This is a genomic window from Pseudomonas sp. 29 (assembly GCF_002754355.1).
GTDB classification, from domain to species: domain Bacteria; phylum Pseudomonadota; class Gammaproteobacteria; order Pseudomonadales; family Pseudomonadaceae; genus Aquipseudomonas; species Aquipseudomonas neuropathica.
Genome location: NZ_PEEY01000001.1, coordinates 5,042,031 through 5,272,716, shown reverse-complemented (window position 1 = coordinate 5,272,716; position 230,686 = coordinate 5,042,031). Strand labels below are relative to the sequence as shown.

Below are 230,686 nucleotides of genomic sequence, written 5' to 3'. Positions count from 1 at the left end.
GTCTGGTCACCCTCGCCGTCAGCACCACCTGTGCGATGGCAATGTTCTCGACCAAATTTCAGGATCAGGGTCGCGCCGCCGGACTGCTCGAAGACCCCAACGCGTTCGCCCTGCTGATCGCTTTTGCGATTCCGCTGGGGCTGCTACTGGTGATCCGCAGCCCGAACCTGCTGCACCGGTTGTTCTGGGGCGGTTGCTGCCTGATGCTGTTGGGCGGCATGACCAAAACCGAATCGCGCTCGGGTCTGGTGGTCTTGGCCTTGAGCCTGCTGATCGGCTGCTGGCATTACCGCACCCAACTGACACGGATTCGCCCTCGGCATCTGGGCTTCGCCATGCTTGGCGCGGCGATCGTGATTCCGCTGGCGATCTACGCAATGCCCGCCGGTTACATGGCGCGCATCCAGTCCCTGAGTATTCTCAGCGCCGGTTCCAAGGCTCAGGACGAATCCCTCGGGCGCCGCGCCTCGTACATCGTCGTCGGTAGTCAGATGATCCGCGAGAACCCACTGCTCGGCTCCGGCCCCGGCACCTTTCCGCTGCACTACGCGACCACGGGTTACGCCAAGGCGTTTTCGGCCAACCGCAAAATCGGCGACCTCTATCGTCGTGCGCACAACACCTACCTGGAAATCTTCAGCGAACTGGGGATTCCCGCCGGGCTGTTGTTCGTCGGCATGCTCGGTCTCGGCCTGTACAACCTGATCCGCGCACGCGCCGCGTGGATGTTGCGCCGCGAATGGTATCAGGCCGACATGATGACCCACCTCGGCGTGAGCTTCCTGTCGCTGACCTTGTTCCTGATGTTCCTCAGCGCACCGAACCAGAAATACGTGTGGATCATGCTCGCCATGACCAGCGTCCTGCGCCTGAAAGCCGAGCAGGCGCCCCTGAGCACGGAGGCAAAGGCATGAGCCGCATCAGCATCGTCATCCCGATGTTCAACGAGGCGCGGCACATTGGCCGCACCTTGCTTGCCGCGCAAAAAGCTGCGCATGCCGCCAATGTCGAGTGCGAACTGATTGTGGTCGACAACGGCTCGACCGATCAGGGACCACACATCGCCCGCCAGTTCGGCGCGCAGGTGCTGGTGCAACCAGGTTTGTTGATCGGCGCCCTGCGCAATCGCGGCACGGCCATCGCCACGGGTGAATGGCTGGCCTTCATCGACGCTGACATTGAAATGCCGGAGAGTTGGCTCAAGCCGTTGTTCGACATTGAGGCCAGCGGCCAGGCCGATGTCTTCGGCCTTGATCTGCACACCCCCGCCGAAGCGCCGTGGTACGCCACCGCCTGGCAACGCCGCACCACGCGCGCGTCGTCGCAGGCGTCCCACGTCGTTGACTGGCTGCCCAGCTCAAACCTGCTGATGCGCCGGGGCTGGTTCGACAAGGTCGGCGGTTTCAACGAAAGCCTGCGCACCGGCGAAGACAAGGAATTCACCCTGCGCCTGCACGAACAGGGTGCGCGGCTGCTGTCGATCAATGACAACGTCGCCCTGCATTGGGGTTACGAAATGAACTGGCGCGAATGGATGGGCAAGGAGTTGTGGCGTCAGGGCAGTCACCTGCAACTGCTGCGCACCCATGGCTTCAGCCTGCGCCTGTTGCGCTTTCCGGTGCTGTCGCTGCTGGTGTGGTTGCTGGACTTTCTGGCGATTTCGGCGCTGCTCGATGGCTTTCCGCATCACGCGATCGTCATGGTCAGCCTGACACTCCTACCGGGACTGGTGCTCAGCCTGCGGCAAAGCTCCAAACACCGCAATATCGGCCTGACCCTACAGCTGTGGGGCCTGCACTGGGTGCGTCTGCACCTGGCCGGTGCCGCGTTCATTTTGAGTCTGTGTCATTGGAACGCCAGGAGGCCTGCCCGTGGCTGAGTTCATTTTCTGGATGTGCCTGGTGCTGCCGGTCTACGCCTATGTGGGCTACCCGCTGCTGCTGACGATTCTGGCGCCACTGTTCCCGGCCTGGCGTCACACGCCGGCGCCGCCATTGAGCGTCAGCATCGTGATTGCCGCGCACAACGAGGCGCGGCACATCGAACACAAGTTGCGCACCTTGCTGGCGCAGGATTACCAGCCGGCCTCGCTGCAGATCATTCTCGCCAGTGACGGTTCGACCGATGACACCGTGGCCTGCGCACACAAGGTCGTTGACCCGCGTATCACCGTGCTCGACCTGCCGCGCCAGGGCAAAGCCGCAACGCTGAATGCGGGTGTAGCGCTGAGCACCGGCGACATTCTGGTGTTCACCGACGCCGACAACCAATGGTCGCGCGAAACTCTCGGTTACCTGTTGGCGCCGTTGAATGACCCCAACGTCGGCGGCTGTGCCGGGCATATGGTCATCCCCGTGACTGGCGGTGGCTTGAGCGTCGGCGACAGCCTCTATCGGCATTACGAAGGCTGGCTGCGCCGGGTCGAGAACCGCACCGGCTGCATGGTCTCCGCCGACGGCGCCCTGCTCGCCCTGCGCCGCGAGTTGTTCCAGAACGTGCCGGCCGAGGTCAACGACGATTTCTTTATCAGCACCTGCGCACCGGTCGCGCACAAACGCATCGTCTATGTGCCTGAGGCGCAGGTGATCGACCACGGCGTCGATGAGGCGGACAAGCAATTCCGCCGCCGTCAGCGCGTCACCGTGGGTGGTTTGCAAAGCCTGGCCCAGCGCCGCGAACTGCTCAATCCGCTGAAATATGGCCTGTATTCGATCGCGCTGATCAGCCACAAATTGATCCGCCGTCTCGCACCGATCCTGTTGCTGCCGCTGCTGCTGAGCAACTTCTGGCTGTGGGAAGACCACGGTTTCTATCGCTTGGCCCTGATCGCGCAACTGTTCGGCTATGCCGTGGCGATTGCCGGTTTGCTGGATTCGCAACACCGCTTGCCGAAACCCTTCCGCCTCGCCGCGTTTCTGCTGGTCACCCTCGCCGGGATGAGTCTTGGCCTGTGGCAGTTCCTGCGCGGTCAGCGGTATGCCCAGTGGAATCCGGAACAGAACCGTTAAGAGGACCGAAGCCATGGCGATCAAACAATTACTCAAACGCACCAGTGGCTGGCTCTATCTCAACTCGTCCATGGGCCGCAACCAATTGCAGGGCGCCGGGGTGATTCTGATGCTGCACCGGGTGTTGTCGAACGACCGCGCCGCCGACCTGCCGCACCGCAACGAACTCTGCGTAGGGCCGAAAGCCTTCGAGCATTTGCTGATGTGGCTGCGCAAGCATTTCGATTGCGTGCCGCTGATGGAAATCCTTCAGCCCAACTCACTGCGTACCGAACGCCCACGGGTGGCATTGACCTTCGATGACGGCTGGCGCGACAACGCGGTCAACGCCTTCCCGCTGCTGCAAAAACATCAAGTGCCGGCGAGCATTTTTCTCTCCACCGATTTCATCGGCAGCCGTCAGCGCTTCTGGTGGGAAAGCCTTGGCGAAACCCTGTGGGGCAGCCATGGCGACAAGGCACGGATGCATCTGATCGAATGCCTGCACGCCCTGCATCACCCACTGCCGGTGCTGCTGGATGACATCGACGTCGACCGTCGCAGCCTGGCATTGCTCCATTACCTGCAAGGGCTGAAGTCGATTGACTCGCAGGAGCTGGAACGGCTGACCGATGAATGCCCGCAGGAGTCGCAACCGCAAGCGCTTGACTGGCATCAGGTGCGCGCGCTGGAGGCGTCCGGGCTGGTGCGTTTCGGTCCGCACGGCGCCAGTCACGCCATCCTCACCGGTCTCGACGATGTGCGCCTGAGCGAAGAAATCAGCCGCAGCCGTGACGCCCTGCACAACGGCTGCAATCGTGCGCTGCCGGTGTATTGCTACCCCAATGGCGACAACGATGAACGCGTGCGCCAACAGATTGCCCGTCACGATTACCCGTTTGCGCTGGGCACCGGCACCGGCATTTATCGCGGCGAAGGCGATCCGCTGAACCTGCCGCGCTTCGGTGTCAGTCAGCGCACCGCGCGTAATCCGGAGTTGCTGTCGTGGCGGATTTTTCGCGGGGCGCGGCCATGAGCCGAAGCAATTACCTCAAACATTTGGCGCTGAGCATGGGCACCAAACTGGCGATGATCGCCCTGCGTTTGCTGCGCAATGTGTTGCTGGCGCGGATTCTCGGGCCGAGCGAGCGCGGGCTGTTTGCGTTGCTCAGCACCCTGCCGGATCTGATCAGCGCCGCCACCAGTGGCGGCCTGAATTCGGCGGTGGGTTATCAGGCCGCCAAGCAGCGGCCGATGGGTTTGTTGCTGAGTCAGGTGTTGGTGTTCGGCTGTTTGCTCGCGGCGTTGCTGACCTTGCTGGTGGTGGCACTGGTGCGTGAGTTTGGCACCGAGCTGGATGTGACGATGCAGCTCGGTTTGCTCGCTTGGCTGTTGTTGCTGGCAGTGCCGCTAACGGTATTGAAAAGCGGCCTGCTGACACTGCACAACGCCTCGGGTGGCGTAGTCGCATTCAATGCCTTGCGCCTGGTCGAGTCGCTGGCGCCGCTGTTGCTGTTTCTCGCATTGTTCTGGATGTGGCAAAGCGCGGCCCTGGAAGCGGCGCTGATCAGTTGGCTGGCCGGCATCAGTCTGGTAGTGCTGGTCGGTTGGGTCTGGCTCAAACGCGCACAACCGTTGCAACTGCAATGGGACCGCGCCAGCCAGAACGAACTGCTGCGCTACAGCGCGCGCAGCCATCCGGATCTGTTGTTTCAGCAAGTGATCCTGCGTTCGGATTACCTGTTCATCGGCGCCCTGCTCGGCAGCACCGCCCTCGGTCACTACGCCATGGCCAGCGCCGCTGCTGAATTGCTGTTGATCGTCCCGGAAGCGGTGACCACGCCACTGATGAAACGCCTGCTGCAGCAAGACGAAGGCATGGACAAGGTCACGCCGCTGGCCCTGCGCCTGACCGCCACGGTGATGCTCGGCGCGTGCCTGACCATGGCGGTGATTGGCGAATGGCTGATCGTCACCTTGTTTGGTGCGGCGTACCAACCGGCGTATCCGGCGCTGCTTGCCTTGCTGCCGGGGCTGTTGGGCCTGTGCTACGCGAGCATTCTGCGCCTGGACCTGTTGGGCAAGAATCGTCCCGGCACGGTGTCGTTGCTGATGGGCCTCGGTGCCCTGCTCAATCTGGCGCTGAATCTGGTGCTGATTCCGGCTTACGGCATCGTCGGCGCGGCGGCGGCTTCGTCGATTGCCTACCTGGCGGTGACCGTGGCAATGCTGGTGCTTTACTGCCGTTTGAGCGACGTGCCGTTCTGGCAAACCCTGATCATTCTGCCGCGCGACGTCACACCGATGTGGCTGATGCTGCAACGGCGCAAAACCGCATGAAAGGCCTGGCCCTGCTGCTCGGTCTCGGCCTGTCGCTGGACGCCTTCGCGGCGTCGATGCGCTGGGCCGAGATTCGTGACGGCAGCCTGTATCTGCAAACCGATCGTCCGGACACGCTGACCGTGCGCTGGACGCCGGCGTGGCAGGCCGATGCCAATGAAGAGCATCTGTATTTGCTCGATGGCCAGGGCAAACTGGCAGGTGATCGTTTTATAAAGGCCAGTGAAATTCGTGGCAGTCAGAGCTGGCCACTGCTGCCCGGCGCGGCGAGTTATCGACTGGAAATTCCCGGCTACAGCTTTCGCAATTACCGCGTCGAACATGACGAGCACACGGTCGCGCTGTTCGCCCCGGCGAAAGTGCATTTCAGCGTCGACACCCGCAACGGCGACGAGTTGTATTTCAAGGTTGCGCCAGGTGAACACGCGGTGCTGGCGGGCAAGTTTCACGGAGGTGTCAGCGGGTTGCAGGCACAGCGGGTCGGCGCTGAGCAGCAACTGACGCTGGCGCTGAAACCCTATCGCGCCTATTGGCAGTTCGATCAGGTTGCCCTGCCCGTCAGCGAGCGCGAGCAAGTCTGGCGTCTGCGTCTGCAAGGCAGCGGCAAAGCAGCGTTCTGGCTGGATGGCACGGCCAACCTGTTCGCGCAGAACCCGCAGCAACTGAAAGCGCTGCGTGAAGACGCCGGTCAGACGCATCTGGTCTTGCACGACAAAGTGCTCGGGCGCACGCCGGATCTGGGCATCGCCCTGCCCTACTTGATGCCGCCACCCGCCAGTCATGCCGCGCTCGATGCGCTGAAACCGACGGCGGCGAGTTACTACAGTTTTGTCGACGTGACGGCGAAGAATCCGCAGTTCGAAGACGCGTTCCGTCAGGTGTATCAGGAGCGTTTCGGCATCAGGCAGGACATCACCTTGCTCGCCGGCAGTCAGCGCCAGGCTGACTTGCGCGCCGATGTGCAAAGCAACGGCGGGCTTGATGCGTGGTTAGCCAGCACCCGAGCGCTGGGTGGCAAGGGCACCCACTACATCGGTTTTGCCGATGAGCCGAACCTCAACTATTCCAGTTACGCGCAGTATCAGGCGATTTTCACCAGCATGGCGCGGCAGGTGCGCAGCGATCCGGCCAATGCCAAGGCCGGCGTGCGCATCGCCATGCCGGCCAGTTCGCGGCTGGTCAACGGGCCGTTTGCCAATAACGCTGCGGACAAGCGCGGCATCGATTGGGCGCGGCGTCTGCTCAGCGAATCCGGCGATCAGGTTGACGCACTGGCGTGGCACGAATGGATGATCCGCGACCTGCTCGCCACACGCGTCTATCGCGACAGCGTGCGCCGCGCGGCCGAATTGGTTGGCCTCGATGGCAAAGGCCAGCCGCACAAAGCCTTGTTGCTCGACCAGACCAATCTGTCCAGCGGCTCCAGCCTCAGCCCTTATGATCAGGAAACCCACTACACCTCGCTGTGGTGGGCGTCGGTGGTGATCAACGCGTCGCAGGATGGCTTGTTGACGATGCTCAACTGGTTCCAGGCCGCCGATGAGCCGCAGTACCCCAAGGGCATGCTGCGTGTCTCGGCCGATGAACAACACTTCGAGCTGAAGCCGGTAGGCCTGGCCCAGCAATTCATAGCCCAACACTGGCTGCATCAAGTGCTGTGGCTGGAAAACGATGCCTTTGAAGTCGATGTGCTGGCGATGGCCGGCGACGATCAGCGCGGCTTGCTTGGGGTAAATAAAGGCACTCGGCTGCAACGTGTAGACCTGGCCGGCGCCAAGTGTCCGCTGAACAACGGCGCCCTGCGCTACTTCGGTGCTGACAATCGCAGTCGTGACGCGCCGTTTACCTGCCAGGACGGGCGTGTGCGTTTCGAGCTGCCGGGGCAAACCCTGTTCGCCCTCGGCTGGAGCGCTTCATGAACCGTCCGTTGATGTTCAGCCGCGCAGGCCTGTGGCCGCGCGATGCCTCGTCATCAGGAGCCAAAACCATGAACATGCTAAGCAAACTGACTGAACACCTGCGGCAGAAAGGACTCACTGCTACCGCCAAAAAAGCGTGGAAACACTACATCTTTTCCCATCAGGAACTGCTGTGGATGGAGCGCGATCTGGTCAGCCCGGTGCCGCCGCACAACCTCAAACCGTACCCGCCGCTGCGGGTGGTGAAGATCACGGCGGACAACGCCAGCGCCTTCGCGCGCTACTTCGGCGACCGCGTCGGCACCATGGCGGAGCTGGCCAAAGAAGGTCACACCGGGCACATGCACCTGGACGATCAGGGCGATGCCGTGGCGTTTATCTGGGGCAGTTCGCGGGACTATTTCGACCGGCACTATTACGGTTGCATGTTTCCGGTGAAACCCGGCGAGTTCTTCGAGTTCGGCGGTGAACTGACCCGCGCCTACTGGGGCAGCGAGTTGTCGGTGGATCTGCAACTGGAGCTGTGGAAAGCCATGGCTGCACAGGGTTGCGACAAGGTTGTCGACGTCTGCGAATTCCACAACATCCCGGCGCTCAAGCTGCACTTGCGCATGGGCTATACCGAGCAGAACCGCATCATGAATGTGTACACCTTGTTCGGTCGCTGGCGTTTCTACCGCGAAAGCCGCTACAGCGGTTCGCGTCTGGATGCGCTGCGCAAACCTTCCCGTCCACCCGTAACAGCCACGGCGGCCTGAGTCTATGGTGACGCGATTCGAATGGCGCACTTCGCTGTGCGCCGCCGATTTCCCGGAAGCAGCGTATGAAGCGCTGCGCCTGCGGGTGACGGATCACACGCCGTTCAACCACCTCGGTTGGTTGTGCGCGGCCGAGCAGGCCCTTGGCGCGGATGAGCGTTTGCACATTCTGCTGGGGTGGGACGCGGACGAATTGCGTCTGTGCCTGCCATTGGTGGCGAGTCGCGAGCGCTTTGCCGGCCTGCCGTTCCGGGTCGTGCATCACTTGGGGTATCCACTGGCCGATCGTTTGGCGCTGTTGTCTTTGCTTGGCCATGAAGACATGCGCAAGGCCTTGCTGTTGATTCACCAACGGCTGCCCCACGCGTTGCTGCAACTCAATGAGTTGTCCGAACCTGCGGGTGAGGAAAGTGCGCTGACCGAATGGATGGCGCGCAGTTCCACCGCTGAACGACGCCTGAGTTGTCGGGTGCCGGTGCATCTGATCAGCGAGGCCGATCATCAGGAAGTCTCCGGCGACCCGCGCTACAAGCTGCGGCGGGCACGCAAGCGGATCGCCGCGTGCGGTGCCGAAGTGCGGCGCATCGTGCCCGATGCGTTGAGCATGGGCCCGCTGTTAAAGGTCATCAGCGACGTCGAAGCGGTGAGCTGGAAAGGCGACGAAGGCGTGGGGATTTTCGCCAGCGAACGCAGCCGCCAACTGATCGAGCGCGCCTTCACCGCCCTCGCCGGCCAGGGCCTGGTGCGGGTGGTGACGCTGGAACTGAATGGCCACTGCATCAGTTATCGCCTCGGTCTGCTGGAGCAAGGACGGCTCTACGATTACAACCTCGCCTTCCTGCCGCAATACGCCGATCTGGGCAGCGGCCGGGTGTTGCTGGAGGAATGGATTCGCTGGGGGCTGGACGACAACTGGCGCTGGATCGACGCCTCGCGGGTCAGCCTGGAAAACTCCAGTCATCAACTGCACGAACGCATGACCGGACAACTGGAGCACTGGCGCTGGAGTTTTTATTCCTGGCGGCCGAGTGGTCTGGTGCTCGGCCTGGGCCTGCGCCTGTGGCATCGCCTCAAACCGCACGTACAAGCCTGGCGCGCCCGTCGTACCGAGCCTGCGAAACCCACACCGAAACCTGTCGCGATCACCACGGAGGGCGAACATGCCTCGCCAAGTCATAGTCAACGCTGACGATTTCGGCCTTAGTCCGAACGAAAATTCGGTGATCTTCGCCGCGTTTCAGGCTGGGGTCATCAGTTCTGCCACCGCCATGGCCAACATGCCGGCGTTCGAAGCGGCGTGTGCCATGGCGCGGCATCCGACGTTGCAAGGTCGGGTCGGGCTGCACTTCAACCTGACTTACGGACGACCACTGAGCCTGGGTATTCTGGCGCGTCGCACCTTTTGCGATGACTTCGGCGTGTTTGACCTCAGCCTGCCGCGCCACAGTTTCTGGCTGGGCCGCGAGGATCGCGAGGCGGTACGCGCAGAATTGCAGGCGCAGTGGCAGCGCTGCGTCGATCACGGCATGCGTCCCAGCCACATCGATTCTCACCAGCACGTGCACAACATCTGGCCGATCGGCGAGATCGTCGCGCGGTTTGCCGCGCATCAAGGTGTACCGATTCGGCTGGCGCGCAACCTGGGGCAGAACCTCAATCTGCCCAAGCGTGTGTTCAAGGGATTGCTCAATTGGCGTTTGCAGAGTCTGGCCGGCGTTACCGCCGACTATGTGTGCACGCCGATCGACCTGCGCAACGGCAACGCGCCGACCGACGGCGTGCTGGAAATCGTCGCCCACCCGACGCAACTCGGCGCCGATTTCGGTGACGCCTATCTCAACCCGAACGAGTCATTGAGCCTTGTGCTAGAGCAGCGGCTGACGGGCGTTGCGCGGGTTTCCTATAGCGATGTGAACAAGGATTTTCTACGCGGGGCGACGGCACTCGATTGAGTTACACACGCTGAAATACTTTCCAAAGTGGCCCTTTGAAATTAACTGGCCAGCGTGATCTATACCCACAAAAGCACCATCCACCACACCCGGGCTGCGGCCACGGAGGGCATCATGAGCGTGATCGAAAAACTACAAGAGCGCATCCGGCAAAAAGGCTTCGGCCGCACGTTTAGCACGTTGTGGAAACGCTACGTGTTCTTCCATTGGGAACTGTTGTGGATGGAGCGTGACCTGGTCAGCCCGGTACCGCCGCACAAGCTGCGGCCTTACGACGGACTGCGCAAAGTCGACATCACACCGGAGAATGCCGTGGCGTTCACCAAGCATTTTGGTGACCGGGTAGGCACCATGGCGGAACTGGCGGCCGAGGGTCACACCGGGCACATGTACCTCGATAAGGATGACCACGCCGTTGCGTTTATCTGGGGCAGCATCCGCGACTATCACGACCGGCACTATTATGGCTGCACCTTCCCGGTGAAGCCCGGCGAGTTCTTTGAATTCGGTGGTGAGATGACCCGTGCGTATTTCGGCAGCAGCCTGTCGGTGGACGTGCAGGTGGCGCTGTGGGAGGCGATGGCGGCGCAGGGTTGCGACAAGGTGGTGGATGTTTGCGAGACGCACAATATTCCGGCGCTGAAGCTGCATCTGCGCATGGGTTACCACGAGCAGGGCCGCGTGATGCACGTTTACTGCCTGTTCGGGCGCTGGAAGTTTTTCCGCGAAACGCGGTATGAGGGTTCGCGTCTGGAACCGCTGCGCAAACCAGGGCGGCCGGTGGTGAGTGCGGCGGCGCAGGCTTGATTCAACTCTGAAAGGTTGTGGCGGTCATGAGGCCGCCTTCGCGAGCAGGCTCGCTCCTACATTGGATTTTTGCTCGGCGCAGATCCAATGTGGGAGCGAGCTTGCTCGCGAAGGGGCCAGTAAGGCAATGAACGATTCAGACCTTGCTGGCGACCAAGGTAAAACACATCGGCAGCTGCGCTTCCTGATTCAAATACCGGTCATACGCCTCTTCCCGATTCGAATGCGCATACTCCCTGAAGTGCGCAATATTCAGCCCTGCCCCGATGGCACCACCGAAAATCGCCCCCAGCGTGTGCACAAACCAATACGACTTCGCCGCCTGCTGCTCAACCTTGCCGACATAGACAATCGGTTCTTCCTGCACAAACGGTTCGGCGCGGAAGTAGGAACTGGCGAGGCGGTACGGATCTTCAGCGTCCGGATCGACCATTTCCAGAAACGGATGGGTTTCGTAGATCACCAGTTTTCCGCCCGGTTTCAGCGTTGAAGCGACATGGCGGAAAAACTCGCCGATGTCCGGCATCCAGTTCAAAACACCGATGGTGATCAGCGCCACATCGAAGCGATTGTGCAAGGACGCTGGCAAATGATGGATATCGCTTTCGATGAACTCGGCTTTGTGCGGTGAACGCTTGTTCAGCTCGCGGGCCTGTTCTAGAAACGCCGCCGATTGATCGACGCCGACCACGCTTCTGGCACCAAGCGCAAACAGCGAGAGACTCTCACGGCCATTGTTGCAGCCCAGTTGAATCACATCCTTGCCATCGACCTCCAGCAACCCGCTCAGGGTCTCATCGAGGCAAGAGAAATCCGCCTGTGCGACTTCGCCGAGCAAGGCCTGCCAATCAGGCGAATCCTGGTGATGGCGGGCGGAATCGTTCCACGCCCGTCGATTGCTTTCGATGGCGGTTTTATTGTTAGGCACTTCCATGGCGCACTCCGGACGATGCTCGTGATTGAGCGGATCCGAGTCTAGATCAGCCCGGCAATTGCGGTTGTTGCAAACTTGTAAGCCAATTCCTGCGGCAACTCCTACATATCAGGGTGTTCTGGCCTACAAATGTCGGCGAATTATCAAAACAGATAAAGGACACGGCTGACTATTCAACTCTGCTCACGTGGATACCCTCACAAAGCGCAGTCATCCGACGCGCACAAAAATGGCTAAGGAGGCTTAACCATGAGCCAGACTTTGACGAATTTCGACGTGATAGCACTGCTGGACAGTGACGAAGCCATCAGCGAATACCTGTCCCAGGTTCTTGCAAATGGGGATAACGAAGAGTTTCTTCGCGCAATCGGCTATGTGCTCAAGGCCTGCGCACAACCGGAGCACGTGATCAATCACCCGGTTGTTTGAATGTCGGGCAGCTATAGTTAATAGCCTTGGGGAAAACCGCACTCGCAGGTGCCGCCATGCATATGCTCGATCGGCTGTTGTTGACCGGCTGTCTGCTCGCTGCCACTCAGGCGCAAGCGCTGGACAGCAATTTCAATTATTACGGGCCGAACCAGCCCTTCGCCCACCCTGCCCCGTATTCACTGAGTTCCACGCCGCCCAAGCCTTACGACGATACGGCGCCGCAGGATTTTGTAGTGATCCCGGGTGACCATGAGTTCTACGATTCACAACTGCCGACTGTGGCGGATGCGACGGTACGGGTGTTTATCCGCACGTACGATGCCGAGCGCGGGATTTATGTGAATGACGAGGTGCTGGATCCGGGTTGTTTGCTGGAGTGTTTGAGTCGGCAGCAGCATTGATCCGGGTTGCTCACAACATCTGCGGCACCACCGATCCCTTGTAGGAGTGAGCCTGCTCGCGATAGCGGTGTGTCAGCAATAAAGAGGTCGACTGACACACCGCTATCGCGAGCAGGCTCACTCCTACAGGGGAAATGCGGTGTGCCTGGGTTACCACTGCCGTTTATCCGGGCGGGCGAGGCCGAGTTTTTCGATGCGGTAGCGCAGCATGTCGCGGCTCAGGCCCAGCAGGCGCGCGGATTTGGTGACGTTCCAGTCGGTCTTGTCGAGCATTTTGCGCACCATGTCGCGCTCGACTTCCGGCAGGTTCATCGACTCGGTGTTGCTCGCCGGCCGTGGTTCGTAGTGCATCGGTGCTTCATGAATATGCAGCGGCGGCTCGTCGACCAGGCTCATACACACGTTGAGCTGATGCGCAGCGATGGTGTCGCTCGGCGCCAGCAGTACGGTTTGCTCGAGCATGTTGCGCAGCTCGCGCACATTGCCCGGCCAGGTGTAACTGAGCAGCAGCTCTTCGGCCTGCTGACTGAAATGCAGATTCGGTTTGCCATAGCGTTTGCCATGACTGGCGAGAAAGTGCCGCGCCAGCAACAGAATATCGTCGCCCCGGGCATACAGGCGTGGCACTTTGATCGAAATGATCCGCAGGCGGAAAAACAGATCACGGCGGAATTTGCCCTGCTGCACCATCTGTTCAAGGTTGCAGTTGGTCGCACTGATCACCCGCAGATTGACCTTGCGCTCCTTCACCGAACCGACCCGGCGAATGGTGCGGTCCTCCAGCAACTTCAAAATCTTCGCCTGCAACAGCAGGTCCATCTCGCCAATCTCATCCAGAAACAGCGTGCCACCATCCGCGGCTTCCACCAGACCAACGCGACGATCCTTGGCGTCGGTGAACGCACCTTTCTCATGGCCGAACAGCTCCGACTCGACCAGATTCGATGGAATCGACGCGCAGTTGAATTCAATGAACGGCCCTTTGCTACGCGGACCGTCGAAGTGCAACGCGCGGGCCACCAACTCTTTGCCGGTGCCGGTCTCGCCTTCCACCAAAACCGGCGGTAGATCGGTGTTGGCCATGCGTCGCTCGGCGTCGAGCAACTGGCCGATGGTATTTTTCAGGTACTGCATCGGCGCCGAATCACCAATCAGCGCCTGCACCCCGGATTTCTGCGCCTCGCGCTCCTGATAGAACGACAGCGTGCGCTCCATTCGTTCGGTGGCCAGAGCCTTGTCGAGCAGCAGTTTCAGCTCCGGTAAAGCCACCGGTTTGGTGACGTAATGAAAGGCGCCCTCCTTCATCGCCACCACGGCGTCTTCGACGTTGCCGTAACCGGTCATCATGATCACTTTGAGATCCGGCGCGCTGATGCGCAGCTTCTGGATCAGGTCGTGACCGCTCATGCCCGGCAGCGAGTTGTCGGTCAGCACAATGTCGGGCATGAAGGTTTCCAGTTGCGCCAACGCGTCTTCGGCCGAATGGCAGACGGTCACCTCGAAGTCCTTGCGCTCCAGGTAGGTCTGAATATTCTCGGCCAGCAGTTCGTCATCCTCGACCAGCAGAATGCTGTGTTCCATATTCCCCTCCCGATGCCACTTTGAAGTTGAGACTGACGCGGGTTCCCTCCTGCTCGCGGCTGGTCAGCACGACCGAACCTTCAAAACGCTCCATGATTCTTTTGACCAACGCCAGACCAACCCCGAGGCCGCCCTGTTTGGTGGTGAAAAACGGTTTGAACACCAACAGTTGCTGCTGCGCGCTCATGCCCTTGCCGGTGTCGCTCACGGTCAGGCGCACGCGGTCGGGCTGCGGCGATTCGAATTCGACGCTGAGCACACCGCCCTTGGGCATCGCTTCCAGGGCGTTGGCAAACAGGCTATTGAGGATTTGCGTGAGCAGCACCTTCTGGCTGACGACCGGCGCGCAATTCTGCGCAGTGAAGCGCACTTCGACGTTGCAGCGTTTGATCAATGCTTCGAAGGCGCCAACGGTGTCTTCGACCGCCATCACCAGGTCCACCGCCTCGCCGTCGTCGTTCATCGGCCGCAGCGACACCAGCAACTCGCGCACCCAGCGCGACATGCGATCAACCTGGCTGATGATGTCGCCGATGTTGCGCTGCGCACCGGGGCTGGCGATTTCCTGGGCCAGTTCGGCGCTGGAGCGAATGGTCGCCAGCGGATTACGCAGACTGTGCGCCACCGCCGAAGACATCTCGCCGAGGGCGACAAAGGTTTCATTGCTGATCAACTGTTGCTGCTGGCTCTGCAGCAGTTTCGCCGCGCGGCGGACGATCCAGAACAACGCGAGAAAGATCGCCGCACCACCGAAACAGGTCGCCGCCCAGATCGAGGCGAATCCACGGTCGATGCGGTCGACCAGATCCGCCGGTTCCTTGTAGATCTCGACCATGGCGACGACTTTGCTTTTGTCGGCGTTGAACATCGGGATGTAGTTCTCGATGAACAAATACTTCGGCTCGCGCAGTAACTGCTGCTCGGGTTTCTCATCGTCGATCTTGTGATAACTGGAAGACACCGCGACTTTCATCTCGAACGATTCGTCGAGTTCGTCGTCATCCTCGAACTTGACCCCGATCAGTTCCGGATTGGTCGACCAGATCACCGTACGATCCAGCGCGTACACCGTGGCCAGGAGAACGTCGGGCAGGTGTTGGACATGGTCGAGGAACTCGGCGCGGGCGGCTGCATGGGCAACGGGATCGACATCGGGAAAGTTGTCGTCCTGGCGCGGGTCGAGCATTTCGCCCATGGTGCGCGCCGGGGTGATACCGGCGTGGCGTATTTCCGCTGCGCCGATGGCCTGAACGAATTGCGCCGTCAGCAACGCATCGCGTTCAACGCTTTCAGTGACGATGAAGCGCGTGGAGATATAGCCAAGGCCCACCGCCACGGCGGCAATGATGAAAAAACTCGCGAGCGAGAACCAGCGCAGCAGATTGAACTGTTCGCGCCAGCTCTTGCCCATTGCCGCCGGGGTGTCCGGCGCAGGTGTTTGTTGTGCTTCCAGTCGCTGCATGGGAGTGCCCTGGAGGTTTTGTATCGAGCCAGTTACTGCCATCAGTGTAGGTGGCTCTGACCGCGACACACGGTTCAATGATGCTATTTCGCCGCTACCGCATCTGACTCACCGTCGCGGCTGAATCGCCCGGTTTTACTGGCGTCAATGCACCGTCGGCCACGGCCGGGGTGGACGGTTGTTGACGCTCGGTTTCGTCACTGAGAAAATCGATGATCGACTGTGTTGATTGCTCGTCAAGGCGCAGGTTGGGCATCGGGATTCGCTCGAATTGTTCGTAGAGTTGCAAGGCAATCGGGTCTTTTTCCGCGAGCAGGCGATCCGGCTCGCGGATCCAGCGATTCAGCCACTTCGGATCACGGTGACGGGTCACGCCGATCAGGTCAGGGCCGATGCTGCGCATGCCAAGGCCCTGGCCATCCATTGGGCCGAGGCTGTGGCAGGAGGCGCAGCGGGTGCGGAACAGTTCTTCGCCATTGCTCGGCGGACGAATGTCCGGGGCATTGGCGTAGCTTTCTTCGATGCTCGGCTGCTTCCAGTTCTGCAAGGTGTTGGCCAGTTGATCGGCGAGGATCCACGGGTTTTCGAACGGCGAAGCTTTCATCCAGCGCCCGGTGGTCTGGTTACCGACGATCAGGCTGAGGTTGTGGTCCTTGTTGCGGCCGTTGTCGACGCCTTCGATAAACAGCCCGAGTTTTTTGCGCAGGTCGGTGACGTCTTCGAACTCGCCGGTGAGAAACCTCCAGCCGGGGCCGACTTTGAAGCGCTGCGAATAGGCCTTGAGCACTTCGGGCGTATCACTGAGCGGATCGATGCTGATCGAGTAGAAAAAGATGTCCTGGCCGACCCGATCACCGAGCAGTTTTTGCACCTGGCGCAGGCGCGCGGTTTCCAAGGGGCAGGAATCGCTGCACGAAGTGAAGATGAAGTTGATCACCACCACTTTGTCTTTGATCAGGTCATCGAAGAAATGCACCTGCTGACCGTCCTGATCGGTCAGCAAGGTGTTGGGGAAATAGTCGCCACCCCACGGGGTGGCGGATTCACTGGCCGCAGGTGGTTCGCCGACGCTGGCCTGGTGCGCCAGCAGCACACGGCTGGCGAGCACACAGACCACCAGCATCAACACCAGGTGCATGCCCAGCGCCCGGGAGCGCGGGGTATGCACGGGTTGGCTGTCACCGTGGCGACGGTTCATGGCTTGATCACCACTTGTGGGCCCATACCGTCGCCGCTGCGGAAGGTAGGCAGCGCGGCCGAGTTGACGTAGCGCACACCGTCCCAGCTTGGCAGTGGGGTTGGCATCAGTTGCAGCTGACCGGGTTTCTCCAGGTCCCAACGCAGCAGCATCGAGTTGTCCTCATGCTGAGTGTTGTGGCAGTGCTCCATGTAGGTCCCGGCGAACTCGCGGAAGTTGATCGCCATCTCGACGTTGTCCAGACCATCCGCTTCAGAACCAATCCGATAGACATCTTTGCGCGCCCATTTTTCCCATTCCGGCGGTGCCTTGCCGCCGCGACTGAGAATAATGCCCTCCTCGAAGTGCACGTGCACCGGATGGCTCCAGCCCGTGCCGCCAGCCTTGATCTTCCACACCTCCAGCGTACCGAACCCGGTGACACCGGCATCGGTCGGGCCACTGGACAATTGGGTCGAGGCATTGAGTCGGCGTGGGTCCATGTGGAAGCCGAACCCGCCGTCAGTCTTGACCGTCCACGGCGCTTCATCGGTGCCGTCGGAACGGCCGAAGGTGAAGGTGCGGTGGCGAGCCTTGGCCAGCACGGCTTTGTCGGCGGCGTTGTCGCGATGGAGCTTCAACGGGATCATCACCAGCCCTTCCGCCTTGCCCGGTTTCGCCGGTTCGTAGGCTGCCGGGTTCATCGCCAGATCCTGACCGGTGTAAGCCTTGACGTTGAGCTGCAAGACCTTGCCCACCGCCGGATCGCCTCTGTCCCATTGCGGGCCTTTGCTGGTCTGCTTGATCACTGCCAGGTATTTTTCCGACAGGATGTCGCCCAACGGAATGACCTCTTTGGGTCCCTTGCCGTCGTCGTGGGCCTGCAGGTTGACGAAAAACAGCTTGTCCCCCGGCTTGATGCCGTTTTTCGAGAAGTTGACGATGATGTCGAAGCGCTCGGCGATGCCCTGGGTCGGCAGGATCGCGTTGTGGTTCTGTTTATCGCCATCGGCATCGAGGTCCATCGAGCCGTCGAACGGCACGCTGTGTTCCATGATGTTGCCGTCGTTGGCGATCATGTGAAACGGCACGCGGCTGTAGGTCAGGCCGGAATTTTTCGGCCCCTGGAACTCGCCGCCGCTGCCTTTGATTTCGCGCACTAAAGCCAGTTTGAAGTAGCGCGACACCGAGCCGTTGAGGATGCGGAAGCGATAACTGCGCGCGCGCACGTCGAGGGCCGGTTTCCACTGCCAGTTGACCAGCACCTGATCACCGAGGAAGCCGTCGGTGTTGAACGGGTTGAACCACAACTGGCCTTCCTGATCCCACGCCTTGTCGGCGAACACCAGATTGACATCGTAGTCACGGTTACCCCATGGCAAGGCGCTGCCACTGGGGAATCGCAGGTTGACGCCGTCGTTCACCGACTCGTTGCCGCGATCCAGCGCGCTGTAGTAGTTCATCATCGCCGCGTTGCCCTTGTAGACGTTCTGCGCGGTAAAATCGAGCATGTGGTCATGGAACCAGTGGGTGCTCATGGTCTCGCGCCAGTCGCCGCGGATCTTGATGGTGCCGTTGTCACAGGTCTTTTTCGCCGGTGCGAGGTCGTTGACCCACAGGGTTTCACCCGGTGCGCACGGGAACGCGGCGCGCGGGTCTTCAGCCTTGGTGTTGATGCTGTCGTAACCGGCAAGCTGGATCGGCCAGCGATAGTCATAGAACTGCCCCGGAAAGAAGAACGCGTTGGCATAACCGTCGCTTTCTGCCGGCGCGTGACCGTTGTGCTCGTGGGTGCTGATGGTGTGCAGACCGAAACCACGGTTGGCCGACGGATCGATCGGCAAGCCGTTGTAGTGACGCATCATCACCGGTTGGCCGTAGCGCACCATCAACAGTTTTGGCGGCAACGTGCCGTCGAAGGTCCACACTGCGTTGTGGTTCTGCACCGGCATGGCCGGGTGGAAACGCGGGTCGACGCCTTTCGCAGTACCGTCAGTCAGCGGTACACCCGCGACGTTGTGGTAAAGGCCGCCGGGGCCGAATTCGCCCACCGCGTAATGGTGCATTTGCACGCTGTCACGCAGGCCACCATTGAGGCGCGCGCCGGTCTGCGCGGTTTTATAGGCGACCTGTGGGTAGAACTCGTTCCAGCGCTGGTGTGCCCAGCCTTTTCCTGGTGGCCGGCCTTCAGCGGACGAGCCGATGTGGCGATTGAGGAACACTTCGATCTGCGCCTGCCACGGGTTGCGGTCGACCACGTTAGAGAACTGGCTGGGAAACGGCGTCAGCCCCGGTTGGCGCAAAAACGCATCAAGGGCGGTGCCGGGTGGCGCGCTGCGGGCGACGTTGTTCGGGTCCTGAGCCGGTGCCGGGCCGATCGCAGCGGGCGGAAACGGCAATGGCGCGGCCGGGGTGGTCGGGTCGAGTTTTTCCGGGCCGAACTCTTCGAACAGGGTCAACTGCTGGGTGAACGGCTGCGCGCCATAGAGCGGGCTCGGCTTGCCGTTGGTGGGGTAGTTGAAACTGGTCTGCACGGCCGGCGGCAGGACGTTCTCCGTGCGTGTCGAGGCACGGGTGCCTTTGAAGCCGTCGGGCAAATCGAAGGAGTCCTCGTTGGCCTCGGGCATGGTCAGGATGGCGTTGAGCGCCGTCGGTTCGTCTGCCGGCTCGTCGTAGTACGCCGACGGGTCGGAGGTTTCTGGCTGTCGTTCGTCATCGATCGGACTGGCGCGAACGCCGGCCATGGTGCCGAGGGTCAACATCAGAAAGACACTCAGAGGCGTCAGCAGAAAGGTATTGCTTGGGTTACGCGTTGTTCTGTCCATCACCAGCCGCCTCATCAAGGAAGGGGTGATGGTGTTTTGCAACTAGTGCGCCAAGAAATTATTTCCAGTTGTAACAGGGACTTGGAAGGTCTGCGGGTTTCCCCACTCCCCGGTGACCGGGGCTTGACACCCAGTGATGGGGGAAGTTCATAAATTTTTGCGGCGTTTATAAACCTGTGTAGGAGCTGCCGAAGGCTGCGATCTTTTGATCTTGGTTTTTAAGATCAAGATCAAAAGATCGCAGCCTTCGGCAACTCCTACAGGGGGAAGATGTGAATCAGGGGACCAGTTGAAACGCCAGACGAACGGTGGTGCCCTCACCTTCGCGGCTGTCGAGGGTCACGGCGCCGCCGAAGCGCTCCATGATGCGTTTGACCAGCACCAGACCGACCCCGAGGCCGCCAGACTTGGTGGTAAAAAACGGCCGGAACGCCATGGTCCGTTGTTCTTCGTTCATGCCTTTACCCGTGTCACTGAGCACCACGCACACGCCACGGTCATCACTCGGTTCGAGGCTGACAGTCAATGTGCCGCCCTTGTCCATCGCCTCCAGCGCGTTGGCCAGCAGGCTGTTGAGGATCTGCGTCAGTTGCACCGGTTGGCTGAGCACCATCGGCGTGTGTTGCGGATGAAACACCACCTGCACGCCGGCCTTGGCGATCTGCTGTTCAAACGCGACGAGGCTTTCGTGCAGCGCCGCTACCAGGTTCACCGGTTCCGGGTCATCGTTGAGCGGACGCAGGGACTGCAGCAACTCGCGCACCCATTTCGACATGCGGTCGACCTGGCCGATGATGTCCTTGATGTTCTTTTCTGCCGGGCCGGCATCGAACTCCAGCGCCAGTTCTGCACTGGAGCGGATCGTCGCCAACGGGTTGCGCAAACTGTGCGCCACCGCAGAAGACATCTCGCCCAGTGCGACAAAGGTTTCATTGGCGATCAGTTGTTTTTGCTGGGCGGCGAGCAGAATCGCCGCGCGCCGGACGATCCAGTACAGGCCCAGGTAAATCAGCCCGCCGCCGAGCGCAGTGGCCAGCCAGATCAGGGCCAGCCCGCGCTCCATGCGCGCGATCAGGTCTTTGGGTTCCTTGTAGATCTCGACCATCGCCGTGACGTTCTTGCCCTCGGCGTCGAACAGCGGAATGTAGTTCTCGATAAAGATGTAATCCGGCGGGATGACGAACTTCTGCTCTTCCCGGGCCTTGTCGACATCGTGGTAACTGGCCGACACCGGAATCTTTTCGTTAAAGGAGCGATCAAGGTCTTCGTCGGCATGGATGCTGGTGCCGATGAGCGCTGGATTGGTCGACCAGATCACCTGGCGGTCCGGCGCGTAAATGTTGGCGAGAATCACGTCCGGCAGGTGTTCGATGTGGTCGAGAAATTCACCGCGCGCACCTGCCCGGGCCTGCGGGTCGACATCGGGAAAATCCTTGTCCTGACGTGGATCGAGCAACTCGCCCATCGTGCGGATGTTGGGAATCGACACGTGGCGCACTTCGGCGGACGCGATGGCCTGGATGAACTGCGCGGTGAGCAAGGCATCGCGCTGCACGCTTTCTTCGATCACGAAACGCGTTGAAACCGCGCCTAGTGCGATGGCCACGGTGCCGATCACGGCCATGCTGATCAGCGAAAACCAGCGCAGCAGGTTGAACGGTTGCTTGCGCGAACCCAAGCGTAGCGTGCCCTCCTCAACCGGAAGCGATTTCGACTGCATGTTCATGGCGGCGACTTCCCGATACGTCCTATAGGGTTATAGCCCACGGGTGGGGGTTTGCCCGGATGCGGGGATATCGACCCGGTTGAGTTGATCCCACAGACACCGCTAATCCCTTGTAGGAGTGAGCCTGCTCGCGATCGCGGTGGGCGTGTCGACATTTTCATCACAGACATACCGCTATCGCGAGCAGGCTCACTCCTACAAGGATCTGTGTTCGGCAGGCCATGAGTGTTCATCCCCACCGTCCCCAATCCTGGGGAATGACGCCCTTTCCCCGCTGGCCAAAAACCTGACCCTTCTGCGCGTCAAGCCCTCTTCCCCGGCCCTCTCCCGCCCATCCACCACACCTTGGCATGGAAGGTGTACAGGCCCTGTGCAACTGACCCATCCCCAAGGGGCAGGTACTTCGATAGAGGGATTAACTCATGCACCCTTTACTGTCCAAAACCGCGACTGTCCTGGTCGTGAGCGCGTTGGCCCAGGGCATAGCCCAGGCCGCTTTGTTTGCTGTTGACCCGGGTCCGTACACGGTGGCCACTGGCGGTTTCGCCAGTTGGTATCAGGACACCCACGGTCGCACCCTGGATCTGTGCCTGTCCAAAGCACTCAGCTCTCGCGTGCCGAGCACGCCCGGCGCGCCTTCGTACATGTGCTCGCTGCTGCCGGCCCCCGGCATATTCGATGACGCTCAACCGCTGGCCTTCCCCAGCAACTTCCCCGACGAGGCGTTCTGGTTCACCGCTGACGGCACGATTGTCGACGCCGCGCGCGGCATCAACCTTTCCTACGGCTCGGCGATCGAAGCCGCGTTCAGTGGCGGTGACCCGGCGGAAGGCGATCAGATCAGCTTTGCGCGGATCCGCATCCGGGTCGATATTCCTACGGCCGGCACCTACGTCATCACCCACCCGTATGGCGTCGAAGTGTTCAACATCGACACGCCCGGCCGCCGCGCGATCAACATGACCCGCGACATTGGCATCGGCACACCGAAAACCTACGACGGCGCGCTCAAGGGTGACGTCGGACCGTTTCTGCGCAGCCTCAACGGGCCCTACACCGAAACCAACCCGGTGACTGGCTCGGCAGAACAGTTTGTCGGTGATCCGAACCTTGAAGAAGCCGTGACCGGCAGTCCGTTCAACACCAACTTCATCCGCATCGAAGGCCCCAATGGTCTGGATCTGCGGACGACGACATTTGCCGTCTCCGGCAAGTTGTCGACGGTAGTTCGACCCACACCAATGATTACCCAGCGCAGCACTTACTCACGCAAGGCGGGGACCAGCGCACCGGTCGCCCAGCAAGACGTGTTCGTCCTCGCCCCACCAGCGCCCGGCACCGTCGCCGTGACCAGTTTCACCCCGGTGCTGAACATGACCGAAGCCAACTCCACCGGTGCCTGGTACGCGCAATCGTCGGCCAACCCGACCGTCCCGAGCGTCCTGCAAGTGACCGCCGACAACCACCTGGCCATCGCCAGCAGCACGCCGACCACCCTGCCCATGACCCTGACCGACCTGGTAGTGATCCAGAGCGCGCAATACAGCCTGAGCTCCGGACAACTCACCGTGGTGGCCTCGACCAGTGACGAAACCTCGCCCCCCGTACTCACCGCCACCTCCGGCAGCGGCGCCGCCATCGGTGCGCTGAGCGGCGACGGCGCGCTGAAAAGTCTGGCCACCGGGATCTCGCCGATACCGCCAGCCAAGGTGCGCGTGACGTCGTCCAACGGCGGCAGCGACACCGAAGAAGTGGTCATCGTGCAATGAACGCTCACATGCCCAGATCCGCATCAGGAGGCATCATGAACAAGTGGCCACGCTTTGCGCTCAACGCGCTCGGGCTCGCTCTCTCGCTGACCGGCAGTGCCTATGCGCAACTCGCCGCCGTCGACCCCGGCCCCTACACTTTTGCCACCGGGAAATTCCCGATGTGGTACCAGGACAACAATCTGCTGTCGATGGAGCTCTGCCAGTCGCGCGCCGCCAGCTCGCGGGTAGCGGTCAGCACGCCACCGGCCTACATGTGCACTCTGCTGCCGGAACCGGGCATCTTCGATGACAGCCTGCCGATGGTGTTCCCCGACAACTGGCCGCCGGAAGCCTTCTGGTTTCTCGCCGAAACCACTATTCCCAACAACGGCGCGGGCTATGGCATGGACGCTTATGTCGCGGGGATAGAAGCAGCGTTTTCCTCCGGTAATCCGGTGGACGGCGATCAAATAGCTTTCGCGCGAATTCGCATCCGGGTGAACGTTCCCGTAGCCGGCACATACACCATCACCCACCCGTATGGCGTCGAAACGGTCAACGTCACCACCCCCGGGCGCCGTGCGATCAACATCACCAAGGACATCGGCATCGGCGCGCCGGGCAACTTCAGCGGCGCATTGACCGGTGCCATTGGCCCGTTCCTGCGCAGCGTCAACGGCCCTTACACCGAAGTGAATCCTGACAGCGGCGGTGTCGAAACTTTCGTCGGTGATCCGAACCTCACCGAGGCCGTGACCGGCAGCCCGTTCGACACCAACTTCGTACGCATTGTCGGGCCATCCGCTGCGGGTACGATTCAAACCAGCCTGTTTACCGTCGCCGGCAAAGTGCTCGACAACCGTCAGCAAACCGCTGTCGAACTCGACCGCGCCACCTATCGCCGCACCTCGGCCGGTGTGCGTGCCGAAGTGTTCGCCAAGGCTGACAGCAGCTCGACCCTGTGCTTCCGCGAAACCGTGGCGCTGCTGCCCGGCCCTCCGCCAACGCCTTGCCAGACCAGCCTGACCGGTGACAATACCGGTTTGTTCTTCGGTCAGCGCCTGGGCAACGGCACCCTGCCGTCAGTCATCGTCGTGACCGCGACCAACCCGGCCGGGACCACACGCCCGACATCGGTGTCGAGCAAGCTCACCGACGTGGTGAAAGTGCAGACTGCGCGCTACAACTGGTCCAACAAAACCTTGTTAATCGAAGCGACATCGACCGATGAAGTAGCGATCCCGGACATGGTTGCGCAAGGTTACGGACGTCTATCGAAGTCCGGCACCTTGCAGCGCATCACCGTCGCCGACCTGACTCAGCCACCGGCCACCGTGACGGTGAAATCCGCCGCTGGCGGCAGTGACACTGAAGCAGTCGTCGTAGTCGGCACCGCACCGGACACCGGAGAAAACCAGGCGCCGATCGCTAACGCCGACACCGGCAGCACCAGTTTCGGCGTGCCGATCACCCTCAGCCTGTTGACCAACGACAGCGATCCCGACGGCAACAACCCACTGGGCATCACCGCTCTGACCCAACCGGCGGCCGGCCAAGGCACCGTCGCCCTCAGCGGCACCGCCGCCGTGGTCTACACGCCGCCAGCCGTGGTCAACACGCCACTGACCACGACCTTCACCTACAAAGCGCAGGACGCCAAAGGCCTGGCCTCGGCCAACCCGGCCACCGTGACGATTACCGTCGCGCCAAACCGGGCACCGACCGCCGTCGCCGACAGCGTCGCCACCCTCGGTGTAGCGATCCCGATCAACGTGCTTGCCAACGACACCGATCCGGAAGGCAACGTGCCGCTGGGCGTCGCCAGCCTGACCCAACCGGCCGCCGGCCGTGGCACGGTCAGCACTGACGGCACGGTAATCACCTACACCCCACCGGCCACCGTCACCACGGCGTTCACCACGACCTTCACCTACATCGCCCGGGACAGCTTCGGCGCCCTGTCGACGCCGGCCACGGTCACGGTGCAAGTGTCGCCACGGCCAGCAGCGGAAACCTTCACCGTTACCGCTTCCACAGTGCAGGCACGCTCGGGCGGGCGCTTCAACTGGGACTTCACCGGCACCTCGTCAGTGACCACTGGCAACACCATCACCGTGCAGGTCACCACCCCGACCGGGCTGGTCACCCTAGGCACCACCACCGTACCGGTCACCGGACGCTGGCGGCTGACGCTGAACAACACGACGGTAGTGCCATCGGCCAACCCGACCGCGACGATCCGCTCGTCCCAGGGCACCGTGCGCACGGTCTCGGTGACCACGCTGTAAGCCAGATCCCCAGCCACTCGCGGGTGGCTGGGGCCGACTTCGAACCGGTTAACGCCTGACAGGATGTGAGCCATGAACACGCCGACCGCCGCCCTGCTTTGCCTGCTCCTGCTGTGCAGCACTGCGGGCGTGCGCGCCGACGACCTGATGGACAACGACGACCTGGCCCCGACCAGCAGCGACCTCGGCGAACTGCCCCCACCGGTGGGTCAGCAAGCCCTGATCGACCAGCTCGGCCAGGCCAACGTCGCCCTGCTGCAACAGAACGGTCAGTCGCTGCTCGGGCAGATCGTGCAGTCGGGCAGCAATCAGGAGGCGTACATCCTGCAACAGGGCAGCGACTTGATGGCGCTGATCAACCAGAACGGTTCTGGCAACGCCGCCTCCATTACGCAAAACGGCAACCATAACCGCGCGCAGATTTCGCAAAACGGCAACAACAACGACGCCAGCATCGAGCAGGCCGGCGCGGGGCTGCAAAGCGCCGTGACCCAGTCGGGCAACGGCATGAGCGTTTCGGTCAAGCAATATCGCTAAGCACTGCAAATCATCGGAGAGATCATCATGTTCAAACTGACGCCCCTCACCGCCGCCCTCCTGGTCATGATCAGTGCCCAGGCGATGGCCGACGACAGCCTGTCCAACCAAAGCCAGGTCGGTACCGCCAACATCGCCGACGTGAAACAGACCCAGGCACCGTTCAGCACCGCCACCCAGACCCAACTGGGCCAGGGCAACGACGCCGCCGCCGTGCAAGACCACGCCAGCAGCGTGATCACCCAGGACGCGGTCGGCGACTACAACGCCGGCTACGCCGAACAACTTTACGAAGACAACGCCACCATCACCCAGCAACAAGTCGGCGCCTTCAACACCGCCCACGCCAGCCAGTCTTTGGGCTTCGGCTCACCGAACAGCGCGCTGCAACAGCAGCAAGGCACGGGCAACTTCTCGTTCATCTATCAGGATTCGCAGAACGGCAGCGAAGGCAAAACCTTCCAGTTCGGCGACAGCAACGAAGCCAACATCGAACAACTCTATGAAGGCAGCGGCAACAGTTCAGTGATCACCCAATACGGCACCGCCAACTACGGCACCGCCGAACAGGTCACTCATAACGGCGGCCAGATCGGCATCAACCAGGCCGGCGAAAGCAACTACGCCTACGGCGACCAGCGCAACGGCACCGGCGGCAACATCACCATCAACCAGTTCGGCAACCTCAACGGCAGCGAAATCTGGCAGGACGCGCAACTCGCCAGTCAGGCCACCGTCAACCAATACGGCGACAGCAACGAAACCGTGGTCGACCAAAGCTTCGGCGAAAACAACAGCGCCGCCGTCACCCAGGTCGGCAACACCAACGCGATCTACGCCGACCAGTTCGAATCGGTCAACTCGACACTGGCGCTGTATCAAGTCGGCAATGGCAACGTCCACTACACCTATCAGAGCGGCGACGGCCACACGCTCAGCGCCACCTCCGTGGGCAACGACAACAAGGTCTACGCCAGCAACTGGAAAGGCCCGCAATCGGGTGGACAGTTCGGCAGCAACCAGCGTGCGACCGTCACCCAAGCGGGCAATGGCAACATCGCCAGCTTCACTCAGGATGGCGTCGGCCATGTGATGACCACGCACCAGACCGGGACTGGCAACAAGACCACGGTCAGTCAGGCGGAGTCGTATAACGAGCTGTATTTTGATCAGAACGGCAGCGACAACATTTTGATCTCGGATCAGCGCGGCACGGGCAACCTGGTGCAGGGTTCTTCGAATGGCACCGGCAACAGTGCTGAGTTTGATCAGTCCGGGTCTGGCAACCAGGCGTATACCGCGCAGTTGTATGGCAGTGACAACATGATCACGGTGAAACAGGCGGACACGATGAACGTGGCGTATGTGACCCAGGGCGGCACGGGGAACATTGCCAATGTCGATCAGAGTGGGGTTACGCAGACGGCGAATATTCAGCAGTTTGGGTCGGCTAACCAGGCGACGGTTTTGCAGCAGTAGGGGTTGGGTGTTGATGGGCCGCGATTCTCTGGTGAGGGGGGTCGCGGTTTTTTTGTGTCCGTAGGACCGATCAACGACACGCGTTGTTTAAAGCCCAGACGCGCCACGTCCTACAGAAAAATGAATGGTTTATGGAAAAGCTGCACGTTTTCCTACCACGTCTAGCGGTTGGCCGTCGGAAGCGCAGCGACTAGGATTTTTCGGGACAACCTGAACCCTACGGAGCTCGACCGACGTGCAAATCATCCAGACAACCACGACAACATTCCCCTTACCGAATAGACTTCCAGGCATTGATCCCGGAGGTGCCATGATCGACCCAAAGATGATTGACCCGCTATGCCCAGTCGTCTCGGATCTTGATCCTGAAGAACAGGCTGCGAGCTATGACCGCTGGTTCAGGGCGGAAGTACAAGCGTCTCTCGATGATCCGCGTCCGAGTATTCCCCATGAGCAAGTGATGGAGGAGATCAATGCCTTGATGGAATCAATGCGCAAAAGCGCTGATGCAGATTAAGTGGCGACCCAAGGCTCGGGTCGAACTCTCGAAAATCCTGAAGTACATTGGCGAGCGAAATTTTGTAGCGGCGACTGCACTTCACAAGTCCGTCGTAAAAACTACATCTGCGCTTTGTTGGCATCCACACCTGTATCGCAAAGGCCGCTCTCCCGGCACTCGAGAGATTGTGGTAAGCCCGAACTATCTCGTCGTTTATCAAGTGGCGGACCAAATTGAGATTGTGAGCATCTTGCATGCGCGTCAGGAGTACCCTCGACGCGACCCCGGTTAAGATCGCTTCCTCGTCTCAACACAAGACACCGTGCTTCCCGTGGAGGTACGGTTTTTTTGTATCTCAGTACTCAGTTAATTGATATGAAATATGCGATTTATTGCAGCTCGAGCCTTCTTGCCGTCTGCCTCGTAAAGCCCCTGTAACAAAACCTGATCGTTTAACCGATGGAGGCGAAAATGGTTGTAGAAGGCTTGTCCCAATCGCTGGTTATTAAAAGAACCCATTTCCCACAGGCCTGAGAATTCTGCATAGGCTGCACTGTCGATTTCGAGTGGTGGTGAAAGATCCATACGCTCCTCAAAAAATAGTTAGCCGTCAGTAAGCAGTAGAGTAGCCAAAATCGGCATTACGCTTTTCTACTTTTCACATTGCCACCGCCAAGCACTTACCCCGCTTCATGCCTTCTTCGTTTTCCTCCATCAGGGCCGACATTTGATCGTTCCCCTGCGCAGCAAAGGAATGCCTCTCGGGACGCTCCGTATTTCGACTCGGGAATCTGACGCAGAGCGTCAACGGATGCATTCCTTTCTGCGCGTGGGAACGATCAATCAAGAGCGATCAGTTCTTGAGTTCGACGTGATCGAGGGCTTGATTTACCGCCAGTTCGCCCAGCATGACGACTTGAGCGATGCCCAGTGCAGTCTTGCGGTGTGAGGTTTCCAGCGAGGCGGCGAAGTTGATGAGCATTTCGCTGGCTGAACCGAGGGTTTCGCTGGCGTTGGCCAGCAGGGATTCGGTGTTGTACCTGGGATTGGCGAGGTACATGGGTTCCGGCTCGTTGGCGCTGGACATGATGTGGGCGGTGGGGTTGAGGTAGAAATCCAGGGCGCGGTCGGCGGCTTCGTGGAGTTTTTTGCTGTCGACTGAGGCGTAGGGGGATGTGCTGTCGGCGTCTGATTCTGGGGGGTTGGGTGTTGGCTTTTTCATGGTGATTCTCTCTCATTGATAGTTGCAGCTGGCCCATTCGACTTCCAGGAAAAATGGGTGGCAGCTGTACGCGGGCTGGAAATCCGGGAGAGAGCAACCCGGCAGACACGAATGTCTCCCGCGCACAACCGCCATAACAGAGTGCACACAATGAAAGTGCGCAAGCATACGTTATGAAAGGCGTATCTGCTCTCTCGTGTCTTCGGGTTTCCATGCCCGGTCGCTGAATTGGCAGCGACGAACACAGGCTAGAGACCGGACGTCCGACGGACAACCTGAAAACCTTGTGGGAAGGTTCCGCTGATTCAGACACTTCTTTAAACACACTTCTGATCGCAGCCCTCACCCTAGCCCTCTCCCGGAGGGAGAGGGGACTGACCGTGGTGTTTGGTAGATGTACGCTGACGTGAAATACCGCGTCGAACTCAGATTTTGAAGCGCTGAAGCAAGAGCCCCTACCTAGCCCTCCCGAAACGTCGGACCGCCCGTAGGGAGAGGGAACTGACCGTGGTGTTTGGGAGATGTACGCCGACGTGAAATACCGCGTCGAACTCAGATTTTGAAGCGTTGAAGCAAGAGCCCCTCACCCTAGCCCTCCCGAAACGTCGGACCGCCCGTAGGGAGAGGGGACTGACCGTGGTGTTTGGGAGATGTACGCCGACGTGCAATACCGAGTCGAGCTCAGTTTTTACAGCTTGAATCAAAAGCCCCTCACCCTAGCCCTCTCCCGGAGGGAGAGGGGACTGACCGAGTGGTTTGGGAGAGGTACGTCGACGTGCAATACCGAGTCGAACTCAGGCTTTGAAAAGCACACAAATCGGCTCCCTCTCCTCGGGGAGAGGGCTGGGGTGAGGGGCAGCAACAACGCAAATCAAAAGCCAAACACCCCCGCTCCTCACCACTCAATAGGCCGAGTGTCAGCTCGCCTGCTTTTGATCTTGATCCACGGGCGACGTCGGAAGGCTGAGTGGAGGGATTGATCCGGGGGTGGGAGCGCAGCGACCGTTTGGCGCAGCCAAACACAGCGAGAGGAGGTGCAGCGAAGCAAACCGTAGGCGCTGCGCCCGGATCGGTCCCGTAGCGAAGGAACCCCGAGCCCCAGCGAGCGGGCCGCACGTAGGAGCAAGCCTTTTTGGTTACTTTTTCGGCGTCTGGAAAAAGTGACCCGCCGTAAGGGCGGAACCCTAAGCAGCCGTTACCGCAGAAACGGATATGTACTCAGTCAAAAAGAACCCCGCCGCCTGACAAAAAACCTTCGCGAGCAGGCTCGCTCCCACAGTGGGAACTGGGTACATCGGCAAGAACCTGGTCGGCCCGAAGGCCGCCACGTTCACTCCGCCTCCGGATCAACCTTGTTCTGAGTCAAATACCGATTCAACACATCATCCTGCCCAGGCGTAGAAGCGTCCCCCGCCACCTGCCACAAATGCCTCTCAATCCCCTGCGCCACCATATGCCCCACCGCCGCCTCAATCGCCGACAACACACACAACTGCGCCGGCTCATTCGTCGTATACCCGACCTCAGCCTCAAGCAACTTCTTGAACTCGATAAACTTGAAAATCCCCGCGCTACGCGCCACCGAATAAATCGTCTTGCTGGTCATCACATTCGCCAACACCTGCCCGCTGCGCACATCCACCGCCCGCAAATTCACGGTCACCTGATCCACCCGATACTCACGCTGCAGATCAATCCCCAGATACCGCGCCCCTTCCCCACCGCTACGCACGTTAGTGTCATAAGCGATGATCCCACCCTCGAGCATCATGTTCGCCGCCTGCAACGGTGGTAGCTCACCCTGAATATTCACCGGCGTATTCGGCTTCTTCTGCGACGCGCGAATAATCTTGCGCTCGGTCAACAGGTTCTGCAGCCCTTCCCGCTCCAGCACCACAAACCAGCCACTGGCCTGCATCGCGTCCATCAACATCGACGCCGCACCCTGAGTCACGCTGGTGGAAAACGAACTCGCCGGCGTCGGCTTGTACTGCCCGGTTTGGTCACGGAACCCGTACACCACCGCCATCAATCGCCCCTTGGGCCGCGGCATCTTCAGCAAGTCGTAATAAGTCGAAGCCCTTGGAGTCAAGGTCGGGGTTTCGGTGTCCTGCTCGGCCGACATCGGCTCACGCAGACTGCACCCTTGTAATGTCGCCAACAGCAGCCCTAACGCGATGATCTTTTTCATGTCCATCACTCCCCGGAACCGTCAGCCCGTCATGGGTTGAGGCCGTTCACCTGAATTTCCGAAACCTCACCGGTCGCTCGATCGGTCACTTCAATGCTCAGTGCCCCGGAGTCGTCGATGACGTTGACGATAAAAGAGTCGGTGGACAGGCTCCCCGTGTTGCCGGTGGAGATGTTGTCCAGCAACTGCCCTAGCAGCCGCGATTGCAATTGACTGGTGAAGCGCTCCAGCGCCGAGGTGCCGGCCACGGTCGAACGGCTCTTGAGATCAGGGTCGTCGTAATCGTTTTGCGCCTGCGCGTTGTTGAGCAGCCAGGTGCCGTTGAGCGGGTTGCCGCCGAACGACGGGTTGACCGGCGTGTAGACCAGTTCAGTGGCCTGGACAGCCGCAACGCTGGCGAGCCCGATCAACAACCCCGAGATCCAGAATCCGCTGCGCCGTGAGAACGTTGTGCTGTTCATAATTCGTCCTTCTCAAGGTCGGTGGTGTCCTGCAACAGAGCCTCCAGCTTGCGCTGGACAACCTGGCGTCGAACCCAGTCGGCGGCCGCGTAGGCCTCGTCCTTCAGTTCCACGGTGTTCGGCGGCAGGAAGCGCCGATAAACCAGGCGTTGCTGATATTCCACGGTCACCAGGCTGCCCCAGCGCGCGTCGGGCCGCTCGCGCACCACCAGGTTGAAATCCATTGGGCTGGTGTCACGCAGGCGTTCACTGAACGAGTAGTAAAAGTCGTGGCCGATGTGCGAGATCGTGTCGTCGACGATGAAGCCCATCATTTCGTCTTCTTCACCGGCGTGGGCGCAGCACGCCACAGCGGTGAGGATCAGCGCGCACCACCATTGGCGAGTCATGGCTGCAACGCCTGCGGCAAATTTGACTGACCTTTGGCCGGGCCCCCGCTACTAGTGCCAGTGCCCTCAAGAAAGGCTTTTTCAGCCACGAACTGCCAGTCCGAATAACGCTGCATGCCTTCGAAATCCGACCACTGCGACGGGAAGCCCGCCTGCTTCAACGGCAGCTCGGTCGACGGGCTGTTGAGGCCGGTGATGCGTCCATCGAAACCGCGTTGCACTGCCCATTCACCCTGACCGATCGGGTCTGGATAAAGCTGACGCAAATGATGTTTCGCTTCTGGAAAACGCTGATCGTCGAGCAGATCGACCAACTCTTTCGGGTACTGCGCCAACCCCGGCGAACTGCGGTAGTAGCTGCGCAGCGCCTGGGCGTACTGAGTGCCGACCCAGAGCAACTGGCGTTCACGGTCACGGCGCGAGGCGGTCGACCACAACTCGCCAGCACTGGCCAGGCCCATGCCCATCACCACAATCAGGAACAGCACGCCCAGGTAAGTGAAGCCGCCCTGCTGCGCGCGGTTACCACTCGGAATACTGGCTGCCATCACGCGCCCTCCCGGTAGCACCGCTTTTAATATCGGCCACACCACCGGCAACGCCGTCCGGTGGCGCGATCAGCACCCACTGGTCTTTGCGTTCGGTGATCGGATCGAGTGGTGCGTTGCGCAGGTAACGTTGTTCGATCAGTTGCTCGATGGAATCCGGATACCGCCCGGTGTCGCCGTAAAAGTGATCCAGCGCCTCGCGCATCGCCGACAGGCTCTGGCGCAAGGTGGTTTCCTTCGACGCTTCGAGGCTGTTGAAGTAGCGCGGCAGCGCGATGGTCATCAGCGTGGCGATGATCGCCATCACCACCATCAGCTCCAGCAAGGTAAAACCTTTTTCCCGGCGCATGAGGTTCACCACTCGCGATAGGCGATGCCGTTGAGGCCCTTGCCCCGGGCGTGGGAGTAGACGTCAAAGACGTCCTCGCCATCGCGCGGATTCTGAGCCGAACTGTCGTAGGCGCGCACGCCCCAACCCCCTTCGTCATCACGTTTCGCCGGCACCAGCGGATCGCGCGGGATGCGGCGTAAAAAGTAGAACTTGGCACCTTTGGCGCTGCGCACATCGCGCACGCCTTCGACCAGCACTTTCAGGTTCGGCGGGTAGCCGCTGCTGTTCAGCGACTTCTCGATGTACCCGGCATCGAAGGCGCGTTTGTAGGCGTCGATGCCATCGCGGATCTGGTACAGCGCGTTGCGCAATTCCTGCTCCTTGCCACGCCGCACCAGGGTCTCGGTCAGCGGCGCGGCCATGCTCGCCAACAGGCCGATCAAGGCCAGCGTCACCACGACTTCGATCAGGGTGAAACCGCGTTGGGAGGCGTTCATGATCAAGGCTTCTCGACAGTGACGCGGGTGGTCGCCACGGCCGATTCACCGACGGCACGCGGCTGCGCGGCAAGCGATGGCATCACGTAACTCTGCGAACGATCCGGGGCCTGGATGTGCATGCTGGTTTCGGTACCGGTGGAGAACTCCATGTCCGACGGGCTCTGGTACGGCAGGTTGCGCACGATCCGTGGGGTGATCGACAGCACCAGTTCGGATTTGCCGATGGTGTCTTTGTTGCTGCCGAACAAGCGGCCGAGTCCGGGAATGTCACCGAGGCCGGGAATCTTGTTGCCGGTGGCGCCGTGGTCGTTGCGCACCAGCCCGGCGAGGATCTGGGTTTCGCCGTCGTGCAGACGCAGCGAAGTTTGCGCGTTGCGGGTATCGACCTGCACCGGGATCGTGCCTTGGCGGGTCGGCTCCAGCGGCGTGGCATTACTCACTTCCAGGGCGATCTTGATCGCCACTTCGTTGTTCAGGTGTACGGTGGGGGTCACTTCGAGCTTCAGACCGACATCCAGATAGGTCACGCTTTCGGTGATCACCGGCCCCTGTGTCGACGGCACCGAGGTGGCGCTGATGATCGGCACACGCTGGCCGATGTGGATGCGCGCCTGCTCACGGTTGCTGACGCGAATCACCGGGCTGGCGAGGGTGTTGATGTCGTTGTCCTGCGCGTTGATCTTGGCTTGCGGCGACGGGCCGATGGAGATGCGGTCGGAGTTGATGCCCTTGAGTTGCCCGAGCAGCGTGACCGGCGAACCATCGGAGTTGACCACGCCGAAGGTGCTCGGCCATTGCAGGCCAAGGTCGAGAATGCGCTGGGTGGCGACTTCCATCACCTCCACTTCTAGCACCACTTCCGGGTTGGACTGGTCTTGCGATTGCAGGAGTTTCTCGGCCATGCGCACGGCGTCTTCGGTGTCGCGCATGGTCAGGGTATTGAGGCGTTCGTCGACGAACACGTCGCGGGTCTTGAGCATGGTTTTGACCATGTTCAGCGCGGTGTTGGCGTCGATGCTGGTCAGGTAGAAGGTGCGCATCACCAGTTCCTGGTAATCCTTCACTTTCTGCGGCGAATCCGGGTAGATCAGCAAGGTGTTTTCGTTCACCACTTTCTGGTGCAACTGGTTCTGTTGCAGCAGCAAGGTCACGGCGTCTTCGATGCGCACGTCACGCACGAAGATCGTCGCTTTCATATCCGGGCGCAGGTCTTTGTCGAAGATGAAATTCAGTCCGGCGACCTGCGACAGCACTTCGAAAATGGTCTTCAGGTTGGCGTCACGAAATTCCAGAGTCACCGGACGATCGAGCTTGGTGCGCAGTTGCGGATAAGCAATCACGTTGCGGCTCTGCACCAGGCGAATGTTGCCTTGCAGCTCCAACGCACCTTCATTGGCCGGGTCGAGTTCGAGGATCTGTTTGACCTGACGATCAGCGCCGTAGATGTCGCCGCGACGCAGATCGCCACGGGCCAGCTCGAGTTTTTCGTCCATGCTGCGCAGGTACTCCATCTGCTTCAGGGCATCCTGGGCGCGGCGGTTGTTCGGCTCGATGGTCAGCACGCGCATGTAAGCGGTGCGCGCCGAGGTGAAATCGCGACGCGCGCGGTCGGTGTCGCCGGCCGTCAGCAACGCCGTGATCGCCTTGGCCCGGCCGGTGTTGAGCAGCAGGTGCAATTCGGTGTCGCGAGGGTTTTCACGCAGGCCTTCTTCGATCCGCGCCAGCCCCGCCTCGTACTGACCCTGTTCAATCAGGTCGGCGGCTTCCTTATTGGCCACCTGCGCAGTGCTGCACGCGGCCAGCCCGGCACACAGGCCCAGGCTCATCAGCAAACGGGAACGGTTCATTGCGTACTCCCCACAGACAAGGTCTGCGACAAATGCAAAGGCAGGTAAACCAGGCTCAATTCCAGATCGGAAATGCCGGTGATCTTCCAGGTGTCGTCGATCACATCCCCGTTGCGCACGACGTAGATCTTTTCGCCGTTCTGCAAAAACACTTGCAGGTCGCTGCGGTCATGCAGCCGACCGACGAACTGAAACGGCACCGGTGGCAGGCTCGGGGCTTGCACCACTGTGGCCGGGTTGATCGCTTGTTCGGTGACCGTGGCCAGGGTCGGCGCGGCCTTCCAGGATTTCGCCGCGAACAGATCGCCGGCCGGGCTCAGGTCCCTGATCGGCGCGTCTTTGGCCTTGGCGGTGCTGGCCGGCAGCGCGCCCCGGGTTTTCCCCGGCGTGGCGACGGCGACTTCGTTGGAATCGGCGTCTTCGCTCGGCGAGAAATACGCCGGCAACCACGCCAGCGCCGCCGCTACGCCGAAGAACGCTAACCAACCTGTCACGCGCTTGGTATTCATCACGACCTCGACAGGTAAAGGGTCATACGGATCCGGCCATTGAGGTCGGTGTCGCCAATCTTCTTGCGTTGCAACTCGAGGTCTTCCACCACCACCGCCGGCAACTGACCGAGCAAGGCGTGCACGAAGCGGCGCAGTTGCGGGTAGCTGCCGCGCACTGGCAAGAGGATCTGATAGCGCGCCAGATGGGTTTTCGGGTCGACACCGAGGGCGTACTCACCGCGCGCCAGGGTGATGTGCTCCTGGGCTGCGAGGGCGTAGATGCGGTCGATGGCGACCGTGGCTTGCGGCTGCGCCGGCAGTTTGTTGCGAAAGTCGTCGAGCTGACGCTGCGGCACCACCGGCGGCGCGATGCTGCCGTCTTCAACCTTGGCCAGGTACGCGCTGGCTTCCTGAGTCTGCTGGCTCAAGTGCTGCAACGATTGCCAGCCCGGCAGCAAGCCACCGAGTGCCCAAGCCACGGCGACCAGCAGCAGCGCCAACCCGGCCAGGCCCGGAATGCCGAGGCCTTGCAGGTATTCGTGGACGATCAGTCTAGGGATTCGCATCGCCCATCTCCCAGGTCGCCGACAGGTTGAATTGCACCGGTTGTTCCGGCGATTTGACGACAATTTCGTGGCTCAGCAGCGACACGTCGGACAGCTCGTCGCTGGCTTCCAGTCGTTTGTGGAAATCGAGCATCGCTTGCAGATCCCGCGCTTCAGCGCTGATGCGGACCTGGCCTTTACGGGCATCCGGGGTCAGGCTCAGCAGCGCGACGTCATCGCGCGGCATCGCTTCGAGCATGGCGAACAGCCGTTCCCACGGCCGGCGCAGTTGTTGCGAGACCTTGCGCATCTCGGCGAGGTTCGCCGCTTGCTCGCGGATTTGCGCCGGGCTCAGGGTGGACTTGGCGCCGCTGTCACCGGTGAGCTGACGCTGCGTGGTTTGCAGATGACCTTGTTGCTGTTCGGTGTGCGCGTCGAGGTGCTGTTGGACGCCGAAGCACAGCAGCGCCAGCAGCACGCCGCCGCCGAGCAGGCTCCAGCCCAACGGGCCGGAACGTGGCCGTGGCTGAAAATCGAGATTAAGCGCGCGCATGTCAGGCCACCGCCCGGGACATGACGTACAAGCCGTCACGCACGGTCATCGCGTCGTCTTCAAGGGTGCGCAGTTGCACCCCCGCCACGTCCGGATGCGCATCGAGCCGCGCCGGCGCATGCAGATATACATTGAAGGCGCGTTCGCTGGTCGAGGCTTGCAACTGCCGTTCGCGACCGATCAGTGCATTCAACGCGGCATCGCTGTCGCTGCCGCCCACCGAACGCACGCCAGCCCAGCGCCCTTCCCTCGCCAGCAACAACACGCTGCGCTGCGGCTCGGCGACGACGAAGAGGAAGTCGCCGGCATCGAGACTTTTGTCGAAGCGGTTGAACGCCGCCATCAGGTACGGCTGCACCGAGCGCAGGCGCAAACCGCGAGCACTGACCAGCGTGCGCAGGCGTTCGAGCAAGTCTTGCGGCAAGGCGCTGGCGATGCGGTCGTAACCGGCAGGTTCAGCGGACAACACCAGACTCCACGGTTGGGTTGGTGGACCGAACAGGTCTTCGAAACACAGTTGGGCAAAGCCGCGCAGTTCTTCCGGGCTGCTGATCTGCGCGCTCCATGGCACCAGGCAGAAGCGGCTGAAATGCCCGGAGATGACCACGCTCAATTCGGCACCGGCGCGGGCGTGTTCACCGAGCAGGCGATCGAGGGTGTCCAGCGCCACCGCGTAGCTCTGGAAGCCTTCGTCGATGTAACCGACGCTGCCCAGCCACAGGGTGTCGCTGCCACGCCGCTGGCCGAGGCCGACACCGCTGGCGCCGAGCACGGCGACAAAACGCTCACGAGATAAATGTGACACGGTTGATCTCCTCCAGCGTGGTGCGACCTTGTTCCACCAGCTCCAGCGCCGATTCGCGCAGCAGGCGCAAACCACGGGCACAGGCCAGGGCTTTGATTTGTTTGATCGGTTGGCGCTCGACGATCATCTGGCGCAGCTCGTCGTCGAGGTGCAGCAGCTCGGCAATCGCCGTGCGCCCGCGATAACCGCTGCCCCGGCAATGGCCACAGCCTTTGCCGTGAACGAAGTGGTAGTGATCGACTTTCTGCGGATCGAGGCCCGAGGCGCGCAGCTCTTCATCGCTCGGATTGACCGGTGCGCTGCAACTGGCGCACACCAGCCGGATCAGGCGCTGGGCGAGAATCGCGTTGAGCGCCGAGACCAGGCTGTAGGGGTCGATTTCCATTTGCGTGAAGCGGCCAATCACGTCGAAGACGTTGTTGGCGTGGATGGTGGTGAACACCAGGTGACCGGTGAGCGCCGATTGCACGGCGATCTGTGCGGTGTCCGGGTCGCGGATCTCGCCGACCATGATCTTGTCCGGGTCGTGACGCAGGATCGAGCGCAAGCCACGGGCGAAGGTCAGGCCTTTTTTCTCGTTGACTGGAATTTGCAGCACCCCCGGCAATTGATATTCGACCGGGTCTTCGATGGTGATGATCTTGTCCACGCCGTGGTTGATCTCGGTGATCATCGCGTACAGCGTGGTGGTCTTGCCGCTGCCGGTCGGGCCGGTCACAAGGACCATTCCATAAGGTTCGGCGGCGAGGCGACGCAACTGGCGCAGGGTTTCGTCTTCAAAGCCCAGCGCCTGCAATTGCACGCCGCAGACCTTGTCGGCGAGATCCTGTTTGTCGAGCACACGGAGTACGGCATCTTCGCCAAAGATGCTCGGCATGATCGACACGCGAAAGTCGATCTGGCGGCCACTGATGCCGATCTTGAAGCGACCGTCTTGCGGCACGCGTTTTTCGCCGATGTCCAGTTCGGCCATGACCTTGACCCGCGAAATCACCTGCTCGGCGAATTCGTTGCCCTGGACTTTGCTGATGTTGTTGAGCACGCCGTCGATGCGGTACTTGATCACCAGGCCATGGCCGGTGGTGCCGAGATGGATGTCGCTGGCGTGCATTTTCAGCGCGTCGTACAGGGTCGAGTTGACCAGTTTCACCACGCTGCTGGCGTCTTCGCTGATGCTGGTCAGCGACAGGCTTTGCAGGGTGTCGATTTCGTGGTGAGTGTCGCCCTGAGCGTTCAGCGATTCGACGGCATGAAAGCTTTCTTCGTGGCGGGCCAGATAGGCCTTGAGGTCATCGGCGTGCACCAGATACAGCGGCGCGCCGTGCAGGCAATCGTCGATCCAGGCCAGCCGCGCCGGGTCGAAGGGGTCGGCAAATACGCCGATGACTTCGTCGTTGTGGCGCAGCAGGATGAATTCACGTTTCAGGCATTGCGCGAGGGTGACCCGGTCGAACACCGGCGTCGCGGCAAACAGGCTGTCGGTGTCGAGCACCGGGTAATGCAGGGTGGCGCCAAGGGTGTGAATGAACGGCATCGGCGCCAGTTCGCAGAGCACGCCGAGGGCTTCTAGGACGCGTTCGCCGGAGGTGGCGGCCCGCGCCCGGGCCTGGGACAACTGCTCGCTGGAAAAGTATTCACTGGGAAAGCGCGCGGGGGCACTTGTGGCCAACAGCGGTTCGACGACAACGGACAGACGTTCCATGGCTTGCTCTCCAACCGGGGCTTAGAGCCCTGTCGGCGCGGCAAACCTTGGCGGCAAGTGCCGGAACGTCTGTTCGCGCCATTACTCCCCGGTGAGCATTTGATCGTCGTCCGGTGCCATGGCGTGCAACTGTCGTCGCCGATCCGCCAACACCCAACTGCCATCGTACAACTGCAACGGGAAGCTCTCGGTCCTGCTCTGGCGTCGTTCGACAAAACCCTCGGAAGGGCTCGCACCGGGTTTCGCTTCACGCTTGATGCCCAGAAGGTCGCAGACCGCCCGCGCCAGTTCCGCCAAGGGAAACGGTTTGAACAGGATGTGGCTGACCCCCAGTTGCCGCGCCCGCTCACAGACTTCAGCGGTCGGGTGACCCGTTATCAGCACAAAATGGCACGTCCTGTTCTGGCGGACCGCGTCGAGCACCTCAAAGCCTTCCATATCGGGCAAGCGGTAATCGAACACCAGCACGTCGGGGGCAAAGGTTCCGGCCAAACCGATAGCCGTCGCTCCGTCATGTGCAATCGCGACGTCCAGCCCTTGCGCCGACAGATAATCCTGAAGGTTCTGTGCAAGCAGCTGTTCGTCTTCGACAACCAGTACTTTGTTAACCAAGGTCGACTCCTTGAAACAGCAGGTCCGATGACCCCGCCCTGAGAGTGCGCCTTACCAGGGGTAACGCACACTTCATGCCAGGCTGAGCGCCGGTAATTTTATGTCTTCATGTCCTTGAATTTAATGACAATGCCCGCTCGTCCTGGTACCCCGTTCCCCAGAAACGGGGAAGCACCTGAATGGGCATCGAAGCCATTCCCCACTATTGGGGGGGAACCTTCAGTCGTCGTCAATTCGTTCGATCCTGTTCTGCACCCGTAATTGCGCGAGCACCTGACGACGAGCCTGGGTCTGTTGCTGTCGGGCGAGCTCTGCCCTGACTGTATCCAGCCCCTGTAAATCTGGGACATCGGCGGCCTCCAAGTGGTTCGGCAAATAAATCACATGCCAGCCAAACGGTGAACGCAGTGGTTGGCTGGCAAAACTCGCCCCGCTGACAATCGAGGCGCGCATTTGCATCAAGCGTAGACGCGCTTGAGCCACTGTGGCTGCATCTGCTTGCACGGGCACGCGGATCAACAGGTGCCGGGGTTGCAAGGTATTGGCGCGGATCAGTTCGGCGAACATCTGCTGCGCCGCCAGTTCGCGGCGGGTGTACTCGGTGAAGGAGGCCTCATCGAAACCGGCGTCCTGCAAGCGCCGGACAAATTTTTCCGCGCCGCCGATGGCCATGCGGGTTTGCTCGATCTGCTGACGCAGCGCTTGCTCGTCGATCTGCCGGCCACGTTTCTGCGATTCCTGCCACAGCAATTCTTTGTCGATCAGCATTTGCAGCGCCGCCTGGCGCAGTTCCTTGTAGGCCTTGGGGCTGCGAATACTCGTCACCGCGCGGCCCTGATCTTCCAGGTATTCGGCGAAGAAGCGCTCGAGGCGAAACCCGGAAATCTCCGTGCCGTTGACCCGTGCCACGGCCGGCTCGTTATTCGCCCACGCCAGCGGCAGCCAGCAAGTCAGCAGCAAGATCAGCGTTGTGAGTTTCATGATCGGGCCCTCCGTTCAGGGGCTGGCAACCATCGGTTTATAGGGTGCGACAAGATAGAAACGTTGATCGGGCAAATCCACGGTAACCACATGCGCGCCGCTCAAGCCCAGCCGTCGACCGGGGCCGAAACTCAGGCGCGGGGTCAGGCCGGTGTCGAAGTCGTGCAGGCCTTCCAGCGCCGCCACCAGTTTCTCGCGGCTGGCGTCGCGGCCAGCCTGTTTCATGCCCTCGCTGAGCAGCAGCATCGAGGCGTAGGCGCCGACTTGCAGCACCGCGTGCTGGGCGCCGAGGCCTTGGCCTTCACGCAGTAACGTCAGGGCCATGCGCCCAGCCTGGGTCCAGTCGCTGGGCACGAACGGATAGGCAAGAAACACCCGTCGGGTGAATCCGTCCGGGACTTGCAGCAGATCACCCGCCACCTGACTAGAGGCGGCAAACAGGTAAGGCACTTGCCCGGCGCTTTGCAGCCGCGTCGCCAGACGACTGAAGCCGCCGCCAGTGCCCAGATAAAACACCGAACGCGAACCCAGCGGCAGCGCATCCGCCGCCGGGTCGTAGGCTTGCAGATGGACTTTCTGCCAGCCGTGATCCTGCAAGTACTGGCCGAGGTTTTGCGCGGCTTGCGTCTGGATCGGGTCATCGGGATAAGCAATCAGCGTCGGCCCTTGCAGCACGCGCAAACTGGCCGTGGCGTAATCGGCCAGCGCGATCAACTGCTCACGCAATCCCGGTAATGGCTCGAATATCTGCGGACTGGCCTGCAGGGTGCCGAGGATCGACATCGGCCCGATCAGCGGCATACCGGCCTGTTCCAGGCGTGCCCCCAGTTCGCTGTCAAGAGCCGGTGCCAGTGGTGCGATCAGGGCGAACACCTGCTCCTGCTCGATCAACTGCTGCAAGGCTTGCTCGGCACTGGCGCGGTCCGGGCCGGGATCGATCACCGTCAAGCGCAACTGCCGGCCGTGAATGCCACCGGCCTGATTGATCCGCGCGACACTGCCGTTGAGCACCGCCGCAACGGTCATACCCTCCTCGGCCAACGGCCCTTGGCTGGGCAGCAAGGTGCCCAGATGCAAGGTCTCGGCATCGAGGCCAGGGTCGCGTTCGTCGGCGAGGCGTTTGAGATAGGCGGTGAGGTTGCGCTGATCCTTCATCGACAGCAGAAAGCGCGGCATGCTCGGGTCGAGACGGTTGTGGCCGGGGTCTCGGCCCTGCTCAATGGCCGTGGCCAGCGTGCTTTCGCTGTAGGCCGGATAGCTGCGGCCGTTGACCTGTTGCTGGCCATACGTGCTGGTCAGTCGCGCCCAGTTCAATTCGGGGGGACGCACGCCACCTTCAGGTCGGCCGAGGCCATCGGCGCCATGGCAATTGGCGCACGGCAGGCTGGTCGCCGGCAGCAACACATCCGCCGCGCCGACCCGTGCCATGATCGCCTCGCCACTGGCCGACAAACCTTGGCGGTACAAGCGTTTTCCCGCCGCCTCTTCGGGTGTCAGCGGCGCAGCGCTCGTGCCAAGGCTGACGCCGGCGAGCAGGACCAGGGCGAGGACGCGGCAGCGTTTCATGGCGCGGACTCAGCGGCCGGCCACGGGCATTGTCAGCAACTGCAAGCGCTGGGCAATGGCGGCAGCCGGGGCGTCAGGACGGATTTTGCTCCAGCGTTTATTGGCGACATCGCCGACGATCAACTGCGTGGAGTGTTGCTCTGGCGTCGGTACGATCTGGCCGATGCGACTCAATACCAGGTCCATCTGCGCCTTGTCGCCGGTAAGAAAAAGCCAATGAGGGTCATCGGAACCCTGCTTCAAGGTGTAAGCCTTGAGCACCGCCGGCGTATCGCGCAGCGGGTCACTGGTAAGGGAAATAAAGGTGATGTCTTGCGCCTTGTCGCCCAACAGCTCGCGGACTTCCTTGAGCTTTTGCGTGATCAGCGGGCAGGCGTCACTGCAACTGGTGAAGATCACGTTAAGCAGGACGATGCGGTTTTGCAGCGCATCGCTGTAGAAGCGCAGGGTCGCGCCGTTCTGATCCTGTAAAGGCGTGTCGGTGAACCAGGTTTTCGCGTCGTGGGTACCTTTGGCCGGCGCGGCGGCCACAGCGGCTGGCGGCTCAGAGACGTGGTCTTCGTGAGCAAACGCGATGTTACCAAGAATCCAGAAGCACACGGTCAGGGCGATCCAGTCGAGCAGTCTCATGGCTGTTGCTCCATGGCGATGGCTGTGTGTTTGGCGTGGGTGCGCAGGCCGCTGAGTTTTTCCACTTCCTTGGCCAACAGTGCTGGATCGGTGAAGCCGTAATAGCGCATCCAGTGACGATTGTTGCCGTCGCCGACGAGGATCAACGGTTGGTGATTCTTGAAGTCGCCACTGAAACTGCCGAGGCCCTTGAGGGTTTCATTGATCGACTGCGGCGAGCCGGTCAGCCAGCTCCAGCCCGGCCCGCGCTGGAAGGTGCGGGCATAATCCTGCAGGCGTTTCGGGTCGTCGCGCTGTGGGTCGATGCTGATCGACACCAGTTGCACTTCCTCGCCTACCCGCGCACCGAGCTGTTTCTGCACCTTGCCCATGATCGACGAGACCACCGGGCACACCGTAGTGCAACTGGTGTAGATAAAGCTCATAACGACGATTTTGCCCTGCACCAGATCCTGCTCCAGGCGCACTGTTTTGCCGTTCTGGTCGAGCAGCGGCACGTTGGCGAATTTCACCTGGGCGTGTTCCTGAGTGCTGCTGGCCGGGGCTTTGTGCCCAGCGTGTTCGTCTGCCGAGTGAGCGTTGGCGTATTGGATGCCAAGGCTCAACAGGCACAGGGTCAGCAGGCCACTGGATGCAAATCGGTTCATGTCGAAACTCCTCTTCAACGGGCCTGGCCGGGGGCTACCCGAACACTGGCAAAGGTCTTGTCATCGAAACCGGCGCCCAAAGAGGCCGCACGCACATGCAGATACCAAGCGCCGCTGCGGTCGAGGGTGATCGGCGCTTCGTACACGCCGTCGGCGACTTCCAGCGCCACCACTTCGCGGGGATGCGAGGTGGGCGCGAGGTAGTAGCGCAATTGCACGTCTTTCACGCCGCTGCGCTGGGTTTTGTCTTTGCCCTGCACGATGCGGAAACGCACGACGTAGGGGTCGTTGAGCGCCACGGCAGTCTTGTCGAGGAGGAACTCGACTTTCGGTGCGCCGAAGTGTTTTACCAGGGCGCCATTGGTTTCGATCTGCGCGGTAAAGCAGTGAATGATGTTCGGTTGATTGAGCAGGAACGCCACGTCAAAGCGCCCCGCCGCCGGCAGCTTCACCCGCGCGCTGTACAGTCCCGGCGAGACTTCGCGCAAGCTGCGATCGATGACCAGGGCGGCGCGGGCGATCTGGCCACGGTTGGGGTAGCCGGACATCGGCGCGTTCATGCCTTCGGCGTAGAAGTAGGTGGTGTTGTCGACAGGGTTGACCACGAACACCGCGTTGTCATCGCGCGACACCGCCAGGCTTGAGGCCAGTGGCAAATCCCCAGCCAGACGCGGCGCTTGCGGGCCGGCTTCGAAACTCTGGCTGATCGGCTGGCGGCCTTCGCCTAAAGAAGACAGGTTGATCATGGTGACTTTCGGTGAAGCGAGTCCGCGGATGTAGGCGTAGGCCTGGGTGAACACCACTTGGTAGGGTTCGGCGCTGACGTCGAGGTCGTGAATGGCGCCGTTGGTCGCGGCGTCGATGATGCTGGCGCGGTTTTCCACGGTGTTGAGCACCACGCCGAAGCGGCCGTCGGCGCTGAAACCCATGGGGCCGAGGCCTTGTTGCAGTTTGATCACCCGGCGGACGGCGTGCGTGTTGGCGTCGATCACGGTCACCGTGCCGTCCTTGCCATCGGCCACATACACCGCGCCGGACAGCGCGGAATAGGCGACTGACAGCGGATGCGAGCCGGTTTTGATCTGCTCGACGATGGTCAGGCTGGCGATGTCGACCACGCTGACGGTGCCGTCGTCACGGTTGCTGACGAAGGCGAAGCGGCTGTCCTTGCTGAAGCTGATTTCGTGGTGGCCGCGCCCGGTCTGCAAGTATTTGAGGGGTTTGAGGCTTTGGCTGTCGATCACTGTGACGCCGGAGTCTTCGGCTTTGCTGGCGTTGTTGCCGACCCAGAGCAGACGTTCATCCGGTTGCAGCGCCAGGCGCACCGGTTGGCTGCCGGCTTTAATCGAATCGAGAACCTTGAATTGTTCGCTGTCGATGACGGCCACTTCGCCGGCCGTCGGCATGGAAACGAACACGCGTTTGTTGTCTTTGGGCGTGACCCAGTCCATCGGCGGTTGCTTGAGTTCGATTCGCGCGAGCGTGCTGGTGATGCCGCCGACCGACACCGACGGATCGACCACAGCGATGCTCGCGTCGCGGTTCATCACCAGCAGGAAATAGCTGTTGAGGTCGAGCAACGGCCGCGCACCGATGTTGGATTTGAGAAACACCCCGACCCGGGCCTTGCAGCTCTGGTCGCGGCCCTGGGCCTGATCGGCGGCGAGGGTTTGCGGATCGACCCAGGCCCCCGGCGCTACCCCGGACAACGGCTGGCCGGAGGCGCTGTCAGTGACGCGAAACTGCACATCGGCGAATTCACCTTCACGCAGTTTGCCGTCAGCGGCCAATGGCTTGAGGTTGAAATCCACCGCCACGCCGTCGCGGTTCAGCGTCTGACCCGCACCGGTTTGTGCCAGCGCAATCTCACTCAGCGTCAGCAACGCACCGGCCATGGCCAGCGTGCAAATACCGATGATGTTGATGATCCTGTTCATCTAACTCTCCCCTACCTCTTCACCTGGCAAAACACCGCCCCCCATGTGGGAGCGAGCCTGCTCGCGAAAGCGTCTTCAGCCTCACCCTCACAAACCGAGTTGCCCCCATTCGCGAGCAAGCTCGCTCCCACAAGGGATTTGCGTACATCCACTTCCTCACTGCCAACCACTGTCCCCTGTGGGAGCGAGCTTGCTCGCGAAAGCGGTCTGTCAGCCAACACACCTGTTGCATGTGCCGCCCTCTTCGCGAGCAAGCTCGCTCCCACAGGGATTTGCATCCACCGGGGCATTGCCGCTCTGCTACTGCCCCTGCGGCGCCGGTTCCGGTTCGTTGGTCACGCGCAGCAAGCCCCATAACCCGGAGGTGTTGCCGTAGGCGGCGTAATCGCGGAACAGATAATCCCCCGGGATCGCATTGCTGCCACCAGCGCTCGGGATCATGAAGCTGAAGTGCGCGGCCGGCAGGACGCTTTCGTGGGCGCCGATGTACATCGACATCGGGTTGTAGCCGAAGCGCACTGAGCCGACGCCCGGCGACCCCATCGGATAACCCCCGGTATCGCTCTTCTCGGCCTGGAACGGATTGACCGACCAGACGTGCCCATCGAGCTGGAACGTGGTGCCACGACTGCCACCGCTCGGCATCAAAATATGCGTGCGGAACGGTTGCCCGGGTTTGGCATACAGCACCGGCGTCTGCGGATCACCGCCCACCAACGCGTTGCTGTAGGCCATGTGCGCATTACTCATGTCGCCGTAACCCGCGCCATCGGCATGCCCGAACGGTGCGTCCGGAGCGAGGCCGAAGCGGTACCACAGCGGTTCGGTCTTGTAGTTGATCGCCATGCTCGAGTTGTCCTGCGGATCGGTCGGCACGCCGAAGCCTTCAGCCGCAATCCCTTCCACTGGCCGGCCATTGGCCCAACGGGTGTTCAACGCCTTGTGCCAGACCATCGCAAAGTCGCGGTAGCTGGTTTGCCCAGGCGCGGTGACCGTGGCGTTGACCTTGCGCGCATCGTCGACCCAGGTCGCGCCGATCGGCAGGATGCTCATCGCTCCGCCAAGACCTTTTTGCGGCTGCTTGATCACGTCCGCCGGGGTGATGTTCAAGCCGCCGAACTCCACCGCTGTGGCGTTGATGTTGTCGACGCTGCGGCCCAGTTGAGTTACCGGTTTGCCTTCACGCTCCAGGTGCCCGGCGTAGTACTGATAGGTACGGGTCGGGTACGCGCCGCTGTTGCCGACACGCGGTGGCACGGTCTGAATCGGGTTGGCGCCGACATTGGCGCCGTCGGATTTGGTGATGTCGTACGCCAGCAACTGCGCGTGCAGGCCGACGTGGCTGGACGGCCGCATCAGGTTGTTGCTGAAGGTGGTCGAGCCCAGACCGCTGTTGCGATCACGCTTGACCATACCTTGCATCACCGCGGTTTGCGTCAAGTCGGGCATCACGCTCGGCAGACGGTTTTCCAGAGTGATGTTGATGCAATCCCCCGCGGCTGCACGCAGCACCAACGGCTCGACCGGAATGCCGGGTTTCAGCTTGCCACTCACCGGATCGAGATCGGATTTACGCACATAGAGAATCGCGGTTGGGTCATGCAACGGCCCGCTCTGCCCGCCGATGGTGATGGTTTCGCCATCTTCCGGATCGGTCACGGTGACTTGGGGAATGCTCACCGTGCGCGAGTTCAGCACCAGGGTGCCACCCGCCGGATTCAGCGGCCCGCCGACATGCTGACCAAGCCCTTCGGGATCGCCGATGGTCAGGCCCAGCGCATTGCCGAGAATGTCGTTGGCCAGCGCCGCGACCACTTCGTAGTTGCGCTGCACCGTAGGCCGGGTGCCAATGCCGTTAGGGTTGGCGCCATAGCGCGGGCAACTGCCCTCGAACGCCACGGTGTTGCGCATGCCCGCCGGATTCGGGTTGTTGGGGATGGCGAACAGGTCGGCGCGTTTGGCGGTGTAGTTGCGCATCACGCCCCAGATACCGCTCCAGTAGCCTTCGATCGAAGCGTCCATCGAGTACAGATAATCACCCGTGGTCGCCGCCGAACTGGACAGCATCGACACCGGCGCAATGAAGCCCATCTGCTCGGAAATACCGATCATCTGCGACGCGCGCCAGCCAGAGTTGGAGCTGTTGCCGAAACCGGAACCGCTCTGCAGCCATTTCACACCGTGCAGGGTGACGTTGTGCTCTTCCTCATGGCCGCCGGCATGCACCCGCAACCGCACGTTGTCGCCGGTATAGGTGCGCAGCATCGGCGTGAACGGATCGCCCGGCTCGGCGCCGCCCTTGTTGATGTGCGGTGGAAACAGCGTGGTACCGCCGGTGGGTCCGGTCGCCGAAGTGAGCAGATTCGGCGCCAGATTCATCGCCGGAATGGCGCGGTCGGTACGGCTTTGCATGGCGAACGACAGATCACCGCCGAGGCCGTCAGCCTGCATGCCGCGTTTGCCATCCGGGCCGACCTTGTTCGGGTCGTACACGCGCAGGGCCAGCGGTTCGTTGCGATAGTTGACGACGAACATGCCCGGATCATCCACCGAGATCGCCTGCGGACATGGCCGGCTCGGGCAGCCCGGCACCTGACCGCCCTGCACTTCCAGCACGCCTTCTAGCAAGTTGCTGGCGTTGTTGCGCACTGGCGGGTTGATCGCGTAACGGAAGCTGTCGGCGGTGGCCGGGAACGCCTGCGCATTCGGCACACCGTTAGGGCCGGCACCGACGTAAACGCCAGCTTCATAGGCGTGCTGGAAGTCGCTGTATTCGAGGAAGAACTCGCGGAAGCTGTCGTTCTTGCCGTCGCCATCGAGGTCGCCGGTGTTGATCACCGCCTGCCATGAGGTCGGCCCACCATCCTGGCGCGCGCCGCTGTACAACGGCTCGCCGGTTTCGGCGTGGAACCAGGTGGAACCGGCCGGCTCGGCAAGCACAGTCGCGTACAGTCCAATCTGCTGATGCGTCGATGGGCCTAAGTGGTCGTGGGTGAAGATGGTGCCGAGGCCGCGATCGACGCCTTTGGCGTTGACCACCGGATCGACGAACCAGCGCTGCATCGCCGTGCGCGCACCCAGCCAGTCGGCGCGACCATACTGGCCGAAGAATGGGTGGTTCCTGGCTATCGGGCAGGCCTGGGTGCCGTCACGTGGATCGGTGCCGGCGCACTGGTTGAACTCGCGGATCGCATGAATGCGTTCCTGCACGGCGCCGGGTGAGAGCACGCCGTCCTCGTAGTTCCAGCCGTTGGAGGAGCCGTCCGCCGAGGTCAGATCCCACTTCGGCAAGTGAATGTGCTGGCCGATTACGTCGGTCGGCGTGCGCACCTGATAGTCGTCCATCTCATAGGTGGCCGGGACCAGGTTGGTTTGCTGGTATTGCACGCAATCGAAAGTGTTCATGCGCATCACCAGCGGCTCTGGTGGACGTTGCTTGGTGATCACCGGCCAGGCGTCTTCCCACAGCGCGAGAATGCGCGCCTGCGGAAAGTGATAACCGACTTTGTTGTACACCGCGTCGAACTGAATGTTGGCGGCTTTGTAGATCCGTGGGCGGTCGGCGGTGAAGCTCGAGGCGCCGACAAAGGACATACCGTCGATGCGCTCACCGCTGGCGAACTCGCCGCTGCCGGCGTTGCTGGTCAGGCGTTTTTGCCGATCGTCCATGCACGGCTCGTAGTACGGCGCGCCGGCCATCGGCAAGGCACCGTTGGTGCGGAACGCCTTGGCCACCAGTTGATTGCCGGGCAGCAAGGCGTAGCTTGGATGATCTTTTTTCGCGTGGAAAGCCATCGCGGCCTGTTCGACTTCGGTGCCTTCTTCCGGCAGGTAAATCGGCTTGGCACGGCTGACTTCCTTGGAGAAGTCCAGCGAAGTGGTCACGGTGTGCGCTTCGCCACCGGCCGCGACGCCATCCAGTGCGTGACGCTGCAAGCCGCCATTCCAACCGCCGGACTGCGCCGGGTCGAGATTGGCCCACAGTGCCTTCCCGCTGGCCTTCAAAGACTGCGCGGTGGCCGCGTCGAGCATGTCCAGCGGCGGCGTTGGCGGACGTTGGCCGACCGAGCTTTCCATGCCGCCGATCCAGAACGGATAGCCAGGGTTTTTCAGGCTGCCGTCGGCATTGCGATTGGCTTCGCTGCGATCGACCAGCGCCAGCGAACCGATGGCTTGACCAGCGGCATTGCCGCCATGGTGCTCACCGTCGTCATCGCCCTCTTCTTCGTCATCGTCGTGATCATTTTCGGCGACCAGGGTTTCGCCGATCTTCGGCACGACCACGACTTTGCCCGGCATTGGCGCCATGGCTTTGCCTGGAAGCGGCACGATGGCCGGAATCGGCGTACCGGCGACGATTTCGCCATCGGGCAAGGCCCGTGCACCCGCCGCCGGTTTGCCACTGCGCAAGGCAAACGGTTCGCTGTGATAGCCGTCGGCGCCCTGCTGCGAAACATCGAGTCGCGTGCCTTCTTCGAACACGTCGTGCACCCGCCACATGGCCCACATGCCTTGGGCGAAGTGCGGATAGAAATGGCAGTGATAGATCGCATCACCGGCCACGCGGTTGCGGTTGCCCGAGCCACCGTTGGCAATTTCATAGGTATAACCGGCGCCCGGGCCAATGCCTTGGGCGTCGACGTAATCGGAGTTGTCGTCGTTGGGGTTGAACAGCCACTGATGGCCGTGCAGGTGGAAGATGTGTTGCTCGTGGCCATTGTGGGTATTGCGGAATTTGACGAAGTCACCGATGTAGCTGTGGTTGACGTTCGACGGCTCCGACGGATACAGGGCCATGGTGGCTTTCACGCCGATCTGATCGGCGCGCGGTGTCTGGCCGGGGGCGATGTTCTCCAGCCCGGTGTTGGCCGGCACATCCACCAGCATCGCTACATCGCCGACGGTGTGCGAGCTGAGGAAGAACTCTTCGTAAGCGCACGACAGGCAGTCGTGCATCGGCCCCACGCCCAAGCGGTTGGCGACCACTTCGGCGCCCATGCCGCCGGAGCCGTAGTTGATCATGAACGAGTCGCGGGTCGGCTCCAGCACATGGGCCATTACCGGGTCAGCCCAATAGGCCGGGAATGCTTGAGTAGCGGCGGTTTCGTCCTGGAATTGCGAGGCGAAATCGCGGAACGCTTCGAGGCGATTGGGAATCGCCGGGTTGCGTTTGCCCATCGACTCCAGCGGGTAGGTGCTGGATGGGAAACTGCCGTCGGCGTTGCTGCCCATGACAATCGCATCGCTTTCGCTGGAGATGATTTCATTGCCGTCGACCATGCCGATGATCGGCGTACCGGCCTTGCCTTCGCGCAACCACGGTTCGCGCTGCGGGTAGCGCGCCTGGTAATCGACGATCGGTTGGCCGGTGGGTGCGCGACCGGTGGTGGCCAGGCGCATTTCTTCTTCGGTGAGGGTATTGCGATAGGTGCGACCGCCCTTGGGCAGAACGACGACCTGGCCGAACAGACCATTGGCAACGTTGCCGGCCGCGCCCTCGCCACCAAACGTCGCGCCTCGGCTGCTGACGGCAAACGCGCCCTCGCGTTCGGCGTACAGCGTGTAGGAGCGGCTCGCCCCCGGTGGCACCAGACTGTTGGCGTTACGTCCGGTGAATGAAGAGATGTCATCAATGCTGTTCACTGCTTGCAGGCCGTTGACCTGGAAACCGACGTGACGATCAGCTACTTGTTCATCGACTTTGAAGGCTTCGGCGCCGTTGGCGTTTTCCGCGCCCTCTTCTTCGCCCAGGTTTTCAAAGTGCTTGTTCGGGTTGGCCTGATAGTCGAGCAGGTTCTGCAGATTGATCGTCAGGCAATCGCCGGCGGCCACACGCAATACCAATGGCCGAGGGCGCTTGTCCGGACGCAGCGAGACTTTGCCCGGCACTGCGGCGCCGCCGTAAGCCAGCGACTGCTCATGTTCATCGACCACGTCGCGGCGCAGGGCGAACATCATGCCGTTGATGTTCTGCGCGCCGAGGCGGTTGAACATCAGTGGTTGATCGAAGGCGACGACGTTGGCCACCAGGTTGCGCTCGCAACGCACGGCTGCACCGGCCAGCTCGACGCTGAGCATCGAGGCCAGAATCACCAGCCAATTCAACAGAGACGGAGCGTGATGAATGCCAACCATGATCAGTAACCTCGTAGTGGGTGCTCTTGGGAACACTTCTCGACAAATGCCTCGGAGCAATCCGCGTGCCACAAAAAATCTCATTACCGTTCAACCAGTTACCGCAACCATTTGAGGATCCGGGGGATATTCCCCACCGGTTTTCCCCACTTTTCGGGCCTCTGCGGTTTGCCCCCGAATGTGGGGAAAACCGGGTTGGGTCACAACGGCGCATCCATGGCCAGGCCCTGCAGACGCCGGTACTGACGCAATACGTTCGGTACATAACGCTGGGTTTCGGCGAACGGCGGAATCACCCGGCCACGGCTGAGCACCGCGTCGGGCCCGGCGTTGTAGGCCGCCACGGCGAGAGCAATGTCGTTGTCGAACAAAGTCATCAGGCGTTTGAGATATTTCGCCCCGCCCTGGATGTTGGCCTTGGGGTCGTAGACGTCGGTCACACCGAGTTCGCGCGCGGTGTCGGGCATCAACTGCATGAGTCCGCCTGCGCCTTTGGCTGAGGTCGCACCGGGGTTGTAGTGGGATTCGGCGTTGATCACCGCGTGCAGCAGCGCTTCGGGTAATTGATTGACTTTGGCGGCTGCCGAGACCAGTTCCGCGTAGGGCTGGTTGGCGATCATTTGTGGCTGTTGATCGAGGCTGGCCACAGGCATTTCAGCCTCGTGGATCACCCGTTCGTAGGTGCGTCCGGGCCGGTGAACGTTGGACAGGACATAGCTGCCCTTGGCGTCCACGGAGATGAATACGTCGGCTTGCGCGGCGCCGCTGAGCAGCACACATCCGAGCAATCCGCTGGCGAGAAATTTCATGTCGGGCCTCCCCGGATCGACCCCGATAAATTGGGGGAAATGCCCCAATGGCCGATCACGTTTGAGCCATACGCAAGCACTGTGCCGACTCTTGAACTGCCCGATTTACAAGGGCTTCAGCCAATCAGCCGGTTTTCAGTGAGGCTGAGCATGGCAATTGCATAAGCCCTTCAGGCGACACGGCTGCCACTCACGGGAGGTCATCATGAAGCTGCAATTTCGTCCGCGTGGCCAACGCGGTTTTACCCTGCTCGAATTGCTCGTGGTGCTGGTGGTGCTCGGCCTGTTGGCCGGGATCGTCGCGCCGAAATACTTCGCCCAACTCGGTCGCTCCGAAGTGAAAGTGGCCAAGGCGCAGATCGAAGGGCTGAGCAAAGCGCTGGATATCTATCGACTGGAAGTCGGCCACTACCCGTCCACCGAACAGGGCTTGCAGGCCTTGGTCACTGCACCGAGTGACGAAGCGAAATGGACCGGCCCGTACTTGCAGAAAAAGCTCCCGCAGGATCCGTGGGGGCGTAACTACACCTACCGCTATCCCGGCGAAAACAGCGAGTACGACTTGCTCTCGATGGGCAAGGACGGCCAGCCCGGCGGTGAAGGTGAAAACGCTGAAGTGACCAACTGGCAGTAAACGGAGCGCGGCCCATGCGATTTCATTTGAAAGCGGTCGGCAAGGCGGGCGTGGTGTCCTTGAGCGTCGAAGCGGCGGGTGACAGCGACGCACGGCGGATCGCCGAGGATCAGGGCTTGCGTGTGCTCAGCTCGCACGCCGACAAGCATTGGCGCTCACTGAAACTGCGCCAGCGCGAGACCTTCAACCTGGTGTTATTCAGCCAGGAATTGACCACCCTGCTCAACGCCGGCCTACCGTTGATCGATGCGCTGGAAAGCCTCGCCGAAAAAGAAACCGCCCCCGCTGCCCGGAAAACCTTGAGTGAGCTGGTGCGCCTGCTTTATGAGGGCAAATCCTTCTCGCAGGCGTTGGGCCAGTTGTCGGCGGTGTTCCCGCCGTTGTACGTGGCGCTGGTACAGTCCAGCGAGAAGACCGGCGCGGTCGGCGATGCATTGGGCCGTTACGTCAGTTACCGGCAGCGCATGGACGAGGTGCGGCAGAAGATCATCAGTGCCTCGATCTACCCAATGCTGTTGCTGATCGTCGGTGGTGGCGTGGTGTTGTTCTTGATGGGTTACGTGGTGCCACGCTTCAGCCTGGTGTTTGAAGGCTTAGGCAATAACCTGCCGTGGCTGTCGCAGGTGCTGATGAGCAGCGGCATGTTTTTGCATGCGCATCAGGCTGAGTTTTTTGGCGGGCTGGCGGCGCTGGTCATTGCCCTCGCCGTCCTGCAGAAGCAACCGGCGTTTCGCCGTGGGCTGGATCGGCTGGTGGAGAAACTGCCAGCCGTGCATCAACGGATTTTCATGTATGAGCTGGCGCGGTTTTATCGTTCGCTGGGGATTCTGCTGCAAGGCGGAATTCCGCTGGTGACCGCCATGAGCATGGTGCGTGGCTTGCTCACCGTTGCCTCGCGGGTACGCCTGGATCAGGCTTGCGAGCGGGTGCGCGAGGGGCAGTCATTGTCCACCGCGCTGGAGCTCAATCACCTGGTGACACCGGTGTCCCTGCGCCTACTGCGCGCCGGCGAACAGTCCGGCAACCTCGGGCAGATGATGGAACGCAGCGCCGACTTCTACGACGAGGAAATCAGCCGCTGGCTGGAGTGGTTCGTTAAATTGTTCGAGCCGCTGCTGATGACCTTCATTGGCCTGCTGATCGGGGTCATCGTGATCCTGATGTACATCCCGATTTTCGAACTGGCTTCAAGTATTCACTGACCCCCGGGAACGGGTCCGGTCCCTGCAACAATGCACTTTTACGTTCCCTACAAAACCACAAAGACGGAGAACGATATGCACATTCAAAAGCTCGTGCTCGCAATGGCCATCGGCGCAGTTCTGTCAGCGTCTACGGTGCTGATTCCGGACAATTTGTCCGGGGTATCCAGTGCTCATGCCAAGGATGGTGGGAGTGGTGGTGGAGGCAGTGGTGGCGGAGGGGGCGGCGGCGGAAATGGTGGAAGCGGAGGTGGAGGAAGTGGCGGGGCCGGTGGCGGTCACGGTGGCAACGGTGGTGGCAGCGGTGGAAATGGTGGGGGCGGAAGTGGCGGCGGAGGCAGTCACGGCGGTGGCGGCAACAGTGGCAGTGGTGGTGGCGGTGGCGGTGGCAACAGTGGCCACAGCGGCAGCGACCACGGCTCGGGACACTCGGGCGACAGCGCCTCATCCGGCCGCAACGGCGCCCATGCTGAAGCGGGAGATGACCATGGCGTCCACCGCGCTGGAGAAGTCGGCGATGACCACGGGGTCCACCGCGCCGGTGAAGTCGGTGATGATCGTGGCGTCCACGCTGCGGCTGAAGCCGGCGATGATCGCGGCGTACATGTCGGCGGCGAGCCGGGCGATGACAAGCGCGCCAACTGATCATTAGCCACACCGCAAAACCTGTGGGAGCGAGCTTGCTCGCGAATGCTGAGGGTCAGCCAATGATGTTTTGACTGACACACCGCTTTCGCGAGCAAGCTCGCTCCCACAGGGTTTTGTGGCGTGCGCAGATTTCACAGACGACCACCATCAATTGTAGGAGTGAGCCTGCTCGCGATAGCGGTCATTCAAACACTGAAGCTGTGACAGACAGAACGCTATCGCGGCTCACTCCTACAGGGTTTTGCGGCGTTTACAGATTACGCAGACGACCTTTATCAAATGTGGGAGCGAGCTTGCTCGCGAATGCTGTATGTCAGCCAATGATGTTTTGACTGACACACCGCTTTCGCGAGCAAGCTCGCTCCCACAGGGTTTTGTGGCGTGCGCAGATTTCACAGACAACCACCATCAATTGTAGGAGTGAGCCTGCTCGCGATAGCGGTCATTCAGACACTGAAGCTGTGACAGACGAAACGCTTTCGCGAGCAGGCTCGCTCCCACAGGGTTTTGTGGCGTGCGCAGATTTCACAGACAACCACCATCAATTGTAGGAATGAGCCTGCTCGGATAGCGGTTGTTCAGACACTGAAACTGTGACAGACAGAACGCTATCGCGAGCAGGCTCACTTCTACAGGGTTTTGTGGCGTGCGCAGATTTCACAGACGACCTTTATCAAATGTGGGAGCGAGCTTGCTCGCGAATGCTGAGGGTCAGCCAATGATGTTTTAACTGACACACCGCCATCGCGAGCAGGCTCACTCCTACAGTTTGATCTGCGTATAAATCAGAGGGCGACGTGGCTCTCGTTCAAGCGTTCACGCAAAAACTCGACCAGCGCCTGCACCGGCCTTGAGGCCTGACGATGCTGCGGATACACCGCCGATAACGTCAGCGGCTCGGGGCGCAAGTCATCCAGCACCGGCACCAACCGGCCATCCTTCAACGCCGCGCCGACAATGAACGTCGGCAAATAGGTAATCCCCATCCCCTGCACCGCCGCATCCCTGAGCAACTCGCCGTTGTTAACGCGCATGCGCCCGGTGACATTCACCAACAACGGCTTGCCCTGCCCGGCATTGAAGCGCCATTGCACCGAACGCCCATGGCCATAAGGCAGGCAGTCATGGCTGTGCAGGTCTTCAGGCTTGAGCGGCGTGCCGCGCTCGGCGAGGTACGCCGGGCTGGCGCAGTACACGCGTTCGATCGACGCGATGCGCCGGGCAATCAGCGTCGAGTCTTCGAGCACGCCAATGCGCAGCGCCAGATCGTAGCCCTCACCGAGCAAATCCACCGGCCGATCACTCAGATCGACCTCTACCGTAACCTCACGATAGCGCTGCAAGAACAGCGGCAGCAGACAGCCCAGATGTGCCACGGCAAACGACAGCGGCGCACTCAGACGAATCGTCCCGCGTGGCTCGGCAGTCTGCCCGGCGATGCCCTGCTCCACTTGTTCGACTTCACCCAACAGGCGCAACGCCGATTCGTAATAACTCTGCCCCAGCGGCGTCACGTCGAGTCGCCGGGTCGAGCGGTTCAATAAGCGCACGCCGAGACGCTCTTCCAACTGCATCAAGCGTCGGCTGACGAACTGCTTGGACAGGCCCAGTTGATCGGCCGCAGAGGTGAAGCTGCCGGAGTCCATGACCTGGCAAAAAATACGCATGTCTTCGAACGGGTTCATTGTCACTCTCTGGTAGACAGTTAAACGCTTTATAGCCGCTTTTTCACTTTTGAGCAGCCCATTAATCTGTGCTCACGGTGTTGCTGAGGCCCTGAAGCCCAGCGCCACAGCAGCCCGCAACCCAGGCATAAAAAATCAAAAACATTCAAAAGGATTTCCACCATGAACATCGTCAAGAAAACCCTCACCGCTTCCCTCCTCGCCCTGTCCATCGGCAACGCTTTCGCCGCCGAAACCAGCGGTGTCGAACACAACACCCAAGCCTTCCTCAACGCCCTCGCCGCCGGTGGTGGCAAACCGCTGGAGCAACTGAGCCCGAAAGACGCCCGTGCGGTGCTGACCGGCGCGCAGGCTTCGGTGAAGGTGGACTTGTCCGGTGTTGAAGTCAGTGACAAAGCGATCAAGGTCGATGGCCAGACCCTCAACCTGAAAGTGGTGCGGCCAGCCAAGGTCAAAGGCGAGTTGCCGGTGTTCATGTTCTTCCACGGTGGCGGCTGGGTGCTCGGCGATTTCCCGACCCACCAACGCTTGATTCGTGACTTGGTGGTGGGTTCCGGTGCGGTCGCGGTGTACGTCGACTACACGCCGTCGCCGGAAGCGCAGTACCCGACCGCGATCAATCAGGCCTACGCCGCAACGAAATGGGTGGCTGAGCACGGCAAGGAGATCGGTGTCGACGGTAAGCGCCTGGCCGTGGCCGGCAACAGCGTCGGCGGCAACATGGCGGCGGTCGTGGCGTTGATGGCCAAGGAGCAGAAAGCCCCGGCGCTGCGCTTCCAACTGCTGATGTGGCCGGTGACCAACGCGCAGTTCGACGACGGTTCGTACCAGCAATTTGCTGAGGGCCACTTCCTCACCAAAGGCATGATGCAGTGGTTCTGGGACAACTACACCACCAACCCGGCCGAGCGTGCGCAGATCCATGCCTCGCCGCTGAATGCCAGCGCCGAACAGCTCAAGGGCTTGCCTGCGGCACTGGTGCAGACTGCCGAGTTCGATGTGCTGCGTGACGAAGGCGAAGGCTATGCGCGGCACCTGGATGCGGCGGGTGTAGCGGTGACCTCGGTGCGCTACAACGGGATGATTCATGACTTTGGTTTGCTCAATCCGCTGAGTCAGATTCCGGAAGTGAAAGCGGCGGTGCGTCAGGCGGCGGCTGAGCTGAAGACTCATCTGAATCCTTAACAGCAAAAGATTGCAGCCTGCGGCAGCGCCTACATTGGAATACGTTCTTCTGTAGGCGCTGCCGCAGGCTGCGATCTTTTTATTGGCAGACACTGCGGAGCACCGGCCATGACCTTTTTCTACACTCACCTGCTGTCCTGGAGCGCTGCCCTGCTGCTGCTCGACGCGGTGCTCTGGCACTTCTCGCCCTTCAGCCATCGCGCCCCGAGAGTCGGAGTGCGCCTGGTGTTGTTTCTGGCGTTCACGGCGCTGGTGATCAACGCCGGCGTCAGTCCGTTGCAAGCACCACAATTCACCGATGATCGCGTGGCGCAACTGGGTGCGACGGCACTGGGAATTCTCTGGTGGCTGTACGCTGCGCGGGTGCTGACCGAGGTGATCGGCCTGGCGCTGATGCGCCGCATCGGCCACAGCGGTCGTTTGCTGCAGGACGTGATCGGCGCCCTGGTGTTTCTGGTCGCCACCGTCGCCGCAGCCGGTTACGTGTTGGAATTGCCGGTAAAAGGACTGCTGGCAACCTCGGGCGTGGTGGCCATCGTTGTCGGTCTGGCGCTGCAAAGCACCTTGGCCGATGTGTTTTCCGGGATCGTGCTCAACACCACCAAGCCGTATCAGGTGGATGATTTCGTGGTGATCGACGGCGTCGAAGGCAAGGTCTTCGACATCGACTGGCGCGCCACGCACCTGCTGACCAGCGCTGGCACCATGGCCGTGGTGCCGAACTCGGTCGCGGCCAAGGCGAAGATCGTCAATCTCAGCCGCCCGAACAACATGCATGGCGTGTCGATCAGCATTCAGGTGCCGAATCACATCCGCCCGCGGCGGGTACTCGATGCGCTTGATCGCACTTTGCAGGGCAGCAGTTCGCTGTTGCTGACGCCAGCGCCGAAAGCCGTGCTGAAAGAGGCCGGCGAAACCATGTCGGAGTACGTCGCCAGCGGGTTCATCGCCGAGCTCGGCAAAAAAAGCGAAGTACGCAATCAACTGTTCGACCTCGCCCACCGGCATCTGGAAGCGGCGGGGATTTCGCGGCATCCGGACGGCGTGATCGAACCCTCGACCCGGGCTCGTGCGTTGCTCGATGAAGTGAAAATCTTCCGCTCGCTGAGCAGTGATGAGCGCGATCGTCTGGCGGAATCGATGGTTGCCCAGCAGTACACGGCGGGCCAGGTGGTGCTGGATCTGGACGAGGTTCCGGACAGTCTGTTCGTGATTGCCACCGGGGTGGTCAGTGCGACGGTGCCGGACGGCGACAGCCAGGTCGAGGCCGGGCGCATGGGGCCGAGTGAGGTCATGGGTGAACAAAGTATTCTCGCCGATACGCCGTCGCAGGCGACGTTCACGGCGTTGACGTCGAGCATCATTTATCGACTCGACAAGAGCCTCACCCGTCAGTGCATGGAGCACCGCACGGAGGTGGGTCAGGCGTTGAATAAATTGCAGGCGGTGCGTCAGCAGAACAGTCGCCTCGCGTTGATGGCTAAACCGGTGGCGGTGAGGAAAGGTGGGTTTCTCGGTTGGTTGCAGAAGCGTTGAAGCGGCAAGATCAAGATCAAAAGCCTCCCCCTCACCCCAACCCTCCCGAAACGTCGGACCGCCCCCAAGGGGGCGAGGGGGAAAGGGAGCCGATCTCCATGTATTTCAAGATTGAAGTTCGACTCGGTATTGCAGGTCGACGTACCACGAAAGGAGTCGATCTCCAGGCATTTCAAGACCTGAGTTCGGCTCGGTATTGCACGTCGGCGTACCTCGCAAGAACCCCTCGGTCAGTCCCCTCTCCCTCCGGGAGAGGGTTAGGCGGGCGGCGTTCCGATGAGGGGTTCTTCAAGATCAGCCGATTACTTGGCAGTGAACTTGGTATAGCTGTTGATCAAATTGCGATAGTTAGGCAGACGCTCCGACAGCAAATGCGCCAAACCTTCCATGTCGTTGCGCCAGTCACCCTGCAGCTCGCACGCCACCGAGAACCAGTTCAGCAGGTGGGCACCCGCCGCCGACATCCGCGCCCACGCCGCCTGCTGCACGGTGGTGTTGAAGGTGCCGGACGAGTCAGTCACCACAAACACTTCGTAGCCTTCAGCAATCGCCGACAGGGTCGGGAACGCCACGCAAACGTCCGTCACCACACCGGCGATGATCAGTTGCTTGCGACCGGTGGCCTTGATCGCTTTGACGAAATCTTCGTTGTCCCACGCATTGATCTGCCCTGGGCGCTGAATGAACGGCGCATCCGGGAACTGCTCGCGCAGCTCAGGCACGATCGGGCCGTTCGGGCCGGCATCGAAACTGGTGGTCAGAATGGTTGGCAGCTTGAAGAACTTGGCGATGTCACCCAGCGCCAGCACGTTGTTCTTGAATTCGTTCGGAGTGAAATCCTGGACCAGCGAGATCAGACCGGTCTGGTGATCGACCAGCAATACAACCGCGTCATCTTTGTTCAGACGTGTGTAAGGAACGCTCATGGGAAAACTCCTGATGGACGGATGGATGGATGAAGCGTGAAGCGCCGACCGGATGGCCGGCGCTTCAGGGAAAATCAGAAAGCGAAGCAGGAACAGCCGAACGCGCCCCAGAAACCGGCGAAGTCGCTGACCGGTGCGTTCGACATCCGCGCCTTTTCATGGCTGTGGGTGTGCACCGCACACGGCCCGCTGCACTGATGAACCTGCGCCTGCAACGGCGAATTTGGCCGCCAGTGGCCCGGGACTTTGACCACCGGCGACCAGTCCGGCAGCACTGGAATCGAGCGTGGGCCGAGGTCTTCGAAGTCGCCGGCCGCGTAGACAATCTTGCCGCCGACCACGGTCATGACCGATTCGATCCACTTGATTGCTTCTTCCTCGACATGGAAGAAGTCCGCGCTCAGCGCCGCCAGATCCGCCAGTTGCCCGACCTTGATCTGGCCTTTCTTGCCCTGCTCCGAGGAGAACCAGGCGCTGCCGTGGGTGAACAGTTCCAGCGCGGTGGCGCGCGGCAGACCTTCTTCGTACAAGGCCAGACCGCCGACGGTGCGACCGCTGACCATCCAGTACAGCGAAGTCCACGGGTTGTAGCTGGACACCCGCGTGGCGTCGGTACCGGCGCCGACCGGTACGCCTTCGGCGAGCATGCGCTTGATCGGTGGTGTCGCCTCGGCGGCTTGTTTGCCGTAACGGTCGACAAAGTATTCGCCCTGGAACGCCATGCGATCCTGAATCGCAATGCCGCCGCCCAGTGCTTTCACCCGTTCGATGTTTTGCGGGGTGATGGTTTCAGCGTGGTCGAAGAACCACGGCAAACCGTTGAACGGAATGTCGCGATTGACCTTCTCGAACACGTCGAGCATGCGGCTGATCGACTCGTTGTAGGTCGCGTGCAAACGGAACGGCCAGCGCTGTTCGACCAAGTGGCGCACCACCGGCTCCAGCTCCTCCTCCATTGTCTGCGGCAGATCGGGGCGTGGTTCGAGGAAGTCTTCGAAATCGGCTGCCGAGAACACCAGCATTTCCCCGGCGCCGTTGTGGCGCAGGAAGTCATCGCCCTGATGCAACTTGACGCTGCCGGTCCAGTTCTGGAAATCGCTCAGCTCTTCTTTCGGTTTCTGGGTGAACAGGTTGTAGGCGATGCGCACGGTCAACTGGTCGTCTTTGGCCAGTTGCTCGATCACCTGATAATCGTCCGGGTAGTTCTGGAAACCACCGCCGGCATCGATCGCACTGGTCAGGCCGAGGCGATTGAGTTCGCGCATGAACTGGCGGGTCGAGTTGACCTGATATTCCAGCGGCAGCTTCGGCCCCTTGGCCAGCGTCGAGTAGAGGATCATCGCGTTAGGCCGCGCGACCAGCATGCCGGTCGGGTTGCCGTTGGCATCGCGAACGATCTCGCCACCCGGCGGGTTCGGCGTGTCGCGGGTGTAGCCGGCCACGCGCAGGGCGGCGCGATTGAGCAGCGCGCGGTCATACAGGTGCAGGATGAACACCGGGGTATCCGGCGCGGCCTGGTTGATTTCTTCCAGAGTCGGCATGCGTTTTTCAGCGAACTGGAATTCGTTCCAGCCACCGACCACGCGCACCCATTGCGGGGTTGGCGTGCGGTCAGCCTGATCCTTGAGCATGCGCAGCGCGTCGGCCAGCGACGGCACGCCTTCCCAGCGCAGTTCGAGGTTGTAGTTCAAACCGCCACGGATCAAGTGCAAGTGCGAGTCATTGAGGCCGGGAATAACGCAGCGGCCATGCATATCGACCACTTGCGTGTTCGGCCCGCGCAGGGCCATGGCCTGGTTGTCGTTGCCAACGACCACGAAGCGGCCGTCGGTGATGGCCACGGCACTGGCCAGCGGTTTGGTGCGGTCTACGGTATGAAACTGGCCATTGAATAAAATCAGATCGGCGCTCATCGCAGTTCCTCAAGCAAAGTGAAAAGGAGCAAACCCCGCGCGCTCAGCGTGGCGAGGTCTCTTGGGAATCGAGGTGTTCATGGGCTTGGCTGGCTTCGAGCCACGGCGTAAACAAACGGGTTACCGGCGGCATCACCACGTAGACCACCGACAGAACGATGGTCAGGGTGATCAGGAACGTGGCCACCACGTAGTTGGAAAGAATCGGATGCAGCGCCAGCAGCGGTCCCCAGATCAGCGGCACGAGCAAGGTGTGCGGCAGAATCACCAGCAGCGTGACGACCGCTTGCTTCCAGCGCGGCGGCGGCGAAGCGGCATCGGCCAGTGGTGTAAACCAGAATTCCTTGATCGGCGCGACTTCAGTCTGATCGCCGTCAGCCAGCATCGGCGCCGCTTCGGCGACCAGTGCCTGACGCTGCGGCGACTCCAGCCACCCCTGCATCGCTTCAGTGGAGCTGAAACGCAGCACGCAAGTGTAAAAATCGAGACGCCCGCGCTTGCCGCGCACCACGTCCACGCCCAAATGGCCTTCACGCTGGCTCGCGACGCGGACGATATTGCGCAGCCAGGCCTCATACGCTGACTCGAAACCGGCCTTGACCCGGTGCTTGATGATCAGCGTGACCGTCTCATCGGCCCCCGGCGTTTGTGGATCGAGGACTTCAGGCATAACGCAGCACTCCGGGCAGACGAACAGGAATCACCAGCCGTCCCGGCCCGGCGATCAACACAGTGGTAAACAGGATCAACAGCAACCAGCCGAACTGCCCTTCGGCCACACTCCATTGCGGATGCACGACCAGCAGTGCCACCAGCAGCACAAAGAGAATAGGCAAGCACGCCAATCGCGCCAGCACCCCGGCGACGATCAGTAGTGGACAGAGGACTTCGGCGAAGATCGCCAGGATCAGGGTGAGGTGGGCACCGAGGTGGAACGGGTCTTCGATCAGTTGCAGTTGCGCGGTGAAATCCAGCAGCTTGGGCAAGCCGTGGACCCAGAGCAGAAACAACCCGCCGCTGACCCGCAGGAACAGCAAACCGATGTCGCGTGCCTGTTCATCTGTTGAGGCATTCATGACCCGACCCTTGAAATGTCATTGGCTGGAATCATGCCAATGATGGTCGGGAGGAAATTGGATGGGTGTGCTCAGTTCTACGGCATTCCAAAATTCTTGGAGCACCGCAAATCCCTGTGGGAGCGAGCTTGCTCGCGAAAGCGGCGTGCCATTCAAAGTATTTATAACTGACCCGACGCCTTCGCGAGCAAGCTCGCTCCCACAGGGAATGGGTTCAGGCCGGTGGTTCGAGGTTATCCAGCACCCGATTCACCGCCAGTTCACCGAGCATGATCAACTGCGCAATCCCCAACAACGCCCGGCGCTGCGGCGCGGGCAACAGGTGGGCGACGTCCTGGGCAATGGTCTTGGCCGAGGCGAGTGTTTCGCTGGCGTCAGTCAGCAGTTCTTCGGCTTTGGTGTCGGCGGTTCCGCGAGTTCTGCGTGGCGGTGGCGTGGAGCCGGGTGGAAGGAGGTAGTGGTCGAGGTGGCGACCGTATGCAGGTTAGCGAACCGGTAAAAAGGCAACCCGGTAGACCCGAAGGTCTCCCGCATACAGCCGCCATAGCGAAGTGCAGACGATAGCCTGCTACGAAGCATGGAGCGCTGATGCACTTTTTTTGGTCCGAGTCGCTAAACCCGATCGCTGAGTTTTCAGCGACCACCAAACGATAGAGACCCGACCACAAGCGCACAAGCCGGCGGATTCTGGCGTAGCTGTAGGCAAAGGCGCAAGGTTGCGTAGCCTGAAAGAGTGTCTGAGGGTGTTGCTTAAACAGCAGTGTTTAAACCACCAACAACTCAGGGATCACGCCTTCCCAATGTGGGAGCGAGCTTGCTCGCGAAAGCGGTGTGTCATTCGAAGTATTTATCGACTGATACGACGCCTTCGCGAGCAAGCTCGCTCCCACAGGGATCAGTGCTGTATTTGAGATTGGCGTAGGGATTCAGCTAGCCGGGATATTCAGCGGCGCCGCCATGAACTGACTGATCCGCGAGCGCAGCCATTTCTCCGCCGGATCGTTGTCATGCACCCCGCTCCAGGCCATCGACAATTGCGCCGCATCAATCGGGAACGGTGGATCTTCGGCGCGCAGCGCACACCCTTCAACCAACGCGCAGGCGGCGTAATCCGGCACGGTGGCGATCATCTCGGTGCCGGCGAGCAAGGCGCGCAGGCCGCTGAATTGCGGCACGCCCAACACCACGCGGCGGGTACGACCGACCTTGGCCAGGTCCATGTCGATATTGCCGCTCAGGTCGCCGGAGAACGACACCATCGCGTGCGGGCGCTCGCAGTATTCGTCGAGGGTCAGCGGCCCGGGACGGTCGTCGCCGCGCAGGACTTTGCAGGGAATGTCGCGCAATGTCTTGCGCTTGGCGTTGGCCGGCAGATCGGTGGTGTAGCTGACGCCCACTGAGATTTCCCCAGAGGCCAACAGTGCCGGCATCAACAAGTAATTGGCGCGGCGCACGATCACGACAATCCCCGGCGCCTCTTGCTGAAGCTGACGCAACAACGGTGGAAACAGGCCAAATTCGGCGTCGTCCGACAGGCCGATGCGAAACACGTCGCAACTGCTCGCCGGCTCGAACTCCTTGGCCCGGCTGACCGCGCCAGAGATGACGTCCATCGCCGGTTGCAGCTCTTTGAGAATCGCCAGCGCCCGCGCGGTCGGCTCCATGCCGCGACCGTTGCGCAGCAGTAACGGATCGTCGAACAGATCGCGCAAACGCCCCAACGCAGCGCTGACGGCCGGTTGCCCCATGAACAGCTTTTCGGCAACGCGGGTCAGGTTCTTTTCGAACATCAGCGCTTCGAAAATCACCAGCAGGTTCATGTCGACGCGACGCAGATCGTTACGGTTCATGGGCATGTTTTCCTTTTCGGTGTCAGCTGCTTTTGCGGGTGGGCGCTGCGCACTTTACTCGATTAACGGCACCTTGGCCGCGCGCTTGTATGGACCGTATTCCACGGGCACCCACTGAAAATGTTTGCCCTGCGCGGTGATGTGACCGATGCCCGGGAACGGCAGGTGCGCCGCCGTCACCCACGTCTTGCTGGCGACCGCCGCACCGAAGACTGCCTGACGCGCATTGATCGCTTGCGCACTGTTGACGTCAAAGCCGATCGACACTTCCGGATGCTCAAACTGCACAGCGAGGTTATGCACCAGATCCCCCATGAAGACGATGCTCTGATTCTGCGAGGTGAACCGATAGGTGGTGCTGCCCGGCGTATGTCCGGCTTCCAGTGTCGCTTCGACTAACCCCGGCAACGGCGACTGGCCCGCGGCGAAGGTCTTGAAACGCCCGGCGGCGACGTAGGGCGCGGTTGAGTCCTGGGCAATCTTGAAAAACTCTCGGGCGCCGGCCGGAGCTTTGGCCAGCGCGGCCGGATCGAGCCAGTAATCCGCTTCAGCCTTGGCGGCATACACCGTGGCATGGCTGAACAACGGTTGTTTCTGGGCATCGACCAGACCACAGACATGATCAAGGTGCAGGTGCGTCAGCAAAACCGTATCGACCTGCTCTGGCCGGTAGCCGGCCGCCTGCATATTCGCCACGAGCTGTCCGGCGGTGGCGCCGATGCATTGCCCGGCGCCACTGTCGACCAGAATCAGTTGCTTGCCGGTGTTGACCAGAAAGGCATTAAACGCCGTCTGGACACCCGGGGTTTCAATCGAACGGCGTGCCAGCAGCGCGCGGATCTGACTCTGACTCATGCCCTGCAACAGCTTGGGCGACAGGTCGTTGTAGCCATCGAACAACGCGGTGACCTCGTAATCCCCCACGGCCAGACGGAAATAGCCCGGCGCCTGGGTGCCCTGCTGTGGTGCCTGCGCCATGGCACCGGAAATCACCAGCGTGCACGTCAGCGCCGTCGCTGCTTTAAGGATGCCTTTCATTTGATTCCCCTTGGACCTGCCGATTGTGGCGCCCCCTCGGTTCGCCACGCTTGCAGTCATCGTGCCGCAAACCGCGGGGCGCAGACTTGCAGGGATGTGCTGAGTTCAGGCCAATGCGCTGGAATTAACAACGATTAACTCGTCAGCCTCCCGCCCTCGGCCAACAATGAAACCCTCTGCGCAGCGTTGTTTTTTTGACCTGAGGGGATGCGCCGACCGTGCATTCCCCATCAACACGGACTTTGGCCATGGCTCACTTACAGCACAGCGTCGCCCTTGCCCCTGCCAACGAACCACGCAAGACCGGGGTCGGCGGACTCAGTCCGCAACGCGAACGACAGGTCAAACAACTGATCCTCGAACGCCTCGGCGAAAGCCTGGAAGTGACCGAACTGGCCCGCGCCTGTTCACTGTCACGCAGCCATTTTTCCCGCGCCTTCAAATGCAGCACCGGGTTATCGCCGCAGGACTGGATTCGCACCCAGCGTCTCGCGCGAGCCAAGCTGCTGATCCAGCACACCGACCTGAGCCTGACGCAAATCAGCCTGGAATGCGGGTTCTGCGATCAGGCGCATTTCTGCCATATGTTTACCCGCAGCGAGGGCATTAATCCGTTTGCCTGGCGCTGCCAGATCATGCGTGAACCCAAAGCCCAGCGTTCACAACCCGCCATGTTTTGATCGCGGCACCCGTTGCACTGACGCTCAAACCTGAGGATTATGCCGGGACACCCCGGAATAGAAGGCCTGCGCACGCGCCCGGCCCTACTCCGCTCTGTCCGCCGCAGCACCGCAGGAGTGAGCTGTTGAGTCTTTCCCCGAATCAGGCCCTCGGTTTTGGCCCCTATCGGATTCATCCCGGCCAACGCTTGGTGCTCGAAGGCGAGCAGCCGTTGCGCCTGGGCCGACGGGCGATGGACATCCTCCTGATTCTGCTGGCCCATGCCGGCGAAGTGGTGAGCAAGCAGCAACTGATGGCCGGGGTCTGGCCGGACAGCGTGGTCGAGGACATCAACCTGCGGGTGCACATGGCGGCACTGCGCAAAGCCCTCGGTGACGGTCAGGCCGGCCAGCGTTACATCATCACCGTGGCGCAACGCGGTTACAGTTTCGTCGCCCCGGTTCTACCGCAATCCATGGAGGAGCGTCCTGTGGGCGATGCTGGCGGTCGGCACAATTTGCCCTTGCGGCGCACGCGGATGCTCGGCCGCCAAGCGCTGGTCGACAGCTTGATGACGCAGTTGCCGCGCCAACGCTGCATCACCCTGGTCGGCCCCGGCGGGATCGGCAAGACCACGGTGGCCTTGCGCGTGGCCGAGCAGTTGATCGGGCATTACCGCGACGGTATTCGGCTGGTGGACCTGGCACCGCTCAACGATCCGCGGCTGATTTGCTCACACCTGGCCGCCCTGCTCGATCTGGCACTCCCCGAAGGCGATCCGCTGGCGGCGCTGGTCAATGGCCTGCAACAGCGACAGATGCTGTTATTGCTCGACAACTGCGAACACCTGATCGATGCCGTCGCGATGCTCAGCGAAAGCATTCTGCGCGGCGCGCCGAAGGTGCATATCCTCGCCACCAGCCGCGAGAGCCTGCGGGCGGAAGGCGAATTCGTGCAGCGTCTCGATTCGCTCGAATACCCATTGATGAACGCGACATTGAATCGTCAGCAAGCGCTGGATTATTCGGCGCTGCAACTGTTCATCGAACGGGCCACGGCCGCGCAGGAAAGCTTTGAACTGAGCGATGCGCAGTTGCCGCAAGCAATCGAAATCTGCCACCGACTCGACGGTATTCCTCTGGCGCTGGAGCTGGCGGCAGCGCAGGTCGCCGAACTGGGCCTGGAAGGTTTGCTGAGCCAGCTACAGGGCCGTTTGCCACCGCTGGCAGCGGGTAATCAAAGCAGTCTTGAGCGCCATCTCACCCTGCGCGCCACGCTGGACTGGAGCTTCAACCTGCTCGACGGGTGCGAACAAACCTGCCTGCGTCGTCTGAGCGTGTTTTGCGGAGGGTTTACCCTGGAGTCGGCGGCGGCCGTCATCGTCGGCCAACAGATCGATCCGGGTGTGGTGTGTGTATCGATCACCCAACTGGTGGCGAAATCCCTGCTCAGCGTCGAAGTCGGTGACGAAGAGGTGTTCTATCGTCTGCTCGACACGACCCGCCGCTATGCACTGGAAAAACTCGAGCACGCCGCCGAATGCGAAGAAACCCGCGAACGCCATGCCGAACGCTGCCTGGCATTGATGCAACAGGCGCAAAGCGATTGGGAAATGACACCGACGGCTTTGTGGATCGAGCGTTACGCCCGAGGGCTGGAAGACCTGCGCGCGGCACTGGACTGGAGCCTGAACGGTGTCAGCCCGGATAGTCTGGGGATTCGCCTGACAGCAGCGTCGGCGCCCCTGTGGCAAGAGTTGTCGCTGCTCAAGGAGTATGGCGGCTATGTGCGGCGGGCGCTGAGCCTGCTCGATGAACTCGGTGCCCCCTGCCCGCGTCTGAAAATCTCCCTGAAACTGGCCCTCGGCAGTGCCTGTTATCACACGTGGGGAGGCACCCCGGAAACCATCCAGGCGTTCGTCGAGGCTCGCCAGTTGGCCCTTGAGCACGACGACGTCGCCGGGCAATTGCGCGCGGTGTCCGGACACCTGGCGGTCAACCTCAGTTGCGGGCACTACCGCATGGCGCTGGCGCAGAGTGAGCACTTCGATCGCCTCGGCGTGCACGGCGACCCGTTGTTGTCACTGAGTACCCACCGTTTACGCGTGCTGGCCCTGCACTATGCCGGCGATCAGCCGCAGGCGCGCACTCATGCCGAGCAGGTGCTGCAGCGCATGGCACACAGCGGCCACGTCAACCGCTTCACCCACGGTTTTGGTGTGCAGTACGACCAGAGTGTCGCGTCGCTGACGGTGCTGGCGCGGGTGCTATGGATGCAGGGATTGCCGGAGCAAGCGTGGCATTCGGCGCGACTGGCCCTGGATATTGCCGTGCAGATCGACCATGGCACCTCGATTTGTTACACCCTGGCACTGGCCAGTTGCCTGATCGCTCATTACAACGGCGATCAGCAGAACGCCCGGGCGCTGTTGCAACTGCTGCTGGAACAATCGCAGAAGCATTCGGTGCTGCTGTTCAACACGTGGGCGCGACATTACGCGCAGGTGATCGACACGCAAACCAGCACGCCCGTGCCGAAGAACAGCAGTGGGCTGATTCGGGAAATCATGGTGACGCTGGATGACCGCTTTGTGGATGACGCACTGTTTGAGCGAGCGCTGAGTGGTGATGCGGGATGGAGCACGGCGGAGATTTTGCGGGCTCGGGCTGCTGCGTTATTGAAAGACGATCCGGATTGCCTGGACGGGGCCCTTCGCGAGCAAGCTCGCTCCCACAGGGATTTTGGGTGTACTCGGAACCCATGTGAGAGCGAGCTTGCTCGCGAAGAGGCCCTCAAGGAAGCCGAAGCACTCCTGCAACAATCGCTGACCATCGCCCGCAGCCAAGGTGCGCTCGCCTGGGAACTGCGCAGTGCCACCTCACTGGCGCAACTCTGGCAGCGCCAATCGCGCTGCCAAGAGGCGCTGGATTTGCTCACGCCGATTTATCAGCGCTTCACCGAGGGCTACGCGACTCCGGACTTGCGCAAGGTACGCTTGCTCATTGACGAGCTACGCGAGCACGGGCACGCCTGAGGCCCGGCGTATCCGGTTGATATAGAGCGTATGCCGGCGCTCAAGATCAATCCCTTCACCGCAACGCTCCAGTTGCTTGCGCGCATAGCAGCGAGTGGTGTGGAGCATTCGGTATCGGCCTGTGCTGCCGCCCCGCTCCGCCACCAGCAATGACTTGCACGCCAGGCCTTCAATGATCGCAGCAAGCCGCGACGACGCGAGTTGCGGGCAACTGATCACCGCCAGCGCCGCCTCCAGGGTAAACGCCATTTTGAACACCGATAACCGCTGTAGCGCGCGTTGTTCCTGCTCGCTCAAGCGTTGATAGCTCCAGTCGAGTGCCGCCTGCATCGATTGATGCCGCGGTACCGCGGTGCGCCGGCCATGGCTGAGCACTTGCAGACCATTGCTCATTTGCGCCTGTAAGCCGACCAATGCCAAGGCATCGATCTGCGCCGCCGCCAGTTCGATCGCCAGCGGCAAACCGTCGAGTTGGCGACAGATCTCCAGGACGGCTTTGACATCCTGTTCACGCAAGCAGAAATCATGCTGTCGTGCGCGAGCGCGGCTGACAAATAACTGCACCGCAGAATGGCCCATGGCTTCAGTGATGCAATCGCCTGCGGAACGTTTCGGCAGGGTCAGCGGTGGCACGCCCTGAAGGGTTTCCAGACCGACCTGCAAGGCCTCGCGGCTGGTGGCGAGAACCGACAGCCGGGGAGCGGCCTCGAGCAACGTTTCAACTGCTGCCCGGCAAGCGCCGAGACGGTGGTCACAGTTATCCAGCAGCAGCAACGCATGGCGAGTCGACAGTCCGGGCAAATCGCTTTCAAGAGTGCGTAGCACCTGATCGAGCAGCGGTGTGTCGTCGTCGATCAAGCTCAGATCGATCTGCCACACGCCGTCTCTGTAGTACTGCAACAGCAGTTCCGCGACCCGCAACGCGACAGTGGATTTACCCACACCAGCCGCCCCCGTGACGGTCATCAGCCGACACAGCGGCATTTGCCGCACCAGCCCGCCGACCAGCGAGTCGCGCCCGGCGACCGGGGTCAGCCGCGCCGGCAGATTATGCTCGGGTGTTCGCAGCCCCTCGAAGACCACTTGCGCGACGCTGTCGCAACGCACCGGGGCGATAAAACTGTAACCGCATTGCGGCACGTTAACGATGTAGCGCTGACCGTTTTCGCCGTCACCCAAGGCGCGCCTGAGCGCGGCGATGTGCACGCGCAGGTTGATCTCCTCGACCACCGACGTTGGCCAAACCAGGGCAATCAATTGCTCCTTCCTGACCACTCGCCCGGCACGCTCGACCAGCACCTGCAAAATGTCCAGCGCACGACCGCCCATGCGTAAAGGCCGATCTCCGTCGAGTATCAGCCGTTGGCGCAGGTGGAAGGCGAAGGGGCCGAAATGCAGCACCGACGCCGTGTTCAAATCGATGAGGCTATCCATGCCAACTATCTTGGCAGCCTCAGATGACGCGACAACCGCTACACGAGACTCAATTCGGACATACGGGTGCGCCAGACGGACAACAGCGCTCTAGCTGAACTGTTCGCGGTATTGCGCGGGCGTCAGGCCGAGCTTTTCAGCGAACAGCGAACGCATGTGCCGCACACTGCCGAAACCACTTTTGTAAGCCACGGTTTTAAGAGGCAGATCGCTGGTTTCCAGCAAGTTTCGTGCGCAGTCGATGCGCGCACTTTGCAGAAACTCCATCGGCGTCATGTTGATGTCGCGGGTGAACACCCGCGCGAAGTGCCGCGCGCTCATATTGGCAATCGCCGCCATGCGCTCGACCGTGAAGGCTTCGTCGAGGTGTTCCAGCACGTAACTCTGCGCGCGGGTAATCGGCGTTTCCTGCGGTGCCACGGCAGCCATCAACGGGCTGAACTGCGCCTGCCCGCCCTGGCGTTTCATCACCACCAGCAGGACTTTGGCCACATCCTGCGCGAGCTTCTTGCCGTGATCGCGGGCGATCACAGCCAGCGCCATATCGATCCCCGCCGTAACGCCTCCCGAGGTGATCAGGTTGCGATCCTCGACATAGATCTGATCGGTCGTGACATGGGCTTTCGGGAACCCCTTGATCAGGCGCTCGGTGTAGTTCCAGTGCGTGGTTACACGGTAACCGTCAAGCAAACCGGCGTGCCCCAGGACAAAAGCACCAGTGCAGATAGATCCGAAGTACTCGACGCGCCGGACTGCGTCTTTGAGCCAGGCAAACAACGACGGGAACTGCTGGTTGTAGGCACCGGGGCCTCCCGGCACCAGCAGCAAATCATAACGCTCGGTGTCGTCGCCAATGATCCGGTCGGCCTGCACCATCACACCATTGGAGGCCCGTAGCGGGCCCTCTTCGGTGCCAAGGGTGATCAATTGATAATGCGCATCGGGTTTCAGGTAGCGATTGGCAACCGAAAAAACCTCCAATGGCCCGGCCATGTCGAGCAGAAGAAAGTCGGGAAACAGCACCATTGCCACGGTTTTCATGGGAAGACATCACTTCAATCAGAGAGACATGATACGGACCAGACATTATGGCCAACTGTAGCCGTTTGAGCGCAAAAGTTTTGTGTGAAGGCTATCGCAAAACTGTCAACCTGACAGGGACAGTCTTTCAATTTTCATCTACTTATTGCGCAGTACAGTAAACAGTAACCTTCTCCTCACTCGGACGAATTCACGTCCCGCAAGGAGATTTCATCATGCTGACCCTTCGCAAAGCCTCCGATCGTGGCCTCGCCAATCATGGCTGGTTGAAGTCCTTTCACACCTTTTCCTTTGCCAGCTACCGTGACCCGCGTGAGCAGGGTTTTTCCGATCTGCTGGTGATTAACGATGACCGCGTCGCTGCCGGCAAAGGCTTCGGCCAACACCCGCATCGCGACATGGAGATCTTTTCCTACGTGCTGGAAGGTGCACTGGAACACAAAGACACCTTGGGCACCGGTTCGGTGATCCGCCCAGGCGATGTGCAACTGATGAGTGCTGGCAGCGGCGTAGCGCACAGCGAGTTCAACCATTCGGCGACCAAACCGGTGCACTTCCTGCAGATCTGGATCGTGCCGGAAGTCAGCGGTGCCAAGCCGCGCTATCAACAGGAGCATTTCAGCGTACAGAAAAAACGCGGTCGCCTGCAATTGATCATCTCGCCGGACGGCAACGGCGGTTCGCTGAAAGTGCGTCAGGACGCACGGGTCTTTGCCGGGCTGTTCGACGGTAAAGAAACTGCCACGCTGGAGCTGCCAGCCAACCGTTATGCCTACGTGCATGTGGCGCGCGGCAGTGTTGAACTCAATGGCCAGCCCTTGCAGGAAGGTGACGGCGTACGGGTTCGCGAAGAACAGTTGCTGACCTTGAGCAATGGTGTCGATGCCGAGGTGCTGGTGTTCGACTTGCGGCCGCAGGAGTTGCCAGAAATGCCATGATGCGGTGTTTCAATGCTCACGAAAAACGGCCTTCTTTGAAGGCCGTTTTCTATTGTGGTGATTCGGGTGCTTGTTGCGAAGCAGGTCTTGGTGCACTTATATCCTTGCCGATCTGGATTGCGGCGAGTGTCGTCTGCAAGGTGGTTAATACCGCTGCTTGATTGGCAAAGTGCGCCCCTACGACGACGGTGATCATTCCGAGAAAATGGACGGCGGTCGTCGCCCAGTAATGCGCCTTCACTGTCGAGGCATGTTTGATGGCTTCTTTTGAGTCTTCGGCGATTTGTTGTACGCCGTCCCACATCAGATCGTATCGTTTGTCTCTCTCCGCCTGAGTCAAAAGATAAGCTTCGATTTTTGCCGACACACCCTCGAACCGAGCGTCCATTCTGGTCTCAATGGTTTCTATCCTGGCATTGAATTCTTCACGACTGATAGCGTTCATGGCTTGAGTATTCCGACCTTTGCTCGCAAGGTCACTGATTGGGTTTTGACTGAATTCCGTGGTTCTCAATTCGACACCTTCCTGGGTTTACCGATACCGTCCCTGGTATCAACATCAGTGCGAGCCCTGCGCCCCTCACCGACATGACGAAACAATAGGCCCCATCCAACCGCCTCACAAGCCGGGAGATTCTGCCTCTGATGTAGGCCGTTTCGTCAGAGCTTGTAGCCCTGCCAAAAGAACGTCTGCCTAGTCATTCTCCGACGCGAACACGTCGACAATCTGCTCAATCACCGCCCGCACCCGCGCGGTATGCCGCAAGTCCGCGTGGGTCACCAACCACACTTCGTACGGCAATGGTCGAGTGCGCTCCGGCCAGAGCCTGATCAGGCCATCGCGCTCGCCCATGTACACCGGGATTTCTCCTACACCCAACCCTGCGGCAATTGACCGGCGGACGAGCAGGCTGGAACTGAGGCTGGCGACGATGCGGCCGCGACTTAGCGGCTCCGACACCAGGGTCAGGTCCTTTTTGCTTTGCAGATACGGTTGATAGACCACCAGATCATGCCCCTCAAACGCTGTGTCCGGTTGCGGCACGCCATTGGCGTCTATATAGGCCTGAGAGGCGAACAGGCCCACCGGCCATCGGGCGATTCGCCGAGCGATCAGATCAGGATTGTCCGGTCGGGTGTTGCGCACCGCGATATCCGCCTCGCGCTTGGCCAGGCTGAGGATCTGCGTGGACGCGTCCAGTTGCACTCGTACGTCCGGGTGCTGCTCGTGCAAACGGGCGATGGCCGGGATCAGAAAGTCGATCGCCAGCGAATCCGTGGTACTGACGCGCACCGTGCCGGTCAGGCGATCATCCAGGCCCTGAATCTGCCGCTCCAGCTCCAGTGCCGAATGCTCCATTTTCTCCACACTCCTGAGCGCCGCCTCACCGACAGCGGTCAACGCGTAGCCGTCGGAGGTGCGCAGGAACAACGTAGCGCTCAGGGACTTTTCCAGCGCCGTGATCCGTCGCCCGACAGTGGCCTGATCCACCCCCAAAACCCGTGCAGCGCCACGTAGCGTCGACTCGCGGCAAACGGCCAGAAATACCCGTGCGTCATCCCAATTCATGCTGCCTCCAAGTGATGCAAATTCGCATCGCAGCAACGCTAAATCGCTGCATTAACGCATCAACAATAGCCGATATGCTGAACGCCATAAACCTTCCGCGAGATCGCTATCATGCGCACTTCAACCTCCACCGGTATCTGGCTGCCGATTTTCGCCGGCCTCTGCGCCAGCCTGGTCAGCATCGGGCTGGCGCGTTTCGCTTACACCCCATTGATCCCTTCGCTGATTGAGGCGCAGTGGTTCAGCGCCAACGATGTGGTCTACCTCGGTGCGGCCAATCTGGTGGGCTACCTGATCGGCGCTCTGCTCGGCCGGCCGACAGCGCGCCAGCTCGGCAATAAAAATGCCTTGCGATTGATGATGCTGGTGGTCACGGCGGCATTTTTTGCCTGCGCGTTTCCGTTGTCGGTGAGCTGGTTCTTCGGCTGGCGACTGCTGTCGGGGATTGCCGGCGGTGCGATCATGGTGCTGGTGGCCGCGACCGTACTGCCGCATGTTCCGCCGGCGCGTAAAGGGCTGGCCAGTGGCGCGATCTTTCTCGGCATAGGTCTTGGCATTGCCGGTTCCGGGACGCTGGTGCCGCCGCTGTTGAGCCTCGGCTTGCAAGCGACATGGCTGGGTCTGGGGGCTTTGGCCTTGGTGCTGACGGCGCTGAGCTGGTTTGGCTGGCCGTCTGATTTCCTGCACCCGGTCGTTGCGCAAGAAACGGTGTCCGCAGAACCGACACCGCGCGGTGTGTATGTGCTGTTCGCCCAATACGCCTTCATGGCCGCTGGCCTGGTGCCGGCCATGGTGTTTCTGGTGGATTACGTGGCACGTGGACTCGGTGCCGGGGCGCATATCGGCGCGCTGATCTGGGTGATGTACGGTTTGGGCGCAATTGTCGGTCCGGTGAGTTATGGCTTTCTTGCCGATAAGCTTGGCGCACGTTCCGGCATTCGCCTGGTGCTGGTGGTGCAGGCGATTGCCCTTGGGTTGCTGGCAATGACTCACTCGTTTCTGGCGCTGGCGTTGCTGGCGGTGATTCTCGGTTCATTTCCGCCCGGCATTGTGCCGCTGGCGCTGGCTCGGGTGCATGAACTGGTGCCAGAACACCATCGCCAGCAGATCGCCTGGAGCCGTGCCACGGTGTCATTCGCCACCTTTCAGGCGCTGGCCGGATTTGCCTATTCAGCGCTGTTCAATGCCAGCGGCGGTCATCACGCGCTGTTGTTCATCATTGCCGCTGGCGCAATCGTCGTGGCGCTGCTGCTGGAGCAAGCCATGAAATGGCTGCCCGCCCCTACTGAGTCGCGCTGCTGTGCAAATTGAAGGGAATCATTGCTTGCATAGCACGCTCCCATCTACAGAACTTATGCCAACAGGAATCGATATGTCCCTGCCCAACGAAATGACCCGAATCGAAATCAGCGAACCCGGTGGCCCCGACGTCTTGCAACCCAAACGCGTGGCGCTTCCAGCCGTCGCAGAAGGCGAGGTGCTGATCCGCGTACACGCCGCCGGGATCAACCGGCCGGACGCCTTGCAGCGTGCCGGCAAATACCCGATGAAACCCGGCATGAACCCGATTCCCGGGCTGGAGGTCGCCGGCGAAATCGTGGCACTCGGAGCCGGTGTCAGTCAGTTCGCCGTGGGCGACAACGTCTGCGCGCTGACCAACGGCGGCGGTTATGCCGAATACTGCGCCGTCCCCGCCGGCCAGACCCTGCCGATTCCACACGGTCTGGACTGGGTGCACGCCGCCGCAATCCCGGAAACCTTCTTTACCGTGTGGGCCAACCTGTTCGGCCTCGGTGGCGCCAGTCGTGGTCAGCGCGCACTGATTCACGGTGGCACCAGCGGCATCGGCACAACCGCACTGATGCTGTGCCGCGAATTCGGTATTGAAGCGTTTGCCACCGCCGGCAGCCCGGACAAATGCGCAGCGATTCGCGATCTCGGTGGCGCAGCGATCAATTATCGCGATGAGGATTTCGCGGCAGTCATCGCCGAGAAAACCGCAGGCCAAGGCGTCAATGTGATCCTCGACATCATGGGCGGCTCGTACCTCAACGATAACGTCAGCGCCCTCGCGATGGATGGCCGACTGGTCATGCTCGGTTTCCTCGGCGGCGCACGGGCCAATGACTTTGACTTGCTGGCAATGATGGCCAAACGTGCGGTGATCACCGGTTCCCTGTTGCGCGCCCGCACTGCCGCCGAAAAAGCCGCGATTGCCGATCAACTGCGCGAGCACGTATGGCCGGCGCTGGCTGCCGGGCGCTGCTTGCCGATGATCGACAAGGTCTACCCGCTCGCCGACGCCGCTCAGGCTCACGCGCACATGGAGGCTGGCGACCATATCGGCAAGATCGTTCTGCAGGTCGTGTGAGTCTTTGCAGCATTTGGTAATTGTTGCGCCGGGGCAGTGGTCGAAAAAAACACGCGCAGACCGAGGCATCTGGTAAAAAGCCTTCTTTGTCTGCGCCTGGGTGAAACGTTTAATGTTCCTGTCCTTCATGACGCGTCTGCGACGCCGCCGTTTGGCGTTTGCCTGCATAGCCGCGCTGATTATCGGCGTGCCGACCAGTTGTGCCGTGCTCGAACACACCGAACGCAAACTGCTGTTTCGCATCGAACCGGGCACTGCCGGTTGGTATCACGGCTTGCCCGGCAGCGTGCAGGAACTCGACCTGCAACCGAAGACATTCAAGGCCGGGGAAAACATTCATGCCTGGTGGTGGCCGGCGGAAAAAGCCAATGCGCCGGCCATTCTCTATCTGCATGGCGTGCGCTGGAACCTCACCGGGCAGTTGTTCCGCATCGAGCAACTGCGCGCTGCGGGCTATTCCGTGCTGGCCATCGACTACCGAGGATTCGGCAAGAGCCATGGTGATCTGCCGTCGGAAAGCAGCGTTTACGAAGATGCGCGGGTGGCGTGGGAACGCTTCAAACTACTGCAACCGGACCCGGCCAAACGCCTGATCTATGGCCACTCCCTCGGTGGCGCCGTGGCCATCGATCTGGCCGCGGAACTCGGCCAGGCCGCCGCTCGCGATCATTCTGCATTGCCGGTTCGCGGACTGGTGATCGAGTCCACCTTCACCACGCTGGCGGATGTTGCCGCGTCGGTGGCCAACACTTCGCTGCCGGTGCGCTGGCTGCTGTCGCAGAAATTCGACTCGATCGACAAGATCGCGGATATCCACATGCCGCTGCTGGTGGTCCACGGTTTGGCTGACGCTTTCGTGCCGCCGCGCTTCAGCGAGCAACTGTTCAACGCCGCGCAACAACCCAAGCGCCTGCTGTTGGTGCCGGGCGCGACGCATAACAACAGCATGGCGCTCGGCGGGCAGAATTACCGCAAGGCACTCGACAGCCTGATGCAGAGCAAACCGGCCCCCCGGGTGGCCGGACCTGCCACCGTGCGCAACGGGCGGGACACTTAACGGTAGCCGCGAGCCTGCAAATCGAACAGTTGCGCGTAATGCCCAGCGGCGGCGATCAATTGATCGTGGCCACCCTGCTCCAGAATTTGCCCTTGTTGCAGCACGATGATGTGGTCGGCATTGCGCACGCTGGAAAAACGATGGGAAATCAGCAACGTCATGCGACCTTCGCTGTGCTGGCTGAAATGCTCGAACACCGCCGCCTCGGCCGCCGGGTCAAGGGCGGACGTTGGCTCATCGAGGATCAGAATGTCGGCATCACGACGCATGTAAGCGCGGGACAAGGCAATCTTCTGCCACTGCCCGCCAGACAATTCCTGGCCACCGGCAAACCAGCGTCCCAACTGCGTGGCATAACCCTTGTCGAGCCCTTCGATGAAGGGAGCCGCCATGCCTTGGGCAGCGGCCTCCTGCCAGCGTTGCGCGTCGTTGAACGCCAGGGTATCGCCGACGCCAATGTTTTCTCCGACGCTGAACTGGTAGCGGATGTAGTCCTGAAAAATCACCCCAATGCGTCGACGTAACGCGGTCTCCTGCCAATCCTGCAAATCGCTGCCGTCGAGCAGGATGCGCCCTTGATCGGGGCGGTAGAGCCGGGTCAGTAACTTGATCAGCGTGGTCTTGCCCGAGCCGTTCTCGCCGACCAGCGCCATGCTCTGGCCTGGCACCAGTTGCAGGTCAATGTTTTCCAGCGCTGGCCGACTGGCACCCGGATAACGGAAACCGACGTTCTCGAAACGCAAACCATCGCCCGGGCAGACGCCGACCGTCAGGTGACCGCTATCGACCTGAACCGGTTCGGCCAGGTATTCATACAGACTGGTCAGGTAGAGACCGTCTTCGTACAGGCCACTGATCGCACTCAGACTGCTGCTCACAGCGCTTTGGCCTTGCTTGAACAGCACCAGATACATGGTCATCTGACCAAGGCTGATCTGGCCATGTACGGCATCGATGACCACCCAGGCATAGGCCGCATAGAAGGCCGCGGTACCAAGCAGGCCGAGGCCGAAACCCCAGCCATCGCGCCGCAACGTCAAACGGCGGTCTTCGGCATACAGCCTGGCGAACGTGTCGCGGTAGCGTTGCAGTAACAGCGGCGCGAAGCCGAACAGCTTGACCTCTTTAATATAGGTTTCGTGGGACAGCAGGGTTTCGATGTAATTCTGCTGCCGACTCTCCGGCGCACGGCGAGTAAACAAACGAAAGGCGTCACCGGAAAAATGCGCTTCGGCAAAAAACACCGGTAACGCACCGACCACCAGCAACGCCAGCGCCCAAGGGGAAAAATGCACCAGCAGCACCCCGAAGCTGATCAGCATGATCAGGTTTTGAATCAAACCCAACGACTTCATGACCAGCGCCAGTGGCCGGGTCGAAGCCTCGCGACGGACACGCACCAATTTGTCGTAGAACTCGGAGTTTTCGAACTGCACCAGTGACAGGGTCTGCGCTTTCTGCAAAATCAGCGTATTGACCTTCTGCCCCAGTTGCACCCGCAACAGCGATTGCTGCACCGACAGTGCCCGTTGCGTGCCGGACAACAGCGCCAATACACCGGCCTCCAACAACACGTAACGCAACACGGGCCACAGCGGCGCACTGCCGTGCTGCGCGTGCAACTGCATCGCTGCCACCACCGCATCGACAATCCGCTGGCCCAACCATGCCGCCAGCGCCGGCAGCAAACCGGCAACCAACGTTGCCAGCACCAGCCCCAGAAACAAGCCACGCGATGTCCCCCAGACCAGGCGCAAGGCTCGCTGCGCCTGATCGAACAAGGACGTGAAACGCGATAGATCAGGCATGGGGCATTGGACTCGGCAGGTGATGATTGTGCGTCATGGTACTCCAGCGCTACGACTGAATTTCAAACGACGACCACGTTATCGTCGACGTGCTTTTCAGAACAAAAAAATCTGGAAGACTCAGCCCTTTCCGGCGTCCAACGCTCTGCTATGGTTTAACCGCCCTACGCGGAACCCGGCGACACCCGTCCGCTCCGCGCCTGACTGCCGGGAGCAGAGACATGAGAATCAATCCCTACCTGATCTTCAACGGAGATTGCCGCGCGGCCTTCACCTTTTACGAGCAAGCCTTGCAAGGAAAGCTTGAGGCGATGATGACGTTCGGCGAAACGCCCGCCGCCGAGCATGTGCCCAAAGAACACCACGACCTGATCATTCACACCTGTCTGAAGGTGGGTGAGCAGATGATCATGGCCTCGGACACCACACCCGATCGCCCGACTCAGGGCATGAGTGGCTGTTCGATTTCGCTGAACGTCGACAGCATCGCCGAAGCCGAGCGCGTGTTCAACGCACTGGCCAGCGACGGCCGCATCGACATGCCGCTGGAAGCGACGTTCTGGGCGGCGCGTTTCGGCATGCTGGTCGATCGTTTTGGCGTGTCGTGGATGGTCAACTGCGAGAGCGAAAAGTAACCCTGACATTTCGTCGGGCATGAAAAAGCCCAACCGGTTCAGGTTGGGCTTTTTGCTTCAGCGCTGGGCCAATTCGTGGCGTACACATTGTTCGTAATAGGTCTGCTTGACAGCTGCAGGCTTGAGTTTCGACGTGCTGTTGTAGGTTTGCTCGGTGATTCCCATCGCGGTCATACGCATCCACGGTTGCTGGAATCGTCGCACCTGCAATTGTTTGCGCGCGCCATACAGCGAGACGCCTGACAGCTTCGATTGCTGAGCACCGGCAGCGATATCCGAACCCCAGGTGCAGGCAAAGCGATGGCTTTTGCTTAACTCTTTCGCCTGCACGCCTGTGGCGAAGACAGCCAGGGAAAGCGTTGCAACGGTGATAACAATCGTCCGCATAGAGCCCACCTAACCTTTTGAAAAAAGGCGATTTTGCCGGGGAAGCGAACGCCCGGGGGCCAGCAATTTGCCGCCTTTTCAGAGTTTTTTGCGGGCCAAAAAAAAGGCGACAGGATTCCCGATAAAATCCTGTCGCCCTGTTCATGACCAATCAACTGCCAATGACCTCAACACGCAGTCGATCGGCACCCTCCTCGCGACAATCAATACGAACCGGCAAGAACAGCTCGATCACCGCGATATTGCTGTGCAAATGCTCGGTCATGCGCGGCGTGGTGAACGAGCCACCACCGGCCAGCGCCATTGGCAACAGCAACTGATCGGCGAGGTGTTCAGCCACCGCAGCGCCACTGCGCAACCAGTCGGCAGCCTGACTGATCGCAGCATCGGCAACCTTCTCTGCGCGCAATGACACTTGGCCGAACGCGCTGAACACCTCGGTGACGTGTTCGAAAGCGTACTCCAGCAGCAACACGTTGCCTGGCCCGCGAGCCGGATCGAGCGTCACAGAGTGCAGCGCCGTAGCCGGAAGATTCAATCGCTTGGCCACTCGGCTCAGCTCACGTTGGGCGACCGTAGGTCCAAGCCCGGCGGTCAGAGCCCACGCGCTTGGTGAAATCGCTTCGCCACGGTCACACAGATCGAGTCGCGTCAGGTTCGCCGGCTGCACATTCACCTCAATCTCGCCACCGCCGGCCGGGGCAAAACCATGGCGCAACAAGTCCAGCTCAACGTTGGCACCCATGCGGCGCAGCAGCGGCAGCCAACTGCGCGTGAGAAAATCGGCCGGCGGCGCCAGCGGGTTATGCGTGCCACCGGAAATCCGCAGCCGACTCGCCTGCGGTGCCCGTAACAGCGCCGGCAACAAAGTCTGTAACACCAGTGTGCAACTGCCGGCCGTGCCGATGGCGAATTGAAAGTCGCCAGCGCGAATCGCGCCGGGTTCAAAGCTCAAGGCTTGCGAACTCAAATGTGCACCGCCAACCGTAGCACCACACACCTCGGCCGCCGCCATCACCGCCGTCAAGTGTTGGCGCAGCAGTCCCGGACGGCTGCGCCTGGCACGAATCTGTTTAATGCGAAACGCCCTGCCCGTCACCATCGATAGGCTCAAGGCGCTGCGCAACACCTGGCCGCCACCGATGGCACCGTCCAGTTCTATCACTTCCTGTTTCATGGCATTCCTTACGCGTACAGCCCGACGGTATCCCGGAGGTACTGATCCAGCCGTCGCGAGTCTTCCTGAGTTCTGAGTAATGTGGGCACTTCGCGCTCGAGTTCGGCCGCGATGAACCCGTGCAACGCCGGTCGACGCGGCCCATAGGCGCTCTCATCGGCATTGCGTTTAAGGGCGAGCAATTCGTCGACTTCATCGAGCAACGCGCGGTCGTCGACGGTGGTCAGCAGGTCGGCGAACGTCATCGGCGGCCGCCCTCGGCCTTGGTCGATCCAGCGCACCGCCAGCAGTGGCCGCAGCACGTAGAAGTACTTCTTGAAACGCACGGTTTCACCTTGCAGGTAACCGCGAAAGTTCTTCTTTGCCATCGACAGATAGTGATTGCGCGCTGCTGGCGGGCTGTAGAACGCTTCGGCGAGTTCGCGCAGCTGTGCCACCTGCGCGGTTTCACTGCGATAAACCAGCGGCGAGTCGAGCCACTCCAGCAAGGTCGGATTGGATTTGCGCAATAACCCGAGGGTCTTGCGCAGCTCCCAACCACTGACGTCGAGTTCATCGTCCAGCGGACGCTCGATCACATCACGCGGCGCATCGACCTGAACGAACCACTCGGGCTTCTCCACGTAGACAAACCGCACGTCGTAATCGCTGTCGGTCGAGGCAAAACCCCAGGCCCGACTGCCGGATTCACAGGCGTACAGCACCGTGACATTGCGCTCACGCTCTATCCGCGCCAGCTCTGCCAGTACCCGCGCACGCATCGTGGCGCACAGCGGGTGACGCTCTTCCAGTTCCATGACTTGCTTTCCTTTTATCCTTTGACGCACACCACCTGACGCAAGGTGTGCAGCACTTCCACCAGTTCACGCTGGGCGTGCATGACTTTGTCGATGTCCTTGTAGGCCATCGGAATCTCGTCGATCACCGCCTCGTCCTTGCGGCACTCCACATGGGCCGTGGCGCGAATCTGATCCTCGACAGTGAACATATTCTTGGCCTTGGTCCGACTCATGGTGCGGCCGGCGCCGTGACTGCAGGAACTGAAGGATTCTTCGTTACCCAGGCCACGGACAATGAAACTCTTGGCGCCCATCGAGCCTGGAATAATCCCCAACTCGCCCTTCTTCGCCGACACCGCACCTTTGCGCGTGACCAGTACCTCTTCGCCGAAATGCCGCTCTTTCTGCACGTAGTTGTGGTGGCAGTTGACCGCTTCCAGCGCCACTTCGAACGGCTTGCGGATAATCTGCCGTGTCGCTTGAATCACCGCGCGCATCATCAGCTCGCGGTTCTGTTTGGCGAAGTCCTGCGCCCAACCCACCGCTTCCACGTAATCATCAAAGTGCTGACTGCCCTCTTCGAAGTAGGCCAGATCACGATCCGGCAGGTTGGCGATGTGCTGTCGCATATCCGCCTGAGCCATCTGGATGAACAGGTTGCCGATGGCATTGCCGACGCCACGCGAGCCGCTGTGCAACATGAACCAGACCCGGTTGGCTTCATCCAGGCACACTTCGATGAAGTGGTTGCCGCTGCCGAGCGTACCGAGGTGCCCGCGGTTGTTGGTGTTGGCCAGTTCCGGGTACTTGTCAGTGATCAATTTGAACCGTGGCTGCAGCCCCGCCCAGGCCTGATCGGCTTGCTGCGGGATCTCATCCCAGGCGCCCTTGTCGCGCCGCGAACGGGTCGAACTGCGGCCATGTGGCACCGCTTGCTCGATAGCGCTGCGCAGACCGAGCAGGTTGTCCGGCAAATCAGCGGCGGTCAGCGACGTACGCGCGGCAATCATGCCGCAGCCGATGTCGACGCCGACCGCTGCCGGAATGATCGCGCCGACTGTCGGGATCACGCTGCCGATGGTCGAGCCCTTGCCCAAGTGCACATCCGGCATGACCGCCAGATGTTTGAAGATGAACGGCATTTTTGCGGTGTTCATCAACTGCTCGCGGGCCTCGTTTTCCACCGGAACGCCTTCGGTCCAGAGTTTGATCGGTTTGCCGTTGGCGACTTCGAGCAATTGGTAAGTGTGATCTTTCATGTCTTTATTCGACTGCGTATTAAAGAAATTTGAGTTGGCCATCATGGCGTCTCGCTGGGTTTTGCTGTTCGTTGCGATAGACATAGCAGCGGCCGTGCCAGGTTTTCAATTACCCCAAAAAAACTTCATAACTCTCTGTTTTAAATGACCTTTATTATCTATCGACTTTTTGAGTGTTTGAATTGACGACAAACCCTGCGTAGAAAAATTATCATTAGATATCGTTTTTTATCTTTAGAGATAAGCATGCAAAATAGACGTACCGTCGCCATCGGTTTTATCGGAGCCACCCTTGATCGCGTCGGTAAAGGCGCCAATCGCTGGAGCCATTGGCGCCCGAGCGTGGGCCTCTGCCAGCAGGCGGATGTGCTGATCAATCGGCTTGAGCTGATTCACGGCATCGACGCCCGCGACGTCAGTCTCGCCGAGCGGGTGCGCGCCGACATTCAGCAGGTGTCACCGGAAACCGAAGTGCGCCTGCACTCGATGGCGTTGCGCAATCCGTGGGATTTTGAAGAGGTCTACGGCGCGCTGCACGATTTCACCACTGCCTACGCGTTCGACACCGAACACGAGGACTACCTCGTCCACATCACCACCGGCACCCACGTCGCGCAGATCTGCTGGTTTCTGTTGACCGAGGCGCGCTACTTGCCCGCTCGCCTGATCCAGACCTCCCCCGCCAAGCGCAAGAGCGAAGACGAGCACGCCTGCGGCACCCACGCCCTGATCGACCTCGACCTGTCGCGATACGATCGCATCGCCTCACGCTTCGCCAATAAACGCCTGGAAGGTCTGGCATTTCTGAAGTCCGGCATCGCCACACGCAATGCCGCGTTCAACCGCTCCATCGAGCAGATCGAACGCGTTGCGGTACGCTCGAAAGCCCCCATGTTGCTGATCGGCCCGACCGGTGCCGGCAAATCCTTTCTGGCTCGACGCATCTACGAACTCAAACGCAACCGCCATCAGATGCAGGGGCGCTTTGTTGAAGTCAACTGCGCCACCCTGCGTGGCGACGGTGCGATGTCGACCTTGTTCGGCCACAGCAAAGGCGCCTTCACCGGCGCACAGAACGCCCGCGACGGCCTGCTGCGCGCGGCCGATGGCGGCATGCTGTTCCTCGATGAAATCGGCGAACTGGGCGCCGACGAGCAGGCGATGCTACTCAAAGCGATTGAAGAGAAACGCTTCTTTCCACTGGGTTCTGACAAGGAGGTGGAGAGCGACTTCCTGATCATCGCCGGCACCCATCGCGACCTGCGCAGCCGGGTCGCTGAAGGCCTGTTTCGCGAAGACTTGTACGCACGCATCAACCTCTGGACGTTCGACCTTCCCGGCCTCGCCGGCCGCCGCGAGGATATCGAGCCGAATATTGATTTCGAGTTGCAGCGCCATGCCCGTGAGCATGGGCAATTGGTGCGCTTCAACCTTGAAGCACGCCGCCGCTATCTGGCCTTCGCCAGCTCTAGCGAAGCGGCGTGGCTGGGCAATTTCCGCGAACTGTCTGCGTCGATCACGCGCATGGCGACATTGGCGGATAGCGGGAGAATTGATGAGGCGCAGGTGCAGGAAGAGATTGAGCGGTTGCGTTATGCCTGGGGCCTGACCCAAGTGGGAAGCAACTCAGAAGATTTGCCAGGGAATGAAGAGAGCATGGATCTGTTTGACCGCTTGCAGTTGCGGGCAGTGCTCGAGGTCTGCCGGCAAGCAGACAGCCTGTCAGATGCCGGTCGCCGCTTGTTTGGCATCTCGCGCCTGGCCAAGGCGCAGCCTAATGATGCGGACCGCTTGCGCAAGTACCTGGCCCGGTTCGGGATTGAATGGAGCCAGTTGGCGCCGTAGATCTCTGAGACGTATAACGCCTGGCCACCTTACTTGACCGGATGCCGCTGGTCTGATGTACCGCACCTTCGCCCTGTGAGTTCTTCCAATGCAGTACATCCCCGACCTGGAAGACAACCTCATGAACAAGCGAATGATTGCTATCGGATTGGCAAGCCTGCTTTCACTGTGCCCACTGTTTTCCCTTGCGGCTGAAAAAACAGGCGGCTCCTCAGTTCCAGCCACTGCGATTCCCGGCGTAAACCAAGGCGGATCCGAGTCAAAAGAAGACAAAGCCGACAAGAAAGGCGAGGAAGCATCAGGATCAAATTCCGGTGCCGAAGCACACGAAACACAGAAGGATGCCAACACCTCGAGCGATTCCGCAGATGTTAAAAAACCCAGCCAGTGAACCGCTGCTTTTGGCCGATGAACAGATGGTAGCGCCGAGCCATGAATGCTAACGTTCCCGGCCAACATTCAGGGATGGCGTGCCATGTTCAATCGGTTTCTGGCGACAACGGCAATACTCCTCACTTTCAGCTTTGCAGCGCACAGCGCACCCTTGCCCAGCGAATATCTGGAAGAGTGCCAGCGAGTCGAAAATTCGGCCAAAGCCATCATGAAAGCCAGGCAAGGAGGCGTGCCCCTCTCCTCCGTCCTGGAACTGGCCGACAACGCAGGAAAGGAGAGCGAGTATGTGGGTAGTTTGTACAAAGCCTTGATCGGGCAGGCCTACGACATGCCTAGGGAGTCGGACGCGAGGAAGCAGGAGAAGGTGGTGGCTGACTTTCAGCAAACTTTTTATTCGCTTTGCATCGATTCGGCGCAGAAAACGGCGAGTGAAAGAAGCTGACGGGAAATGCTCTTCTATAGAGAGCAAAAATCACTGCGCATGAAAAAGCCCAATCTTTTCAGATTGGGCTAAGTCATTGAATTATATGGTCGGGACGGAGTGATTCGAACACTCTACCCCTAGCACCCCATGCTGGGGACTGTAGCGACCCAAGCAATTGTTTTATAAGGATAACAGCCCTTTTTGAGGGTAGCAAAACATCCAGATTTTTGTGCTTATGCAAACGAAAACACGCGGCCTCCAGAGGAGGTTTTGCGCACACGTCTCCGGCTTCCTGCCGACTGAATACCAATCCAAAACCCTACAGCTCGTCGCTTCATCCTCGCCCATAATCCGCACCTAGACTACTGCATATCCAAACAGTATAAGCAAGGCGCTTCCGTGGATTCTTTTGATATCGAAAATACCGACGACTGGCTTGGTTGCCCGACTCCGCTCGAGACCTGCCGGCCTCAGCTCGCTCTCTACGAAAATGAGTTTGAAGAATTGAACCTGCAGCTTCGCCAGTCCAGGGAGCAGATATTCGAGCTGGTCGAGATGCACCCCGCCGTCGCAATTGAACGCGATCAACTCCGCACGCAACTGGCCGCGGCAAGGTCAGAGGCTGCCGACGCAAACCGGAAAGCCACCGATATCGAAACCAAAAGCAACTGGCAGTTGATGTCCAAGGACAAGCACATCAGCGAACTAAGCACAAAGCATGAAGCAGCTACAGGGATCAGCGTGCGGACTGGCCAACCGATCCGGTGACCTCACTCATAGTGTGCGGGCGCCAGTGCTCTGACATAAGCCTGGCACGCCTGCAGCGCGATCAGTACTCGGAACCAAGCCTCCGCAGCGCTGGATAGGTTTAACTCAGCACAGAAATAACGTGTATCATTGCCGACACAATACGGTACAAATATAAAAAAATCCGAAGTCGCAGGAGCGAATCGTGCACAACAGAATCATCTATACGGACACTCTTAAAGTAGTGTCAGTACTAGCGGTAATTCTCTATCACGTCTGCATGCACTACTACACCTATGGAACGCCGGGATGGAACTCCGTAATAGGATACTCATCATTAACTAGATTCTGCGTACCTATATTCTTCATGGTGTCCGGAGCACTTCTCTTGAGAAGAGCAGAAGATATATCGAGTTTTTTTAAGAAGCGACTCTCAAAGATAATTATTCCGCTAGTATTTTGGTCTGTACTTTATTACACATTCTATTTATTCATAAACTCCAAACTGGAAGACTTTAGCTTCTCCAGCGCCGTTGCAAACGTGATATTCACACCAGCCGCAGGACACTTATGGTTTGTGTACGCGATTCTTGGCATTTATTTTTTGGTGCCGGTGCTGTCAGCAATCAGCGAAGACAGGAAGCAATCAACCCTGATTTATTACACATCCATATGGTTTTTGTTTGCCTCTTTGCTCCCATATATAAGACTTTTTGGAATAGACATACCTGCAAATTTCGGGTCATGGTATTTCGTAAATGAGATACCCCAGTTCTATAACTACTCCGGCTACTTCACTCTTGGATACATTCTTTATAACACAAGAGAAAGCAAGCCATTAACCAAACTATCTATACTTGCCTTCGCCACCAGCGCGACTGCCATGTTTTTCCTTGTATTGTTTGATAGCTCTGCAAAAAAGGCGATTACACAAGACTACTGGGAATTCAAAACACCTCTGGTCGTTATCATGTCAGCATCAATATTCTACATAGCCAAAAACTTTAACAGCGCACTATCAAAAACACAGAAAGCCTCTTCATACCTGTCCAGCCTTACCTTCGGTGTTTATCTTTGCCATGTAGCTATTATTTATTTAGTGTGCGACATGTACGACTGGACGATGCTGTCAATACCTTTGTTACTCAGACTTCCAGCCCAAGCATTGATTGTCGGAATTATAAGCTTCTCTATTGTAGCAGTCATATCAAAGACCCCCATCTTAAGAAAAGTAATTTGACACCTAAGCCCCCCTTGACGATAGGCTTTCTCGTTTAGAACAATATGGATCGGAGCCATCAGTGCACTAGGCTGCGCACATATGCCTGACACGCCTGCAGCGTGATCAGCCCCCGGTCACCGGTGTCGGTGATGGCGATAATTCGTTGAGCATGCGCCGGGTCAAGTCGGGCTCGTACGGCTGCATGATCCACGCCGCCGGCGCCGGCGGTGGCTGGCACACCACAGCCTTTGGCGGCGTCGCTTGCATCGAGTAGGACTGACAGCCGCAGATCAGAAGTGGCAAGGCGATCGCGCAGGCGATCTTGGTCACGTTGAGCATCAGTCATTTTCCTGAAGTGGGTTTGCTCGCTGGCCGCCAGGCGCTGCTCGAGCGCGAGGCGTTTGTCCTGCTCGGCCTGCTGCGCGGTGGCTGCCGCCTGTGTCAGTTGGTTGAGGGTTTCGGCGTGCTGTCGCACCTGCTCTGCGAGTTGCTGACCGTAGCGCCAGTTCTGAAACTGCCAGGCGGCGCCGAAGCCGGCGAGAACCAGCGCCAACAGGCCGAGCAATCGCCATGGGACGTTCACGCCAGCACCGCCCGGGCCTTCTCCCACAGCGCCAGCCGATCCGCCAATCCGTTCAGCCCGCCGTTGATCCGTCGAGTGAGGGTGATGAACTCGTTCCGATCGGCCAAATCGTTCAGCCCCTTCTGCTTCCAGAACCATGCCGCCGACATCGCGGCATGCTGCGGCAGCTCAAGCAGCTCGGGATGGCTGATCAGGTCGAGGCCCAGCGCCTCGCCGCACTTGGCGTAGTTTTCCCGACCGGTGATCTGGATCAGGCCGCGCCCGCAATACTTACGGCCATCGCCCGGCACGGTGTTGCCCAGGTCTACACGACCTTCGTAACCGCGCTGTGCAGCGGTCGGCCCCCAGATTTCACGGACGTAGCACAGCTGTCCAGACTCATGGCCAATTTGGGCGATAAACGCCGCGGCGCGTTCGGGGCCAACGATCTGGTAGTGCTGCATGGCAGTGTTGAGCGCGGAAACAAAAACGCCCGCTTGAGTGCGGGCGTTCGGTAGGATCTGCAGCAGTTGTTGTGCAGTGATGGGCATTTTTCCTCCTGAGAGATAGCGCCTCGCGCTAGAATGGCGCCGACCATCCGACAACCAGAAAAGTTATTTAATGAACTACAACAAGGAAAGTGTTCAATACATCAAAGGGCTAGATGGGCTACGTGCAATAGCCGTTTTGCTTGTTACATTCTTTCACTATTCAAATTTTTTTCCAGAATTAAAAAATGCAACACTACTATCTGTTCCTTGGGGCGTTTTTTCTGTTGGATGGGTTGGAGTTGATATTTTCTTTGTGCTGTCTGGCTATCTAATAGCGAAGATGCTATTAAGAAATCCAATTTCATCACCTAAGACATATGCAGCATACATAGCAAAACGCGCAAAAAGACTTCTCCCGGCCTATCTAGCATGCTCAATTATTTGCATATCAACTCTTTATGCCTTCTCAATAGATCAAAAAATTTTAGATAATCAATACCTAATCTGGACTTTATCATCAAATACTCCGACAATATTTGGTGAACGATCAGCACTAGGTGGGAACTACATCACACTAGTACACTTTTGGTCACTCGCGCTTGAATGGCAATTCTATATCACATTCCCTGTCGCACTCGCGATAACGCGATCAGCAAGAACGACAGCAATTATCGCAGTGCTAATAGCGATCACATCAAGGATGATCTTGATGTTTATTGCTCCGCAAAACTTCGACAATGCTATATACGCCTTCACACTATGCCGCGGCGACTCGCTCGCGTTCGGGGTTTTAATTGCCACACTCGACCCAGCCAAATATCTAAAGCATATAAAGCCCATCGGACTTTTTGGCTCATGCTTACTTCTAGCTATATTGTTCACAACAACACAACACGAACTACCATTTAAGTCGATAAGCTGGCTTCAGTCATTCGGCTACACAGCAATTGCTGCTGCGTCCGCAATGATCATATTTTCAGTTGCAAACTTAGATAAAAACACAATACCTATTAGACTTCTAGAATCCAGCCCAATGACTACCATAGGCCGATATAGCTACAGCATTTACATTTGGCACCTCCCTATGTATCCGTTAATAGCAATCTATGCAAAGCAACTTTCTACTATACCTTACATGCAAATGCTTATATCTTTTGTGATTGCGATCACATTCACGGCCCTAGCTTCGTCGCTATCATACAATTATCTTGAAAAGCGATTCATGTACGCTAGGCCGATAAATTGATTTAAGTATTTTCTGGATAGTCAGGTTTAACAGGAAAAGGTTCTGAAGGATTACCATCGTCAGCGCTTAAGATATTTCGTAGCGCCCAAGTGTATTCGTTCCAGTCTTGCGGATATGGGGCTCCTGCTTTAAAGCAGCGAAGCGCGACAGTATCCGTAGCAACCAAGGCTACAAGAGCATCTTGTTGACGGACTCGCCAAAGGCGTTTTTTCTCAATCGCTGCAGCCTCTTCTTGTGTTATTACTGGTGGAGTGTAGGGGGTCAGCGTAGTCGGAACGTTAACAACCTTGACGCCAGACGCGGTGTAGAACGTATAAATACCTTCTTCAATCTCAAATACCACATCATCATCAAACGACCATATTGAATTATTTGATGTATCGATAAAATCCCGCATCAATACTCACTCCACTTAGAGACAAATCCGCTACCATTACCAGCATTGTTCAGTACATATGAAGCACCCGGAGGAACAATAGCAGTGACACTGCCAGAAATATTTTGACCCGAGCCGGCGGGGCCAAGCATTCCACATATAACAACACCACCTACGGACAATGCATATCCAGATCCCGTGGTTCCATTACCACTTCCAGAACCTACATACACACACACCCATAAAGGCCTACCCGTTAAGTTGTTATAAGTTTGCCCAACAGCTCTTACAGGAGCTGCAAGTGTTGCTGCACCGCCCCCCAGTGTCTGACCCAAGGTGGTAGCTTGCGAACTTTGCGAAGCGTTTCCAACTTGGAATGCTCCACCACTACATGCAACCAGCACCCAAGAACCAGCAGCCACAGAGCTATTGTACTGAAGCCAAGCATATCCATTGGCTGCAAGCTCGCCGCCTTGAAGAGGTGCATGCGCTGAACCGACTATTGGCTTTGCAGCAACACCGTCTGGAGCAAAGGTACTTGCGCCCGTGTTTGCCGTCTTGACTTTGATACGAACTACAAGACCGTCACTTAGTGCAGTAATAGCAGGCGTAAAAGCTGCTTTGTAAACGCCAGCAGTACCAGTATCGGCGGCATAGTTAGTCGACGCTGACTGAACAATCCCTTTGATGGCCTTAAGTAGTTGGGTTAAATCCGCTTCTGCCGGAACCTGTCCAACCGCCTTGATTACATTAAGCAACTCTTCCGTGACTGCGTTCCCCCATTCAGCAGGAATCAAAGAGCCCGGCGTGCCCGCAACTGCGTCTTCGTTTACAAACTTCCCATTCACCAGCCCAATACTGGGCACGCTAATCGGATAATCCACGTCTTTACCTCTCAGTCGTAATTGATGTGCACAACAGTGTGGGCCGGCGACGGGCGTCGGATGGTGCATTCGAGGGGGTTGCCAGGGTTCGCGCCGAAACGCTCACCCCAGTAACTGACGCCAAAACGACGGCCTTGCCGCTGGCGGCCACCGGTATTTAGAGTCCATATGAATTGCGCTTTCCAAGTACCGAAATGAGCCAACCCGAAACGAGAACGCCCCATCCGCGGCGCTCGATGTTCGGTGATAGTCGCATCGGGGTAGCCCTGGTTTACCGCGATTTCAATGAAATACGCCCTACTCTGCCCGCCTACCTCTACGAGTCGCCGACGAACAGCCAAGGGGCGATCCTCAAAAGCTGGGTTCGGGCCTAGGCACGGATCCGGCAGGTTCATAACTGCCTCCCAGTCGGGCACTAGCTCGCTCACGCCAGAAGGATCCATCTCGTTCAGCAGGTCTACCGCCCTGGCGTCGAGGCGAGAGAATTCAACAGCGACACCTTTCAGCACCAGGTCTATCTCCGGAACCAGCTCTGGATCCCAGGCTGGCCCGGCAGGTAAGAGGCCGCGAAGCTGGCGGCGGTACTGATCGACGGTTCTCGCTACAGCCATGTGATGCCTCCGAAGGTCAGCAGCTCATTGGCAGCCGCGGGCACATCGGCAGCTGGCACAGTGAGCGAATGGTCGGTTTCCCCGGCAGCGCCGCTGATGGCCTCCCTAATGTGGGAGATCAACAGCTTGTCGCCTAGACCTGCTTCGCGTTCATGCAGGTCCTTCAGGCTTGCGGTAATAGCTGCGCGCACTGCGGTTGTATCGGGCACAGGGTGGATGCTGTAAAGGACGGGTTTTAGTGTCGGAGCCAGAACGTAGAGTTCGGCTGTCACAGGCCGCAACGGCTCGATGTAGTCCTGGATTTCCAGTAACTGCGCAGGATTCGGCACGGGTACCGGATCGTTGTCACGCATCACAAAAAGCCCGACTGTGCCGGGCCCCAGATAATTGCCGCGACACCATGCTCTGGTAACGCCCGGAAACTCCAAGGCCCACGTCTCGTAATCGTCTACTGACCCCCCGTGCGGGATAACGCGGTAAGAGCGGATCACACGCGCGCGAAGCGATTCAATACTTTCCTTTTCAATTCCGCCTGACAGACCCGGGGTGATGACGGTGAACGCGTTGGTAACGCCAGCAACCGGCTGGACGAGTGTCAGCTGAAGGCCTGAATCAGCGTTGCCAAGTGCGCCCGCCTCTACCGCTTCAATTGCAGCAGTGTTAGGGCCCGCGGTTGTGGTGACACCGGTGGTCACGCGATACATGCGGCCGTCACCTGCCTGCAGCACGACATCAACATCCAGCACAGCGCCAGCGGCGGCACTGAAGCTGACACTGCCTTCCGCCGGTTGAGCTGCGTTGCGCGGCCGATTCAGGCGCAGCGCGGCGATGCGCTCCAGGGTTTCTTCGTCGGCCTTGTCCGGCAGGATCTGTTCAGCAATCCAGTCGAGGTATCCGTACAAACCGTAGGCCGTGCCACTCAAGGTTCGCGCCAGCACCTGCGCATCGGAGCGGCGCAGCGATTCGCTGGCCAGATCGATTTGCGTGCGACTGATGAGCACCGGCAGTGAAGGTGTTTCAAACGGCATAGATCACCTGCCAGGAAGAGATAGGTTTGATTTCGATGCGATCGCCGCCAGGCACCGTGATGATGACCGTCAGGTTGAGGCGACTGATTTCGGCCTTCTCGCTGTTGATCTCGATCGCGATCGCGTGGCCGTCGTCCAACAACCAGCGCAGGGCTTCGTTTGCGTAGAACTCGGCGTCACGCTGCGTGGCGTCAGTCAGCTTTACCCGGCGCAACAGCCACAGGCGCGAGCCAATACGGTCGTCCGCAATATTGGGGTAACTGTCACCCCACCAGCCGAACAGCTCTTCGTCGTCCACGGGGTCATCGGTCAGCGCTCGGCGCCAGGTAAACAAACTGATCAGCACCGCACGGGTCAGGGTGGATTCACGATCATCAGAAAAGATCATCAGGCCCCCGCTGCGGGTGGCCCGCTGTTGCCGTTACCGGCCTGAACGTTAATGTGAACATGCTCGATCTGGCTCACGCCGCCGGCCACTTGGTCACCGGTAGATAGAATCTTCCCGGTCTGGTTGATGACCGGCGTATCAAAATTCACCGCGGTCGTTGCCTTGATGTTTAACGTGGCGGTTTCGATATCGATGATCCGGCCGCGCTTGAAGTGGATCTTGTCGCCTTCATCCGTGTAGATGGCCACCTCGCCCGACTCCAGTTCCTTGATGCGGTACCGGCGATCTGACGCAACCACGACCACCGCATGAGACCGATCACCGCCGAGGAACATTGTCACCACCTCGGCACCCGGCAATGGATTGCTGGTCAGCCCGTAGGGCTCGAAGTGCTCGACGTTGTCCTTCAGCTCGCCGGCTGTCAGCCTCACCTGCAGCGTCTGCATCATCTTCCCGGCCGCAGCCAGCACAACCGTGCCGCGTGCCATCATGCTTTTCAGGCTCATTTTTTCGGCTCGTAGTCTGCGGGGATGAGGTACTCGAAGTTGTCGGCATTGCCGCCCTTCTTCAACTTGCGGTCTTTGTGCGGGTCGTGCGGTTCTGGCTCGAAGCCGTCCGGTGGACCGACCTCCAACTTGGTGATCTGCCCGCTGTCGGTGAGCGTGTAAGTCACACGGGCGATGAGCATGATGCGATCGAAGCCCACTATTGGATCAATGACCCGCACCAGCGAGTTGTGTTTCCACAGCGCCCCGTTCGACTGACGCCAGCCCTGCACGGTGTAATTGGTGGTGAGAGCTTTACCCATGCGCGTGCCGCGCTCCCAGTTCGCCCGGGCCTGCGCCAGCTCGTTGGTCATCTGGCCTGATTCCTGAATGATCATGACCCGCTTGCGGCCAACGCGCGGATCCGCCACCAACGCCGACACCTCTGCGGCCTGCTCGCCGAATTCGTCGTCGGTACCGCTCTTCTGACCGAGCACCTGGTATTCGGAAAACACCGCCGAGAAGTCCAGCGCGGCGTCACCGGCCAGGATGTTGTTGCCGACTTCCAGCGCATCGAACGCCCGAACCTCGCTCCCGGGCTTGGCGAGCACGGCCATGCCCTTGGCGTCATCGGTGGAGAAAACGCGGAACAGCGTCAGCAGGCGGTCGATGGACTCGAAAACCGTTTCGCCGGGTTCGATCGTGTGGTCTGACAGCTTTGCCCCTTCCGGGATCTCGCTGCTGACACGCACGCCGTAAGGAGCCGCCAGCGCCCTGACGATCGAGAGAACGCTTTGGTTGTTCCACTGCCCCGGCTTATTGATTGCCGCGCAGTCCACCAGATCGGCGGTGAGGGAACCCTTCCCTTTTCGACCCGATTCGAATCTCGGTGAATCAGCGATTTTGATTCAGGAGATGACGCAGGCAGGAATCTTGACCCTGTTCGGGCACGGCGCGCAGTTCGAGGCCCAGGGATTTGGCCACGTCGGATTTACGGGTGCGCCTGCTGCTGCGCTGACCCGCTGCTACATCGCGTGGAAACTCGGCCAAGACTTCACGGCCACTCCGACCAACTGATCACCACCTTCTGCCGCCACGCGCGGCATGGAGCATCACCAATGAAAAAAGAGCTGATCAAGATCAGTGAATTCCAGCGCCGGCGCTGGGGTGAAAACGGAACACCACCCTGCCCCCAGGCGATCCGCAACTACATACGAAACGGCAAGGTGCCCGGCGAGCAAATCGGCAAACTCTGGTACGTTGACTGGACAGCCTTCAGCCGGTCAGACGGCAATGATCTGGTCGCGATGGTATTGAAAGGAGCTGCATGATGGTCCCACGGCCGCGCAACAAGGCGAACAAGAGCCTACCGCAGAACCTGTATTTCGATTCGCGGCGCTCGACCTATCGCTACCGCCGGCCCACCGACGGTAAGTGGTTCCAGTTCGGATCTGACCGGATCAAGGCGATCGATGCCGCGAAGCAGTTGAATCTGGAGTTCATGCGCGGCGCTGACCTGGTCGGCGCCGTAATGGGCAGCACATCGGAATCGTTCGCCGGCTTCCTGGACGCATACGAACGCGACGTTCTGCCGCCGAGGGAACTCGCAAAAGGAACGCTGGGCTTGTACGCCGTGCATTTCCGTCGTTTCAGGAAACAGTTCGACGGCAAAGCCATCGATCAGATCACGATCCGCATGATCGCGGAGATGCTGGACGCCCTCACCCCGCGAACTGCCAACCAGTGCCGCGCGCTGCTGATCGACATCTTCAACCACGCAGCGGCAAAAGGGCTGTGCCCGGATAACCCGGCCGCCAGCACCATCAATCGAATTGAGAAGAAGCAGCGCAAGCGACACACCGTCGAAGGCCTGAAGGCTATTCGGGAAAAGTCACCGTTCTGGCTGCAGAACGCAATCGACCTGGCACTGATCACCGCGCAGCGCCGGACGGACATCTTGAATATGCGGTTCGATGGTGTTCGGGAAGGGTTTTTGTATGTGGTTCAGCAGAAGACGGCCAAGGCCAGCGACGCGGCGTGGATCCGGTTCAAAGTGACCGAAGAACTCCAGGCGGTGATCAGCCGTTGCCGGGATGACATCGTCTCACCGTACCTGATCCACCGCAGGCCCGATCGCAAAAAGCAGAAGCAGGCGCAGACGAAGGACCACTGGACTCAGGTCGAAGAGCGATATTTGACGCGAGCCTTCAAAGAGGCCCGGGAAGCGGCGGGTTGTTACAAGGGATGGAAGGAAGAGGAAATGCCGGGCTTCCATGAGGTGCGTGCGCTGTCGCTGCACCTGTATCAGAAAGCCGGAAAGGACGGTCAGAAGATCGCCGGACACGCAAGCGAGACCATGACGAAGAATTACCAAAAGGACCACGCCGAAATCGTCTGGTCGGAGGCGATTCCTGATCTGAATATCAGCGAAATCACCGGGTAGTTTTGCGCAAGTTTTGCGCGGGTTTTGCGCAGGCACAAAAAAGCCGATCCATCTGATCGGCTTAAGTGTCTGATTCTAATCAGGAATAATGGTCGGGACGGAGTGATTCGAACACTCGACCCCTAGCACCCCATGCTAGTGCGCTACCGGACTGCGCTACGCCCCGACTGGTTTTGCAACTGTTCTTCACCTCGAAGAACGCTCAAGAATATAGCGCAAGCGTTTGAAAACTGGAAGTATTCAAACGCTGCTTTTTATTTCTTGAGAACCACCAGCACATCTTCCAATTCGGCAATCATCTGCCGAATCATCTGCTTGTATTGGGTCGTGTCGTCTTTGGCTTCATCGCCGGACAGGCGCAAGCGTGCGCCGCCGATGGTGAAACCCTGATCGTAAAGGAGCGCGCGGATCTGCCGGATCATCAGCACGTCCTGGCGCTGATAATACCGGCGGTTTCCGCGGCGTTTGACGGGGTTGAGTTGAGGAAACTCCTGCTCCCAATAGCGCAGCACGTGTGGCTTTACGGCACACAGCTCGCTGACTTCACCGATGGTGAAGTAGCGTTTGCCCGGGATGACGGGTAGTTCGTCGTTATGACTTGGTTCCAGCATAAGCCTCAACTCGGGCCTTCAACTTCTGCCCTGGACGAAAGGTGACCACACGGCGAGCCGTGATCGGGATTTCTTCCCCCGTTTTCGGGTTGCGGCCAGGCCGCTGGCGTTTGTCCCGAAGGTCGAAATTGCCGAAACCGGACAATTTGACCTGCTCGTTGTCTTCAAGAGCGTGCCTGATTTCCTCGAAAAACAGTTCTACCAATTCCTTGGCTTCCCGCTTGTTCAGGCCCAGCTCTTCATACAGACGTTCCGCCATCTCAGCTTTCGTCAAAGCCCCCATACGTCACTTCCTTAACGTGGCGTTCAACCTTTGTTCGAGCGAGGTGAGGATATTTTGCGTCGTCGAATTCACCTCATCGTCATTAAGAGTGCGCGATGGATGCTGCCAGGTCAAGCCAACTGCAAGGCTTTTTCTATCAGGATCAATGCCTTTACCCTGATACACGTCAAACAGCCTGAGATCCGTGAGCCATTCGCCTGCATTTTCACGGATTACGTCCAGTACGGCCGCGGACGCGACGTCTTTGTGCGCAATCAGTGCAAGGTCACGACGCACTTCAGGAAAGCGCGACAACTCGTGGAATTTCGGCATTTTACCGAGCGCCACTTCAGCCAGAACCAGCTCGAAAACGAAGACCGGACGGTCCAGACCCAAGGCTTTCGACAATTCCGGGTGAATGGCGCCGATGAAACCGACTTCACGCCCTTCGCGCTCGATGCGCGCGGTTTGACCCGGGTGCAACGCAGGGTGTTTGCCCGGAGCGAAGGTGAACGAATCCAGTGCACCGGCGAAGCCGAGCACCGCTTCCACATCAGCCTTGACGTCGAAGAAATCAACCGTGTCGCGACCTTGCGCCCAACCTTCCGGCAGGCGGCTACCGCAAACCACGCCGGACAGCATCGGCTCTTGCTTCAGGCCTTCGAGCTGACCAACGAAGCGCAGACCGCTTTCGAACAGACGCACGCGATCTTGCTGACGGTTGAGGTTGTGCTGCAGCGCCTTGACCAGACCCGGCCACAGCGACGAGCGCATGGCTGCCATGTCATTAGAGATCGGATTGGCCAGCAACAGCGGCTCGACGCCCGGACTGAACAGTTCGAACTGACGCGGATCGATGAAGCTGTAAGTGATCGCTTCCTGATAACCACGCGCTACCAGCAGGCGGCGCAGTTCCGGCAGATCGCTACGCGCTTCGGCTTTGGCTTGCGGCGCCAGACGCGCTTGCGGGTAACGAACCGGCAGACGGTTGTAGCCGTACAGACGCGCCAGTTCTTCGATCAGATCGACTTCCAGACTGATGTCGAAGCGATGGCTTGGCACTTCTACGCGCCACTGGCCTTCGCCATCGGCAGTAATACCTAGACCCAGACCGCCGAGCAAACGCTCGACCTGGGCGGAATCCATTTCCATACCCAGCATCTGGGTGATGCGCTGGGAGCGCAGAGTGATCGGTGCGATCGACGGCAGATGTTGCTCGCTGACGGTCTCGATGATCGGGCCGGCTTCGCCGCCAGTGATGTCCAGCAGCAGGCCAGTGGCGCGCTCCATGGCTTCACGGGCCAGTTGCCAGTCAACGCCACGCTCATAGCGGTGCGAAGCATCGGTGTGCAGGCCGTAGGAGCGAGCCTTGCCAGCAACAGCGATCTGGTCGAAGAACGCACTCTCCAGGAATACGTCGCGAGTCGTCGCAGAGACGCCGCTGTGTTCGCCGCCCATCACACCGGCAATCGCCAGCGCGCGGGTGTGGTCGGCGATGACCAGCGTATCGCTACGCAGACTGACTTCCTGACCGTCGAGCAGAACGAGCTTCTCGCCCTCTTCCGCCATGCGCACACGGATGCCGCCGTTGATTTCGGCGAGATCGAAGGCGTGCAGCGGCTGACCCAGCTCGAGCATCACGTAGTTGGTGATGTCGACGGCAGCGTCGATGCTGCGCACGTCGGCGCGACGCAGACGCTCCACCATCCACAGCGGCGTTGGCTTGGACAGGTCAACGTTACGGATAACGCGGCCCAGGTAACGCGGGCACGCGGCTGGGGCCAGCACTTCTACCGAACGCACTTCGTCGTGCGCGGCAGGAATGGCCATGACCACCGGACGGGTGACCGGCGCGGCATACAGTGCGCCGACTTCACGGGCCAGACCGGCCAGAGACAGGCAGTCGCCGCGGTTCGGGGTCAGATCGACCTCGATGCTGGCGTCTTCCAGATCCAGGTACACACGGAAGTCTTCGCCCACCGGTGCATCGACCGGCAGCTCCATCAGACCGTCGTTGCCTTCACCGATCTGCAGCTCGGCTTGCGAGCACAGCATGCCGTTCGACTCGACGCCGCGCAGCTTGGCCTTCTTGATCTTGAAGTCGCCCGGCAGCTCAGCGCCGATCATGGCGAACGGAATCTTCAGGCCCGGACGCACGTTTGGCGCACCGCACACGACCTGGAAAGTTTCCGCGCCGTTGCTGACCTGGCACACACGCAGCTTGTCGGCATCAGGGTGTTGCTCGGTGCTCAGCACCTCACCCACCACCACACCACTGAAAACACCGGCGGCCGGGGTCACGCTATCGACCTCAAGGCCCGCCATCGACAGACGAGCAACCAGCTCGTCGCGATTTACCTGCGGGCTAACCCAGCCACGCAGCCATTGTTCACTGAATTTCATCCTGCTCTCCTAAGAATTCGTTACGACTAGCGAAATTGCGCGAGGAACCGCAAGTCGTTGTCGAAGAACAGACGCAAGTCGTTCACGCCGTAACGGAGCATGGCCAGACGCTCGACACCCATGCCGAAAGCAAAACCGGAGAACTCTTCCGGATCAATGCCGGACATGCGCAACACGTTCGGGTGAACCATGCCGCAGCCCATCACTTCCAGCCAGCCAGTCTGCTTGCAGACACGGCAGCCTTTACCGCTGCACATCACGCATTCCATATCGACTTCAGCGGACGGCTCGGTGAACGGGAAGTACGAAGGACGGAAACGCACGGCCAGCTCTTTTTCGAAGAACACCCGCAGGAATTCTTCGATGGTGCCTTTGAGATCGGCAAAATTGATGTCGCGATCAACCAGCAAGCCTTCGACCTGGTGGAACATCGGCGAGTGGGTGATATCGGAGTCGCTGCGATACACGCGGCCCGGGCAGACGATGCGGATCGGCGGCTGTTTCGATTCCATGGTGCGGACCTGTACCGGCGAGGTATGGGTGCGCAGCAGCATGTTGGCGTTGAAATAGAAGGTGTCATGCATCGACCGGGCCGGGTGATGGCCTGGGATGTTGAGCGCTTCAAAGTTGTGATAGTCGTCTTCGACCTCAGGGCCTTCGGCGATGCCGTAGCCGATGCGGGTGAAGAACTGTTCAACACGTTCCAGAGTCCGGGTCACCGGATGCAGACCACCAGAGGTCTGGCCACGGCCCGGCAACGTCACGTCAATGGATTCGGCGGACAGTTTGGCAGCCAGTTCGGCTTCTTCAAACAGAGCCATGCGCGCATTGAGTACGCCTGTGACACGTTCCTTGGCAACGTTGATCAGGGCGCCGACTTGCGGACGCTCTTCTGCCGGCAAATTCCCCAGGGTCTTCATCACCTGAGTCAATTCGCCCTTTTTGCCAAGGTATTGAACCCGGATTTGCTCCAGGGCATTGATATCTTCAGCGCTTTGCACAGCCTCTAGTGCTTGAGAGACCAGCGCATCCAGGTTTTCCATGTACAGACTCCAGATACAAAATAGGGGAAGAGCTTGAAGGCTCTTCCCCTATTTAAGACGTTTACCACCTGGCCCCACGGAAGTGAGGCCGGGTGATTGTCGGGGGTACTTAAGCCAAGGTGGCTTTAGCTTTCTCGACAATCGCAGCAAACACCGCTTTTTCGTTCACTGCCAGATCAGCCAGAACCTTACGGTCGATCTCGATGGACGCTTTTTTCAGGCCAGCGATGAAACGGCTGTAGGACAGACCGTTAACACGAGCACCAGCGTTGATACGAGCGATCCACAGAGCGCGGAACTGACGTTTTTTCTGACGACGGTCACGGTAGGCGTATTGGCCTGCCTTGATTACCGCTTGCTTGGCAACACGGAATACGCGGGAGCGTGCGCCGTAGTAGCCTTTAGCAAGTTTCAGAATTTTTTTGTGACGCTTACGGGCAATGACGCCACGCTTTACACGAGCCATGAGTTACTTCCTCTATTCTTGACTAAATTAACGAAGGCGCAGCATGCGCTCGACTTTTGCCACGTCAGACGGATGCAGCAAGCTGCTACCGCGCAGTTGACGCTTACGCTTGGTCGACATTTTAGTCAGGATGTGGCTCTTGAAAGCGTGCTTGTGCTTGATACCGTTAGCAGTTTTCAGAAACCGCTTAGCAGCACCACTTTTGGTTTTCATTTTTGGCATGTTCGGATACTCCGCATTCAGTTGATAAACATAATCAGAAGGCCTGCCGTGCCCTGTTGATTACTTCTTCTTTTTCGGGGCGATGACCATGATCAGCTGGCGTCCTTCCATCTTAGGATGCTGTTCGACCGAACCGTACTCGAGCAGGTCAGCTTCAACCCGCTTGAGGAGTTCCATCCCCAGCTCCTGGTGGGCCATCTCACGGCCGCGGAATCGCAAGGATACCTTGGCCCTGTCCCCATCACTCAGGAAACGTACCAGGTTGCGCAGTTTTACCTGGTAATCCCCTTCCTCCGTCCCTGGACGAAACTTGATTTCTTTAACCTGAATCTGCTTCTGGTTCTTCTTCGCCGCGGCAACCTGCTTCTTCTTTTCGAAGATCGATTTGCCGTAATCCATCACACGGCAAACCGGTGGGATTGCGTCTGCGGAGATTTCCACCAGATCAAGCTTTGCTTCTTCAGCAATACGAAGCGCTTCATCAATCGAGACGATGCCAATCTGCTCGCCATCAGCGCCAATTAACCGAACCTCGCGTGCCGAGATATTCTCGTTGATCGGGGCTTTCGGTGCAGCTCGTTTATCTTGTCTCATTTCACGCTTAATAATAATTACTCCGAATCTGGGCGACCACGCCGGGAAACCGCTTGCGCGAGAAACTCAGCGAACTGGGCGACGGGCATCGAGCCCAGGTCAGCACCTTCACGAGTACGCACAGCGACAGTCTGCATCTCGACTTCCTTATCTCCGATAACCAAAAGATAGGGAACCTTGAGCAAAGTATGCTCGCGGATTTTAAAGCCGATCTTTTCATTTCTCAAGTCGGACTTGGCACGAAATCCGCTTTCGTTGAGAGTTTTTTCAACTTCTGCAACAAAATCTGCCTGTTTATCAGTGATATTCATGATCACCGCCTGGGTTGGCGCGAGCCACGCAGGGAACGCACCTTCGTAGTGCTCGATCAGAATCCCGACGAAACGCTCGAAGGAACCGAGGATCGCACGGTGCAACATCACTGGGTGTTTGCGGCTGTTGTCTTCAGAGACGTATTCAGCGCCCAAACGGACAGGCAGGTTAAAATCGAGCTGCAGAGTACCACATTGCCAGACCCGACCAAGGCAGTCTTTCAGCGAGAACTCGATCTTCGGACCGTAGAACGCACCTTCACCCGGCTGCAGATCGTACGGCAGGCCCGCAGAATCAAGGGCTGCAGCCAGTGCAGCTTCAGCGCGATCCCACAGCTCGTCGGAACCGACGCGTTTTTCCGGACGAGTGGACAGTTTCATCTCGACATCGGTAAAGCCGAAGTCACGATAAACGTCCATGGTCAGCTTGATGAACGCGGCGGACTCAGCCTGCATCTGCTCTTCGGTGCAGAAGATGTGGGCGTCGTCCTGAGTGAACGCACGTACGCGCATGATGCCGTGCAATGCACCCGATGGCTCGTTACGGTGGCAGGCACCGAACTCAGCCAGACGCATCGGCAGCTCGCGGTAGCTCTTCAGGCCCTGATTGAACACCTGCACGTGGCACGGGCAGTTCATCGGCTTGATCGCGTAGTCGCGGTTTTCCGACTGCGTGGTGAACATGTTGTCGGCGTAGTTGGCCCAGTGCCCGGATTTCTCCCACAGGCTGCGGTCAACGACTTGCGGCGTCTTGATCTCAAGGTAGCCGTTGTCGCGCTGGATCTTGCGCATGTACTGCTCGAGCACCTGGTACAGAGTCCAGCCGTTCGGGTGCCAGAACACCATGCCCGGGGATTCTTCCTGGGTGTGGAACAGGCCCAGACGCTTGCCGATCTTGCGGTGATCGCGCTTCTCAGCTTCTTCGATGCGTTGGATGTAAGCCGCCAGCTGCTTCTTGTCTGCCCAAGCGGTGCCGTAAACGCGCTGCAATTGCTCGTTCTTGGCGTCGCCGCGCCAGTAGGCACCGGACAGCTTCGTCAGCTTGAAGGATTTCAGGAAACGCGTGTTCGGCACGTGCGGACCGCGGCACATGTCGACGTATTCTTCGTGATAGTACAGACCCATGGCCTGTTCGTTCGGCATGTCCTCGACCAGGCGCAACTTGTAGTCTTCGCCACGAGCCTTGAACACTTCGATCACTTCGGCGCGCGGAGTGACTTTCTTGATGACGTCGTAATCTTTTTCGATCAGCTGTTGCATGCGCTGTTCGATAGCGGCCATGTCGTCCGGAGTGAAAGGACGCTCGAAGGCGATGTCGTAATAGAAGCCTTCGTCGATGACCGGCCCGATGACCATTTTCGCAGTCGGGTACAGCTGCTTGACCGCGTGGCCAACCAGGTGCGCGCAAGAGTGGCGAATGATCTCCAGCCCCTCTTCATCCTTAGGCGTAATGATTTGCAGGGTCGCGTCGCTGCTGATGATGTCGCTGGCGTCGACCAGTTGGCCATTGACCTTGCCGGCCAGTGTGGCTTTGGCCAGACCTGCACCAATGGATGCGGCGACCTCGGCTACGGAAACCGGGTGATCGAATGAACGTTGACTGCCGTCGGGAAGAGTAATAGTTGGCATGGCGCCTCCTCTCCTAGTGGTGACCCCTACCAAAGGTCACGTGGGTTGGGATGAGCCAGTACAAGATCCGATCCAGGCCATTCAATGACGAACGCCTGCCTTACAGCGGCAGGAGCCTTGCGGCCAACCGGAAAACCGAACCAGAGTGACTGGGATTCAAATCGAAAATATTCGCACGTTGACCGCTGCCGGGACTGAAGGTGATCCGGCGCCTGAGAACGCTTGAGCCCGGCATGCTAGCACAGATGAGCGGTCACTTATGCCTCTGTTTGATCAGAAGGCAAATCGTCTGTTTTTATGCCAGAGTGCTGAACTTGATAGGCCTTTCAGCCCTCAGATAACAAGACATTGACCCACAAGGAGCATCCTCGCATGCGTCTGAATACCCTGTTCGCCGTAGTCGCCCCTATCGTTATGCTGCTGCCACTGAGCGCCCACGCCGACTGGCCGAAGGGCGAGCGCGAGAAGTACATGGCGCAGTGCACCCAGGCGGCTACTCCGCAAATTGGTGCCGCCGCGGCCAAATCGCACTGCGCTTGTGGCGCTGATGCCATCAAGTCCTATCCTGCCGCCGATATTCAGGCGCTGATGGACAACAAGGCCACCCCTGAACTGCAGCAGAAAGCGCTGGGCCAAATCGCCAAATGCAAGGCGAATACTCCGGCGAAAAAGTAAGAAAAAAAGCGTCCTGACTCGGCCCAGCGCCCTTGAAAAGGGCTGAATTTGCGTCTTTTCAGACGTTTTATGCAGGTTTTACAGGTTTTTTTATCGTCTTTACGTTCCGCTAAAAGCCTTGTAAACCGGGGCTTTCAGCCGATAAAGGCAGTAAAGAAAACACGACTGATTGGCAAACAGCACGTCCAGGGGGCTACCAAAGCGAACATTTCGACTATGATACCCGGGTGTGCCCAGTTGGCCTGAGCAGCACAGTACTGAAAAATATATGTTTCTTGGAGATACACCATGTCTAATCGCCAAACCGGCACCGTTAAGTGGTTCAACGATGAAAAAGGCTTCGGCTTCATCACTCCTCAAGGTGGCGGTGACGACCTGTTCGTACACTTCAAAGCTATCGAATCCGACGGTTTCAAAAGCCTGAAAGAAGGCCAGACCGTCTCTTTCGTGGCTGAGAAAGGCCAAAAGGGTATGCAAGCTGCACAGGTTCGCCCAGAGTAATTTCTGCGCGCACTAAAAAAACCCCGTCCATGTGACGGGGTTTTTTATGCCTGCAATAAAAGCCTTCGCTAATCAGCCGCAGTTGACACGAGTGATCACCAGGTTGTTGTCGGTGTTCAGATTCAAGCGATCGGAGCGGTACTCGAGCGTGATCATGTCGTTCGGCTTGAGGAAGCGGGCATTTTGCGCCCCGGCTTTGCTGCGCGCCTGCTCCAGAAGCTCTGGCGAAGCTTTCTTGCCAATGGCGAATTCCGCCGCCGATGCTTCACAGCGGCTGTGATCAGCTTCGGTTGCCGCAGATTCCTTTGCCGACTCGCTGGAGGTCGTGCTGCAACCGGCCAGCATGGCAGCGGCCATAAGTGCACCCAGTGTCGCGAACTTCAAAGGCATGAAGCCTCCTTGTTTTCAAAATGGTTAAGCTGAGATCGTGCGACCGCCATTCAAGCGATTGGTTTCACAGCCAAGGCCATCACCAATCACCCTGCCCCACGATCGGAAAAACGCCGAGTGTGCCTGAGGGGCATGCGTCACTTCATCAATCAATCGTGACTGAATATTAACGGCGCTCAATAGACGTCGATGTAGTCATACGGCGGATTCGGCCAGTTGTCCTTCAGCGCATTGAAAATCTGCATGACCCATACCTCGTCACTGGCCGCGACATTGCCCACGTAGCCCGAGCCCTTGGCCCAGGTTTCCAGGCGAAACAGCAAGCCGTCGATATCCTGCCCACCGGTAACGCCGGAGGAAATGTAAGCGATACCGCCCTTGGTCACGCGCAGCTGCGTGTGTTCGTCATCACTGGCCGAGGCGAGCAACTGGCGCACCGCGTCGAGCGTGAGGCCGTCAGGGGTGTTCAAATCGATCTGCACAGCACAATCCTTGGGAGCCTTAAAAGACCAAGTGTCGCATAGCGTTCCGCTCATGCCTAAGTCGCAGTGCCAAATGCCCGACAAAATGGTTAACTCAAACCCAAGATCTTCCGACTATTCGAGCGCTCTCATGACCACGATCAGCATCGACGCCGCCATTAATGCCAAATGGGCAGACGGACACAGCTCTTACAGCCCGGGAACCACCGAGGAGCTTGCGCTGATTGGTATCGATTTATTGGTCAAAGAGTTGGGCACAGAAGCGGCCAAGCAATTCATCAAGCAGATTTTCGAGCGCTACCCGACCGAACAGGTCGAACACGAACACGCAGAGAAAGGGTAAACCCGCAGGCTGGCACCTGCGGGCGAGTGGCTTACTTCAGACGTTTCAGGCGTTCGGTGAGCAAGTCAAAGAAGCCTTGCGCGTCGCCATTTTCCACCCAAAAGGCATTTTTCGGCGCCTTCAGGCCGTCGTACCAATCGACGATGGTCTGACCGAAAGTCGGCCCTTCACGGCTATCCACCACGACATTCACCGAGCGACCGGTGAACAGTTCCGGCTTGAGCAGGTAGGCCACAACCGTAGCGTCATGCACCGGGCCACCCGGAATACCGTAGTGCTCCATGTCGCCTTTGATGTACTCATTGAGGATGTCGCCGACAATCTTGCTCGCGTTGTTGTTCAGCGCAGCGATCTGCTTCAGTCGCGCGTCACTGGTGAGAATCTTGTGGGTCACGTCCAGTGGCAGGTAGGTCAGTTTCACGCCGCTTTTCAGGACCACTTCGGCCGCTTGCGGGTCAGCAAACAGGTTGAATTCAGCCACCGGGGTGATGTTGCCGCCGTTGAAGTGCGCACCACCCATGATCACCACTTCCTTGATGCCCTGAACAATTTCAGGCTCCTGGATCAGCGCCAATGCCAGGTTGGTCTGCGGACCAAGCATGGCGATCGTGATGCTGTGCGGCTTGGCTTTTTTCAGGGTATCGATCAGGTAGTTGACAGCATTGCCCTCAGCCAGCCCCTTTTTCGGTTCGTGCACGGTGACACCCGACAGGCCTTCCTTGCCATGGATGTTCTCGGCATAGATAGGCGTGCGCATCAGCGGCTTTGGCGCACCCGCATAAACCGGTACGTCTTCGCGCCCTGCCCACTCGCGAGCCAGGCGCGCGTTACGCGATGTCTTGTCGAGGCGCACATTGCCGGCGACGGTGGTCAGCGCGCGAATGTTCAGTTCTTCCGGCGAGGCCAGCGCGAACAACAGGGCGACCACGTCGTCGGCCCCTGGATCGGTATCGATGATCAGGTCGATTTTTTCCGCAGCCTGAGCGCCGGTCGCAGTGATTACGGACAAAAGCAGTAAACCCCGGATGAATTGATGCAGTTTCTGAGCATAGCGTTGCATGGCGCATTCCTTGTGCTTGTGAAATCAAAAGTTAAAAGGTGACTCCAGCGACCAGCACGATGTTGCAGTACGGCTGGCATTCCCCTGTACGAACAATCGCCCGAGCCTGTCGGCTGAGAACCTTGAATTGCTCGTGACTGAGCAGATCACGACGGCCCAGAGCGCCCTCTTCACTCAACTGCTCCAGGGTATTCAGCGCGGTCGGTTGCTTGTCGAAGATTTCTTTGGCCAATGCATGGCTTTCCACTTGCATCTCGCTGAGCACGACCTTCAGGGTGCTGACGAAATCCGGGATGCCGTGAGTCAGCGCCAGATCAATCAGCTCGACACCCGGCGGCACTGGCAGCCCGGCATCACCAATGACCACCATGTCGCCATGGCCCAGGGACGCGATCAGCCGCGACAATGCGACGTTGAGCAGAGGAGTCTTTTTCATGCGGGTTTAAAGGCCTGTACGTCGGATAGGGTTGGAATGGACGGCTGTGCGCCGGCGCGGGTTACCGATAACGCGGCGGCGATCTGCCCGAAACGAATCGCCTCGGCCTCGGACTTGCCATTGGCCAGCGCAGCAGCGAAACCACCCACGAACGTGTCGCCTGCGGCCGTGGTGTCGACAGCCTTCACTTTGGGCGCCGGGAAATGCTCAAAGCTTTGGCCATTAGCGAACAGCGAGCCTTGCGCACCAAGGGTAATAATGACTTTGCCCGCACCCATGGCGATCAACTGACTGGCTGCACTTTCTGCCGTTTCCTGCGAATCCACCGGCAAGCCGCTCAACACGGTCGCTTCGCTCTCATTGGGGATCAGGTAGTCGATCGCCGCAAACCAGTCCGCCGGCAGTGGACGACTGGCCGGTGCCGGATTGAGGATGACAACTTTACCCAGCGCGCGCGCACGCTTGAGCGCATGCCCCACCGTGGCATCCGGAATTTCGAGCTGGCAGATGATCACGTCTGCGGCTTGCAGCACCGCATCAAACCGGTCGATCACTGCGGGCGTCATGGCGCCATTGGCGCCGGCGACGATGACAATGGCGTTCTGACTGTTGTCATCGACCACGATCAACGCCACGCCACTGGAGTCATCGACGATGCTCACTGCCTGGCAATCGATCTGTTCGGCCAACAAGGCGTTGCGTAGTTGCACGCCATAATCGTCGCTGCCAACACAGCCAACCATCGCCACCTGCGCGCCCAAACGCGCTGCGGCCACCGCCTGATTGGCGCCCTTGCCACCGGAAACCGTGGCAAACGAATGACCGATCAACGTTTCGCCGCCGACCGGCAGCCGTGGCGCCCGGGTCACCAGATCCATGTTCAGGCTGCCTATTACCACTACATTTGCTGGCATACATCATTACTCGTCAATTCGGTTTCAGCGGTATTCGGTGAACACGCCGGACAACGGTGCAGTGGATTCGCGCAAGACAATACTCGGAGTCACGATCCGTTGATCAGTGCCCAGGCTCGGCGTGGCAATCCTGCGCAGCAGCACTTCGGCCGCCATCTCGCCCAGTTGCAGGATTGATTGCCCCACCGTGGTGAGTGCCGGGTAGACGTAACGACTCATCTGGATATCGTCGAAACCAATCACCGACAGCTCGCTCGGCACGCGCACATTGCGCTCCGCCGCCGCTCGCAGCACACCAATGCCGATCATGTCGTTACCGGCAAAGATTGCGCTCGGCGGATTGCGCTCGAGCAGAATCGCCGCTGCGTTGTACCCGCCAGTACTGGTGAAATCGCTTTCCAGCATGCGCTCCTGACGGACGTCAACGCCCGCCTCTTTCAGCGCTCGGCAATAACCGGCCAGACGCATCTGCGCAACACTGGTGCTGGCCGGGCCGCCGATGGTGGCGATGTCGCGGTGCCCCAACTCAAGCAAGTGCCGGGTCGCGAGGTAAGCGCCGTATTCGTGGTCGATACGCACCAGATCGGCATCGACGCCATCCAGACCTCGGTCGACGATGACCATCGGCGTTTTCACCCCGGCCAACCCCTGCGCCAGACCGCTGTCACCGCCAGCGGAAGCAACGATCAAACCGTCGATGCGTTTCTCCAGCAACACGCGCAAATAGCTGCGCTGCTTGTCGGGATTGTCGTCGGAGTTGCAGAGGATCACGCAATAGCCGTTACGCTCGCAATAATCCTCGATGCCCCGCGCCAACTCGGCGAAGTACGGGTTGAGACTGTTGGGCACCAGCAGGCCGATGGTTGCAGTGGTCTTGGCTTTCAGCGAGCGCGCCACCGCACTCGGCACATAGTCGAGGCTCTTGATCGCCGCCTCGACTTTCAACCGCACTTCCTGACTCACCGGACGGGTGTTGTTCACCACATGCGACACCGTCGTGTAGGAAATCCCCGCGAGGGCTGCCACATCCTTGATCGTTGCCATCTCTTAGCCCCGGCGACTGGCGCGCTGACTGCGATAAGTGTCGAGCACCACCGCGATCACGATGACGGCGCCGGTGATGATTCGTTTGGTCGGTTCAGTCGCACCGATCTGCGCCAGACCTGCCGCCAGGACCGAAATGATCAATACGCCAAAGAATGTGCTGATCACCGAACCACGCCCGCCCATCAGGCTGGTACCACCGATAACCACAGCTGCGATTACCTGCAACTCCAGACCGGAACCGGCATTCGGGTCAGCGGCTTCCAGACGGGAAATCTGGAACAGCGCAGCGATACCGGCCAGCAGCCCCATCAGGCTGAAGACCAGAATCTTGTAGGGTTTCGGATTGATCCCCGCGAGGCGCACCGCCTCTTCGTTGGTGCCAATGCCGATCAGGTAGCGACCGAATACGGTACGGGTCAACACGGCCTGAGCGATGATAATCACCAGCAAAGCAATGATAAACGATGGCGAGATGCCGAACGCGATCGGGTTCGACAGCCAGGCAAACGAATCACCGATGTACGCGGTGCGCGATCCCGTCATCTGATAAGCCAGACCCCGAGCCATTTCCAGCACACCGAGAGAAACGATGAACGATGGAATCCGCCACGCCACCGTGATCGAACCGGTGACGGTTCCAGCCAGCGCCGCCACTGCCATTCCGAGCAACGCCGACGGCAATACGCTCCAGCCCCAACCGAGAATGGCGACGCTGACCGTCGAAGCGGCAAGCGCCAATACCGAACCCACCGAAAGGTCGATGCCGCCGATGATCAACACGAAGGTCATGCCGACCGCCAGCACCATCAGATCAGGGATTTGGTTGGCCAGCGTACTGAAGGTGTTATAGGACAGAAAGTGGCTGCTCAAGACCGAGAACAGCGCAATCATCGCCAGCAAGGCGCCGGCCAGGCCCAGATAAGTGCCCAGACCGTAGAAGTTGCCACTACGTTTGCCGGCAGGAGATGCAGTTTTCATGGGAGATCCCTAGGCGCCGCTTCATTGAGCAACGCATCACGTTTTTGGTAGCCGGCGAACGCGGCGGCAAGCAAGTCATCCTGGGTCCAGCTGTCGCGCTCGAAGGTGTCGATCAACCGGCCGGCCGACAACACGCCGATGCGGTCACAGATCAGCATCAACTCACGCAGATCACTGGAGACCACCACCAGCGCTTTGCCCTGGCGCGTCAGTTCGCCGAGCAAGGCATAAATGTCGAACTTGGCGCCGACGTCGATGCCACGGGTCGGCTCGTCGAACAGCAGCACCGAACAGTCGCGCTCCAGCCAGCGGCCGATCACGACCTTCTGCTGGTTGCCACCGGACAGCTCGGAGACCAATTGTGTCGGACTCGAACTGCGGATGCGCATGGCGTCGATCTGACGCTGCGCCAAAGCGATTTCGTCGCCGTTGTTGACGACACCGCCACTGGAGATTTCCGGCATGTTGCCCAGTGCGATGTTGGCGCTGATCGATTGACTCAGCAGCAGGCCTTCACCTTTGCGGTCTTCGGTGATCAATGCGATACCGTTGCGCACCGCATCGACCGGCGAGCGCACACTGACCACTTTGGCCGGGGAGCCGAGCGCGATGGTGCCGCTGTCGGCAACGTCCGCACCAAAAATCAGTCGCAGCAGTTCTGTGCGCCCTGCCCCGATCAATCCGGAAATCCCGAAGATCTCGCCGGCACGGACTTCGAATGAAACATCGCGCACTTTGTCAGAGCGATTCAAACCCGTGACAGTCAGCGCCGGGGCGCCGATATTGCGCGGGCCCATGTCGATGTGTTCGCCCAGTTCACGACCGACCATCAGCGTAACCAGTTGCTCGCTGTTGTAATTGGCCATCGGCTCGACACAGACCAGATTGCCGTCGCGCAGCACGGCAATGCGCTGTGCGACACGGGCCAGCTCTTCGAGACGGTGGGAAATGTAAATGATCGAAACGCCGCGCGCCTGCAACCGGGTGATCTGCTCGAACAGCATTTCGACTTCACGTGCGGTCAGCATCGCGGTCGGCTCATCGAGAATCAGCACATGGCAATCGCCAATCAGGTTACGGGCGATTTCAACCATCTGCTGATGCCCGATCCCCAGCTCGCCGACCAGCGTATCCGGATCAATCGCGTCGAGACCGACTTGCGCCATGGCTTCGATCGCTGCTTTGCGCAGTTGTTTGCGGCTGATCCAGCCGCCGTTGCTCGGCAGGTTGTCGAGAAACAGGTTTTCCGCGACCGACAGTGTCGGCAACAGATTGAGCTCTTGCATGACCATACGCACGCCGAGTTCTTCAGCCTGGGTGCGGCTGCCCGGACGATAGTCCTTGCCCTGGAATTGCATCTGGCCGGTGGTCGGCGTGACCAGTCCGCCAATGATTTTCGACAGGGTACTTTTGCCGGCACCATTCTCGCCGGTCAGCGCCAGCACTTCACCGCGCATCAGCGTCAGATCGATGCCGGTGAGCACCGGTTGCGCATAGGTCTTACCGATACCGCTGACCGAGAGGACAGCGTTCGGGGCGGAAACTGACATAAAAACTCTCCATGCGCTCGCCCGGACGGACGAGCGCCGTTGTGTCGCCAGAAGACTTACTTGGTGACCAGCTCGACCGGTGTTTCGATCACGCCGTTGGCGCCGCTGTCGACTTTCTCGCCCTTGATGATTTTCAGCGCGGTTTCGATGCCGAACACTGCCTGCTTGGCAGCGAACTGGTCAGCCGTGGCCAACACGCGGCCATCCTTCAACATTGGCTTGATAGCGTTGATGTTGTCGTAACCGACCACCTGAACCTGACCGGCCTTGCCAGCGGCACGTACTGCGGAAACGGCGCCGACGGCCATGCTGTCGTTACCGGCCAGCAGTGCTTTGACGTCCGGGTATTCGCTGAGGATCGAAGCGGCAACCTTGTTGCCCTTGTCGATTTCCCAGTCACCTGATTGCAACGAAACGATCTTGATCTGTGCGGCGTCCATCGCATCCTTGAAGCCAGCGGTACGTTGCTGAGCGTTGGTCGTGGTGGACACGCCTTCAATGATGCCGACTTCGTCACCGGCCTTGAGCTGCTTGGCCAGGTACTCACCGACCAGACGGGCGCCTTTGCGATTGTCCGGACCTACGAAGGGCACGCTGATGTTTTTGCTTTTGACGATGGCCGGATCGAGTTGGTTGTCGATGTTGATCACGGTGATACCAGCATCGACGGCTTTCTTGATCACCGGCACCATGGCCTTGGAATCGGAAGGCGCGATCACCAGTGCATTGACCTTGGCCAGGATCATTTGCTCGACGATGCGGGTCTGGCCAGCAGTATCGGTTTCATCCTTGATGCCATTAGAGATCAGGTCGAAATCGGCGGAGTGTTCTTTCTGGTACGCCTTGGCGCCATCTTCCATGGTCAGGAAGAATTCGTTGGCCAGAGACTTCATGACCAGCGCGACTTTAGGTTTTTCGGCGGATTCGGCGAATGCCGAGGAGACAGGTAGTGCGGCGGCTGTGGCAGCCAGCATAGCGACAGCAAGAAGACGTCCAGCGAATGGCAGCTTCATGGGTTCACTCCGATCTTATGATTATTGTGAGCAACGCTTGCGCTGGCGTAAGCTACTTGGCTATCTGCAGGGCCATAGTGCCCCGAGAGCGCCGCGCAAACGTTTGCGTAGACCGAACTATGCGAATCCCGCCGACATTTGTCAACAATCAGAAATCGGTATTGATTAAAGGACGAATCCGTTGCTTCGTCCCTTGATGCTCAGGCTGTGGTGTTGACCACGTTGCCGCTGGTGGAGCCTTGGGACATTTCCTTGAGCAACGCCGCCGCGACCTCCATGAGTGCGCCGCTGGTCTGCGCGATCTGACCCTGAATGGACATCACCGCCTGCGACTTGGCCTCAGGCGTCGGATAGCTCGCAGCCTGAGCCGCCGCCAGTTGCTGTTGCTGCTCCTGCAGTTGCTTCTGCAACTCTTTCATCCGCTTGAGCAGCATTTTCACGGTGACATTCAGACTGTCGCCGCTGTCCGCGCTATCGGCCTGACTGGCTTCTTGCGCAGGGCCGCCGGTCCTGACCTGGTTGCTCGGCTCTTTTTCAACGCCCAGCGCCTCGTCGGAAGCGTCCGCTTCTGCCTGGTTCATTGCATTGATCGTCGCTGCGGTTTTACCGCCGATGGTGACTGTACCCGGGTTTGAAAAACCGATCGTCAGTGACATGTGAACTCCCTAAAAAAGCGTTTCCCAGAACAACCATCGGCCTCAAGGCCGATTTCTTTAGTAGAGAATCCGGAGCCGGCAACCGGTTTCATTCGAAAGAAGCCGTAGTCCCTTTCGGTGAACCGAACGCGAAAGCCTCCATTGTTCGGAAACCCGGATAAACGCTTCGCCCCACCATTTGCAAATCCATAAAATCTTGATGTAAATCATCAAGTTAAACATTTCTCTGACGCAAAGTACGGCTGGTACAGATCCTGCTCCCTTCACCGCACCCCAGGCATCCAGATCGGCTTGGGGTGCATCTAGATGAACCTGCATCAGCACCGTCTCACTACTAGAGAGAAAAATAATGAAATCTGCTTTCAACACTTTGGTTCCGGGCGCTTTGGCCCTTCTCCTGCTCCTGCCCACCGCCCTTCAGGCGAAAGAAGTCGAAACCCAGACCAAGCTCGCTAACGTCGTAGTACTTGCCACCGGCGGCACCATCGCCGGCGCCGGCGCAAGCGCCGCCAACAGCGCCACCTACCAAGCGGCGAAGGTTGGCGTCGAACAATTGATCGCCGGCATTCCCGAACTGAGCAAACTGGCGAACGTGCGTGGCGAACAAGTCATGCAGATTGCCTCGGAAAGCATCACCAACGAAAACCTGCTGCAATTGGGTCGTCGTGTAGCCGAACTGGCCGACAGCAAAGACGTCGACGGCATCGTCATCACCCACGGCACCGACACCCTGGAAGAAACCGCTTACTTCCTCAACCTGGTGGAAAAAACCGACAAGCCGATCATCGTCGTCGGTTCGATGCGTCCGGGCACTGCCATGTCCGCCGATGGCATGCTTAACCTGTACAACGCCGTGGCCGTGGCCAGCAGCAAAGAAGCGCATGGCAAAGGCGTACTGGTGACCATGAATGACGAAATCCAGTCCGGTCGCGACGTCAGCAAGATGATCAATATCAAGACTGAAGCCTTCAAAAGTGCCTGGGGCCCACTGGGCATGGTGGTAGAAGGCAAATCCTACTGGTTCCGCCTGCCAGCCAAGCGTCACACCATGGATTCGGAATTCGACATCAAAAACATCAAGAGCCTTCCTGACGTAGAAATCGCTTATTCCTACGGCAACGTCAGCGATACTGCCTACAAGGCTCTCGCCCAATCCGGTGCCAAGGCCATTATCCATGCCGGCACCGGTAACGGCTCGGTCTCCTCCCGCGTGGTTCCAGCCCTGCAAGCGCTGCGCAAGGATGGCGTGCAAATCATTCGTTCGTCCCACGTCAACGCTGGCGGCTTCGTTCTGCGTAACGCCGAACAACCGGACGACAAGTACGACTGGGTTGTTGCTCACGACCTGAACCCGCAGAAAGCCCGCATCCTGGCAATGGTCGCCCTGACCAAAACCAACGACAGCAAAGAGCTGCAACGGATGTTCTGGGAATATTGATGGACCTTCGCCCAATCAATTCTTGATTGGGCACCCTGCGCCACTCGCCTGACCGGTGGGTGGTGCATCGCTCACAACGCTCTCGCACTTTTCCCACAAAAAATTTGACACGGCCTACACCAAAATCGGAAAACCGCTGTCAGAGGATTTTCTTGAATTTTAAGCAGTTGCGAAAATGCTTACAGTTAAATACTGTATGCACGTACAGCTTAATAAGGATAACCTCGTGGCCACCTCCCCTGATGCTCCTGACGCTTACGAACGCATGGGCATGCGCGTTCAGAAAATCATCAATTCCCCCACCGCACAGAAAGCCAAAGCGGCACTGATCTTCCGTCTGCCGGACGAGCCGATGGACGAGTGGGAACGTCTGCTTGAGGAAATCGACGAGAACGACAACGTCACCCTCGCCTATCGCGACGACGGTGGCGTGCAGATTTTTTGGGTTGTACCGAAGGAAGATTGATTCAATGAGTGTCCGCTGTTTTGCTTTGCTGTTGCTGTTCATCGCCATGGGTGCCCAGGCTGGCGCACCCCGCACATTTACCGAAGCCAAGAAGGTCGCCTGGAAGCTGTATGCGCCGCAATCCACAGAGTTTTATTGCGGGTGCAAGTACACCGGCAACAAAGTTGACCTGAAGGCTTGCGGTTACGTACCGCGCAAGAATGCCAAGCGTGCGTCACGCATTGAATGGGAACACATTGTGCCGGCCTGGCAGTTCGGTCATCAGCGTCAGTGCTGGCAGGAAGGCGGCAGAAAGAATTGCACCCGTTACGACCCAAGCTATCAAAAGGCTGAAGCCGATCTGCATAACCTGGTGCCGAGCATTGGCGAGGTCAATGGCGATCGCAGCAATTTCAGCTACGGCTGGCTGCCAGTGCAATCCGGGCAATACGGTTCGTGTCTGACCCAGGTTGACTTCAAAGCGAAGAAGGTCATGCCTCGCCCGTCGATTCGCGGCATGATTGCCCGCACCTATTTCTACATGAGCAAGCAGTACGGCTTGCGCCTGTCGAAACAGGATCGCCAATTGTATGAGGCGTGGGACAAGACTTACCCGGTGCAGGACTGGGAGCGTCAGCGCAATCAGAGCGTGGCGTGTGTGATGGGACGCGGTAATGAATTTGTCGGCCCGGTGAACATGAAAGCCTGCGGTTGATTGCAAGCCCGAAAAAAAGGCCTCGAACGCTATGTTCGAGGCCTTTTTATTTGTGCCTAGTTGGCTGACTTGTTGTGTCGCCAGTAGCCCATCAAGTTAAGTGACTCACGAGGCATACCACATTCTTTGATCAGGTATCTGCGCAAACTCATCACCGCCGCCGACTCTCCGGCAATCCAGCCATAAAAGCCTTCAGTGGCGGTATCGGCGATTTCCCAGAGAATGTCCTTCTCTATGTCGACGTCAGCCAATTCAATCGCTTGCCCCGCTGAAGATACATGGACGGGCAAAGTCGCCGCCCTCACCGCCTCCACCATCAGCGCTCCCGCGACTGTTTCGTTCGCCCGATCCCGGATCAACCAACGTATCGACAACCCTGGCCAATCAGGGACGTCGAGCATGTCCTGAGCACTGTCCACTTCGAAAAATGCCTGAACTTGTGGTGGTTCGGCGAGCATCGCCAACTCATCAAGAATGCCCATGGCTGCTGGCAGCGCCGTCGCATCTGCAACGAGCAAAAGCTGCTTGAGTGCCTGTGGCGGCTTCCATTCAAAACCGCCGGCCTCCTGCGCCGAGAAATGGCGATCGGGCGCAAGGATCTGCATCGAATCACCTGGCTGCGAATGCAGCGCCCAACGCGACGCTGGCCCGGTCTCACCGTGCAGAACAAAATCAATATCGACTTCGCCTTGCTCCGCGCGTAAATGCCGGATGGTGTAGGTGCGCATAGCGGGACGTCGGTCTGCCAGCATCGCGCGAAATCGGGCGTACCAACCTTCCTCTTGAGAGAGCTTGGCGTGCGAGCCATTGGCCGCAGGAAAAAACAGCTTCACCCGCTGATCCGGCGCCCAGGTCGCCATTTCGCGGACTGGAAGACCGACGAGCGTGATCCGCATCATGTGCGGGCTCAACCGGGTTTTTCGATGCAAGGTTACATCGAACAATTTGTAAGGATTGGCGGAGGCCATGGGGAACTCCTTCAGGAAATCATCAACGACTTCAATAGGAACGAGTCGCGCTAGAGAGCCTTTAGGAGATTCCGCCGACCGGAACGTTTACGGCGTGAGCGGATGCTCGACCAACACCGATTCAACGTTTTGTTTCTTGGCCTTCACCAACGCTGCATCCACTTGCACCTTACGTGCTTCAGCTTCAGCCTGAGAGTTGAACGGACCAATCAGAATTCGCGTTTTGCCGCTGCTGTCCTTGATCACCGTAGGCACGAAGGCGTGCTCGATGAGCCAGCCACTCAGGTCGCTGACAGCCTGTGGCGTTTCACCGCGCACTTCGAGATCCCATTGTGGTGCAGCGGCCGCCGCCGCCGGCGCCGTCACTGCTGCCGACTGTGGTTTTGCTGCGTCTGCATTCTTGCCTTCACCACACCCTGCCAATACCAGTGCCGCGACTACCCAAACCAATTTGCGCACAACGCTTTCCTCGAAATTCTCAAAGCCGCGATCTTATCATTCATAAATACTTCGCGAGCCCCGCAAAATGGGCACAAAACAACGAGATTGATGCCTGCAGCCTCTGTATAGTTACGCCCTGGGAATTAATGCCGCATCTGCGCGTCAGAAAGAGGCACCCAAACCGTGAGACTTCGCACTAATCTATACGTACCACCGACCTCTGCACTGTCTGAATCAGGTGCCCTACAAAGCAATCAAGGAGAAGACCATGCTGATACTCACCCGCAAAGTCGGTGAAAGCATAAACATCGGTGATGACATCACTATCACCATTCTGGGCGTTAGCGGCCAACAGGTCCGCATTGGTATCAACGCTCCGAAAAACGTTGCCGTGCACCGTGAAGAGATTTACCAGCGCATTCAGGCTGGCCTGACCGCCCCGGACAAGCCACAAACTCCCTGAGCCGCCTCGCAGTCAGTAGCCAGTCCGTTTTACCTTGTGGAATGACTGGCTAGAGATTCACGCGCCGTTTTGCCATCCGCTCCCACCTCGCTGGGTACGGCGCCTGACACATGAGCCTTCCGCGTTACCTTCCCGCCCTTTCTGCTGATCGATACTACCGAGCATTCTCAAGGCTGGCTGTCGGACATTTCCGATAGAGCGAAGGGAATTCGCCTTCCTACCCGAACGTCACACCACGTGCCATGCCTGTGGCTGCAACCATCATCAGCACCAGTAGCAGCGCTTCGACGTGACTGATGCGTGCAAACAACTTTGCTCTCCCGGTATCGAGCACCGCCCCCCGCGCCTTGGCGATCCGCCATTTGATCAGCGTGATCATCGGCGCAAGCTCCATCAACAGAATCAGCACGAACAGCGTCATCTTCAGGTGAAACAGCGGCTGATGAAGATAATAGTCAGTGCCTTTTTCGTAACCGCCAAAGGCACGCATCCCGCCTGTGATCAACAAGATCAGCGCGCAAATCCCCCAGAAATTATCAGCCAGCAGAACCCGCCCGGCCTCCCCCGTCCCGGCCGCCAGGCGACTGAACGCCGTCCCACGCGTCAGTACCGCCCAAAAACCCAAAGCAAATGCCAGCAGATGAACAGCTGCAAGAAACCAATGAACCAGCATCGATACACCCTCATCAGAAAGAGTTGAAAATCGGCCAGTCAGTAGTAGTTGAAAAAACAAGGATTTGCCTGCGGGGTGTTGCCAGGCTTTCAGGAGAGATCGAAAGGATAGATTTCAGCCAGTTGAGGCAAATCGCAGGCAAAAAAAATCCCAAGCAGCTGATGGAAGCTTGGGATTTAAAAATGCATAAACCGTGGTGGTGAACGCGGGGTGGATCTTACTGAATCATCCTGCACGTAACAACTTATTTTTGATAACCGGTCGGTTAAAAATCATCGTAAGTCATTAAATATCCACACTATTTCAAAGGACGATGGCGACAGACGGTTACTCATCAGCCGCCACAACGCATAACTTCAGAAGTGGCAACAACCGCTTCCACCCCGCCTGATAATTCGCCGCCAAATCAGCAATGATCGCAAACCAATCAGAGCGCGGAGAAAATCCGCAAAAAGGCAACCGAAAATCAGTCAACCAAAAAGATGTAACAATTGTTAACCATCCTCCGAAATAGTAGGATCATCGGCGTACGAACTTACATGGACGGTCCAATTTTATGCGCTTTAAACCTATGGATAGGTTCCCTCCCTGCCGGCGCCCACTCAACTCCACTTCGCTCCCCACACCGCCTAAACATTTCAGAAAGACTCTATGAATAGCTCGCATCGTCGAATTCAGCGACAGCCTGTCAGCACCCGCCTGAAACCTTGAAAAGGAATTTCCCATGAGTGGCAAACCCGCTGCCCGCGTAACAGATCCCACCAACTGCCCCCTGCCGGGACATGGCACGAATCCGATTGCCAGTGGCTCACCCAATGTAAACTTCGATGGCTTGGCTGCTGCTCGAATGACCGATAAGTCTGCGTGCGGCAGCCCCATTACCGGCGGAGTAAGTACGACGGTGTTCATCAACGGACTGAATGCTGCAACCAAAGACAGCACTGGAGCCCACGGTAATGTGGTGATTGGCGGATCCGGCACAGTGATTATTGGCGACACCGTGGTCACAGCACCGTTTAGTGGGCTGATGCCAATGCCTGTGCACTTCAGCGACAAGTTTCAACTGATCGATGAAGATTCTGGCGAACCCCTGCCGGATCACGTCTACGCCTTCCAGCGCGCCGATGGCAGCATCGAACACGGCGTCAGCGACAAGAATGGCTACACACACGTTGTCAGCTCGCACCTTGCGGAAACCATCACGCTCTTTTTAGAAGACTGAGTTATCGCCGAACCCGCAAATCAACATTTTTGAGCGAGCATCAACGTGACAGACGTGATCAGCCCCAATGGCAAAAAAATGTCGCCCAGACTCACAAGAGCGGTGACCCCGATAAAAGACACCACCGCGAAAACGATGTTGCTGTCAGTCAAGCAAGAGAAACGACGGGCGGAAAATGAAGAGTATTTGAAGAACAAGAACGTGAAGGCTTTTCTGGATACCATTTCAGAGGCCGAGGGCGGTGACTACCATGCCAAGTTTGGTTATGGATGGGCTCGCGGAGACTGGAAGTTTACGGATGAATCAACGCATCCTGGAGCAGGGTTCGGCGGATCGACCACAGCGTCAGGCAGGTATCAGATCACCAAGTCCACATGGAAATTGCAATGCACCACAGCAATGGGCTTGACTGATTTTTCACCCCACACTCAGGATTTAACTGCAATCGAGATCCTTCGATCGGTAAAGGCAATTGATCCAATCGTAAATGGCGACATCAAGGATGCAATTCACAAGGCATCTGGCCAGTGGGAAGCCTTACCCATGGGCCCAGGCCAAGCCAACCGCCCGCTGAATGGAAAGCCCTCCGGCCAAAAGTACATGCCCTATGACGACGTCGTGTCGACTTACAAGAAATTTGGCGGGACTGCGAAATGAGAACACATCTGTTCGTATCTTTATTGCTTTGCTTCAGCTGCACCTTTGCCAGCGCAACAGAAATCCCGATAAAAGAAGGCATGCCTTTTTTGTCAGCGAGGAAAGAACTCCTTAAAAAAGGCTGGAAACCAAGTATTTCTAAAGAGATGCAGCCTGTTGGAACGGCCGTAGAACTTAAAAACAGGGGAATCATTGAAATCGAACGATGCACTCAAGGCGTGCAGTATTGCGTGTTCCACTACAAGAAAAACAAGCAATGTCTGGGCGTCACCACAACTGGCGAAGAGGTAGAGGAACTTGTTGTTGATGCCTGGGATTTTAAGTGCCAATGACCCTTTCAGATTTTTGATGCGCGCATAGGGCGAACCTTAACGGACTCCGAAAAATGCAAACTTATGCGATCACCTGTGTTCTTCTCGCCTGCATCAGCTTCTTTGCCAGTGCCACTGAGCTCCCCATAACGAAGGGGATGCCGTTTCTGGCCGCTCGAAAGGCGTTGATCAAGCAGGGCTGGATTCCGGACCCAACGGATGAAACGGCCCCCGACGGCGCCATGAAGACGCTTAGAAACATAGGCCTTCTTGAAGTAGAGCGATGCACGGAAGGCGTTCAATACTGCGAGTTCAACTATAAGAAAAACGATGCATGCCTGGTCGTCAGCACGATAGGTGAGAAGGTAAAAGACATGAGAGTCGACGCTTGGAATATTGAATGCCAATAATCCCCTACAGGCACAACAGCACTCCCGGCGCCCAGATGAACACACCCGAGACCTTTTGAGCACTCCGCACAAATCGCAGACAACAAAAAAGGGCCCACCTTTCGGTGAGCCCTTCCAGACCGCCCAGCAGAGCGGATTTTGTTTGGTAGGCGCGATTGGACTCGAACCAACGACCCCCACCATGTCAAGGTGGTGCTCTAACCAACTGAGCTACGTGCCTGCTGTGAGGCGGCATTCTACGGAATTCCGGAGGGGTGTCAACACCTTTTTTTCACCTAACCCTATGAATATGCAAAATATTTAATTTCGGCTCGCCGACGCAGATTTTCCGGTGGCTGGCGGAGGTTTTTCAACTCGGGTAGGATCGACGCACTCGTAAAATATATTAAACAGAGGCTGCAGGATGGCGAACACCCCTTACCCAGAGTCTTATTACGCTGCGTCGGCCAATGCCGTACCGCCCCGCCCTGCCTTGCAGGATGATGTGGAGACGGACGTCTGTGTGATCGGCGCCGGGTATACCGGATTGTCCTCAGCGCTGTTCCTGTTGGAGAACGGTTTTCGCGTCACCGTGCTGGAGGCGGCCAAGGTCGGGTTCGGCGCCTCCGGGCGTAATGGCGGGCAGATCGTTAACAGTTATAGCCGTGACATTGATGTGATCGAACGCAGCGTCGGACCGAAGCAGGCGCAACTTCTCGGGCAGATGGCATTCGAAGGCGGCCGGATCATTCGCGAGCGCGTGGCCAAGTACAACATCCAGTGCGACCTGAAGGACGGCGGCGTGTTCGCGGCGCTGACGGCCAAGCAGATGGGCCACCTGGAATCGCAGAAGCGCCTCTGGGAGCGCTTCGGTCATACGCAACTGGAATTGCTAGATCAGCGCCGCATTCGCGAAGTGGTTGCGTGCGATCAGTACGTCGGCGGCATGCTCGACATGAGCGGTGGGCACATCCACCCGCTGAACCTTGCGCTGGGCGAAGCGGCGGCGGTCGAGTCTCTCGGCGGCACGATCCATGAACAGTCACCCGCCGTGCGCATCGAGCGCGGCGCCAACCCGGTGGTGCACACGCCGCAGGGCAAGGTCAGGGCCAAATTCATCATCGTCGCGGGCAATGCCTACCTCGGTAATCTGGTGCCGGAGCTTGCGGCCAAATCGATGCCGTGCGGCACGCAAGTCATCACCACCGAGCCACTGGGTGACGAACTGGCGAAAGCGCTGCTGCCGCAGGACTACTGCGTTGAAGACTGCAATTACCTGCTCGACTACTACCGCCTCACGGGCGACAAGCGCCTGATCTTCGGCGGCGGTGTGGTGTATGGCGCGCGCGACCCGGCGAACATCGAAGCGATCATCCGCCCGAAAATGCTCAAGGCCTTCCCGCAGCTCAAGGATGTGAAGATTGACTACGCCTGGACCGGAAATTTCCTGCTGACCCTGTCGCGCTTGCCACAGGTCGGGCGCCTGGGCGACAACATCTATTATTCGCAGGGTTGCAGCGGCCATGGCGTGACCTACACGCATCTTGCAGGCAAAGTGCTGGCCGAAGCGCTACGCGGTCAGGCCGAGCGCTTTGATGCGTTTGCCGATTTGCCACATTACCCGTTCCCCGGCGGGCAGTTGCTGCGTACGCCATTTGCGGCGTTGGGCGCTTGGTATTACGGCTTGCGCGACAAATTCGGGATGTAAAAAAGGGCCGCTGAACAGCGGCCCTTCTTATTCAACACCGAACGGTTTCAGAGTTGGTCTCGGGCAATCCCGTTACGGATTCGCAAGATATCCGCCAGCACCGCCAAGGCAATTTCCGCTGGCGTCTTGCTGCCGAGGTTAAGACCGATCGGCGCATGAATCCGCGCCAACTCCGCCTCGCCCAAGCCGCCAATTCGACGCAAACGCTCGAAGCGCTTCTGTGACGTCTGCAGCGAGCCCATCACGCCAATGTAGAACGCTTCGGTGCGCACCGCTTCCATCATCGCCAGGTCATCGATACGCGGATCGTGAGTGAGCGCTACGACTGCGGTATCACGATGACAGCCACCGTCAGCAATAAACACCGACGGCAACTGCCGACGAATCTCCACGCCATCCAGCACCACGCCTTCAAGCACCTCGTCGCGCGGATCGCAGAGAATCACCTCAAAACCCAATCCAACGGCAAACTCGGCACACGCTTGCGCCACACTGGAATACCCGGCGAGCAACAAGCGCTGCGCCGCGCCGACACGAACGCGCACCCGATCAATCTCACGCTCGATCCGCGCGCCCCGCTCGCGATCAGCGAACAGACTGCGTGCACCGCTGGCCAGATCGACCTCGCGAATCAAGCGGCGCTGACCGAGCAGCGCCGACTCCAATTCACGCAGATGCGCCTGTACCTCGCAGTCGGCGTCAAATTTCTCTACCAGCACATCGAGAATTCCGCCACAAGGCAGGCTGACCCGCGAGCGCGGATCATCACCCTCGCCGTAACGCACGACGTTGACCGCATCGAGAAACGCACCTTCGGCGACGCGCTCGAGAAAATCCTCCTCGACGCAGCCGCCGGACAGCGAACCGATCCACTGTCCGCCATCGTTCACCGCCAGCAGCGAACCCGGCGCACGCGGTGCCGAACCATAAGTCGTCAGCACGGTGCAGAGCCAGATGCGCTGCCCCGCCACCGACCACTCCAGCGCTCGCCGCACCACTTGTAGATCGAGATGCTGCATGTCAGTGCGCCTTGTGCTCAATGGACGGTGCGTCGGCTTGCAGCTTCTGCACTTCACTCACCGCCAACTCAGCGGATTGACCACCCCAACCTTGACGCAGGTAGTTGAGCAGATCAGTCAGTTGCTCAGGACTGAGCTTGCCAGCGAAGCCCGGCATCGGTTGCATGCGCTCGAACCCGGAAAACTTCTGCTCGCCGATACCATCCTCGATCACGCGCAACAGGTTGCGTGGGTCTTCCAGGCGCAACGTGGTATTACCGCGCATGGCCACCGCGATATGCGGCTTGCCTTCGCCACCGACCGCATGGCAACCGGCGCAGACGTTCAGGTATTCCTGCTGGCCGCGCTGGGCGCTGGCGCTGAGTTTCTCGACTGGCACTTCAACGAGGGCTTTGGCTGCCGGCGGTTTGTCGCCGAGCAGGAACGTCGCCATGGCCGCCAGATCGGCATCGCTCAGGCCTTGAGTGCTGTTGTGGAACACCGGGAACATCTCGTTGAACATCGTCCCTTGCGCGCTCATGCCGTGCTTGAGGAACGTGCCCAGATCCTGCTCGTTCCAGCCGCGCGCGGCCAGATCAGTGGCCAGCAGGCTCGGTGCCAGATAACCATTGAGGATGCCGCCAGTCAGACGCTTGTCCAGCTGCATTGCGCCCGGCAGGCCGCGCGGTGTGTGGCATTCGCCGCAGTGACCGAGTACTTCGACCATGTACTGGCCGCGCTTCCAGGCTTCGCTTTTGCCTTCGGCCGGCTCCAGTTTCAGGGCTTTGCCGTACATCATGTTCCAGCCGATCAGGCCCGGACGCACGTTAAACGGGAAGCTCAGGCTGGTGACCGGGGCTGCACGCTCGATCGGCTCGATGGTTTTCAGATACGTATGGATCGCATCCGAGTCTTCACGCGGCATCAGGTGATACGAGGTATACGGCATCGCCGGATACAAATTCGCGCCATCGCGACGCTTGCCTTCAGTCAGCGCCGCGAAGAACTCATCATCGTTGTACAAACCGATGCCGTGCTCTTTGCTCGGGGTGATGTTGGTGCCGTAGATCGTGCCGAACGGCGAGACGATCGGCAGGCCGCCAGCAAACGGCGCACCGCCGGGTGCAGTGTGGCAAGCCATGCAATCGGCGGCGCGGGCGAGGTATTCGCCGCGCTTGACCTGGTCATCGGCGTGGGCAAACAACAGCGGCGCAGCAAGGCCGACCGCCAGGGTCAGGCGGGTCAGTAAAAGCTTCATGCTTAACCCTCCTTGACCAGGCCGAGATCGGTCAGCACGTTGCGGGTGGCGTTGTAGTAACGCACGTACCCGGTGCAACGGCAGACGTGATGGCCGAGGCTGTCCTCGATGACTTGTTCGAGCTTGCTTTGCACGGTCGGCTGGCGCTGCAGCTTCTCGACCAGCACGGTCGCGGCGTTGACGAAGCCTGGTGCGCAGTAGCTGCACTGGAAGGCGAACTCGTCGACGAAGCGTTGCTGGATCGGATTCAGCTCGGTGACCTGACCGCTCTCGTCACGCTTGGCGTGAGATTCGATGGTGCGGACTTTCTTGCCTTCGAAGTAGTGCGCACCAGTGATGCAGGTGCGTACTTCTTCACTGGTCCCGTCCGGGTTATCGACGATCACCACGCAGGCGTGGCAGATGCCCTGGCCGCAGCCCAGGCGCGAACCGGTGAGGTTCTTGTATTCGTGCAGGTAGTCGATCATCGGCAGGTCATCAGGGATGTCCACCGGGCCGACGGATTGACCATTGAGGGTCAGTTGAAGCGGACGGTTAGCCATTGAGGGCCTCCTTGATGCGCGCAGCAGTGATTGGCAGATCGCGAACACGTTTACCGATGGCGTGCGCCACGGCGTTACCGATGGCACCGACAATCGGGATCATCACCACTTCGGCGATGCCTTTGGACGGATCACTTGGCGACAGCGCCGGCAGAATCTCCGACGTCTGTTTCCATACGGCAACGTGACGCGCCATCGGCAAACGGTAACGGTTGAAGTTCCAGTCACCCTCTCCCGGTCCACCTTCATACAGCGGCATTTCTTCCATCAAGGCGTGGCCGATGCCCATGGCGATACCACCTTCGAGCTGGCCCTTGACCAGTTCCTCGACCAGCACCCGACCGCACTCGACCCACGAATGGTGGTTGAGCACTTCGACTTCCGCCGAGCCTTTGTTGACCTTCAGTTCGACCAGTGTCGCGACCGGGCTGTAGTAAGTCACGGCAGCGTTGTTCAACTGGACAACCGGGTAATTGATGTTCTGGCGATCCAACAGGTGGAAACCAGCGGTGTTCATCAGCGCCTTCTTCGCCTTCGGCGCGCCATCGCCATATTTCACCGCCAGACCGTCGAGCGGCAGACGCTCGCGCACGCCGTCGATGCTGTATTCGGCCTCGGCCCAGCTCCAGCGGTTGAATGCGTGAACGGTAGCGCCGGTCACCAGACCACGCTCATGAGCGTGTTTGGCCAGCTCTTCGAAGCTCAACGGTTGCATGCCGTTGGCCGTGAGTTTGCCGTCGACCCAATGCGCATCTTCGCGACGCACCACGTAAGGGTTGGCTTGACCGCCATAAGGGCCCTGACGCCAGATTTCCATGGCCGCCGGCCACAAGCCGTTGTTGAACAGCACGCGTGCCGCTTCACGGGTGGCGTGACTGAAGTAGTACGCCGAGTTGGTCGCCGACGAGGCCGAAGCCAGTTTGCCGACCCAGCGCGGGTTGCGCAGCAGGCTGTCCTGCTCGGCCTGGCTCATGATGTAAGGGTTGCCGCTGGTGATCAGCTGCATTTCCTTCCACTCGGTTTCGCCAGTCTTCACTTCGTGCGCCGGGCTGCCGAGGAAATCGGCAACCACTAGGGCTTGCGAGGTGGACATGCCGGTGCCGATTTCAATGCCGATGTGGCGCAGAGTGATGCGACCGTCAGCCGTGAATTCGATGCTGGCCATCGGCGCTTCAGAACCGGTGCCGAAGTCTTTCTGGCAAATGGCAAAACCGACGCCGTACCAGTTGTCCGGGTCTGCCGCTTCGCGTTGTTTCTTGATCGCGTCGCGGTTTTTCCAGACTTCGTGCACCGAGGCCTTGTCGAGAATTTCATGCAGGCGCAAGGCACCGGCCGGGATCGCGCCCTGGGTGTTTTTCATGCCGGAACGCAGGGCGTTCTTGCGACGCAGATCGATCGCATCGACACCAAGGCGATTGGCGATTTCGTCGACCATCATCTCGGTCGCCGCCATGCTTTGCAGGGTGCCGTAACCGCGCATCGAACCCGCCTCAACACCACGCGAGTGATAGGCGGTGACTTGCAGGTCGTTCTGCGGCATGTAGTAGATCGACTGCGCGGCTGTTGCACCCACTGCGGCTACGGATGGGCTGTAATTGATCCGGCCGCCACCGTCGACGCTCATTTCGGCACGGAAAATCTTGAAGGTGTAGTCATTCTTGTCCACGGCCAACTGGTAGCGGATGTCGAACGGGTGGCGCTTGATGCCACTCTGGAACTGCTCGTAGCGGTCGTTGGCCAGACGCACCGGCACACCTGCGCCATACAGCGCCGCGAGGGCTGCGTAGTAGACGAAGATGTTGTGGTCTTTGGAACCGTAACCGACGGTGTAACCCGGGTGCATGTTCAGGTTGTCGAGGCCGAAACGCGACGGCGCGATCATCTTCGCGGTTTCGGTCGCTGCCTCCAGCGGGCACTGGGTGGCCACGACGAAATGCAGGGTCTTGGTTTTCGGGTCATACCAGCCGTTGCCGTTGTCCGGCTCCATGGCGGCCGGCTCGATCGACGGGGTCTTGTAGCGCTCGTCGAACACCAGCCAGTTGTCCGACGGCGTATCGATCTCTTGCTTCATGCGGTCGGCGTAGAACAGGCCGCGCTCGGTCAGGTTGCCGTGCAGGTTCGGCTGGGAATTCCACACCGGACGACGGTTCTTCAGCATCGGGAACAGGATCGAGTCTTTGAGGCTGGCGAATTCGTCTTCGTCGGCCGAGGTCGCGCCGCCCACACGTACGTAGCGGAAGCTGCCATACGGATCGCCTTCGTAGAACGGCGCTACATTGCCATAGCGGATTGCTTTGTCATTGAATTTGAGTTTGTTCTTGGCCTGGCGGAAACGCTCGAAATCGTTCCAGATCAGGATTGCCACCGGGTGACCGATGAACATCGGCACTTTGCCTTCTGGCAGCAGTGGATCCGGCGCGTGCTCTTCGGGGAAGACGATGCCGTCCTTGTCCAGATCAGCGGCAGTAACAATGCGGTCAGGCTGCAAGTCAGCGCCAAGCCACGACAGGTCGTAGCCGTCGTAGATGCGGTCAGCCTTGATGGTTTTCAGCAGCATGGCGTGGCCTTGCTGTTCAGGCCAGCCCGGCATGTCCTTGGAACGGATGTCGCGGGCAAAGACTTTGCTGCCGCAGACCTTGGACAGTGCATCGTTACGCTGACGCGCCTTGCCGTTGTTGCCGAGCCACTTCTCGGACGGCACGGTGACGGTGTTTTCCATCAAGGCTGCCAGCGCCTGACTGCTGAGCGGCGTGAGCGTGACGCTCACACCCGCCACCAGCCCGCCCTGGAGGAACGAGCGCCGGGATATTTCACGGTTGGACATGGATCATCCTCTGGGCGGTTATGTGTCCGCCCTTCTGGTTATCTACTGGGGAATCTCGAGTCTTGCAGAAGCCTTTCTTGGCTAAACGAAAGGCGTGATGACAGTGCAAAGCTGACCGAAAGGTTAACTTTAAAGGTTTCTGCGCTCGCAGCAAACAACCAGTTACAAAAATTTGACTAAAGGATCAGAAAATCAATGCGACGTGGCACCGCAGGAGCTCGTTGAACATACCAACGCTCCCACATGGGGATTTGTGTCGAATTCAGAATCAGGGGGAAGGAGCAGAGGGTAAAGCCAAATTTCAGACACAAAAAACCCCGGTCTTTCGACCAGGGTCTTTGCTATCGATTCCGAATCAGCCAACGGCTGTTTTCGGTGCTTCAAGGCGTTCAGTGGTCCTTGGAGCAGATATGGCGCAGCGGACGGGACTCGAACCCGCGACCCCCGGCGTGACAGGCCGGTATTCTAACCGACTGAACTACCGCTGCGTATCGCTTTGAGCTTGCGCTCAAGTAACTCGTTTTGACTGCAAGCTTCGGTGCTTTGCAATCGCGAACCAGACAAGTCTGATTCGTAAAATATGGCGCAGCGGACGGGACTCGAACCCGCGACCCCCGGCGTGACAGGCCGGTATTCTAACCGACTGAACTACCGCTGCGCGTCGGTGCAGGCACTTTCAGCCTACGCTCTTGCTTACGCAAGTCTCTCGGGGAGTGGTGGGTGATGACGGGATCGAACCGCCGACATTCTGCTTGTAAGGCAGACGCTCTCCCAGCTGAGCTAATCACCCGTTTGCATCTCCGAGGCCGCGAAATTTACGCAGGTAGCGAACCTAAGTCAATAGCAGGATTGAAGTTTTTCTGAAAAAGACGAAATTGTTTCGATCCTGCAAGACCGCCTTCGCGAGCAAGCTCGCTTCCACAGGGGATTGCATTCAAATGTGGGAGCGAGCTTGCTCGTGAAGGCGTCAGTTCATTCAACGCAAATTCAGGCGAAAAAGGCGACCTACTCGCTGTAGATCATCTTTTTCGTCATGCCGCCATCAACGACGAATTCCTGTCCGGTAACAAACCCGGCATTCCTTGACAGCAACCAGGCAACCATCGCCGCCACATCCTCGACCGTCCCCACCCTGCCCGCAGGATGCTGAGCATGGTCGGCATCGGCCAACGGCTCAGCGCGACGCGCAGAAGGATCACGCGCATCAATCCAGCCCGGACTGACCGCGTTGACGCGAATCTCCGGCCCCAGACTGATCGCCAGCGCATGCGTAAGCGCCAGCAAGCCGCCCTTGCTCGCCGCATAAGCCTCGGAGTCCGCTTCCGACTGCCGCGCACGAGTAGAGGCCAGATTGACGATCGAACCGTTGTGCGCACGCAGATACGGCGCACAGTGCTTGGCCAACAGCATCGGCCCACTGAGATTCACCGCCAGCACCCGATTCCAGTAAGCCAGATCGAGGCTTTCCAGTGTGATGTTGTGCGGATCAGCGACCGCCGCGTTGCACACCAGCGCATCGAGACGACCAAACTGACCCAGCACCTCAGCCACGCCGAGCGCCACCTGACTTTCCTCGGCAACGTCCATGGCAATGAACCAGGCATTTTCGCCCAACACCTTCGCCACTTTCGAACCGCGCGCCCGATCCAGATCGGTCAACACGACTTGCCAGCCCTCGCTGATCAGCCAGGCAGCGATGCCCAGACCGATACCGCGCGCAGCACCCGTGACCAGCGCGACGCGGCCATGGGTACCTGCTGTCGGCGTAGACAACTCGATCACAACGCGGCCAGACCGCGCGCCAGGTCGGCTTGCAGGTCGGCGACGTCTTCCAGACCGACCGCGATGCGAATCAGACTGTCACGGATGCCCGCCGCTTCACGCTCTTGCGGCGCCAGACGGCCGTGAGAGGTGGTGCTCGGGTGCGTGATGGTGGTTTTGCTGTCACCGAGGTTGGCGGTAATCGAAATCAGTCGGGTCGCATCGATGAAGCGCCAAGCGCCCTCTTTGCCGCCCTTGACCTCAAAGCTTACAACCGCACCGAAGCCCTTCTGCTGACGCTGAGCCAATTCGTGCTGCGGATGGCTCTTGAGGCCGGCGTAATGCACCTTCTCAATGCCGCCCTGCTGCTCCAGCCATTCGGCTAGCGCCTGAGCATTCGCGCAGTGCGCCTTCATCCGCAGGTTCAGGGTTTCCAGACCTTTGAGAAAGATCCACGCGTTGAACGGGCTCAGGGTCGGCCCGGCAGTGCGCAGGAAGCCGACGACTTCTTTCATCTGCTCACTGCGACCGGCCACCACACCGCCCATGCAACGGCCCTGGCCATCGATGAACTTGGTCGCCGAGTGCACGACAATATCTGCACCCATTTTCAGCGGCTGCTGCAACGCTGGCGTGCAGAAGCAGTTATCGACGACCAGCATCGCGCCTTTGGCGTGAGCAATTTCAGCCAGTGCAGTGATGTCGACCAACTCGGCCAACGGATTCGACGGTGACTCGACAAAGAGCAGTTTGGTGCTGGATTTGATTGCCGCATCCCAACCCGACAGGTCGGCCAAAGGCACGTAATCCACTTCCACACCGAAACGCTTGAAGTACTTCTCGAACAGGCTGATGGTCGAACCGAACACGCTGCGCGAAACCAACACATGGTCGCCGGCACTGCACAGGCTCATCACCACCGCCATGATAGCGGCCATGCCGGTTGCGGTCGCAACGGCTTGCTCGGCACCCTCCAGCGCAGCAATGCGCTCCTCGAACGCGCGCACGGTCGGGTTGGTATAACGCGAGTAAACGTTACCCGGCACTTCCCCGGCGAACCGTGCGGCCGCGTCGGCAGCGGTGCGGAACACATAGCTGGAGGTGAAGAACATCGGATCACCGTGCTCACCTTCCGGCGTACGGTGCTGACCGGCACGTACGGCCAGGGTATCGAACGCTACGCCTTCGAGGTCGCTGTCCAGCCGACCGGCATCCCATTCCTGACTCATGCTGTCACTCCTTGCCGTATTCTCGAAAATTGAAAGTCAGATACAAAACCGGCCCCTCAGGGCCGGTGATAACTCAGTTGTTGTACAGATCGATGATCGCACTGACCGCCTGGGTCTTGACCTTCGAGGCATCGTTGCGTGCCTGCTCGATCTTGTCCAGGTAAGCCTCGTCGACGTCACCGGTAACATACTTGCCGTCGAACACCGCGCAATCGAAATTCTCGATCTTGATCTTGCCGCCGCCAACCGCTTCGATCAAGTCAGGCAGGTCCTGATAGATCAGCCAGTCAGCGCCGATCAGATCCGCCACGTCCTGAGTCGAACGGTTGTGTGCGATCAGTTCGTGCGCACTCGGCATGTCGATGCCGTAGACGTTCGGGAAGCGTACCGCTGGCGCTGCCGAGCAGAAGTAGACGTTTTTCGCGCCGGCTTCGCGGGCCATCTGGATGATCTGCTTGCACGTGGTGCCGCGCACGATCGAGTCGTCGACCAGCATCACGTTCTTGCCGCGGAATTCCAGCTCGATGGCGTTGAGCTTCTGGCGAACCGACTTCTTGCGCGCCGCCTGGCCGGGCATGATGAAGGTACGACCGATGTAACGGTTCTTGACGAAACCTTCGCGGAATTTCACGCCCAGATGGTTGGCCAGCTCCAGTGCCGCGGTACGGCTGGTGTCCGGAATCGGGATAACCACATCGATGTCATGCTCTGGACGCTCGCGCAGGATCTTCTCGGCGAGTTTCTCACCCATGCGCAGGCGAGCCTTGTAGACCGACACGCCGTCGATGATCGAGTCCGGACGCGCCAGGTAGACGTGTTCGAAAATGCACGGGGTCAGGGACGGATTGGTCGCGCACTGACGGGTGTGCAGCTTGCCGTCCTCAGTGATGTAGACCGCTTCGCCCGGCGCCAGGTCGCGAATCAGGGTGAAACCGAGCACGTCCAGCGAAACGCTTTCGGAGGCGATCATGTATTCAACGCCTTCGTCAGTGTGACGCTGACCGAACACGATCGGACGAATGCCGTGCGGGTCACGGAAACCGACGATGCCATAACCGGTGACCATCGCCACAACGGCGTAACCGCCAACACAACGGTTGTGCACGTCGGTCACGGCGGCAAACACGTCTTCTTCGGTCGGTTGCAGCTTGCCGCGCTGGGCCAGCTCGTGAGCGAACACGTTGAGCAGCACTTCCGAGTCGGAACTGGTGTTGACGTGACGCAGATCGGATTCGTAGATCTCTTTGGCCAACTGCTCAACGTTGGTCAGGTTACCGTTGTGCGCCAGAGTGATGCCGTAAGGCGAGTTGACGTAAAACGGTTGGGCTTCGGCCGAAGTCGAGCTACCCGCGGTCGGGTAACGGACGTGGCCGATCCCCATGTGGCCGACCAGACGCTGCATGTGACGCTGTTGAAACACGTCACGCACCAGGCCATTGTCCTTGCGCAGGAACAACCGGCCATCATGGCTGGTCACGATACCGGCAGCGTCCTGGCCGCGGTGCTGGAGCACGGTTAGCGCGTCATACAGCGCCTGATTGACGTTCGACTTACCGACGATACCGACGATGCCACACATGCGACGCAACCCCTACTTAATGGATCTGAACTGAACAACACTCACTGAGGCGTTTTCGCCGACGGCAAGAGTTGCTCCTTGAACGGAATATCAGCGGGTACGCTGATTCCGCTGGCAAGCCACTGACTGCTCCACCCGAGAATCAGGTTTTTGGACCAATCAGCGACCAATAGAAATTTTGGTACGAGCTGTGATTCTTTCCACCACCCGTCCTGCTGTACCGGCCCCAGGCTCAACAGCCCGACCGCCACGACCACCAGCAACACGCCACGCGCTGCGCCGAAGGCCATGCCGAGGAATCGATCGGTCCCAGACAACCCGGTGACGCGAACCAACTCGCCGATAAGATAATTGATCATTGCGCCCACGATCAGTGTGGCGACAAACATGATGGCACAGCCCGCGATCACGCGAGCCGATGGGGTTTCGATGTATCCGGCGAGGTACTCGGACAATGAGCCACCGAACATCCAGGCGACGACTCCTGCGATGATCCAGGTCACCAGCGATAATGCTTCCTTGACGAAGCCGCGGCTCAAACTGATCAAAGCGGAGATGGCGATGATTGCAACGATCGCCCAGTCAACCCAGGTAAATGGCACAGTGCAGCCTACAGACGGATAAGGCGGCGCATTTTAGCAGAGCGCATGCCTCTCGGTAAGCTGCGATTGTCAGTGCATTTCAATCGAGGCGATAGTTTTTAACCACGCTCGGGCTGGAAGCGCACGACAAAGCCCTTGAGGTTCTGCTGACGACCCAACAGATCACGCAGACGATCGGCTTCGGCACGCTCGATCAGCGGACCGACAAACACCCGATTCTTGCCATCGGCCGAACGGATATAGGCGTTGTAGCCTTGGCTGCGCAGGGTTTTCTGCAAACTCTCTGCACTGGCGCGACTCGACAGACTGGCCAACTGCACCGACCAGCTCACCGACAGGCCATTGGCATCGACGCGGCTTTGCGTGGTGTCCGGCTTGGTCGAGGACGCAGTGATCGGCTGAGCAGGAGCCGGAATCGGCTTGGCCACCGCCGGCGGCGCAACAGGCTTGGTGATCATGATGGGAGCCGTCGGCGTCGCGGCGACGGGCGCAGCAGGCGCTGTGTCTTCGGCGACTTCTTCATCAGTCGGCACCGGCTCTTGCGGCAAGGCTTGCGGCTCGGGAACAGCCACCGTCTCCATCTGCACTTGCGGCACGACAGGCGCTTGCGGCGCGGCGGGTGCTTCGACGGTCACCTGACGTTGCTCGTCCTGACGGGAAAACAGCATCGGCAGGAAAATCACTGCCAGCGCGACCAGCACCAAAGCGCCAACCATGCGCTGCTTGTACGCTTTATCCAGCAAAGCCATTTGCCGCTTCCTCCGTGGAGCGCCGGGCCAGCCATTCAAGGGCCTCGGCGACACAATAAAATGATCCGAACAACAGAATCTCGTCGTCACTGGCGGCTACTGCGCACTGCCCTTCCAGCGCAGCGGCGACACTGTCGTAAGACGTGACCGACGCACCAAGGTTCTGCAATGCAGCGTTTAATTCAGCCACCGGACGGGCACGCGGAGAATCCAGCGGCGCCACCGCCCAATGCTCGACACTAGCATTCAATTCGCTGACAACACCATCCAGATCCTTGTCGGCCAACAGACCAAACACCGCCAGGCGCTTGCCGACCGGTGGTCGCGAGGCCAGACGACGAGCCAGATACTCGGCGGCATGCGGGTTATGCCCGACATCCAGCAACAGGTTCAGACGCTTGCCGTTCCAATCGAACGAGCGGCGATCCAGTCGACCGACCACACGAGTCGCCTGCAAGGCCGCGACAATCTGCTGCGCATTCCACGGCAAACCGAGCAGCAAGTACGCCTGCAACGCCAACGCGGCGTTCTCCATCGGCAGATCAAGCAGCGGCAAGTCACGCAATTCGACAACCTGACCCCGCGCGTCGGTGCCGCGCCACTGCCAGTGCTGATCGGTGATCCCGAGGTCGAAATCACGACCACGAAGGAAGAACGGACAGGCCAGCTCACGCACTTTATCGAGCAACGGCTGCGGAGGATTCAGATCGCCGCACAAGGCAGGTTTGCCCTGACGGAAAATTCCGGCTTTCTCGAAAGCCACGGATTCGCGGGTGTCGCCCAGATAATCGGCGTGATCGACGCCAATACTGGTAACCAGCGCGATATCGGCATCGACCACGTTGACCGTGTCCAGCCGCCCGCCCAGCCCGACTTCCAGCACCACCGCATCCAGCCCGGCCTGCTGAAACAGCCAGAACGCCGCGAGGGTGCCCATTTCGAAGTAAGTCAGGGAAGTGTCGCCGCGCCCGGCCTCGACTGCTGCGAAGGCTTCGCACAGCTGCGCGTCAGTGGCTTCGACGCCATTGAGCTGCACCCGCTCGTTGTAACGCAGCAGGTGCGGAGAATTGTAGACACCAACGCTCAGGCCCTGCGCCCGCAGCAATGAAGCCACGAATGCGCAGGTCGAACCCTTGCCGTTGGTGCCGGTGACCGTGATCACCCGAGGCGCCGGCTGGCCCAGCCCCATGCGGGACGCTACCTGTTGTGAACGCTCCAGGCCCATGTCGATGGCCGAAGGATGCAACTGCTCAAGGTAGGCGAGCCATTCGCCAAGGGTGCGCTCGGTCATAGGCCAGCAGGGACCGGTGGAACCACGATCGGCTCGATTGGCGCGGCGACGAATTTCGGCGTCGGCTTGCCAGTCATTTGTGCCAGCAGGTTACCCAGACGCGGGCGCAGTTCCTGACGGTGGATGATCATGTCGATCGCGCCGTGTTCCAGCAGGAACTCGCTGCGCTGGAAGCCTTCCGGCAGTTTCTCACGCACGGTTTGTTCGATAACGCGCGGACCAGCGAAGCCGATCAGGGCTTTCGGCTCACCGACGATCACGTCGCCAAGCATCGCCAGACTCGCCGAAACACCGCCGTAGACCGGGTCGGTCAGCACGGAGATGAACGGAATGCCTTCTTCACGCAGACGCGCCAGCACTGCCGAGGTCTTGGCCATCTGCATCAGCGAGATCAGCGCTTCCTGCATGCGCGCACCACCGGAGGCGGCAAAGCAGATCATCGGGCAGCGGTTTTCCAGCGCGTAGTTGGCGGCGCGAACGAAGCGCTCACCGACGATGGCGCCCATGGAACCGCCCATGAAGGCGAATTCAAAGGCCGAAACCACCACTGGCATGCCCAGCAAGGTGCCGCTGACGGAGATCAGCGCGTCTTTTTCGCCAGTCTGCTTCTGGGCAGCGGTCAGGCGATCCTTGTACTTCTTGCCGTCGCGGAATTTCAGACGGTCAACCGGCTCCAGATCGGCGCCCAGTTCGTTGCGACCTTCAGCATCGAGGAAGATGTCGATGCGTGCACGCGCGCCGATGCGCATGTGATGGTTGCATTTAGGGCAAACGTCCAGGGTCTTTTCCAGCTCTGGACGATACAACACCGCCTCGCAAGACGGGCATTTGTGCCACAGACCTTCAGGGACCGAGCTCTTCTTGACCTCGGAACGCATGATCGAAGGGATCAGTTTGTCTACTAACCAGTTGCTCATGCTTTCTTTCTCCAGTACCGGCGGCCCGAACGCTCTGGTTCGCAGCCCCGCGTATGCCCTTCAGCTAAATTCATGTGTGTGGCGATGGTTGGTGGAAAGCCACGGTCAGCGCGAAACATGACCTGCGTGCGATCCAGAAACCCTCAGCCGCGCCTGCTTTGTGCAAGTGCATTGATGGACGGCGGCAGACTGCCAGCCGTCACATCAATATGGCGCTTTGCGTACCGCGTTGATGAACGCGCGAATCTTTGCGTGATCCTTGATGCCTTTGCTCACCTCTACCCCACCGCTGACATCTACCGCGTACGGTTTTACCCGAGCCACGGCGTCTGCAACGTTCTCCGGGGTCAAACCACCCGCGAGAATCAACGGCTTGCTCAAACCTTGCGGAATCAATGACCAGTCGAAGGCCTCGCCGGTTCCGCCCGGTACGCCTTCGACATAAGTGTCGAGCAGTACACCGCTGGCGCTCGGGTAGGCATCCACCGCTGCGGCAATATCATCACCCTCCTTGACCCGCAACGCCTTGATGTACGGGCGATGCCAGCCTTCGCAATCTTCCGCGACCTCATCACCATGGAACTGCAACAGATCCAGCGGCACGGCATCGAGGATTTCCCCCAACTCGCAGCGGCTGGCGTTGACGAACAGGCCCACGGTGGTCACGAACGGCGGCAATGCCTGAATAATCGCTCGCGCCTGCTGCACCGTGACCGCACGCGGACTCTTGGCATAGAACACGAACCCGATCGCATCCGCCCCGGCCTCAACGGCGGCCAGCGCATCTTCTATGCGGGTAATCCCGCAGATCTTGCTGCGAACGGCTGACATATCGAGAAAAACTCCGAGGCAAAATCCGGGAAAGTCCCGGATGGTAACAAAAGCGTTCGAGGGCGTCAGCCGTCAAGTTCGGAGAAACCCGTAAGGAAATGTGGCCCGATAAAACGCTCGGGCAACGGGAATTCGTCGTGGTACTCAACCTGCACCAGATACAAGCCGTACGGATGTGCCGTAACGCCACCGGAACGGCGCTCGCGACTTTCCAGCACTTCCTTCATCCACTCGACCGGGCGCTCGCCGGCACCAATGGTCATCAACACGCCAGCGATATTGCGCACCATATGATGCAGGAACGCATTGGCGCGAATATCGAGCACGATCATCTTGCCGTGACGGGTCACGCGCAGGTGATGCATCTTCTTGATCGGCGACTTGGCCTGGCACTGGCCGGCACGGAACGCACTGAAATCGTGGGTGCCAATCAGGTACTGCGCAGCCTCAGCCATGCGCTCGACGTCGAGCGGGCGGTGGTTCCAGGTGATTTCTTCGTTGAGATGCGCCGGGCGGATCTGATCGTTGTAGATCACGTAGCGATAGCGACGGGCGATGGCCTTGAACCGCGCATGGAAATGCGCTGGCATCACCCGCGCCCAACTGACACTGATGTCGTGAGGCAGATTGATATTGGCGCCCATGACCCAGGCTTTCAGCGAACGATCGACGGTCGTATCAAAGTGCACCACTTGCCCGCAGGCATGCACGCCGGCGTCGGTGCGTCCGGCGCACTGCAGCGAAACCGGTGAATTGGCGACTTTCGACAGCGCTTTTTCGAGTTCTTCCTGAACCGTTGCCACACCCGTCAACTGACGCTGCCAGCCGCTGTAGCGCGAGCCTTTGTACTCAACGCCCAGCGCGACGCGGTAAAAGCCGTCGGGGGCCATTTCGGCGACCGGGTTATCTATGTTTGCCAAGGTGGGACAGCCTGCTGTTTGTGCAAAGGCGGGCATTATAAGGCTGTGGTTCAGGGATGCCAGAGTTCTCTATTGGCAGTTCTGGCCCTATCGCGAGCAGGCTCACTCCTACAGGGGAACGCATTCCAAATGTAGGAGTGAGCCTGCTCGCGATAGCAATCATTCAGACACCACTGAATCCGGCACAAACAAAAACGGCAGCCTCAATGGGCTGCCGCTTTCGTTTACCGCTGGCCTTACTACAAGCTCGAGAGCATTTCCTTGGCCTCGCCACGTTGTTTCTCGTCACCCTCGGTCAACACTTCGTTGAGGATGTCGCGCGCACCATCGCTGTCGCCCATGTCGATGTAGGCCTGAGCCAGATCGAGCTTGGTCGCCGCTTCGTCGGTGCCGGCGAGGAAGTCGAAATCATCTTCGCCCAGATCATCACCCTTCATTGCATCGGCTTCGGTGAAGGTCGGTTCGGCGATGCTTTGCGACAGGCGATCCAGCTCGGCGTTGACGTCATCCAGCTCAGCCGCGAACGCATCCGGTTCGGCCGCTGGATTGCTGTCCATTTCGTCGGCCAGCGACAGATCGAAATCGGCCGGCAGCTCCAGATCATCTTGTGGCACGTCAGCCACCACTGGCGCCTCGACCGGCGGCAGATCCTTCACGCCTTCGTCCAGGTCCAGCAGGAAGTCATCGTCCGCCAGATCAACCGCTGGAGCTGCCGACTCGGCACCGAGGTCCAGATCGAGGTCGAAGTCCGACAGATCATCCAGATTCTCTTTGATGTCGGTCTGCTGTTGCAGCACCGATTCGAAGCTCAGGTCGTCGTCCGCCGGGAATTCGTCCAGCTCGACCGGCGCTTCAGGCTCAACCACCGGCGCAGGCTCTACCGGCGTGATGTTGTCGAGATCGTCCAGGCTCAGATCAAACGCGCTGTCGAGGTCATCTTCCACCGGCGCTGGCGCCGGTGCTTCAGGCTCATCGAGCAGCAGATCCTTGACGTATTGCGCATCCAGCTCGGCAGCCACGGCGGCAGCGGCCAGACCACTGGCAGCGACGACGGCCATGGCCGGGAAGCGGCTTTTCAGTTCTTCGACCTTGGCGAAGTTGTCGCCGTTGGCCACCAGCTGACGCTCCTGACCGACGAACGCGTCGCGGTCGCCCTGCTGACCGTAGACTTCCATCAGCTTCAGACGCAGATCACTGCGCTGCGGCTCCAGGCTGACGCCCTCTTCGAGCAGCGCGGCAGCCTGATTCAGGCGACCGGCGTTGATATGCGACTGCGCCTTGTCGAGCACGTCATCGGATCGCTCGGCGGCGGGAGCTACCAGCGGCGCGGCAATCGGCTCAGCCATCACGATCGGGGCGACTACCGGAGCCACTACGGGTGCAGGTGCCGGAGTGCTGAGCTTGACGCTCGCCGCCGGGGTTTCCAGACCTTCGAAGCTGCTTTCCGGCAGATCCTGCTCGGCGGAGAACTCTTGCTCTTCCGACAGCGCGCGGGCCATGCGCATGTGTTTCTCGGCCTCTTGCTGTGCTTTGCGGCGACGCGCCAGCAGCAACAACAGGAGCAGCAGAACCACAGCACCGCCACCCACCAGACCCAGCAGGATCGGGTTGGTCAGCAGTTCGTTAAAGGTTTTCTCGTCTTCGACCACCGGTTTCGGCGCGACCACTGGCTCGACGACTGGCGTTTCAGCCGGTGGTGCAATGGCGGACTCTGGCGTCGGCGCTGCGTCTGCCGGAGTAGCTGGCGGGGTGGCGGCGAGCTCAGCCGTGATTGCAGGCACCGCCGGTGCGGCAGGATTGGTGGCCGGCGCAGTGCCCGCGCCTTCAGCTTGCAGTTTTGCCAACTGATTGTTCTTCAGCTCGATCAGCTTTTGCAGCTTGTCCAGCTGACTCTGCAGATCGGACATGCGGCTTTTCAGTTCCTCGTTGTCACGACGGGTCGTGTCGAGGCTTTCCTGAGTGACCGCGAGCTTGTTGCTCAGTGCCTTGGCATCACCTGCCGGGCCTTTGCCGCGCGCCTTGGCGCTTTCAGCGGAGACCAGGCTCAGATTGTCCTGGGCGTTCTGTGCTGCACCGGTGTTACCGCGACCACGGTTGGTCGCATCGAGCTGCTGCTGACCAGTGCCCGGTTTGGCCACATAACGACGACCCTGACGCCAGGCTTCGTTTTGCGCTGCCACTTCGGCAATCGCTTTCGACTGCGGCAATGCCGTGCTTTGCACCGCATCCGGCAGACGCAACACCTGGCCGGTTTTCAGGCGGTTGATGTTGCCACCGATGAATGCATCCGGGTTCAGCGCTTGAATAGCGAGCATGGTCTGCTGCACCGAGCCGCCGGTACGCGCCTTCGCGGCGATTTCCCACAGGGTATCGCGCGGCGTGGTGGTGTATTGCGTCGGGTGCGTGGCGCCAGTGGTCGGCGCGGCGATGGTCTGCGACGGCGCTGGCTGTGCGGCGGCGTCAGCGGTCTGTGGCGAGAACTTCGACGGATCCAGCAGCACGCTGTAGTCGCGCAGCAGACGGCCGTTCGGCCACATCACCTGCACGAGGAATTTGACCATCGGCTCCGACAGCGGCTTGCTCGACGTTACGCGCAGCACGCTTTTGCCGCTGGCGTTGAGCACCGGGGTAAAGGTCAGATCGTTGAGGAAGGCCTGGCGGTCGACGCCGGCCTTGGCAAAATCTTCGGGTGAAGCCAGGCTCGGCACCACTTCGGCAGCAGTGAGATCCTTGACGTCGAGCAGCTCGATTTCAGCCACCAGCGGCTGGTTCAGGGTCGACTTCAGGGTCAGCTCCCCGAGCCCGAGGGCATGCGCCATACCGGAGGACAGCGCCGAGGCGGCCGCTATTGCTAACACCAGTTTGCGAACTTGAACCATAGCCTCATCCTTTGTTTGAACGTTCCTCGGCCAGCGAGAAGATGTTGAATACCGCTGCCGTAAGGCATTGCGCGCGACGACGACAGATGTCGCGCGCGATCATTTCTTTGATGCCCCGGAAAGTCCCGGAGGGTGACACGTTATCAAGCAATCTGGGCAAGCATAGCGCTCACCTAGAATCAGTCGACAAATTGTTGCCAAGTATCTTTTACAGCAGGTCTTTTATCAACAATTCAGCCACCTGCACAGCGTTAAGGGCCGCGCCTTTGCGTACGTTATCTGACGTCAGCCACAGATTTAGTTCCGCCGGATCGTCGACACCGCTGCGCACGCGACCGACATAAACCACATCCTGCCCTACCGCGTCACCGACCGCAGTCGGGTAATCACCGGCCTCGACCAGCTCGATACCCGGCGCATCTTCGAGTGCAGCGTTGACTTTTGCCAGGTCGACAGCCGACGTTGACTGCAAGGTCACGCTAAGGCTATCGCCAAAAAACACCGGGGCTTGAACGCAAGTTGCGGAAATCTTTAATAAAGGCTTGGCCAGCACCTGACGCAACTCGCGCACCAGACGTTTTTCCAGCAGCGTATGGCCCTGCGCGTCGGGCATGCCGACCTGAGCCAGCAAGTTGAACGCCATCTGCCGATCAAAGAACGTCGGCTCCAATGGACGCATGTTCAGCAGCTCGGCGGTCTGCCGCGCCAGCTCGGTCACGGCTTCGCGTCCCTGGGCGGAAACGGCCAGATTGGCGGTGACGTTGACATATTGCAGGTCAAGCAGATCAAGCAGTGGCGCCAATACCACGGCGAGCGAAGTGGCCGACGGGCTTGGGCTGCTGATCTGAAACGGCGCTTTCAAACCAGCGAGCACTTCGGCGTTGGCTTCGGGTACTACTTGCGGCGCCTGATCGGCCGGCAGCGCGCCGGACAAGTCGATCAGCGAGCAACCGGCGGCGTGGACACGGGCGGCGTAGCTCAGGGTAATCGCCGGGCCTGCGGCGAAAAACACCAGTTTGACCTTGCTGAAATCGAACTCGTCGACTTCGCGAACGCGCACGTTCTTGTTGCGGTACAGCACCGAGCTGCCGGCGGATTCGCTGCTCGCCAGCAGGTGCAGGGTACCGACCGGGAAGTCGCGTTCTTCGAGAATCTGCACGAGGGTTTCGCCGACAGTACCGGTGGCGCCGATCACGGCAATATCTAGGGTCTGGGTCATGGTGCGAGCCTCTGGCGAAACGGGGGGAGCGGCACTTTACCGGGTGACTGGCGCACAGGCAATTTCTGCCCACCCAGATCGTTCCCACGCTCTGCGTGGGAATGCCACATCGGACGCTCTGCGTTCGGCTTGTAAAGGGACGCGGAGCGTCCCGGGATGCATTCCCACGCAGAGCGTGAGAACGATCGGCATAAAAAAACCCGCACCTCTTTCAAGGCACGGGCTCTTTCATTGCCGCAAACGATCAACGCTCAAGCAAAATCCGCAGCATGCGACGCAGCGGTTCGGCCGCGCCCCACAGCAGTTGGTCACCGACGGTGAAGGCACCGACGAACTGCGAACCCATGTTCAGCTTGCGCAGACGACCCACCGGCACATTCAGGGTGCCGGTAACCTTGGTCGGGCTCAGCTCCTGCATGCTGATCTCGCGCTGGTTTGGCACCAGTTTGACCCAAGGGTTGTGCTGGCTGATCAGCCCTTCGATATCGGCGATCGGCACGTCTTTGTTCAGCTTGATGGTCAGCGCCTGGCTGTGGCAACGCATGGCGCCGATGCGCACGCAGATGCCGTCGACCGGGATCGGGCTCTTGAAGCGGCCGAGGATCTTGTTGGTCTCGGCCTGGGCCTTCCACTCTTCGCGGCTCTGGCCGTTCGGCAGTTCCTTGTCGATCCACGGGATCAGGCTACCGGCCAGCGGTACGCCGAAGTTTTCGGTCGGGTACGCTTCGCTGCGCATGGCATCGGCCACGCGACGGTCGATGTCGAGGATCGCGCTGGCCGGATCAGCCAGTTGATCGGCGACAGCGGCGTGGGTCGCGCCCATTTGCTTGATCAGTTCACGCATGTTCTGCGCGCCGGCACCCGAGGCCGCCTGATAGGTCATGGCGCTCATCCACTCAACCAGACCGGCTTCGAACAGACCGCCCAGGCCCATCAGCATCAGGCTGACGGTGCAGTTGCCGCCGATGTAGTTCTTGGTGCCCGCGTCGAGCTGCTGGTCGATGACCTTGCGGTTGACCGGATCGAGAATGATCACCGCGTCATCGTTCATGCGCAGGCTCGAGGCCGCGTCGATCCAGTAACCCTGCCAGCCGGCTTCGCGCAGCTTGGGGAACACTTCGCTGGTGTAGTCGCCGCCCTGGCAGGTCAGGATCACGTCGAGGGTCTTCAGCTCGTCAATGCTGTAAGCATCCTTGAGCGGAGCAATGTCCTTGCCCACGGACGGGCCTTGGCCACCGACGTTGGACGTGGTGAAAAACACCGGCTCGATTAGATCGAAATCCTGCTCTTCCAGCATCCGCTGCATGAGCACGGAACCGACCATCCCGCGCCAACCGATCAGACCTACACGTTTCATCGCAACTACACCTTCTTGAAAAGTGGGCCGCTGCTTTGTATTGAATTTCGCAGCGGGCCCGAGAGATTACAGATTCCGCAGCGCGGCGACTACTGCGTCGCCCATTTCCTGCGTACCGACTTTGGTGCAACCGGCCGAATAGATGTCGCCAGTACGCAGCCCTTGATCAAGGACAACGCTGACAGCTTTTTCGATAGCATCGGCCGCGTCGTGCAGATTGAAGCTGTAACGCAGCATCATCGACACCGACAGAATGGTTGCCAACGGGTTGGCGATGCCTTTGCCAGCGATGTCCGGCGCCGAACCGTGGCACGGCTCGTACATGCCCTTGTTGTTGGAGTCCAGCGAGGCCGACGGCAGCATGCCGATGGAGCCGGTGAGCATCGACGCTTCGTCGGAGAGGATGTCGCCGAACATGTTGTCGGTGACGATCACGTCGAACTGCTTCGGCGCGCGCACCAGTTGCATGGCGGCGTTGTCGACGTACATGTGGCTCAGTTCGACTTCCGGGTAATCCTTGGCCACTTGCTCGACCACTTCACGCCACAGTTGGCTGGACGCCAGCACGTTGGCCTTGTCCACCGAGCAGAGCTTTTTGCCACGGACCATGGCCATGTCGAAACCGACACGGGCGATGCGGCGGATTTCGCTTTCGCTGTACGGCAGCGTGTCGTAGGACTGACGCTCGCCGTTTTCCAGGGTACGGGTGCCGCGTGGCGCGCCGAAGTAGATGCCGCCGGTCAGTTCACGGACGATGAGGATGTCCAGGCCAGCAACGATTTCCGGCTTCAGGCTCGAAGCATCGGCCAGTTGCGGGTACAGAATCGCCGGACGCAGGTTGCCGAACAGGCCCAGCTGCGCACGGATTTTCAGCAGGCCACGCTCAGGGCGGATGTCACGCTCGATGGTGTCCCATTTCGGGCCGCCAACGGCGCCCAGCAACACGGCGTCCGCAGCGCGAGCGCGGTCGAGGGTTTCATCGTCCAGCGGCACGCCGTGCTTGTCGATGGCGGCGCCACCGATCACGTCATGGCTCAGCTCGAAGCCCAGGCTGTATTTGTCGTTGGCCAACTCCAGCACCTTGACCGCTTCGGCCATGATTTCCGGACCAATACCGTCACCTGGGAGAATCAGAATCTGCTTGCTCATGCTTTCCTCGTGTCTTCAGTCGGTGCGCCTTTACCGGCACGCCCGGAAAAATTCTTATCGCTCGGCCATCAGTACGATCACATCGGTACTGAACGAGCCGTCGGCATCAATCTCAAAATATTCACGCACTTCGTGGCCCATCGACTGCTGCAACTGGCGGATCGCGGCGCGCAGCACTTCAGGCGTGCGCATGCGTTCAACCCAACTGGTGTACTCCAGACGCAGGCGCTGACGCGTGGTACTGCTTACATGCAAACCGGCCTCGCTGACCTGACGCAGCCATTCGGCGGCGGAATAATCGCGCACATGGCTGGTGTCACGCAGCACCTCGACGCTTTGCAGGTAAGTGTCGAACAACGGACTGCCCGGTGACAACACATCAACGAACGCCGCCACACCGCCCGGCTTCAACACCCGACGCACTTCGCGCAGAGCCACACCGAGATCGCTCCAGTGATGCGCCGAATACCGGCTGAACACGAAGTCGAACTCGCCATCGGCAAACGGCAGGCGCTCGGCGGCGCCGTTGACCGTGGCAATGTTGGTGAAACCGCGATCAACGGCCGCAGCGGCGACCACGTCGAGCATTTGCTGCGACAGGTCGTAGGCGACCACTTCCCTGACCAGCGGTGCGACGTGAAAACTGACGTGACCGGCGCCGCAGCCCAGATCCAGCACCCGGGCGCTGCCCTGCCCTATCAGCTCAGCCTGTAGCAGGGCGAACTCGGTGCCTTGAGCGTGAACGGCGCTGCTCAGGTAGGCGGCGGCCTGTTCACCGAATTGCTTTTGTACGACCTGAGTGTGTTGGGCGGTGCTGGTCATGGTCACATCCTTCTGGGTTTTAGCCTTTTATTGCCTGGACTAACGCCTTCGCGAGCAAGCTCGCTCCCACACTTGAAATGCATTCCCCTGTGGGAGCGAGCTTGCTCGCGAAGAGGCCAGCCTGAACTGCATCAATTCAAAAGTTGCTTATGCGTCGCGGAACAACCACGGCTGGCTAACCCGATGCTTGGCCTCAAACGTCGCGATCGCATCACCGTCCTGCAAGGTCAAACCGATATCGTCCAGACCATTCAACAGGCAATGCTTGCGGAACGCATCGATCTCGAAGCTGTACACCTTGCCATCCGGACGGGTCACGGTCTGCGCTTGCAGATCGACCTGCAATTGATAGCCCGGCTCAGCCTCGACCTGCTTGAACAACTCATCGACTTCAGCGTCGCTCAAGATGATCGGCAGCAAGCCGTTCTTGAAGCTGTTGTTGAAGAAAATGTCGGCGTAGCTCGGCGCGATGATGCTGCGGAAACCGTATTCTTCCAGCGCCCATGGCGCGTGTTCACGGCTGGAGCCGCAACCGAAGTTCTCACGGGCCAGCAACACGCTGGCGCCTTGATAACGCTCGGCGTTGAGCACGAAGTCCTTGTTCAACGGGCGCTTGGAGTTGTCCTGATACGGTTGCCCGACATCGAGGTAACGCCACTCGTCAAACAGGTTCGGGCCGAAACCGGTGCGCTTGATCGACTTCAAGAACTGCTTCGGAATGATCTGGTCGGTGTCGACGTTGGCACGATCCAGAGGCGCGACAAGACCAGTGTGCTGGGTAAAAGCTTTCATGCTGCGCTCCTTTAGATCAATTCACGAACGTCGATGAAACGACCGTTCACCGCTGCCGCAGCTGCCATGGCCGGGCTGACGAGGTGGGTACGGCCACCGGCACCCTGACGGCCTTCGAAGTTACGGTTGGAGGTCGAGGCGCAATGCTCGCCGGACTCCAAACGATCCGGGTTCATCGCCAGGCACATCGAGCAGCCCGGCTCACGCCATTCAAAACCGGCTTCGAGGAAAATCTTGTCCAGACCTTCGGCCTCAGCCTGCGCCTTGACCAGACCCGAACCCGGTACCACGATCGCTTGCTTGATAGTCGAAGCGACTTTGCGGCCCTTGGCGATCACCGCCGCAGCGCGCAAATCTTCGATCCGCGAGTTGGTGCAGGAACCGATAAACACGCGATCCAGTTGAATGTCGGTGATCGCCTGATTGGCGGTCAAACCCATGTATTTCAAAGCGCGGACGATCGAGTCGCGCTTGACCAGATCCATCTCTTTGGCCGGGTCCGGCACGTTCTGATCAACGGCCAAAACCATTTCCGGCGAAGTGCCCCAGCTGACTTGCGGCTTGATCTGTGCGGCGTCGAGTTCAACCACGGTGTCAAACTTGGCGTCAGCGTCGGAAACCAGGTCTTTCCAGGCCTCGACGGCCATGTCCCATTCGGCGCCTTTCGGTGCAAAAGGACGGCCCTTCACGTAATCGACAGTCTTCTGGTCCGCTGCCACCAGGCCAACGCGGGCACCGGCTTCGATGGACATGTTGCAGATGGTCATGCGGCCTTCAACGGACAAGTCGCGGATCGCGCTGCCGGCGAACTCGATGGCATGGCCGTTACCGCCGGCGGTGCCGATCTTGCCGATCACCGCGAGGACGATGTCCTTGGCGGTCACGCCGAACGGCAATTGCCCTTCGACGCGCACCAGCATGTTTTTCATTTTCTTCGCGACCAGGCACTGGGTGGCGAGCACGTGCTCGACCTCGGAAGTGCCGATACCGTGCGCCAGAGCGCCGAAGGCGCCGTGGGTCGAGGTGTGCGAGTCGCCGCAGACCACGGTCATGCCCGGCAAGGTCGCGCCCTGCTCCGGGCTGATCACGTGAACGATGCCTTGGCGGACGTCGTTCATCTTGAACTCGACGATGCCGTATTCATCGCAGTTGTCATCGAGGGTCTGAACCTGCAAACGCGAGACCTGATCGGCAATGGCTTCGATGCCGCCCTTGCGCTCTGGAGTCGTTGGTACGTTGTGGTCCGGGGTCGCGATGTTGGCATCGATGCGCCAAGGCTTGCGCCCGGCCAAACGCAGGCCTTCAAAGGCTTGCGGCGAAGTCACTTCGTGGATGATGTGACGATCGATATAAATCAGCGCCGAGCCATCGTCGCGCTGCTTGACCAAATGCGAATCCCAGAGCTTGTCGTAGAGCGTTTTGCCGGCCATCAGACGGTTCCTCATCAGCTTGTTTCTATGCCCTGGGCTTATCAATAACCCTTTGGCTTGTGAGGCCGATCCTATGGGGTTAGATTAAATAACTCAAATTCATATTTTTTATGCTTTGGATAACCAACTGGAATACGAACATGGATCTGGCCAACCTCAATGCTTTTATCGCGATTGCCGAGACCGGCAGCTTCTCCGGCGCCGGCGAACGGCTGCACCTGACACAGCCGGCGATCAGCAAACGCATCGCCGGGCTGGAGCAGCAATTGAAGGTGCGCCTGTTCGATCGGCTGGGTCGTGAAGTCGGCCTGACCGAGGCCGGCCGCGCCCTGTTGCCACGGGCTTATCAGATTCTCAACGTGCTGGATGACACCCGCCGCGCCCTGACCAATCTGACCGGCGAAGTCAGCGGGCGCCTGACCCTGGCCACCAGTCACCACATCGGCTTGCACCGCTTGCCGCCGCTGTTAAGGGAATTCACCCGCCGTTACCCACAAGTGGCGCTGGATATTCAGTTCCTCGATTCGGAAGTGGCCTATGAAGAAATTCTCCATGGCCGCGCCGAATTGGCGGTCATCACCCTGGCGCCGGAGCCGCACGCACTGGTCAAAGCCACGCCGGTCTGGGACGACCCGCTGGACTTTGTGGTCGCCCCGGAGCATTCGCTGATCAGCAATGGCCCCGTCACTCTGGCGGACATTGCCGGTCATCCGGCGGTTTTCCCCGGTGGCAACACCTTCACGCACCACATTGTCCAACGGTTATTCGAGGCCCAGAGCCTGACGCCGAACATCGCCATGAGTACCAACTACCTGGAAACCATCAAGATGATGGTCTCGATCGGCCTGGCCTGGAGCGTTTTGCCGCGCACCATGCTCGACGAGCAGGTGGCAAGCATCGTATTGCCGGGCATACAGCTCAGTCGCCAGCTAGGCTATATCCTGCACACTGAACGGACGCTCTCGAATGCGGCGCGGGCCTTTATGGCCTTACTGGATGCACAAATCGATCTGCCAGGGACTTGAGGCCATCTTGTGCTACTCCTAAAGAGCCGCTACCCCTGTGCCTAACGTCACCCTCAGCTCAAGGCTTGTCCACGATGCCGAAATCTGTTGACCGAATTCCGCCGATGCCGCGTATTCAGGCGATTGACCCGCGACATTCCGAGCAGAGCTGGGAGAGCGCGCCGCAATTGCTGGCGGCGCTCAACGGCGCGCGGCTCGGCGCCTGGTACTGGGACATCGAGCGCGGGCAGATCAGTTGGTCGCGTGGCACCCAGGCCTTGTTCGGTTTCGACCCGCGCCAGCCGCTGCCGGCAGACCTTGAATACCTTGATCTGCTGCCCCCGGAAGACCGCGCGAAAACGGTTCGCGCCTTCCACGCGGTGATTGCCGGGGCGCCGCTGGAACAAGCGATGCACCACCGCATCCGCTGGCCTGACGGCAGCCTGCACTGGCTGGAGATCAGCGGCAGCCTGCTGCCGGATAAAAACGGCCGCCCCCGAATGATCGGGGTGATTCGCGAAATCACCCACCAGCGCCAGCGCGAGCAGGCGCTGAGCAGTTCGGAAAAACGTTTCGCGACACTTTTTCACCTGTGCCCGAACATGGTCCTGCTGACCCGTCAGGAAGACGGTTTGATCAGCGAGGCCAATCAGTATTTTGAAAGCCTGTTTGGCTGGCCAGTGCAGAGCGCCATCGGCCGCACCACGCTGGAGCTGGGTTTGTGGGTGCACCCGGAGCAACGTGCAGAACTGGTGAAAAAAACCAAAGCCAAAGGCGAGCTGATCGCCATGGAAGTGCAGTTTCGCGCGAGCAACGGGCAGATCCACGACGGCATTCTCAGTGCGCAGAAAGTCGAACTCGAAGGCCAGCCGTATCTGCTCAGTACGTTTCTCGACACCACCGAACGCAAAGCCGCCGAACACGCCTTGAAGGACAGCCAGGAACGTCTCGATCTGGCGCTGGACTCGGCACAGCTCGGCACCTGGGACTGGCACATTCCCAGCGGTATGCTCTACGGCTCGGCGCGCGCCGCGCAGTTGCACGGGCTGGAGCCGAAACCGTTTCATGAGTCGTTCGAAGAGTTTTTCGAAGGCGTCCCCGGCGAGGAACGCGACAGCATGCGCGACGCCTACCGCAGCCTGCGCGAAGGCCCGGCGGGCAATTATCAGTTGACCTATCGCGTGCAATTGCCGGACGGCAGTTCGCGCTATCTGGAAAGCCGCGCCCGCCTTTACCGCGACGACAACGGCGCGCCGCTGCGCATGGCCGGCACGCTGCTCGACATCACCGATCAGGTCGAGCGTGAACAGCGGCTGGTGGCCTCGGAAGAGAAATTCGCCACGCTGTTCCAGGTCAGCCCGGACCCGATCTGCGTCACCCGCCAGGACAGTGGCGAGTTCATCGAAATCAATAACAGTTTTACCCAGACCTTCGGCTGGAGCGCCGCCGACGTCATCGGCCATACCGCCGAAGAAATCGGCCTGTGGGATGCCTCGGCAAAAAGCCTGCAACGGATTGAACGGGTCATCCGCGAACAGGGCTTGAGCAATGTCGCGATCATCGTGCAACACAAGGACGGCCAGTCGCTGACCTGTGTGATTTCCAGCCGGCAGATCAGCGTCGGCGACCAGGCTTGTATCGTCACCACTCTGCGCGACATCACCCAGCAGCAGCGCTCGGAAGCAGCGCTGAAAGCCAGTGAGGAGAAATTCGCCAAGGCGTTCCACTCCAGTCCCGACGCAATCACCATCACCGAGCGCGACACCGGGCGTTATCTGGAGGTCAACGACGGTTTTTGCCGTCTCACTGGCTATCGTGCCGAAGAGGTCGTGGGCAAAACGGTTTATCAGGTGGGTATTTGGGCTGAAGAGAAACAGCGTTCGGCGTTACTCGCCGAGTTGCAGATCAAGGGCCGCGTGCACCATCAGGAAATGCTCGGGCGCAACAAACGCGGGGAAATACTGACCGTGGAAGTCTCGGTCGAGCCGATCACCCTCAATGAAACCGCGTGCCTGCTGCTGACCGCCCGAGACGTCAGCCTGCTGAAAAACGCCGAAGCACAGATCCGGCATCTGGCCTATCACGACCCGCTGACCAACCTGCCCAATCGCGCCCTGCTGATGGATCGCCTGAGCCAGCAGATCGCCCTGCTCAAGCGCCACAATCTGCGCGGCGCCTTGCTGTTTCTCGACCTCGATCACTTCAAGCACATCAACGACTCTCTCGGCCACCCGGTCGGCGACACCGTGCTGAAAATCATCACGGCGCGGCTCGAAGCCAGTGTGCGCATGGAAGATACCGTCGCGCGCCTCGGTGGCGACGAGTTTGTCGTGCTGCTCAGCGGCCTCGAAGGCTCGCGCAATGAGGTCAGCGTGCAGGTGCGTAATCTGGCCGACACTCTGCGCGAATTGCTCTCGGAACCGATGTTCCTCGACGGCCAGCGCCTGCAAGTGACGCCAAGCATCGGCGTGGCGCTGATTCCCGATCATGGCTCGACGCCGACCGACCTGCTCAAACGCGCCGACATTGCCCTGTACCGGGCCAAGGATTCCGGGCGCAACACCACGCAGATGTATCACAACACCATGCAGAAGGCCGCCAGCGAACGGCTGCGCATGGAAACCGACTTGCGCCTGGCGCTGTCGCGCGGTGAATTCAACGTGCACTTTCAGCCGCAGGTCGACGCCCGCGACAACCGCATCATCGGCGCCGAAGCCTTGGTGCGCTGGAATCACCCGGAACTGGGTGCGCAGTCGCCCACCGAGTTCATCAAGGTACTGGAGGACAGCGGCCTGATTCTCGAAGTCGGCACCTGGATCCTCGACGAAGCCTGCAACGCGTTCAAACAACTGATCGCCCTGAAACTGGTCGACCCGCTGAATTTCAGCCTGTGCGTGAACATCAGTCCACGGCAGTTCCGCCAGAACGATTTCGTCGAGCGCATCGAACACAGCATGAGCAGCCATGGCCTGCCCTGCTCGCTACTGAAACTGGAGATCACCGAAGGCATCGTCATCCAGAATCTGGAAGACACCATCAGCAAAATGCGCCGGCTGAAAAAACTCGGCGTGAGCTTTGCGATGGATGATTTCGGCACTGGCTATTCGTCGCTGACTTACCTCAAGCGCCTGCCGGTGGACACGCTGAAAATCGATCAGTCGTTTATCCGCGATGCCACGACCGACCCGAACGATGCCGAGATCATCCGCGCGATTGTCGCCATGGCGCGCAGCCTGGAGCTGGAGGTGATTGCCGAGGGCGTCGAAACCCCGGAACAACTGGCGTTCCTGCAGGGTTTGGGCTGCCATTTGTATCAAGGCTATCTGCATAGCCGACCGGTTGCGCTCGAGGATCTGAAAAAGCTCTTGCCGTAACCGGTGCACGTTGCAACAGACGCGCAATTGCCACGATTTGCAGCAACCTGTAGGGTCGCGTTTTTTGCGCCGTTTCGAGATCTGACATGCAGGATGCAACCCTCCCCCGCCCGGCCCTGCTGGGCATCGACCTTGGCACCACCAACAGTCTGATCGCCGTCTGGCAGGACGGTCAGGCCAGACTGATTCCCAATGCCCTGGGTGATGTGCTGACGCCCTCGGTGGTCAGCCTCGATGAAGACGACACGATTCTGGTCGGCAAAGCCGCCCGCGCGCGCCTGACCACGCACCCGGATCGCACCGCCGCAGCATTCAAGCGCTTCATGGGCAGCGATAAGCAAGTCCAGCTCGGTACACGCCTGTTCAGTCCGGAAGAGCTGTCGGCGCTGGTACTCGGCTCACTCAAGCAGGACGCCGAAGCCTTTCTCGGCCACGCCGTTTCGGAAGCGGTGATTTCCGTCCCGGCCTATTTCAGTGACGAACAACGCAAACGCACGCTGTTCGCCGCCGAACTGGCCGGGCTCTCGGTGACACGCCTGATCAACGAGCCAACCGCCGCCGCGATGGCTTACGGGCTGCATGAACAGAAATTCGAACGCACGCTGATCTTCGATCTGGGCGGCGGCACCTTTGATGTCACGGTGCTGGAATACGCTTTGCCCCTGATCGAAGTGCACGCCTCCACTGGCGACAACTTTCTCGGCGGCGAAGACTTCACCGCTGCGCTGTTGCAGGCCTGCCTGAAACACTGGCAACTGACCGCGGCCATGGTCGATGCGCAAAGCATGGCCAGCCTCGGTGATGCCCTTGAGCAGCTCAAATGCAAACTCGCTGAAGGTGTTCAGCCGCTGAGCTGGCGCCATGGCGACAAAACGTTCGAGTGGTCGCTGGACGAAGCCGCTGCGGTGAAAATCTGGGAGCCGCTACTGGCCCGTTTGCGCGCACCGATCGAACAGGCGCTGCGCGATGCTCGCCTCAAGCCGCGCGACCTCGACAGCCTGGTTCTGGTCGGCGGCGCCACGCGCATGCCGGCGGTGCAGCAGATGGTTGCGACGTTGTTCGGGCGCCTGCCTTACCGGCATCTTGATCCGGATACCATTGTTGCGCTCGGGGCGGCGACGCAAGCGGCGTGCAAGGCCCGTGACGGGGCGGTTGAAGAGTTGATTCTGACGGATGTCTGCCCGTATACGCTGGGGATTGCGACCATGCGTGGAGAAGACATCAAAGGTGCCTTCTCGCCCATCATCGAACGTAACACCATCATTCCGACGTCAAGGGTGGAGCGCTATTACACCACCCAGCCCAAGCAAACAGTGCTGCGCATCGCCGTCTATCAGGGTGAACGGCCGTGGGTGTGCGACAACATTCTGATTGATGCTTTTGAAGTCACGTTGACGCCTACTCAACACATCCAGGAACTGGACGTGCGCTTCAGCTATGACATCAACGGTTTGCTCGAAGTCGACGTCACCCTGCTCGAAACCGGCGAGCGTCACAGTCACAGCATCGACCGCAGCCCCACGGGGCTGGATGAGCAAGCACGCCGAGACAGCCATAACCGGCTGTCGACGCTGAAAGTCCATCCACGTGACGCACTGCCCAACCGCACACTGCTGGCCCGTCTGGAGCGGGCATGGATGCAGAGCCTCGGCACACAACGCGAGCACATAGCCGAGTGGCTGCACAGCTTCACCACAGTGCTCGGCGGCCAGCAATCAGCGGAGATCGCCAGCCATCGCACAGAGCTGAACAAGGCACTGGATCAACTGCGCCTCTAGCCGTTGAGGCGCCGCAAGGCAGCCTGCAGGCCGCCGGACAGCATCTCGCTATCGCCGCTGTCCGGCGGCACACCATAGCGGTTGGGCAACTTGTCACCGGGAAAGCCGAACAGCAGCAGCGGCAGGAATGGCAACATCGGTGTCAGCGCCATGAAGATCAACAAGGTCGGGATGCCCCGGCCCATGTCGTGCAAGCGACGCAAAATCGCGCCAAATACCAGCAGAACTCCGAGTATCAGGATAAGAATGCCAGCGCCCGTGGTGCCACTGATCAGCCCTGCCACCGGTGCAATCACCACGCAGGCCAAGACCTGAGCGATAAAAGCCTTACGCCCCAACCGCGATCCCAGACGCCAGATCGCTGTCGCCGGTACCGGCTGAGCATCGCTTTTCGCCAGCAGTAATCGTTCCGACCAGGACAATATCGCGCACAGAGCCAGGCGCAGCCCGATGCTGTTCTGCACATCGTCCTTGCCCTGTTGCAGTTGGCGCAGGACGCGCGTTTTCGGCACGCCAGCAGCGCCATAGCGAATCAGGCCCTTGAGCGCATCCAGCGCTTCATACGCCAACAGTTTGTCGACGCCAAAATCGGTCAGCACTTTGCGCGGCGGCCACACCGGCTCGCCTTTGATCAAACCGTCGCGGAAGCCTTCGAACCAATCGTCCTCACAACTGATCGCCGCAATCGACTGCAACAATGCGCGATGCTGCTCAGCACTCAGGCTCGGATCGTGATAGAGCACGCCCCAGAACATCATCAACCCCAGCAAATCATCGCCGCAGGCAGCACGATCGCTTTCGAGGCAGGTGTAAAGCAGGCTATTGGCCGGCAATCGCGCGCTGTCGAGCGCCTGCTGAACGCTGAACAATTGCTGCACCAACAAGCCGTGCACCGGGTCATTGCCTTGCAACCATCCGAGCAAACCGGCGCAATGGCCTTGCTCACGCTGCAAGCGCCGTAACAACGGTTGCAGGCGACTCAACGGATGGGCCGGATTGAAAGGCAGGCGCTCCACGCACTGCGCGTCAATCATTTGCAGCCAGCGTTCGGGTTGTTCCAGCAATGCCAGCAAAAACAGGGTCTGCGCGTGCCACTCCCAAGCGGCCTCACCCAGCCCGACCGGCGGCAACTGAATCCCGCGACGGCTCAACTGGAGCATCAAGTCGAGTTCGGACAAGTCACAGTCGTCTTTGACCGCACCCAGCTTGAACGCCTCGGTCATGCGTTCCAGCGCAGTGTCGTTATAGGGCCGCAAGCGACGCAACCACAGACGACAAACTTTGTGCGACTCACCTTTTGTCAGCACCTGCGGCAATGGCTGAGGACGTGGATGCGCATCGCAGAAAGCGCTCATGGCCAGCGCAATCGGTGCCTCGCCCAACCAGCGCAGGTGTTGCGCAGCCTGATATTTGAATCCGCTCATCACCAGGCTTTCGAGGGCATCGATCGGCAGCGGAGCATCCACAATCTGCTGCAACAACGCCGCATCACCCCGATGCAGCGCCCAGGCGTACCGGTATAGATGCAGCAATCGGCTGTCGGCATTTTCGCCCAGCAATTGCGCGAGCAATGGCAGTTCATCAGCGGTCACGCGCCAATCGACAAAGCTTTGCGCAAGGCTCTCAAGCTTTAACCGCCCGACACCCAGCCAACGGTTCAGCGTCTCGGGATGTTGTGACGGAGAGCCATACACCTGGGCGTCATCGGCAAGATCCTCTGGCCAGGCAGAAATGCCCTGCAGACGATCGAATGCCTGAATCAGCAAGGGCAGAAAAGTCGGCTGGCGCTTGGCACACAGCTCCAGCAGACGACTTTCCGCCATCGAATGGCGATGCTCGTTCCACAGCCGGATCCAGCACGGCAATGCCTGATCGTCGCGCCCCAGCAGACTGCTCTGACACGCCAACAGGTAAAGCCAGTCGACATCGTCCGGTGCAGCAAGCTGCTCCTCGATACAGCACTGCAAAAACGTCGGCCCGCCAATACCTGCCTGAGTGAACTGCACCAGCAGACGCTTGAGGAACACGGCATCCTCCGGCAACGGCAGGCAGGTGTGCTGACTGGCGAAGTCGGCGAACTCAGGCAGTGGACGCTGGTTGAAGATGAAGTCGAGACTACGGGCGTACCACAGCGATTCAGTCTGGGCGGCCTCTGACCATGTGCACATCAGATCCGTATCGAACGGGTCCGGCGTTTCGATTCGCTGGAGAAAGAAGCCCACCTGATGCGCGTCGTCGAAGCCCAGATCCAGCAACTGTTGATCCCAGGCCATACGCTTGGCCAAAAGATTCGCGCAGCGGTACGACAACGGACCGGCGTCGGCCATCCGGTGGTACAGCGGCCAGCTGAGTTCATCGAGCACGTCCAGCGACAGCTCATCCAGCCCTCGAATAAAGGCCTGCCACGCGGCGAAATTGAACCGGCGCGCGGGATCATCCAGCAACGCGCAAAAATCCCCGAACATTGGAGGGACCTCAACGACAGTCTGTTCTGAGGCTTGGGACTCGTACTCGTGCTCAGGCTCCTCTTCCTCATCTTCACGAGCCAGACGCAGGGCGTTTTCGTAGGCCATGCGCAACGCCTGAAATCCCTGTGGGTCGGTCTCCGGATGATGCGCCGGCAAACGTGCGCGATAGGCGTTGCGAATCAGGTTTTCGTCGGTGGTAGGCTCGATGCCCAAGCGGATCCAGCAACTCATGACCAGTCGAACTCCTTGAGCGATGCCGGACGTGGCGGCAAATCGATTTCCATGTGCCACGGCAAATCAGCAAGGAACTGAGGAATGTTCTCGGCAAGGCCGCGGGCAACCCGCACGTTAAGGGCGTTGGCGCCTTGTCGATCGAGTTCGCGCGCAAGCTCATCGTCGCTGGCGCTCAGGCAGGACCAGAAGGTCCGGCCCACGACAAAGCCATCGAAGTAAGCCATCCAGCTACCGTAGTGAAATTGCGCTCTGAGGGCCAAACGACTGTGCAGCCAGTTGCTTTCGTCCAGGTCGACCCACTGATTGCGCACCGCACAGCGCAAGAGAAAACCCATGCGCCCATAGTCCCAGGACAATATTCCGCCCGGCCCACAACTCCCGAAGGTGCGGCTGGCGAATTCATGCAGGATGCGTTCGCGGGGACTCAGGTCGTCGAGCAAGGCCTGCCATTCACTCGGCAGACAACGCTGCCACGCCAGATAGGCCGCGCTGAGGTGTTTGGCATGGCCGTCGTCGGTCATCCGTTCGAGCATGTCGAACAATTGCCCGCGATCATCGATACCCCAGCTGTCTTTCAAGTCGATGTAGCGATCGTCGCAGAACGCGGGGTCGTCGTAGCTGGCGCCGGTATTGATCGCCGCCATTGGCGCAGACAAAGCGCACAGCCAGCGCTGTTGAATCTCGTCCATGAAAAAAGGCTCCAGGCCGACCGGTGAGGAATGGGGGTCGGCAAAACTGCCGCGGATTGTAGAGAAACCACCGCCAGCGGCAAAGTCGAACAACGGTTTTCTTGCGCGCACAAAAAAGGCCCCGACGTATCGGGGCCTTCATTCAGCGGCTCATCATCCGTTCAGACGATTGTGTTGCGGCACATGACTCAGTGCTGCAGCGCCGGCTTCTCCACCCCGTTGATCGGGATGCGTTTGGCTTTCGCCTCTTCCGGGATCACCCGCAACAGGTCGATGCTCAGCAGACCGTTTTTCAGATCCGCCGCCTTGATCTCGATGTGATCGGCCAGGCGGAAGGACAGCTTGAAAGCACGTTGGGCGATGCCCTGATGCAGGAAGGTCACGCCTTCGTTGGCATCACGCTTGCCGCCACTGATGGTCAGCACACCTTTTTCGACTTGCAGTTCCAGGTCTTCTTCCTGGAAACCGGCGGCCGCTACGACGATGCGGTATTGGTCATCACCGTGCTTTTCGACGTTGTAAGGTGGGTAGCTGCTGCCTGGCTCGTTGCGCAGGGCGGTTTCGAACAGGTCGTTAAAACGGTCGAAACCTACCGAGGAACGGAACAGTGGGGCGAGGGAAAATGCAGTACTCATGGTTCAAATCTCCTGAAAACAATCAGCAAGGTTTTTTGACTCCGCGACCCGAATTCGGCATCGCGTAACCCTTAGATAGGGACCGCTGAAATGATTTCAAGAGATTATTCGCAGATTTTTTTCAAGCCGCTTCAGCCACTGGCAGACCGAGCAGACGCGAGACATGATCCGGTTCGGTCTCACGGCGCAGCACCGTAAACAGCTCGGTGGCCTCGGGATAATTGCGCGTCAGCATGGCCAACCATTGCTTCAAACGGCCCGGCGATTGGCGTGCGGTCATCTGCGCTTTGGCTTGCAGCCAGAAGTCCTGAATCAGCGGCATCAGCTCGGCCCAGGTCATCTCGACCACTTCTTCGCCAGCGCGAGCGGCAGCAATCTGCCTGGCCAGATCCGGGCGCGAGACCAGACCGCGACCGAGCATGATGTCTTCGACGCCGCTGATTTCGCGGCAGCGGCGCCAGTCTTCGACGCTCCAGATATCACCGTTGGCGAACACCGGGACTTTGACCACGTCCTGTACGCGAGGAATCCACTCCCAATGCGCCGGCGGCTTGTAGCCGTCCATTTTGGTTCGGGCATGCACCACAATGTGCTCGGCGCCGCCTTCAGCCAACGCAGTGGCGCAGACCAGCGAACCGTCGGGACTGTCGAAGCCCAGGCGCATTTTTGCGGTGACGGGAATGTGCGCGGGTACAGCGCGGCGCACGTGTTCGACGATCTGGTTGAGCAGTTCCGGCTCTTTGAGCAGGACCGCACCACCACGGGATTTATTGACGGTCTTGGCCGGGCAGCCGAAGTTGAGGTCAATCACTTCAGAGCCGAGTTCGCAGGCCAGTGCAGCGTTTTCCGCCAGACACACCGGGTCGGAACCGAGCAATTGCACGCGCAATGGCACACCGGAGGCGGTGCGGGCACCGTTGAGCAACTCCGGGCCGAACTTGTGGAAATAGGCCGGCGTGAGCAGCTGGTCGTTGACCCGAATGAACTCGGTCACACACCAGTCGATGCCGCCAACGCGGGTCAGCACGTCGCGGAGGATGTCGTCGACCAACCCCTCCATGGGCGCCAGAGCAATTTGCATGGGAAAACACTACTTGAAGAAAAACGTGCGGCAGTTTACTGGATATCGCACAAATCCGCAGATCCCTTGTAGGAGTGAGCCTGCTCGCGATAGCGGTGTGTCAGTGAGGCATATGTTGGCTGACACACCGCTATCGCGAGCAGGCTCACTCCTACAGTTTAGATATTTGCCGACTCGGGGATCTGGATCGCCGGGCCATAACCTTCGATGAACTCAGCCGGCATGCGCTTCGGCTTACCGGTCGACAGCTCAATACAGACAAACGTGGTCTGCGCGCGCAACAGCGTGGCATTGTCGCTCGGGCGCTTGAGCTGGAAATGCCGGGTCATTTTCAGGCGCTGATCCCAATCGACAATCCAGGTTGCCAATTGCAGTTCGTCGCCTTCATAGGCGGCGGCGAGATAATCGATCTCGTGACGCACCACGGCCATCGCCCGATCCAGTCGCCGATACTCGACCAGATCCAGGCCCAGACGCTGCGAGTGGCGCCAGGCGCAGCGCTCGAGCCAGGTCACGTACACGGCGTTATTCGCGTGGCCCAACCCGTCGATATCCTCAGCGCCTACTTGCAGATCAATGGTAAACGGCGTTGCCCGATCCCAACCCATGCCCCACTCCCGGTCAAAGTATTCAACCGGAGCAGTGTAACGGAGCTCAGGCCGATTGGCGCGCCTGAAGGCTACGGCCGGCCAGCAGTGATAACACGCCATCAATCACCCGAGGGTCGGCTAGCACACGCTGGTGCCCGCCGCCTTCAAGGCGCAACAGGCGACTGTCGAACCAGGATTCGTGGATCAGTTGCGATTCCTTGACCGAGACGAAATTGTCGTCCTCGGCATGCACGATCAGGCCGGGCATATCCAGTTGATAGTGGGCAACGTCGAGAGTCGCGGCGCGCATACCGACATCTTGCTCGACCTGACGGATGAAGGCGGAGCGCGCTCGCGGCGGCATACCAACGTAGCGGGCGAAACCGCGCAGTACACCAAGAATGCGCGCAGGCGCGGCAATGCTGACTAGGGTTTCGGTGCGCAAGCCCAATTGCACGGCGAGCATGGCGCTGGCGCCGCCCATGGAATGACCGATGATCGCTTGCAATGGTGGCAACTCGGCAGCCGCTTCGAGCATCGCCCGGGCGAACAACACCACATTGGCTTCACGCCCCGGCGAGCGACCGTGAGCCGGACCATCCAACGCGACGACGGTATACCCGGCATCGACCAGCGCAGTGATCAGCGCGGCAAACTGGGTTGGCCGCCCTTCCCAGCCGTGCATCAGCAGCACCGTCGGGCCCTGACCCCAGCGCAGCGCCGAGAGACCAAAACGCAAAGTGATGCGTTCGGAACTGGCCAGCAGCGGCAATTCCCAATCACGAAGAGGCAGCGAACGTGGCGTCATGAATGCCACACGCATTTTGCTCGCCACGCGTTTCGGTGCAATCCAGCCCAAGGTGCCATTAACGCCACGAACCCACTTCAACGTGTTCATCGCTCTCTCCTCAGGCGAGTTGCCTTCAGGTCAACGCACCGCCGACTTGGCAGCGCGCAGCAATCGATCGGATAAGTCTCCCGGGCCGAGCGCTCTTGCGAGTGCCAGACCACCCACCATCAAAGCCACGTCAGCCAAGGCTTTGTCGGTGTCCTCAGGGCTGGACGCCAACTGCGCAATCATCAATTCCAGGTGCTCGTTCAGCGCGATGCGGAACGATTCCGGCAAGCGCCCCAGCTCGCCGATCGATGCTGGAATCGGGCATGCCGCGTCGCTGGAATCACGATGCTTGCGCGACAGGTAAAACGCGGCGACCAAGGCACGACGCTCTTCACCGGTCAGCTCGGCATCCATGTCGGCAATCAGGTCGCGGCGGCGGCCGAGAAGCTGCTTGAACGCTTCCAGCATCATCGCGTCCTTGCTTTCGAAGTGCGCATAGAAACCGCCGACGGTCAGGCCGGCTGCGCCCATCACTTCGCCCACGCTAGGGTCGGCCGGGCCACGCTGAATCAGTGCGGCGCTGGCAGCCTTGAGGATGCGTTCGCGGGTTTGAGCTTTTTTATCGTTCATCGTTGCCTCCGAATATTACGACTAGAATATTATTCGCATAATAATATTCTGCAAGTCAAGGATATGACCGCTGGTCTGATGCACAGTGTAAGGAAAAAGGAGAATTGGCCAAACGCCAGACAAACAAAAGGGCCATTCAATAATTGAATGACCCTTATAAAATCCCGCAGAGCGGGTAATCGTGGCGTCCCCTAGGGGACTCGAACCCCTGTTACCGCCGTGAAAGGGCGGTGTCCTAGGCCACTAGACGAAGGGGACACAAACCTTCTATACAACTGATCAGTGCTGAGATCTGATCGATTCAAGGCCGGTGTGGCCAGACCTTGAACGTGTAAATTGGTGGAGCTTAGCGGGATCGAACCGCTGACCTCCTGCATGCCATGCAGGCGCTCTCCCAGCTGAGCTAAAGCCCCGGATTTTTCGCCTCGCGGCGGAGTGACATCTTGCAATATCACTTCTGTAAAACTGGCGTCCCCTAGGGGACTCGAACCCCTGTTACCGCCGTGAAAGGGCGGTGTCCTAGGCCACTAGACGAAGGGGACGCAAACCCTTCTATACAACTGATCAACGCTGAGTGTTGATCGCTTCGGAGCCGGTGTGGCCAGGCTTCGAAGTGTAAATTGGTGGAGCTAGACGGGATCGAACCGTCGACCTCTTGCATGCCATGCAAGCGCTCTCCCAGCTGAGCTATAGCCCCTCATCGTTGATGTCATCGCTGAGGACGGGGCGAATCTTAAGGGCGTATCGAAAGCCTGTCAAACTTATTTTTGAAAAATTTCAAAATTTTTCGTCGGCATAACAATCACTTACCGCCCTCCCCCCGTAAATTCGGGAGAAGCGCCGAAGGCACGATCAAAAGATCGCAGCCTTCGGCAGCTCCTGCACAAAGCCGCAAGCGCTTAGGCGATAGCGCCGAGCAGCTTTTCCCACTCTTTGTTTTCTTTCTTCGACACGCCACCCAGCAGGTCAATCGCCTGCCGCAGACGATAACGGGTCAGATCCGGGCCAAGGATTTCCATGGCATCGAGCACCGAGACGGAACTCGCCTGCCCGGTGATCGCGGCAAACATCAATGGCATCGCATCACGCAGTTTCAACTCCAGCGATTCGACCACTGCCTGAATCGTCGCGGTGATGTTGTCCTTCTCCCACTGACGCAGGCTTTCCAGCTTCCACAGGATCAACTGCATCAACTGCCGAACCTGATCGCCCGAGAGCTTCTTCGATTCGAACAGCTTGGCATCCGGGTTAACGCCACCGGCGAAGAAGAACCCGCCCAGCGGTGCAACCTGGCTGAAGGTTTCAACGCGGCCCTGCACCAGCGGGGCGATCTTCATCATGTATTCCGGGTTCAACGCCCAGGTCTGCAAACGGCTGGCGAACTCTTCCACCGGCAGATCACGCAGCCACTGGCCGTTGAGCCACGACAGCTTCTCGATGTCGAAGATCGGCCCGCCCAGCGAGACACGCTTGAGGTCGAAGTTGTCGACCATTTCCTGCAGCGAGAACTTCTCGCGCTCGTCCGGCATCGACCAGCCCATGCGGCCGAGATAGTTGAGCATCGCTTCCGGCATGAAGCCCATGCGCTCGTAGAATGTCACCGAGGTAGGGTTCTTGCGCTTGGACAGCTTGCTCTTGTCCGGGTTACGCAGCAGCGGCATGTAGCACAGCTCTGGCTGTTCCCAGCCGAAGTACTCGTAAAGCAGAATCAGTTTCGGTGCCGATGGCAGCCACTCTTCGCCGCGCAGCACGTGGGTGATGCCCATCAGGTGGTCGTCGACGACATTGGCGAGGAAGTACGTCGGCAGGCCGTCGGTCTTCATCAGCACTTGCATGTCCATGCGATCCCACGGGATCTCGACGTCGCCACGGAGCATGTCCGGCACCACGCAAACGCCTTCGCTCGGCACTTTCATGCGGATCACGTGCGGCTCGCCAGCGGCCAGACGGGCGGCGACTTCTTCTTTCGACAGCAGCAGCGCGCGGCCGTCATAACGTGGTGTTTCGCCGCGAGCCATTTGCTCGGCGCGCATCTGATCCAGCTCTTCAGCGGTGCAGAAGCACGGAAACGCGTGGCCCATGTCGACCAGTTGCTGGCAGTACTTTTGATAGATGTCGCCGCGCTCACTCTGGCGATACGGGCCGTGCGGGCCGCCGACGTCCGGGCCTTCGCTCCAGTCGATACCCAACCAGCGCAGGGCGTCGAAGATCTGCTGTTCGGACTCGCGGGTCGAACGCAACTGGTCAGTGTCTTCGATGCGCAGGATGAACTCACCGCCATGCTGCTTGGCAAAGCAGTAGTTGAACAATGCGATGTAAGCGGTACCTACGTGGGGGTCCCCGGTAGGCGATGGCGCGATGCGAGTGCGGACGGTGGTCATGGCATGTCTCGAAAAGAATGAAAAGCAAAACAATCAAGCGGCGAATGGTAACAGGCGACACCCGCCCCGCTCCAGCGGGCAGGGCATTTAAGCCAAGTTTGCGTCTGGAACGCCCGTAAGCCGTGGTGAATGGGCAAATATCAGCGGATGGCATTTACCGTTTATCGGCTGTATGCCAGATTCGCCTGCTGATAACTTTCCTTACAATTCATCGACTACAGTTTGCCCATGCCTGCCCAACTCAAGCGTCGCCTGTTGATTTTCCTGCTGCTCGTCCTGCTGATTGCCGGGGGCTTTTTCGCCCATTGGTTTTTCAAGGGGCGTTTTTATGAAAGCACCGACAACGCCTATGTCCAGGGCGAAATCACCCGTGTGTCGAGCCAGTTGAGCGCGCGCATCGATGAAGTGCTGGTGCAGGACAATCAACACGTGGAAAAAGGCCAGTTGCTGGTGCGCCTCGAACCGAATGATTTCCGTCTGGCCATCGATCGCGCCAATGCCGCCCTTGCCACCCGCGAAGCCGAGCGCCTGCAAGCGCAAAGCAAATTGACTCAGCAAGCCAGTCTGATTGCTTCCAGCGACGCACAAGTGGCAACCACCCAAGCAACGTTGGGCCGCTCGCAAATGGATTTGTCGCGTGCTGAAACCCTGCGCAAACCCGGTTACGTTTCCGAAGAACGCGTGACCACCCTCTCCGCTGACGCTCATATCGCCCGTTCGCAGGTGGCAAAGGCGCAGGCCGATGCGCAAGGTCAGCGTCAGCAGGTCAACGCCCTGAACGCAGAAATCAAACGCCTCGACGCGCAGATCGCCAACGCCCGCGCCGATCTCGCGCAAGCCGAACTCAACCTGACCCGCAGTGAAATCCACGCGCCAATCAGTGGTCTGGTCGGCCAGCGCGCCGCCCGTAACGGCCAAGTGGTGCAGGCTGGCGCTTACCTGCTGTCGATCGTCCCGGACGAAGACATCTGGGTGCAGGCCAACTTCAAGGAAACCCAGATCGGCCACATGCAGCCCGGGCAAAAAGCCGAGCTGACCTTCGATGCCTACAGCGACACGCCAATCGAAGCGCGGGTCGACAGCCTGTTCGCCGCCTCCGGCGCGCAATTCAGCCTGCTGCCGCCGGACAACGCCACCGGCAACTTCACCAAAGTCGTGCAGCGAATTCCGGTAAAACTGACCTTCAAGGCCGACAACCCGTTGCACGGCAAGATCCGTCCGGGCATGTCGGTGACCGCCACCGTGAACATCAAAGACGCCCCGGACAATGGCCGGTGATGCGCTGATCCGCCCGGTCGGCGAACCGACCCGGCGCGATTGGATTGCGGTGATGAGCGTGATGCTCGGCGCGTTTATGGCCGTGCTCGACATTCAGATCACCAACTCTTCTCTGAAGGATATTCAGGGCGCCTTATCGGCGACGCTGGAAGAAGGCTCATGGATTTCCACCTCGTATCTGGTCGCGGAAATCATCATGATTCCGCTGACCGCGTGGCTGGTGCAGTTGCTGTCGGCGCGACGTCTGGCGGTGTGGGTGTCGCTGGGGTTTCTGGTTTCATCGCTGCTGTGCTCGATGGCCTGGAGCCTGGAGAGCATGATCGTCTTCCGCGCCATGCAGGGTTTTACCGGCGGCGCGCTGATCCCGCTGGCGTTCACCCTGACCTTGATCAAACTCCCCGAACACCACCGCGCCAAAGGCATGGCGATGTTTGCCATGACCGCGACCTTCGCCCCATCCATCGGCCCGACGCTGGGCGGCTGGCTCACGGAAAACTGGGGTTGGGAATACATCTTCTACATCAACATTCCGCCGGGCCTGATCATGATTGCCGGCCTGATGTACGGGCTGGAGAAGAAAGAAGCGCACTGGGAACTGCTGAAAAGCACCGACTACACCGGCATTCTCACGCTGGGGATTGGCCTCGGTTGTCTGCAGGTATTCCTTGAAGAAGGCCATCGCAAGGATTGGCTGGAGTCGAGCCTGATCGTGACCCTGGGCAGCATTGCCCTGCTCAGCCTGATTACCTTTGTGATCGTGCAGATTTCCAAACCGAATCCGCTGATCAATCTGGGCATCCTGCGTAATCGCAATTTCGGTCTGTCGAGTATTTCCAGTCTGGGCATGGGTGTCGGGTTGTACGGTTCAATCTATCTGTTGCCGCTGTATCTGGCGCAGATCCAGAACTACAACGCCCTGCAGATCGGCGAAGTGATCATGTGGATGGGCGTGCCGCAGCTGTTCCTGATTCCGCTGGTGCCGAAGTTGATGAAGTTTGTCTCGCCGAAATGGCTGTGCACGATTGGTTTTGGCTTGTTTGGTTTGGCGAGTTTTTCATCAGGGGTGCTCAACCCGGATTTCGCCGGGCCGCAGTTCAATCAGATCCAGATCATTCGCGCGCTGGGTCAGCCGTTGATCATGGTGACCATTTCGCTGATCGCCACGGCGTACATCCTGCCGCAAGACGCGGGGTCGGCGTCGAGTCTGTTCAATATTCTGCGTAACCTCGGCGGTGCGATCGGGATTGCTTTGTTGGCGACGCTTCTGGATGCGCGCACCAAGACTTACTTCGATTATTTGCGCGAGGCGGTGGTGCCGACCAATCCGCAGGTGGCCGAGCGGTTGGCGTCGATGACTGATCGGTTTGGCAGTGATACGGCGGCGTTGGGCAAGCTGAGCGAGATCGTCCATCAGCAGGCGGCGATCATGGCTTACAACGATGCGTTTCACTTTGTCGGGATTGCGCTGGGGATCAGCATGTTGGCGATTTTGTTGACCAAGAAATTGCCAGAGGGGCTGAAGGCTGGGGAGTCTCATTAAGACCGCGTCGCCCCATTCGCGAGCAAGCTCGCTCCCACAGGGGATTTGTGAACGACACAACTCCAATGTGGGAGCGAGCTTGCTCGCGAAGAGGCCCGACTAAACACTGCAAATTTTCAGACCGCCAAAAGCCGCTCACGCAGTTTGGCAATCTCGTCGCGCATCTGCGCCGCCGCTTCAAATTCCAGATCCCGCGCCAGCTGATACATCTTCTCTTCCAGCGCACGAATGCGCTTGGTGATCTCGCTCGGCGAACGCAGTTCGGCTTCGTACTTGGCGTTTTCTTCGGCGGCCTTGGCCATGCCTTTGCGCTTCTTGCTGCGCGAACCCGGCACGGTGGCGCCTTCCATGATGTCGGCGACATCCTTGATCACCCCGCGCGGGGTGATGCCGTTTTCCAGGTTGAACGCTATCTGCTTGTCGCGACGCCGCTCGGTCTCGCCAATCGCCCGCTCCATCGAACCGGTCATGCGATCGGCATAGAGAATCGCCCGACCATTGAGGTTACGTGCGGCGCGACCAATGGTCTGAATCAGCGAACGCTCGGAACGCAGGAAGCCTTCCTTGTCGGCATCAAGAATCGCCACCAGCGACACTTCCGGCATGTCCAGACCTTCACGCAGCAAGTTGATCCCGACCAGCACATCAAAGGTCCCGAGGCGCAGGTCGCGAATGATCTCCACGCGCTCAACGGTGTCGATGTCCGAGTGCAGATAACGCACACGTACGCCGTGATCAGCGAGGTAATCGGTAAGGTCTTCGGCCATGCGTTTGGTCAGCGTGGTGACCAGCACCCGCTCCTCGACCGCCACGCGCTTGCTGATTTCCGAGAGCAGATCGTCGACCTGAGTCAGCGCCGGACGCACTTCAACCTGCGGGTCGACCAGGCCAGTCGGCCGCACCACTTGCTCAACCACCCGCCCGGCGTGCTCGGCTTCGTAGTTGCCCGGCGTCGCCGAGACGAAAATGGTCTGCGGGCTGACCCCTTCCCACTCGTCAAAACGCATCGGTCGGTTATCCAGCGCCGATGGCAAACGGAAGCCGTATTCAACGAGGGTTTCCTTACGCGAACGGTCGCCCTTATACATCGCGCCGACCTGCGGCACGCTGACGTGGGATTCGTCGATCACCAGCAAGGCATCGGCCGGCAGGTAATCGTAGAGCGTTGGCGGCGCGGCACCGGCCGGGCGACCGGACAGGTAGCGCGAGTAGTTTTCGATGCCGTTGCAATAACCCAACTCGAGGATCATCTCCAGGTCGAAACGGGTGCGCTGTTCAAGACGCTGGGCTTCGACCAGTTTGTTGTTGCTGCGCAGGTATTCGAGGCGTTCCTGCAATTCGACCTTGATGTGTTCGATGGCGTCGAGCAGGGTTTCCCGTGGCGTTACATAGTGGCTCTTCGGGTAAAAGGTGAAGCGCGGCATCTTGCGGATGACTTCGCCGGTCAACGGGTCGAACGCGGAAATGCTTTCGACCTCGTCATCGAACAGCTCGATGCGGATCGCTTCCAGATCGGATTCCGCCGGGTAGATGTCGATCACATCGCCGCGTACACGGAAAGTCGCGCGGGCAAAGTCCATATCGTTGCGGGTGTATTGCAGGTCGGCCAAGCGCCGCAGCAGTGCGCGCTGATCGAGTTTGTCGCCGCGATCGACGTGCAGCACCATCTTCAAATAGGTTTCCGGGCTACCCAGACCGTAGATGCACGACACCGTGGTGACGATGATCGCGTCTTTACGCTCCAGCAACGCTTTGGTTGCGGACAGGCGCATCTGCTCGATGTGGTCGTTGATCGACGCATCCTTCTCGATGAAGGTGTCGGACGACGGCACATAGGCTTCGGGCTGGTAGTAGTCGTAGTAGGAAACGAAATACTCGACGGCATTATTCGGGAAGAACGCCTTGAACTCACCGTACAGCTGCGCAGCAAGGGTCTTGTTCGGCGCCAGCACCAGGGTCGGGCGCTGAATCTGCGAGATGACATTGGCGATGCTGAAGGTCTTGCCCGAGCCGGTCACACCGAGCAGCGTCTGGTGCGCCAGCCCGGCCTCGATGCCCTCCACCAATTGGCGGATGGCTTCTGGTTGATCGCCGGCGGGCTCGAAGCGGGTGACGAGCTGGAATTCGGACATATACACCTCTGGGATCGCGGCATTCCGAGCAAAGCGGTACACCACGGGGACGACCGCAAACGACCGGTGTCGCGCAAGAAAAAACCTGGATTGTGCTCAATGTGGTGGCGATTGCCTCACCTTTCAAGGCAAACGTCCTACATCCGGTAAAGACTCTGACACGTGCAGTCGACTAACGGTCAAGAAATAATCGGAAAAACTTACCCTAAAAGCCGAATCGCCTGTCGCCATTGTTCCGTAATGGCCTCTATACTAGCTCCCCGTTTGTGCACCGCTCTAGTGCAACCGGCTGGAGCGCGACACGTCCCTCCATTCTCCATTCAGAGCCGCCGCAATAATGAGCCTGTTCTCCGCTGTCGAAATGGCACCCCGCGATCCAATCCTGGGCCTCAACGAAGCATTCAACGCCGATACCCGGACCACCAAGGTCAACCTGGGCGTGGGTGTTTACTGCAACGAAGAGGGGCGAATTCCACTTCTGCGCGCCGTGATCGAAGCCGAAACCGTTCGCGCCGCTCAACACGCTTCGCGCGGTTACCTGCCGATCGATGGTATCGCCGCCTACGACCAGGCCGTGCAAAAGCTGCTGTTCGGCAACGACTCGCCGCTGATCAGCGCCGGTCGCGTCATCACCACTCAGGCCGTCGGCGGGACCGGCGCACTGAAGATCGGTGCCGACTTCCTCAAGCAACTGCTGCCGAACGCCGTTGTGGCGATCAGTGACCCAAGCTGGGAAAACCACCGTGCCCTGTTCGAAACCGCCGGTTTCCCGGTGCAGAACTACCGTTACTACGACGCAGCCAGCCACGATGTGAATCGTGCCGGCATGCTCGACGACCTCAACGCCCTGCCGAACGGCTCGGTCGTTGTCCTGCACGCCTGCTGCCACAACCCGACCGGCGTCGACCTGACCCCGGCGGACTGGAACAATGTGCTGGAAGTGGTTAAAACCAAAGGTCACGTGCCGTTCCTCGACATGGCCTATCAAGGTTTTGGCGACGGCATCGACGAAGACGCCGCAGCTGTGCGCCTGTTCGCTGAGTCCGGTCTGACTTTCTTCGTTTCGAGCTCGTTCTCCAAATCGTTCTCGCTGTACGGCGAGCGCGTTGGTGCGCTGTCGATCATCAGCGAATCGAAAGAAGAAAGCGCGCGCGTGCTGTCGCAGGTCAAGCGTGTGATCCGCACCAACTACTCCAACCCGCCGACCCACGGCGCAAGCATCGTTGCAGCTGTATTGAACAGCCCGGAACTGCGTGCACAATGGGAAGCCGAGCTGGCCGAGATGCGTCTGCGCATTCGCGGCATGCGCGAGCAGATGGTTGCCCTGCTGGCAGAGAAAGCCCCGGGCCGCGACTTCAGCTTCGTCGGTCGTCAGCGCGGCATGTTCTCCTACTCGGGCCTGACCACTGAACAAGTGCATCGCCTGCGCAACGAATTCGGCATCTACGCCCTGGACACCGGCCGCATCTGCGTGGCTGCGCTGAACCAGAACAACATCAAGGCGGTAACGGATGCGATTGTTCAGGTCATCTGATTTCGCACTGTGATGAAAAACGGGAAGCCTTGGGGCTTCCCGTTTTTATTTGCCTGATGAACAGCGCCCATAACCTCTAGACTGCACACAAATCCAAAATGTAGGAGTGAGCCTGCTCGCGATAGCGTCGGATCAGTTGACGCTTCATTGCCTGACACACCGATATCGCGAGCAGGCTCACTCCTACAGGGTTTCTGTACATCCGAGAATTTTGTGAGATCAGATATGAAAAACGACAACCTGCGCGCCGACCGTGACGATCTGGATGATTTCATCCCCCGCGCATCGGCAAAACGCGAAAAGAGCCTGGTGCTGCAAGTCGCCGCCGGGGTGTTCCTGGGTGGCCTGGTCCTGTGGCTGGTGCAACTGGCCGCCACCGCGGCTTACGCCAAACTGATGATGGGCACCATCACCTTCGGCAGTTAAGCCAGTTCGATCGCACGCTGACTCGCGGCGTCGTCATAAACGACGTACAGCGATTCGGCGATCTGACTCTTGATCGCCTTGGTGCTTTCAAGACCCAGGACGAAGCCTTCGGCCTTGCCACCGGCGCGGTTCAATTCCTCAGCGGTACTGGCCTGGGTGATTGCATCGAAGAGTTTTTCGGCGTGAGGGCCAACGCCCTTGGGCAGGCTGATTTGCGCGATGCTCATGCGAACACCTCGCTGTTGCGGGATAAATGGTTCATGACGCAGACCTTTTTCGGCGAATGGCCGGCAGCGCGTGTGACCACTTCCGGGCGCCCATGGTAGACCTCTGCTGCAGTTCTGGTAACCGCCAATCGCTGACAAGTCACCGTTCGTCCCGAGGATTCAGCAAATTTTACAACCTGCGCTTGACTTCTCTTTTTGAATCAGTAACATACGCACCAATTCCGCAATAGCTCAGTTGGTAGAGCAAATGACTGTTAATCATTGGGTCCCTGGTTCGAGTCCAGGTTGTGGAGCCAAACACGGTTGAGAGAAGTTTTTTTGAAAACTTCACTTCCCGAAAAACCCGCCTTATGGCGGGTTTTTTCGTTTCTGGCATTCCAGTTTCCCTCCTGAAGACCGGCCGAAAAAAGGGCATCCCTGCGCCCTGACGCGTTACAGCGCCGCGTCGATTTTCTTTGCCACCGCTTCACTGACCCAGTTGTGCCAGATTTCCGGATGTTCCTTGAAGAAAATCTTCGCCAGCTTCGGCGAGTCAATGTGCTCCTTAGTCATGCGCGCCAGATTCTGGTTCAGCAAATCGATTGGCAGATTGACTTTTTCCAGCACCGCCACCAGTTCGGGTGCCTGCTCATGGAACGCACTGGACAACCCCACCTGGATGCTGATCTTTTTATCGACGCCCGGCTTCTCCTGCAATTTGACCAGGTCGACCTGGCCCATGAGCGGTGTCGGTGACCAGTAGTAGAAGAGAATCGGCTCGCCACGTTTGTAGCTCGACAGCACCGCAGCATCCAGCGCCGGACCGGTGCCAGGGCGGAAGTTGGTGTAGCTGGCTTCGAGACCGTAACTTTTCAGCATGTCGCTGTTTTCCAGCTCGCAGGTCCAGCCGGCCGGGCAGTTGTAAAAGCGGCCCTTGCCGGGTTCTTCCGGATCCTTGAACAGGCTGGCGTACTTCGGCAGATCGGCGATGTTTTTCAAATCTGGCGCCTTGGCCTTGATATTGCGTTTCGCATCGCCCTCGACGACGTAACGCGGCACATACCAGCCTTCGGTTGCGCCAACGATCGGCGCGCCGACGCCGACCACCTTGCCGCTGTCCGCCGCTTTGTTCCAGACCTCACTGCGGCCGACCCATTCTTCAGCCAGCACTTGAATGTCGTTGCTGCCCAGCGCGCTTTCCATGGTGATGGAATTGCCCGGCAGCGTGTCGATGGCACAGCCGTAACCATCCTTGAGCAACACCTGCAAGACATCGGTGAGCAGCATCCCGCTTTCCCAATTGAGCCCGGCAAACTTGACCGGCTTGCCCGACTCACACCAACCGGCTGCCTGGCTCTCGGCACCCACGGCCAACAGAACGAGGGAAATCAGGGTGGCGGTAAGTTTTTTTTTGATTTTCACAATCGCACGCTCCAACACATTGGACAGGGTTATGGCAGTGCAAGCGTTCGCCACAGCAGTGGCGAACGAAGGGTGAACAGTGAAGCTCAAGCTCCTGGATGTATCGTCGGGAACCAATCTTCGCGCAGTCTCTGACCGGTCTGCATCGCATGCCCTGGATACGGTGGCGAGGTCCGTCCTGGACGCTCGAAATAACGGATATCGTCGCCGAGCCAGCGCAGCGACAATACCCGGCGACGCTGCGCCGACGCATTGCCCCTGGCGCCATGCACCGTGCGAAAATCGAACAGCACTGCATCGCCAGGTTGCATTTCCCATTCAAGCACTTGCATGCCCTCCTCCGAATCCGGATCGGGCGCCTCGCGATAGCCGTCAGCGTCTTTGTAAAAATCGCTTTGATCGGCCCAGTGCACGGGCTTTATGCCTTTCTCCCACCGATGGGAGCCGGCGAGCAGCCGCAACGTCGACTCTCGCACCGGGTCCACGGGTATCCAGAAACTGACGTTCTGACTGCCCTCGACAAAGTAGTAGGGAATGTCCTGATGCCAGGGTGTGGCTTTCTGCGCACCCGGCTCCTTGACCAGCACGTGGTCATGAAAGAACTGTGCCGACTTCGAGCGCATGACGGCGGCGGCCACGGACGCTGCCGGCGATTCCTGCACCATCGCGCGAAACTCCGGAATCCGCTGCCAGTTGCAATAGTCATCGAAAAAACCGCCCGGCTGGTCGTCCTTCTCGACATACCGGCTGGCGTAAACGCCCGGCTCGGCGAGGTTGCGCTCGATACCGGCGGCAATGGTCTCGATCCAGTCGCTGAAGACTCCGCGCAGGCAAACCGCACCATCGCGCTGGAAAGCTTCGATGTCTTTTTCATTGATGGTGAACGAACTGCGTGTCATGACCTGAAACTCCCTCAAGCAAGAAATAAAGGTGGCCGCAAAACGACTATTTCATGACACTCAACCAAGTTAAAATAATATGTATTGATTTATCACCGAAGAAAATCTTATGAAGTTCAGCTTGCGTCAACTGCGCTATGCACTCGCTGCGGCCAAACACGGCAACCTCACCCTGGCAGCCGAAGAACTGCATGTTTCGCAACCCTCGATCTCCACAGCCATTACCGAACTCGAACAACTTTTCGACCAGCCTCTGTTTGTGCGCCAACGCGGGCTTGGCGTCGCCCTGACACCCTTTGGCCGCACGGTAATGGCGCAGGCCAAACGCGTGCTGGCCGAGGCTCGCACCTTTGCCGACATCGGCACTGATATCAGCGACTTTTCCGGTGAACTGGTTCTGGGCTGTTACGCAGACCTGGCGCCGTATTGCCTGCCGCAGATTCTCAGGCGCGTCCAGCAGGATCATCCTCAGGTCACAGTCGATATGCGCGAGGGCGGGTTCGACTATCTCGGCAAGCGTCTCGCCGAAGGCTCGCTGGAACTGGCGCTGACTTACGACCTGGGACTGCCGGCCCACATGGAATGCACTGAGCTGCGGCAACTGACGGCCCACACGCTGCTGGCGGCTGATCATCCACTGGCCAGCAAAAGCCGCGTCAGCCTGCAGGCCCTGAGCGAATGCAATCTGGTAGTGACGGACCAGATCCACAGCTCGCAGCACGTGCTGGACCTGTTCAACGTCTACGGACTCTCGCCCGCCAGCGTCCAGCGCACCCACAGCTTCGAGTTCCAGCGCAGTCTGGTGGCCAACGGATTTGGCGTAGCGCTGACTTACACCCGACCCTTTGGCGACCACAGCTACGATGGTCAGCCGCTGGTCTGCCTGCCCATCCTTGAACAACTGCCTGCGCAGCGCATCGTCCTGGCATATGACCAGCGCTACCCGCTGACTCCGCCCGCCGAGGCGTTCAAGCAGCACGCGATGGCCTGGTTCAAAGAACGGCCGCCATTCGCTTCAAGTTGATACCGAAGGCTGCGATTTTTTGACCTTCAAACAAAAAAGGGCCGATCTGCGCTTAACAGATCGGCCCTTTTTTATTTAGTTACAGCGGTCAGACATGCTCGCTGCTTTTCACCTGCACCTTCGGCGCGCCATGCCCATGATCGTGATCATCCGGCTCGATCACCGGCACCTCCTTACCATCGCAGTCATGCAGCTTGCCGTCGCTGAAGTAATCGCCTTCACGCAGCGCCGCCAGATCGCGGTAACGCAGAGTGCGCTCCTCCGCTGCGGCAAATACCGACTGTTGATCCGAGTTACCGGCGGTGAAGTGGTTGAACGCCAGGTTGAGCAGGATCGCCATGATCGCCGACGAGCTGATGCCCGAGTGGAAAATGGTCGCGAACCAGCTCGGGAAATGATCGTAGAAGTTCGGCGCAGCAATCGGGATCATGCCGAAACCGATCGAGGTAGCGACGATGATCAGGTTGACGTTGTTGCGGTAATCAACCTTCGACAGTGTACGAATACCACTCGCCGCCACGGTACCGAACAGCACGATTCCGGCGCCGCCAAGCACCGAAGTCGGCACCGCGGCGATAACCCGGCCCATGAACGGCAGCAGGCCAAGGATCACCAGGAAGATACCGCCCGTAGCCACCACGTAACGGCTCTTGATCCCGGTGACCGCCACCAGCCCTACGTTCTGGGCGAAAGCGCTCTGGGTGAACGAACCGAAAATCGGCGCAAACATGCTCGACAGCATGTCTGCCCGCAGGCCATTGCCAAGGCGTTTGGAATCGACCTTGGTGCCGATGATTTCACCGACCGCCAGAATGTCCGCCGAAGTCTCTACCAGAGTCACCATGACCACGATGCACATCGACAGAATCGCGGCGAAGTGGAAGGTCGGCATTCCGAAATGGAACGGCGTCGGGAAGCCGAACATCGGCCCGGTGGTGACGTTGGAGAAATCCGCCATGCCAAGGAACACCGCCAGCACCGTGCCGATCACCATGGCCAACAGAATCGACAGACGCGAGATGGTCGAGCTGCCGACCTTGCTCAGCAGCAGCACCAATACCAGCGTGACCGCCGCCAGACCGATGTTCTGCATGCTGCCGAAGTCCGGCGCGTGACTGTTGCCGCCCATGGCCCAGCGTGCGGCCACCGGCATCAGCGTCAGGCCGATGGTGGTGATCACGATACCGGTGACCAATGGCGGGAAGAACTTGGTGATACGCGAGAACACCGGCGTGATCAGCAGCCCGATCAAGGAGGCGGCAATCACTGCGCCAAGCACCGACTGGAAGCCGCCCTCCCCGCCACTGCTGACGATCGCGACCATGGTCGCCACACCCGAAAACGACACGCCCTGCACCAGCGGCAACTGACAGCCAAAAAACGGTAGACCCAGGGTTTGCAGCAGCGTCGCCAGCCCCCCCGCAAACAATGAAGCAGCAATCAACAAACCTATGTCTGCCGGCGATAGGCCGGCCGCCTGGCCGATGATCAGTGGCACCGCAACGATACCGCCGTACATGGTCAGAACATGTTGCAGGCCGTAAGCCATATTCGCGCCGACCCCGAGATTTTCGTCCTCGGGCCGTTGGTGTGAAACATGGGGCGTTTTCATGGTGGGGGGGTTCCCTGGTTTTTGTTATGCGCACACTGTATTCAATACTCGTGACAAATGTCCATAGAGTTGTATACAACTTATCAGTCACATAATGGATAGGTAGCCACCCAAGCTTCTAGCCCGCTGCTCCCATCCCCCACAAATCCGGCAACACTTCCTCTCCGGTGCCCTCGCCTGCCGCCACTACGCTGAAGTGTTCACGGCGACCGACGGTGCGGTCGCGCTCTTTTTTATACATATAAAGTATGCATAATGAAGTCAATTGAAATTCAGTACGACAAAAGCAAGAACGCAGCCAACAAACTCAAGCACAAGGGCGTCAGCCTCGCCGAGACCGAACTGGTCTTTCACGACGAACGAGCACTGACGATCGAGGACAACGACCATGACGAACAGCGCTGGATCACTATTGGCGCCAACGGCAAAGGGCGCTTGTTGGTCGTTGCTTACAGTTACCGGGATGCAAATGTCGTTCGAATCATTTCTGCGCGTGTCGCCACACCCAGCGAACGTAGCGCTTATTTTCTGGAGGCTTGATCGATGCAAGACGAATATGACTTTTCTCAGGGCAAACGTGGCGCAGTGGCGTCAAACAAAGGCAAAACCCGTATCACCATCATGCTCGACGACGCCGTCATTGAGGCGGCGCGTGTGGTCGCGGAGAACGAGGGGTTCGGTTATCAGACGGTGATCAACAACACCCTGCGTCATGCGCTGCTGGATGCCGCTGCAAAACCGGAGCCAGTCGAATCGAGCGGGCAATTCAAGAAGGGCATCACCGCCGCCGATCTCAAGAGCCTGGAGAAAAAGCTGTCGGCAGCGGTTGGGGAAATCCGTCGAGTGCTGGAGCCCGACGTCAAACCCTAGGCGGAGACCGGCGTGATTATCCGCGCCAAAGACTGCCGCACGTGAGGTACATCAGCCAGGTGCAGATCAAACTCGCGCGCCAGCAATTCAATCAACTCACCGACGTCCGCCACCTCGCGCCGCTCACTGCTGACGCCCATGCGATGCATCGCGAAACTGCCATTGTTCAGGGTCTTGCGCCAGCCATCCCCGGTGCGCGCCACCATCAGGCGCTGTGCAAACGGTGACTCAGGGTGAGTCGAGACATACCAGTTGCCAATGGTGTAATCGATGTCTTCCTGGCGTTGCAGATCGAACAGGTACATCGGCCGCCATTCACCCGCCACATTGGCACGTAGCATGTAGCCGTCGGCCTGTTTTTCAATGCGATAAGGTTCGTGAGGGGTCGCTTGCTCGGTCTCGGTATCGAGCAGCAGCGGCGCGGTCGGCACCATGCCGCCGAAGCCGACATCTGTGATGTAGCGCACGTCGTCGATGGTCACCAGACTCAAACGGTGTGTGCGCGCTGTCCAGCTGCCTTCGGGCTGATTCATTACCACGCGCCCGCTGATGGCCCGAGCGTCGAAGCCCAGTTCCAGCAACAGGGCAAAGAACAGGTTATTGAGCTCGTAGCAGTAACCACCGCGTCCACCGAGCAGGACTTTCTCTTCAATGGATGGCAGATCGATCAATACCGCCGCGCCGGTAATCGTCGCCAGATTCTCGAAAGGGAACACGCCGGTATGGCGCAGTTGCAGCAGGCGCAGGGTCGCCACTGTCGGTTCCGGTGGCGTTTCAAAACCCAGACGTTGCAGGTACAGCTTCAGATTCGTCAGGCGTGGCTCACTCATTGCTCGATCCTTATGCATGGGGCCGCAGGTCATTGCGTTGATGGTCGCCATGTATACGGGATCAGGCACTGCTTTCGACAATTGATTTCGCCAATCGCCCGCTAGCGTTTCTTGCGGGAACCGATGCGAATCCATGTCGGCGCATGGTCACTGGCGTGCGGTTCGTTGCGCACCCAGGCGTCGACCCCGGCCTCATGTAGATACGGACTCAGCGCCGGGTTGAGCAATAGATGATCGATGCGCAGACCAGAGTTGGTTTGCCAATGCTGCCGAAAGTAATCCCAAAACGTATAGAGACGATCCTCGGGATACAGATGCCGCAGCGAATCGGTCCAGCCCTGATCGAGCAAGCGCTGATAACACTCGCGGCTCTCGGGTTGCAGCAGCGCATCCTTGAGCCACGAGCGGGTGTTGTAGATGTCCATGTCGGTGGGCACGACGTTGTAGTCGCCGGCCAGCACCACCGGGTGATCGCTGCTTTGCAGGTCTTTTGCATAGCTGATCAGCCGTTCGAACCATGCTAGTTTGTAATCGAATTTCGGCCCCGGCTGCGGGTTGCCGTTGGGCAGGTACAGGCAGCCGACCAGCACCCCATGCACCGCCGCTTCCAGATAACGACTGTGCTTGTCATCGGGATCACCCGGCAGACCGCGCCGGCTCTCCAGCGGCTGCGCATCGCGGGCGAGAATTGCTACACCGTTCCAGGAGGCCTGGCCCTGCCAGATCGCGCCGTAACCGGCGGCTTCCAGTTCAGCGACGGGGAATGCAGTGTCGACGGATTTGAGTTCTTGCAGGCAGGCGATATCCGGCTGCTCGCGCTTGAGCCAATCCAGCAGGTTCGGCAAACGCGCGCGTAAGCCGTTGACGTTGTAAGTGGCGATTCGCAGGTTTTTCATCGGCTGAGGCTCCTGCCCAAGGGCTGTAAAAATTGTGACCCCGTGATCATCGTGCCGGTTGCATCGGATCAGTCTCGTGCGGCGTAATGGGCGCTCGCCATTCGCCCGCACTGCCGAGACCGGAATCCCATGCAAACCACGCTGCAAGGTCAGCGCATTCTCTTGCGCCCGCTTCAGTATTCAGATGCCGACGCCCTGCTCCACGCTGCCGCTGACGGCGAATTGTGGAACCTCACCGTCACCGTGGTGCCTTCGCCCAGCACTGTCGACAGTTATCTGAAAAAAGCCCTCGATGGCCGTGATGCCGGCACGGTAATGCCGTTTGTCATTGTGCTCAAAGACACTGGCGAAGTGCTCGGCTCAACGCGTTTCTGGAAGATCGACCCGCTCAATCGCAAGCTGGAAATCGGCAGCAGCTGGATCGCCGCGAGCTGGCAGAAATCCTTCGTCAACACCGAAGCCAAATACCTGATGCTGCGTCACGCCTTCGAAGTGCTCGACTGCGTGCGCGTGCAGTTCACCACTGACGAGAACAACCAGAAGTCGCGCAACGCGATCCTGCGGCTTGGCGCGCAGCAGGAAGGCATCGTCCGGCATGAGCGGATCATGCCGGACGGGCGCAAGCGCAACTCGGTGCGCTTCAGCATCATCGACGACGAGTGGCCGCAGGTGCGCTTGCATCTGGAGCAGAAACTCGCTATTTGACCCTTCAGGCGCGATTACGCAGCCACTGCAAAAAGCCTCTTTTGGGTACAACCGCCGGCGCTTCCTCGGTCAGGGATTGCGCCTTGTGCAGGCGGAAATCGAGCAGCGTCTGCATCGCGTCGTGGATGTCATGACGCGCATCGAGGCACGGCTTGAGGTAGGACTTCTCGATGCGATACAACGCGCAGAAGGTCTTCGCCGAAAAGTCCGCCGGCAATGCGGAATCGGACAAGATCCCTGCCTCGCCAATCACCTCGCCCGGTCCCATGCGCCCGGACTCGAACGGTGTGCCGTGGCGCTTCAACGTCACCGACACCACACCGGACTCGATAATGAACAAATGATCGCTGACCTCCCCACCCGCCAGAATGACTTCGCCGGCACGGAAGGTTTGCAGGCTCATGTTCTGGCTGAAGGTGTCCTTCTCTTCCTGGCGCAGGGTGGAGAAAATCGGCGAGCTGTCGAGCAACGCCCGGGGCCGCGACAGGTTGGTCGGCGCAGCACTTTCATCGCTCGACAGCAGATTGACCCCGGAGGCCTGCAAGTGCCGATAGGCCAGATCGAACAACTGATTGCGCACCACGCGCTTCTCGCCCATCGAGGCGACGAAACCGCTGATCTCGTATTCCGCGCCACTGCTGCCGGAGCTTTTCAGTGCGACGCTCGGCGCAGGTGTGTCGAGCAACTGGCGACAGCCCTGCATCGCCCGCTCCAGTGCATCGATCACCGAACTGGGCCGCGCATGCGGGCTGACTTGCACGCTGACCGCGACGCCGAACATATTGCTCGGCCGACTGAAGTTGATGATCTTGGCCTTGGCCGCCAGCGAGTTGGGGATCACCGCCATGCTGCCCTGACTGGTTTGCAAGCGCGTGGCGCGCCAGTCGATATCGGTGACGCGGCCTTCGGTGCCGTCGATGGAAATCCAGTCATCGAGTTGATAAGGCTTGGTGGTGTTGAGGACGATCCCGGAAAACACATCGCTGAGCGTGCTCTGCAAGGCCAGACCGACAATGATCGCCAACGCCCCGGAGGTCGCCAACACGCCTTTGACCGGCAGATCCAGCACATAGGCCAGCGCCGCGATAATCGCGATGAGGAAAATCACCGCGCCGAGCAAGTCCTGCAACAACCGCCCGGTGTGGCCGACCCGCTGCATCATTACCGCACCGATCAACACCGTCAGGGTGCGCGCACCGAACAGCCACCAGCCAATCTGCAGGCCAGTCGCCGCCAGGTGCAGCGGCACGTTGTCGGCCCACGGCGCCGGCTCCATCGGATTGAGGCCTTCGTTGAACAGCAGCACGCTGAACAGGCTGAAAATCAGCACCCGCACCAGCAGTTTCCACTCGCTGCCATGGGAACTGATCAGACGCCATAAACCCAGATCGAGGAGGATCAGGATCAACGCGCAGAACAACGGATGTTCGGTGAGCAGAGACAGCATCAAACAACTCCGACAGGGGCCAATCGCGAGAAGATCGCACAGATTGAGCAAGTGTAGGAGCAATTGATTTCAGAGGATGAACACGCCCGCAAAAACACCACAAAACCCATGTAGGAGTGAGCCTGCTCGCGATGGCAGGGTATCAGTCAAAGAGACTTCGACTGACACTCCGCCATCGCGAGCAGGCTCACTCCTACATTTATTGCATAGGACTTGAGTTATGTACCGTTAGTCAGGGTGCTGTAGCTGGTCATCAGGTTGCGGTAGTCCGGGATGTGGTTGGAGAACAGCGTGCCCAGCCCTTCAATATCGTTGCGCCAGTCGCGGTGCAGTTCGCAGGCCAGCCCGAACCAGGTCATCAATTGCGCGCCAGCACTGGACATGCGGTTCCACGCCGATTCACGGGTCAGTTCGTTGAACGTGCCGGAGGCGTCCGTCACCACGAACACATCGAAGCCCTCTTCCAGCGCCGACAGCGCCGGGAACGCCACGCAAACCTCAGTCACCACACCGGCAATGATCAATTGCTTCTTGCCAGTGGCCTTGATCGCCTTGACGAAATCTTCGTTGTCCCAGGCGTTGATCTGGCCCGGACGGGCGATATACGGCGCGTCCGGGAACAGTGCTTTCAGCTCCGGCACCAGCGGGCCGTTGGGGCCGGTTTCAAAACTGGTGGTGAGGATCGTCGGCAACTTGAAGTACTTGGCCAGATCGGCCAGCGCCAGCACGTTATTCTTGAATTTGTCCGGTTCAATGTCGCGCACCAGCGACAGCAACCCGGCCTGATGGTCAACCAGCAGCACCGCAGCGTTGTTCTTGTCCAGACGTTTGTATTGAGTGGTCATTGCAGTAATCCTCGCGTGTTGTCGAAGCCGACTTTTGATCGGCGTGGGGGAAACGGTCAGCGCCGGGATTCCAGCGCTTCGTGTTCGTTCGCGACATGTCGAGCCTTGCAGCCCGGAAAGCGTAGCCATGATGACGACCGGCACCACCCAGGCCCGGGACAGACGGGCAACTGTCGGATCAGCGGCCGGTCTGGGTTGATTGCCGGATGCATCGACCACGGCAAGCAACCTCGCAGTTGTCGCTTTTCTGCAGGCAACAGCCATCCCTGGCCTGCGAACCGGCCTACGCGTCCTGTGTAGAGCGCAGTGGTTGTGCGTTAAGCGTGCATCTGGCCGAAGCGGCCGGACTGGAAGTCGGCGAAGGCCTGGTGGATTTCCTGCTCGGTGTTCATCACGAACGGGCCGTGGCCGACGATCGGTTCGTCGATCGGCTCACCGCTGAGCAGCAACACCACCGCGTCCTGGCTGGCTTCGAGTGTCAGCTGATGGCCGTCACGTTCGAACAGCGCCAACTGCCCTTCACGCACCGATTCCACACCGTTGACCTGCACCGAGCCTTTGAGCACCACCAGCGCGGTATTGCGGCCTTCGTGCAGATCCAGCGTCAGCAACTTGCCGGCGTTCAGGCGCAGATCCCACACATCAATCGGTGTGAAAGTCCGCGACGGGCCGGTGTGGCCATCGAATTCGCCGGCGATCAGGCGCAGGCGACCGGCGTTGTCCTTGAGCGCAATGCTCGGGATGTCGCTGTCGAGAATGGTCTGGTAGCCCGGCGCGGCCATTTTGTCCTTGGCCGGCAGGTTGACCCACAACTGGACCATTTCCAGTTTGCCGCCGGTTTTGGCGAAGTTTTCCGAATGGAATTCCTCGTGGAGGATCCCGGAAGCGGCGGTCATCCATTGCACATCGCCCGGGCCGATCACGCCGCCACTACCGGTCGAGTCGCGGTGCTGCACTTCGCCTTCATAAACGATAGTCACGGTTTCGAAACCACGGTGCGGATGCTGACCAACGCCACGGCGCTCGGTGGTCGGGGTGAAATCGGCCGGGCCGGCGTGATCGAGCAGCAGGAACGGGCTGATGTGTTTGCCCAGGTTGTCGTAGGAAAACAGCGTGCGAACCGGGAAGCCATCGCCGACCCAATGGCCGCGCGGGCTGGTGTAGATACCGATGATGTTTTTCATGGTTGTCTCCAATTTGGGTGAGTGACGCGATGGATCAAGCTTAAATCCGTAGCCATTAATGCACTAGACCGCAAAAATCAGCCTTAGCGTTCTATATGGAGAACGATGGTGGAAGACCTCAACACCCTCTACTACTTCACCCAAGTGGTCGAACATCATGGTTTCGCCGCCGGGCGCGCACTGGACATGCCAAAATCGAAACTCAGCCGGCGTATTTCCGAACTGGAAGAACGCCTCGGCGTGCGCCTGCTGCACCGCACCAGCCGCCATTGTTCGTTGACCGAAATCGGTCAGGCCTATTACCAGCGCTGCCTGGCCATGCGCGTCGAAGCCGAAAGCGCGGCCGAGCTGATCGAACGCAACCGCTCCGAACCGCAGGGGCTGGTGCGCCTGAGTTGCCCGACAGCGCTGCTCAACTCGTGGGTCGGGCCGATGCTCACCCGTTACATGCTCAAATACCCGCTGGTGGAATTGTTTATCGAGAGCACCAACCGCCGCGTCGATCTGCTGCACGAAGGCTTCGACATTGCCTTGCGCGTGCGCTTTCCGCCGTTGGAGAACACCGACATGGTCATGAAGGTGCTGGGCAACAGCACGCAGTCAGTGGTCGGCAGCCCGCAGTTTGTCGAACGCCTGTCTTCACCGCCCTCACCTGCCGACCTCAATGGCTTGCCGAGCCTGCACTGGGGCGCGGCGCAGCGCGAATATCAATGGGAGCTGCTCGGGCCGAATGACAACACGGCACTGATTCGCCATACGCCACGCATGGTCACTGATGATTTGATTGCCTTGCGTCAGGCGGTGATTGCCGGCGTTGGCGTGGCGCATTTGCCGAGTGTAGTGGTGCGTGAGGACATTGCGGCCGGCCGTGTGGTGGAGTTGATTCCCGGTTGGGCGCCGAAGTGCGGGTTGGTGCATGCGATTTTCCCTTCGCGGCGCGGGTTATTGCCGTCGGTGCGCACGTTGATTGATTTTCTCGGCGAGGAATTTGCCCACAGTGACATTGCCTGAATCGGTGGTGCGCCCTTCGCGAGCAGGCTCGCTCCCACAAGGATTTTGTGAACACCACAGATCTCCTGTGGGAGCGAGCCTGCTCGCGAAGAGGCCAGCCCGGACAACACAAATCCTGAAAATGATTCATGACTTCTGATCAACAGTGCTTTGTCCCACCAACGGTTTTTCTCAACCATCCGGATGCGGATACTCCTGCCCATTCCCACTGCAACCCTGGAGTTTTTCATGTCTGTTCCCGCTTTCGGTCTGGGTACATTTCGCCTGCAAGGCCAGGTCGTCATTGATTCGGTGAGCACCGCTCTCGAACTCGGCTACCGGGCCATCGACACCGCGCAAATCTACGAAAACGAAGCCGACGTCGGCCATGCCATTGCGGCCAGCGGTGTCCCCCGCGAAGAGCTGTTCATCACCAGCAAGATCTGGGTCGCCAACTTCGCCGAGGATCGCTTGATCGACAGCCTCAAGGAAAGCCTGCAAAAACTGCAGACCGACTACCTCGACCTGACGCTGATTCACTGGCCGTCGCCGGAAAACCAGGTACCGGTCGAAGAGTTCATGGGCGCCCTGCTCGAAGCCAAGCGTCTGGGCCTGACCCGACAGATCGGTGTTTCCAACTTCACCATCGAGCTGATGCAACAGGCGATCGCGGCGGTCGGTGCCGACAACATCGCTACTAATCAGATTGAACTGCACCCGTACCTGCAAAACCGCAAAGTGGTCGAGTTCGCCCAGAGCCAAGCCATCCACATCACTTCGTACATGACCCTCGCCTACGGCGAAGTGCTGCAAGATCCGCTGATCCGGCAGATCGCCCAGCGCCTGCAAGCCACCCCGGCGCAAGTCACCCTGGCCTGGGCCATGCAGTCTGGCTACGCGGTGATTCCGTCGTCGACCAAACGCGCCAACCTGCAAAGCAACCTTGCCGCTACGGCGCTGACACTGAGCGACGCCGATATGGCGCTGATTGCCACGCTTGATCGCAGCCATCGCCTGACCAGCCCGAAAGGCATCGCGCCGCACTGGGACTGAGCCGGCGCCCGTCAGATTTGCAAGCGTTGCGCGAGTCCGGCCATGGCCTCGCGTAACGTCTCGCTCGCCACGTCCAACGGCGCCGCGTGCGTCTCGCGACACGCCTGCTCAAGCGCTACACATGCCGCCACCACCCGCGCCGCGCCGACCATCTGCGCCCCACCCTTGATGTGATGCGCCAGCTCGCGCAGCCCTGCGCGATCCTGCTCCTGCTGCAAAATCTCCAGACGTTGCAGATCGAGGCGCACGCTGTTCAACACTTCCTTGCGCAACTGTTCGATCAAGGCACGATCATCCCCGGCCATTTGCTCCAGCGTGCTCAGGTCGATTTCCGTCAGCGCGGGCACCTCGCCGGGGTCCACCGTCTTCTCGCAATGACTGGCAGCCGTCAACGCCTGCGCCAGGTCGTGCAAGCGGATCGGTTTGAACAGGCATTCGTCCATGCCGGCATTCAGGCAGCGCGTCCTTTCCTCGGCTTGCGCATTGGCGGTAAAGCCGAGGATCAGACAAGGCTTGCGGCCGGCATCCGACTCGGCATCGCGGATGGCCCGCGCCAGTTGGTAACCGTTGCGCCGCGGCATGTTGCAATCGGTGATCACCACATCGAACGCCTGCGCCCGCCACTGCTTCAGGCCTTCATCACCGTTCTCGGTGTCGACGGTGCGATGGCCGAGTTCACTCAACTGCCAGCACAACAGCAATCGGTTCACCGGATGATCGTCCACCACCAGAACACTCAGTGACGACGTTACCGCAAGCGCTGCTTGCGGAGCACTTGGCGCGCGAGCCAGAGCAGCCAACAACGGCAGTTCAAGACTGACTTCGACGCGTGTGCCTTCACCCGGTGCACTGTCAAGCCGCAGCGTACCGCCCATCATTTCACAGAGGTTGCGACTGATGACCAGCCCCAGCCCGGAACCACTGCGGGCTGATTGCGAGTCATGGCTCGCCTGCACGAAAGGGTTGAACAGCCGTCGTCGGTCGTCGGCGTTGATCCCCACCCCGCTGTCTTCAATAAGCACTTTCACGGTCAGGCGCTCCGCCGTCACGGTGGTCACCGTCAGCCGTAGACTGACCTCGCCCTCCTCGGTGAACTTGATCGCGTTGCTCAACAGGTTCGACAGCACTTGTTTGAAGCGCGTCGGATCAATCAACACGTCAACGTTGCTGCGGGCATCAAGTTCGATGTGCCACAACAAACGCTTCTGCCGCGCCAGCCCTTCAAACACCCGACACACCGACACCACCTGCTCACGCAGGTTGGCACGCTCAGGCACGAGGGACAAATGCCCGGTCTCGATCCGCGCGATGTCGAGGATGTCGCCGATCAACGCCAGCAACTGTTGCCCGGCGTTGGATGCCACCTGAATCGCCAAGCGATCGGTCACGCCTTCCTCGGCGCGCTTCAAGGCCAGTTCGAGCATGCCGATCAAGGCGTTCATCGGCGTGCGAATTTCATGGCTCATGGTCGCCAGAAACGTGGTCTTGGCGCGATTGGCATCGTCCGCCGCGTCCTTGGCTTCCTGCAATTGCTGCAGCCATTGCTGGCGCCGGCGAATCTGTTGCCGCTGAAAAACGATCCAGGCCAGCGCAAGCGCCAGCAACACCGCCGCACCGGCAAAACCGAGGAGAATCTCGCGACGATGGCGTAACCAATAACTGTCTTCCACCACCACATCGTGGCTCCAGCGCTCCACCAGTTCGTCCATCTGTGGCGGGGCGATGCTCAACAGCGCCTTGTTCAGGATCGAATGCAATGCCGTCATCTGCGGTGCCGTCGCCAACGCAATGCGCGCCGGTTGATCGCCGATGGTGCCGGTAATGCGCAGACGCTCACGGTAGTGACGTGCGATCAGAAAGCGCGCGACCAGCAATGAACTCACCGTGGCATCGACCTGCCCCTTGGCAATCAACGCCATGCCTTCAGCGGGGCTTTTGACTTCGACCAGACGGATGCGCGGCACGCGGCTCAACAGGTAAGCACGTAACGGATGGCCGCGATAAATCGCCAGCCGTTTATCGGCCAGATCATCGAGGTTGAGCGGTCCCTGCGCGGTGATTGCGCTGACCAGCACAAACGGATTATTCAGGTAGGCGCGAGTAAATTGCAGTTCGGCTTCGCGCTCGCTGCTCGGTGTCACCACCGGCAATACATCCAGTTCACCGGCCTTGAGCTGTTCGATCTGCCGATCCAGCGACGCCCCGCGTACGATCTCGAAGTTCAACCCGCTGCGCTGGCTGATCAGACTCAGCAGTTGCGCCGACAGTCCGCTGAAACGGCCATCGGCATCAAAAAATGTCAGCGGCGCGAAATCTTCGATGGCTCCGACCCGGACAACTGGATGCTGGTCCAGTCATTCCTGCTCATTGGCACTGAGCTGCACCCGCGACTGTTCAGCCATATCGGCGAGGCCGACGCTCCAGCGTAGCTCGATGCGCTGGCGCCGCTCCATGGGGATGGCCGTCAATGCCTTGTCGACGATGCGTTTGAGGCGCCCATCGCTGCGCAACAGCGCGAAGCCGAACGAATTGGCGTCCAGCCCGGCCGGACCGGCCAATTGCAGGTCATTACGATAATTGGTGTTGATCAGGTAGTTGGCACTGATGAAGTCGCCCAGATAAACATCGTCCGCGCCGAAGGCCACCGCACCGAGCGCATCCATCGCCGACGGGTAACGCTGCACACTTGCCCGGGGATAAAACGCCTGCACGCTGGCCAGAGCCAGATAGTCCTCGACCATGGCCAGGCGCTTGCCGGCCAGATCGGTGGGCAATTGTTCATCGAGTCGAGTCACCAGCATCGGCTGATCTTCGGCGTAGGCACGGGACAGGATGAAGGCCGGGTCGGCGGCTTCAAAACTGTTGGAGGTCCCCAGCAGATCGAGATCGCCGCGTTTGAGTGCCGCCATCACGGCATCGCGGTTGGCGAAACGGCGGACTTCGATGCGCACGCCGAGCAACTGCCCCAGCAGGTCGGCGTAATCGGCGGTCAGCCCTTCGAGTTCCTGTTGATTACGGGTGATCTCGAACGGCGGGTAATCCGGCCCGGAAATGCCCATGCGCAACACCGGGTGCTGACGCAGCCATTGCCGGTCCTGTTCATCCAGGCGCAGCTGGACATTTTCCAGTCCGGTACGGGTCAGCACTTGCAGCACCTGCGGCGTATCGCTTGCCCAACAGGTGGTCATCAGCGTCAGCCACAGCCACAGCCAGACAATCCGGCGCCCCTGCCTCATGTCTGTCCGCTCAGATCACATGATTGCGCTTGGCGAAATCGCGCAAGTGTACTGCTGAGTTCACCCCGAGTTTTTTCATCAGACGGGTCTTATAGGTGCTGACGGTTTTGTGACTCAGGTGCATGTCCTCAGCAATCGCTTTGTTGGACTTGCCCCGCCCCAGTTGCGCGAAAATGCTCAACTCACGGTCGGAGAGCTGCTCGATCATCTGTTTTTCCGTGATCTGTACGGCATTCAGCGTACTGAAATGATCCGGGAGCGCAGAGAAAAAGGTATGCCCCGACACCACCGCCCGGATGGCATTGCGCAACTGCTCCAGCTGATTGGTTTTGGTCACGTAGGCCATGGCCCCAGCGCGCACACAGCGTTCCTGATAGAACATCGGCTCGTGTGTACTGAACACCAGCACTCGGCAATGAAGATCATTGGCCTTGATCCGGGCCAGCACCTCCAGCCCGCCGAGCACTGGCAAATTCAGGTCGAGGATCACCAATTGAGGCTTGTGTTCACGAATAAGCGAGATCACCTCGTTGCCTTCGGACGCCTCGTATATCTGCTTGAATCCTTCGGCTTGCAACACGATCCGGATGGCGGCACGCACCACCGGATGATCGTCGACGATCAGCGCTAACTTCATGGCCACTCCCGGTGCAAAGGCTGACGGGCAGGCCACCGATGGGGGCTGATCCAGACTCAGTGGCTGCACAGGGACTGTTGCATGGAACGGGGAGCAAAGCACCTGTCAGGTCTGACAGTTGCGGCCGGAGACTTTTTATGCATGCGCAACGTACTGCATCAGCGGGTGTGGCTTGTGAGCGACCGGTTTACCTGGCTTTGCGGGCACATCGACCAGCGCCATCAACTGACTGATCGACTGCTTTGAAGGCAACATCAAATGACTGATCTGCACATTCTCCTGAGCGAACCCCGAGGTCTGTTGCAACGGCGCCGTGCCTTCGTTGTAGATCAACGCCTGACGAATCTGCGGGTTATCAAGGAAAAACCCCAGCAGATCCAGCGAACGCGCCGCCAGCTCGGCATTGATGACCACCACATCGAACGGCTCACAACCGTAGTCCACCAGCGTCAACAGTTCAGTGAGGCTTTGCACCGGGGCCACGCGGTAGTAATCGAGGCTGTTGAACAGACGCTCGATTTTCATCCGGTGGAAATGCTGCGAGTCTGCAATCAGGATGCGCAGGGCTTTATTGATCATGTTCAATCTCCCGGTGTCACGGTTTCTGGGTGCGGCAAGACTACGCAAGCCACACGACAGGTTCTGTAGGACTTTTCCTAAAAGAAGGTTCACTCATCCGAGTCACGCCGATCACCGTGCTGCTGCAACCAAAGCAACAAATCGGCCCCCGACATCGGCCGCGCATACCAGTAGCCCTGCCCTTGGGAACACCCCAATGCCAACAGTTCACGACGCTGTGCATCGGTCTCGATTCCTTCGATCACCACGCTCATACCGAGGGTTTCTCCCAACGCCAGCGTGCTGCTGATCGCCGCCCGGCATCGCGGTTCGTGCTCAAGATTGCGGATGAATTCGGCGTCGAGCTTGATCTCGTTGAACGGCAACTGACACAAGCGCTGCAAAGATGAGAAGCCGGCGCCGAAGTCATCGATCGATAGACGACAGCCCATCATTCGCAGGCGGACGAGGCTTTCCAGGCTGGTGGCCGGCGCTTCTAGCAGACCGCTTTCGGTCAGTTCGAAAGTCAGGCCTGCACCGCAAGCACCGTGGTGCGCCAGAAGGTTTTTCAACGTGGTCGTGAGCTGCGCATTGGCCAACTGCACAGCGTGCAGATTGAACGCAACATTCAGGAAAACTCCCTGCGCACGGGCACTTCGTTGCACACCCAGCGCCTGATCGATCTGCGCAAACAATAGCTCGTCGAGTAATCCGCAACGCTCCAGCACAGGCATGAACAAAGCGGGCGAAAGGATGCCGTGGGTCGGATGGAGCCAGCGGCATAGCACCTCTACACCACAGACCTCACCGGTCTGCAGGTTGAATTTGGGCTGATACCAGGCCTGCAATTGCTGCTGCGCCAACGCCTGGCGAACCGATGTCTCACTGGCCAGCGTCACGGCAGCGGCCGTGGGTTGCGCCAGAGCAGGCCTGTCGAGGGATTTGCTCAGCAGATTCGCCAGCACTTGCACATGCAAAGGCTTGCCTACATCGCCAAGCAGTTCCAGGCCAAGCAACGCCACCATCTGATGCACCGCACGACGCAGGTCTGCCGACAGCGAACTACTGATGATCACCGACTTGACCTGCCCCGAGGCCCCCACCCGCTGCAGAAACTCCAGCCCGTCCATCCCCTCCATCTGCAAATCGCACAGGGCGACATCGACCGTACCGACTTCCTGCAAGAGCGCCAGCGCCTGAGCTCCGTCACTGGCCTCGAAGATTTCGCGACAACCCAGCGTACGCAGCATGTTGACCGCCACCGAGCGCTGGAACGCATGGTCTTCCAACACCAACACACGCAGCGGCAGAGCAGGCACGGCGATTGAGTCGTCGATGCCGGGAGCATGGTGTGTCGTGGCCAATGGCGTATTCGACTCGCCAGCAGAGGTCTCAACGGTTGTGGGATTGTTCCTGAACATCGAGGTGCTCCAGCAAAGGGCCAAGGGTTTGCCGGTCCGGGGTACGGATCAGCATCAACTGTCGTCGGTGGTTGGCATAAATCGTCTGAGCCTGCGGCTGGCCGCGAACAGTGTCATGAATCACCCCGTGGCGAATCTGTGCATTGCTTGCAAAGAACCGCACCCAATCCACGCCAGTGGCGGCGATCAACCCCGCGTTGATGATCATCAGGTCAAAGTGCTGGAAGGGCTCGCTGGAGTAATGGGTCACGCCCAACAACTCACGAAACGAGTGCACCCGCGTCAGTTCGCGACAGCCCAGTTCTTTAAAGGTCTTGCCGATTCGGGCGTGCAACGCAGGCTCCTCGTCGGCAATCAGAATTCGCCAGCTTTTGTAGGACATTGGTTTCGACAGAGGTAGAAAAGGTCGCCGCTCGCGGCGTAAGAGGCGACACACTAGGCAAAACAGTCGTCAAAGCATGTAGGACGAGTCTGAAAAAATACCAAGAAATCTCCGACGCCCTTTGAAGAACAACGCCACGTCGGAAGGATCCGACGTGGCAACCCGCCTCACCAAAGGTAGCGATACCCCAGGCTCACTCCGAATGGCTGTTCGATGCCATTGCCCTTGGCGTACTCGGCATCCAGCGAGATCTTGCTTTTTTCACTGACCTGCAATACGCCGCCGAAGCCGAGTTCGACGCGGTTGCCCGGCAGCTCGGCATCGAGTTTGTTGCCATTGACGCTGACCTTGCTGCTGCCGGCATGCTCGGTGATGTACGAGGCTTTGACATACGGTTGGGCCTTCATGCCATTGCTCAGCTCCAGGCTGCGACCGAACAGCGAACCGACACGGCTTTGCAGTGAATCCAGATCATCGGACTTGACGCGCAGGCCGTTGCTGGCGGTGTAACTGGCCCCTTGGGTGCGGGTCGCAGTGATTTCCAGTTGCGGCTCGACGAACCAGCCATCCTTCAGATTGATGCGCTTGCCAACCTCGATATCAGCACCGACACCATTAGTGCTGTAGGAACCTTTTACCGCTTGCCCCAGATTGTTCGGCGTTTTGATGTCCGTATCGAAACGGCTGTACTTCAAGACGCTGTCAACGTAGACGCCATTGTCATTGAGGTAGGTGGCGTAAATGCCGAACATGCGGCTGTCGATATCGCCCGACGCCCCTTCACCGAAATCCAGATCGGAACGCGCAGTACCGACCATGCCACCGACATAAATCTTGCCGCTGTCCACTGCGAAAGCCTTGTCGGCACCGATTTCCAGACCGCTGACGTCCTGGGAGTAGGCGCGGCTGGAATGCTCGCTGACATCGAAACGCTTGCCGATGGCGCGGGTCCAGAGCCCCCCGTCATCCTCGCCCATGCGCAACTCGCCGAGGCGCTTGACCAGAGCGTTCATCTGCGCGTTCCACAGGCTGGCGCCGGCGGTGTGTGCGGCAATGGCGGCGTTGGCCCCTTTGGAGAGGTTTTCCGGCGCCGGGTCGATCGGGCGCGGCGGTGGCGTCACAGGGCCCACCGGATCCACGGGATTGACCGGATCAACTGGCGTGACCGGATCCACCGGATTGCCAGGGTCCACAGGCGTCTCCGGGTCGACCGGTATTGCTCCCCCGCTGCCCAGTACCCAGTCATCACCCTGTTGGTGCAAGGTATAACGGAACGCACCGGCATCGACGTGGCCGCCATACAGGGCGAATTTTGCGCTGCCACCATTGGTATCGACCAACAGCAAGCGGCCATCGGAGGTCGTTGGTTCATGTCCGGTATCGCCGACGATCAGCGTGTGATCGCCGCTGGCCTGGCCTGCGCCTTGCACCACCAGCAAATCATTCTGCTGATTGGCGATGTCGCTGTTCATCAACACACTGCCACTGCCGGACAGAGCACCGACCGTGAAGGTCTTGAAAGTGCCATCGCTGCTCGGGGCGAAGGCCAGGCGACCACCGTTGAGGGTCAGTGAGTCAACGGTCTTCACCGCGTTTTCCATAATGTTGACGGTACCGCCCGTTTGGGCGACCAACCCGTTGGCCTGAGCGTCGGCATACAGATTGACCTGCCCGCCATTGCGGACCGTGCTGTTGTTGGCCGTGCCGCGGCCATAGACGTTTTGCACACCACCGTCGATGAGCGTATCGGTGGCGATCGCACCGCCGAACGTGGTGGTCGTCAAACGCTGCTCACCGCCACTGAGAATCCGACTGCCCTGGGATCTGCCCAGATCCGTGAGAATCTGCACTCCACCCTCGTTGACCTGGGTATCCACCGCCGTTGCGGTTAGCTGAACAGTCTGGATCCCGCCCTGATTGATCACCGTACGATTGGCAACACTGTTGGAGGTCTGTACGGTTTGCGATCCGCCATTGAGCACGGTGTCGTTGGCAATGCCGGAGGTCGAGACCAACTGCGAGCCCGTGGCACCCACCACCGTGCGGTTGGCAACGCCGCTCTGCACCTGTTGACTACCGAGTACCGTCGCGTCATTCGACACGCCATCGCGGAACACCGCCTGGGTGCCCGTCAACTCAATCAAGGTGTTGTTGGCGGTGCCGTTATCGCCAACGCTCTGCTGGCCACCGATAACGGTTTCGCCATCGACCACAGCGCCATTGTTGACGGTTGCAGTGAAGGCTTGCGCATGCATCGGCATCAACATGACGACGGCCAGAGCCAGGGGTGACAGGGTCAGTGCAGGACAGGTTTTTGCCGGGACAGTCTTCATGCTTCGTACCTCAGTGATGAGGTAGCGAATTTAGAGATCGAGGGAGAAAAAAAGAGCAGGAAATTTCCCTTTTTTTGTAGGAAATTTCCTGCTCTCGTCACACTTGAATAGCCGCTCAGCCATTGCGGGTGAGTGGCTGGCTCCCTGGGAGTCAGTTACGCGCGTTCACGGCTGCGGCGCCGTTCGACACAATCACTTCGACCCGACGGTTCTGCTGCCGACCGGCCGCATTACCGTTATCGGCCACCGCATACTCTTCGCCGTAACCCTGGGTAAAGATGCGCTGGGGATCGACACCCAGCTTCGTCAGCGCCCGAGCCACCGAGGCGGCGCGACGCTCGGACAGTCGCTGGTTGGTCCCTTCGCTGCCAACATCATCGGTGAAACCCTCAACCCGCACCTTGCGCTCCGGGTTGTCGTTGAGGAAGTCGGCCAACTGCTGAAACTGCCGCTGGCTGCCGTATTTCAGGTCAGCCTTGCCGGTGTCGAACAACACGTCACCAAAGGTCACGACCTGACCACGATCGGTCTGTTTTGCCTTCATCGCTTGCAACGCTTTCAACTGCTGGGTGCGCACATCAAGTTGCACCTGCGTGCGCTCGGCATCGATTTTTTTCAGCCCGGCTTCCGCCTGGCGGCCGGCAATGGTCTGCTCGGCCAGGGCGATTTTCTGGCTGGCCAGGTAGGCCAATTGATCGACTTGCGGTGCCTGGCGGTTCTTCTGCGACGCCTGGTCGGCCGCGTTCAACGCCGTAAAGGCAGACTTGGTTTCAATGGCTGCGAGGGTGTTGGCTTCCGGCTTGTTTTGCAGCGCCGCGAACTGTTCGCGGGCTTGCAGCAGTTGCGGGTTTTCAGGCGGCGTGGCGCAACCGGCCAGTGTCAGAGCGATCAGCGAAGCGATGGGCAACAGTTTGAAATTCGACATGAACAAGTCCTTATTGAGCGCTGGCTGGCGGATTGAAACCGGTGACCGGGTCTTGCAGCATTTCCTGCTTGAGCACCTCAATGCCATTGCGCGCGTCAGCCAGTTGTTTCTGCCATTTCACAGCGCGTGATTTACGTTCGGCGAGGTTGGCATCGGCTTCGATCTGTTCGGCCAACAACTTGGCTTGCGGGTAGTTTTTCTCACCGAGGGCGCGTTCCATCTGGAACATCTTGTCTTGCGCTGCCTTCATTTCCAAAGGTGCGTATTGGGTTGCTTCGGCCGACACCGCACGGTTGACCGCGTCCTTGGACAAGCTGATCTGTTGCTCTGGCAGCGGCGCGCTGGCGCAGGCACTCAACGCCGCAGCAACGGCCAGTCCACAGACGGCCAATCGTGCACGGGAAGACATACGTGGAAGGGTCATCAACAGCTCCAAATGTTAACCAGTGAAGTGAGCTCGGCTGTATGCCGAGACCACCGCACGTTAGCGACAGAGAGCCAGTGACGAATGTAGGAAAATTCGCAAGAAACACAGGGAAACTGGAAATAGTTTGTTACGCCAGGCGCTCGTCCAGTTGCTCCGCCAAACGCTCCATCGATTGCTGCAAGGCATCCACCGCTTCGGTCAGAACCTGCGTGTCGAGACCTTCGCTGGCAACCTCCAGCGCTTCACAAGCCTGGATCAGTGAGTGCGCCTTGATAATGCGTGCGCCACCCTTGACCCGGTGGGCCAGATTGGCGAGCCCGGGCATGTCGTGCTGGGTAAACAGGCGCATCAGTTTGGCCATGTCCTGCGCATTGCTCGTGGCCAGATCGCTCAACAGACTGTTGATCGACGCGCGGTCGCCACGGGTCAATTGTTCGAGGCTGCTCAGATCGATGTCACCGGTGCCGACATCGCCGGGCTCGTCTTCAGTCGGTGAACGAGGCCGTGGAACGACTGCGGCCAGACGCAGATTCAGATCCCTGAGGCTGATCGGTTTGAACAGGCAATCGTCCATGCCGGCCTCGGCGCAACGATCCTTCTCCTCGGCCAGCGCATTGGCGGTAAACCCCAACACCAGGCTGCGCGCCAATCCTCGCGTCGCCTCTTCATCGCGGATCGCCCGGGCCAGTTCGTAACCATTCATGATCGGCATGTTGCAGTCGGTGATGACCACGTCGAACGTCTGGTTGCGCCAGGCACGCAGGCCATGGGCGCCGTCCTCGGCATCCGTCACCCGGTGGCCCAGATAACTCAACTGCTGCGACAGCAGCAGACGGTTGGCCGGGTAGTCGTCGATCACCAGAATATTCAGACAGTGGCTGGCCTGCAGTGCCACGTTTTCCTCGACCGGCGCGGCGTCCAGAGGATCGAGTGTCGGTAGATTCAACCGCACCTCGATCTGCGTGCCCTGCCCCAATTCGCTGGTCAGCGCGAGGCTGCCGCCCATCATTTCGCACAAGGTGCGACTGATCATCAGCCCCAGCCCGGAGCCGCCCTGGACCGACTGACCATGGTTGGCAGCCTGGGAAAACGGCGTGAACAATTGCGCCTGATCCACAAGCGAGATGCCGCGTCCACTGTCGGTTACGCGCAAGCAAAGGCGCAGTCGATCATCACTGCCGGTCTCGACCTGCACGCTCAATACCACCTTGCCCACATCGGTGAACTTGATCGCATTGCTCAACAGGTTCGACAACACTTGCTTGAAACGCAGCGGATCGATCAACACGTCGACGTTGCTCAGGGCGTCCAGATCCAGTTGCAGACGCAACTGTTTCTGGCGCGCCAGGCCTTCAAAAATGCGCGCAACCGATTCAATCAGTTCACGCAGATTGGCGCGCTCCGGCGCCAGCGACAGGCGCCCGGACTCGATCCGTGCAATATCGAGAATGTCGCCAATCAGGTCCAGCAAGCCCCGCGCTGCGCCCGAGGCCACTTCAACGGCAAAGCGATCCAGCACACCTTGATCGGCCTTTTTCAGCGCCAGTTCGAGCATGCCGATGATGGCGTTCATCGGCGTCCGAATTTCATGGCTCATGGTTGCCAGGAACGTGGTTTTGGCGCGGTTGGCGTCATCGGCAACATCTTTGGCGATTTGCAGTTCCTGCAACAGATGCTGACGCTCGCTGACATCGATCCAGCCAGCGATCATGCCGTTGACTGCACCGTCGCTGCCACGATACGGCAGCATCCAGTGGTAGATGGTCAGCGCGCGGCCGTCCGCCAGATTCAGGCTACGGTCCTGGATGCTCGGCAAGCCGTCCTCCATCACCCGTAGATAATCATCCTGAAACGTCTGTGCCTGCTGCATATCGCTGAGCACGCCGTCCGTGACCAACTTGCCGATGACCGCTTCGCGCTCGGTACCAAACACTTGCAGATAACCACTGTTGCAGATCACCAGGCGACCTTCGCGATCGCGCACGTAGATCGGATGCGGCGTGCCGTCGATCAGCACGCGCATGAACTCCATCTGATCGTTCAGCGCGATTTCCGCCTGACGGCGCTTGCGCATCAACAGACGCAGATAGGCGATCCAGCCCAGCGCCACCAACAGCAACACGCCGGCGATCACGAAGCCCTGGATGATCATCGCGCGATTGCGCAGCCAGTAACTGTCGTCCACCACCACTTCGCTGCGCCAGCGGTTGGTCAACTCGTCCATTTCTTCCGGACTGATGCTCAACAGTGCCTTGTCGAGGATCGAGTACAACTCCAGCGCACCGCGATTGGTGGCCAGTGCGATGCGTGCAGGCTGGGTGCCGACCGTGCTGGTGACCTGCAAAGTGTCGCGGTACTGGCGCGAGATCAAATAGCGCGCGCTGACCAGCGAATTGATCGCGCCGTCGGCCTTGCCCAACGCGACCATCTCCATGGCCTCGGCGGCGTTGCCTGCCGTCACAAGTTGCACCTTGGGGAATTGCTCGATGAGGTACTCGCGCAGAATGTTGCCGCTGATCAGCGCCAGGCGCTTGCCGGCCATCTGATCCAGCGTCATCGGTTCGCCGCCACGGCGAGTGACCAGCACGAACGGGTTGATCAGGTACGGCCGGGTAAAGCGCAATTGACCTTCGCGCTCGGTGCTCGGCGTGAACGCCGCCAGCATGTCGGCCTTGCCGCTGGTCACCTCACCGATCAGGTCGCCCACCGACTCAACACGCTGTATATCGAATTGCAGGCCCGTGCGCAGGCTGATCTTGGCCAGCACATCAGCACTGATGCCGCGAAACTTTCCGGCTTCATCGACAAAGGTCAACGGCAGAAAGTTTTCGTTGATCGCGACTTTGATACGCGGATGGTGATCCAGCCAACGCTGTTCGTTCACGCTGAAATGCAGTCGATGCTGGCCGGGAATGGCCACCCCGCCGACACTCCAGCGGCGCCGGATGCTCATACGCTCTTCCGCAGGAATGACCTTCAACGCCGCATCGAGAATGTGCAACAACCGAGTGTTGTCCCGGGTCACGGCAAAACTGAAGGGCTGGGTTTCCATGCGCGAAAAATCGCTGAGCTGAACGTTGTTGAGGTAGTTCTTCTTGACCAGGTAATTGGAGCTGAGCAGGTCGCCCAGATAGACGTCAGCCTGACCGAACGCCACGGCACCGATCGCCGTCAGTGTCGAGGGATACAGTTGCACGTCGGCTTTTGGGTAAAACGCCTTGACCGTTTCCGGTGGCAGGTAGTGATAGAGCATCGCCACTCGTTTGCCCGCCAGGTCTTCCGGCAGGTTGTGACTCTCATCGATGCGCGTCACCAGGGTCGGGTTATCGTCAGCGTAAGGCGAAGAGATTGCCAGTTCGGGGTCCGCCGCCTCAAAACCGTTAGCAGTGCCGATCATATCGATCTGGCCGTGCTTCAGCGCCGTCAGCAGATCGCCGCGCGAGGCGTAGCGCCGGACCTCGACCGTGACGTGCAGCAATTGTTCGATCAGTTGTGCGTAATCGGCCGTCAGACCTTCGTAATCATTGCCGTTGCCGGTGATCGCAAAAGGCGCGTAATCAGGGCTGCTGTCGCCGAGCAACAGACGCCCCTTGCGGCGCAACCAGCTCCAGTCCGGCTCATCGAGTGGCACGGCATACTCGTCGACATCCGAGCGACCGAGCAATTGCAATGTATCGGGCTGCGTCGCGGCCATGGCCTGCAGCAACGACATTGAGCCGAACAGTGCCAGACCGGCCAGGCAATTTCTGACGAAAATAATCATCTAGAGCAGGTTGTTACGCTTGGCAAAATCGGCGAGGTACACCACCGACTTGACGTTGAGTTTCTCAATCAGCCGCGTCTTGTAAGTGCTGACGGTTTTGTTGCTCAACAGCATGGCTTCGCCGATTTCCTTGTTGCTCAAACCCTTGGCCAGTTGCTGCAGGATCGTCAACTCGCGATCAGACAGACTCTGAATCAATTCCAGATCGGTGGCCTGCGCATCGCTGCGGCGCACCGAGCTGCTGGCCAGATTGGGGAAGAAGGTATAGCCGTCCATCACCACCTTGATGGCTTTGACCAACTCGTCGAGGTCGTTGGTTTTCGACATGTATCCGGCTGCGCCAGCCTTCATGCAGCGCATGGAATAGAACTGTGCCGACTGCGACGTCAGCACGAGGACCTTGCAAGACAGGTTCAGCGCGCGGATACGCGAGATCACCTCCAGGCCGTCGAGCTTGGGCATGGCGATGTCCAGAATGATCAGGTCGGGGGTATGTTCGCGGGCCAGCTGCACAGCATCGGCGCCATTGTCCGCTTCCGCGACGACTTCGAAATGTTCCTGTTTCAACAGCATCTTGACCGCAGAGCGAATGAACGGGTGATCGTCCACGATGATCGCTTTCAACATAAAAACCCCTGTAAGACGTTGATCAACTACTTGGCAACGCCACAAATAACAATGGGACAGCAGTCCAGATGCTCCACGTGCAGAACATACACGAGCACCACAGAATTGTAGGAAAATTCTTGGAAAACACCGCACAGCACCGCACAACGATCAGCGCTCGCCCTCTGGCTTCTCCAGCCATTGCAGCAAGTCATGTCCGTTCATGGGACGGGCCAAGTAATAACCCTGACCCATTTCGCACTCCAGCTCGCGCACATGCTCAAGCACCTTTGGGCTGCTGATGCCTTCGATCACCAGATCCATTCCTAACGAACGAGCCAGCACCCTCGTACTGGCGACCATCGCCCGGTTGCGTTGACGGTCGAGGTGCTGGACAAAACGGCCATCGAGTTTTATCTGGGTGAACGGCAACTGGCACATCAGCTTCAACGAGGAAAACCCGACACCGAAGTCGTCGACCGCTAATCCGCAGCCCAGCAGGCGCAAACGCAACAAGTTCTCCTGCGTGCCGGGCGGGCAATCGAGCAAACCGTTCTCCGCCAGTTCGAGCATCAGAACCGATCCGTTGAACCCGTGCCGCTCCAGCGCCCGTTTGATGTGTTCCACCAGAGCACTATGGGTCAGTTGCGAGGCATGCAGATTGAACGCCAACTGCAAGGCCACACCACGATGACGCAAAATGCCCAGCAGGTTCAGGCCCTGCTCGAGCAACTGTTTGAACATCTGGTCGGTCAAGTCATACGCCAGCACGGCGGAGAGAAAGTCGCAAGGCAACAGCGTCCCGCGCGCAGGATGCTGCCAACGCACCAGCGCTTCCACGCCGATCACCGCACCGCTGTGTAATTGAAACTGCGGCTGAAACCACGCCCGAAACTCACCCAGCGCCAGCCCGCGGCGCACTTCATCTTCGTGGGGCAACTCTTTGCTCGGTGGCGCCAGCACCGGCGGGATCCGCCCGTGTTTATAGCGATACAGCAGGCGGTTCAAGGCACGCAGCTGCACCGGCCGGCTCAGCACTCCGAGCAATTGCAGACCGCCCAGCGAGGCCATTTGCCCCAAGGTGCGCGCCAGCTCCGGGGGGAGTTCACTGCACAGCAACACCGCGCGCACCATACCGCTGTGGCTGGCAACACGGAGGAATTCCAGGCAATCGAGGCCCCGGTCAGTGAGGTCGCAGATCACGATATCGACCCCGCCCTGCAGGTGCATCTGCACCATGGCCTGCTCGGCATCCGGTGCTTGCAACACGTCACGCACGCTCAGGCGTTGCAACATCCTGACCAGCACGTTGCGGGCAAACTCATGATTTTCCAGCACCAGAATACGTGGGGAGGTCATCTTCCTTTAATCACTCAATTGACCCGGGAGACCGGATAGTGGCCTGCGCCAGCAGGGTTGAACGCAGGACTTATCCTGCGTCAATGTAGGAAATTTCCCAGAGGCTAAGGCGTCATCAGTAGTAAACGATCTGCACAACCATGATCGCTTCGAACGGTCCGACTTCGGGATCGCCCAGCGACACCACCGACGCGCTGAACGGCACATCGATATGGCTGACGTCCGCCGGAAAATTCGCCAGAGGGAAAGGCTCGTTGATCTGCACCAGATTGTTGTGGGCATCGCGCACCTGAATGCCGAACTGGCTGCCCGCCGTCGGCAGAATGTTGTAAAGCCCCTGCTGGTTGGCGGTGACAAACGTCGCACCGATGTTGATCGCACTGCTGCACTTCTTTTCCAGCGCGAGGCTGAAGGGCCGGGTCGGATTGGGCGGCGAGAACCCAGTGGTGGTTTTCTGAATCACGCCAAAGTCGACAATGCCCGGCTCCGGCGTCACCGTGACATCGACCGTGCACGCGGTGCCGACAATGTTCTGCAACCCGGAGAGTTGAAAACGGAAGTTGCCCGCCGGGTTGCTCGGCCCGCCATTCAAGCCATAGAGACCGTCGAACTGGAACACGTCGTAGGTGTCTTGCGAGGGACGCTGCAAGGGCAACAATCCGCGTTTGCGGATCACCACCTGAAACGCAATGCTGGGCGTCACCCGTGAACACGCGAGCATGTCAGCGCCGCTGGTCGCGTCCGGGCAACCACGGGATACGAATCCGCTGTTCACGCCCTGGGTCGGGTTGGAACTCCAGTCGCCGTCCCAGGCTGTCACGCCGCGATACACCAGACCGAATTCGATGCCCCACGGGGTGGCATTGAGTCCTGCCGGGTTGCCATAGAAGTAGATCGGATCGTCTTCCCTGAAGTGCAGATCGAAGAGTTTCCAGCAGTCGGCCGGCACCACATGGGTTTTCGAGCGCCAGATGATCGTGCCATCCGGCACGGTGTCCGGCACCGACACCGGGCCAATGTATTCGCTCAGGTAGCTGCCGCCGTCCAGCGACTTGCAGACCATCGCCGAAGCCAACTGCGACGCGCCCAGCAGCACTGCGGCCGCGACCAGCCGGGTCAGCGTGGAGAACAGGCTCACGGTCTCACGCCTTTGCAGACGTTCGCCACGCAGTTGAACAACGTATCGGACTGGCCACCGAAGTCATTCATGTTCGACACCCGCAAGGTGCTGAACGCGGTGTTGCTCAGGGCAAAGCGCGCATTGCCGCGTGGCGCGATCATCACCGTATCGATCGGCATTCTGGTTTTTTCCGGGCCGGCCAGCAGCCCGACCACAGTGATGTGAAACGGTGTCGGGTTATCGACAATCAGCTGTTTCGCTGCCGGGTCGATTTTCAGGTTCAGGCCCAGCGCGAGGTCTTCGCCACGCTCACGCTTCACCGCTGCCGGGCGATAGAACAATTTGATCTTCGACTGCAAGGCGATCTGCATCGAGTTGACGGCCTGGCTCTTCGGCGGAATCTCGCGAATGTTCAAATAGAACACCGACTCGCGGTCCGCCGGCAGGGCCAGTTCGGGCAATTTCACGATACGCAGCACACTGCTTTCGTTCGGCTCGATGCGCTGCAGCGGTGGCAGGACCATGAACGGTGAGGTGACTTTCTGGCCACTCTCGTTTTCGATCCACGACTGCACAATAAATGGCAGCTGCGGGTTTTTGTTGCTGACTGTGACGCTGACCGATGGTGCACTTTCCTCGAACACCAGCCGGGTGCGATCCGGCACCACAGCGGCGCTGGCCAACAGCGGCAGAGCAAGGCCAGCGGCCAGAAACAGACGGTGAGCAGTAAACAAGGCAAAACGAGACATGATGACTCCGGGTTTATTGGAAGACGCGGTTACAGACACTGGGCAGGCTTGGCGATATTGCTCACCACGTCCTCCTCAGGGAGTTTGGCCAGACTGCATTGGCCGGCGTCATCCCAACGCGCTACCAGTTCAGCCCCAACCTTGATGCCCAACAGATAAGTGACGCCCGCCTCGCCGACGATGCCCACCTCCCGGTTGGTGTTCTTGTCCTGCACCGATGCGCCGAAAGGCACCGGTTTACCGTCGTTGCGGGTCAACACGACAAATGCGTTGCGGCCCTGCCCCGTGGCGAAATTGACGTAGCCGATGGCTCCCTCGGTCAGCGCCAGACGCTGGATCGGGTTGGACACTTCGGTGTTGAGCGGCAGTTTTTCGACGTTGACCCGCGCTTCGTAAGCCTGAAACGAGGGCAAGCCATCCATCACCGCATAACCGTCCCGGTTGGTGCGGGTCTGCCCGGTGAAGGCCACGTCCGGTACGCCATCGGTGGACACCAGCAGGCGCGTATCGCCATTGGTGCCATTGCCATGGGCCGAGACCCCATAACGGGTAGCGACCAGTGAGCTGTCGAGTTCGCCGGTGAGCGAGCGATAGGTGCTGCCATCGGTGGAGGCCGACGCATTGGCGCGGTAACTCGAAGCGCGTTTACCGACATAGGCGTTGACGTAGCGGTTGTCGCCAACGCCGCCATACACCTGATAGTTCACGCCTTCGCCGTCGTCATGGCTGTAGCCGACACTGGCGGACGAATCGCCGGAACCCGAGCGCTGCAGGTTACTGGAGGCCATCGAATTGCCCCCCAGTGGCACCGTCACGCCGAGGTAGATCTGCGAGTCATTCTGCCGACTGTTTTGCGTCTGGTAAGCCGACAGGTTTGCGGTGATGTTCTTGACGTTGCCAAGGGAAAAACTGCGCGCCACGGTCATGCCGAAACGATCGGCTGCCGGCGCGTCCCAATAAGTCGAATGGTCGTAGGAAAAACTCGTCGATAACCAGGAAAAATGCTTGGCCAAGGTCACCGAATAACGTTGCTTGCCCGAGTTCATCGCATAGGAATCGGCATCGCCGACAAACTGCGAAAAGTTGGTGAAGGTCTTGTCGGAAAAGCGATAACCCAAAAACCGCAGGTCGGTGCCAATGGCGTCAAAACGCTTGGAATAGTTGATTCTGTAAGAGTTGCCGGCCACGGTTTCGCCGTTCCAGCGCAGCTTCGCCCGAGACGTGGTGACATCACCAGACACTGCGCCGAATACGCCAAGGTCCTTGCCGATACCGATGGCATTCGACTGATAACCCGAGGCCGCCAGCACGCCACCGTAGATCGTCCAGTCCCTTGGCAGACCATAGGCCGCTTCCGAGGCGACAAACTCAGGCTCTGTGCCGCCGTTACCAGTCAGGCGCGGCTGGCCGGCGGAAACCTTGTAACGCAACTCGCCTTCACGGGACAGAAACGGAACTGCAGCGGTGGCTACGGTAAACGTTTGTTCGCTGCCATCCTCTTCGCGCACGGTCACATCCAGTGTGCCTTGCACGCTGCTGTTGAGATCCTGAAGGCTGAACGCGCCCGGGGTCACCGTGGTCGAGTACAACACACGGCCCTGCTGGGACACGGTGACGGTCGCGTTGGTACGCGCCACGCCACTGATCAGCGGCGCATAACCGCGCAGGTTCGGCGGCAACATGCGGTCGTCGCTGCTCAGGGTCGCACCGCGCAAGGCGAAGGTGTCGAACACATCGGAGTTCAGATAGTCCTCACCGACCGACAGCTTCGAACGTATCGATGGCAACGCGCGATAGGCGTACAAGCGGTTCAACTGGAACGCTTCGCCGTGGGGATCATTATTCTGGCTACCTGACTCTTGCCGCGCCTGATAATCGGCGCGGATGCGCCAGGCATCGAGGTTGACCCCGGCCGTGCCATAGCTTTGCAATGAACGCGAATCGCCGGACGGCGTATTGGTTTCGCGGCTGTTGGCGATCACTCGGTAATCAAGCAACGCGCCGTTGAGCCCGTCGCTCCAGGCGGCAGGCGGAATGTAGTTGGGATCGTCATACTCGAACGAGGCCTGCGGCAGGCTGATCGACAGACGTCCAAGGTTTTTCATGTACTTGATCGAGGCATTTTCAATGCCACGCAAATCCACACATTGCCCCTCAGCCAGACGCGGCAGGCTTTTGAGCAACGCAGGCTTGAGACCAAAGGTCGCCACCAGGTCTTCGGGCAGACAGGCGTAACTTTCCTGCGGGTTGGCGCCGCTCTTGAACTCGATCGAACGTGAGCCGAAATAACGCTGATTGACGGTGATATCCAGCAAGTAACGACCGGGCACAGTGTATTGGGCGTGGGCAAACTGTCCGAGACTGATATCGTCGTTTTTATCGATATTCAGGAACTCCGAATTAAACTCCACAGCGTTTGAATAACGCGCACAGGAGATCAACACGCAAGACACGAAAAGTTTTCGGCCGTACACGGGAAATAGCCTTTATCAGAACTTTGACGGAAAAGAAAAAAGGGGTTTTCACCCCTTTTTCTTACAACGTGCGATACCGCGGTATCAGTTGTAGGCCACGGTGAAGTTCGCAACGCTGTCTGCTTCACCGGTGGTGACGGTCGCAGCGGTGGCTTCATACATGGCGGCGAAGGTCACGGTGTTGTTGCCGTTTTGCAGCACAACCGGAGCGACCTGCTCGGTGCCGTTATCGAGCATTTCGCCAGCGCTGGCCTGCAGACGGATGCCGACGTTCTGCGCCAGGCCGGTGGTGGCGAACAGGCCCGGAACCGCTGGATCCTGCACACCGCTGAAGGTGAAGCGGGCGTTCTTCTGGGTGGTGGTGTCGCAGTCGGTCAGGATGATGTCGAACTTGGTCGGCGTCGAACGATCACCGATCGCCTTGAACTGGTTCGATGGCACCTGACCCAGGGAAACGGTCTGGTCCAGAGAGCTGGCGTCGATACCGCAGGCGCCGGATACGATTTCACCAATGAAACGTACGGTGCCAGGGTTGCCGGAAGCCGGCGTCGCAGCATTGGCGAAAGAAGCGAGACCCATGACAACGGTAGCGGCGGTAACAGCGACGATCTTTTTCATTTTTTACATCTCTTGGGATAGTTGTTTATTCGGCCCAGCGGCCTGGCTCCCAATTACTCATCAGCGACAACAGGCTTGTTCGCTGTAGCGAACAACCTTCATCACGGAATCTGCAACGAATGGTTCCCCCCTCTTTCCGGCCATTCCCTGCCGAACTTTCCAGGTATTCATTGCACTTCCGTAATAACGCATCGAGTCATCAGGACGCCGGGCATCTCTGCTCCGGAACAAATAGTGATCGAGACCCAAGGGTGAAAATGTAGGTTCTTTCTTGCCGCCTTGTAGGACAATTCTCAGCAACCGAGAACGATCATTCCGTGGTACTCGGACTCCAGAACGCCTGCACCACCAATGCCGAGGTCGAGATCCGTGCCACCAGCGCATCCAGTTCATCGCCATCGACCGACGTTGTCGCCAGCGTCGCTTCGATTTCGATTTCATCGGCGCCGAAGGCATGCACATCAACATCGCTGGCCGGGTAGTTGCTGCGTTCAAGCTCGGCCTCAAGCAAGGCGAACACGGCGGTTTGCTGCGAGCGTCGGGCGATGACGTAAACGATGTTGGTGACTTCCGCCGAGACCACGTCCAGTGGCTGGCGGTTGATGTTGTTGACGATCGGCCGCAGCAAGGTGTTGGCGGCCAGAATGAATAGCGTGCCGAGTACGGCTTCGGCGAGCAGATCGGCCCCGGCACAGGCCCCGACCGCTGCGGAGGTCCACAGGGTCGCGGCGGTATTGAGACCGCGCACGTTGCCCTCTTCGCGCATGATCACCCCGGCGCCGAGAAAACCGATGCCGGAGACCACGTAGGCGACCACACGCACCGCACCTTCGGCACCGGCGAGACGGTTGGCCATGTCGACGAAAATCGCTGCGCCAACGGCGACCAGTACATTGGTGCGCAGGCCGGCGGTGCGTTGCCGGTACTGACGTTCGAAACCGATCAGGCCACCGAGGATAAACGCGGCACTGAGGCTGACGAGGGTATCGAGCAGCGAATCGAGGTTGAGGTTGTTGATGGCTTGCATGTGTATCTCCCTCTTGAGAACGCATCAACTCCTTGTGGGAGCGAGCTTGCTCGCGAAAGCGGTGTGTCAGCTAACAGATGATTAACTGACTGGACGCTTTCGCGAGCAGGCTCGCTCCCACAGGGGAACGGTGTTGGCCGTGCGGTTATTGCCAGCCGAACCGGCGGATGTAGAACCCTTTCACTGCCTGGGTCAGCGCCATGTACGCCAGCAGAATCACCGGCAGGAACACGAAGTACAGCGATGGCAACGCCTGCAGTTTGAAGTAATGCGCCAGCGGCCCCATCGGCAGGAAGATGCCGACCGCCATGATGATCCCGGTCATCACCAGCAGCGGCATGGCTGCGCGGCTTTGCAGGAACGGAATCTTCGGCGTGCGGATCATGTGCACGATCAGCGTCTGGGTCAGCAACCCGACCACGAACCAGCCGGACTGAAACAGGGTCTGGTGATCCGGGGTGTTGGCATCGAATACGTACCACATCAAGGCGAACGTGGTGATGTCAAAGATCGAACTGATCGGGCCGAAGAACAGCATGAAGCGCCCGACGTCACCCGGCTGCCAGCGTTGTGGTTTCTTCAGCATGTCCTCATCGACGTTATCGAACGGAATGGCGATCTGCGAAATGTCGTAGAGCAGGTTCTGCACCAGGAGGTGCATCGGCAGCATAGGCAGGAACGGAATGAACGCACTGGCGACCAGCACCGAGAACACGTTGCCGAAGTTGGAGCTGGCGGTCATCTTGATGTACTTGAGCATGTTGGCGAAGGTGCGCCGCCCTTCGAGTACGCCCTCCTCCAGCACCATCAGGCTCTTTTCCAGGAGGATGATGTCGGCGGCTTCCTTGGCGATGTCCACCGCACTGTCCACGGATATACCGATGTCGGCGGTGCGCAGGGCTGGAGCGTCGTTGATGCCGTCACCCATGAAGCCGACCACATGGCCGTTGCCTTTGAGGATGCGCACGATGCGCTCCTTGTGCGACGGCGTCAGTTTGGCGAAGACGTTGGTGGTCTCTACGGCAACCGCCAGTTCGGCATCGCTCATGCGTTCAACGTCGTTACCCAGTAGCAAACCCTGCTGAACCAGACCGACTTCGCGGCAGATTTTCGCGGTCACCAGTTCGTTGTCGCCGGTCAGCACTTTTACCGCCACGCCATGTTCGGCCAAGGCCTTGAGCGCCGGCGCGGTGCTTTCCTTCGGGGGATCGAGGAACGCCACATAGCCGATCAGCGTCAGTTCTTGTTCATCGGCCAGGCTGTAAATCTCGCGACCTTCAGGCATCGAGCGTGCGGCCACCGCCACCACGCGCAAGCCTTCAGCGTTGAATGCTGCGGTGACCTGACGAATCCGGGTCAGCAATTCATCGCTCAAGGCTTCATCGACCTCACCGTGACGCACGCGGCTGCACACCGCCAAGACTTCTTCCACGGCACCTTTGCAAATCAACTGATGTGGCTGGCCACGTCCTTCGACCACCACCGACATACGCCGACGATTGAAGTCGAACGGGATCTCGTCGACCTTGCGAAACGTCGTGCCGACTTTCAGTTCCCGGTGAATTTCCACGTGTTCCAGCACCGCGACATCGAGCAGGTTTTTCAGACCGGTCTGGTAGTAGCTGTTCAGGTAAGCCATTTCCAGCACGTCATCGGAGTCTTCGCCCCAGACATCGACATTGCGCGCGAGGAATATCTTGTCCTGGGTCAGCGTGCCGGTCTTGTCGGTGCACAGCACGTCCATGGCGCCGAAGTTCTGGATCGCATCGAGACGTTTGACGATGACTTTTTTACGCGACAGGAACACCGCGCCTTTGGCCAGCGTCGAGGTGACGATCATCGGCAGCATTTCCGGGGTCAGGCCGACGGCAATCGACAGCGCGAACAGCAATGCTTCGGTCCAGTCACCCTTGGTGAAACCGTTGATGAACAGCACCAGCGGCGCCATCACGAACATGAAACGGATCAACAGCCAGCTGACTTTATTCACGCCTTGCTGGAACGAAGTCACCGCGCGATCGGTTGCGCCGACACGCTGGGCCAGCGCACCGAAATAGGTGCTGTTGCCCGTGGTGAGAATCACCGCCACCGCCGTGCCGGAGACAACGTTGGTGCCCATGAACAGGATGTTGTCCAGCTCCAGAGGATTGCGCGTGTCGCGATCAGCCTGACGCGGAAACTTCTCCACCGGCATCGATTCGCCGGTCATCGCCGCTTGGCTGACGAACAGATCCTTGGCGCTAAGCACGCGGCAATCGGCAGGAATCATGTCACCGGCCGAGAGGACGATCAGATCGCCCGGCACCAATTGCTTGATCGGCAATTCGCTGCGTGGGGCGTCACGGCGCATCACCGTGGCGGTGTTGCTGACCATGGCTTTCAGCGCGTCGGCAGCCTGGTTGGATTTGCTTTCCTGCCAGAAGCGCAGCAACGTCGACAGCACCACCATGGAGAAAATCACCACGGCGGCCTTGAGGTCTTCGGTCAGCCACGAGATCACCGCCAACAACGTCAGCAGCAAGTTGAACGGGTTTTTGTAGCAGTGCCACAGGTGAATCCACCATGGCAGCGGTTGTTCGTGTTCGACTTCGTTGAGACCGTATTGCGCACGCAGTGCATCGACTTCGAAATCGGTGAGGCCATCGGAGTGCGTGCCCAATGACGAGAGCAACACACCGCTGTCGCAATGCGCGGCATCGACCAGGGTGTTGGCCAAAGTCGGCGGGACTTCACGGCTGACCGTGGTGTCGTTGATCGATTCCAGCAGCGCCAGACGACGGAAGTGCCGGGCGATGTGGCGGGTCCGCAGAAAACCTGCGAAGAATTCCTTGAGCGTAAGTTTCATGGCTGTTGCCCCTATGGTCAGCCGGGAAACCGTCAAGCAGGTACGGCCGCGCCTCGTCCGCCGGAAAAACCGGCACGGCAAGGCTTGGCGCGCCAGTCAGAAACGACAGGCGTGTCGATAGGGCTGCGATGACGACAATAAAGTCGCAATCACGCTCTGTTCAGCGTCGATGAGAAGGAACGTCCAGACATGGCCCAGGACGGGTCATGCACGGGATGCCGCTGCTCGCTGTTACGGCGAGACAACGGCAGAGAAAGGCTGCGCGTTATCTTGCCGAGAATCTGCCGGTTACCGAGACCGGCCGACAACTGTCACTCGAACAAGTACCCACTGTGGGTCTCCGCTATTGATGAAAACGCGCGAAGCTTACGCCCCGATGTCTGGAGAGTAAACCCGCAAAAGGGGGTGTGTCGGGGAATGTGGGGGATGTTCAGGAAGGGTTCAGGAACAGAATGTGTGGCGCTTTTGATGGCCCCTTCGCGAGCAAGCTCGCTCCCACATTTGTCCGGCGTACACAGAACATTGTAGGAGTGAGCCTGCTCGCGATAGCGGTCTTTCCAGCGCCGCAGATTTTAGCTGGCAGTCGCCAACAGCAGATCCGCCATCGACCGATGCCCACGGTTCTTGCCATGGTCATACAAAGAACCGGCAATCTCGTCCGCACGAATCGGCAGCACCGACAGCAGCGTATCGCTCAGACCATGGCTGGCCTGGCAGAAGCCCTGCATGTAGATGCCGGCCTGGCAGCGTTCGTCGGTGATCAGTTTGTAATTGCGATCGACCTCGAAGTCGCCCAGGTATTCTTCCAGCGGCGCCAGCAGTTTGCGGTGCATCTGCCGCTCGTAACCAGTGGCCAGGACCACCGCATCGTAGTTGCGTACGCTGACTTCGCCAGTGGCGTTGTTGCGCACAGCCAACTCGATACCGTTTTCGGTGGCGGTGGCTTTCTCTACGGTGGTCAGGGTACGGAACGCATGACGGGCAACACCCGAGACTTTCTGCCGATAGAAGATGCCGTAGATGCGTTCGATCAGGTCGATGTCGACCACCGAATAGTTGGTGTTGTGGTACTCGTTGACCAGACGCTCACGCTCGACGCTGTTCTGCTGGAACACCAGATCAGTGAACTCCGGCGAGAACACTTCGTTGACGAACGGGCTGTCGTCGGCGGGCTTCAAGGCCGAGCCGCGCAGGATCATGTCGACCTGCACCGAAGGGAACGAATCGTTCAGATCGATAAAGGCCTCCGCCGCGCTCTGCCCGCCACCAATGATCGCGATGCTCATCGGCTGATTGTTCACGCACGGCTGCTTGGCCATTTGCGAGAGGTATTGCGAGTGGTGGAACACGCGGCTATCGCCCTTCAGCGCTTTGAACGCCTCCGGAATACGCGGTGTGCCACCGGCGCTGACCACCACCGAACGGGTGGTGCGTACATGTTGCAGGCCCTGGCTATCGCGGGAAATCACCCGCAGCGCTTCAACCTGGTGGTTGTGCAGCACGGGCTCGATGGTCAGCACTTCTTCGCCGTAACGGCTCTGCTCGGTGAACTGCCCGGCGACCCAGCGCAGGTAGTCGTTGTACTCCATGCGGCACGGATAGAAGGTGCCGAGGTTGATGAAGTCGACCAGACGACCGTGATACTTGAGGTAATTGACGAACGAGTACGGGCTGGTCGGATTACGCAGGGTCACCAGATCCTTGAGGAAGGAAATCTGCAGCTCGCTCTGCGTCGACAAGGTGTTGCCGTGCCAGCTGTAGTTGGCCTGCTTGTCGAGGAACAGCACATCCAGCTCACCCTGGGTCGGGCCGCGCTCTTGCAGAGCGATGGCCAGCGCCAGGTTCGAAGGGCCGAAACCGACGCCGATCAGGTCGTGAACGATGGGCGATGCAATTGCCTGTGTCATTTCCAGTGTCCTCTGGATGAACCCCTCAACGCGGGGATAAAGCCTGGGTGGCCTGACCGGCCTGAATCAGGTCAGCAGGTCGTCTGTTGAGTAGGAACGAGGACGATGAACGGAAATTTAACCAGCAAGGATCAATGGGCATCCCATTGCTTGATGCGCAAGCGGCAATGTTTCATAGCGTTGACGATGTGCTTTTCCACCAACGCCTTGGAAATCCCCAGGTGCTCGGCAATTTCCGGGTGGGACAGACCTTCGATCTTGCGCAGCAGAAAACTTTCCCGGCAGCGCGGCGGCAACTCGGCCAACGCGCGCTGGAGCATCTCCAGACGTTGACCGTGGTCGAGGGTGCCGTGGGGCGACGGGGTGAAATAGCGCTCTTCGCTGTCCAGCACATCGAGCGATTCGACCTGGCGCAAGGCGTTGCGCCGATGATCATCGATAACCAGGTTCAATGCCGTGCGATAAAGGAAGGCCCGCGGTTGTTCGATCGGTGTGTCGCTGGAACGCTCCAGTACCCGCACATAAGCGTCATGCACCACATCTTCGGCCACCTGACGGTTGCCCAGCTTGGCGTTAAGGAAACACACCAGCTCGCGATAGTAGTTTTCCAACATGACTCCCGACCGCATCGATGCAGTTCCTGTCCTTGAGCACACTGATCCAGCCGCCGCAAACGCAGTAGCAAGATAGTGGCAACGTGAGGTGCGTAATTTATAGTAATTCTCATATAGATTTAAAGCGCTGTTTCCACATCCGCCCCAAATAGTCGCGTCTGGCTACCTGTTACTTGATGTGTACGGCGCTTAAATTCCCTTGTGCATTCATCGTTTACAGGACAGCTCCCCGTATCTGTCGTGCCATGCGACAGCGTTCAGCGCCTCTGCACGCCTGTGTACTGGCCGAATGACGGGCCGATTCCACTGGCCGGAACCCTGCATGAAACGTCCCCGCCCCGCCCGACGCGCTCTGTTCGCCGCCCTTTGCCTGATTCCCGTGATCGCCGTTGCCGCGTGGCAAGTCCTGCCGCCTGGGCGCGACGCCCTCGCCACGGTGCAGGTGACCCGCAGCAGTATCGAAAACAGCGTGACCGCACTGGGCACGCTGCAGCCACGCCGTTATGTGGACGTCGGTGCGCAGGCGTCCGGGCAGATCCAGAAGATTCATGTCGAGGCTGGCGACACGGTCAAGGAAGGCCAGTTACTGGTAGAGATCGATCCGTCCACGCAAAAGGCCAAACTGGATGCCGGGCGGTTTTCCATCGAAAACCTCAAGGCACAGTTGCAGGAGCAACGCGCCCAGCACGACCTCGCGCAACAGAAATACCAACGCCAGCAGAAACTCGCCGCCGGTGGCGCCACCCGTGAGGAAGACGTGCAGACCGCCCGCGCCGAAGTCCGCGCGACCCAGGCACGCATCGACATGTTCCAGGCGCAGATCCGCCAGGCTCAAGCCAGCCTGCGCAGTGATGAAGCGGAGCTCGGCTACACGCGTATTTATGCGCCGATGAGCGGCACGGTCGTCGCCGTCGGCGCCCGCGAAGGCCAGACGCTCAACGCGCAACAGCAAACCCCGCTGATTCTGCGCATCGCCCGGCTCTCACCGATGACCGTGTGGGCCGAGGTTTCCGAAGCGGACATCGGCCACGTCAAACCCGGCATGACCGCCTACTTCACCACGCTCAGCGGCGGCGCTCGGCGCTGGAGCAGCACCGTCCGGCAAATTCTGCCGGTGCCGCCGCGCCCGCTCGAACAGAATCAGGGTGGCAGTCCCACCAGCGGTCGCAGCGGCAGCGAACGCGTGGTGCTCTACACCGTATTGCTCGACGTCGACAACGCCGACAACAGCCTGATGACCGACATGACGGCGCAGGTGTTCTTTGTGGCGCAACAGGCGCAAGACACCCTCACCGTGCCGAGCGCCGCCCTGCAACCCGGCTCACGCCCACAATGGCTGCGGGCGCAGATCGTCGCCGCCAATGGCGAAATCGAGTCCCGCGAAGTGCGCACCGGCATCAGCGACCGCTTGCGCACCCAAGTGCTTGAAGGCCTGGCCGAAGGCGATCACATCCTCAGCGCGCCGGCCACCGGCAGCGGAGGCTGAATGCAAACCCCACTGATTGACCTGCGGCAGATCCGCAAAGCCTACGGCGGCAATGACAGCCCGCTGGTGGAAGTATTACGCGGCATTGATCTGTCGATTCATGCCGGTGAGTTCGTCGCCATCGTCGGGGCGTCCGGCTCCGGCAAGTCGACATTGATGAATATCCTCGGCTGCCTCGACCGCCCTACCAGCGGCGAATATCGCTTCGCCGGAGAAGACGTCGCCCGACTCGACAGCGATGCGCTGGCCTGGCTGCGCCGCGAAGCGTTTGGTTTTGTATTCCAGGGTTATCACCTGATTCCGTCCGGCTCCGCCCAGGAAAACGTCGAAATGCCGGCTATCTACGCCGGTACCCCGGCCGCCGAACGCCACGCCCGGGCCAGTGCCTTGCTGGAGCGGCTCGGCCTGGGCAGCCGCACCGGTAACCGCCCGCATCAGCTTTCCGGTGGTCAGCAACAACGGGTGTCGATTGCCCGGGCGCTGATGAACGGCGGCCACATCATCCTCGCCGACGAACCCACCGGCGCCCTCGACAGCCACAGCGGCGCCGAGGTCATGACCCTGCTCGACGAACTCGCCAGTCAGGGCCATGTGGTGATTCTCATCACCCACGACCGCGAAGTCGCACAACGAGCCAAGCGCATCATCGAGATTCGTGACGGCCTGATCATCAGCGACACCGCCGAACACCCGTCAGCGCCACCACGCAGCGCCAATCCCGGCGCCCTGCAAGCGGTGGATCTGCGCCAGCGCCTGAGCAGCGGCAGCACCCAGACCGGCGCCTGGAAAGGTGAACTGGTCGACGCCGTGCAAGCGGCGTGGCGGGTCATGTGGATCAATCGTTTTCGCACCGCGCTGACCCTGCTCGGGATCGTCATCGGCGTGGCCTCGGTGGTGGTGATGCTCGCGGTGGGCGAAGGCAGCAAACGCCAGGTGATGGCGCAAATGGGCGCCTTCGGTTCCAACATCATCTACCTCAGCGGCGCCGCACCCAATCCGCGCACACCACCGGGCATCATCACCCTCGACGACGTCGCCGAGCTGGCTGCCCTGCCCCAGGTCGAGCGGATCATGCCGGTCAACGGCTCGACCGCTGGCGTGCGTTTCGGCAATGCCGACCACAGCAGTTACGTCGGTGGCAACGACACCAATTTCCCGAGCATCTTCAACTGGCCGGTGGTTCAGGGCAGTTACTTCAGCCAGGCCGATGAAGACAGCGCCGCCGCCGTGGCGGTGATCGGCACCAAGGTGCGCGACAAGCTGCTCAAGGATGTCGCCGACCCGATCGGCCAATACATCCTCATCGAAAACGTGCCGTTTCAGGTGCTCGGTGTTCTGGCGGAAAAGGGCTCGAGCTCCGGCGACTCCGACAGCGACAACCGCATCGCCGTGCCCTACTCGGCGGCCAGCACACGCCTGTTCGGTAGCCGTAATCCGGAATACGTGGTGATCGCCGCCAAGGACGCACGCAAAGTCAAAGACGCCGAGCAGGCGATCGAACAGGCGATGCTGCGGCGACACAATGGCAAGAAGGATTTCGAACTGACCAACAACGCCGCAATGATTCAAGCCGAAGCACGCACGCAGGGCACGCTGTCGCTGATGCTTGGCGCCATCGCCGCGATCTCGTTGCTGGTCGGCGGTATCGGGGTGATGAACATCATGCTCATGACCGTGCGCGAACGCACCCGGGAAATCGGTATCCGCATGGCCACCGGGGCGCGTCAGCGCGACATACTGCGCCAGTTTCTCACCGAAGCGGTGATGCTTTCGGTGGTTGGTGGCCTGGCCGGTATCAGCCTGGCGATGCTGGTCGGCGGCGTGCTGTTGTTCAGCGGCGTGGCGATCGCGTTTCAATGGCTGGCCGTCATCGGTGCGTTCGCCTGCGCGCTGGCCACCGGTGTCCTCTTCGGCTTCATGCCTGCCCGCAAGGCTGCCCGGCTCGACCCGGTCACGGCCCTTACCAGTGAATGATCGACCTATGAAAGCGCCACTGACAATTCTTGCCGCCAGCCTGTTGCTGGCGGCCTGCAACAGCCCTGCGCCACGCCCCGACAGCGGCGTGCTGCCACCGGCCGCGTGGCAATCACCTGAGCAGCCTGGTGCCGTGCAGAGCAACCGCCAATGGTGGACCCAGTTCGGCAGCCCCGAGCTGGATCGACTGGTCGAACAGGCGCGACTGGGCAGCCATGACCTCGGCGCCGCTGTTGCGCGGGTCAGGCAAGCCCAGGCCAGCGCGACGATTGCCGGCGCCCCGCTGCTCCCGGAAATCAAGGCCGGTCTCAATGCCAACCGGCAGAAACTGTTGCACGGCAAAGGCTACAGCCAACTCGACGTCAGCCCGGATAATCGCTCGCTGGATTACTACGACGCCGAGCTGAGCGCCAGTTACGAAATAGACTTCTGGGGCGGTAAACGCGCGGCGCGCGACAGCGCCGTGTTCGGTGTACAGGCCAGCGAATTCGACCGTGCCACCGTCGAACTGACCCTGCAAAGCGGCGTCGCCAACAGTTACACGCAGGCCTTGGCATTGCGCGAACAGGCACGCATTGCCGAGCTCAATCTGGCCAACGCGCAGAACGTCCTGCACTTGGTGCAAACCCGCTTCGACGCCGGCAGCGCCACCGCACTGGAACTGGCCCAGCAAAAAAGCCTGGTAGCGGAACAGCAGCGCAAATTGCCACTGGTGCAGCAACAGGCCCGCGAAGCCTTGATCACCCTCGCCGCCCTGCTCGGCCAACCGGTGCAGGCATTGTCGGCACCGCAACAGTCATTCGAACAGTTGCAATGGCCGAACATCGCCAGTGGCGTGCCCAGCGATCTGCTGAGCCGGCGTCCGGACATCGCCAGCGCCGAAGCCAAACTGGCAGCGGCCCAGGCTGACGTCAGCGTGGCCCGCGCCGCCATGCTGCCGAAAATCACCCTGACCGCCAGCCTCGGCACTGGCGCCGATCTGGCGGCGGACCTGCTGCGCACCACGTTCTACAACCTGTCTTCCGGATTGACTGCGCCGATCTTCAACAACGGCCGCCTGAGCGCCGAGCGCGACAAGGCCAAGGCGCGTCAGGACGAACTGCTGGAAACCTATCGAGGGGCGATCATCAATGGCTTCGCTGACGTGGAAAAAGCCCTGAGCAGCATTCGCGGCCTCGACGAACAGCGCCAGTGGCAAAGCGAAGAACTGAGCCAGGCGCAGACCGCGTTCGACATTGCCCAGAGCCGCTACCAGGCCGGTGCCGAAGATTTGCTGACGGTGCTGCAAACCCAGCGCACCTTGTATGCGGCGCAGGATATGAATGTGCAACTGCGCCTTTCGCGCTTGCAGGCCAGCATTGCCCTGTACAAGGCGCTGGGCGGGGGTTGGCAGGTTATCTGAGCGAAAATTATCGACAGGACTGACGCCTTCGCGAGCAGGCTCGCTCCCACATTGGATCTGCGTCGTTTACAAAGTCCCCTGTGGGAGCGAGCCTGCTCGCGAAAGCGCCAGGTCAGGCAAGCAATATCCCCAGGCAAAAAAAATCGCAGCACCGGGCTGCGATTTTTTTGCGCTTAGAGTTGCCGCCCTTTCACTTTCAGATGCCGCGCGTACCACGGTCGCTGCGGCACTTTGCGGAACAGGTCGGCCATGTTGTCTTCATCGCCAAAGGTGATGCGCAACGCCAGCTTCATCGTCTCTGGATCCATCTCCACCGAGCGCCCGATCTGCAACCCCGGCACGGTGCTGCAGCCATGGGTGTCCGGCCCCAGCCACGGGTCATCGACCTCAACCCAGCGCCCCGGCGCAAACCACGGCACGCCGTTGACCTCCAGCCGGCTGACCTCGCCCGGATGAAAACGCTCGTGGGCGCGGAACCAGTCTTCGATGCGATCATCGATCCAGCCGTGGAAACGCCAGAACACCGGGTTCACGTGCGAGGAAAACGGGTCGCCGAGAAAGTCGTTTTCCGGGGCATACCAACGCGCGGCAAAATCCGCCTGATCGCGCGCCATCGGCACCGGAATGTCGTTGGACGGATCCCGCGCCACCGACGCCCAGCGCATGTGCAACCAGTCGTGCAGACCCAATTCGACTTCCGAACCGAACTGGCCGAGGCTGAGTTTCGCCAAGTAGCGCGGGTCGCGGTACTGCGATTCCCAGACCTGGAAATTGCTGTGATAGGTCTCGGCCGCTTTGATATCGCTGACCCACTTGGTGTATTCGTCATCACCTTCCGTCAGCCACGTCGGTGGCAGTGCATCGCCGTCGTGATTGTCGAAGTAGCGGGCGAAGCCCTGGCGGTCGCGTTCCAGCTCCGGTTGCGGCATCGGGAAGGCCTGCCACGACGGCAGATCCTGCATCGAACGGGCCTTGCCGAGCATGTGCCGGTGCATGAAGAAAAAATCGATGCCCGAACCATTGCGATCCTTGCTGGGCCCACGGGCATCGCGCTCCTTGTCACGGGGGCCGGGTTGCCAGCCAATACCGCGCAGGGCGTCGCGCTTTTTCTCCGAGAGCTTGTGCCACTTGTCGCGGCTGGCGTGCCAGAGCTGGTGGAACAGGCGATGTTCCGGCGCCACCAGCCACGCCAACAGCGTCGGGTTCAAACCGGTGCGTTCGCGGGCTTCGGGAAAACGACGCTTGATGGCGATGAAATGATTGTCCAGTTCAGGCAGCGCCAACGGCCGATCGAGGCGCAACACTTGCCCGGTGAACGTACCGCTGCCGGCATTGCCGAACGCCGCCCAGACTTCGTCGAGTTTGACTTTGAATTCGTAGACCGGCGGCGCGTGCGGCGCATCGGTGCGCATCAGCCGCCAGTACATTTCGGCGCCGGTGCCCGGCGCCAGATCGCCGATCACTTGGTAACGCGCAGGCGCTTCTGAGCGCAGGCTGGCACCGGTATCGAGAAACCCGCGCAAACCGCGCCCCCGGTGGGCAATGTCGAGAAACAACTCGAGGCCGTCGCGTGGCAAGCCATCAAGCCCCGCCGCAGATCCGCTGAAACGGATATCCCAGACGCCGCGCAGGTTGTCCGCCAACTGCTGTCCGGCGGTATCGGCCAGATCGACCGTAGCCTCGCCCGGGGTGATCGGAAACTCCTCGCGGGTCAGCTCACGATGTGCATAAAAAGCGGCAGGCAGCGCGGCGCCCGTGAGTGCCATGCCCGCCATGAACCAGCGTCGAGAGATCGTCATTGCCCTACCTGTGTCAGCCATGAAGCAGGCTTTATCCAAGCTAGAACGTTTGCTCGCCGGGGAAATTTACGGCCCCGGCAAAAGATCGCTACGCGCCGTCAGCGCTTTTCCTGCGCGCGACTAAATTACCCGCCCGGCCACTCGTTCCTCCCAGATAGCAAAGGCCCCTGCGCCTGCACCTCGACGGCGAACCTGAATGAGATGGCAATGACAAAACCGCGTTCGAAAAAGGCTCTATTTATCGGCCTGCCGCTGGCCTTGGCGATCAGCGCCGGCGCAGGGTTTCTGGCTTGGGATTACTGGTTTCGGGACAACCCTGGCTACCCGGTAAAAGTGATGAAACAGGCGACCGAGTTGCAGGATCGCATTCTCTCCTTCGACAGCCACATCACCGTACCGCTGAGTTTCGGCGCCCACGGCAATGAAGCCGACAAGGACGGCTCCGGCCAGTTCGACCTGATCAAGGCCAATCGCGGGCGCTTGTCGGGCGCTGCGCTGACGGTGTTCGGCTGGCCGGAAATGTGGAACGGCCCGAACGCCCCGCATCGCCCCACCGAAGGTTTTGTCGAAGAAGCCCGCAACCAACAGGAAGTCCGTTACAAGATCATCACCGGCATGGTCCGCGACTTCCCCAATCAGGTCGGCATCGCCTACACCCCGGATGATTTCCGCCGCCTGCATGGCGAAGGCAAGTTTGCGATTTTCATCAGCATGCTCAACGCTTACCCGCTGGGCAACGACCTGAGCAAACTGGACCTGTGGGCCGGACGCGGCATGCGCATGTTCGGCTTCAGCTACATCGGCAACAACAGCTGGGCGGACTCCTCGCGGCCGCTGCCGTTCTTCAATGACTCACCGGACGCCCTCGACGGTCTCTCCGATATCGGCAAGCAAGCAGTGCAGCGTTTGAACGATCTGGGCGTGATCATCGACGTTTCGCAGATGTCGACCAAAGGCCTGGAACAGGTTGCACAGCTGAGCCGCACACCGCTGGTGGCCTCGCACTCGGCGCCGCGTGCGGCGGTGGATATTCCGCGCAACCTCAGCGACAAGGAATTGCAGCTGATCAAGAACAGCGGCGGCGTGGTTCAGGTGGTCGGCTTCTCGCAGTACCTCAAACCGCTGACTCAGGGCACGCAGGACAAACTCAATGCCCTGCGCGCACGCTTCGATCTGCCGCCACTGCCAAACCTGGCCATGGCGCTGATGCCGGGCGACCCGATCATCACGGCCTGGTCGGAACAGAAACTCGGCCAGTACGCCAGCGGCCTCTACGGCATCCTTGAAGAAGAGCCGAAAGCCACCCTCAAGGATCTCGGTGACGCCATCGATTACACCGTGCGCAAAATCGGTATCGACCATGTTGGCATCTCGTCCGACTTCAACGACGGCGGCGGCATCAAGGGTTGGGAAAACGTTGGCGAAATCCGCAACGTCACCGCCGAACTGATCCAGCGCGGTTACTCCGAAGCGGACATCGCCAAGCTGTGGGGCGGCAACTTCATGCGCGTCTGGGATCAGGTACAGAAATCCGCGAAACCGGCACTGATTTCCCGTCAGGACACTGCCAAGCCATGACAGACCGCCGGACTTTTCTGAAACAGGCTGGCGTGGTCGCGGCCGCCCTGCCGCTTGGCGCCAGCCTGACAGCACCGGCCATGGCGACGACCGCCCCCGTGGCCTCCGCGAACAAATGGACGCAATTGCGCCACTTGTTCGATCAGGATCCACAGGCGATCCACTTCGCCAATTTCCTGATTACCTCTCACCCCAAACCCGTGCGCGAGGCCATCGAACGCCATCGCGCCGCGCTTGACCTGAACCCGGGGCTGGCCATGGACTGGGATTTGGGGAGCGACGAACAATTGCAGGAAAACGTGCGGGTCTGGGCCGGCCAATACCTGCAAGCCAAGCCCGGCCAGATCGCGCTCACCGGCAGCACCACCGAAGGGCTGGCGATGATTTATGGCAGCGTGCAGGTGCGCCCTGATCAGGAAATCCTCACCACCGAACACGAGCACTATTCCACCCGCAACATCCTCGATTTCCGCAGCCGCCGCGATGGCACCCGGGTGCGCAAACTCAGGCTGTTCGAAACGCCGCAAAGCATTTCCCTGGATCAGGTGCTCGACACCATCAACCGCAACATCCGCCCTGAGACCCGCGTCCTCGGCATGACCTGGGTGCATTCGGGCAGCGGTGTGAAATTGCCGATCAGCGACATCTCGCGGCTGGTTGATGAACACAACCGTCAACGTGACGACAAGGATCGCCTGATCTACGTGGTCGACGGCGTGCACGGTTTCGGTGTCGATGACCTGAGTTTCCCGCAGATGAACTGCGACTTCTTTATCGCCGGCACCCACAAGTGGATGTTCGGCCCGCGCGGCACCGGCATCGTGTGCAGCCGCAGCGAAGAGCTGAAATACGTCAGCCCGAGCGTGCCGACGTTCTCCGAAGCCACCTCTTTCGCCACGATCATGACCCCGGGCGGTTACCACGCTTTCGAGCATCGCTGGGCGGTGGACGAAGCGTTCAAGTTGCACCTGCAACTGGGCAAGGCCGAGGTTCAGGCGCGCATTCATCAGCTCAACAGCTACCTGAAGCAGCGCCTGCGCGAACACGCGAACATCGAACTGGTGACCCCGCTCGATCCGCAGTTTTCTGCCGGTTTCACGTTCTTCCGGGTCAAGGGTCAGGACAGTGATGCAGTCGCCGCCTACCTCATGCAAAACCGGGTGATCTGCGATGCGGTCAGCCGTGATGTCGGCCCGGTGATTCGCACCGCGCCCGGCCTGCTCAACAACGAAGCCGAAGTGGACCGCTTCATGGCCATCCTCGGCAAAAAACTGCGCGCCTGAACCTTCGCCTCCCGTTTTCCTTTCACAGAGACGACTCATGAAAAAGCCTCACGCCTGTTTCACCTTCAAGGCCTTGCCCGCGCTGGCCCTGACCGCGCTGTGCGCCGGCCTGCTGCCCGGTGCTGCTCTAGCGGCGACAGCGCCGGCGCCGGGCAAAGTGTTCAAGGACTGCAAGGACTGCCCGGAAATGGTCGTGCTGCCGACCGGCACCTTCACCATGGGCACCCCGGACGACGAAGTCGGCCGCGAACCGGACGAAGGCCCGCGCCACGCAGTGACCTTCAGCAAACCCTTCGCCATCAGCCGCTTTCAGGTGCTGGTCGGCGAGTGGGACGCGTACGTGCGCGAAACCGGCAACAAGCCTTACGACTTCGATGATCGCCCGGGTCGCCGCTGCACCGCCGGCAAACCGGAATTCAAACAGACCGCCCGCGACCCGGCCGTGTGCATGAACGTCGCCGAAGCCCAGGGCTACATCGATTGGTTATCGAAAAAGACCGGCCACGCGTATCGCCTGCAAAGCGAATCGATCCGCGAGTACGCCGCACGCGGCGGCAGCACCGGGCCCTTCCCTTTCCCGTTCGATGAAGGCAACAACTACCAGATCTCCAAACATGCCAACACCTATGGCGCCGCCGACGGTTACAACTTCACCTCCCCAGCCGGGACGTTCCCGGCCAATGCCTTCGGCGTTTACGACGCCCACGGCAACGTCTACGAATGGACCGCCGACTGTTATCACAAGGACTACTCCGGCGTACCCAACGACGGTCGCCCATGGACCCAGGAAAACTGCGAGCGTCAGGTCATGCGCGGTAACGATTGGGGCGAGGCGCCGGTGTTCTCGCGCTCCGGCAACCGCAACAGCAGCTGGCCGACCAGCAAAGGCGACTGGCTCGGGTTTCGCGTAGTGCGCGACCTCTGATCCTGCCCATCCCGACCGCAGCCCCGCCTGCGGTCGTTTAAAGAAAGTCCGTGACCATTCGTTTTCCTTAAGTACCGGCACTCCCTCCGCACCGAAGCAGGAATCCTCCATGACCAAGCCTACGCGTGGGGCGATCAACGAATTGTTCGCCTTGCTCAAGCCCTTCCGCCTGATCGTCTCTGTGTCCATCGTGCTCGGCATGATCGGCGGCCTGAGCGTCACCGTGCTGCTGGCGACCATCAACAATGCCCTGCACTCCGACGACGGCCTGACCCGCACCGTGGTAATGATCTTCGCTGGCCTCTGTGCGTTGGCCTTGTTGACGACGATTTTGTCCGACATCGGCACCAACTACGTCGGCCAGCACATCATCGCCAAGCTGCGCAAGGAACTGGGGGAGAAAGTGCTGTCAGCGCCGATCGACCAGATCGAACGCTACCGCAGCCATCGGTTGATCCCGGTACTGACCCACGACGTCGACACCATCAGCGACTTCGCCTTCGCCTTTGCCCCGCTGGCAATTTCCATGACCGTTACCCTCGGCTGTCTCGGCTATCTGGCCATGCTGTCCTGGCCGATGTTCCTGATGATGCTGGTGGCCATTGCCATCGGCACGACCATTCAAGCGATTGCCCGGGCCAAGGGCATGCGCGGTTTCTACGCCGCACGCGACTCTGAGGATGAACTGCAAAAGCACTACAACGCGATTGCCGAAGGCGCCAAGGAACTGCGCATTCACCGTCCGCGTCGCCAGCGCATGTTTGTCGCCGGTATTCAGAAAACTGCCGAGAAGATCTGCGACACCCAGATCAAATCCATCAACACCTTCGTCATCGCCAAGTCCTTCGGTTCGATGCTGTTCTTCGTGGTGATCGGCATGGCGCTGGCCCTGCAATCCTTCTGGCCCAGCGGCGACAAAGCAGTGATGAGCGGCTTCGTCCTGGTGCTGCTGTACATGAAGGGGCCGCTGGAGCACCTGGTCAGCACCTTGCCGATCATCAGCCGTGCGCAGATTGCCTTCCGCCGCATCGCCGAACTGAGCGAGCAATTTTCCTCGCCCGAACCGCATCTGTTGCTGGAAGACCAAGGCAAGAAACCCGGTGCGGTCAACAGCCTGGAACTGCACAACGTGCGCTACGCCTTCCCACCCGTGGAAGGCAGCGAACCGTTCCGTCTGGGGCCGGTCAACCTGCGCATCGAACAGGGCGACATCGTGTTTATCGTCGGTGAAAACGGCTGCGGCAAAACCACACTGATCAAACTGCTGCTGGGCCTGTACGCGCCAACCGAAGGCGAAATCCGCGTCAACGATCAGCCGATCACCGCGCTTAATCGCGATGACTACCGGCAGAATTTCACCACGATTTTTGCCGACTACTACCTGTTCGACGATCTGATTCAGGGCGACCGCGAAGTCCCGCAGGACGCGACCCGCTACCTCGAACGCCTGGAAATTGCGCACAAGGTCAGCGTGCGCGACGGCGCGTTCAGCACCACCGATTTGTCCACCGGCCAGCGCAAGCGCCTGGCCCTGGTCAATGCCTGGCTCGAAGAGCGGCCGGTGCTGGTGTTCGATGAATGGGCGGCCGATCAGGACCCGACGTTCCGGCGAATTTTCTACACCGAGTTGCTGCCTGACCTCAAACGTCTGGGCAAGACCATCATCGTCATTTCCCACGATGACCGTTACTTCGACGTCGCCGATCAACTGGTGCGCATGGAGGCCGGCAAGGTCAAGAGCGAACTGCAAACCGCTTGATCGACGAGGCCGCGGCCGGGCCGGAAAAATAATTTTCCGGTTTGCCGCGGCTTCCTCGTCTTAATGAGATGAATAAGAACCATTAACAACTATACCTGCCAAGGTCTTAACCTCATGTCCGCATCCCGTTTCATGCTTCGCCCTCTGACTCGAGCCCTGCTGATGCACGGCGCGACACGCACTCGACTGGCCGGCACTGGCCTTGGTCTGGCACTGACATTCACGGCAGCGCCGTATGTTCAGGCCCAGGAATGGACCCTGAACATCCCGTCGCAGCCACTGGCCCAGGCACTGCAAACCCTTGGCCAGCAGACCAGCCTGCAAATCATCTACAGCCCGGAAAGCCTGCAAGGTTTGCGTTCGACCGCGCTCAACGGCCGCTACCAGGACGACGAGTCACTCAAGGCGATGCTTAACGGCACCGGCATCCGCTACCAGCGTGACGGCAACACCGTGACCGTGCTCGGCCCGGCCACCGGCAGCGCGATGGAACTGGCCCCGACCAACGTCAACGCCAGCCGCCTCGGTGCCACCACCGAGGGCAGCAACTCCTACACCACCGGCGGCGTGACCATTGGCAAGGGCGTGCACTCGCTGAAGGAAACCCCGCAGTCGGTCACGGTGATGACCCGCAAGATGCTCGATGACCAGAACCTCAACACCATCGAACAGGTGATGGAGAAGACCCCGGGCATTACCGTGTATGACTCGCCCATGGGCGGCAAGTATTTCTACTCCCGCGGCTTCCGCATGTCTGGTCAGTACCAGTACGACGGCGTGCCGCTGGATATCGGCAGCAGCTACGTGCAGGCCGACAGCTTCAACAGCGACATGGCCATTTATGACCGCGTGGAAGTTCTGCGTGGCGCAGCCGGCATGATGAAAGGCGCAGGCGGCACCGCCGGTGGCGTCAACTTCGTACGCAAACGCGGCCAGGACACTGCGCACACGCAGCTCTCGCTGTCGGCAGGCACCTGGGACAACTATCGTGGCCAGGTCGATACCGGCGGCCCGCTGAACGATTCCGGCACCATCCGTGGTCGCGCCGTGGTCACCGAACAGACCCGTCAATATTTCTATGACGTGGCCAGCCGCAAAGACCAGATCTACTACGGCGCCCTGGACTTCGACCTCAGCCCCGACACCACCCTGGGTCTGGGTTTCGCCTGGGAAGACGTCGACGCTACGCCATGCTGGGGCGGCCTGCCGCGTTACGCCGACGGATCCGACCTGCACCTCAAGCGCTCCACCTGCCTGAACACCGCGTGGAACAACCAGCGCAGCAAACGCGCCACCTACTTCGCCGACCTGAAACACCAGTTCAACGACGACTGGTCGCTGAAAGTCGCCGGGGTGTATTCGCGCAACACCCAGGACATGGAATACGCCTTCCCGAGCGGTGCAGTGCCGGTCGGTGCCACGGCTTCGAATACGCTGATGCTGGGTAGCATTTACGACTACGACCAGCGCGACTACGGCTTCGATGCCTATGTCGACGGCAAATTCGACGCCTTCGGCCAGCAACATGAACTGACCATCGGCGCCAACGCCAGCCGTTCGCACAAGGATGACTTCTACGCCGTCGCCGCGCTGCCACAACGGCAGAACGTGCTCGACCCGAACCACCACATCCCGCAACCGGACGAAAGCTACTACCTGGCCAACGCTTCCCGTGGCGGCCCGGTGGACATGCACATCAAGCAATACGGCGCCTACTCGATCGCCCGCCTGAAACTGGCTGATCCGCTGACCCTGGTACTGGGCAGCCGTGTCAGCTGGTACAAGTCCGACACCGACTCGGTGCAGTACTTCCGTGGCGAAGGCACCCAGGTCGACACCAAGTCCACCGAAACCGGCCAGGTCACGCCGTTCGCCGGTGTGCTGTTCGACCTCAACGACAACCTGACCGCCTACGCCAGCTACACCGACATCTTCACCCCGCAAGGCGCTTACAAGACCATCGATGGCAGCACCCTCAAGCCATTGGTTGGCCAGAGCTACGAGCTGGGGATCAAGGGTGAGTGGTTCGACGGTCGTCTGAACAGCACCTTCAACCTGTTCCGTACCCTTCAGAAAGATGCCGCCCAGGATGACCCGCGTTGCGAAGACAGTTCTTGCTCGATCAACTCCGGCAAGGTTCGCGCGCAGGGCTTCGAAGCGGAAGTCAGCGGTGAGGTGATTGATCGCCTGCAATTGCTCGCCGGTTACACCTACACCCAGACCAAAGTGCTGGAAGATGCCGACGCCACGCAGGATGGCGTGGTCTACAACTCCTACGTGCCGCGCCATTTGCTGCGTGTCTGGGGTGACTACAGCCTGAGCGGGCCGCTGGATCGCGTGACGATCGGTGCGGGTGTCAACGCGCAGACGGGCAACTACCGGACTTCGCCTTTGGGCGGTGACAACATTGATGGCGCCGGTTATGCGGTCTGGAACGGTCGCATTGGCTACCGTATCGATGACACCTGGTCGGTGGCGCTTAACGGGAACAACCTGTTTGACAAGCGTTACTACTCGACCATTGGTACCGAAGGGTTCGGTAATTTCTATGGTGATCCGCGTAACTTCGTGATGTCGGTCAAGGCTGATTTCTGATTGGGTGTGATGTGAGAGAGCCCCGCTTTGGTGGGGCTTTTTTTCGCCTGTTGGTCTTGGCGGCCTTCGGGCCGACCATGCTCTTTGGATTTTGGGGGCATATCCGTTGCTGCGGGTGTTGCCGATGGCGGTTTCGCTCTTACAGCGAGTCACCTTTTCCAAACGCCGAAAAGGTAACCCAAAAGGCTTTGCCCCGGCGTACGGCACTTCGCTGAGGCTCAGTGTTCCCTCGCTACGGTGTCCATCCGGGGGCATCGCCTACGGTTTGCTTCGCTGCACCTCCTCTCGATGTATGCGGCTTCGCCGCACGGCGCTCCGCGCCTACCCCCCGGATGAACACCTCCGCTCGGCCTGCCGATGGGGCAAAAGATCAAGAGCCAAAGCCAAAGCCAAAGCAAGATCAAAAGCTAGATCAAGAGCCCCTCACCCTAACCCTCTCCCGGAGGGAGAGGGGACTGATCGAGGTGTTTGGGAGAGGTACGCCGACGTGCAATACCGCGTTGAACACAAATTTTGAAAAGCTCACCATCGGCTCCCTCTCCCTCGGGAGAGGGCTGGGGTGAGGGGCGAATCCAACACAAAACCACAGCCGACCGCGCTGTGCTCTTCACCACTCAACAGGATGAGCGTTAGCTCGGCTGCAGCTCTTGATCTGTAAGGCGACATCGGAAGGCTGAGTGGAGGGATTGATCCGGGCGTGGGAGCGCAGCGACCGTTTGGCGAAGCCAAACACAGCGAGAGGAGGTGCAGCGAAGCAAACCGTAGGCGCTGCGCCCGGATCGATCCCGCAGCGAAGGAACCCCGAGCCCCAGCGAGCGGGCCGCACGTAGGAGCAAGCGTTTTTGGTTACTTTTTAGGCGTTTGTAAAAAGTGACCCGCCGTAAGGGCGGAACCCCAAGGAGCCGTTACCGCAGCAACGGATATTCACCCAAAAACCACCCCCCCCCAAAAAATCAAACCAACACCCGCGCCAACGCCCGGCTCAGGCGTTCATGCACCCGCAAAACATCAGGCATCACCGAAGCCATCCGCAGCAGATCATGCGTCAGCCCGGGACAATGCTCAACCTCAACACTCACCCCCTGCCCCCGCAACTTATCAGCGTAAGCCTGCCCCTCATCAAGCAACGGATCAAAACCCGCCAACAACACAATCGCCGGCGCCACCCCCTGCAGATCCTCCGCCAACAACGGCGAAAAACGCCAATCCAGATAATCTTCCGGACTGCGAGCGTAATGCTGATAAAACCAGTCAAGCGTATCGCTCTCCAACAAATACCCCTCGCTGAACAACAACCGCGAATCGTGCACGCGCGAAGCATCGGTCACCGGATAGCACAACAACTGTGCCTTCGGCGCGATGGCCACAGTATGCGGTTGCACCACCGCCTGAATCGCCAGCACCGTGGCCAGGGTCGCACCGGCACTATCACCACCAAACACCACGCGCGAGGTATCAAGGCCAAGGCTCACAGCGTTTTCCGCCAACCACGACAAAGCGTCTTCGCCATCCTCCAGTGCCGTTGGAAAACGATGCTCCGGGGCCAGTCGATAGCCGACCGACAACACCGCACACGGCGTGCGCTGGCAAAACTCGCGGCACACACCGTCGTGAGAGTCGAGGCTGCCGACAACAAAACCACCACCATGGAAATACACCAGCACCCGCATCGGCGAGACCGCAGCATTGGGTCGATACAGACGCAGTGCCAGCGGCGCACCATCACGTGCCGACGTGTCGATTTCGCTGACCAACAGGTCTTCAGGCGCCGGCCAGCGCAGTTGCGCCGTGGTCTGTTCGAAAGTCGCGCGGGCTTCGCTCGGGGTCATTTGGTGCATGGCCGGCAGGCCGGCGTCCTGGCTGTCTTGGGCCAGATCGAGGAAGGCTTCCAGATCAGGGTGTAACGACATCGCTAAAATCCTTGTATCGGCAAAAAAAGGGGCGCGCCGCGGCAGCGCCCCCGAAGATGACTGAACGCGTGGCGATCAGCCCGCGCGTGCCATGCAATGTTCGATCAACGCTTCCAGCTCACACTGGTAATCGCTCATCAAGGCATCCATGGTGCCGGCGCGATAGCGCTGGCTGCTGTAGATGCAACGCAAGGCCAACTGACCGTCATAGACCTGGCCGACAATTTCCAGCCAGTTGCCCAGATTGGCTTTGAGGCTGTAGTTGTCACCGGTTTCTTCCAGCGCCGGCACCAGCAGCGCCTGCTCGTCGAAGCTCTGGTCGAATTGCCCCAGGTAGTTGAACGTGACCCGCGCTTGCGGCAGCTCGGCCAGTTGCCTCGACACCTCAGCGCCTGCCAGATGCCGCAACACGCCATAGCCGATGCCTTTCTGCGGGACTGCCGCCAACTGTGCCTGCACATTGACGATC

The 230,686-nt window shown here is 59.7% G+C and carries 203 protein-coding genes, 10 tRNA genes and 4 pseudogenes (2 of these 217 only partly in view); 73 read left to right on the top strand and 144 right to left on the bottom strand.

Going from position 1 to position 230,686, the window contains the following annotated elements:
* The 10 genes from CLU80_RS24420 to CLU80_RS24375 all read left to right on the top strand — a co-directional run.
* A protein-coding gene (locus CLU80_RS24420) for an O-antigen ligase family protein (protein WP_099758608.1) crosses the window boundary here: on the top strand, positions 1-914 show its 3' portion. The gene continues 457 nt to the left of window position 1, outside the view; only the last 914 of its 1,371 coding nucleotides appear in the window; its start codon lies off the left edge, out of view; the stop codon is at positions 912-914.
* Positions 911-1,879 (top strand): glycosyltransferase, encoded by a 969-nt coding sequence (locus CLU80_RS24415; RefSeq protein ID WP_099758607.1) that lies wholly within the window; start codon positions 911-913, stop codon positions 1,877-1,879. The genes CLU80_RS24420 and CLU80_RS24415 overlap by 4 nt, the downstream gene beginning before the upstream one ends.
* Complete coding sequence (locus CLU80_RS24410; RefSeq protein ID WP_099758606.1) at positions 1,872-3,008, top strand: glycosyltransferase; 1,137 nt, start codon at positions 1,872-1,874, stop codon at positions 3,006-3,008. The genes CLU80_RS24415 and CLU80_RS24410 overlap by 8 nt, the downstream gene beginning before the upstream one ends.
* A gap of 13 nt (positions 3,009-3,021) precedes the next feature.
* The gene (locus tag CLU80_RS24405; protein ID WP_099758605.1) at positions 3,022-4,023 is read left to right on the top strand and encodes a polysaccharide deacetylase family protein; all 1,002 of its coding nucleotides are present in this window, start codon (positions 3,022-3,024) and stop codon (positions 4,021-4,023) included.
* Positions 4,020-5,327: a lipopolysaccharide biosynthesis protein gene (locus CLU80_RS24400; protein ID WP_093439482.1), complete on the top strand. Its 1,308-nt coding sequence runs from the start codon at positions 4,020-4,022 to the stop codon at positions 5,325-5,327. Before CLU80_RS24405 ends, CLU80_RS24400 begins: the two co-directional genes overlap by 4 nt.
* Positions 5,324-7,246: a hypothetical protein gene (locus CLU80_RS24395; protein ID WP_099758604.1), complete on the top strand. Its 1,923-nt coding sequence runs from the start codon at positions 5,324-5,326 to the stop codon at positions 7,244-7,246. Before CLU80_RS24400 ends, CLU80_RS24395 begins: the two co-directional genes overlap by 4 nt.
* A gap of 68 nt (positions 7,247-7,314) precedes the next feature.
* Positions 7,315-8,004 (top strand): GNAT family N-acetyltransferase, encoded by a 690-nt coding sequence (locus CLU80_RS24390; RefSeq protein ID WP_099759405.1) that lies wholly within the window; start codon positions 7,315-7,317, stop codon positions 8,002-8,004.
* A gap of 4 nt (positions 8,005-8,008) precedes the next feature.
* Positions 8,009-9,193: a GNAT family N-acetyltransferase gene (locus tag CLU80_RS24385; protein WP_099758603.1), complete on the top strand. Its 1,185-nt coding sequence runs from the start codon at positions 8,009-8,011 to the stop codon at positions 9,191-9,193.
* Positions 9,165-9,956: a ChbG/HpnK family deacetylase gene (locus CLU80_RS24380; RefSeq protein ID WP_099758602.1), complete on the top strand. Its 792-nt coding sequence runs from the start codon at positions 9,165-9,167 to the stop codon at positions 9,954-9,956. Before CLU80_RS24385 ends, CLU80_RS24380 begins: the two co-directional genes overlap by 29 nt.
* Before the next feature lie 114 nt (positions 9,957-10,070).
* Positions 10,071-10,763, top strand: a complete 693-nt coding sequence (locus CLU80_RS24375; protein WP_099758601.1) for a GNAT family N-acetyltransferase — start codon at positions 10,071-10,073, stop codon at positions 10,761-10,763.
* 136 nt (positions 10,764-10,899) lie between these two features.
* Here CLU80_RS24375 and CLU80_RS24370 read toward each other — a convergent pair whose 3' ends face one another.
* Positions 10,900-11,697, bottom strand: a complete 798-nt coding sequence (locus tag CLU80_RS24370) for a class I SAM-dependent methyltransferase (protein WP_099758600.1) — start codon at positions 11,695-11,697, stop codon at positions 10,900-10,902.
* 249 nt (positions 11,698-11,946) lie between these two features.
* On the opposite strand from CLU80_RS24370, the pseudogene CLU80_RS24365 reads away from it, so the two are divergent.
* Together CLU80_RS24365 and CLU80_RS24360 are read left to right on the top strand one after the other, a co-directional pair.
* A pseudogene (locus CLU80_RS24365) lies at positions 11,947-12,084 on the top strand (helix-turn-helix domain-containing transcriptional regulator); the annotation flags it as partial.
* 98 nt (positions 12,085-12,182) lie between these two features.
* Positions 12,183-12,530 (top strand): hypothetical protein, encoded by a 348-nt coding sequence (locus tag CLU80_RS24360; RefSeq protein ID WP_093439192.1) that lies wholly within the window; start codon positions 12,183-12,185, stop codon positions 12,528-12,530.
* Positions 12,531-12,680: 150 nt separating this feature from the next.
* Here the strand turns inward: CLU80_RS24360 and CLU80_RS24350 are convergent, their stop codons facing one another.
* The 5 genes from CLU80_RS24350 to CLU80_RS24330 all read right to left on the bottom strand — a co-directional run bounded on the left by CLU80_RS24350 (position 12,681) and on the right by CLU80_RS24330 (position 21,301).
* Positions 12,681-14,111, bottom strand: a complete 1,431-nt coding sequence (locus tag CLU80_RS24350) for a sigma-54-dependent transcriptional regulator (RefSeq protein ID WP_099758598.1) — start codon at positions 14,109-14,111, stop codon at positions 12,681-12,683.
* Entirely contained in the window at positions 14,080-15,573 is a 1,494-nt protein-coding gene (locus CLU80_RS24345; protein WP_099758597.1) for a sensor histidine kinase, read from the bottom strand. The genes CLU80_RS24350 and CLU80_RS24345 overlap by 32 nt, the downstream gene beginning before the upstream one ends.
* A gap of 94 nt (positions 15,574-15,667) precedes the next feature.
* Entirely contained in the window at positions 15,668-16,771 is a 1,104-nt protein-coding gene (locus CLU80_RS24340) for an SCO family protein (protein WP_099758596.1), read from the bottom strand.
* Positions 16,768-19,575: a multicopper oxidase domain-containing protein gene (locus CLU80_RS24335; protein ID WP_099758595.1), complete on the bottom strand. Its 2,808-nt coding sequence runs from the start codon at positions 19,573-19,575 to the stop codon at positions 16,768-16,770. The genes CLU80_RS24340 and CLU80_RS24335 overlap by 4 nt, the downstream gene beginning before the upstream one ends.
* A 277-nt stretch (positions 19,576-19,852) precedes the next feature.
* Positions 19,853-21,301, bottom strand: a complete 1,449-nt coding sequence (locus tag CLU80_RS24330) for a sensor histidine kinase (RefSeq protein ID WP_099758594.1) — start codon at positions 21,299-21,301, stop codon at positions 19,853-19,855.
* 422 nt (positions 21,302-21,723) lie between these two features.
* On the opposite strand from CLU80_RS24330, the gene CLU80_RS24325 reads away from it, so the two are divergent.
* From CLU80_RS24325 to CLU80_RS24300, 6 genes are all read left to right on the top strand, one after another.
* The gene (locus CLU80_RS24325) at positions 21,724-23,070 is read left to right on the top strand and encodes a hypothetical protein (protein WP_093439210.1); all 1,347 of its coding nucleotides are present in this window, start codon (positions 21,724-21,726) and stop codon (positions 23,068-23,070) included.
* Positions 23,071-23,105: 35 nt separating this feature from the next.
* Entirely contained in the window at positions 23,106-25,340 is a 2,235-nt protein-coding gene (locus CLU80_RS24320; protein WP_099758593.1) for an Ig-like domain-containing protein, read from the top strand.
* A 72-nt stretch (positions 25,341-25,412) separates the two neighbouring features.
* A complete protein-coding gene (locus tag CLU80_RS24315) occupies positions 25,413-25,877 on the top strand; it encodes a curlin (protein WP_099758592.1) in 465 nt (154 codons plus the stop codon).
* 27 nt (positions 25,878-25,904) lie between these two features.
* Positions 25,905-27,356, top strand: a complete 1,452-nt coding sequence (locus CLU80_RS24310) for a curlin (RefSeq protein ID WP_099758591.1) — start codon at positions 25,905-25,907, stop codon at positions 27,354-27,356.
* Between the two features lie 325 nt (positions 27,357-27,681).
* Positions 27,682-27,873, top strand: coding sequence for a type II toxin-antitoxin system RelB family antitoxin (relB, locus tag CLU80_RS24305; protein WP_026000469.1), 192 nt, complete (start codon positions 27,682-27,684; stop codon positions 27,871-27,873).
* Positions 27,863-28,147, top strand: a complete 285-nt coding sequence (locus tag CLU80_RS24300) for a type II toxin-antitoxin system RelE/ParE family toxin (protein WP_016983362.1) — start codon at positions 27,863-27,865, stop codon at positions 28,145-28,147. The genes relB and CLU80_RS24300 overlap by 11 nt, the downstream gene beginning before the upstream one ends.
* A gap of 74 nt (positions 28,148-28,221) precedes the next feature.
* Here the strand turns inward: CLU80_RS24300 and CLU80_RS24295 are convergent, their stop codons facing one another.
* The 22 genes from CLU80_RS24295 to CLU80_RS24180 all read right to left on the bottom strand — a co-directional run bounded on the left by CLU80_RS24295 (position 28,222) and on the right by CLU80_RS24180 (position 52,757).
* The gene (locus CLU80_RS24295) at positions 28,222-28,440 is read right to left on the bottom strand and encodes a hypothetical protein (protein WP_099758589.1); all 219 of its coding nucleotides are present in this window, start codon (positions 28,438-28,440) and stop codon (positions 28,222-28,224) included.
* Positions 28,441-28,708: 268 nt separating this feature from the next.
* Positions 28,709-29,077, bottom strand: coding sequence for a DUF6124 family protein (locus CLU80_RS24290; protein WP_099758588.1), 369 nt, complete (start codon positions 29,075-29,077; stop codon positions 28,709-28,711).
* Between the two features lie 1,330 nt (positions 29,078-30,407).
* On the bottom strand, positions 30,408-31,268 hold the full coding sequence (locus tag CLU80_RS24280; protein ID WP_077572085.1) for a CsgG/HfaB family protein: 861 nt from the start codon (positions 31,266-31,268) through the stop codon (positions 30,408-30,410).
* A gap of 29 nt (positions 31,269-31,297) precedes the next feature.
* Positions 31,298-31,729, bottom strand: coding sequence for a curli assembly protein CsgF (locus tag CLU80_RS24275; protein WP_093439234.1), 432 nt, complete (start codon positions 31,727-31,729; stop codon positions 31,298-31,300).
* Positions 31,726-32,118, bottom strand: coding sequence for a curli production assembly/transport protein CsgE (gene csgE, locus CLU80_RS24270; protein WP_093439237.1), 393 nt, complete (start codon positions 32,116-32,118; stop codon positions 31,726-31,728). Before csgE ends, CLU80_RS24275 begins: the two co-directional genes overlap by 4 nt.
* Positions 32,115-32,666 carry a type II secretion system protein gene (locus CLU80_RS24265; protein ID WP_093439240.1) on the bottom strand — a complete coding sequence of 184 codons (552 nt, stop codon included), beginning with the start codon at positions 32,664-32,666 and terminating at the stop codon, positions 32,115-32,117. The genes csgE and CLU80_RS24265 overlap by 4 nt, the downstream gene beginning before the upstream one ends.
* Complete coding sequence (locus CLU80_RS24260) at positions 32,641-33,015, bottom strand: type II secretion system protein (protein ID WP_007919395.1); 375 nt, start codon at positions 33,013-33,015, stop codon at positions 32,641-32,643. The genes CLU80_RS24265 and CLU80_RS24260 overlap by 26 nt, the downstream gene beginning before the upstream one ends.
* Before the next feature lie 5 nt (positions 33,016-33,020).
* On the bottom strand, positions 33,021-33,494 hold the full coding sequence (locus tag CLU80_RS24255) for a type II secretion system protein (RefSeq protein ID WP_099758586.1): 474 nt from the start codon (positions 33,492-33,494) through the stop codon (positions 33,021-33,023).
* A 2-nt stretch (positions 33,495-33,496) separates the two neighbouring features.
* Entirely contained in the window at positions 33,497-35,344 is a 1,848-nt protein-coding gene (locus CLU80_RS24250; RefSeq protein ID WP_099758585.1) for a secretin GspD/PilQ domain-containing protein, read from the bottom strand.
* Positions 35,341-35,853 carry a hypothetical protein gene (locus CLU80_RS24245; RefSeq protein WP_099758584.1) on the bottom strand — a complete coding sequence of 171 codons (513 nt, stop codon included), beginning with the start codon at positions 35,851-35,853 and terminating at the stop codon, positions 35,341-35,343. Before CLU80_RS24245 ends, CLU80_RS24250 begins: the two co-directional genes overlap by 4 nt.
* Entirely contained in the window at positions 35,853-36,401 is a 549-nt protein-coding gene (locus CLU80_RS24240) for a GspMb/PilO family protein (RefSeq protein WP_093439253.1), read from the bottom strand. Before CLU80_RS24240 ends, CLU80_RS24245 begins: the two co-directional genes overlap by 1 nt.
* Positions 36,388-36,933 (bottom strand): PilN domain-containing protein, encoded by a 546-nt coding sequence (locus CLU80_RS24235; protein ID WP_034152599.1) that lies wholly within the window; start codon positions 36,931-36,933, stop codon positions 36,388-36,390. Before CLU80_RS24235 ends, CLU80_RS24240 begins: the two co-directional genes overlap by 14 nt.
* A gap of 1 nt (position 36,934) precedes the next feature.
* A complete protein-coding gene (locus tag CLU80_RS24230; RefSeq protein WP_093439260.1) occupies positions 36,935-37,738 on the bottom strand; it encodes a hypothetical protein in 804 nt (267 codons plus the stop codon).
* On the bottom strand, positions 37,719-39,440 hold the full coding sequence (locus CLU80_RS24225) for a GspE/PulE family protein (RefSeq protein ID WP_099758583.1): 1,722 nt from the start codon (positions 39,438-39,440) through the stop codon (positions 37,719-37,721). The genes CLU80_RS24230 and CLU80_RS24225 overlap by 20 nt, the downstream gene beginning before the upstream one ends.
* Before the next feature lie 81 nt (positions 39,441-39,521).
* Complete coding sequence (locus CLU80_RS24220; RefSeq protein WP_093439267.1) at positions 39,522-40,052, bottom strand: response regulator; 531 nt, start codon at positions 40,050-40,052, stop codon at positions 39,522-39,524.
* Between the two features lie 219 nt (positions 40,053-40,271).
* Positions 40,272-41,033: a peptidylprolyl isomerase gene (locus CLU80_RS24215; protein WP_099758582.1), complete on the bottom strand. Its 762-nt coding sequence runs from the start codon at positions 41,031-41,033 to the stop codon at positions 40,272-40,274.
* A gap of 15 nt (positions 41,034-41,048) precedes the next feature.
* Positions 41,049-42,599: an ABC transporter substrate-binding protein gene (locus tag CLU80_RS24210; RefSeq protein WP_099758581.1), complete on the bottom strand. Its 1,551-nt coding sequence runs from the start codon at positions 42,597-42,599 to the stop codon at positions 41,049-41,051.
* Positions 42,600-42,608: 9 nt separating this feature from the next.
* Positions 42,609-43,229 (bottom strand): SCO family protein, encoded by a 621-nt coding sequence (locus CLU80_RS24205; RefSeq protein ID WP_099758580.1) that lies wholly within the window; start codon positions 43,227-43,229, stop codon positions 42,609-42,611.
* Complete coding sequence (locus CLU80_RS24200) at positions 43,226-43,876, bottom strand: SCO family protein (protein ID WP_099758579.1); 651 nt, start codon at positions 43,874-43,876, stop codon at positions 43,226-43,228. Before CLU80_RS24200 ends, CLU80_RS24205 begins: the two co-directional genes overlap by 4 nt.
* A 14-nt stretch (positions 43,877-43,890) precedes the next feature.
* Positions 43,891-45,813, bottom strand: coding sequence for a YncE family protein (locus CLU80_RS24195; RefSeq protein WP_099758578.1), 1,923 nt, complete (start codon positions 45,811-45,813; stop codon positions 43,891-43,893).
* 300 nt (positions 45,814-46,113) lie between these two features.
* Complete coding sequence (gene mnxG, locus CLU80_RS24185; protein WP_099758576.1) at positions 46,114-51,948, bottom strand: manganese-oxidizing multicopper oxidase MnxG; 5,835 nt, start codon at positions 51,946-51,948, stop codon at positions 46,114-46,116.
* A 200-nt stretch (positions 51,949-52,148) separates the two neighbouring features.
* A complete protein-coding gene (locus tag CLU80_RS24180) occupies positions 52,149-52,757 on the bottom strand; it encodes a lytic transglycosylase domain-containing protein (protein ID WP_093439292.1) in 609 nt (202 codons plus the stop codon).
* A 205-nt stretch (positions 52,758-52,962) separates the two neighbouring features.
* On the opposite strand from CLU80_RS24180, the gene gspG reads away from it, so the two are divergent.
* The 3 genes from gspG to CLU80_RS30380 all read left to right on the top strand — a co-directional run bounded on the left by gspG (position 52,963) and on the right by CLU80_RS30380 (position 55,238).
* Positions 52,963-53,391 (top strand): type II secretion system major pseudopilin GspG, encoded by a 429-nt coding sequence (gspG, locus tag CLU80_RS24175; RefSeq protein WP_064120121.1) that lies wholly within the window; start codon positions 52,963-52,965, stop codon positions 53,389-53,391.
* Positions 53,392-53,405: 14 nt separating this feature from the next.
* Positions 53,406-54,593 carry a type II secretion system F family protein gene (locus tag CLU80_RS24170; RefSeq protein WP_093439294.1) on the top strand — a complete coding sequence of 396 codons (1,188 nt, stop codon included), beginning with the start codon at positions 53,406-53,408 and terminating at the stop codon, positions 54,591-54,593.
* 75 nt (positions 54,594-54,668) lie between these two features.
* A complete protein-coding gene (locus CLU80_RS30380) occupies positions 54,669-55,238 on the top strand; it encodes a hypothetical protein (protein ID WP_286079770.1) in 570 nt (189 codons plus the stop codon).
* A 788-nt stretch (positions 55,239-56,026) separates the two neighbouring features.
* On the opposite strand, the gene CLU80_RS24160 is transcribed toward CLU80_RS30380, so the two are convergent.
* Entirely contained in the window at positions 56,027-56,926 is a 900-nt protein-coding gene (locus CLU80_RS24160) for a LysR family transcriptional regulator (RefSeq protein ID WP_093439300.1), read from the bottom strand.
* Between the two features lie 162 nt (positions 56,927-57,088).
* On the opposite strand from CLU80_RS24160, the gene CLU80_RS24155 reads away from it, so the two are divergent.
* Positions 57,089-58,111, top strand: coding sequence for an alpha/beta hydrolase (locus tag CLU80_RS24155; protein ID WP_093439303.1), 1,023 nt, complete (start codon positions 57,089-57,091; stop codon positions 58,109-58,111).
* 108 nt (positions 58,112-58,219) lie between these two features.
* The gene (locus CLU80_RS24150; RefSeq protein ID WP_099758575.1) at positions 58,220-59,647 is read left to right on the top strand and encodes a mechanosensitive ion channel family protein; all 1,428 of its coding nucleotides are present in this window, start codon (positions 58,220-58,222) and stop codon (positions 59,645-59,647) included.
* A 302-nt stretch (positions 59,648-59,949) separates the two neighbouring features.
* Here the strand turns inward: CLU80_RS24150 and ycaC (CLU80_RS24145) are convergent, their stop codons facing one another.
* The 7 genes and pseudogenes from ycaC (CLU80_RS24145) to CLU80_RS24110 form a co-directional block, all read right to left on the bottom strand.
* Positions 59,950-60,573 (bottom strand): isochorismate family cysteine hydrolase YcaC, encoded by a 624-nt coding sequence (gene ycaC / locus CLU80_RS24145; RefSeq protein WP_007913541.1) that lies wholly within the window; start codon positions 60,571-60,573, stop codon positions 59,950-59,952.
* Between the two features lie 74 nt (positions 60,574-60,647).
* The gene (locus CLU80_RS24140) at positions 60,648-62,486 is read right to left on the bottom strand and encodes an amidohydrolase (protein WP_099758574.1); all 1,839 of its coding nucleotides are present in this window, start codon (positions 62,484-62,486) and stop codon (positions 60,648-60,650) included.
* A gap of 43 nt (positions 62,487-62,529) precedes the next feature.
* Positions 62,530-63,156, bottom strand: coding sequence for an antibiotic biosynthesis monooxygenase (locus CLU80_RS24135; RefSeq protein WP_093439313.1), 627 nt, complete (start codon positions 63,154-63,156; stop codon positions 62,530-62,532).
* Positions 63,149-63,562, bottom strand: coding sequence for a DoxX family protein (locus CLU80_RS24130; protein ID WP_099758573.1), 414 nt, complete (start codon positions 63,560-63,562; stop codon positions 63,149-63,151). Before CLU80_RS24130 ends, CLU80_RS24135 begins: the two co-directional genes overlap by 8 nt.
* 214 nt (positions 63,563-63,776) lie before the next feature.
* Positions 63,777-64,043: pseudogene (locus CLU80_RS24125) on the bottom strand (DUF6124 family protein); the annotation flags it as partial.
* Between the two features lie 445 nt (positions 64,044-64,488).
* The gene (locus CLU80_RS24115) at positions 64,489-65,412 is read right to left on the bottom strand and encodes a LysR family transcriptional regulator (protein ID WP_099758572.1); all 924 of its coding nucleotides are present in this window, start codon (positions 65,410-65,412) and stop codon (positions 64,489-64,491) included.
* Between the two features lie 54 nt (positions 65,413-65,466).
* Positions 65,467-66,450: an MBL fold metallo-hydrolase gene (locus CLU80_RS24110; RefSeq protein WP_099758571.1), complete on the bottom strand. Its 984-nt coding sequence runs from the start codon at positions 66,448-66,450 to the stop codon at positions 65,467-65,469.
* Positions 66,451-66,698: 248 nt separating this feature from the next.
* On the opposite strand from CLU80_RS24110, the gene CLU80_RS24105 reads away from it, so the two are divergent.
* The gene (locus tag CLU80_RS24105; protein ID WP_099758570.1) at positions 66,699-67,130 is read left to right on the top strand and encodes a helix-turn-helix domain-containing protein; all 432 of its coding nucleotides are present in this window, start codon (positions 66,699-66,701) and stop codon (positions 67,128-67,130) included.
* Between the two features lie 125 nt (positions 67,131-67,255).
* Complete coding sequence (locus tag CLU80_RS24100; RefSeq protein ID WP_099758569.1) at positions 67,256-70,144, top strand: ATP-binding protein; 2,889 nt, start codon at positions 67,256-67,258, stop codon at positions 70,142-70,144.
* Here CLU80_RS24100 and CLU80_RS24095 read toward each other — a convergent pair.
* Positions 70,121-71,578, bottom strand: coding sequence for an ATP-binding protein (locus tag CLU80_RS24095; protein WP_099758568.1), 1,458 nt, complete (start codon positions 71,576-71,578; stop codon positions 70,121-70,123). The two genes, CLU80_RS24100 and CLU80_RS24095, sit on opposite strands and share 24 nt — an antisense overlap.
* A 90-nt stretch (positions 71,579-71,668) precedes the next feature.
* A complete protein-coding gene (locus tag CLU80_RS24090; RefSeq protein ID WP_093439335.1) occupies positions 71,669-72,619 on the bottom strand; it encodes a GlxA family transcriptional regulator in 951 nt (316 codons plus the stop codon).
* Positions 72,620-72,834: 215 nt separating this feature from the next.
* Between CLU80_RS24090 and CLU80_RS24085 the strand changes: the two genes are divergently transcribed.
* Complete coding sequence (locus CLU80_RS24085) at positions 72,835-73,557, top strand: pirin family protein (protein ID WP_099758567.1); 723 nt, start codon at positions 72,835-72,837, stop codon at positions 73,555-73,557.
* A gap of 49 nt (positions 73,558-73,606) precedes the next feature.
* On the opposite strand, the gene CLU80_RS24080 is transcribed toward CLU80_RS24085, so the two are convergent.
* Positions 73,607-74,002, bottom strand: a complete 396-nt coding sequence (locus tag CLU80_RS24080) for a hypothetical protein (RefSeq protein ID WP_099759404.1) — start codon at positions 74,000-74,002, stop codon at positions 73,607-73,609.
* A gap of 249 nt (positions 74,003-74,251) precedes the next feature.
* A complete protein-coding gene (locus tag CLU80_RS24075; protein ID WP_093439341.1) occupies positions 74,252-75,127 on the bottom strand; it encodes a LysR family transcriptional regulator in 876 nt (291 codons plus the stop codon).
* A gap of 111 nt (positions 75,128-75,238) precedes the next feature.
* Here CLU80_RS24075 and CLU80_RS24070 point away from each other — a divergent pair, with 111 nt between their 5' ends.
* The 3 genes from CLU80_RS24070 to CLU80_RS24060 all read left to right on the top strand — a co-directional run bounded on the left by CLU80_RS24070 (position 75,239) and on the right by CLU80_RS24060 (position 78,555).
* Positions 75,239-76,438, top strand: coding sequence for a YbfB/YjiJ family MFS transporter (locus CLU80_RS24070; RefSeq protein WP_099758566.1), 1,200 nt, complete (start codon positions 75,239-75,241; stop codon positions 76,436-76,438).
* Between the two features lie 61 nt (positions 76,439-76,499).
* Positions 76,500-77,498 (top strand): NAD(P)H-quinone oxidoreductase, encoded by a 999-nt coding sequence (locus CLU80_RS24065; protein ID WP_093439347.1) that lies wholly within the window; start codon positions 76,500-76,502, stop codon positions 77,496-77,498.
* Positions 77,499-77,610: 112 nt separating this feature from the next.
* The gene (locus CLU80_RS24060) at positions 77,611-78,555 is read left to right on the top strand and encodes an alpha/beta hydrolase (RefSeq protein WP_099758565.1); all 945 of its coding nucleotides are present in this window, start codon (positions 77,611-77,613) and stop codon (positions 78,553-78,555) included.
* On the opposite strand, the gene CLU80_RS24055 is transcribed toward CLU80_RS24060, so the two are convergent.
* The gene (locus tag CLU80_RS24055; protein WP_099758564.1) at positions 78,552-80,363 is read right to left on the bottom strand and encodes an ABC transporter ATP-binding protein; all 1,812 of its coding nucleotides are present in this window, start codon (positions 80,361-80,363) and stop codon (positions 78,552-78,554) included. The genes CLU80_RS24060 and CLU80_RS24055 overlap by 4 nt on opposite strands.
* 221 nt (positions 80,364-80,584) lie before the next feature.
* Here CLU80_RS24055 and CLU80_RS24050 point away from each other — a divergent pair, with 221 nt between their 5' ends.
* Positions 80,585-80,998 (top strand): VOC family protein, encoded by a 414-nt coding sequence (locus CLU80_RS24050; RefSeq protein ID WP_099758563.1) that lies wholly within the window; start codon positions 80,585-80,587, stop codon positions 80,996-80,998.
* Positions 80,999-81,055: 57 nt separating this feature from the next.
* Here CLU80_RS24050 and CLU80_RS24045 read toward each other — a convergent pair whose 3' ends face one another.
* The 4 genes from CLU80_RS24045 to CLU80_RS24030 all read right to left on the bottom strand — a co-directional run bounded on the left by CLU80_RS24045 (position 81,056) and on the right by CLU80_RS24030 (position 84,600).
* Positions 81,056-81,385: a hypothetical protein gene (locus CLU80_RS24045; RefSeq protein WP_093439361.1), complete on the bottom strand. Its 330-nt coding sequence runs from the start codon at positions 81,383-81,385 to the stop codon at positions 81,056-81,058.
* A 151-nt stretch (positions 81,386-81,536) separates the two neighbouring features.
* Positions 81,537-82,562, bottom strand: a complete 1,026-nt coding sequence (gene rtcA / locus CLU80_RS24040; protein WP_099758562.1) for an RNA 3'-terminal phosphate cyclase — start codon at positions 82,560-82,562, stop codon at positions 81,537-81,539.
* Positions 82,563-82,570: 8 nt separating this feature from the next.
* On the bottom strand, positions 82,571-83,359 hold the full coding sequence (locus CLU80_RS24035; RefSeq protein WP_093439371.1) for a nucleotidyltransferase domain-containing protein: 789 nt from the start codon (positions 83,357-83,359) through the stop codon (positions 82,571-82,573).
* A 14-nt stretch (positions 83,360-83,373) separates the two neighbouring features.
* A complete protein-coding gene (locus tag CLU80_RS24030; protein WP_099758561.1) occupies positions 83,374-84,600 on the bottom strand; it encodes an RtcB family protein in 1,227 nt (408 codons plus the stop codon).
* A 246-nt stretch (positions 84,601-84,846) separates the two neighbouring features.
* Between CLU80_RS24030 and rtcR the strand changes: the two genes are divergently transcribed.
* From rtcR to CLU80_RS24005, 5 genes are all read left to right on the top strand, one after another.
* Positions 84,847-86,445 (top strand): RNA repair transcriptional activator RtcR, encoded by a 1,599-nt coding sequence (gene rtcR / locus CLU80_RS24025; RefSeq protein ID WP_093439380.1) that lies wholly within the window; start codon positions 84,847-84,849, stop codon positions 86,443-86,445.
* Positions 86,446-86,566: 121 nt separating this feature from the next.
* The gene (locus CLU80_RS24020) at positions 86,567-86,836 is read left to right on the top strand and encodes a hypothetical protein (RefSeq protein ID WP_095047771.1); all 270 of its coding nucleotides are present in this window, start codon (positions 86,567-86,569) and stop codon (positions 86,834-86,836) included.
* Between the two features lie 84 nt (positions 86,837-86,920).
* Positions 86,921-87,280: a hypothetical protein gene (locus CLU80_RS24015; RefSeq protein WP_093439384.1), complete on the top strand. Its 360-nt coding sequence runs from the start codon at positions 86,921-86,923 to the stop codon at positions 87,278-87,280.
* Positions 87,281-87,661: 381 nt separating this feature from the next.
* Complete coding sequence (locus tag CLU80_RS24010) at positions 87,662-88,030, top strand: hypothetical protein (protein WP_286079769.1); 369 nt, start codon at positions 87,662-87,664, stop codon at positions 88,028-88,030.
* A gap of 184 nt (positions 88,031-88,214) precedes the next feature.
* The gene (locus CLU80_RS24005) at positions 88,215-89,249 is read left to right on the top strand and encodes an acyltransferase (RefSeq protein WP_286079768.1); all 1,035 of its coding nucleotides are present in this window, start codon (positions 88,215-88,217) and stop codon (positions 89,247-89,249) included.
* Between the two features lie 58 nt (positions 89,250-89,307).
* Here CLU80_RS24005 and CLU80_RS24000 read toward each other — a convergent pair whose 3' ends face one another.
* On the bottom strand, positions 89,308-89,814 hold the full coding sequence (locus CLU80_RS24000; RefSeq protein WP_099758558.1) for a lysis system i-spanin subunit Rz: 507 nt from the start codon (positions 89,812-89,814) through the stop codon (positions 89,308-89,310).
* Positions 89,811-90,344, bottom strand: coding sequence for a glycoside hydrolase family 19 protein (locus CLU80_RS23995; RefSeq protein ID WP_099758557.1), 534 nt, complete (start codon positions 90,342-90,344; stop codon positions 89,811-89,813). Before CLU80_RS23995 ends, CLU80_RS24000 begins: the two co-directional genes overlap by 4 nt.
* A 70-nt stretch (positions 90,345-90,414) precedes the next feature.
* On the opposite strand from CLU80_RS23995, the gene CLU80_RS23990 reads away from it, so the two are divergent.
* The gene (locus tag CLU80_RS23990) at positions 90,415-91,530 is read left to right on the top strand and encodes an acyltransferase family protein (protein ID WP_099758556.1); all 1,116 of its coding nucleotides are present in this window, start codon (positions 90,415-90,417) and stop codon (positions 91,528-91,530) included.
* Position 91,531: 1 nt separating this feature from the next.
* On the opposite strand, the gene CLU80_RS30375 is transcribed toward CLU80_RS23990, so the two are convergent.
* The 7 genes and pseudogenes from CLU80_RS30375 to CLU80_RS23960 all read right to left on the bottom strand — a co-directional run.
* Entirely contained in the window at positions 91,532-91,927 is a 396-nt protein-coding gene (locus CLU80_RS30375) for a hypothetical protein (RefSeq protein WP_286079767.1), read from the bottom strand.
* Positions 91,927-92,790 (bottom strand): hypothetical protein, encoded by an 864-nt coding sequence (locus CLU80_RS23985; RefSeq protein WP_099758555.1) that lies wholly within the window; start codon positions 92,788-92,790, stop codon positions 91,927-91,929. Before CLU80_RS23985 ends, CLU80_RS30375 begins: the two co-directional genes overlap by 1 nt.
* Positions 92,791-92,801: 11 nt before the next feature.
* Positions 92,802-93,401, bottom strand: coding sequence for a YmfQ family protein (locus CLU80_RS23980; protein WP_099758554.1), 600 nt, complete (start codon positions 93,399-93,401; stop codon positions 92,802-92,804).
* Complete coding sequence (locus CLU80_RS23975; protein WP_099758553.1) at positions 93,392-94,429, bottom strand: baseplate J/gp47 family protein; 1,038 nt, start codon at positions 94,427-94,429, stop codon at positions 93,392-93,394. The genes CLU80_RS23980 and CLU80_RS23975 overlap by 10 nt, the downstream gene beginning before the upstream one ends.
* Positions 94,419-94,817 (bottom strand): phage GP46 family protein, encoded by a 399-nt coding sequence (locus CLU80_RS23970; RefSeq protein ID WP_099758552.1) that lies wholly within the window; start codon positions 94,815-94,817, stop codon positions 94,419-94,421. The genes CLU80_RS23975 and CLU80_RS23970 overlap by 11 nt, the downstream gene beginning before the upstream one ends.
* A complete protein-coding gene (locus CLU80_RS23965) occupies positions 94,817-95,323 on the bottom strand; it encodes a phage baseplate assembly protein V (protein ID WP_099758551.1) in 507 nt (168 codons plus the stop codon). Before CLU80_RS23965 ends, CLU80_RS23970 begins: the two co-directional genes overlap by 1 nt.
* Positions 95,320-96,159 (bottom strand): annotated as a pseudogene (locus CLU80_RS23960) (phage baseplate assembly protein); the annotation flags it as partial. The pseudogene CLU80_RS23960 and the gene CLU80_RS23965, both read right to left, overlap by 4 nt.
* Before the next feature lie 76 nt (positions 96,160-96,235).
* On the opposite strand from CLU80_RS23960, the gene CLU80_RS30370 reads away from it, so the two are divergent.
* Genes CLU80_RS30370 through CLU80_RS23950 form a run of 3 tightly spaced genes read left to right on the top strand, consistent with a single transcriptional unit; the run spans position 96,236 to position 97,745 of the window.
* Positions 96,236-96,379 carry a hypothetical protein gene (locus CLU80_RS30370; RefSeq protein WP_286079766.1) on the top strand — a complete coding sequence of 48 codons (144 nt, stop codon included), beginning with the start codon at positions 96,236-96,238 and terminating at the stop codon, positions 96,377-96,379.
* 41 nt (positions 96,380-96,420) lie between these two features.
* Positions 96,421-96,633, top strand: coding sequence for a hypothetical protein (locus CLU80_RS23955; protein ID WP_076567171.1), 213 nt, complete (start codon positions 96,421-96,423; stop codon positions 96,631-96,633).
* Positions 96,633-97,745 carry a tyrosine-type recombinase/integrase gene (locus tag CLU80_RS23950; RefSeq protein ID WP_099758550.1) on the top strand — a complete coding sequence of 371 codons (1,113 nt, stop codon included), beginning with the start codon at positions 96,633-96,635 and terminating at the stop codon, positions 97,743-97,745. The genes CLU80_RS23955 and CLU80_RS23950 overlap by 1 nt, the downstream gene beginning before the upstream one ends.
* 89 nt (positions 97,746-97,834) lie before the next feature.
* Here the strand turns inward: CLU80_RS23950 and CLU80_RS23945 are convergent.
* The 9 genes from CLU80_RS23945 to thrS form a co-directional block, all read right to left on the bottom strand.
* Positions 97,835-97,911, bottom strand: a tRNA-Pro gene (locus CLU80_RS23945).
* Between the two features lie 88 nt (positions 97,912-97,999).
* On the bottom strand, positions 98,000-98,356 hold the full coding sequence (locus CLU80_RS23940) for a MerR family transcriptional regulator (RefSeq protein WP_003179985.1): 357 nt from the start codon (positions 98,354-98,356) through the stop codon (positions 98,000-98,002).
* Positions 98,337-98,639: an integration host factor subunit alpha gene (gene ihfA, locus CLU80_RS23935; protein ID WP_002553164.1), complete on the bottom strand. Its 303-nt coding sequence runs from the start codon at positions 98,637-98,639 to the stop codon at positions 98,337-98,339. The genes CLU80_RS23940 and ihfA overlap by 20 nt, the downstream gene beginning before the upstream one ends.
* Positions 98,640-98,642: 3 nt before the next feature.
* On the bottom strand, positions 98,643-101,021 hold the full coding sequence (gene pheT / locus CLU80_RS23930) for a phenylalanine--tRNA ligase subunit beta (RefSeq protein ID WP_099758549.1): 2,379 nt from the start codon (positions 101,019-101,021) through the stop codon (positions 98,643-98,645).
* A 26-nt stretch (positions 101,022-101,047) separates the two neighbouring features.
* Positions 101,048-102,064 (bottom strand): phenylalanine--tRNA ligase subunit alpha, encoded by a 1,017-nt coding sequence (gene pheS / locus CLU80_RS23925; RefSeq protein ID WP_003226365.1) that lies wholly within the window; start codon positions 102,062-102,064, stop codon positions 101,048-101,050.
* A gap of 109 nt (positions 102,065-102,173) precedes the next feature.
* Positions 102,174-102,530 (bottom strand): 50S ribosomal protein L20, encoded by a 357-nt coding sequence (gene rplT / locus CLU80_RS23920; RefSeq protein WP_007913489.1) that lies wholly within the window; start codon positions 102,528-102,530, stop codon positions 102,174-102,176.
* Between the two features lie 27 nt (positions 102,531-102,557).
* Positions 102,558-102,752 carry a 50S ribosomal protein L35 gene (rpmI, locus tag CLU80_RS23915; RefSeq protein ID WP_002553160.1) on the bottom strand — a complete coding sequence of 65 codons (195 nt, stop codon included), beginning with the start codon at positions 102,750-102,752 and terminating at the stop codon, positions 102,558-102,560.
* A gap of 60 nt (positions 102,753-102,812) precedes the next feature.
* Positions 102,813-103,364 carry a translation initiation factor IF-3 gene (gene infC, locus CLU80_RS23910; protein ID WP_171057393.1) on the bottom strand — a complete coding sequence of 184 codons (552 nt, stop codon included), beginning with the start codon at positions 103,362-103,364 and terminating at the stop codon, positions 102,813-102,815.
* Positions 103,364-105,286, bottom strand: coding sequence for a threonine--tRNA ligase (gene thrS, locus CLU80_RS23905; RefSeq protein WP_007913488.1), 1,923 nt, complete (start codon positions 105,284-105,286; stop codon positions 103,364-103,366). The genes infC and thrS overlap by 1 nt, the downstream gene beginning before the upstream one ends.
* 372 nt (positions 105,287-105,658) lie before the next feature.
* Between thrS and CLU80_RS23900 the strand changes: the two genes are divergently transcribed.
* Both CLU80_RS23900 and CLU80_RS23895 read left to right on the top strand, forming a co-directional pair.
* On the top strand, positions 105,659-105,961 hold the full coding sequence (locus CLU80_RS23900) for a hypothetical protein (RefSeq protein WP_093432157.1): 303 nt from the start codon (positions 105,659-105,661) through the stop codon (positions 105,959-105,961).
* Positions 105,962-106,249: 288 nt separating this feature from the next.
* Positions 106,250-106,462 carry a cold-shock protein gene (locus tag CLU80_RS23895; RefSeq protein WP_003179963.1) on the top strand — a complete coding sequence of 71 codons (213 nt, stop codon included), beginning with the start codon at positions 106,250-106,252 and terminating at the stop codon, positions 106,460-106,462.
* A 72-nt stretch (positions 106,463-106,534) separates the two neighbouring features.
* Here CLU80_RS23895 and CLU80_RS23890 read toward each other — a convergent pair whose 3' ends face one another.
* Both CLU80_RS23890 and CLU80_RS23885 read right to left on the bottom strand, forming a co-directional pair.
* On the bottom strand, positions 106,535-106,852 hold the full coding sequence (locus CLU80_RS23890) for an I78 family peptidase inhibitor (RefSeq protein WP_099758548.1): 318 nt from the start codon (positions 106,850-106,852) through the stop codon (positions 106,535-106,537).
* A gap of 176 nt (positions 106,853-107,028) precedes the next feature.
* A complete protein-coding gene (locus CLU80_RS23885; protein WP_007913485.1) occupies positions 107,029-107,334 on the bottom strand; it encodes a hypothetical protein in 306 nt (101 codons plus the stop codon).
* Between the two features lie 130 nt (positions 107,335-107,464).
* Here CLU80_RS23885 and CLU80_RS23880 point away from each other — a divergent pair, with 130 nt between their 5' ends.
* Complete coding sequence (locus CLU80_RS23880; RefSeq protein ID WP_093432151.1) at positions 107,465-107,677, top strand: hypothetical protein; 213 nt, start codon at positions 107,465-107,467, stop codon at positions 107,675-107,677.
* A 31-nt stretch (positions 107,678-107,708) separates the two neighbouring features.
* On the opposite strand, the gene CLU80_RS23875 is transcribed toward CLU80_RS23880, so the two are convergent.
* From CLU80_RS23875 to CLU80_RS23840, 8 genes are all read right to left on the bottom strand, one after another.
* The gene (locus CLU80_RS23875; protein WP_099758547.1) at positions 107,709-108,737 is read right to left on the bottom strand and encodes a nucleoside hydrolase; all 1,029 of its coding nucleotides are present in this window, start codon (positions 108,735-108,737) and stop codon (positions 107,709-107,711) included.
* Positions 108,738-108,768: 31 nt separating this feature from the next.
* A complete protein-coding gene (gene rbsD, locus CLU80_RS23870) occupies positions 108,769-109,173 on the bottom strand; it encodes a D-ribose pyranase (RefSeq protein ID WP_093432146.1) in 405 nt (134 codons plus the stop codon).
* Positions 109,170-110,087: a ribokinase gene (rbsK, locus tag CLU80_RS23865; RefSeq protein ID WP_099758546.1), complete on the bottom strand. Its 918-nt coding sequence runs from the start codon at positions 110,085-110,087 to the stop codon at positions 109,170-109,172. Before rbsK ends, rbsD begins: the two co-directional genes overlap by 4 nt.
* A 24-nt stretch (positions 110,088-110,111) precedes the next feature.
* Complete coding sequence (locus tag CLU80_RS23860; protein ID WP_093432142.1) at positions 110,112-111,131, bottom strand: LacI family DNA-binding transcriptional regulator; 1,020 nt, start codon at positions 111,129-111,131, stop codon at positions 110,112-110,114.
* Between the two features lie 3 nt (positions 111,132-111,134).
* The gene (locus CLU80_RS23855) at positions 111,135-112,112 is read right to left on the bottom strand and encodes an ABC transporter permease (RefSeq protein ID WP_093432140.1); all 978 of its coding nucleotides are present in this window, start codon (positions 112,110-112,112) and stop codon (positions 111,135-111,137) included.
* The gene (locus CLU80_RS23850) at positions 112,109-113,662 is read right to left on the bottom strand and encodes a sugar ABC transporter ATP-binding protein (protein WP_093432137.1); all 1,554 of its coding nucleotides are present in this window, start codon (positions 113,660-113,662) and stop codon (positions 112,109-112,111) included. The genes CLU80_RS23855 and CLU80_RS23850 overlap by 4 nt, the downstream gene beginning before the upstream one ends.
* Positions 113,663-113,718: 56 nt before the next feature.
* Positions 113,719-114,675 (bottom strand): sugar ABC transporter substrate-binding protein, encoded by a 957-nt coding sequence (locus tag CLU80_RS23845; RefSeq protein WP_016984936.1) that lies wholly within the window; start codon positions 114,673-114,675, stop codon positions 113,719-113,721.
* A 200-nt stretch (positions 114,676-114,875) separates the two neighbouring features.
* The gene (locus tag CLU80_RS23840; RefSeq protein WP_093432134.1) at positions 114,876-115,331 is read right to left on the bottom strand and encodes a hypothetical protein; all 456 of its coding nucleotides are present in this window, start codon (positions 115,329-115,331) and stop codon (positions 114,876-114,878) included.
* Between the two features lie 349 nt (positions 115,332-115,680).
* On the opposite strand from CLU80_RS23840, the gene CLU80_RS23835 reads away from it, so the two are divergent.
* The 3 genes from CLU80_RS23835 (at position 115,681) to CLU80_RS23825 (ending at position 117,929) form a co-directional block, all read left to right on the top strand.
* On the top strand, positions 115,681-116,769 hold the full coding sequence (locus CLU80_RS23835) for an asparaginase (protein WP_034152752.1): 1,089 nt from the start codon (positions 115,681-115,683) through the stop codon (positions 116,767-116,769).
* A 196-nt stretch (positions 116,770-116,965) separates the two neighbouring features.
* Positions 116,966-117,235 (top strand): DUF1654 domain-containing protein, encoded by a 270-nt coding sequence (locus tag CLU80_RS23830; protein ID WP_166219800.1) that lies wholly within the window; start codon positions 116,966-116,968, stop codon positions 117,233-117,235.
* Between the two features lie 4 nt (positions 117,236-117,239).
* Complete coding sequence (locus CLU80_RS23825; RefSeq protein ID WP_034152754.1) at positions 117,240-117,929, top strand: endonuclease; 690 nt, start codon at positions 117,240-117,242, stop codon at positions 117,927-117,929.
* A 56-nt stretch (positions 117,930-117,985) separates the two neighbouring features.
* Here the strand turns inward: CLU80_RS23825 and CLU80_RS23820 are convergent, their stop codons facing one another.
* Positions 117,986-118,897, bottom strand: coding sequence for a siderophore-interacting protein (locus CLU80_RS23820; protein WP_099758545.1), 912 nt, complete (start codon positions 118,895-118,897; stop codon positions 117,986-117,988).
* 87 nt (positions 118,898-118,984) lie between these two features.
* Positions 118,985-119,356, bottom strand: coding sequence for a penicillin-binding protein activator LpoB (locus tag CLU80_RS23815; protein ID WP_099758544.1), 372 nt, complete (start codon positions 119,354-119,356; stop codon positions 118,985-118,987).
* A 250-nt stretch (positions 119,357-119,606) separates the two neighbouring features.
* Here CLU80_RS23815 and csrA point away from each other — a divergent pair, with 250 nt between their 5' ends.
* The gene (gene csrA / locus CLU80_RS23810) at positions 119,607-119,801 is read left to right on the top strand and encodes a carbon storage regulator CsrA (protein ID WP_003179932.1); all 195 of its coding nucleotides are present in this window, start codon (positions 119,607-119,609) and stop codon (positions 119,799-119,801) included.
* Positions 119,802-120,018: 217 nt separating this feature from the next.
* On the opposite strand, the gene CLU80_RS23805 is transcribed toward csrA, so the two are convergent.
* Positions 120,019-120,474, bottom strand: a complete 456-nt coding sequence (locus CLU80_RS23805; RefSeq protein WP_099758543.1) for a DUF2214 family protein — start codon at positions 120,472-120,474, stop codon at positions 120,019-120,021.
* A 724-nt stretch (positions 120,475-121,198) separates the two neighbouring features.
* Between CLU80_RS23805 and CLU80_RS23800 the strand changes: the two genes are divergently transcribed.
* Genes CLU80_RS23800 through CLU80_RS23785 form a run of 4 tightly spaced genes read left to right on the top strand, consistent with a single transcriptional unit; the run spans position 121,199 to position 123,074 of the window.
* Positions 121,199-121,696, top strand: a complete 498-nt coding sequence (locus CLU80_RS23800) for a PAAR domain-containing protein (RefSeq protein ID WP_077571937.1) — start codon at positions 121,199-121,201, stop codon at positions 121,694-121,696.
* A gap of 45 nt (positions 121,697-121,741) precedes the next feature.
* Positions 121,742-122,353 (top strand): lysozyme family protein, encoded by a 612-nt coding sequence (locus tag CLU80_RS23795; protein ID WP_205125807.1) that lies wholly within the window; start codon positions 121,742-121,744, stop codon positions 122,351-122,353.
* On the top strand, positions 122,350-122,685 hold the full coding sequence (locus tag CLU80_RS23790) for a hypothetical protein (protein ID WP_259698345.1): 336 nt from the start codon (positions 122,350-122,352) through the stop codon (positions 122,683-122,685). The genes CLU80_RS23795 and CLU80_RS23790 overlap by 4 nt, the downstream gene beginning before the upstream one ends.
* A 53-nt stretch (positions 122,686-122,738) precedes the next feature.
* Complete coding sequence (locus tag CLU80_RS23785; protein ID WP_286079765.1) at positions 122,739-123,074, top strand: hypothetical protein; 336 nt, start codon at positions 122,739-122,741, stop codon at positions 123,072-123,074.
* Between the two features lie 143 nt (positions 123,075-123,217).
* On the opposite strand, the gene CLU80_RS23780 is transcribed toward CLU80_RS23785, so the two are convergent.
* Positions 123,218-123,294 (bottom strand) — tRNA-Val (locus tag CLU80_RS23780).
* Between the two features lie 183 nt (positions 123,295-123,477).
* Here CLU80_RS23780 and CLU80_RS23775 point away from each other — a divergent pair.
* Positions 123,478-124,761 carry an NAD(P)/FAD-dependent oxidoreductase gene (locus tag CLU80_RS23775; protein ID WP_093432114.1) on the top strand — a complete coding sequence of 428 codons (1,284 nt, stop codon included), beginning with the start codon at positions 123,478-123,480 and terminating at the stop codon, positions 124,759-124,761.
* Positions 124,762-124,808: 47 nt separating this feature from the next.
* On the opposite strand, the gene CLU80_RS23770 is transcribed toward CLU80_RS23775, so the two are convergent.
* The 23 genes from CLU80_RS23770 to leuC form a co-directional block, all read right to left on the bottom strand.
* Positions 124,809-125,780: an XdhC family protein gene (locus CLU80_RS23770; RefSeq protein ID WP_099758542.1), complete on the bottom strand. Its 972-nt coding sequence runs from the start codon at positions 125,778-125,780 to the stop codon at positions 124,809-124,811.
* 1 nt (position 125,781) lies between these two features.
* Entirely contained in the window at positions 125,782-127,017 is a 1,236-nt protein-coding gene (locus CLU80_RS23765) for a c-type cytochrome (protein ID WP_099758541.1), read from the bottom strand.
* A gap of 2 nt (positions 127,018-127,019) precedes the next feature.
* Complete coding sequence (locus CLU80_RS23760) at positions 127,020-127,559, bottom strand: (2Fe-2S)-binding protein (protein WP_038369461.1); 540 nt, start codon at positions 127,557-127,559, stop codon at positions 127,020-127,022.
* The gene (locus CLU80_RS23755; RefSeq protein WP_099758540.1) at positions 127,552-130,383 is read right to left on the bottom strand and encodes a xanthine dehydrogenase family protein molybdopterin-binding subunit; all 2,832 of its coding nucleotides are present in this window, start codon (positions 130,381-130,383) and stop codon (positions 127,552-127,554) included. Before CLU80_RS23755 ends, CLU80_RS23760 begins: the two co-directional genes overlap by 8 nt.
* Positions 130,384-130,794: 411 nt before the next feature.
* Positions 130,795-130,871: transfer RNA gene (locus tag CLU80_RS23750), tRNA-Asp, on the bottom strand.
* A gap of 93 nt (positions 130,872-130,964) precedes the next feature.
* A tRNA-Asp gene (locus CLU80_RS23745) sits at positions 130,965-131,041 on the bottom strand.
* A gap of 56 nt (positions 131,042-131,097) precedes the next feature.
* Positions 131,098-131,173 (bottom strand) — tRNA-Val (locus CLU80_RS23740).
* Positions 131,174-131,388: 215 nt separating this feature from the next.
* Entirely contained in the window at positions 131,389-132,165 is a 777-nt protein-coding gene (locus CLU80_RS23735; protein WP_093432102.1) for an SDR family oxidoreductase, read from the bottom strand.
* Complete coding sequence (locus tag CLU80_RS23730; RefSeq protein ID WP_099758539.1) at positions 132,162-133,373, bottom strand: O-succinylhomoserine sulfhydrylase; 1,212 nt, start codon at positions 133,371-133,373, stop codon at positions 132,162-132,164. Before CLU80_RS23730 ends, CLU80_RS23735 begins: the two co-directional genes overlap by 4 nt.
* 73 nt (positions 133,374-133,446) lie before the next feature.
* Complete coding sequence (purF, locus tag CLU80_RS23725) at positions 133,447-134,952, bottom strand: amidophosphoribosyltransferase (RefSeq protein ID WP_016984539.1); 1,506 nt, start codon at positions 134,950-134,952, stop codon at positions 133,447-133,449.
* Between the two features lie 41 nt (positions 134,953-134,993).
* Entirely contained in the window at positions 134,994-135,554 is a 561-nt protein-coding gene (locus CLU80_RS23720) for a CvpA family protein (protein ID WP_007913461.1), read from the bottom strand.
* A gap of 98 nt (positions 135,555-135,652) precedes the next feature.
* The gene (locus CLU80_RS23715) at positions 135,653-136,303 is read right to left on the bottom strand and encodes an SPOR domain-containing protein (RefSeq protein WP_093432096.1); all 651 of its coding nucleotides are present in this window, start codon (positions 136,301-136,303) and stop codon (positions 135,653-135,655) included.
* On the bottom strand, positions 136,287-137,594 hold the full coding sequence (folC, locus tag CLU80_RS23710; RefSeq protein ID WP_099758538.1) for a bifunctional tetrahydrofolate synthase/dihydrofolate synthase: 1,308 nt from the start codon (positions 137,592-137,594) through the stop codon (positions 136,287-136,289). The genes CLU80_RS23715 and folC overlap by 17 nt, the downstream gene beginning before the upstream one ends.
* Complete coding sequence (gene accD, locus CLU80_RS23705; protein ID WP_007913458.1) at positions 137,591-138,511, bottom strand: acetyl-CoA carboxylase, carboxyltransferase subunit beta; 921 nt, start codon at positions 138,509-138,511, stop codon at positions 137,591-137,593. The genes folC and accD overlap by 4 nt, the downstream gene beginning before the upstream one ends.
* Positions 138,512-138,715: 204 nt before the next feature.
* Positions 138,716-139,342: a phosphoribosylanthranilate isomerase gene (locus CLU80_RS23700; protein WP_099758537.1), complete on the bottom strand. Its 627-nt coding sequence runs from the start codon at positions 139,340-139,342 to the stop codon at positions 138,716-138,718.
* 65 nt (positions 139,343-139,407) lie between these two features.
* Complete coding sequence (gene truA / locus CLU80_RS23695) at positions 139,408-140,232, bottom strand: tRNA pseudouridine(38-40) synthase TruA (protein WP_034152768.1); 825 nt, start codon at positions 140,230-140,232, stop codon at positions 139,408-139,410.
* Between the two features lie 269 nt (positions 140,233-140,501).
* Complete coding sequence (locus CLU80_RS23690; protein WP_099758536.1) at positions 140,502-143,141, bottom strand: motility hub landmark protein FimV; 2,640 nt, start codon at positions 143,139-143,141, stop codon at positions 140,502-140,504.
* Positions 143,142-143,349: 208 nt separating this feature from the next.
* The gene (locus CLU80_RS23685; RefSeq protein ID WP_099758535.1) at positions 143,350-144,360 is read right to left on the bottom strand and encodes an aspartate-semialdehyde dehydrogenase; all 1,011 of its coding nucleotides are present in this window, start codon (positions 144,358-144,360) and stop codon (positions 143,350-143,352) included.
* A 244-nt stretch (positions 144,361-144,604) separates the two neighbouring features.
* Positions 144,605-145,717 (bottom strand): aspartate-semialdehyde dehydrogenase, encoded by a 1,113-nt coding sequence (asd, locus tag CLU80_RS23680; RefSeq protein WP_007913448.1) that lies wholly within the window; start codon positions 145,715-145,717, stop codon positions 144,605-144,607.
* A gap of 66 nt (positions 145,718-145,783) precedes the next feature.
* Positions 145,784-146,866 (bottom strand): 3-isopropylmalate dehydrogenase, encoded by a 1,083-nt coding sequence (leuB, locus tag CLU80_RS23675; protein ID WP_099758534.1) that lies wholly within the window; start codon positions 146,864-146,866, stop codon positions 145,784-145,786.
* 54 nt (positions 146,867-146,920) lie between these two features.
* Entirely contained in the window at positions 146,921-147,688 is a 768-nt protein-coding gene (locus CLU80_RS23670; protein ID WP_099758533.1) for a class I SAM-dependent methyltransferase, read from the bottom strand.
* Between the two features lie 147 nt (positions 147,689-147,835).
* On the bottom strand, positions 147,836-148,480 hold the full coding sequence (gene leuD, locus CLU80_RS23665) for a 3-isopropylmalate dehydratase small subunit (protein WP_007913445.1): 645 nt from the start codon (positions 148,478-148,480) through the stop codon (positions 147,836-147,838).
* Positions 148,481-148,491: 11 nt separating this feature from the next.
* Positions 148,492-149,910, bottom strand: a complete 1,419-nt coding sequence (leuC, locus tag CLU80_RS23660; RefSeq protein ID WP_016984527.1) for a 3-isopropylmalate dehydratase large subunit — start codon at positions 149,908-149,910, stop codon at positions 148,492-148,494.
* A 140-nt stretch (positions 149,911-150,050) separates the two neighbouring features.
* On the opposite strand from leuC, the gene CLU80_RS23655 reads away from it, so the two are divergent.
* From CLU80_RS23655 to CLU80_RS23645, 3 genes are all read left to right on the top strand, one after another.
* Positions 150,051-150,935, top strand: a complete 885-nt coding sequence (locus CLU80_RS23655; RefSeq protein WP_099758532.1) for a LysR family transcriptional regulator — start codon at positions 150,051-150,053, stop codon at positions 150,933-150,935.
* 74 nt (positions 150,936-151,009) lie between these two features.
* Complete coding sequence (locus CLU80_RS23650; protein ID WP_099758531.1) at positions 151,010-154,288, top strand: sensor domain-containing protein; 3,279 nt, start codon at positions 151,010-151,012, stop codon at positions 154,286-154,288.
* Positions 154,289-154,374: 86 nt separating this feature from the next.
* Positions 154,375-156,066, top strand: a complete 1,692-nt coding sequence (locus CLU80_RS23645; protein ID WP_099758530.1) for a molecular chaperone HscC — start codon at positions 154,375-154,377, stop codon at positions 156,064-156,066.
* Here the strand turns inward: CLU80_RS23645 and CLU80_RS23640 are convergent.
* From CLU80_RS23640 to gltX, 12 genes are all read right to left on the bottom strand, one after another.
* Positions 156,063-158,765 carry a DUF805 domain-containing protein gene (locus CLU80_RS23640; RefSeq protein WP_099758529.1) on the bottom strand — a complete coding sequence of 901 codons (2,703 nt, stop codon included), beginning with the start codon at positions 158,763-158,765 and terminating at the stop codon, positions 156,063-156,065. The genes CLU80_RS23645 and CLU80_RS23640 overlap by 4 nt on opposite strands.
* Positions 158,762-159,457, bottom strand: a complete 696-nt coding sequence (locus tag CLU80_RS23635) for a DUF1266 domain-containing protein (protein WP_099758528.1) — start codon at positions 159,455-159,457, stop codon at positions 158,762-158,764. The genes CLU80_RS23640 and CLU80_RS23635 overlap by 4 nt, the downstream gene beginning before the upstream one ends.
* 188 nt (positions 159,458-159,645) lie before the next feature.
* A complete protein-coding gene (locus CLU80_RS23630) occupies positions 159,646-160,092 on the bottom strand; it encodes an Hsp20 family protein (protein ID WP_093432063.1) in 447 nt (148 codons plus the stop codon).
* 121 nt (positions 160,093-160,213) lie between these two features.
* On the bottom strand, positions 160,214-161,173 hold the full coding sequence (locus tag CLU80_RS23625) for a tRNA dihydrouridine synthase (RefSeq protein ID WP_007913426.1): 960 nt from the start codon (positions 161,171-161,173) through the stop codon (positions 160,214-160,216).
* A 158-nt stretch (positions 161,174-161,331) separates the two neighbouring features.
* Entirely contained in the window at positions 161,332-161,781 is a 450-nt protein-coding gene (locus tag CLU80_RS23615; RefSeq protein ID WP_099758527.1) for an acyl-CoA thioesterase, read from the bottom strand.
* A gap of 46 nt (positions 161,782-161,827) precedes the next feature.
* Positions 161,828-162,661 (bottom strand): alpha/beta fold hydrolase, encoded by an 834-nt coding sequence (locus tag CLU80_RS23610; protein ID WP_099758526.1) that lies wholly within the window; start codon positions 162,659-162,661, stop codon positions 161,828-161,830.
* A gap of 30 nt (positions 162,662-162,691) precedes the next feature.
* Complete coding sequence (locus CLU80_RS23605) at positions 162,692-163,231, bottom strand: TetR/AcrR family transcriptional regulator (RefSeq protein WP_007913421.1); 540 nt, start codon at positions 163,229-163,231, stop codon at positions 162,692-162,694.
* 182 nt (positions 163,232-163,413) lie between these two features.
* Positions 163,414-163,489: transfer RNA gene (locus CLU80_RS23600), tRNA-Glu, on the bottom strand.
* A 79-nt stretch (positions 163,490-163,568) separates the two neighbouring features.
* Positions 163,569-163,644: transfer RNA gene (locus CLU80_RS23595), tRNA-Ala, on the bottom strand.
* A gap of 53 nt (positions 163,645-163,697) precedes the next feature.
* Positions 163,698-163,773 (bottom strand) — tRNA-Glu (locus tag CLU80_RS23590).
* 79 nt (positions 163,774-163,852) lie between these two features.
* Positions 163,853-163,928 (bottom strand) — tRNA-Ala (locus CLU80_RS23585).
* Between the two features lie 202 nt (positions 163,929-164,130).
* The gene (gene gltX, locus CLU80_RS23580; RefSeq protein ID WP_099758525.1) at positions 164,131-165,612 is read right to left on the bottom strand and encodes a glutamate--tRNA ligase; all 1,482 of its coding nucleotides are present in this window, start codon (positions 165,610-165,612) and stop codon (positions 164,131-164,133) included.
* A 228-nt stretch (positions 165,613-165,840) separates the two neighbouring features.
* On the opposite strand from gltX, the gene CLU80_RS23575 reads away from it, so the two are divergent.
* Together CLU80_RS23575 and CLU80_RS23570 are read left to right on the top strand one after the other, a co-directional pair.
* Positions 165,841-166,890: an HlyD family secretion protein gene (locus tag CLU80_RS23575; protein WP_093432053.1), complete on the top strand. Its 1,050-nt coding sequence runs from the start codon at positions 165,841-165,843 to the stop codon at positions 166,888-166,890.
* On the top strand, positions 166,880-168,430 hold the full coding sequence (locus tag CLU80_RS23570; protein WP_099758524.1) for an MDR family MFS transporter: 1,551 nt from the start codon (positions 166,880-166,882) through the stop codon (positions 168,428-168,430). The genes CLU80_RS23575 and CLU80_RS23570 overlap by 11 nt, the downstream gene beginning before the upstream one ends.
* 116 nt (positions 168,431-168,546) lie before the next feature.
* Here the strand turns inward: CLU80_RS23570 and uvrB are convergent, their stop codons facing one another.
* Entirely contained in the window at positions 168,547-170,562 is a 2,016-nt protein-coding gene (gene uvrB, locus CLU80_RS23565; protein WP_007913411.1) for an excinuclease ABC subunit UvrB, read from the bottom strand.
* Between the two features lie 337 nt (positions 170,563-170,899).
* On the opposite strand from uvrB, the gene CLU80_RS23560 reads away from it, so the two are divergent.
* Both CLU80_RS23560 and CLU80_RS23550 read left to right on the top strand, forming a co-directional pair.
* Positions 170,900-172,096: an amino acid aminotransferase gene (locus tag CLU80_RS23560; RefSeq protein ID WP_099758523.1), complete on the top strand. Its 1,197-nt coding sequence runs from the start codon at positions 170,900-170,902 to the stop codon at positions 172,094-172,096.
* 225 nt (positions 172,097-172,321) lie between these two features.
* Positions 172,322-172,522, top strand: coding sequence for a hypothetical protein (locus tag CLU80_RS23550; RefSeq protein ID WP_095047664.1), 201 nt, complete (start codon positions 172,322-172,324; stop codon positions 172,520-172,522).
* Here CLU80_RS23550 and CLU80_RS23545 read toward each other — a convergent pair.
* Positions 172,519-172,749, bottom strand: a complete 231-nt coding sequence (locus CLU80_RS23545) for a hypothetical protein (protein ID WP_093432041.1) — start codon at positions 172,747-172,749, stop codon at positions 172,519-172,521. The two genes, CLU80_RS23550 and CLU80_RS23545, sit on opposite strands and share 4 nt — an antisense overlap.
* Before the next feature lie 220 nt (positions 172,750-172,969).
* Between CLU80_RS23545 and CLU80_RS23540 the strand changes: the two genes are divergently transcribed.
* Positions 172,970-173,045 (top strand) — tRNA-Asn (locus CLU80_RS23540).
* A 136-nt stretch (positions 173,046-173,181) separates the two neighbouring features.
* Here the strand turns inward: CLU80_RS23540 and CLU80_RS23535 are convergent.
* Positions 173,182-174,144 carry an ABC transporter substrate-binding protein gene (locus CLU80_RS23535; protein WP_502694641.1) on the bottom strand — a complete coding sequence of 321 codons (963 nt, stop codon included), beginning with the start codon at positions 174,142-174,144 and terminating at the stop codon, positions 173,182-173,184.
* Positions 174,145-174,236: 92 nt separating this feature from the next.
* Positions 174,237-175,049: a phytanoyl-CoA dioxygenase family protein gene (locus CLU80_RS23530; protein WP_099758522.1), complete on the bottom strand. Its 813-nt coding sequence runs from the start codon at positions 175,047-175,049 to the stop codon at positions 174,237-174,239.
* Between the two features lie 109 nt (positions 175,050-175,158).
* On the opposite strand from CLU80_RS23530, the gene CLU80_RS23525 reads away from it, so the two are divergent.
* Complete coding sequence (locus tag CLU80_RS23525; protein WP_099758521.1) at positions 175,159-176,073, top strand: LysR family transcriptional regulator; 915 nt, start codon at positions 175,159-175,161, stop codon at positions 176,071-176,073.
* An 88-nt stretch (positions 176,074-176,161) separates the two neighbouring features.
* Here CLU80_RS23525 and CLU80_RS23520 read toward each other — a convergent pair whose 3' ends face one another.
* Entirely contained in the window at positions 176,162-177,685 is a 1,524-nt protein-coding gene (locus CLU80_RS23520) for a nucleobase:cation symporter-2 family protein (protein WP_077571909.1), read from the bottom strand.
* Between the two features lie 255 nt (positions 177,686-177,940).
* On the opposite strand from CLU80_RS23520, the gene CLU80_RS23515 reads away from it, so the two are divergent.
* Both CLU80_RS23515 and CLU80_RS23510 read left to right on the top strand, forming a co-directional pair.
* Positions 177,941-178,225: a BrnT family toxin gene (locus CLU80_RS23515; protein ID WP_099758520.1), complete on the top strand. Its 285-nt coding sequence runs from the start codon at positions 177,941-177,943 to the stop codon at positions 178,223-178,225.
* Positions 178,226-178,228: 3 nt separating this feature from the next.
* Positions 178,229-178,555, top strand: coding sequence for a BrnA antitoxin family protein (locus CLU80_RS23510; protein ID WP_099758519.1), 327 nt, complete (start codon positions 178,229-178,231; stop codon positions 178,553-178,555).
* Here the strand turns inward: CLU80_RS23510 and CLU80_RS23505 are convergent.
* Positions 178,552-179,385 carry an arylamine N-acetyltransferase family protein gene (locus CLU80_RS23505; RefSeq protein WP_099758518.1) on the bottom strand — a complete coding sequence of 278 codons (834 nt, stop codon included), beginning with the start codon at positions 179,383-179,385 and terminating at the stop codon, positions 178,552-178,554. The two genes, CLU80_RS23510 and CLU80_RS23505, sit on opposite strands and share 4 nt — an antisense overlap.
* Before the next feature lie 101 nt (positions 179,386-179,486).
* On the bottom strand, positions 179,487-180,281 hold the full coding sequence (gene xth, locus CLU80_RS23500) for an exodeoxyribonuclease III (RefSeq protein ID WP_093432029.1): 795 nt from the start codon (positions 180,279-180,281) through the stop codon (positions 179,487-179,489).
* A gap of 129 nt (positions 180,282-180,410) precedes the next feature.
* On the opposite strand from xth, the gene CLU80_RS23495 reads away from it, so the two are divergent.
* Positions 180,411-180,986: a GNAT family N-acetyltransferase gene (locus CLU80_RS23495; RefSeq protein WP_099758517.1), complete on the top strand. Its 576-nt coding sequence runs from the start codon at positions 180,411-180,413 to the stop codon at positions 180,984-180,986.
* 4 nt (positions 180,987-180,990) lie between these two features.
* On the opposite strand, the gene CLU80_RS23490 is transcribed toward CLU80_RS23495, so the two are convergent.
* The 3 genes from CLU80_RS23490 to CLU80_RS23480 all read right to left on the bottom strand — a co-directional run bounded on the left by CLU80_RS23490 (position 180,991) and on the right by CLU80_RS23480 (position 184,462).
* Positions 180,991-182,433 (bottom strand): mechanosensitive ion channel family protein, encoded by a 1,443-nt coding sequence (locus CLU80_RS23490; protein WP_093432023.1) that lies wholly within the window; start codon positions 182,431-182,433, stop codon positions 180,991-180,993.
* A 218-nt stretch (positions 182,434-182,651) separates the two neighbouring features.
* Positions 182,652-183,278, bottom strand: coding sequence for an isochorismate family cysteine hydrolase YcaC (ycaC, locus tag CLU80_RS23485; RefSeq protein WP_099758516.1), 627 nt, complete (start codon positions 183,276-183,278; stop codon positions 182,652-182,654).
* Positions 183,279-183,595: 317 nt separating this feature from the next.
* Positions 183,596-184,462: a pirin family protein gene (locus CLU80_RS23480; protein ID WP_099758515.1), complete on the bottom strand. Its 867-nt coding sequence runs from the start codon at positions 184,460-184,462 to the stop codon at positions 183,596-183,598.
* Between the two features lie 105 nt (positions 184,463-184,567).
* Here CLU80_RS23480 and CLU80_RS23475 point away from each other — a divergent pair, with 105 nt between their 5' ends.
* Both CLU80_RS23475 and dkgB read left to right on the top strand, forming a co-directional pair.
* A complete protein-coding gene (locus CLU80_RS23475) occupies positions 184,568-185,473 on the top strand; it encodes a LysR substrate-binding domain-containing protein (protein WP_099758514.1) in 906 nt (301 codons plus the stop codon).
* Positions 185,474-185,701: 228 nt separating this feature from the next.
* Positions 185,702-186,505 (top strand): 2,5-didehydrogluconate reductase DkgB, encoded by an 804-nt coding sequence (gene dkgB / locus CLU80_RS23470; protein ID WP_099758513.1) that lies wholly within the window; start codon positions 185,702-185,704, stop codon positions 186,503-186,505.
* An 11-nt stretch (positions 186,506-186,516) separates the two neighbouring features.
* Here dkgB and CLU80_RS23465 read toward each other — a convergent pair.
* The 19 genes and pseudogenes from CLU80_RS23465 to CLU80_RS23375 all read right to left on the bottom strand — a co-directional run bounded on the left by CLU80_RS23465 (position 186,517) and on the right by CLU80_RS23375 (position 213,506).
* Positions 186,517-189,741: pseudogene (locus tag CLU80_RS23465) on the bottom strand (transporter substrate-binding domain-containing protein).
* Between the two features lie 10 nt (positions 189,742-189,751).
* Positions 189,752-190,378 carry a response regulator transcription factor gene (locus CLU80_RS23460; protein ID WP_099758512.1) on the bottom strand — a complete coding sequence of 209 codons (627 nt, stop codon included), beginning with the start codon at positions 190,376-190,378 and terminating at the stop codon, positions 189,752-189,754.
* 135 nt (positions 190,379-190,513) lie between these two features.
* On the bottom strand, positions 190,514-190,957 hold the full coding sequence (locus tag CLU80_RS23455) for a chemotaxis protein CheY (RefSeq protein WP_093432006.1): 444 nt from the start codon (positions 190,955-190,957) through the stop codon (positions 190,514-190,516).
* A gap of 89 nt (positions 190,958-191,046) precedes the next feature.
* The gene (locus CLU80_RS23450; RefSeq protein WP_093432003.1) at positions 191,047-192,357 is read right to left on the bottom strand and encodes an EAL domain-containing response regulator; all 1,311 of its coding nucleotides are present in this window, start codon (positions 192,355-192,357) and stop codon (positions 191,047-191,049) included.
* Entirely contained in the window at positions 192,329-192,739 is a 411-nt protein-coding gene (locus tag CLU80_RS23445; protein WP_093432000.1) for a hypothetical protein, read from the bottom strand. Before CLU80_RS23445 ends, CLU80_RS23450 begins: the two co-directional genes overlap by 29 nt.
* A 167-nt stretch (positions 192,740-192,906) precedes the next feature.
* Complete coding sequence (locus tag CLU80_RS23440; RefSeq protein WP_099758511.1) at positions 192,907-195,072, bottom strand: autotransporter outer membrane beta-barrel domain-containing protein; 2,166 nt, start codon at positions 195,070-195,072, stop codon at positions 192,907-192,909.
* 151 nt (positions 195,073-195,223) lie between these two features.
* A complete protein-coding gene (locus tag CLU80_RS23435; protein ID WP_099758510.1) occupies positions 195,224-195,997 on the bottom strand; it encodes an OmpA family protein in 774 nt (257 codons plus the stop codon).
* Positions 195,998-196,007: 10 nt separating this feature from the next.
* Positions 196,008-196,421, bottom strand: a complete 414-nt coding sequence (locus tag CLU80_RS23430; RefSeq protein WP_245398035.1) for a DUF4398 domain-containing protein — start codon at positions 196,419-196,421, stop codon at positions 196,008-196,010.
* Positions 196,422-196,551: 130 nt separating this feature from the next.
* Positions 196,552-200,187, bottom strand: coding sequence for a transporter substrate-binding domain-containing protein (locus tag CLU80_RS23425; protein WP_286079764.1), 3,636 nt, complete (start codon positions 200,185-200,187; stop codon positions 196,552-196,554).
* Positions 200,188-200,814 carry a response regulator transcription factor gene (locus tag CLU80_RS23420; RefSeq protein WP_093431991.1) on the bottom strand — a complete coding sequence of 209 codons (627 nt, stop codon included), beginning with the start codon at positions 200,812-200,814 and terminating at the stop codon, positions 200,188-200,190. It abuts the gene before it with no gap.
* Positions 200,815-200,964: 150 nt separating this feature from the next.
* Positions 200,965-202,152, bottom strand: a complete 1,188-nt coding sequence (locus tag CLU80_RS23415) for an EAL domain-containing response regulator (protein WP_093431988.1) — start codon at positions 202,150-202,152, stop codon at positions 200,965-200,967.
* Positions 202,153-202,267: 115 nt separating this feature from the next.
* Positions 202,268-203,290, bottom strand: a complete 1,023-nt coding sequence (locus CLU80_RS23410; RefSeq protein WP_225919927.1) for a fimbrial protein — start codon at positions 203,288-203,290, stop codon at positions 202,268-202,270.
* Positions 203,287-204,021 (bottom strand): fimbrial biogenesis chaperone, encoded by a 735-nt coding sequence (locus tag CLU80_RS23405; RefSeq protein WP_093431982.1) that lies wholly within the window; start codon positions 204,019-204,021, stop codon positions 203,287-203,289. Before CLU80_RS23405 ends, CLU80_RS23410 begins: the two co-directional genes overlap by 4 nt.
* 29 nt (positions 204,022-204,050) lie before the next feature.
* Positions 204,051-206,432 carry a fimbria/pilus outer membrane usher protein gene (locus CLU80_RS23400; RefSeq protein WP_245398032.1) on the bottom strand — a complete coding sequence of 794 codons (2,382 nt, stop codon included), beginning with the start codon at positions 206,430-206,432 and terminating at the stop codon, positions 204,051-204,053.
* 147 nt (positions 206,433-206,579) lie between these two features.
* Positions 206,580-207,113, bottom strand: a complete 534-nt coding sequence (locus tag CLU80_RS23395) for a fimbrial protein (protein ID WP_095047684.1) — start codon at positions 207,111-207,113, stop codon at positions 206,580-206,582.
* 310 nt (positions 207,114-207,423) lie between these two features.
* Entirely contained in the window at positions 207,424-208,140 is a 717-nt protein-coding gene (locus CLU80_RS23390; protein WP_007913384.1) for an MgtC/SapB family protein, read from the bottom strand.
* 145 nt (positions 208,141-208,285) lie between these two features.
* Positions 208,286-210,985, bottom strand: a complete 2,700-nt coding sequence (mgtA, locus tag CLU80_RS23385; RefSeq protein ID WP_099758508.1) for a magnesium-translocating P-type ATPase — start codon at positions 210,983-210,985, stop codon at positions 208,286-208,288.
* Between the two features lie 572 nt (positions 210,986-211,557).
* The gene (locus tag CLU80_RS23380) at positions 211,558-212,892 is read right to left on the bottom strand and encodes a lysine N(6)-hydroxylase/L-ornithine N(5)-oxygenase family protein (protein ID WP_099758507.1); all 1,335 of its coding nucleotides are present in this window, start codon (positions 212,890-212,892) and stop codon (positions 211,558-211,560) included.
* A gap of 131 nt (positions 212,893-213,023) precedes the next feature.
* A complete protein-coding gene (locus CLU80_RS23375) occupies positions 213,024-213,506 on the bottom strand; it encodes a sigma-70 family RNA polymerase sigma factor (RefSeq protein WP_042704912.1) in 483 nt (160 codons plus the stop codon).
* 322 nt (positions 213,507-213,828) lie between these two features.
* On the opposite strand from CLU80_RS23375, the gene CLU80_RS23370 reads away from it, so the two are divergent.
* The 3 genes from CLU80_RS23370 to CLU80_RS23360 are packed head-to-tail and all read left to right on the top strand — an operon-like array spanning position 213,829 to position 218,368.
* Entirely contained in the window at positions 213,829-214,992 is a 1,164-nt protein-coding gene (locus tag CLU80_RS23370) for an efflux RND transporter periplasmic adaptor subunit (RefSeq protein WP_099758506.1), read from the top strand.
* Positions 214,993-216,966, top strand: a complete 1,974-nt coding sequence (locus tag CLU80_RS23365; RefSeq protein WP_099758505.1) for a MacB family efflux pump subunit — start codon at positions 214,993-214,995, stop codon at positions 216,964-216,966. It begins immediately after the preceding gene.
* Between the two features lie 7 nt (positions 216,967-216,973).
* On the top strand, positions 216,974-218,368 hold the full coding sequence (locus tag CLU80_RS23360; RefSeq protein WP_099758504.1) for an efflux transporter outer membrane subunit: 1,395 nt from the start codon (positions 216,974-216,976) through the stop codon (positions 218,366-218,368).
* Between the two features lie 173 nt (positions 218,369-218,541).
* Here the strand turns inward: CLU80_RS23360 and pvdP are convergent, their stop codons facing one another.
* Positions 218,542-220,167, bottom strand: a complete 1,626-nt coding sequence (pvdP, locus tag CLU80_RS23355) for a pyoverdine maturation tyrosinase PvdP (RefSeq protein ID WP_099758503.1) — start codon at positions 220,165-220,167, stop codon at positions 218,542-218,544.
* 207 nt (positions 220,168-220,374) lie between these two features.
* On the opposite strand from pvdP, the gene pvdM reads away from it, so the two are divergent.
* From pvdM to CLU80_RS23330, 5 genes are all read left to right on the top strand, one after another.
* Positions 220,375-221,745, top strand: coding sequence for a pyoverdine-tailoring dipeptidase-like protein PvdM (pvdM, locus tag CLU80_RS23350; protein ID WP_093431958.1), 1,371 nt, complete (start codon positions 220,375-220,377; stop codon positions 221,743-221,745).
* Positions 221,742-223,028 carry a pyoverdine-tailoring periplasmic protein PvdN gene (gene pvdN / locus CLU80_RS23345; protein WP_099758502.1) on the top strand — a complete coding sequence of 429 codons (1,287 nt, stop codon included), beginning with the start codon at positions 221,742-221,744 and terminating at the stop codon, positions 223,026-223,028. The genes pvdM and pvdN overlap by 4 nt, the downstream gene beginning before the upstream one ends.
* Positions 223,029-223,065: 37 nt before the next feature.
* Positions 223,066-223,953 (top strand): dihydropyoverdine dehydrogenase, encoded by an 888-nt coding sequence (gene pvdO / locus CLU80_RS23340; protein ID WP_099758501.1) that lies wholly within the window; start codon positions 223,066-223,068, stop codon positions 223,951-223,953.
* A gap of 109 nt (positions 223,954-224,062) precedes the next feature.
* Positions 224,063-225,712 carry a cyclic peptide export ABC transporter gene (locus CLU80_RS23335; RefSeq protein WP_093431948.1) on the top strand — a complete coding sequence of 550 codons (1,650 nt, stop codon included), beginning with the start codon at positions 224,063-224,065 and terminating at the stop codon, positions 225,710-225,712.
* A gap of 114 nt (positions 225,713-225,826) precedes the next feature.
* A complete protein-coding gene (locus CLU80_RS23330; protein WP_286079763.1) occupies positions 225,827-228,307 on the top strand; it encodes a TonB-dependent siderophore receptor in 2,481 nt (826 codons plus the stop codon).
* A 953-nt stretch (positions 228,308-229,260) separates the two neighbouring features.
* Here CLU80_RS23330 and CLU80_RS23320 read toward each other — a convergent pair.
* Positions 229,261-230,217, bottom strand: coding sequence for an alpha/beta hydrolase (locus tag CLU80_RS23320; RefSeq protein WP_099758498.1), 957 nt, complete (start codon positions 230,215-230,217; stop codon positions 229,261-229,263).
* Positions 230,218-230,292: 75 nt separating this feature from the next.
* On the bottom strand, positions 230,293-230,686 hold the end of the coding sequence (locus CLU80_RS23315; protein WP_099758497.1) for a non-ribosomal peptide synthetase. It continues 11,927 nt past the right edge of the window; 394 of the gene's 12,321 nt are visible here — the last part of the coding sequence; its start codon lies beyond the right edge, outside the window — the gene reads right to left on this strand; it ends in the stop codon at positions 230,293-230,295.

Coding starts and splice junctions, on each gene's coding strand:
- ycaC (WP_007913541.1), bottom strand. CDS start 60,573: ATGAGCGTTCCTTACACACGTCTGAACAAAGATGACGCGGTTGTATTG.
- CLU80_RS23850 (WP_093432137.1), bottom strand. CDS start 113,662: ATGTCAGTTTCCGCCCCGAACGCTGTCCTCTCGGTCAGCGGTATCGGT.
- CLU80_RS23640 (WP_099758529.1), bottom strand. CDS start 158,765: ATGAGTTGCTGGATCCGCTTGGGCATCGAGCCTACCACCGACGAAAAC.
- CLU80_RS24200 (WP_099758579.1), bottom strand. CDS start 43,876: ATGAACCGATTTGCATCCAGTGGCCTGCTGACCCTGTGCCTGTTGAGC.
- csgE (WP_093439237.1), bottom strand. CDS start 32,118: ATGACTCGCCAATGGTGGTGCGCGCTGATCCTCACCGCTGTGGCGTGC.
- CLU80_RS24215 (WP_099758582.1), bottom strand. CDS start 41,033: ATGAAACTCACAACGCTGATCTTGCTGCTGACTTGCTGGCTGCCGCTG.
- CLU80_RS23365 (WP_099758505.1), top strand. CDS start 214,993: ATGCAAACCCCACTGATTGACCTGCGGCAGATCCGCAAAGCCTACGGC.
- csrA (WP_003179932.1), top strand. CDS start 119,607: ATGCTGATACTCACCCGCAAAGTCGGTGAAAGCATAAACATCGGTGAT.
- CLU80_RS23655 (WP_099758532.1), top strand. CDS start 150,051: ATGGATCTGGCCAACCTCAATGCTTTTATCGCGATTGCCGAGACCGGC.
- CLU80_RS23775 (WP_093432114.1), top strand. CDS start 123,478: ATGGCGAACACCCCTTACCCAGAGTCTTATTACGCTGCGTCGGCCAAT.
- CLU80_RS23435 (WP_099758510.1), bottom strand. CDS start 195,997: ATGTCGAATTTCAAACTGTTGCCCATCGCTTCGCTGATCGCTCTGACA.
- CLU80_RS24260 (WP_007919395.1), bottom strand. CDS start 33,015: ATGCGCCGGGAAAAAGGTTTTACCTTGCTGGAGCTGATGGTGGTGATG.
- CLU80_RS24065 (WP_093439347.1), top strand. CDS start 76,500: ATGTCCCTGCCCAACGAAATGACCCGAATCGAAATCAGCGAACCCGGT.
- CLU80_RS24050 (WP_099758563.1), top strand. CDS start 80,585: ATGAGAATCAATCCCTACCTGATCTTCAACGGAGATTGCCGCGCGGCC.
- CLU80_RS24385 (WP_099758603.1), top strand. CDS start 8,009: ATGGTGACGCGATTCGAATGGCGCACTTCGCTGTGCGCCGCCGATTTC.
- CLU80_RS23950 (WP_099758550.1), top strand. CDS start 96,633: ATGGTCCCACGGCCGCGCAACAAGGCGAACAAGAGCCTACCGCAGAAC.
- pvdN (WP_099758502.1), top strand. CDS start 221,742: ATGACAGACCGCCGGACTTTTCTGAAACAGGCTGGCGTGGTCGCGGCC.
- CLU80_RS24360 (WP_093439192.1), top strand. CDS start 12,183: ATGCATATGCTCGATCGGCTGTTGTTGACCGGCTGTCTGCTCGCTGCC.
- CLU80_RS23405 (WP_093431982.1), bottom strand. CDS start 204,021: ATGTCTCGTTTTGCCTTGTTTACTGCTCACCGTCTGTTTCTGGCCGCT.
- CLU80_RS24300 (WP_016983362.1), top strand. CDS start 27,863: ATGCAGATTAAGTGGCGACCCAAGGCTCGGGTCGAACTCTCGAAAATC.
- CLU80_RS24255 (WP_099758586.1), bottom strand. CDS start 33,494: ATGAACGCCTCCCAACGCGGTTTCACCCTGATCGAAGTCGTGGTGACG.
- CLU80_RS23645 (WP_099758530.1), top strand. CDS start 154,375: ATGCAGGATGCAACCCTCCCCCGCCCGGCCCTGCTGGGCATCGACCTT.
- CLU80_RS24405 (WP_099758605.1), top strand. CDS start 3,022: ATGGCGATCAAACAATTACTCAAACGCACCAGTGGCTGGCTCTATCTC.
- CLU80_RS24315 (WP_099758592.1), top strand. CDS start 25,413: ATGAACACGCCGACCGCCGCCCTGCTTTGCCTGCTCCTGCTGTGCAGC.
- CLU80_RS24135 (WP_093439313.1), bottom strand. CDS start 63,156: ATGCCTGAAGTCCTCGATCCACAAACGCCGGGGGCCGATGAGACGGTC.
- CLU80_RS23820 (WP_099758545.1), bottom strand. CDS start 118,897: ATGGCCTCCGCCAATCCTTACAAATTGTTCGATGTAACCTTGCATCGA.
- CLU80_RS23480 (WP_099758515.1), bottom strand. CDS start 184,462: ATGAAAAACATCATCGGTATCTACACCAGCCCGCGCGGCCATTGGGTC.
- pheS (WP_003226365.1), bottom strand. CDS start 102,064: ATGGAAAACCTGGATGCGCTGGTCTCTCAAGCACTAGAGGCTGTGCAA.
- rtcR (WP_093439380.1), top strand. CDS start 84,847: ATGCAAAATAGACGTACCGTCGCCATCGGTTTTATCGGAGCCACCCTT.
- CLU80_RS24170 (WP_093439294.1), top strand. CDS start 53,406: ATGCGATTTCATTTGAAAGCGGTCGGCAAGGCGGGCGTGGTGTCCTTG.
- CLU80_RS30380 (WP_286079770.1), top strand. CDS start 54,669: ATGCACATTCAAAAGCTCGTGCTCGCAATGGCCATCGGCGCAGTTCTG.
- CLU80_RS24205 (WP_099758580.1), bottom strand. CDS start 43,229: ATGAGACTGCTCGACTGGATCGCCCTGACCGTGTGCTTCTGGATTCTT.
- CLU80_RS23995 (WP_099758557.1), bottom strand. CDS start 90,344: ATGCCCATCACTGCACAACAACTGCTGCAGATCCTACCGAACGCCCGC.
- CLU80_RS23765 (WP_099758541.1), bottom strand. CDS start 127,017: ATGAAGCTTTTACTGACCCGCCTGACCCTGGCGGTCGGCCTTGCTGCG.
- CLU80_RS24295 (WP_099758589.1), bottom strand. CDS start 28,440: ATGGATCTTTCACCACCACTCGAAATCGACAGTGCAGCCTATGCAGAA.
- gltX (WP_099758525.1), bottom strand. CDS start 165,612: ATGACCACCGTCCGCACTCGCATCGCGCCATCGCCTACCGGGGACCCC.
- CLU80_RS24045 (WP_093439361.1), bottom strand. CDS start 81,385: ATGCGGACGATTGTTATCACCGTTGCAACGCTTTCCCTGGCTGTCTTC.
- CLU80_RS23395 (WP_095047684.1), bottom strand. CDS start 207,113: ATGAAAAAGATCGTCGCTGTTACCGCCGCTACCGTTGTCATGGGTCTC.
- CLU80_RS24240 (WP_093439253.1), bottom strand. CDS start 36,401: ATGCGAATCCCTAGACTGATCGTCCACGAATACCTGCAAGGCCTCGGC.
- CLU80_RS23370 (WP_099758506.1), top strand. CDS start 213,829: ATGAAACGTCCCCGCCCCGCCCGACGCGCTCTGTTCGCCGCCCTTTGC.
- CLU80_RS23635 (WP_099758528.1), bottom strand. CDS start 159,457: ATGGACGAGATTCAACAGCGCTGGCTGTGCGCTTTGTCTGCGCCAATG.
- asd (WP_007913448.1), bottom strand. CDS start 145,717: ATGAAACGTGTAGGTCTGATCGGTTGGCGCGGGATGGTCGGTTCCGTG.
- CLU80_RS24400 (WP_093439482.1), top strand. CDS start 4,020: ATGAGCCGAAGCAATTACCTCAAACATTTGGCGCTGAGCATGGGCACC.
- CLU80_RS23375 (WP_042704912.1), bottom strand. CDS start 213,506: ATGTTGGAAAACTACTATCGCGAGCTGGTGTGTTTCCTTAACGCCAAG.
- rtcA (WP_099758562.1), bottom strand. CDS start 82,562: ATGAAACAGGAAGTGATAGAACTGGACGGTGCCATCGGTGGCGGCCAG.
- CLU80_RS24330 (WP_099758594.1), bottom strand. CDS start 21,301: ATGAACATGCAGTCGAAATCGCTTCCGGTTGAGGAGGGCACGCTACGC.
- CLU80_RS23505 (WP_099758518.1), bottom strand. CDS start 179,385: ATGAGTGAGCCACGCCTGACGAATCTGAAGCTGTACCTGCAACGTCTG.
- CLU80_RS23845 (WP_016984936.1), bottom strand. CDS start 114,675: ATGAAGCTGCCATTCGCTGGACGTCTTCTTGCTGTCGCTATGCTGGCT.
- CLU80_RS23610 (WP_099758526.1), bottom strand. CDS start 162,661: ATGAACACGTTGAAGTGGGTTCGTGGCGTTAATGGCACCTTGGGCTGG.
- CLU80_RS23630 (WP_093432063.1), bottom strand. CDS start 160,092: ATGAGTACTGCATTTTCCCTCGCCCCACTGTTCCGTTCCTCGGTAGGT.
- dkgB (WP_099758513.1), top strand. CDS start 185,702: ATGTCTGTTCCCGCTTTCGGTCTGGGTACATTTCGCCTGCAAGGCCAG.
- CLU80_RS23320 (WP_099758498.1), bottom strand. CDS start 230,217: ATGTCGTTACACCCTGATCTGGAAGCCTTCCTCGATCTGGCCCAAGAC.
- leuB (WP_099758534.1), bottom strand. CDS start 146,866: ATGAGCAAGCAGATTCTGATTCTCCCAGGTGACGGTATTGGTCCGGAA.
- CLU80_RS23955 (WP_076567171.1), top strand. CDS start 96,421: ATGAAAAAAGAGCTGATCAAGATCAGTGAATTCCAGCGCCGGCGCTGG.
- CLU80_RS24090 (WP_093439335.1), bottom strand. CDS start 72,619: ATGAAAACCGTGGCAATGGTGCTGTTTCCCGACTTTCTTCTGCTCGAC.
- CLU80_RS23430 (WP_245398035.1), bottom strand. CDS start 196,421: ATGACCCTTCCACGTATGTCTTCCCGTGCACGATTGGCCGTCTGTGGA.
- pvdM (WP_093431958.1), top strand. CDS start 220,375: ATGACAAAACCGCGTTCGAAAAAGGCTCTATTTATCGGCCTGCCGCTG.
- CLU80_RS23730 (WP_099758539.1), bottom strand. CDS start 133,373: ATGAGTCAGGAATGGGATGCCGGTCGGCTGGACAGCGACCTCGAAGGC.
- CLU80_RS23805 (WP_099758543.1), bottom strand. CDS start 120,474: ATGCTGGTTCATTGGTTTCTTGCAGCTGTTCATCTGCTGGCATTTGCT.
- CLU80_RS23330 (WP_286079763.1), top strand. CDS start 225,827: ATGTCCGCATCCCGTTTCATGCTTCGCCCTCTGACTCGAGCCCTGCTG.
- CLU80_RS23455 (WP_093432006.1), bottom strand. CDS start 190,957: ATGATCAATAAAGCCCTGCGCATCCTGATTGCAGACTCGCAGCATTTC.
- CLU80_RS24055 (WP_099758564.1), bottom strand. CDS start 80,363: ATGCCTGATCTATCGCGTTTCACGTCCTTGTTCGATCAGGCGCAGCGA.
- CLU80_RS23670 (WP_099758533.1), bottom strand. CDS start 147,688: ATGACCAGCACCGCCCAACACACTCAGGTCGTACAAAAGCAATTCGGT.
- CLU80_RS24155 (WP_093439303.1), top strand. CDS start 57,089: ATGAACATCGTCAAGAAAACCCTCACCGCTTCCCTCCTCGCCCTGTCC.
- CLU80_RS23560 (WP_099758523.1), top strand. CDS start 170,900: ATGAGCCTGTTCTCCGCTGTCGAAATGGCACCCCGCGATCCAATCCTG.
- rbsD (WP_093432146.1), bottom strand. CDS start 109,173: ATGAAAAAGACTCCTCTGCTCAACGTCGCATTGTCGCGGCTGATCGCG.
- CLU80_RS24210 (WP_099758581.1), bottom strand. CDS start 42,599: ATGAAACGCTGCCGCGTCCTCGCCCTGGTCCTGCTCGCCGGCGTCAGC.
- CLU80_RS23490 (WP_093432023.1), bottom strand. CDS start 182,433: ATGCTGTCTCTGCTCACCGAACATCCGTTGTTCTGCGCGTTGATCCTG.
- CLU80_RS23825 (WP_034152754.1), top strand. CDS start 117,240: ATGAGTGTCCGCTGTTTTGCTTTGCTGTTGCTGTTCATCGCCATGGGT.
- CLU80_RS23570 (WP_099758524.1), top strand. CDS start 166,880: ATGGCCGGTGATGCGCTGATCCGCCCGGTCGGCGAACCGACCCGGCGC.
- gspG (WP_064120121.1), top strand. CDS start 52,963: ATGAAGCTGCAATTTCGTCCGCGTGGCCAACGCGGTTTTACCCTGCTC.
- CLU80_RS24070 (WP_099758566.1), top strand. CDS start 75,239: ATGCGCACTTCAACCTCCACCGGTATCTGGCTGCCGATTTTCGCCGGC.
- CLU80_RS24235 (WP_034152599.1), bottom strand. CDS start 36,933: ATGCGCGCGCTTAATCTCGATTTTCAGCCACGGCCACGTTCCGGCCCG.
- CLU80_RS24035 (WP_093439371.1), bottom strand. CDS start 83,359: ATGGAACTGGAAGAGCGTCACCCGCTGTGCGCCACGATGCGTGCGCGG.
- leuD (WP_007913445.1), bottom strand. CDS start 148,480: ATGAAAGCTTTTACCCAGCACACTGGTCTTGTCGCGCCTCTGGATCGT.
- CLU80_RS24340 (WP_099758596.1), bottom strand. CDS start 16,771: ATGAACCGTCGCCACGGTGACAGCCAACCCGTGCATACCCCGCGCTCC.
- ihfA (WP_002553164.1), bottom strand. CDS start 98,639: ATGGGGGCTTTGACGAAAGCTGAGATGGCGGAACGTCTGTATGAAGAG.
- CLU80_RS24370 (WP_099758600.1), bottom strand. CDS start 11,697: ATGGAAGTGCCTAACAATAAAACCGCCATCGAAAGCAATCGACGGGCG.
- CLU80_RS24105 (WP_099758570.1), top strand. CDS start 66,699: ATGGCTCACTTACAGCACAGCGTCGCCCTTGCCCCTGCCAACGAACCA.
- CLU80_RS23965 (WP_099758551.1), bottom strand. CDS start 95,323: ATGAGCCTGAAAAGCATGATGGCACGCGGCACGGTTGTGCTGGCTGCG.
- CLU80_RS24130 (WP_099758573.1), bottom strand. CDS start 63,562: ATGAATGCCTCAACAGATGAACAGGCACGCGACATCGGTTTGCTGTTC.
- CLU80_RS24325 (WP_093439210.1), top strand. CDS start 21,724: ATGCACCCTTTACTGTCCAAAACCGCGACTGTCCTGGTCGTGAGCGCG.
- CLU80_RS23335 (WP_093431948.1), top strand. CDS start 224,063: ATGACCAAGCCTACGCGTGGGGCGATCAACGAATTGTTCGCCTTGCTC.
- CLU80_RS23460 (WP_099758512.1), bottom strand. CDS start 190,378: ATGAAGTTAGCGCTGATCGTCGACGATCATCCGGTGGTGCGTGCCGCC.
- ycaC (WP_099758516.1), bottom strand. CDS start 183,278: ATGACCACTCAATACAAACGTCTGGACAAGAACAACGCTGCGGTGCTG.
- CLU80_RS24030 (WP_099758561.1), bottom strand. CDS start 84,600: ATGAAAGATCACACTTACCAATTGCTCGAAGTCGCCAACGGCAAACCG.
- relB (WP_026000469.1), top strand. CDS start 27,682: ATGATTGACCCGCTATGCCCAGTCGTCTCGGATCTTGATCCTGAAGAA.
- CLU80_RS24095 (WP_099758568.1), bottom strand. CDS start 71,578: ATGGATAGCCTCATCGATTTGAACACGGCGTCGGTGCTGCATTTCGGC.
- CLU80_RS23525 (WP_099758521.1), top strand. CDS start 175,159: ATGAAGTTCAGCTTGCGTCAACTGCGCTATGCACTCGCTGCGGCCAAA.
- CLU80_RS23625 (WP_007913426.1), bottom strand. CDS start 161,173: ATGCAAATTGCTCTGGCGCCCATGGAGGGGTTGGTCGACGACATCCTC.
- folC (WP_099758538.1), bottom strand. CDS start 137,594: ATGACCGAGCGCACCCTTGGCGAATGGCTCGCCTACCTTGAGCAGTTG.
- CLU80_RS23835 (WP_034152752.1), top strand. CDS start 115,681: ATGAAATCTGCTTTCAACACTTTGGTTCCGGGCGCTTTGGCCCTTCTC.
- CLU80_RS24380 (WP_099758602.1), top strand. CDS start 9,165: ATGCCTCGCCAAGTCATAGTCAACGCTGACGATTTCGGCCTTAGTCCG.
- CLU80_RS24265 (WP_093439240.1), bottom strand. CDS start 32,666: ATGGCAGCCAGTATTCCGAGTGGTAACCGCGCGCAGCAGGGCGGCTTC.
- CLU80_RS24020 (WP_095047771.1), top strand. CDS start 86,567: ATGAACAAGCGAATGATTGCTATCGGATTGGCAAGCCTGCTTTCACTG.
- accD (WP_007913458.1), bottom strand. CDS start 138,511: ATGAGCAACTGGTTAGTAGACAAACTGATCCCTTCGATCATGCGTTCC.
- CLU80_RS23425 (WP_286079764.1), bottom strand. CDS start 200,187: ATGATTATTTTCGTCAGAAATTGCCTGGCCGGTCTGGCACTGTTCGGC.
- purF (WP_016984539.1), bottom strand. CDS start 134,952: ATGTGTGGCATCGTCGGTATCGTCGGTAAGTCGAACGTCAATCAGGCG.
- CLU80_RS23900 (WP_093432157.1), top strand. CDS start 105,659: ATGCGTCTGAATACCCTGTTCGCCGTAGTCGCCCCTATCGTTATGCTG.
- CLU80_RS24075 (WP_093439341.1), bottom strand. CDS start 75,127: ATGAATTGGGATGACGCACGGGTATTTCTGGCCGTTTGCCGCGAGTCG.
- CLU80_RS24280 (WP_077572085.1), bottom strand. CDS start 31,268: ATGAAAAAGATCATCGCGTTAGGGCTGCTGTTGGCGACATTACAAGGG.
- CLU80_RS23800 (WP_077571937.1), top strand. CDS start 121,199: ATGAGTGGCAAACCCGCTGCCCGCGTAACAGATCCCACCAACTGCCCC.
- CLU80_RS23530 (WP_099758522.1), bottom strand. CDS start 175,049: ATGACACGCAGTTCGTTCACCATCAATGAAAAAGACATCGAAGCTTTC.
- mgtA (WP_099758508.1), bottom strand. CDS start 210,985: ATGAAACTTACGCTCAAGGAATTCTTCGCAGGTTTTCTGCGGACCCGC.
- CLU80_RS23880 (WP_093432151.1), top strand. CDS start 107,465: ATGACCACGATCAGCATCGACGCCGCCATTAATGCCAAATGGGCAGAC.
- CLU80_RS24085 (WP_099758567.1), top strand. CDS start 72,835: ATGCTGACCCTTCGCAAAGCCTCCGATCGTGGCCTCGCCAATCATGGC.
- CLU80_RS23440 (WP_099758511.1), bottom strand. CDS start 195,072: ATGAAGACTGTCCCGGCAAAAACCTGTCCTGCACTGACCCTGTCACCC.
- CLU80_RS23970 (WP_099758552.1), bottom strand. CDS start 94,817: ATGATCTTTTCTGATGATCGTGAATCCACCCTGACCCGTGCGGTGCTG.
- CLU80_RS23830 (WP_166219800.1), top strand. CDS start 116,966: ATGCACGTACAGCTTAATAAGGATAACCTCGTGGCCACCTCCCCTGAT.
- CLU80_RS23785 (WP_286079765.1), top strand. CDS start 122,739: ATGCAAACTTATGCGATCACCTGTGTTCTTCTCGCCTGCATCAGCTTC.
- CLU80_RS23615 (WP_099758527.1), bottom strand. CDS start 161,781: ATGGGTTGGGATCGGGCAACGCCGTTTACCATTGATCTGCAAGTAGGC.
- xth (WP_093432029.1), bottom strand. CDS start 180,281: ATGAAAAACCTGCGAATCGCCACTTACAACGTCAACGGCTTACGCGCG.
- CLU80_RS24195 (WP_099758578.1), bottom strand. CDS start 45,813: ATGAACAGGATCATCAACATCATCGGTATTTGCACGCTGGCCATGGCC.
- CLU80_RS23770 (WP_099758542.1), bottom strand. CDS start 125,780: ATGCAGCATCTCGATCTACAAGTGGTGCGGCGAGCGCTGGAGTGGTCG.
- pvdP (WP_099758503.1), bottom strand. CDS start 220,167: ATGACGATCTCTCGACGCTGGTTCATGGCGGGCATGGCACTCACGGGC.
- CLU80_RS24395 (WP_099758604.1), top strand. CDS start 5,324: ATGAAAGGCCTGGCCCTGCTGCTCGGTCTCGGCCTGTCGCTGGACGCC.
- CLU80_RS24345 (WP_099758597.1), bottom strand. CDS start 15,573: ATGCAGCGACTGGAAGCACAACAAACACCTGCGCCGGACACCCCGGCG.
- CLU80_RS23975 (WP_099758553.1), bottom strand. CDS start 94,429: ATGCCGTTTGAAACACCTTCACTGCCGGTGCTCATCAGTCGCACGCAA.
- CLU80_RS23890 (WP_099758548.1), bottom strand. CDS start 106,852: ATGCCTTTGAAGTTCGCGACACTGGGTGCACTTATGGCCGCTGCCATG.
- CLU80_RS23685 (WP_099758535.1), bottom strand. CDS start 144,360: ATGACCCAGACCCTAGATATTGCCGTGATCGGCGCCACCGGTACTGTC.
- CLU80_RS24250 (WP_099758585.1), bottom strand. CDS start 35,344: ATGAACCGTTCCCGTTTGCTGATGAGCCTGGGCCTGTGTGCCGGGCTG.
- CLU80_RS23990 (WP_099758556.1), top strand. CDS start 90,415: ATGAACTACAACAAGGAAAGTGTTCAATACATCAAAGGGCTAGATGGG.
- CLU80_RS23510 (WP_099758519.1), top strand. CDS start 178,229: ATGCAAGACGAATATGACTTTTCTCAGGGCAAACGTGGCGCAGTGGCG.
- CLU80_RS24060 (WP_099758565.1), top strand. CDS start 77,611: ATGTTCCTGTCCTTCATGACGCGTCTGCGACGCCGCCGTTTGGCGTTT.
- rplT (WP_007913489.1), bottom strand. CDS start 102,530: ATGGCTCGTGTAAAGCGTGGCGTCATTGCCCGTAAGCGTCACAAAAAA.
- CLU80_RS23790 (WP_259698345.1), top strand. CDS start 122,350: ATGAGAACACATCTGTTCGTATCTTTATTGCTTTGCTTCAGCTGCACC.
- CLU80_RS30375 (WP_286079767.1), bottom strand. CDS start 91,927: ATGCGGGATTTTATCGATACATCAAATAATTCAATATGGTCGTTTGAT.
- CLU80_RS23450 (WP_093432003.1), bottom strand. CDS start 192,357: ATGTTCAGGAACAATCCCACAACCGTTGAGACCTCTGCTGGCGAGTCG.
- mnxG (WP_099758576.1), bottom strand. CDS start 51,948: ATGGTTGGCATTCATCACGCTCCGTCTCTGTTGAATTGGCTGGTGATT.
- CLU80_RS24375 (WP_099758601.1), top strand. CDS start 10,071: ATGAGCGTGATCGAAAAACTACAAGAGCGCATCCGGCAAAAAGGCTTC.
- CLU80_RS23755 (WP_099758540.1), bottom strand. CDS start 130,383: ATGTCCAACCGTGAAATATCCCGGCGCTCGTTCCTCCAGGGCGGGCTG.
- thrS (WP_007913488.1), bottom strand. CDS start 105,286: ATGCCAACTATTACTCTTCCCGACGGCAGTCAACGTTCATTCGATCAC.
- CLU80_RS23605 (WP_007913421.1), bottom strand. CDS start 163,231: ATGAACGATAAAAAAGCTCAAACCCGCGAACGCATCCTCAAGGCTGCC.
- CLU80_RS23650 (WP_099758531.1), top strand. CDS start 151,010: ATGCCGAAATCTGTTGACCGAATTCCGCCGATGCCGCGTATTCAGGCG.
- pheT (WP_099758549.1), bottom strand. CDS start 101,021: ATGAAATTCAGTGAACAATGGCTGCGTGGCTGGGTTAGCCCGCAGGTA.
- CLU80_RS24150 (WP_099758575.1), top strand. CDS start 58,220: ATGACCTTTTTCTACACTCACCTGCTGTCCTGGAGCGCTGCCCTGCTG.
- leuC (WP_016984527.1), bottom strand. CDS start 149,910: ATGGCCGGCAAAACGCTCTACGACAAGCTCTGGGATTCGCATTTGGTC.
- CLU80_RS23390 (WP_007913384.1), bottom strand. CDS start 208,140: ATGCAAGCCATCAACAACCTCAACCTCGATTCGCTGCTCGATACCCTC.
- CLU80_RS23380 (WP_099758507.1), bottom strand. CDS start 212,892: ATGACACAGGCAATTGCATCGCCCATCGTTCACGACCTGATCGGCGTC.
- CLU80_RS24015 (WP_093439384.1), top strand. CDS start 86,921: ATGTTCAATCGGTTTCTGGCGACAACGGCAATACTCCTCACTTTCAGC.
- CLU80_RS23700 (WP_099758537.1), bottom strand. CDS start 139,342: ATGTCAGCCGTTCGCAGCAAGATCTGCGGGATTACCCGCATAGAAGAT.
- CLU80_RS24140 (WP_099758574.1), bottom strand. CDS start 62,486: ATGAGCGCCGATCTGATTTTATTCAATGGCCAGTTTCATACCGTAGAC.
- CLU80_RS23520 (WP_077571909.1), bottom strand. CDS start 177,685: ATGAAAACGCCCCATGTTTCACACCAACGGCCCGAGGACGAAAATCTC.
- CLU80_RS24390 (WP_099759405.1), top strand. CDS start 7,315: ATGAACATGCTAAGCAAACTGACTGAACACCTGCGGCAGAAAGGACTC.
- CLU80_RS24320 (WP_099758593.1), top strand. CDS start 23,106: ATGAACAAGTGGCCACGCTTTGCGCTCAACGCGCTCGGGCTCGCTCTC.
- CLU80_RS23415 (WP_093431988.1), bottom strand. CDS start 202,152: ATGACCTCCCCACGTATTCTGGTGCTGGAAAATCATGAGTTTGCCCGC.
- CLU80_RS23550 (WP_095047664.1), top strand. CDS start 172,322: ATGAAAAACGACAACCTGCGCGCCGACCGTGACGATCTGGATGATTTC.
- CLU80_RS24275 (WP_093439234.1), bottom strand. CDS start 31,729: ATGAACAGCACAACGTTCTCACGGCGCAGCGGATTCTGGATCTCGGGG.
- CLU80_RS23475 (WP_099758514.1), top strand. CDS start 184,568: ATGGTGGAAGACCTCAACACCCTCTACTACTTCACCCAAGTGGTCGAA.
- CLU80_RS24350 (WP_099758598.1), bottom strand. CDS start 14,111: ATGGAACACAGCATTCTGCTGGTCGAGGATGACGAACTGCTGGCCGAG.
- CLU80_RS23840 (WP_093432134.1), bottom strand. CDS start 115,331: ATGTCACTGACGATCGGTTTTTCAAACCCGGGTACAGTCACCATCGGC.
- CLU80_RS23420 (WP_093431991.1), bottom strand. CDS start 200,814: ATGTTGAAAGCGATCATCGTGGACGATCACCCGTTCATTCGCTCTGCG.
- CLU80_RS23860 (WP_093432142.1), bottom strand. CDS start 111,131: ATGGCAACGATCAAGGATGTGGCAGCCCTCGCGGGGATTTCCTACACG.
- uvrB (WP_007913411.1), bottom strand. CDS start 170,562: ATGTCCGAATTCCAGCTCGTCACCCGCTTCGAGCCCGCCGGCGATCAA.
- CLU80_RS23715 (WP_093432096.1), bottom strand. CDS start 136,303: ATGGCTTTGCTGGATAAAGCGTACAAGCAGCGCATGGTTGGCGCTTTG.
- CLU80_RS24080 (WP_099759404.1), bottom strand. CDS start 74,002: ATGAACGCTATCAGTCGTGAAGAATTCAATGCCAGGATAGAAACCATT.
- CLU80_RS23895 (WP_003179963.1), top strand. CDS start 106,250: ATGTCTAATCGCCAAACCGGCACCGTTAAGTGGTTCAACGATGAAAAA.
- CLU80_RS24310 (WP_099758591.1), top strand. CDS start 25,905: ATGTTCAAACTGACGCCCCTCACCGCCGCCCTCCTGGTCATGATCAGT.
- CLU80_RS23575 (WP_093432053.1), top strand. CDS start 165,841: ATGCCTGCCCAACTCAAGCGTCGCCTGTTGATTTTCCTGCTGCTCGTC.
- CLU80_RS24245 (WP_099758584.1), bottom strand. CDS start 35,853: ATGAATACCAAGCGCGTGACAGGTTGGTTAGCGTTCTTCGGCGTAGCG.
- CLU80_RS23980 (WP_099758554.1), bottom strand. CDS start 93,401: ATGGCTGTAGCGAGAACCGTCGATCAGTACCGCCGCCAGCTTCGCGGC.
- pvdO (WP_099758501.1), top strand. CDS start 223,066: ATGAAAAAGCCTCACGCCTGTTTCACCTTCAAGGCCTTGCCCGCGCTG.
- CLU80_RS24115 (WP_099758572.1), bottom strand. CDS start 65,412: ATGAACCGTAACGATCTGCGTCGCGTCGACATGAACCTGCTGGTGATT.
- CLU80_RS23360 (WP_099758504.1), top strand. CDS start 216,974: ATGAAAGCGCCACTGACAATTCTTGCCGCCAGCCTGTTGCTGGCGGCC.
- CLU80_RS23545 (WP_093432041.1), bottom strand. CDS start 172,749: ATGAGCATCGCGCAAATCAGCCTGCCCAAGGGCGTTGGCCCTCACGCC.
- CLU80_RS24415 (WP_099758607.1), top strand. CDS start 911: ATGAGCCGCATCAGCATCGTCATCCCGATGTTCAACGAGGCGCGGCAC.
- truA (WP_034152768.1), bottom strand. CDS start 140,232: ATGGCCCCCGACGGCTTTTACCGCGTCGCGCTGGGCGTTGAGTACAAA.
- CLU80_RS23855 (WP_093432140.1), bottom strand. CDS start 112,112: ATGAAAACTGCATCTCCTGCCGGCAAACGTAGTGGCAACTTCTACGGT.
- CLU80_RS24225 (WP_099758583.1), bottom strand. CDS start 39,440: ATGGAACGTCTGTCCGTTGTCGTCGAACCGCTGTTGGCCACAAGTGCC.
- CLU80_RS23690 (WP_099758536.1), bottom strand. CDS start 143,141: ATGGTTCAAGTTCGCAAACTGGTGTTAGCAATAGCGGCCGCCTCGGCG.
- rpmI (WP_002553160.1), bottom strand. CDS start 102,752: ATGCCAAAAATGAAAACCAAAAGTGGTGCTGCTAAGCGGTTTCTGAAA.
- CLU80_RS23875 (WP_099758547.1), bottom strand. CDS start 108,737: ATGCAACGCTATGCTCAGAAACTGCATCAATTCATCCGGGGTTTACTG.
- CLU80_RS23760 (WP_038369461.1), bottom strand. CDS start 127,559: ATGGCTAACCGTCCGCTTCAACTGACCCTCAATGGTCAATCCGTCGGC.
- CLU80_RS24335 (WP_099758595.1), bottom strand. CDS start 19,575: ATGGACAGAACAACGCGTAACCCAAGCAATACCTTTCTGCTGACGCCT.
- CLU80_RS23445 (WP_093432000.1), bottom strand. CDS start 192,739: ATGTCCTACAAAAGCTGGCGAATTCTGATTGCCGACGAGGAGCCTGCG.
- CLU80_RS23495 (WP_099758517.1), top strand. CDS start 180,411: ATGCAAACCACGCTGCAAGGTCAGCGCATTCTCTTGCGCCCGCTTCAG.
- CLU80_RS24290 (WP_099758588.1), bottom strand. CDS start 29,077: ATGAAAAAGCCAACACCCAACCCCCCAGAATCAGACGCCGACAGCACA.
- rbsK (WP_099758546.1), bottom strand. CDS start 110,087: ATGCCAGCAAATGTAGTGGTAATAGGCAGCCTGAACATGGATCTGGTG.
- CLU80_RS23515 (WP_099758520.1), top strand. CDS start 177,941: ATGAAGTCAATTGAAATTCAGTACGACAAAAGCAAGAACGCAGCCAAC.
- CLU80_RS23940 (WP_003179985.1), bottom strand. CDS start 98,356: ATGCTGGAACCAAGTCATAACGACGAACTACCCGTCATCCCGGGCAAA.
- CLU80_RS24110 (WP_099758571.1), bottom strand. CDS start 66,450: ATGAAAGGCATCCTTAAAGCAGCGACGGCGCTGACGTGCACGCTGGTG.
- CLU80_RS24180 (WP_093439292.1), bottom strand. CDS start 52,757: ATGAAATTTCTCGCCAGCGGATTGCTCGGATGTGTGCTGCTCAGCGGC.
- CLU80_RS24160 (WP_093439300.1), bottom strand. CDS start 56,926: ATGAACCCGTTCGAAGACATGCGTATTTTTTGCCAGGTCATGGACTCC.